Annotated in this window: 201 protein-coding genes, 1 other RNA gene, 3 pseudogenes and 1 riboswitch (2 of these 206 running past the window's edge); of the genes and pseudogenes, 82 read left to right on the forward strand and 123 right to left on the reverse strand. The window is 65.5% G+C overall.

Annotation, left to right across the window (positions count from 1 at the left end):
• Nucleotides 1-1579, reverse strand: partial view of a type VI secretion system Vgr family protein gene (locus ACSUZJ_RS18595; RefSeq protein ID WP_499410631.1) — the 5' portion only. Its footprint begins 1172 nt before the window's first position; 1579 of the gene's 2751 nt are visible here — the first part of the coding sequence; its start codon is at nt 1577-1579; its stop codon lies beyond the left edge, outside the window.
• Between the two features lie 313 nt (nt 1580-1892).
• Entirely contained in the window at nt 1893-2486 is a 594-nt protein-coding gene (locus tag ACSUZJ_RS18600) for a hypothetical protein (protein ID WP_499410633.1), read from the reverse strand.
• Nucleotides 2487-2753: 267 nt separating this feature from the next.
• Between ACSUZJ_RS18600 and ACSUZJ_RS18605 the strand changes: the two genes are divergently transcribed.
• Entirely contained in the window at nt 2754-3392 is a 639-nt protein-coding gene (locus ACSUZJ_RS18605; RefSeq protein ID WP_499410634.1) for a DedA family protein, read from the forward strand.
• A gap of 5 nt (nt 3393-3397) precedes the next feature.
• On the opposite strand, the gene ACSUZJ_RS18610 is transcribed toward ACSUZJ_RS18605, so the two are convergent.
• The 7 genes from ACSUZJ_RS18610 to ACSUZJ_RS18640 form a co-directional block, all read right to left on the reverse strand.
• Nucleotides 3398-3907, reverse strand: a complete 510-nt coding sequence (locus ACSUZJ_RS18610; protein WP_499410635.1) for a MarR family winged helix-turn-helix transcriptional regulator — start codon at nt 3905-3907, stop codon at nt 3398-3400.
• 6 nt (nt 3908-3913) lie between these two features.
• The gene (locus ACSUZJ_RS18615) at nt 3914-5560 is read right to left on the reverse strand and encodes an AMP-binding protein (protein ID WP_499410636.1); all 1647 of its coding nucleotides are present in this window, start codon (nt 5558-5560) and stop codon (nt 3914-3916) included.
• A gap of 89 nt (nt 5561-5649) precedes the next feature.
• Entirely contained in the window at nt 5650-6333 is a 684-nt protein-coding gene (locus tag ACSUZJ_RS18620; protein WP_499410638.1) for a response regulator, read from the reverse strand.
• Nucleotides 6334-6389: 56 nt separating this feature from the next.
• On the reverse strand, nt 6390-10682 hold the full coding sequence (locus tag ACSUZJ_RS18625) for a hybrid sensor histidine kinase/response regulator (protein ID WP_499410639.1): 4293 nt from the start codon (nt 10680-10682) through the stop codon (nt 6390-6392).
• A 170-nt stretch (nt 10683-10852) separates the two neighbouring features.
• Nucleotides 10853-12649, reverse strand: coding sequence for a gamma-glutamyltransferase (gene ggt / locus ACSUZJ_RS18630; RefSeq protein ID WP_499410640.1), 1797 nt, complete (start codon nt 12647-12649; stop codon nt 10853-10855).
• A 133-nt stretch (nt 12650-12782) separates the two neighbouring features.
• A complete protein-coding gene (locus tag ACSUZJ_RS18635; protein ID WP_499410642.1) occupies nt 12783-13541 on the reverse strand; it encodes a 3-hydroxyacyl-CoA dehydrogenase in 759 nt (252 codons plus the stop codon).
• Nucleotides 13542-13646: 105 nt separating this feature from the next.
• A complete protein-coding gene (locus ACSUZJ_RS18640) occupies nt 13647-14294 on the reverse strand; it encodes a hypothetical protein (RefSeq protein ID WP_499410643.1) in 648 nt (215 codons plus the stop codon).
• Between the two features lie 177 nt (nt 14295-14471).
• Here ACSUZJ_RS18640 and ACSUZJ_RS18645 point away from each other — a divergent pair, with 177 nt between their 5' ends.
• Both ACSUZJ_RS18645 and ACSUZJ_RS18650 read left to right on the forward strand, forming a co-directional pair.
• Entirely contained in the window at nt 14472-15770 is a 1299-nt protein-coding gene (locus ACSUZJ_RS18645) for an acetyl-CoA hydrolase/transferase family protein (protein WP_499410644.1), read from the forward strand.
• Between the two features lie 71 nt (nt 15771-15841).
• A complete protein-coding gene (locus ACSUZJ_RS18650) occupies nt 15842-16414 on the forward strand; it encodes a DsbA family protein (protein ID WP_499410646.1) in 573 nt (190 codons plus the stop codon).
• Nucleotides 16415-16443: 29 nt separating this feature from the next.
• Here the strand turns inward: ACSUZJ_RS18650 and ACSUZJ_RS18655 are convergent, their stop codons facing one another.
• From ACSUZJ_RS18655 to ACSUZJ_RS18685, 7 genes are all read right to left on the reverse strand, one after another.
• Entirely contained in the window at nt 16444-18633 is a 2190-nt protein-coding gene (locus ACSUZJ_RS18655; protein WP_499410647.1) for a sodium-translocating pyrophosphatase, read from the reverse strand.
• A gap of 282 nt (nt 18634-18915) precedes the next feature.
• Nucleotides 18916-19572, reverse strand: coding sequence for an adenylate kinase (adk, locus tag ACSUZJ_RS18660; RefSeq protein ID WP_499410648.1), 657 nt, complete (start codon nt 19570-19572; stop codon nt 18916-18918).
• 196 nt (nt 19573-19768) lie between these two features.
• Nucleotides 19769-20521, reverse strand: coding sequence for a 3-deoxy-manno-octulosonate cytidylyltransferase (gene kdsB / locus ACSUZJ_RS18665; protein WP_499410649.1), 753 nt, complete (start codon nt 20519-20521; stop codon nt 19769-19771).
• 8 nt (nt 20522-20529) lie between these two features.
• Nucleotides 20530-20700: a Trm112 family protein gene (locus ACSUZJ_RS18670; RefSeq protein ID WP_312550165.1), complete on the reverse strand. Its 171-nt coding sequence runs from the start codon at nt 20698-20700 to the stop codon at nt 20530-20532.
• Entirely contained in the window at nt 20681-21715 is a 1035-nt protein-coding gene (lpxK, locus tag ACSUZJ_RS18675; protein WP_499410651.1) for a tetraacyldisaccharide 4'-kinase, read from the reverse strand. The genes ACSUZJ_RS18670 and lpxK overlap by 20 nt, the downstream gene beginning before the upstream one ends.
• Nucleotides 21716-21797: 82 nt before the next feature.
• A complete protein-coding gene (locus ACSUZJ_RS18680) occupies nt 21798-22238 on the reverse strand; it encodes an ExbD/TolR family protein (RefSeq protein WP_499416597.1) in 441 nt (146 codons plus the stop codon).
• Complete coding sequence (locus ACSUZJ_RS18685; protein ID WP_499410653.1) at nt 22238-22843, reverse strand: MotA/TolQ/ExbB proton channel family protein; 606 nt, start codon at nt 22841-22843, stop codon at nt 22238-22240. The genes ACSUZJ_RS18680 and ACSUZJ_RS18685 overlap by 1 nt, the downstream gene beginning before the upstream one ends.
• Before the next feature lie 1325 nt (nt 22844-24168).
• Here ACSUZJ_RS18685 and xseA point away from each other — a divergent pair.
• The 5 genes from xseA to ACSUZJ_RS18710 all read left to right on the forward strand — a co-directional run bounded on the left by xseA (nt 24169) and on the right by ACSUZJ_RS18710 (nt 29358).
• Complete coding sequence (xseA, locus tag ACSUZJ_RS18690) at nt 24169-25530, forward strand: exodeoxyribonuclease VII large subunit (RefSeq protein ID WP_499410654.1); 1362 nt, start codon at nt 24169-24171, stop codon at nt 25528-25530.
• 121 nt (nt 25531-25651) lie between these two features.
• Nucleotides 25652-26230 (forward strand): superoxide dismutase, encoded by a 579-nt coding sequence (locus ACSUZJ_RS18695; protein ID WP_312550169.1) that lies wholly within the window; start codon nt 25652-25654, stop codon nt 26228-26230.
• A gap of 328 nt (nt 26231-26558) precedes the next feature.
• Complete coding sequence (locus ACSUZJ_RS18700; RefSeq protein WP_499410656.1) at nt 26559-27005, forward strand: Rid family detoxifying hydrolase; 447 nt, start codon at nt 26559-26561, stop codon at nt 27003-27005.
• Between the two features lie 130 nt (nt 27006-27135).
• Nucleotides 27136-28506, forward strand: coding sequence for an aminotransferase class V-fold PLP-dependent enzyme (locus tag ACSUZJ_RS18705; RefSeq protein ID WP_499416599.1), 1371 nt, complete (start codon nt 27136-27138; stop codon nt 28504-28506).
• Nucleotides 28507-28671: 165 nt separating this feature from the next.
• Nucleotides 28672-29358, forward strand: a complete 687-nt coding sequence (locus tag ACSUZJ_RS18710; protein WP_499410657.1) for a response regulator — start codon at nt 28672-28674, stop codon at nt 29356-29358.
• A gap of 126 nt (nt 29359-29484) precedes the next feature.
• Here ACSUZJ_RS18710 and ACSUZJ_RS18715 read toward each other — a convergent pair whose 3' ends face one another.
• Nucleotides 29485-30177 carry a hypothetical protein gene (locus ACSUZJ_RS18715; RefSeq protein WP_499410659.1) on the reverse strand — a complete coding sequence of 231 codons (693 nt, stop codon included), beginning with the start codon at nt 30175-30177 and terminating at the stop codon, nt 29485-29487.
• Nucleotides 30178-30186: 9 nt separating this feature from the next.
• The gene (locus ACSUZJ_RS18720; protein WP_499410661.1) at nt 30187-31032 is read right to left on the reverse strand and encodes a MipA/OmpV family protein; all 846 of its coding nucleotides are present in this window, start codon (nt 31030-31032) and stop codon (nt 30187-30189) included.
• A 408-nt stretch (nt 31033-31440) separates the two neighbouring features.
• On the opposite strand from ACSUZJ_RS18720, the gene ACSUZJ_RS18725 reads away from it, so the two are divergent.
• A complete protein-coding gene (locus tag ACSUZJ_RS18725) occupies nt 31441-32742 on the forward strand; it encodes an ATP-binding protein (protein WP_499410663.1) in 1302 nt (433 codons plus the stop codon).
• 154 nt (nt 32743-32896) lie between these two features.
• Here the strand turns inward: ACSUZJ_RS18725 and ACSUZJ_RS18730 are convergent, their stop codons facing one another.
• From ACSUZJ_RS18730 to ACSUZJ_RS18755, 6 genes are all read right to left on the reverse strand, one after another.
• Nucleotides 32897-33211 carry a hypothetical protein gene (locus tag ACSUZJ_RS18730; RefSeq protein WP_499410665.1) on the reverse strand — a complete coding sequence of 105 codons (315 nt, stop codon included), beginning with the start codon at nt 33209-33211 and terminating at the stop codon, nt 32897-32899.
• Complete coding sequence (locus ACSUZJ_RS18735) at nt 33208-33873, reverse strand: thiol:disulfide interchange protein DsbA/DsbL (RefSeq protein ID WP_499410667.1); 666 nt, start codon at nt 33871-33873, stop codon at nt 33208-33210. Before ACSUZJ_RS18735 ends, ACSUZJ_RS18730 begins: the two co-directional genes overlap by 4 nt.
• 146 nt (nt 33874-34019) lie before the next feature.
• Nucleotides 34020-34907: a cobalamin-binding protein gene (locus tag ACSUZJ_RS18740; protein WP_499410669.1), complete on the reverse strand. Its 888-nt coding sequence runs from the start codon at nt 34905-34907 to the stop codon at nt 34020-34022.
• Nucleotides 34904-35710 (reverse strand): ABC transporter ATP-binding protein, encoded by an 807-nt coding sequence (locus tag ACSUZJ_RS18745; RefSeq protein ID WP_499410671.1) that lies wholly within the window; start codon nt 35708-35710, stop codon nt 34904-34906. The genes ACSUZJ_RS18740 and ACSUZJ_RS18745 overlap by 4 nt, the downstream gene beginning before the upstream one ends.
• Complete coding sequence (locus ACSUZJ_RS18750) at nt 35707-36744, reverse strand: FecCD family ABC transporter permease (RefSeq protein ID WP_499410673.1); 1038 nt, start codon at nt 36742-36744, stop codon at nt 35707-35709. Before ACSUZJ_RS18750 ends, ACSUZJ_RS18745 begins: the two co-directional genes overlap by 4 nt.
• A 4-nt stretch (nt 36745-36748) precedes the next feature.
• Nucleotides 36749-38704: a TonB-dependent receptor family protein gene (locus ACSUZJ_RS18755; protein WP_499410675.1), complete on the reverse strand. Its 1956-nt coding sequence runs from the start codon at nt 38702-38704 to the stop codon at nt 36749-36751.
• 71 nt (nt 38705-38775) lie between these two features.
• Nucleotides 38776-39003: riboswitch (cobalamin riboswitch) on the reverse strand.
• A 143-nt stretch (nt 39004-39146) separates the two neighbouring features.
• On the opposite strand from ACSUZJ_RS18755, the gene ACSUZJ_RS18760 reads away from it, so the two are divergent.
• Nucleotides 39147-39959, forward strand: coding sequence for a DODA-type extradiol aromatic ring-opening family dioxygenase (locus ACSUZJ_RS18760; protein ID WP_499410677.1), 813 nt, complete (start codon nt 39147-39149; stop codon nt 39957-39959).
• 148 nt (nt 39960-40107) lie between these two features.
• Here the strand turns inward: ACSUZJ_RS18760 and ylqF are convergent, their stop codons facing one another.
• Nucleotides 40108-41055, reverse strand: a complete 948-nt coding sequence (gene ylqF / locus ACSUZJ_RS18765; RefSeq protein WP_499410679.1) for a ribosome biogenesis GTPase YlqF — start codon at nt 41053-41055, stop codon at nt 40108-40110.
• A 143-nt stretch (nt 41056-41198) separates the two neighbouring features.
• Here ylqF and ACSUZJ_RS18770 point away from each other — a divergent pair, with 143 nt between their 5' ends.
• Nucleotides 41199-41495, forward strand: a complete 297-nt coding sequence (locus ACSUZJ_RS18770) for a hypothetical protein (protein WP_499410681.1) — start codon at nt 41199-41201, stop codon at nt 41493-41495.
• Nucleotides 41496-41581: 86 nt separating this feature from the next.
• Here ACSUZJ_RS18770 and ACSUZJ_RS18775 read toward each other — a convergent pair whose 3' ends face one another.
• The 5 genes from ACSUZJ_RS18775 to ACSUZJ_RS18795 form a co-directional block, all read right to left on the reverse strand.
• Nucleotides 41582-42463 carry a hypothetical protein gene (locus ACSUZJ_RS18775; RefSeq protein WP_499410683.1) on the reverse strand — a complete coding sequence of 294 codons (882 nt, stop codon included), beginning with the start codon at nt 42461-42463 and terminating at the stop codon, nt 41582-41584.
• Nucleotides 42464-42646: 183 nt separating this feature from the next.
• Nucleotides 42647-43915 (reverse strand): hypothetical protein, encoded by a 1269-nt coding sequence (locus ACSUZJ_RS18780; protein ID WP_499410685.1) that lies wholly within the window; start codon nt 43913-43915, stop codon nt 42647-42649.
• The gene (locus ACSUZJ_RS18785; protein ID WP_499410687.1) at nt 43905-44783 is read right to left on the reverse strand and encodes a hypothetical protein; all 879 of its coding nucleotides are present in this window, start codon (nt 44781-44783) and stop codon (nt 43905-43907) included. The genes ACSUZJ_RS18780 and ACSUZJ_RS18785 overlap by 11 nt, the downstream gene beginning before the upstream one ends.
• Nucleotides 44784-45097: 314 nt before the next feature.
• Nucleotides 45098-46231: an IS481 family transposase gene (locus tag ACSUZJ_RS18790; RefSeq protein WP_499409698.1), complete on the reverse strand. Its 1134-nt coding sequence runs from the start codon at nt 46229-46231 to the stop codon at nt 45098-45100.
• A gap of 182 nt (nt 46232-46413) precedes the next feature.
• A complete protein-coding gene (locus ACSUZJ_RS18795; protein WP_499410689.1) occupies nt 46414-47343 on the reverse strand; it encodes a histone deacetylase family protein in 930 nt (309 codons plus the stop codon).
• A 177-nt stretch (nt 47344-47520) separates the two neighbouring features.
• On the opposite strand from ACSUZJ_RS18795, the gene ACSUZJ_RS18800 reads away from it, so the two are divergent.
• The 5 genes from ACSUZJ_RS18800 to ACSUZJ_RS18820 all read left to right on the forward strand — a co-directional run bounded on the left by ACSUZJ_RS18800 (nt 47521) and on the right by ACSUZJ_RS18820 (nt 53547).
• Nucleotides 47521-48441: an AAA family ATPase gene (locus tag ACSUZJ_RS18800; RefSeq protein ID WP_499410691.1), complete on the forward strand. Its 921-nt coding sequence runs from the start codon at nt 47521-47523 to the stop codon at nt 48439-48441.
• Between the two features lie 8 nt (nt 48442-48449).
• Nucleotides 48450-49487, forward strand: a complete 1038-nt coding sequence (locus ACSUZJ_RS18805) for a DUF58 domain-containing protein (RefSeq protein WP_499410693.1) — start codon at nt 48450-48452, stop codon at nt 49485-49487.
• Nucleotides 49484-51508, forward strand: coding sequence for a transglutaminase TgpA family protein (locus ACSUZJ_RS18810; protein WP_499410695.1), 2025 nt, complete (start codon nt 49484-49486; stop codon nt 51506-51508). Before ACSUZJ_RS18805 ends, ACSUZJ_RS18810 begins: the two co-directional genes overlap by 4 nt.
• Nucleotides 51505-52740, forward strand: coding sequence for a lytic murein transglycosylase B (mltB, locus tag ACSUZJ_RS18815; protein ID WP_499410697.1), 1236 nt, complete (start codon nt 51505-51507; stop codon nt 52738-52740). Before ACSUZJ_RS18810 ends, mltB begins: the two co-directional genes overlap by 4 nt.
• 450 nt (nt 52741-53190) lie before the next feature.
• Complete coding sequence (locus ACSUZJ_RS18820) at nt 53191-53547, forward strand: hypothetical protein (protein WP_499410699.1); 357 nt, start codon at nt 53191-53193, stop codon at nt 53545-53547.
• A gap of 122 nt (nt 53548-53669) precedes the next feature.
• Here the strand turns inward: ACSUZJ_RS18820 and cysM are convergent, their stop codons facing one another.
• The 3 genes from cysM to ACSUZJ_RS18835 form a co-directional block, all read right to left on the reverse strand.
• Nucleotides 53670-54572, reverse strand: coding sequence for a cysteine synthase CysM (cysM, locus tag ACSUZJ_RS18825; RefSeq protein WP_499410701.1), 903 nt, complete (start codon nt 54570-54572; stop codon nt 53670-53672).
• Nucleotides 54573-54854: 282 nt separating this feature from the next.
• Nucleotides 54855-56228: a M28 family peptidase gene (locus ACSUZJ_RS18830; RefSeq protein ID WP_499410703.1), complete on the reverse strand. Its 1374-nt coding sequence runs from the start codon at nt 56226-56228 to the stop codon at nt 54855-54857.
• A gap of 150 nt (nt 56229-56378) precedes the next feature.
• On the reverse strand, nt 56379-56741 hold the full coding sequence (locus tag ACSUZJ_RS18835) for a ComEA family DNA-binding protein (RefSeq protein WP_499410705.1): 363 nt from the start codon (nt 56739-56741) through the stop codon (nt 56379-56381).
• Nucleotides 56742-56950: 209 nt separating this feature from the next.
• Here ACSUZJ_RS18835 and ACSUZJ_RS18840 point away from each other — a divergent pair, with 209 nt between their 5' ends.
• Nucleotides 56951-57688 (forward strand): hypothetical protein, encoded by a 738-nt coding sequence (locus ACSUZJ_RS18840; protein ID WP_499410707.1) that lies wholly within the window; start codon nt 56951-56953, stop codon nt 57686-57688.
• 247 nt (nt 57689-57935) lie between these two features.
• Here ACSUZJ_RS18840 and rfaE1 read toward each other — a convergent pair whose 3' ends face one another.
• The 13 genes from rfaE1 to gyrA all read right to left on the reverse strand — a co-directional run bounded on the left by rfaE1 (nt 57936) and on the right by gyrA (nt 72871).
• Nucleotides 57936-58913 (reverse strand): D-glycero-beta-D-manno-heptose-7-phosphate kinase, encoded by a 978-nt coding sequence (gene rfaE1 / locus ACSUZJ_RS18845; RefSeq protein ID WP_499410709.1) that lies wholly within the window; start codon nt 58911-58913, stop codon nt 57936-57938.
• Nucleotides 58914-58997: 84 nt separating this feature from the next.
• The gene (gene lapB / locus ACSUZJ_RS18850) at nt 58998-60173 is read right to left on the reverse strand and encodes a lipopolysaccharide assembly protein LapB (RefSeq protein ID WP_499410711.1); all 1176 of its coding nucleotides are present in this window, start codon (nt 60171-60173) and stop codon (nt 58998-59000) included.
• A gap of 33 nt (nt 60174-60206) precedes the next feature.
• Nucleotides 60207-60530, reverse strand: coding sequence for a LapA family protein (locus ACSUZJ_RS18855; RefSeq protein ID WP_499410713.1), 324 nt, complete (start codon nt 60528-60530; stop codon nt 60207-60209).
• A 326-nt stretch (nt 60531-60856) separates the two neighbouring features.
• A complete protein-coding gene (locus ACSUZJ_RS18860; RefSeq protein WP_499410715.1) occupies nt 60857-61162 on the reverse strand; it encodes an integration host factor subunit beta in 306 nt (101 codons plus the stop codon).
• A gap of 28 nt (nt 61163-61190) precedes the next feature.
• Nucleotides 61191-62867, reverse strand: a complete 1677-nt coding sequence (rpsA, locus tag ACSUZJ_RS18865; RefSeq protein ID WP_499410717.1) for a 30S ribosomal protein S1 — start codon at nt 62865-62867, stop codon at nt 61191-61193.
• Nucleotides 62868-63005: 138 nt separating this feature from the next.
• Nucleotides 63006-63668: a (d)CMP kinase gene (gene cmk / locus ACSUZJ_RS18870; protein ID WP_499410719.1), complete on the reverse strand. Its 663-nt coding sequence runs from the start codon at nt 63666-63668 to the stop codon at nt 63006-63008.
• A 65-nt stretch (nt 63669-63733) separates the two neighbouring features.
• Entirely contained in the window at nt 63734-65062 is a 1329-nt protein-coding gene (aroA, locus tag ACSUZJ_RS18875; RefSeq protein ID WP_499410721.1) for a 3-phosphoshikimate 1-carboxyvinyltransferase, read from the reverse strand.
• Nucleotides 65063-65965 (reverse strand): prephenate dehydrogenase, encoded by a 903-nt coding sequence (locus tag ACSUZJ_RS18880; RefSeq protein ID WP_499410723.1) that lies wholly within the window; start codon nt 65963-65965, stop codon nt 65063-65065.
• Nucleotides 65966-67069 (reverse strand): histidinol-phosphate transaminase, encoded by a 1104-nt coding sequence (hisC, locus tag ACSUZJ_RS18885; protein ID WP_499410725.1) that lies wholly within the window; start codon nt 67067-67069, stop codon nt 65966-65968.
• 23 nt (nt 67070-67092) lie between these two features.
• The gene (gene pheA / locus ACSUZJ_RS18890; RefSeq protein ID WP_499410727.1) at nt 67093-68163 is read right to left on the reverse strand and encodes a prephenate dehydratase; all 1071 of its coding nucleotides are present in this window, start codon (nt 68161-68163) and stop codon (nt 67093-67095) included.
• Between the two features lie 224 nt (nt 68164-68387).
• Entirely contained in the window at nt 68388-69476 is a 1089-nt protein-coding gene (gene serC, locus ACSUZJ_RS18895) for a 3-phosphoserine/phosphohydroxythreonine transaminase (RefSeq protein WP_499410729.1), read from the reverse strand.
• A gap of 49 nt (nt 69477-69525) precedes the next feature.
• Nucleotides 69526-70074: a DUF2059 domain-containing protein gene (locus tag ACSUZJ_RS18900; RefSeq protein ID WP_499410731.1), complete on the reverse strand. Its 549-nt coding sequence runs from the start codon at nt 70072-70074 to the stop codon at nt 69526-69528.
• Between the two features lie 181 nt (nt 70075-70255).
• Nucleotides 70256-72871 carry a DNA gyrase subunit A gene (gyrA, locus tag ACSUZJ_RS18905; RefSeq protein WP_499410732.1) on the reverse strand — a complete coding sequence of 872 codons (2616 nt, stop codon included), beginning with the start codon at nt 72869-72871 and terminating at the stop codon, nt 70256-70258.
• 399 nt (nt 72872-73270) lie between these two features.
• On the opposite strand from gyrA, the gene ompA reads away from it, so the two are divergent.
• The 13 genes and pseudogenes from ompA to ACSUZJ_RS18970 all read left to right on the forward strand — a co-directional run.
• Nucleotides 73271-73987: an outer membrane protein OmpA gene (gene ompA, locus ACSUZJ_RS18910; protein ID WP_499410733.1), complete on the forward strand. Its 717-nt coding sequence runs from the start codon at nt 73271-73273 to the stop codon at nt 73985-73987.
• A 129-nt stretch (nt 73988-74116) separates the two neighbouring features.
• The gene (gene ubiG, locus ACSUZJ_RS18915) at nt 74117-74821 is read left to right on the forward strand and encodes a bifunctional 2-polyprenyl-6-hydroxyphenol methylase/3-demethylubiquinol 3-O-methyltransferase UbiG (protein ID WP_499410734.1); all 705 of its coding nucleotides are present in this window, start codon (nt 74117-74119) and stop codon (nt 74819-74821) included.
• A gap of 21 nt (nt 74822-74842) precedes the next feature.
• The gene (locus ACSUZJ_RS18920; protein WP_499410736.1) at nt 74843-75550 is read left to right on the forward strand and encodes an HAD family hydrolase; all 708 of its coding nucleotides are present in this window, start codon (nt 74843-74845) and stop codon (nt 75548-75550) included.
• A 260-nt stretch (nt 75551-75810) separates the two neighbouring features.
• Nucleotides 75811-76461 carry a glycine zipper 2TM domain-containing protein gene (locus tag ACSUZJ_RS18925; protein ID WP_499410738.1) on the forward strand — a complete coding sequence of 217 codons (651 nt, stop codon included), beginning with the start codon at nt 75811-75813 and terminating at the stop codon, nt 76459-76461.
• 184 nt (nt 76462-76645) lie between these two features.
• Nucleotides 76646-77004: a transfer-messenger RNA gene (gene ssrA, locus ACSUZJ_RS18930) on the forward strand.
• Nucleotides 77005-77455: 451 nt separating this feature from the next.
• Nucleotides 77456-77947 (forward strand): Hcp family type VI secretion system effector, encoded by a 492-nt coding sequence (locus ACSUZJ_RS18935; RefSeq protein WP_499410740.1) that lies wholly within the window; start codon nt 77456-77458, stop codon nt 77945-77947.
• Nucleotides 77947-78369: a Rap1a/Tai family immunity protein gene (locus tag ACSUZJ_RS18940; RefSeq protein WP_499410742.1), complete on the forward strand. Its 423-nt coding sequence runs from the start codon at nt 77947-77949 to the stop codon at nt 78367-78369. The genes ACSUZJ_RS18935 and ACSUZJ_RS18940 overlap by 1 nt, the downstream gene beginning before the upstream one ends.
• On the forward strand, nt 78366-78860 hold the full coding sequence (locus tag ACSUZJ_RS18945) for a T6SS effector amidase Tae4 family protein (protein ID WP_499410744.1): 495 nt from the start codon (nt 78366-78368) through the stop codon (nt 78858-78860). The genes ACSUZJ_RS18940 and ACSUZJ_RS18945 overlap by 4 nt, the downstream gene beginning before the upstream one ends.
• A 203-nt stretch (nt 78861-79063) precedes the next feature.
• Nucleotides 79064-79462: a hypothetical protein gene (locus tag ACSUZJ_RS18950; protein WP_499410746.1), complete on the forward strand. Its 399-nt coding sequence runs from the start codon at nt 79064-79066 to the stop codon at nt 79460-79462.
• 63 nt (nt 79463-79525) lie between these two features.
• Nucleotides 79526-80394, forward strand: a pseudogene (locus tag ACSUZJ_RS18955) (IS3 family transposase); the annotation flags it as partial.
• 59 nt (nt 80395-80453) lie between these two features.
• Nucleotides 80454-80696, forward strand: a pseudogene (locus ACSUZJ_RS18960) (transposase); the annotation flags it as partial.
• Nucleotides 80697-80922: 226 nt separating this feature from the next.
• The gene (locus ACSUZJ_RS18965) at nt 80923-82278 is read left to right on the forward strand and encodes an IS110 family RNA-guided transposase (protein WP_499410748.1); all 1356 of its coding nucleotides are present in this window, start codon (nt 80923-80925) and stop codon (nt 82276-82278) included.
• Between the two features lie 15 nt (nt 82279-82293).
• Nucleotides 82294-83202, forward strand: a pseudogene (locus ACSUZJ_RS18970) (IS3 family transposase); the annotation flags it as partial.
• A gap of 129 nt (nt 83203-83331) precedes the next feature.
• On the opposite strand, the gene ACSUZJ_RS18975 reads toward ACSUZJ_RS18970, so the two are convergent.
• Nucleotides 83332-83691 (reverse strand): DUF3761 domain-containing protein, encoded by a 360-nt coding sequence (locus tag ACSUZJ_RS18975; RefSeq protein ID WP_499410750.1) that lies wholly within the window; start codon nt 83689-83691, stop codon nt 83332-83334.
• Between the two features lie 656 nt (nt 83692-84347).
• Between ACSUZJ_RS18975 and ACSUZJ_RS18980 the strand changes: the two genes are divergently transcribed.
• Nucleotides 84348-85268, forward strand: coding sequence for a DUF2971 domain-containing protein (locus ACSUZJ_RS18980; protein WP_499410752.1), 921 nt, complete (start codon nt 84348-84350; stop codon nt 85266-85268).
• An 806-nt stretch (nt 85269-86074) separates the two neighbouring features.
• Here the strand turns inward: ACSUZJ_RS18980 and ACSUZJ_RS18985 are convergent.
• The 5 genes from ACSUZJ_RS18985 to ACSUZJ_RS19005 form a co-directional block, all read right to left on the reverse strand.
• Nucleotides 86075-86512 carry a hypothetical protein gene (locus ACSUZJ_RS18985; protein ID WP_499410754.1) on the reverse strand — a complete coding sequence of 146 codons (438 nt, stop codon included), beginning with the start codon at nt 86510-86512 and terminating at the stop codon, nt 86075-86077.
• An 8-nt stretch (nt 86513-86520) separates the two neighbouring features.
• Nucleotides 86521-87369, reverse strand: a complete 849-nt coding sequence (locus ACSUZJ_RS18990) for a DUF6731 family protein (RefSeq protein WP_499410756.1) — start codon at nt 87367-87369, stop codon at nt 86521-86523.
• Between the two features lie 353 nt (nt 87370-87722).
• Complete coding sequence (locus ACSUZJ_RS18995) at nt 87723-88352, reverse strand: type 1 glutamine amidotransferase domain-containing protein (protein ID WP_499410758.1); 630 nt, start codon at nt 88350-88352, stop codon at nt 87723-87725.
• Nucleotides 88353-88435: 83 nt separating this feature from the next.
• Nucleotides 88436-88747: a chaperone modulator CbpM gene (locus tag ACSUZJ_RS19000; RefSeq protein WP_499410760.1), complete on the reverse strand. Its 312-nt coding sequence runs from the start codon at nt 88745-88747 to the stop codon at nt 88436-88438.
• A gap of 11 nt (nt 88748-88758) precedes the next feature.
• A complete protein-coding gene (locus tag ACSUZJ_RS19005; protein WP_499410762.1) occupies nt 88759-89667 on the reverse strand; it encodes a DnaJ C-terminal domain-containing protein in 909 nt (302 codons plus the stop codon).
• Between the two features lie 214 nt (nt 89668-89881).
• On the opposite strand from ACSUZJ_RS19005, the gene ACSUZJ_RS19010 reads away from it, so the two are divergent.
• The 3 genes from ACSUZJ_RS19010 (at nt 89882) to ACSUZJ_RS19020 (ending at nt 95172) form a co-directional block, all read left to right on the forward strand.
• Nucleotides 89882-91285 (forward strand): MATE family efflux transporter, encoded by a 1404-nt coding sequence (locus tag ACSUZJ_RS19010; protein ID WP_499410764.1) that lies wholly within the window; start codon nt 89882-89884, stop codon nt 91283-91285.
• Nucleotides 91286-91384: 99 nt separating this feature from the next.
• On the forward strand, nt 91385-93604 hold the full coding sequence (locus ACSUZJ_RS19015; RefSeq protein ID WP_499410766.1) for a S9 family peptidase: 2220 nt from the start codon (nt 91385-91387) through the stop codon (nt 93602-93604).
• A 368-nt stretch (nt 93605-93972) separates the two neighbouring features.
• The gene (locus tag ACSUZJ_RS19020) at nt 93973-95172 is read left to right on the forward strand and encodes a right-handed parallel beta-helix repeat-containing protein (RefSeq protein ID WP_499410768.1); all 1200 of its coding nucleotides are present in this window, start codon (nt 93973-93975) and stop codon (nt 95170-95172) included.
• Nucleotides 95173-95305: 133 nt separating this feature from the next.
• Here the strand turns inward: ACSUZJ_RS19020 and ACSUZJ_RS19025 are convergent, their stop codons facing one another.
• Nucleotides 95306-95491 carry a CsbD family protein gene (locus ACSUZJ_RS19025; RefSeq protein WP_312553585.1) on the reverse strand — a complete coding sequence of 62 codons (186 nt, stop codon included), beginning with the start codon at nt 95489-95491 and terminating at the stop codon, nt 95306-95308.
• A gap of 197 nt (nt 95492-95688) precedes the next feature.
• On the opposite strand from ACSUZJ_RS19025, the gene ACSUZJ_RS19030 reads away from it, so the two are divergent.
• Complete coding sequence (locus ACSUZJ_RS19030) at nt 95689-96774, forward strand: AI-2E family transporter (RefSeq protein WP_499410770.1); 1086 nt, start codon at nt 95689-95691, stop codon at nt 96772-96774.
• A 49-nt stretch (nt 96775-96823) separates the two neighbouring features.
• Here ACSUZJ_RS19030 and ACSUZJ_RS19035 read toward each other — a convergent pair whose 3' ends face one another.
• Genes ACSUZJ_RS19035 through ACSUZJ_RS19050 form a run of 4 tightly spaced genes read right to left on the reverse strand, consistent with a single transcriptional unit; the run spans nt 96824 to nt 102531 of the window.
• Entirely contained in the window at nt 96824-97000 is a 177-nt protein-coding gene (locus ACSUZJ_RS19035) for a CsbD family protein (RefSeq protein ID WP_499410772.1), read from the reverse strand.
• 37 nt (nt 97001-97037) lie between these two features.
• Complete coding sequence (locus ACSUZJ_RS19040; RefSeq protein ID WP_499410774.1) at nt 97038-97706, reverse strand: class I SAM-dependent methyltransferase; 669 nt, start codon at nt 97704-97706, stop codon at nt 97038-97040.
• A 55-nt stretch (nt 97707-97761) separates the two neighbouring features.
• A complete protein-coding gene (locus ACSUZJ_RS19045) occupies nt 97762-99873 on the reverse strand; it encodes a M13 family metallopeptidase (protein ID WP_499410776.1) in 2112 nt (703 codons plus the stop codon).
• A gap of 24 nt (nt 99874-99897) precedes the next feature.
• Nucleotides 99898-102531, reverse strand: a complete 2634-nt coding sequence (locus ACSUZJ_RS19050; RefSeq protein ID WP_499410778.1) for a M1 family metallopeptidase — start codon at nt 102529-102531, stop codon at nt 99898-99900.
• A gap of 304 nt (nt 102532-102835) precedes the next feature.
• Between ACSUZJ_RS19050 and ACSUZJ_RS19055 the strand changes: the two genes are divergently transcribed.
• Entirely contained in the window at nt 102836-103117 is a 282-nt protein-coding gene (locus ACSUZJ_RS19055; RefSeq protein WP_499410780.1) for a flagellar protein FliT, read from the forward strand.
• Nucleotides 103118-103540: 423 nt separating this feature from the next.
• On the opposite strand, the gene ACSUZJ_RS19060 is transcribed toward ACSUZJ_RS19055, so the two are convergent.
• Nucleotides 103541-104698, reverse strand: coding sequence for a FimV/HubP-related protein (locus tag ACSUZJ_RS19060; RefSeq protein WP_499410782.1), 1158 nt, complete (start codon nt 104696-104698; stop codon nt 103541-103543).
• Nucleotides 104699-104785: 87 nt separating this feature from the next.
• On the opposite strand from ACSUZJ_RS19060, the gene fumC reads away from it, so the two are divergent.
• The 3 genes from fumC (at nt 104786) to ACSUZJ_RS19075 (ending at nt 106839) form a co-directional block, all read left to right on the forward strand.
• On the forward strand, nt 104786-106180 hold the full coding sequence (gene fumC / locus ACSUZJ_RS19065) for a class II fumarate hydratase (protein ID WP_499410784.1): 1395 nt from the start codon (nt 104786-104788) through the stop codon (nt 106178-106180).
• Between the two features lie 54 nt (nt 106181-106234).
• Nucleotides 106235-106447 carry an RNA-binding S4 domain-containing protein gene (locus ACSUZJ_RS19070; RefSeq protein WP_499410786.1) on the forward strand — a complete coding sequence of 71 codons (213 nt, stop codon included), beginning with the start codon at nt 106235-106237 and terminating at the stop codon, nt 106445-106447.
• A 104-nt stretch (nt 106448-106551) separates the two neighbouring features.
• A complete protein-coding gene (locus tag ACSUZJ_RS19075; protein WP_499410788.1) occupies nt 106552-106839 on the forward strand; it encodes a DUF883 family protein in 288 nt (95 codons plus the stop codon).
• Between the two features lie 106 nt (nt 106840-106945).
• On the opposite strand, the gene ACSUZJ_RS19080 is transcribed toward ACSUZJ_RS19075, so the two are convergent.
• The 7 genes from ACSUZJ_RS19080 to ACSUZJ_RS19110 form a co-directional block, all read right to left on the reverse strand.
• On the reverse strand, nt 106946-107146 hold the full coding sequence (locus tag ACSUZJ_RS19080) for a YjfB family protein (RefSeq protein WP_499410790.1): 201 nt from the start codon (nt 107144-107146) through the stop codon (nt 106946-106948).
• Between the two features lie 19 nt (nt 107147-107165).
• Nucleotides 107166-107726 carry a molybdopterin-guanine dinucleotide biosynthesis protein B gene (gene mobB, locus ACSUZJ_RS19085; protein ID WP_499410792.1) on the reverse strand — a complete coding sequence of 187 codons (561 nt, stop codon included), beginning with the start codon at nt 107724-107726 and terminating at the stop codon, nt 107166-107168.
• Nucleotides 107713-108597 carry a general secretion pathway protein GspB gene (locus tag ACSUZJ_RS19090; protein ID WP_499410794.1) on the reverse strand — a complete coding sequence of 295 codons (885 nt, stop codon included), beginning with the start codon at nt 108595-108597 and terminating at the stop codon, nt 107713-107715. The genes mobB and ACSUZJ_RS19090 overlap by 14 nt, the downstream gene beginning before the upstream one ends.
• A 1-nt stretch (nt 108598) precedes the next feature.
• Nucleotides 108599-110233, reverse strand: coding sequence for an AAA family ATPase (locus ACSUZJ_RS19095; RefSeq protein ID WP_499410796.1), 1635 nt, complete (start codon nt 110231-110233; stop codon nt 108599-108601).
• A gap of 6 nt (nt 110234-110239) precedes the next feature.
• The gene (locus ACSUZJ_RS19100) at nt 110240-110716 is read right to left on the reverse strand and encodes a hypothetical protein (RefSeq protein ID WP_499410798.1); all 477 of its coding nucleotides are present in this window, start codon (nt 110714-110716) and stop codon (nt 110240-110242) included.
• Nucleotides 110713-110898, reverse strand: coding sequence for a hypothetical protein (locus tag ACSUZJ_RS19105; RefSeq protein WP_499410800.1), 186 nt, complete (start codon nt 110896-110898; stop codon nt 110713-110715). Before ACSUZJ_RS19105 ends, ACSUZJ_RS19100 begins: the two co-directional genes overlap by 4 nt.
• Nucleotides 110899-111136: 238 nt before the next feature.
• Nucleotides 111137-111961, reverse strand: coding sequence for a metal-dependent hydrolase (locus ACSUZJ_RS19110; RefSeq protein WP_499410802.1), 825 nt, complete (start codon nt 111959-111961; stop codon nt 111137-111139).
• A 189-nt stretch (nt 111962-112150) separates the two neighbouring features.
• On the opposite strand from ACSUZJ_RS19110, the gene ACSUZJ_RS19115 reads away from it, so the two are divergent.
• From ACSUZJ_RS19115 to ACSUZJ_RS19155, 9 genes are all read left to right on the forward strand, one after another.
• The gene (locus ACSUZJ_RS19115; RefSeq protein ID WP_499410804.1) at nt 112151-113485 is read left to right on the forward strand and encodes a head GIN domain-containing protein; all 1335 of its coding nucleotides are present in this window, start codon (nt 112151-112153) and stop codon (nt 113483-113485) included.
• Nucleotides 113486-113615: 130 nt separating this feature from the next.
• Nucleotides 113616-114941 (forward strand): ISNCY family transposase, encoded by a 1326-nt coding sequence (locus ACSUZJ_RS19120; RefSeq protein ID WP_499410806.1) that lies wholly within the window; start codon nt 113616-113618, stop codon nt 114939-114941.
• Nucleotides 114942-115210: 269 nt separating this feature from the next.
• Complete coding sequence (locus ACSUZJ_RS19125) at nt 115211-116089, forward strand: glucosamine kinase nucleotide-binding domain-containing protein (RefSeq protein ID WP_499410808.1); 879 nt, start codon at nt 115211-115213, stop codon at nt 116087-116089.
• Nucleotides 116086-117171 (forward strand): N-acetylglucosamine-6-phosphate deacetylase, encoded by a 1086-nt coding sequence (nagA, locus tag ACSUZJ_RS19130; protein WP_499410810.1) that lies wholly within the window; start codon nt 116086-116088, stop codon nt 117169-117171. Before ACSUZJ_RS19125 ends, nagA begins: the two co-directional genes overlap by 4 nt.
• Nucleotides 117172-117179: 8 nt before the next feature.
• On the forward strand, nt 117180-118190 hold the full coding sequence (locus tag ACSUZJ_RS19135; RefSeq protein ID WP_499416601.1) for an SIS domain-containing protein: 1011 nt from the start codon (nt 117180-117182) through the stop codon (nt 118188-118190).
• Between the two features lie 27 nt (nt 118191-118217).
• Complete coding sequence (gene nagZ, locus ACSUZJ_RS19140; RefSeq protein WP_499410812.1) at nt 118218-119777, forward strand: beta-N-acetylhexosaminidase; 1560 nt, start codon at nt 118218-118220, stop codon at nt 119775-119777.
• Nucleotides 119778-119990: 213 nt separating this feature from the next.
• Nucleotides 119991-121313, forward strand: a complete 1323-nt coding sequence (locus ACSUZJ_RS19145; RefSeq protein WP_499410814.1) for a hypothetical protein — start codon at nt 119991-119993, stop codon at nt 121311-121313.
• Between the two features lie 171 nt (nt 121314-121484).
• The gene (locus ACSUZJ_RS19150) at nt 121485-122555 is read left to right on the forward strand and encodes a flavodoxin family protein (protein WP_499410816.1); all 1071 of its coding nucleotides are present in this window, start codon (nt 121485-121487) and stop codon (nt 122553-122555) included.
• A gap of 103 nt (nt 122556-122658) precedes the next feature.
• Nucleotides 122659-123180, forward strand: coding sequence for a GNAT family N-acetyltransferase (locus ACSUZJ_RS19155; protein WP_499410818.1), 522 nt, complete (start codon nt 122659-122661; stop codon nt 123178-123180).
• Here the strand turns inward: ACSUZJ_RS19155 and ACSUZJ_RS19160 are convergent.
• From ACSUZJ_RS19160 to rpsP, 10 genes are all read right to left on the reverse strand, one after another.
• Nucleotides 123177-123962, reverse strand: coding sequence for an SDR family oxidoreductase (locus ACSUZJ_RS19160; protein ID WP_499410820.1), 786 nt, complete (start codon nt 123960-123962; stop codon nt 123177-123179). The two genes, ACSUZJ_RS19155 and ACSUZJ_RS19160, sit on opposite strands and share 4 nt — an antisense overlap.
• 122 nt (nt 123963-124084) lie before the next feature.
• Nucleotides 124085-126841 carry a M16 family metallopeptidase gene (locus ACSUZJ_RS19165; protein WP_499410822.1) on the reverse strand — a complete coding sequence of 919 codons (2757 nt, stop codon included), beginning with the start codon at nt 126839-126841 and terminating at the stop codon, nt 124085-124087.
• 185 nt (nt 126842-127026) lie between these two features.
• On the reverse strand, nt 127027-127476 hold the full coding sequence (locus ACSUZJ_RS19170) for a CBS domain-containing protein (RefSeq protein WP_499410824.1): 450 nt from the start codon (nt 127474-127476) through the stop codon (nt 127027-127029).
• A gap of 120 nt (nt 127477-127596) precedes the next feature.
• Nucleotides 127597-127944, reverse strand: a complete 348-nt coding sequence (locus ACSUZJ_RS19175; RefSeq protein ID WP_499410826.1) for a DUF3579 domain-containing protein — start codon at nt 127942-127944, stop codon at nt 127597-127599.
• A gap of 315 nt (nt 127945-128259) precedes the next feature.
• A complete protein-coding gene (locus ACSUZJ_RS19180; protein ID WP_499410828.1) occupies nt 128260-129219 on the reverse strand; it encodes a CobD/CbiB family protein in 960 nt (319 codons plus the stop codon).
• 124 nt (nt 129220-129343) lie between these two features.
• Entirely contained in the window at nt 129344-130015 is a 672-nt protein-coding gene (locus ACSUZJ_RS19185; protein WP_499410830.1) for a CoA pyrophosphatase, read from the reverse strand.
• A gap of 81 nt (nt 130016-130096) precedes the next feature.
• Nucleotides 130097-130483 (reverse strand): 50S ribosomal protein L19, encoded by a 387-nt coding sequence (gene rplS, locus ACSUZJ_RS19190; RefSeq protein WP_313706801.1) that lies wholly within the window; start codon nt 130481-130483, stop codon nt 130097-130099.
• Nucleotides 130484-130608: 125 nt separating this feature from the next.
• Nucleotides 130609-131361 (reverse strand): tRNA (guanosine(37)-N1)-methyltransferase TrmD, encoded by a 753-nt coding sequence (trmD, locus tag ACSUZJ_RS19195; protein WP_499410832.1) that lies wholly within the window; start codon nt 131359-131361, stop codon nt 130609-130611.
• Nucleotides 131362-131387: 26 nt separating this feature from the next.
• A complete protein-coding gene (gene rimM / locus ACSUZJ_RS19200) occupies nt 131388-131942 on the reverse strand; it encodes a ribosome maturation factor RimM (protein WP_499410834.1) in 555 nt (184 codons plus the stop codon).
• 16 nt (nt 131943-131958) lie between these two features.
• Nucleotides 131959-132207 (reverse strand): 30S ribosomal protein S16, encoded by a 249-nt coding sequence (gene rpsP / locus ACSUZJ_RS19205; RefSeq protein WP_313706804.1) that lies wholly within the window; start codon nt 132205-132207, stop codon nt 131959-131961.
• A 391-nt stretch (nt 132208-132598) separates the two neighbouring features.
• On the opposite strand from rpsP, the gene ACSUZJ_RS19210 reads away from it, so the two are divergent.
• The gene (locus ACSUZJ_RS19210; protein ID WP_499410836.1) at nt 132599-133012 is read left to right on the forward strand and encodes an NINE protein; all 414 of its coding nucleotides are present in this window, start codon (nt 132599-132601) and stop codon (nt 133010-133012) included.
• Nucleotides 133013-133048: 36 nt separating this feature from the next.
• On the opposite strand, the gene ACSUZJ_RS19215 is transcribed toward ACSUZJ_RS19210, so the two are convergent.
• The 9 genes from ACSUZJ_RS19215 to ACSUZJ_RS19255 form a co-directional block, all read right to left on the reverse strand.
• A complete protein-coding gene (locus ACSUZJ_RS19215; protein ID WP_499410838.1) occupies nt 133049-133663 on the reverse strand; it encodes a hypothetical protein in 615 nt (204 codons plus the stop codon).
• 345 nt (nt 133664-134008) lie between these two features.
• A complete protein-coding gene (locus ACSUZJ_RS19220) occupies nt 134009-135799 on the reverse strand; it encodes an acyl-CoA dehydrogenase (RefSeq protein WP_499410840.1) in 1791 nt (596 codons plus the stop codon).
• A gap of 206 nt (nt 135800-136005) precedes the next feature.
• The gene (locus ACSUZJ_RS19225) at nt 136006-136938 is read right to left on the reverse strand and encodes an electron transfer flavoprotein subunit alpha/FixB family protein (RefSeq protein WP_499410842.1); all 933 of its coding nucleotides are present in this window, start codon (nt 136936-136938) and stop codon (nt 136006-136008) included.
• 36 nt (nt 136939-136974) lie between these two features.
• Nucleotides 136975-137724, reverse strand: coding sequence for an electron transfer flavoprotein subunit beta/FixA family protein (locus ACSUZJ_RS19230; protein ID WP_313706810.1), 750 nt, complete (start codon nt 137722-137724; stop codon nt 136975-136977).
• A gap of 221 nt (nt 137725-137945) precedes the next feature.
• The gene (locus tag ACSUZJ_RS19235; RefSeq protein ID WP_231059000.1) at nt 137946-138173 is read right to left on the reverse strand and encodes a sulfurtransferase TusA family protein; all 228 of its coding nucleotides are present in this window, start codon (nt 138171-138173) and stop codon (nt 137946-137948) included.
• 290 nt (nt 138174-138463) lie between these two features.
• Nucleotides 138464-138808, reverse strand: coding sequence for a DUF4892 domain-containing protein (locus ACSUZJ_RS19240; RefSeq protein WP_499410844.1), 345 nt, complete (start codon nt 138806-138808; stop codon nt 138464-138466).
• Between the two features lie 200 nt (nt 138809-139008).
• Nucleotides 139009-141618: an alanine--tRNA ligase gene (alaS, locus tag ACSUZJ_RS19245; RefSeq protein ID WP_499410846.1), complete on the reverse strand. Its 2610-nt coding sequence runs from the start codon at nt 141616-141618 to the stop codon at nt 139009-139011.
• 527 nt (nt 141619-142145) lie between these two features.
• The gene (ugpQ, locus tag ACSUZJ_RS19250) at nt 142146-142922 is read right to left on the reverse strand and encodes a glycerophosphodiester phosphodiesterase (protein ID WP_499410848.1); all 777 of its coding nucleotides are present in this window, start codon (nt 142920-142922) and stop codon (nt 142146-142148) included.
• The gene (locus tag ACSUZJ_RS19255; protein WP_499410850.1) at nt 142919-143266 is read right to left on the reverse strand and encodes a DUF1294 domain-containing protein; all 348 of its coding nucleotides are present in this window, start codon (nt 143264-143266) and stop codon (nt 142919-142921) included. Before ACSUZJ_RS19255 ends, ugpQ begins: the two co-directional genes overlap by 4 nt.
• 668 nt (nt 143267-143934) lie before the next feature.
• Here ACSUZJ_RS19255 and ACSUZJ_RS19260 point away from each other — a divergent pair.
• The gene (locus tag ACSUZJ_RS19260; RefSeq protein ID WP_499416603.1) at nt 143935-144399 is read left to right on the forward strand and encodes a DUF3597 domain-containing protein; all 465 of its coding nucleotides are present in this window, start codon (nt 143935-143937) and stop codon (nt 144397-144399) included.
• 4 nt (nt 144400-144403) lie between these two features.
• Here ACSUZJ_RS19260 and ACSUZJ_RS19265 read toward each other — a convergent pair whose 3' ends face one another.
• Nucleotides 144404-145453 (reverse strand): serine endopeptidase, encoded by a 1050-nt coding sequence (locus ACSUZJ_RS19265; protein WP_499410852.1) that lies wholly within the window; start codon nt 145451-145453, stop codon nt 144404-144406.
• A 265-nt stretch (nt 145454-145718) separates the two neighbouring features.
• The gene (gene trpS, locus ACSUZJ_RS19270) at nt 145719-146765 is read right to left on the reverse strand and encodes a tryptophan--tRNA ligase (protein WP_499410854.1); all 1047 of its coding nucleotides are present in this window, start codon (nt 146763-146765) and stop codon (nt 145719-145721) included.
• A gap of 321 nt (nt 146766-147086) precedes the next feature.
• On the opposite strand from trpS, the gene ACSUZJ_RS19275 reads away from it, so the two are divergent.
• Nucleotides 147087-149414: a family 1 glycosylhydrolase gene (locus ACSUZJ_RS19275; RefSeq protein ID WP_499410856.1), complete on the forward strand. Its 2328-nt coding sequence runs from the start codon at nt 147087-147089 to the stop codon at nt 149412-149414.
• 311 nt (nt 149415-149725) lie between these two features.
• Entirely contained in the window at nt 149726-151489 is a 1764-nt protein-coding gene (locus tag ACSUZJ_RS19280) for a cation:proton antiporter domain-containing protein (RefSeq protein ID WP_499410858.1), read from the forward strand.
• Here the strand turns inward: ACSUZJ_RS19280 and ACSUZJ_RS19285 are convergent, their stop codons facing one another.
• Both ACSUZJ_RS19285 and ACSUZJ_RS19290 read right to left on the reverse strand, forming a co-directional pair.
• Nucleotides 151490-153106 (reverse strand): NAD(P)-binding protein, encoded by a 1617-nt coding sequence (locus ACSUZJ_RS19285; RefSeq protein ID WP_499410860.1) that lies wholly within the window; start codon nt 153104-153106, stop codon nt 151490-151492. It abuts the gene before it with no gap.
• Nucleotides 153106-154617: a polyamine aminopropyltransferase gene (locus tag ACSUZJ_RS19290; RefSeq protein WP_499410862.1), complete on the reverse strand. Its 1512-nt coding sequence runs from the start codon at nt 154615-154617 to the stop codon at nt 153106-153108. The genes ACSUZJ_RS19285 and ACSUZJ_RS19290 overlap by 1 nt, the downstream gene beginning before the upstream one ends.
• Nucleotides 154618-154682: 65 nt before the next feature.
• Here ACSUZJ_RS19290 and ACSUZJ_RS19295 point away from each other — a divergent pair, with 65 nt between their 5' ends.
• The 6 genes from ACSUZJ_RS19295 (at nt 154683) to ACSUZJ_RS19320 (ending at nt 159464) form a co-directional block, all read left to right on the forward strand.
• On the forward strand, nt 154683-155069 hold the full coding sequence (locus tag ACSUZJ_RS19295; protein WP_499410864.1) for a DUF350 domain-containing protein: 387 nt from the start codon (nt 154683-154685) through the stop codon (nt 155067-155069).
• 79 nt (nt 155070-155148) lie between these two features.
• A complete protein-coding gene (locus tag ACSUZJ_RS19300) occupies nt 155149-156198 on the forward strand; it encodes an SPFH domain-containing protein (RefSeq protein WP_499410866.1) in 1050 nt (349 codons plus the stop codon).
• Nucleotides 156199-156208: 10 nt separating this feature from the next.
• Entirely contained in the window at nt 156209-157663 is a 1455-nt protein-coding gene (locus tag ACSUZJ_RS19305) for a DUF4178 domain-containing protein (RefSeq protein WP_499410868.1), read from the forward strand.
• A gap of 6 nt (nt 157664-157669) precedes the next feature.
• Entirely contained in the window at nt 157670-157837 is a 168-nt protein-coding gene (locus ACSUZJ_RS19310) for a hypothetical protein (protein WP_499410870.1), read from the forward strand.
• Nucleotides 157834-158193: an adenosylmethionine decarboxylase gene (speD, locus tag ACSUZJ_RS19315; protein WP_499410872.1), complete on the forward strand. Its 360-nt coding sequence runs from the start codon at nt 157834-157836 to the stop codon at nt 158191-158193. The genes ACSUZJ_RS19310 and speD overlap by 4 nt, the downstream gene beginning before the upstream one ends.
• Before the next feature lie 32 nt (nt 158194-158225).
• Complete coding sequence (locus ACSUZJ_RS19320) at nt 158226-159464, forward strand: CaiB/BaiF CoA transferase family protein (protein ID WP_499410874.1); 1239 nt, start codon at nt 158226-158228, stop codon at nt 159462-159464.
• Between the two features lie 40 nt (nt 159465-159504).
• On the opposite strand, the gene ACSUZJ_RS19325 is transcribed toward ACSUZJ_RS19320, so the two are convergent.
• From ACSUZJ_RS19325 to ACSUZJ_RS19385, 13 genes are all read right to left on the reverse strand, one after another.
• On the reverse strand, nt 159505-159831 hold the full coding sequence (locus ACSUZJ_RS19325) for a hypothetical protein (RefSeq protein ID WP_499410876.1): 327 nt from the start codon (nt 159829-159831) through the stop codon (nt 159505-159507).
• A 111-nt stretch (nt 159832-159942) separates the two neighbouring features.
• Nucleotides 159943-160425, reverse strand: a complete 483-nt coding sequence (locus ACSUZJ_RS19330) for a hypothetical protein (protein WP_499410878.1) — start codon at nt 160423-160425, stop codon at nt 159943-159945.
• 284 nt (nt 160426-160709) lie between these two features.
• Nucleotides 160710-161147: a hypothetical protein gene (locus ACSUZJ_RS19335; RefSeq protein ID WP_499410880.1), complete on the reverse strand. Its 438-nt coding sequence runs from the start codon at nt 161145-161147 to the stop codon at nt 160710-160712.
• Nucleotides 161148-161595: 448 nt separating this feature from the next.
• Nucleotides 161596-161913, reverse strand: a complete 318-nt coding sequence (locus ACSUZJ_RS19340) for a hypothetical protein (protein ID WP_499410882.1) — start codon at nt 161911-161913, stop codon at nt 161596-161598.
• A 139-nt stretch (nt 161914-162052) separates the two neighbouring features.
• On the reverse strand, nt 162053-163153 hold the full coding sequence (locus tag ACSUZJ_RS19345) for a hypothetical protein (RefSeq protein ID WP_499410884.1): 1101 nt from the start codon (nt 163151-163153) through the stop codon (nt 162053-162055).
• A gap of 49 nt (nt 163154-163202) precedes the next feature.
• The gene (locus ACSUZJ_RS19350; RefSeq protein WP_499410886.1) at nt 163203-163847 is read right to left on the reverse strand and encodes a hypothetical protein; all 645 of its coding nucleotides are present in this window, start codon (nt 163845-163847) and stop codon (nt 163203-163205) included.
• A 69-nt stretch (nt 163848-163916) separates the two neighbouring features.
• Complete coding sequence (locus ACSUZJ_RS19355; protein ID WP_499410888.1) at nt 163917-164762, reverse strand: hypothetical protein; 846 nt, start codon at nt 164760-164762, stop codon at nt 163917-163919.
• 42 nt (nt 164763-164804) lie between these two features.
• Nucleotides 164805-167621, reverse strand: coding sequence for a type VI secretion system Vgr family protein (locus ACSUZJ_RS19360; protein WP_499410890.1), 2817 nt, complete (start codon nt 167619-167621; stop codon nt 164805-164807).
• A 139-nt stretch (nt 167622-167760) separates the two neighbouring features.
• Nucleotides 167761-168975, reverse strand: coding sequence for an MFS transporter (locus ACSUZJ_RS19365; protein ID WP_499410892.1), 1215 nt, complete (start codon nt 168973-168975; stop codon nt 167761-167763).
• 315 nt (nt 168976-169290) lie between these two features.
• Entirely contained in the window at nt 169291-170169 is an 879-nt protein-coding gene (locus ACSUZJ_RS19370; protein ID WP_499410894.1) for a hypothetical protein, read from the reverse strand.
• 17 nt (nt 170170-170186) lie between these two features.
• Nucleotides 170187-170963, reverse strand: coding sequence for a hypothetical protein (locus ACSUZJ_RS19375; RefSeq protein WP_499410896.1), 777 nt, complete (start codon nt 170961-170963; stop codon nt 170187-170189).
• Nucleotides 170960-171475 carry a hypothetical protein gene (locus ACSUZJ_RS19380; protein WP_499410898.1) on the reverse strand — a complete coding sequence of 172 codons (516 nt, stop codon included), beginning with the start codon at nt 171473-171475 and terminating at the stop codon, nt 170960-170962. Before ACSUZJ_RS19380 ends, ACSUZJ_RS19375 begins: the two co-directional genes overlap by 4 nt.
• Nucleotides 171476-171541: 66 nt before the next feature.
• A complete protein-coding gene (locus ACSUZJ_RS19385; RefSeq protein WP_499410900.1) occupies nt 171542-171832 on the reverse strand; it encodes a DnaJ domain-containing protein in 291 nt (96 codons plus the stop codon).
• A gap of 241 nt (nt 171833-172073) precedes the next feature.
• On the opposite strand from ACSUZJ_RS19385, the gene ACSUZJ_RS19390 reads away from it, so the two are divergent.
• The 3 genes from ACSUZJ_RS19390 (at nt 172074) to ACSUZJ_RS19400 (ending at nt 176937) form a co-directional block, all read left to right on the forward strand.
• Nucleotides 172074-173828: a glutamine--tRNA ligase/YqeY domain fusion protein gene (locus tag ACSUZJ_RS19390; protein ID WP_499410902.1), complete on the forward strand. Its 1755-nt coding sequence runs from the start codon at nt 172074-172076 to the stop codon at nt 173826-173828.
• Nucleotides 173829-174029: 201 nt separating this feature from the next.
• Nucleotides 174030-175865 carry a CHASE domain-containing protein gene (locus ACSUZJ_RS19395; protein ID WP_499410904.1) on the forward strand — a complete coding sequence of 612 codons (1836 nt, stop codon included), beginning with the start codon at nt 174030-174032 and terminating at the stop codon, nt 175863-175865.
• 229 nt (nt 175866-176094) lie between these two features.
• Nucleotides 176095-176937, forward strand: coding sequence for a glycine-rich domain-containing protein (locus tag ACSUZJ_RS19400; protein WP_499410906.1), 843 nt, complete (start codon nt 176095-176097; stop codon nt 176935-176937).
• A 180-nt stretch (nt 176938-177117) separates the two neighbouring features.
• Here ACSUZJ_RS19400 and ACSUZJ_RS19405 read toward each other — a convergent pair whose 3' ends face one another.
• From ACSUZJ_RS19405 to ACSUZJ_RS19415, 3 genes are all read right to left on the reverse strand, one after another.
• Nucleotides 177118-177381: a hypothetical protein gene (locus ACSUZJ_RS19405; RefSeq protein WP_499410907.1), complete on the reverse strand. Its 264-nt coding sequence runs from the start codon at nt 177379-177381 to the stop codon at nt 177118-177120.
• A 387-nt stretch (nt 177382-177768) separates the two neighbouring features.
• Nucleotides 177769-177972, reverse strand: coding sequence for a hypothetical protein (locus ACSUZJ_RS19410; RefSeq protein WP_499410908.1), 204 nt, complete (start codon nt 177970-177972; stop codon nt 177769-177771).
• A gap of 61 nt (nt 177973-178033) precedes the next feature.
• Entirely contained in the window at nt 178034-178855 is an 822-nt protein-coding gene (locus tag ACSUZJ_RS19415; RefSeq protein WP_499416605.1) for a sugar nucleotide-binding protein, read from the reverse strand.
• A gap of 231 nt (nt 178856-179086) precedes the next feature.
• On the opposite strand from ACSUZJ_RS19415, the gene ACSUZJ_RS19420 reads away from it, so the two are divergent.
• From ACSUZJ_RS19420 to ACSUZJ_RS19430, 3 genes are all read left to right on the forward strand, one after another.
• The gene (locus ACSUZJ_RS19420; protein ID WP_499410910.1) at nt 179087-180115 is read left to right on the forward strand and encodes a CDP-6-deoxy-delta-3,4-glucoseen reductase; all 1029 of its coding nucleotides are present in this window, start codon (nt 179087-179089) and stop codon (nt 180113-180115) included.
• A 278-nt stretch (nt 180116-180393) separates the two neighbouring features.
• Nucleotides 180394-181647: an MFS transporter gene (locus ACSUZJ_RS19425; RefSeq protein ID WP_499410911.1), complete on the forward strand. Its 1254-nt coding sequence runs from the start codon at nt 180394-180396 to the stop codon at nt 181645-181647.
• Between the two features lie 89 nt (nt 181648-181736).
• Nucleotides 181737-182123: an HPF/RaiA family ribosome-associated protein gene (locus ACSUZJ_RS19430; RefSeq protein ID WP_499410913.1), complete on the forward strand. Its 387-nt coding sequence runs from the start codon at nt 181737-181739 to the stop codon at nt 182121-182123.
• 55 nt (nt 182124-182178) lie between these two features.
• Here the strand turns inward: ACSUZJ_RS19430 and ACSUZJ_RS19435 are convergent, their stop codons facing one another.
• Entirely contained in the window at nt 182179-183009 is an 831-nt protein-coding gene (locus ACSUZJ_RS19435) for a helical backbone metal receptor (RefSeq protein ID WP_499410914.1), read from the reverse strand.
• Between the two features lie 115 nt (nt 183010-183124).
• Here ACSUZJ_RS19435 and ACSUZJ_RS19440 point away from each other — a divergent pair, with 115 nt between their 5' ends.
• Both ACSUZJ_RS19440 and sbcB read left to right on the forward strand, forming a co-directional pair.
• Nucleotides 183125-184090, forward strand: a complete 966-nt coding sequence (locus ACSUZJ_RS19440) for a GGDEF domain-containing protein (protein ID WP_499410915.1) — start codon at nt 183125-183127, stop codon at nt 184088-184090.
• Between the two features lie 96 nt (nt 184091-184186).
• Nucleotides 184187-185635, forward strand: coding sequence for an exodeoxyribonuclease I (sbcB, locus tag ACSUZJ_RS19445; RefSeq protein ID WP_499410916.1), 1449 nt, complete (start codon nt 184187-184189; stop codon nt 185633-185635).
• Between the two features lie 276 nt (nt 185636-185911).
• Here the strand turns inward: sbcB and pyrF are convergent, their stop codons facing one another.
• Nucleotides 185912-186733, reverse strand: coding sequence for an orotidine-5'-phosphate decarboxylase (gene pyrF, locus ACSUZJ_RS19450; protein WP_499410918.1), 822 nt, complete (start codon nt 186731-186733; stop codon nt 185912-185914).
• A 148-nt stretch (nt 186734-186881) separates the two neighbouring features.
• Between pyrF and ACSUZJ_RS19455 the strand changes: the two genes are divergently transcribed.
• From ACSUZJ_RS19455 to ACSUZJ_RS19485, 7 genes are all read left to right on the forward strand, one after another.
• Nucleotides 186882-187493, forward strand: coding sequence for a LemA family protein (locus ACSUZJ_RS19455; protein WP_499416607.1), 612 nt, complete (start codon nt 186882-186884; stop codon nt 187491-187493).
• 12 nt (nt 187494-187505) lie between these two features.
• Nucleotides 187506-188351, forward strand: coding sequence for a TPM domain-containing protein (locus ACSUZJ_RS19460; protein ID WP_499410919.1), 846 nt, complete (start codon nt 187506-187508; stop codon nt 188349-188351).
• Between the two features lie 11 nt (nt 188352-188362).
• Nucleotides 188363-188887 carry a TPM domain-containing protein gene (locus ACSUZJ_RS19465; protein WP_499410920.1) on the forward strand — a complete coding sequence of 175 codons (525 nt, stop codon included), beginning with the start codon at nt 188363-188365 and terminating at the stop codon, nt 188885-188887.
• A gap of 56 nt (nt 188888-188943) precedes the next feature.
• Complete coding sequence (locus tag ACSUZJ_RS19470; RefSeq protein ID WP_499410922.1) at nt 188944-189708, forward strand: SDR family NAD(P)-dependent oxidoreductase; 765 nt, start codon at nt 188944-188946, stop codon at nt 189706-189708.
• A gap of 605 nt (nt 189709-190313) precedes the next feature.
• Complete coding sequence (locus ACSUZJ_RS19475) at nt 190314-190625, forward strand: hypothetical protein (protein WP_499410923.1); 312 nt, start codon at nt 190314-190316, stop codon at nt 190623-190625.
• Nucleotides 190626-190715: 90 nt separating this feature from the next.
• On the forward strand, nt 190716-191114 hold the full coding sequence (locus tag ACSUZJ_RS19480; RefSeq protein WP_499410925.1) for a VanZ family protein: 399 nt from the start codon (nt 190716-190718) through the stop codon (nt 191112-191114).
• Between the two features lie 158 nt (nt 191115-191272).
• Nucleotides 191273-192073: a hypothetical protein gene (locus ACSUZJ_RS19485; RefSeq protein ID WP_499410926.1), complete on the forward strand. Its 801-nt coding sequence runs from the start codon at nt 191273-191275 to the stop codon at nt 192071-192073.
• A gap of 155 nt (nt 192074-192228) precedes the next feature.
• Here the strand turns inward: ACSUZJ_RS19485 and ACSUZJ_RS19490 are convergent, their stop codons facing one another.
• The 7 genes from ACSUZJ_RS19490 to ACSUZJ_RS19520 all read right to left on the reverse strand — a co-directional run bounded on the left by ACSUZJ_RS19490 (nt 192229) and on the right by ACSUZJ_RS19520 (nt 201657).
• A complete protein-coding gene (locus ACSUZJ_RS19490; protein ID WP_499410927.1) occupies nt 192229-193251 on the reverse strand; it encodes a TraB/GumN family protein in 1023 nt (340 codons plus the stop codon).
• A gap of 34 nt (nt 193252-193285) precedes the next feature.
• The gene (locus ACSUZJ_RS19495) at nt 193286-194443 is read right to left on the reverse strand and encodes a glycosyltransferase (protein ID WP_499410929.1); all 1158 of its coding nucleotides are present in this window, start codon (nt 194441-194443) and stop codon (nt 193286-193288) included.
• An 89-nt stretch (nt 194444-194532) separates the two neighbouring features.
• Entirely contained in the window at nt 194533-196338 is a 1806-nt protein-coding gene (locus tag ACSUZJ_RS19500) for a glycoside hydrolase family 2 protein (RefSeq protein WP_499410930.1), read from the reverse strand.
• Nucleotides 196325-197425 carry a galactokinase gene (galK, locus tag ACSUZJ_RS19505; RefSeq protein WP_499410931.1) on the reverse strand — a complete coding sequence of 367 codons (1101 nt, stop codon included), beginning with the start codon at nt 197423-197425 and terminating at the stop codon, nt 196325-196327. Before galK ends, ACSUZJ_RS19500 begins: the two co-directional genes overlap by 14 nt.
• Entirely contained in the window at nt 197425-198516 is a 1092-nt protein-coding gene (locus ACSUZJ_RS19510; RefSeq protein ID WP_499410932.1) for a M24 family metallopeptidase, read from the reverse strand. The genes galK and ACSUZJ_RS19510 overlap by 1 nt, the downstream gene beginning before the upstream one ends.
• Nucleotides 198513-199610 carry a galactose-1-phosphate uridylyltransferase gene (gene galT / locus ACSUZJ_RS19515; RefSeq protein WP_499410934.1) on the reverse strand — a complete coding sequence of 366 codons (1098 nt, stop codon included), beginning with the start codon at nt 199608-199610 and terminating at the stop codon, nt 198513-198515. The genes ACSUZJ_RS19510 and galT overlap by 4 nt, the downstream gene beginning before the upstream one ends.
• 523 nt (nt 199611-200133) lie before the next feature.
• Complete coding sequence (locus ACSUZJ_RS19520) at nt 200134-201657, reverse strand: dipeptidase (RefSeq protein ID WP_499410935.1); 1524 nt, start codon at nt 201655-201657, stop codon at nt 200134-200136.
• A 113-nt stretch (nt 201658-201770) separates the two neighbouring features.
• Here ACSUZJ_RS19520 and ACSUZJ_RS19525 point away from each other — a divergent pair, with 113 nt between their 5' ends.
• From ACSUZJ_RS19525 to ACSUZJ_RS19535, 3 genes are all read left to right on the forward strand, one after another.
• Nucleotides 201771-202634 (forward strand): pirin family protein, encoded by an 864-nt coding sequence (locus tag ACSUZJ_RS19525; protein WP_499410936.1) that lies wholly within the window; start codon nt 201771-201773, stop codon nt 202632-202634.
• Nucleotides 202635-202732: 98 nt separating this feature from the next.
• Nucleotides 202733-203767 (forward strand): asparaginase, encoded by a 1035-nt coding sequence (locus ACSUZJ_RS19530; protein WP_499410937.1) that lies wholly within the window; start codon nt 202733-202735, stop codon nt 203765-203767.
• 81 nt (nt 203768-203848) lie between these two features.
• Nucleotides 203849-204889 (forward strand): SDR family NAD(P)-dependent oxidoreductase, encoded by a 1041-nt coding sequence (locus ACSUZJ_RS19535; RefSeq protein ID WP_499410939.1) that lies wholly within the window; start codon nt 203849-203851, stop codon nt 204887-204889.
• A gap of 244 nt (nt 204890-205133) precedes the next feature.
• Here the strand turns inward: ACSUZJ_RS19535 and ACSUZJ_RS19540 are convergent, their stop codons facing one another.
• Nucleotides 205134-205994: a hypothetical protein gene (locus ACSUZJ_RS19540; RefSeq protein ID WP_499410940.1), complete on the reverse strand. Its 861-nt coding sequence runs from the start codon at nt 205992-205994 to the stop codon at nt 205134-205136.
• Between the two features lie 190 nt (nt 205995-206184).
• On the opposite strand from ACSUZJ_RS19540, the gene ACSUZJ_RS19545 reads away from it, so the two are divergent.
• The 5 genes from ACSUZJ_RS19545 to ACSUZJ_RS19565 all read left to right on the forward strand — a co-directional run bounded on the left by ACSUZJ_RS19545 (nt 206185) and on the right by ACSUZJ_RS19565 (nt 211634).
• Nucleotides 206185-206634 (forward strand): MarR family winged helix-turn-helix transcriptional regulator, encoded by a 450-nt coding sequence (locus ACSUZJ_RS19545; RefSeq protein WP_499410941.1) that lies wholly within the window; start codon nt 206185-206187, stop codon nt 206632-206634.
• Nucleotides 206635-206711: 77 nt separating this feature from the next.
• Nucleotides 206712-208214 carry an MDR family MFS transporter gene (locus ACSUZJ_RS19550; RefSeq protein WP_499416609.1) on the forward strand — a complete coding sequence of 501 codons (1503 nt, stop codon included), beginning with the start codon at nt 206712-206714 and terminating at the stop codon, nt 208212-208214.
• 2 nt (nt 208215-208216) lie between these two features.
• Complete coding sequence (locus ACSUZJ_RS19555) at nt 208217-209680, forward strand: efflux transporter outer membrane subunit (RefSeq protein ID WP_499410943.1); 1464 nt, start codon at nt 208217-208219, stop codon at nt 209678-209680.
• Nucleotides 209681-209690: 10 nt separating this feature from the next.
• Complete coding sequence (locus ACSUZJ_RS19560) at nt 209691-210842, forward strand: HlyD family secretion protein (protein ID WP_499410944.1); 1152 nt, start codon at nt 209691-209693, stop codon at nt 210840-210842.
• Between the two features lie 6 nt (nt 210843-210848).
• A complete protein-coding gene (locus tag ACSUZJ_RS19565) occupies nt 210849-211634 on the forward strand; it encodes a hypothetical protein (protein ID WP_499410945.1) in 786 nt (261 codons plus the stop codon).
• A gap of 230 nt (nt 211635-211864) precedes the next feature.
• On the opposite strand, the gene ACSUZJ_RS19570 is transcribed toward ACSUZJ_RS19565, so the two are convergent.
• Nucleotides 211865-212851, reverse strand: coding sequence for a GlxA family transcriptional regulator (locus tag ACSUZJ_RS19570; protein WP_499410946.1), 987 nt, complete (start codon nt 212849-212851; stop codon nt 211865-211867).
• A 111-nt stretch (nt 212852-212962) separates the two neighbouring features.
• On the opposite strand from ACSUZJ_RS19570, the gene ACSUZJ_RS19575 reads away from it, so the two are divergent.
• A complete protein-coding gene (locus ACSUZJ_RS19575) occupies nt 212963-213397 on the forward strand; it encodes an MAPEG family protein (RefSeq protein ID WP_499410948.1) in 435 nt (144 codons plus the stop codon).
• Nucleotides 213398-213404: 7 nt separating this feature from the next.
• Here ACSUZJ_RS19575 and ACSUZJ_RS19580 read toward each other — a convergent pair whose 3' ends face one another.
• The 8 genes from ACSUZJ_RS19580 to ACSUZJ_RS19615 all read right to left on the reverse strand — a co-directional run.
• Entirely contained in the window at nt 213405-216137 is a 2733-nt protein-coding gene (locus ACSUZJ_RS19580; protein ID WP_499410949.1) for a hybrid sensor histidine kinase/response regulator, read from the reverse strand.
• 152 nt (nt 216138-216289) lie between these two features.
• On the reverse strand, nt 216290-217342 hold the full coding sequence (locus ACSUZJ_RS19585) for an aldose epimerase family protein (protein WP_499410950.1): 1053 nt from the start codon (nt 217340-217342) through the stop codon (nt 216290-216292).
• Between the two features lie 256 nt (nt 217343-217598).
• Entirely contained in the window at nt 217599-219323 is a 1725-nt protein-coding gene (locus ACSUZJ_RS19590) for a methyl-accepting chemotaxis protein (protein ID WP_499410951.1), read from the reverse strand.
• 21 nt (nt 219324-219344) lie between these two features.
• The gene (locus tag ACSUZJ_RS19595) at nt 219345-219797 is read right to left on the reverse strand and encodes a chemotaxis protein CheW (protein WP_499416611.1); all 453 of its coding nucleotides are present in this window, start codon (nt 219795-219797) and stop codon (nt 219345-219347) included.
• 428 nt (nt 219798-220225) lie between these two features.
• The gene (locus tag ACSUZJ_RS19600) at nt 220226-221851 is read right to left on the reverse strand and encodes a M28 family peptidase (protein WP_499410952.1); all 1626 of its coding nucleotides are present in this window, start codon (nt 221849-221851) and stop codon (nt 220226-220228) included.
• A gap of 162 nt (nt 221852-222013) precedes the next feature.
• Nucleotides 222014-222913: a DMT family transporter gene (locus tag ACSUZJ_RS19605; protein WP_499416613.1), complete on the reverse strand. Its 900-nt coding sequence runs from the start codon at nt 222911-222913 to the stop codon at nt 222014-222016.
• A gap of 335 nt (nt 222914-223248) precedes the next feature.
• Nucleotides 223249-223590, reverse strand: a complete 342-nt coding sequence (locus ACSUZJ_RS19610; RefSeq protein WP_499410954.1) for a KGG domain-containing protein — start codon at nt 223588-223590, stop codon at nt 223249-223251.
• A gap of 220 nt (nt 223591-223810) precedes the next feature.
• Nucleotides 223811-225759 carry the 3' portion of a hybrid sensor histidine kinase/response regulator gene (locus ACSUZJ_RS19615; RefSeq protein ID WP_499410955.1) on the reverse strand. 112 nt of this gene lie beyond the right edge of the window, so only the last 1949 of its 2061 coding nucleotides appear in the window; its start codon lies off the right edge, out of view; it ends in the stop codon at nt 223811-223813.

Genomic DNA, 225759 nt, shown 5'->3' on the forward strand with positions numbered 1-225759 from the left:
CTACGAGAATAGGCTTGTCGGGGTCGCCGCCCAAAAAATCGATGATGACTTCGTCGCCCACACGGGGGAGCGTCAGCGCTCCCCACTGGCTGCCGGCCCAGGTGCTAGCGACCCGGATCCAGGCAGAGTCGCGATCGCTGTCGCTGGCGCCGGCGCCTTGCGCATGCTCGTGGTCTTCGGCCCTGGTGCCGAGGAAGCGCACCTTGACCCGGCCATATTGGTCGCAATGGATTTCTTCGCCAGGCGGGCCAACCACGATCGCGCTCTGCAGTTGCGGGCGCGGCAAGTCCGTACGGGGATCGAAAGCGGGAACGATCGGAATGCCACCGCGCACGCACGCGAAGCGGTTGGTGTAACGCATGCCGCGTTCTTTGCTGGCTTGCTGCAGATAATTGCTAGACGGTCGCTCATCCCAGCGGTTAAGTGCAAACAAGCGCTCTATTCGGTCGTCGAGCGTCTTCGGCAGATTGTTTTCCGCATCGACGTCCAGGCGAGTGATGACGAACTCGCGCTCATCCTGTGGATGGGTGTCGATATCAGGATGGCCGCTCAAGGCAATCCACTGCCCAATACTCATTGCGCGCACGCTGCCTTCGCCATAAAAGCACTTGGCTTCGTACTCATGGCGCTTCATGCGCAGGTCGCCGAGTTTGCGGTAGTCCTCGTCATCGTCGCCCGCATGGGGCACATCGATCAGATAGTCGTCGAGACTGGCCGCGAACCGGTTGCCCGTCGTCCCCTGGTCGATACACGACGGTGCAGTCGTTGTCATCGGGCGACCGCGCATGTAATCCCAACTTTGGCGGGTGAGATTGCCTGGCTTGAGCTTGCGTACGGGACTCCACAGCGTGATGGTGTCGCTTTGCTCGGTGCCGTCGTCGCAGTGATAGCGGACCGTCCCGGCGGCATTTTGTGGCAATCTGGATGCGTCATCGAACAACACCAGGGTGTGCGCTGGCGGGTCTTGCTGTTGTGACGCGGCGGCCGGCCCGGACCGCATGCCCCAGGCGATGCCGCGCCGCTTCCATAAGCGGCGCAGGAAGTCGCCATCGGGCTCGTTTTGCTGCACCGTTAACGCCCGAGGAGGATATGTGCAAGTTATATGCGACCAGTCCACATCGAAGGTCCTGGCGAGAACTGGATTCTTCCGGCGCCACTCGTCCACGATGGTCTGCGTGATGTCCAGCTCGTTCCGGTTGCAGAATACGCGGGTATTGGTGCGATGCTCCATCAGTGCCAACGCATCCCGCATCACCAGCTCGTAGGTCGCCAACCCACCATCGCTCTGCCCGGCAGCGGCTTGCGCCACGATGCCGCACACGACGTGCATGGCGCCGTGATCCGTGACGAACTGCAGCTCAACGGGTAAGGCGATGAACTCCTTCAAGGGGAGGTCTGCCCGCACCGATACGCACAGAAGCCGGTATTCCAGCCCGCCACACAGGGTTTCGCTGCCCGTGACACGCTTGACCAGCAGGGCGTCGTCGAGCACATCCTTCTCTTGGAACAGTCGTACACGGATGGGGCGATTCGCGTCGGTCAAGCCGGATGACCCTTGGATCAGATCCTTGAGGTTCATGAGAACTTCCTGAGCAGAGCATTCATCTGGGATATCTGTTACTGGTACATTCCAAAAATCAATGGTACGTACCTGAAACGGCGACATCTTTGATTCTGAACAATCTCTTGCTCGGCCTCACTGACCGCCTGGCGATGCTAATAGTCCAACGAACGACCAACACAACTGATCCAAAATATCTCAGTCACGTGCGAAAATTGTTGGTATTTTTGTTGGTATCTGCCCGACGATGCCCAGCCCTGACCTGGCGCTCATGCGCAATCCCGACGGTTCGTCGATTCCAGTCGGGGGGACCACAAGATTCCCGTACCGGTCAAGGCGCCAGCCGCCTGAATTCCACCACCCATACCCAGGGATCGGCATCCCAGCTTCCGGGCCCGTTGATCCGCTCCCACACGCTCCGATAGGCCAGCACCGGGTCGCCGCCGGCGCCGACGGGGCCGACGCCTTCCGCCAGCGCATCATCCGGGCCGATCTGCCCCAGGCGCTCGGTGCGCACGCCAACGATCTCGAGCAGGATGCGGCTGGCCACGCGCGGCATGAAGAGCGCCGGGCGACGGTGCCAGCGCGGCAGGTCGCCCGCCACCCGCCCGGGCGGCGCGGCGGCGCCGTCGGGTTCATCGAGGGCGTAACGGTAGCGCTGGCCGGTTGCACGCGTCCGGTCGACGAAATACCACTCGTTGCCTGTCTTGCCGGCCTTGGGCCGCGTTTCCCACTGGCCGAAAGCGAGATAGGTTTCGCGCACCCACAAGCGGTCGCCCGGCAGGCCGAAACGGTTCCGCGCCGTCCCGGGCTCGACCTCTCCTGCCGGCTGCGGGCGCAGGGCGCGCCGCGTCTGGGTCTTGGTGCCGTCGAGCAGCGCGCGCACCATCGGGCCGGAAAACAGAATGCCGCGTTCCTTGATCATGTGTTTTCAGTGACTCTTGGTGAGGTGATGTACCGCCGAGGACCGTAAGCCGGCGAATCAATCCTGTCCAGTCCGCTCTGCGCTTAACAATACTCCAATTTTTTCTTTATAGGGCCGGCAGGTTACGAATCGAGGTCGATTTTTCATACCCGTGCCGGATGCAGTTACGCAGAAGGGAAAACAGTTCCAAGCGTGCCCTGCCGAACATAAATCCCCCGCATTCCCGGTTACGATGCTCGCACTGACCCGGCTGACAGGACGGCTCCCATGTTCGAGTTCATTACTGATTTCCTGGAGAAAAGCGGCTACCTCGGCGTGTTCGCCCTGATGGCGCTGGAAAACATCTTTCCGCCGATTCCCTCGGAAATGATCATGCCCTTCGCCGGCTTCGTGGCCGCGCGCGGCGACCTGAACGTGGTCGGGGTGCTGCTCGCCGGCACGGCCGGCTCGGTGATCGGCGCCCTGCCCTGGTATTACGCAGCCAAGGTCTATGGCTGCGAGCGGCTGAGGAAACTGGCGGACCGCAAGGCACGCTGGCTGACGCTCAGCTCGGAAGACATCGACAAGTCGCTCGACGCCTTCCGCAAGCATGGCCGCAAGGCGGTGCTGTTCGGGCGCCTGGTGCCGGCGGTGCGCACCCTGATTTCCGTTCCGGCGGGCCTGTCCAGCATGTCGCTCGGCCAGTTCCTGCTGTATTCAAGCATCGGTTCGCTGGCCTGGACCGGCCTGCTGACCGCCGCCGGCTACCTGCTAGAGGACAATTACAAGGAAGTGTCGACATACATCGACCCGGTGTCGAAAGTCATCTTCGGCGCCCTGCTGGCCTGGTACGTCTACCGCGTAATTACCTACAAGCCGGCGGCCAAGACCTCGTCCAGCCCGAGCAAGGAGCACGAGCGGACCTGAGGAGGCTAAGGTCCCCGCCCGTCCAGGCCCGATTTCATGCCGCTCAGGAGCCCGATCAACTGCTCCTTGTCTTCGGCAGGCACGTGGCCCAGCAACTCCTCGACCCAGCTTTCGTGCACCTTCGCCATCGCCGCGAAGGCTTCCTGGCCGGCAGGTGTGAGCTTGACCGCGAAGGCCCGCTTGTCCTGGGGATCGGGAACGCGCGCCACCAGGCCCTCCCGTTCGAGCTGGTCGGTGATACCGGTGACATTGCCGCCGGTAACCATCATGCGGCGCGACAGCTCGCCCATGCGCAAGCCATCCGGGTGACGCTCGAGCTGGGCCATCAGGTCGAAGCGCGGCAGCGTGATGCCGAAACTGGCGCGCAGCCGCGTACGGATTTCGTTCTCGATGCGCACGGTGCACGAGAGCATGCGCAGCCACAGCTTGAGCGACTGGTGGTGTTCGCCGGTCAGCCGCGTTGCCAGGTCGAGCCCGTTCGCCGCCGTCTCCTGGCTTCCTTCAAAATCCTGCATCCTGGTCTAGAGCGCTTCGGCGCGTAGTTTGAACCTCTGCAGTTTACCGGTTTCGGTACGCGGCAGCGACTCACGGAAGACGACCCGGCGCGGGTATTTGTAGGGGGCGATCTGGGTCTTGGCGAATTCCTGCAGCTCGGCCGCCAGCGTCTCGCCCGGCGCATGGCCGGTAAGCACGACGACGTGGGCCTCGACCACCTGCCCGCGCTCCTCGTCCGGCCGGCCGATGACGGCGCATTCGGCCACCGCGGGATCGCGCAGCAGCGCTTCCTCGACCTCGACGCCGGCGATGTTGTAGCCGGCCGAGATGATCATGTCGTCTAGGCGCGAGCGGTAATAGAAATAGCCGTCGGCATGCATCTCGTAGGCGTCGCCGGTGAGGTTCCAGCCGTCCTGCACGTAGTCGCGCTGGCGCGGATCGGCGAGATAGCGGCAGCCGGTCGGCCCCTTCACCGCCAGGCGCCCGATCACGCCGGGCGGCAGGGGCCGGCCATCGTCGCCGAGGATGCAGGCGCGGTAGCCGGGCACCGGTTTGCCGGTGGCGCCGGGCCGGATGGCGTCGCCGGCGGCGGAAATGAAGATATGCAGCATCTCGGTGGCGCCGATGCCGTCGATCATGGCCAGGCCGGTTGCCGCCTGCCAGGCCTCGCGCGTGGCGAGCGGCAGCGCTTCGCCGGCCGACACGGTGCGGCTCAGGCTGGCCAGGTCGAAACGGGACGCCATCTGCGCCATCTGGCGGTAGAAGGTGGGCGCGGTGAAGCAGACCGTGGCCCGGTGCTCGTCGATCGCGGCAAGCAGGGTCTCGGGCGTGAGTTTTTCGATCACCACGCCAGCCGCGCCTACGCGCAGGGGAAACAGCAGCAGGCCGCCCAGGCCGAAGGTAAAGGCCAGCGGCGGCGTGCCGATGAAGATGTCGTCGCTGCGGGAACCCAGCGTGTGCACCGGGAAGCAGTCGCAGATCGCCAGCACGTCGCGGTGGAAGTGCATGGTGCCCTTCGGGATGCCGGTGGTGCCCGAGGTGAAACTGATCAGGCAGACGTCGTCGGCGGCGGTGTCGACGGCTTCGAATGGCTGGTCATGGCGCGCCATCAGGGCCTCGAGCGCGGCCGGGTCATCGGGCGCATCGAACAGCGTCACGGGCGGGCATTTGCCGCCGAGGCTTTCCTGCAGCGCATCGATCTCGGCGCGCAGCGAGGCCGCGCACAGCACCGCGTCGACCTGCGCCTTCGCGACGATCGCCCCGAGTTCGCGCGCGCGCAGGAGCGGCATGGTCGGCACCGCGATGCAGCCGGCCTTGAACACGGCCAGGATGGCGGCCGCCATGGTCGGGCAATTCGCGCCGCGCAGCAGCACGCGGTTGCCCGGCACCAGCTTCAGGTCGTGCAGCAGGACATGGGCGATGCGGTCGATGCGCGCAGCCAGGGCGGCGTAACTCAGGCGCTCCCTGGCGCCGATCAGGGCGGTACGGCCGCCCCAGCCGCGCGCCAGCGCCGCGTCCACCAGCTCCGCGGCGCAGTTGATGCGCTGCGGATAATGCAAGGCGGGCAGTTCGAACAGGAATTCCGGCCACTCGTCGGGCGGCGGAAGATGGTCGCGGGCGAACCCGTCGACGTGCGAGGAAGGACTCAGTGCTGCGGCGTGCGAGCTTGTCATGGTCGTCCCGAATGAGGTGTCAGCCGACTATCCGGGAGATACTTTAAATCTAAACAATCTGCTCGACAAGCGAATTGTCGGGACCACGCTCAGGCGCCGGCGCGCTCCCGCGCCCGCTCGATCTGGCGCCGCACCAGCGTGGACGCGTCGCGCAGCGCCGTGCCCGCCAGTGCCGGCATCAAGGCTCCCTGGGCGCGCGCCAGGCGCGCGGCCGCGCCGTACAGGCCGAGCGTGCGGCAGCCCTCGCCCAGGCGCGCCAGGCGCGCCCGCGCGCCGTCGGGATCGTCCGCCAGCCAAACGTCGAGGCTGGCGGCGGCCTCGAGCAGCTGGCGCTCCAGGCCGCCCAGATACACCTGCACGCGCGCCAGGTCGATGCCGAGGCGGCGCGCGCTCTCGTCGGGGGTTTCGTCCGGCCCCAGCGCCGCCAGGTGCGGGCGCAGTTGCTCGACCCGGAAGGGTTTGACCACATAGCCGTCGGCGCCCAGGGCGGCGGCCTCCTCCATCGTCGTGGCGTCGTTCGCGGCCGAAACCAGCACGAAGGGCGTCGCCATCAAATCGGGATGGGCCTTCGCACGGGCCAGCAGTTCGGTGCCCGACAGGTGCGGCATACGCAGGTCGCAGAAGACCAGCGCCGGACGCAGGCCGGCTTCGAGCTGGCGCCAGGCGTCGGCGCCGTCCTCCGCCTCGAGGATCTCGTAGCGTCCGCAATGGTCCACCAGATGCATCAGCATCATGCGCGAGACCACATCGTCATCGACCACCAGCACCTTCATTGCATCTCCAGGGGATTTATTGCTTTGAATAAACATTATAACAAGTTAGCAAAAAATCAGGCCAAGGAAGTTTCGAAGGCGGCGAGCAAGGTTTCCAGGCGCGGCAGGCCGGCGAGCAGTTCGTCGCGCAAGCCCGCGTCGGCCACTTTTTCCAGACGCGCGCAGAGGGCGGCCAGTTCGGTGGCGCCGAGGTGCCCGGCGCTGCCGCGCAGGCCGTGCAGCACGCGTCCGCATGCGTCGTCGTCGCCGGCGTCCAGGGCGGCGTGCAGGTCGGCCCGGCGGCGCGGCAGGTCGGCGGCGAAGGCGGCGCGCAGGCGCTCGTGGAGCGCAGTGGCGCGCGCGGCCGCCCCGTCCGGCGCTGGCACCGGTTCGGGCGGCGCGACACCGAACATCGCATCCAGTTCGGCCGTTGTCGGCGTGGGCACGGCGGCCGGCACAGGTCCACGCACCGGCGCCGGCGCACGCATTTCCGGCAGCGCGATCCCGCGTCCCAGCTGGCGCGCGATCGCCAGGCTGAGTTGATGATGCAGCGCCGCCTCGTCGATTGGCTTGGCCAGGAAGCCGTCCATGCCGCAGGCCAGGTAGCGGTCACGGTCCTCGTCGCCGGCATTGGCCGTGAGCGCGACGATCATCAGCTGCGGGTCCAGCACCGGCGCGTCGAGCGTGCCGCCGGCGCGGATCAGGCGCGTGGCGGTGGCGCCGTCGATCTCGGGCATGCGGCCGTCCATCAGCACGATGTCGTAGCGCGCGCGGGCGCAGGCCGCCACCGCCAGCGCCCCGTTCTCGACGACGTCGATCTCGTGCCCCATGTCCTCGACCATCATGCGGGCGATGATCTGGTTGGTGGCGAAGTCCTCGGCGCACAGCACGCGCAGGCGGTGCGTGTGCGGCAGGCGCGGCGCGTGCTCGTCCCGCGCCGGTTCGGCGCCTTCGGGCAGCGGCAGCAGGAAGCTGAAGGTGCTGCCCTTGCCCTGCTCGCTCCGGACCACGATGGTCCCGCCCATCAGCTCGACGAGCTGGCGGCAGATCGCCAGCCCGAGGCCGGTGCCGCCGTAGCGGCGCGTGGTGGTGGCGTCGGCCTGCTCGAATTTCTGGAACAGGCGCGGCAGCGCCTCGGGCGCGATGCCGATGCCGGTGTCGTGCACCGAAAAACGGATCATGTGCGGCGCCGCCGGACTGTCCGGGCCGGCCGGCAACTGGTCCTCGCTCCGGCGCTCGACGTGCAGGCTGACCTGGCCGGCCGGGGTGAACTTGAAGGCGTTGCCGACCAGGTTGACCAGCACCTGGCGCAGGCGGGTCGGATCGCCGGTCACGAAGCGCGGCAGGTCCGGCGCCAGCGCGATGGCAAAGCCCACGCTGTGGGCCGCGGCCTGCTCCTCGAACAGGGCGGCCACGTTGCCGATCGCCGCGTCGAGCGCGAAGTCGATGTTCTCGATCGTCAGCTTGCCGGCCTCGATCTTCGAGAAGTCGAGCAGGTCGTTGATGATCGCCAGCAGCGACTGGGCATTGGCCTGGCCGCGCGCAATCTGCTCGCGCGTACTGTCCCTGAGCGCGCCGTCGCGCAGCGCGAAATGGAGCATGCCGATCACGCCGGCCAGCGGCGTGCGCATCTCGTGGCTCATGTTGGCCAGGAATTCGGATTTCTGGCGCGCCGCGTCCTCTGCGCGGCGCGCGGCCAGCTCCAGGCGCTGCTCGTTCTCGTGCAGCGCCTGGTTGGCCTCGGCCAGCTCGATGGTGTTGCGGCGCACCTCGTGCTCGCGCGCGCGCAGCTCCTCGGTCTGGCGTTCGAGCAGGCGGTTCTGCAGCGCGATCTCCTCGGTGCGGCTGCTGACCAGGCGCTCCAGGCGCAGCTGCTGGCGGCGCAGGCGGCGCGTGCGCAGGCGGTAGCCGCCGATCGTTACGCTGGCCAGAAACACGAGCGCCGTGATGCGGAACCACCAGGTGCCCCATACCGGCGGCTCGATCGTGATGGTCAGGGTGGCCGGGGTCTCGCTCCAGACCCCGTCCTTGTTGGCCGCGCGTACCCGGAACACGTACTGCCCCGGGTCGAGGTTGGTATAGGTGGCGAAGCGCTTGCCGGCGTCGGCGTGCACCCACTGGCGGTCGAAGCCGTCAAGCTTGTAGGCGAAGCGGTTGCGCTTGGGCGCGGCGTAATGCAGGGCCGAGAATTCGATCGAGAACACCGAATGCTGCGCCGACAGCGTGATCGCGCGCGCGTCCTCCACCGGTCCGACGAGGAGCTCGGGCCAGGCCTGCTGTACCGGCCGGTTGAAGATCTGGAAGCCGGTGATGACGGCGCGCGGCGCGATGCGGTTGTAGCGCAGCGCGCGCGGATCGAAAGCGGTGATGCCATTGAAACCGCCGAAATACAGGCTGCCGTCGGGCGCGCGCGCCGCGGAGGCGTCGAAGTAGGCGCCGTCGATGGTGCCGTCGGCCGCCGTGTAGCTGCGCCAGTTGCCCGTGGCGGGTTCGAAGCGCGACAGGCCGTTGGTGGTGCTGATCCAGATCGCGCCATCGCGGTCTTCCAGCATGGCGGCCACGGCGTCGTCGACCAGGCCGTCGCGCACGGTGTAGCGCACGAAGCTGACCGAGCCGTCGGCGGCCGTCACCATCTTGTTCAGGCCGACCGCGGTGCCGACCCAGACGTTGCCGGCACGGTCTTCCATCAGGTAGTGGATCTCGTCGTGACTGAGGCTGGTCGGGTCGTACTGGTCGTGCCGGAAATGGCGGAAGCGCCCGCTGGCGCGGTCGAGCAGGTCCAGGCCGTGGAAGGTGCCGACCCACAGGCGCCCGCGCCGGTCTTCCAGCACCGGACGCACCATGTTGTCGGACAGGCTGGCCTGGCGCGCCGGATCGTGGCGGTAGCTGGTGACGCGGCGCGTGGCCGGGTCGAGCATGTGCAGGCCGCCCTGGGTCGCGATCCAGAGCGCGCCGTCGCGGCCCACGACCATCGCGCGCACGGTATTGGCCTTGGGGTCGCCGGGAGCGAGCACCTGGCGCACGAAGCGCCCGGTCTTCGGGTCGAAGCTGGTGATGCCGGTGCGCCCGCCGACCCAGACCAGGCCCTGGCGGTCGCGCACCACGGCGTTGACGGTCGGGTCGATCAGGCTGTTCGGATTGTCCGGCTCGTGGCGCCAGATGCGGTTCGGCCCGCTGGAGGCAGGGGCGCCGGCCGCCGGATCATACAGTTGCAGGCTGGTGGTCGCGGCGAGCCAGAGCTTGCCCGTGCCGTCGTTCTCGATTCCCCGCACGCGGTTGTCCGCGCCGATGGCGCCGTCGCGTTCGCGCACGATGCGCGCAAAGCCGCCGCTGCCCAGGTCCACCCGCGACACGCCGGCATACCAGGTGCCGACCCAGAAGGTGCCGACGCGGTCGCGGTACAGGGCCGCGATGTGGTTGTCGGCCAGGCTGTGGCTGTCCGTGATGACCTGGCGGTAGGCCTCGAAGCGCGCACGCCGGGCGTCCCAGCGGTACAGTCCGTCGTCGTGGGCGCCGACCCAGACCTGGCCCTTGGCGTCCTGGTAGAGCGCGCTGACCCAGGCCCGCGGGATGCCGTCTTCGGGCCCGAAGTGCTGGCGCTGGCCGGCGCCCGGCCCGGCCAGCGCCATGCGCTCGAGCCCGCCCAGCGAGCCGATCCACAGTGTGCCCGAGGCGTCCAGCAGCAGCGCCTGCACGGCGTCGCGCCGTCCCTGGGAGCCGATCCGGTGGTGCTCGAAACGCGCCATTGCGGGTCCAACGCTGTCGACGCCGGCCGCGGTGCCGATCCAGAGCCGGCCGGTCCGGTCGAGCGCCAGCGAGGTGATGTCGTCGCTGGCCAGGCTGGCGTCGTCGCCGGGGACGTGGTGCCAGCTGGTGAAGCGCCCACTGGCAATATCGAAGTGCTGCAGGCCGTCGGCGGTGCCGATCCACAGGCCGCCCTTGCCGTCATCGACGATCGCGCGCACGTGGCGGTTGCCGTTGCCGCGCCGCGCCGGCTCATCCGGGAGGAAGTGCTGGAAACCCTGGGCAGCGGCATCGTAGCGCGCCAGGCCGCCGTCGGTGCCGATCCACAGCCGCCGCTGCGGGTCGACGTGCAGCACCCGCACCCAATTGCTGGCCAGGGTAGTGGGGTCGCCGACCACGTTGCGGAAATTGACGAAGCGGTAACCGTCGAAGCGCGACAGGCCGTTCTGGGTGCCGAACCACATGAAGCCGTCGGCGTCCTGGGTCATGGCCAGCACCGACTCCTGGGCCAGGCCATCGTCGACGCTAAGGTGCTCGAAGCGCAGCGTGGGCGCCGGCGCGGCCGTTGACGGCGCAACGCACCCGCCGGCCAGCGCCAGCAGCAGGATGAACAACAGCGCCTTCATGCCCGGTCCGCCGCTCCTGCCGGGGTGTACAGGAACGGCAAGGCGGCGCGGAGCAGGCCCTCCGGGCAGGCGGCTTGCGCGCCCGCCTCGCACATCGTTCCACTTTTCTGTTCCGTATTCACCCCGCAAGGGTAGCAAACAAAATGGAGCCGGAGGGAAATTATTGTTGCTTAATCACCCTTTGCGACACCTTCGCGTCGCGGATCTGCACCACCGAACCACCAGGGCTCGCCATGAATGGACATTCTCATAATGCCGTGCAGGCCGGAGTTCTGTTCGGTCTGCTGTACCTTGTGGCCACGCGCCTTCAGGGCATCCACCGTCGCCTGCGGGAAGCGCCCCGCCTCGAGCTCGGTCGGACCGTTGCGGCTGCCGAAATTCGGCAGCGCGATCGCCTGCTGCATGTTCAGGCCCCAGTCGAGCGTGCCGACCAGGGTCTTGGCGACATAGTTGATGATCGCCGGGCCACCGGGCGAGCCGACCGCCAGCACCAGCTTGCCGGTCTGCTTGTCGAACACGATGGTCGGCGACATGGCGCTGCGCGGACGCTTGCCCGGCTGGACCCGGTTCGCAACCGGCCCGTCCTTGTCGCGTGAGGAGAAGCTGAAATCGGTGAGCTGGTTGTTGAGGATAAAGCCGTCGACCATCTGGCGCGAGCCAAAGGCATCCTCGACGGTGGTGGTCATCGACAGGCCGGCGCCGTGGCCGTCGACCACCACCAGGTGCGAGGTGGATGGCGTTTCGATGGCATTGTCCCTGCCCCAGTTCCAGGCCATTTCCAGGCCCAGCGGATTACCGGCCGGCGCCTCGCCCATCGAGCGTTCCCCGATCAGGGCGGCGCGCCGCGCCAGGTAGTCCTTGTCGATCAGTGCCGGTAGGCCGCGCCCGGGCAGCGGCACGAAGTCGGTGTCGGCCGCGTAGCGGTTGCGGTCGGCATAGGCCAGGCGCCCCACTTCCGAGAACAGGTGCACCGCATCCGGCCCCGGCACGCCGTCCCGCGGCGCCAGTTTGCTCATGTCGCGCGTCTCGAACATGCCCAGCATCTGGGCCACGGCGATCCCGCCCGAGGATGGCGGCGGCATGCCGCAGACGGTGTAGACGCGGTAGTCGCTGCAGACCGGCTCGCGCACCTTGGGGCGGTAGTCGGCGATGTCCTTCGCGGTGAGCAGGCCCGGGTTGGTCGGGTGCGACTTGACCTTGTTCGCGATGTCGCGCGCGATGTGCCCCTTGTAGAAGGCATCCGCTCCCCTGGCGGCGATCTCGCGCAGGGTTTTCGCCAGCGCCGGATTTTTTAACAGGTGGCCGACCGGCCAGGGCTGGCCTTCCTTGTCGTAGAAGTACGCGGCCGCGACCGGGTCCTTGCGCAGGTGGGCGTCCCACATCAGCATGCCGTTCAGGCGCTCGCTCACCGGAAAGCCCCGTTCGGACAGGCGGATCGCCGGCGCGAACAGGGTTTTCCAGGGGAGCTTGCCGTGCTGCTTGTGGGCCAGCTCCAGCATGCGCAGCACGCCCGGCGCGCCCACGGAGCGGCCGCCGACGATGCCGGCGGTGCGCGACAGCGGCGTGCCGTCGGGCTTTTCGAACAGGTGCTCGTCGGCGGCAAGCGGCGCGGTCTCGCGGCCGTCGAAAGCCTGGGTCTTCCTGCCGTCGTAATGCACGAGGAAGGCGCCGCCGCCGATGCCCGAGCTTTGCGGCTCGACCAGGGTCAGCACCATCTGGGTGGCGATCGCGGCGTCGATGGCGCTGCCGCCTTTCCTGAGGATCTCGTAGCCGGCTTCGACCGCCAGCGGGTTGGCGGCGGCCACCATGTACTTGCGCGCGGCCCAGCCGGCTTTCTCAGTGTAGCCGGTGGCGATTTCAGGGGCGCGCTGGGCGGCATCCTGGGCGAATGCCGGGCTGGCCGGCGCAGTGAGCGAAGCCAGGGCGGCCAGGACGGCGGCGCAGGCAGGCATCTTCAATGTGGTCATGGACTCTCCAAAAAGAAGCAAGGGCGTGACCGGCCAGCGGCCGTGCACGCCCAACATCGTCTGGCATCCTACATCAAATTGTCAGATGGCTCATGCCACGCTTTAAGAGTGTGAGGAGCTTTTTCCTGCGCTATTACTTGGGTTGCATGCGGATTGCGCCATCGAGACGGATGGTCTCGCCGTTGAGCATCACGTTCTCGATGATGGCCTTGGCCAGGTGCGCGTACTCCTTCGGCATGCCGAGGCGCGGCGGGAACGGGACCATCTTGCCCAGCGAATCGCGCACTTCCTGCGGCATGCCCATCAGCATCGGGGTCTCGAAGATGCCCGGGGCAATGGTCATCACGCGGATGCCGCTGCGGGCGAGGTCGCGCGCCATCGGCAGGGTCATGCCGGCCACCGCCGCTTTCGAGGAACCGTAGGCCGCCTGGCCGATCTGGCCGTCGAAGGCCGCGACCGAGGCGGTGTTGATGATGATGCCGCGCTCGCCATACTCGCCTGCTTCGGTATTGCCCATGGCTTCAGCCGCCAGGCGCGCCATGTTGAAGGTGCCGACCAGGTTGATGTTCACCGCACGCTGGAACACGTCCAGCGGGTGCGGACCGTCCTTGCCGACGGTCTTGACGGCCGGCGCCACGCCGGCGCAGTTGACCAGGCCGCGCAGCGTACCCAGGGCCACCGCCGCTTCGACCACAGCCTTGCCGTCGGCTTCCGAGGTCACGTCGCACTTGACGAACTGGCCACCCAGCTCGGCCGCCAGGGCGGCGCCCGCCTCGACCTGGACGTCGGCGATGACGACCTTGCCGCCCGCCTCGGTGATCATGCGCGCAGTAGCTGCTCCCAGGCCCGACGCGCCGCCGGTGACGATGAACACATTGTTCTGAATTTGCATGGTTTTCCCTTTTCGAGTTCTTTTTGACGTTTACGTTAACGTCAACCTACGGGATTGTAGCGAACTTTTGCCGGGAAAAACCAGGTCTGCATTAAAAGCCTTGCATCAGAAGCATTGCATGGTTTTGCCGTGCTGGGTGCACAGGCGGCCCTGGCTGCTGACTGCCGCGTTGCCCACGCCGGTCTGGTAACGCGTGCCGGCGGCGTCGTTGCAGGTATTGCCCAGGCAATTCACCTGTTCCGGACCGGGGCGCAGGGCCGCCGGTTGCGCGACCGGCGGCGCGGCCATCGGCACACCGGGCGACGGTGCGACTTCGGGCACGCGCGCGACCTGCTGCTGGACCGAGCGGCGCGACGCCGCCCTCGCCTGTTTCTTCGTCTCCTGTTTGCGATCGGTTTTCGCCGGTTCCTTCTGCTGGGGCGCCGGACGCGCGGACGGGTCGACCTCCTGGTGGCGCGGCTGCTGGGGCATGCCGCCGGCTTTTTCCTCCTGGGCCTGCGGAGTCTGCTCGGGCTGGGCGCCGGGTTCCGACTTCGTCGTCGGCGGGTGCAGCACCGGACCGTAGCTCGGTCCGGTCGGGGCAGGCGTGGGTGTCAGATGCGGCTGAGCCTGGCTCGACTGCGCCTGGGCGGGCTGCGGCTGCGACGATTGCGGCTGGGCCGCATGCGCGGCAGCGGCGGCAGCCAGCGCCACCACCAGGGCCAGGGCGATCTGGGCCGCACGATAGGGTTTCGAGTGTTTGGCGCGTGTCATGCTGGACCTCCATGCGACAGCTTGATGGACAGGGCAATTATCTGCCGCCATGGCAGGTGGCGGCGCGCGCTTCCAGCCCGTCCGTCAAGTCCGTGTCAGGATCAGGCGTTACGCTGGCGGAACGATCCGGCTTGCCACGGCACGGCGGCGGCGACAACCACAACGATGGAGACGGCAATGCAGAAGGTCCAGGAACTCTACCAGTCCAGGCGCACGAGCGCCGAAGATGCGCTGACTCACCTGCGCGACAATGACATGATCATCGTACCAACCGGGGTCGGCGAGCCGCCAACCCTGCTCACGGCCCTGTCGGAGCAACGCAAGCGCTGGCAAGGCATTCGCGTCGCGCAGATCCTGGCGATGCGCAAGTACGGCTACTTCGAGCAGGACACGGCCAGGCACGTGCGCCACGCCGCCCTGTTCTTCGGCGGCGCCTCGCGCGGCGGCGGCCAGGGCGGCTGGTGCGACTTCATCCCGAACTATTTTTCCGAGATCCCGCTTCTCATCGACCGCGGCCTGATGCCGGCCGACGTGGTGTTCGCCATGGCCTCGAGCATGAACCCGCAGGGCTGGTTTTCGCTCAGCCTCGGGGCCGACTACACCATGGCGGCGGTGGCCAGGGCGCGCGTGGTGGTGCTGGAAGTGAACCCCAACGTGCCTTTCGCGCACGGCCAGTGCCACGTGCACATCTCGCAGGTGACGGCCCTGGTCGAAAGCAGCGATCCCATCCTGGAAGTCGGCTTGCCTACCATCGGCGCCGTGCAGGAAGCCATCGGCAAGCACGTGGCCGAGATGATCGAGGATGGCTCGACGCTGCAGATCGGCTACGGCGGCATTCCCGACGCGGTGGTGATGCAGCTGACGCACAAGCAGGACCTGGGCATCCATACCGAGATGATCGGCGACGGCATCCTGAAGCTGGTCGAGTGCGGCGCCGTCACCAATCGCCGCAAGACCCTGCTGCCGGGCAAGATGGTAGCGACCTTCGCGCTCGGTTCGCGCCGCCTCTACGAGTTCATGCACCAGAACCCGATGCTGGAAATGCATCCGTCGAACTTCACCAACGACCCCTACATCGCCGGACAGAACGACAAGCTGGTGTCGATCAACGCCAGCCTGCAGGTCGACCTGCTGGGCCAGTGCGGCAGCGAAAGCATCGCCCACCTGCCCTATTCCGGCACCGGCGGCCAGGTCGACTTCGTGCGCGCAGCCAACCGCTCACGCGGCGGCAAGTCCTTCATCGTGCTGCCCTCCACGGCGAAGGACGGAACCATCTCGCGCATCGTGCCCACGCTTACTCCCGGCACCCATGCCACCACCAGCAAGAACGACGTCAACTATGTGGTGACCGAATACGGCGTGGCCCAGCTGCGCGGCAAGTCGGCCAAGCAGCGGGCCCAGGAGCTGATCGCGATCGCCCATCCGGAATTTCGCGGCTGGCTGCGCGAGGAGGCGAACAAGATGTGCGTGTTCTGATCCGTCCTCCTGCCCTGCGGCGGAGCTGACGCGCGGAAACCTGCGGCGCTCCGCCGCCGCCTCATGCCATCATGCCTGCCAGGGCCGGCGCCGCCGGCATCACCATGGAGGCATGGATGAGCAAGGAACTGAGCATTTCGGAAGACGATCACCTGCGCGGCAACAGGAACGCGGCCGTGACCCTGATCGAATACGCCGACTTCCAGTGCCCGTTTTGCGCCCGCGCGCACGCGGCACTGACGGAACTGCAAGGCCGCCACGGCGAACGGCTGGCCCTGGTGTTCCGGCACCTGCCGCTGGCCGACAAGCATCCCTTCGCCGAAGCGGCCGCACAGGCGGCGGAAGCGGCCGGCGCCCAGGGCAAGTTCTGGGAGATGCACGACCTCCTGTTCGCGAACCAGGACAAGCTCGACGCCGGCGCACTGTCGGCGATCGCCGACACCCTGGGCCTGGACGTCGACCGTTTCGACGACGAGGTCGAGGATGCCCGCTACCGCGACCGCGTCGACGTCCATGCCGAACAGGCGCGCGCACTGGGCGCCCACAGCACGCCCACCTTCTTCATCAATGGCGAGCGTTACGAAGGCGACTCGGACCACGCCTCGCTGTCGGCGGCGATCGACAAGGCGCTGGGCCAGGCTTAGGGCAGCCGCGCCGTCGTCCGGGCCTCCGGTCAGCTGCCGGGCTGGCGGCTGACCGGCTCCAGCCGCGCCTCGGCAGCCGCGGGCCGCGCGGCGGCGGCCGGGGTGGCGCCGGCCGGCGCATGCACCGCCTCGCGCGAGGATGTGTCGCGCATGCCCGCGATCTGCGGCGCCGACACCGACATCCATCCGGTTGCCGGCAGCAGCGGCACCAGCAGCAGCGCCACGATGTTGATGATCTTGATGAGCGGGTTCACCGCGGGGCCGGCCGTGTCCTTGTAGGGGTCGCCCACAGTGTCTCCCGTCACCGCCGCCTTGTGGGTCTCGGAGCCCTTGCCGCCGTAGTTGCCGTCCTCGATGTATTTCTTGGCGTTGTCCCAGGCACCGCCGCCGGTGGTCATGGAGATGGCCACGAACAGGCCGGTAATGATGGTGCCCATCAACATGCCGCCGAGCGCCGCCGGCCCGAGCAGCATGCCGACCAGGATCGGCACCGCCACCGGCAGCAGCGAGGGCAGTACCATTTCGCGGATCGCCGAGGCGGTCAGCATGTCGACCGCCTTGTCATACTCGGGCTTGCCGGTGCCGGCCATGATGCCGACAATGTCGCGGAACTGGCGCCGCACCTCGACCACGACCGCGCCGGCGGCGCGCCCCACCGCTTCCATCGCCATCGCCCCGAACAGGTAGGGAATCAGGCCGCCGATGAAGAGGCCGACGATCACCATCGGGTTCGACAGCTCGAACACCACCGATTTGCCGACCGAATCGAGCGCGTGGGTGTAGTCGGCGAACAGCACCAGGGCGGCCAGGCCGGCCGAGCCGATCGCATAGCCCTTGGTCACGGCCTTGGTGGTATTGCCCACCGCGTCGAGCGGATCGGTGATGGCGCGCACCGATTCGGGCATGCCGCTCATCTCGGCGATGCCGCCGGCGTTGTCGGTGATCGGCCCGTAGGCGTCGAGCGCCACGATGATGCCGGCCATCGACAGCATGGAGGTGGCGGCGACCGCGATCCCGTACAGTCCGCCCAGCTGGAAGGCGACCAGGATCGCGATGCACACCACCAGCACCGGGTAGGCGGTCGACTTCATCGACACCCCCAGGCCGGCGATGATGTTGGTGCCGTGGCCGGTGGTCGAGGCTTCGGCGATGTGGCGCACCGGCTTGAAGTCGGTGCCGGTGTAGTACTCGGTGATGTAGACCATCAGCCCGGTCAGCACGATGCCGACCACTGCGCAGCCGAGCATGCTGCCGCGCATGGCCGTGTCGTCCCAGACCATCCAGGTCACGACGGCAAAGCCGAGCAGCGACAGGCAGGCGGCCCACCACAGGCCGGTGTAGAGCGCCGACATGATCTTGCGTCCGGGCCGGGCGCGCACCATGGCGCAGCCGATGATCGAGCCGATGATCGACACCCCGCCCAGCAGCAGCGGATAGAGCACCGCGTCGCCGGCGCTGGCGTCGATCATCAGCGCGCCCAGCAGCATGGTGGCGATCAGGGTCACGACGTAGGTCTCGAACAGGTCGGCCGCCATGCCCGCGCAGTCGCCGACGTTGTCGCCCACGTTGTCGGCGATGACGGCCGGGTTGCGCGGATCGTCCTCGGGAATGCCGGCCTCGACCTTGCCGACCAGGTCGGCGCCGACGTCGGCGCCCTTGGTGAAGATGCCGCCGCCCAGGCGCGCGAAGATGGAAATGAGCGAGGCGCCGAAGGCCAGGCCGATCAGCGGCTTGATCACGTCATGGCGCGACAGGGCGCCGTCGCCGTTGGCGCTGAGCGCCCAGTAGAACAGCGTGACGCCGAGCAGGCCCAGGCCGACCACCAGCATGCCGGTGATGGCGCCGCCCTTGAAGGCGACGTCGAGCGCCTCGTTCATGCCCTTGCTTGCCGCCTGGGCGGTGCGCACGTTGGCGCGCACCGAGACGTTCATGCCGATGAAGCCGCAGGCGCCGGACAGCACCGCGCCGGCCAGGAAGCCGATGGCGGTCCAGGCGCCAAGGAGGAAGTAGATGGCAACGAGCAGCACCAGGCCGACGATGCCGATGGTGCGGTACTGGCGTCCCAGGTAGGCGGCGGCGCCTTCCTGGATCGCGAGCGAGATTTCCTGCATGCGGGCGTTGCCGGCGTCCTGGCGCAGGATCCAGGCGCGGGCCCACAGCCCGTAGATGACCGCGATGACACCACACGCCACGGCAAACGTGATCAGGTTTGCTGCCATATCGTCCCCTTAGTTTTTGATCAAGTAACACCACACATTGAAAGAATGCTCACCTCTTCGGCGAAGCAGTCTGCCTCACTGCGTACTGCAATCCTTTGATTCAAACCATTGGTGCGCCCGAGCGCGTGAAAAAGGCTCCATGGCGGCGTTGCGGCGTCTCGCCGTACTTGCGTACTGTCTTCGACGCCGCGCCTTGCCCTGAAGCCTTTCTCACGCGCTCGGGGGATGGCATACGATTGTCACCCCCGAAAAAAAAAGCGGACGTTGCCGTCCGCTTCAGTCTTACTCGGAGAGCGCCGCGAAGGCTGCGTCTCTTACCTGTTCGACCGGTCCCACGCCCGAGATCTTGCGATACTTGGGGGCGCCGGGCAGGCCCGACTGGGCCCACTTGTTGTAGTAGCCGAGCAGCACTTCGGTCTGGTTGTGGTAGACCGCGAGGCGCTTCTTGACCGTTTCTTCCTTGTCGTCGTCGCGCTGGACGAGCGGCTCGCCGGTGATGTCGTCGATGTCGGCGACCTTCGGCGGGTTGAACTTGGTGTGGTAGACGCGGCCCGATGCCGGATGGCTGCGGCGGCCGCTCATGCGCTCGACGATCAGTTCGTCGGGCACGTCGATCTCGAGCACGTAGTCGACATTGATGCCGTTGTCCTTCATGGCGTCGGCCTGGGCGATGGTGCGCGGGAAGCCGTCGAACAGGTAGCCGTTGGCGCAATCGGCTTCCTGCAGGCGGTTCTTCACGAGACCGATCATGATGTCGTCCGAGACCAGCCCGCCCGCGTCCATTACTTTTTTCGCCGCCAGGCCCAGCTCGGTGCCGGCCTTGATCGCAGCACGCAGCATGTCGCCGGTGGAGATCTGGGGGATGTTATATTTTTCCTTGATGAAGTTAGCCTGGGTGCCTTTGCCGGCGCCCGGCGCTCCTAACAAAATGAGACGCATGAAGAATTCCTAAGACGGATGTTGATAACTATTATTGTGTTGGCAAACAATCGGGATTGATGCATATCTGACTAGCTTGATACGAAACTTACCATAAAAGTCAGCGTAAACGCCAATCCCGGCGGGTACCGCTGGGGCCGAATGCCTGATTTTTTTGATGTGTCGCAGACGGTCCGCGAATCAATTGCTGCAAAGATCAAGACGCAAAGTGCAGACGCACCCGCGCCAGGTCCTCCGGCGTGTCGACGCCGGCTTGGGGCGCGCTGTCGGTAACGTGAACCGCGATCGGATAACCGTGCCAGAGCACACGCAACTGTTCCAGCGCCTCGACCTGTTCCAGGGGCGCTACCTCGAGGGTCGGATAGGCCTGCAGGAAGGCATTGCTGTAGGCGTAGAGGCCGATGTGGCGCAGCGGCGCATAGCCCGCGGGCAGCGCCTCGCGCGAGGCGGCGAAACCGTCCCGGTGCCAGGGAATGGTGGCGCGCGAAAAATACAGCGCCCGCCCCTGCCGGTCGAGCACGACCTTCACCACGTTCGGATTGAATACGTCGGCGACATCGTCCAGCGGATGGGCGCAGGTGGCCATCGGCACCCCCGCCTCGATCCGTCCGGCGCAGGCGGCCAGCAGGGCCGGGTCGATCAGGGGCTCGTCGCCCTGCAGGTTGACCACGACCTCATCCGGACCGAGCCCGAGCGCGCGCGCCACTTCGGCAATGCGGTCGGTGCCGGACGGGTGGTCGGCGCGCGTCATGACGGCCTCGACCCCATGCGCGGCGCAGGCCGCCATGATGTCGGCATGGTCGGTGGCGACCACGATGCGCACGGCACCCGATTCGCGGGCGCGCTCGGCGACGCGCACGACCATGGGTTTGCCGCCGAGGTCGGCCAACGGCTTGTTCGGCAGGCGGGTCGAGGCGAGGCGCGCCGGGATGATGACAGTGAAGGTCATGCCGATGCTCAGAGCGCCTCGATCTTGCGTGCCTGGTCGGCCCACATGATCGGGATACCGTCGCGGATCGGGTATGCCAGGCGGTCCGGGCGGCAGGTCAGTTCCTGCGCCTTCTTATCGTATTCGAGCGGGCCCTTGCACAGCGGGCAGACCAGGATATCAAGCAGTCGAGCGTCCACGACATTTCTCCACAATTTGTTCGGCCAGCGCGGCATCGATGCGCGCCGTGACCGGGACGACCCACAGGCGTGGATCGTGCTTCAGGTTTTCAAGTTGCCCACATTTTACTGCATCCTTCTCGGTGATCAGGATGACATCGGCGTCCACCGCCGCAAACGGGTCTTCGCGGAAGTCGTAATGGTCAGGCAGGGCCAGCTCCGCGAAGGAGAGGCCCGCTCCGCGCAGCATGGCGAAAAAGCGGCCCGGATTGCCGATCCCGGCCGCGGCCAGGATGCGCCGCCCGGCGAAATCCGCGAGCGGCGTGCGCTCGCCCGGGTCGCGCAGGCGCTCGGCCATGTCGCCCGCCAGCTGCATGCGGAAGGGCTGGCCACCGACCGCGCGCGCCAGCTGCGGCGTGAGCTCGGGCGCATTGACGACCGTGAAATCGCGCCGGCGCGAAGGCGGCTCGCGCAGGGGACCGGCCGGCAGCAGCCAGCCATTGCCGACGCCGCGGCCGTCAAACAGGATCACCTCCACGTCGCGCGCCAGGGCGTAATGCTGCAAGCCGTCGTCGGTGATGAGGACATCGACGTCCGGGTGGGCCGCCAGGAGCGCCCTGCCCGCCTCGAAACGCTTACGGCCGACGAATACCGGAACGCGGGTGCGGCGCGCGATCAGGAGCGGCTCGTCGCCGACAGCGCGCGTATCCGAGTCAAGCGTCACCGCACGGGGGATTTCTCCCTCGCTGCCGTGGCCGCGCGAAATCACGCCGGGACGCAGCCCCGCCCGCAGCAGGGCCTCGGCCAGCCAGATGGTGAGCGGCGTCTTGCCGGTACCGCCAATAAAGATATTGCCGACCACGATGACCGGCACCGGCAAGCGCCCGGACTTCAGGACGCCGGCACGGAACAGGGCGGCGCGCAGCGCGGCCAGGGCGCGAAACAGCAGCGACAGCGGCCACAGCGCACAGGCCAGCGGGCCGCGGCGCAGCCAGGCGCGGGTCAGGGTCGATTCGAGGGAATTGTTCTTGGACATAAAAAGACGATAGCACGGCGGACGCGTTCGCCCGCCGTGCCATCGGAATACCAACTCAATGTTGAAACCTACTGGTTCACGCTTACTTCTTGCCGCCGGTCTGGGCCGCGAAGGTCAGCTTGTCGTAGCCGGCCAGGCGCGCCGCCTCCAGCACGTTGATGACCATCTGGTGCATCGCGAACTGGTCGGCATTGACGATGACGACCGGGTCGGGCACCGGCTGGCCGTTCGGGCCGGAACGGGCCGCGGCCTTCAGGTCGTCGGCCAGGCCCGCCACGCCATGGAAGGACACCGGCGTGTTGTTCACCGTGTAGTTACCCTTGGCGTCGATGGTGACGTTGATCTCGAAAGGCTTGTCCGCTGCCTTCTCGGCATCGGCCGTCGGCAGCGTGATCTGCAGCTCGGTGAACTTGCTGTAGGTGGTCGACACCATCAGGAAGATGAGCACGACCAGCAGCACGTCGATGAAGGGGATCAGGTTGATCTCCGGATCCTCGCGCTTGCGGCCGCGGCGGAAGTCCATCATTTGCGGTCACCGTGGACGACATCGACGAACTTCACGGCCTGCAGTTCCATGTCGATAATGAAGCTGTCGACCAGGGCCCGGAAGTGGCGGTAGAACACCAGCGCCGGCATCGCGATCGCCAGGCCGAAACCGGTGTTATACAGTGCCACCGAAATGCCATGCGCGAGCTGGGCGGGGTTGGCGCCGGCCGCATTCTGCGAACCGAAGATCTCGATCATGCCGACCACGGTGCCGAACAGGCCCATCAGCGGCGCCAGCGAGGCAATGGTGCCGAGCGTGGTGAGAAAACGCTCCAGCACGTGGGCAACGCCGCGGCCGGCCTCCTCGATCGACTCCTTCATGACGTCGCGCGGGGCGTCGACGTTGCGCAGCGCGGCGGCCAGCACGGCGCCCAGCGGCGAATTGGCTTCCAGCGTGTTGACAATCTCGGGCGTGACCTTCTTGTTGCGGTACACATTGATGACTTCCCCCAGCAACTGCTTGGGAAGAATCTTCTCACGGCGCAGGTAAATCAGGCGTTCGATGATCAGGGCCAGGGCAATGATCGAGGCAATCAGCAATGGCCAGATGGGCCAGCCTGCGGCTTGGAGAATGGCGAGCAAGTGAACTCCTGACAGAATAGTAACGAATTCGGCAATGTAACAAGTTGCCGTCACTGCGGCAAGTGCAGTTCTGCACAAGTTCTGTGGATAAAATTGTGCGCAAGGACTCATCCATGTGGCAAGCATGTTGATTCATAAGGGAATTTTTCCTTTGCGCAAGAAAGCAGCACGGCAGGCAAACTGTGTCAGACGCGGCTTTTCCAGCTCAATGTTCCGTATCGCCGCTGCACTTGCAAACAGTTTCTGTGGATAAAAATGTGCGCAAGGACCCTGATTGAAAGCTAAGCCCTTGATTTAACGAACAAATATTTTTGTGCCGAAGAATGTGGCACCGGCGTGCATCATGCTTTCCCTCTAGCCCAGCACTTTTCCCCACAATTTTTGTGGACAAAATTGTGAGCAAGCGCATTGACTCGCATCAACATCATTGATTTAAAAGGAAAAAATGTCGCTGCAAAGAAAGTAGGCACCCTCGCTTGTCCACATCGCCCCCAGCCGCCCTGGAATTGCCGGAGGATGGACCAGGCAAGCCCGGTGGCAGCCTGGAGACTATGCACACTTTCTGTGGAAAAGAATGTGAGCAAGGCCCCCTTATGGAAAACAAGCCCTTGATTTCATTACGATTATTCAGTCCGCCTGCTTTTTGAGCAAGCTCAACATTATGCACATCAAAATGCCATATCGCTCAGTTTGCTTAGCCAGGGCGGCAGGCCTGGGGCCGGGAAATTCGCTCATGCACGACTTCACCTGGCGGCACTATGATTGCCGCCGAGCCGGGCAGTCCCGGGCGGCGCTGGCGGCACCTGTTCAGGCGCATGGGGGCTTCTTCACATTTTCTGTGGACAAAATTGTGAGGAAGCGCCTTGCGCTAACACAAGAGCGTTGATTTTAAAAAGAAAAATCCTCATGCACGAATTTTTGGCAGGGCGGTTTCTTTCCCTGTTCCCTCCCCGATTGCGCTTCTCCGCAGCGGGTTTTCACTACAACCTGTGCCGACGAGCCTGGGCTGGGCCTGAACTCTTCACACAAACTGTGGAAAAAGATGTGCGCAAGGCCAGTGCATAACCCCTAAGCCATTGATTTAACACAATATAGTTGTGCATGCCCGGAATTTCGGCAGGTGAACAAGCTTACTGCCGAGTTCCTCACATTTTTTGTGGATAACATTGTGCCCAAGTGTACCCTGCACTCTTTAAGTCTTTGATTTAAAACAAATCACCCTACCCTGCCCGCAAAAAAGGCGCGGCAATTCGATTCAAAAAACCCTTGTCGGACCTGGATGAATGTGCCATAAGCTTCATCGCTTATGCATCAGGATTTCAACCATGCTCAACGATAACGATCCCGACACCGCCTACGCCGCACCACCCGTGCTCTCCGTCACCGCGCTGAACCAACAGGTCGCGCGCCTGCTCGAGCGCTCCTTCCCGCTGGTATGGATCGGTGGCGAAATCTCGAACTTCACCCGCGCCAGCTCGGGCCACTGGTATTTCACGCTGAAGGACGACGCGGCCCAGGTGCGCTCGGTGATGTTTCGCAGCCGTGCGCAGTACGCGGGCTTCATCCCGCGCGAAGGCGACAAGGTCGAGGTGCGCGCGCTGGTGACCCTGTATGGCGCGCGCGGCGACTACCAGATCAATGTCGAGGCGATCCGCCGCGCCGGCGTCGGCCAGCTCTACGAGGCCTTCTTGCGCCTGAAGGAAAAGCTGGCCAGCCAGGGCCTGTTCGACCAGGAGCGCAAGCGCCCCCTGCCGCTGTTCACGCGCAGCATCGGCATCGTCACCAGCCCGCAGGCGGCGGCCTTGCGCGACGTGCTCACGGCGCTCCGGCGCCGCGCGCCGCATGTGAACATCGTGCTGTATCCGGCGCCCGTACAGGGCCAGTTTGCCGCCGACAAGATCGCGGAAGCCATCACGACGGCATCGCGGCGCGCCGAGGTCGACGTGCTGCTGGTCTGCCGCGGCGGCGGCTCGATCGAAGACCTGTGGTGTTTCAACGAGGAGTGCGTGGCGCGCGCCATCGCCGCCTGCAGCATTCCCGTCATTTCCGGTGTCGGCCACGAGACCGACGTCACGATTGCCGACTTCGCCGCCGACATGCGCGCCGCCACCCCGACCGCTGCGGCGGAACTGGCCGCGACGCCGCGCGAAGACTGGATGGCCTCGCTGTCGGCCGACGCGCTCGACCTGCGGCGCGCCATGCGGCGCCAGCTGTCCGAGGCCAACCAGGGCCTGGACAACCTCAGCCGCCGCCTGCTCAGCCCGACGGCCCAGATCGCCCACCAGCGCCTCAAGCTGCGCGCCATGGCGGCTTCGCTCACCCATGCGCTGCGGATACCCATCAACCGCGGCGGCGTGACCCTGGCCCAGCTGCAGCAGCGCTGGGCGCGCCACCGGCCGGACCTGCGCACCCTGCGTGCCCAGATCATGTCCGAGCAGCGCCACCTGAACGCCAGCGTGTGCAGCCAGGTCAAACAGCGGCGCGACGCATTGAGCGCGCTGGCGGCCCAGCTCGAGCTGCTCAATCCGCAGCGTACGCTCGAGCGCGGCTATGCCATCGTCAGCAATGCCAAGGGCCAGGCGCTGCGCTCGCCGGACCAGATCCGGGCGCGCACGGCGCTGACAGTGCGCCTGGCCGAGGGCAGCGCCGAGGTACGGGTGTCAAGCGTACAGTCCGTGCTGGAATGACAAGCTTGGCAAACCGGGTAGACGAACAACTACGCAGCAAACATGCAACGTCCGCCCATCCGGTTTAGAATATGCCGTTTCGGAAGAATCACTTCGTTTCCAACCAATCAAGGAATAAGACATGGAACATACTCTGCCGCCGCTGCCGTACGCCAAAGACGCACTCCAGCCACACATCTCCGCCGAGACGCTGGAATACCACTACGGCAAGCATCACCAGGCCTACGTGACGAACCTGAACAACCTGATCAAGGGTACCGAGTTCGAAAACATGTCGCTGGAAGAGATCGTCAAGAAATCCTCGGGCGGCGTCTTCAACAACTCGGCCCAGGTGTGGAACCACACCTTCTTCTGGAACTGCATGAGCCCGAACGGCGGCGGTGCCCCGACCGGCAAGGTCGCTGACGCCATCAACGCCAAGTGGGGTTCGTTCGACAAGTTCAAGGAAGAGTTCACCAAGTCGGCAGTCGGCAACTTCGGTTCGGGCTGGACCTGGCTGGTGCAGAAGGCCGACGGCGGCGTCGACATCGTCAACACCTCGAACGCCCACACCCCGCTGGCGTCGGACGACAAGGCCCTGCTGACCTGCGACGTCTGGGAACACGCCTACTACATCGACTACCGCAACGCCCGCGCCAAGTTCGTGGAAGCGTTCTGGAACCTGGTCAACTGGGAATTCGTGAACCAGAACATGGCTTGATGCCGGCGCTTCGTTCCGGCTGAACGCCGGAACACTCCGCCATAACGGCCCGCTTTCCAGCGGGCCGTTTCTTTTATATCCCTCCGCGTTCCTCCGCATTGCAGGCCAACAGGCCCTCCCTGCCTTCCCCGCGCTTGCGCCACCACCCAGCCCCGCCTCTCTTCGGCGTTGGCAGGCAACAGTGCTTAATGAAATAGTTGAGCCAAGACAACAAACAATGACGATGCGTTACAGCAGTGTGAAATCCGGCGTTTAATGGTCGTGGCAATTTCCCAACGTAAACCGCAACGCTCTTTGACGACGGAGAACCCGTGACTATCCAAAAGTGATGTTGGCTTCAAGCATGGCCGTGCTCGCCATGACGCTGGTGGGCTGCGCCGCGCCCGGCATGCAAGGCAAGGAAGTTTTGTCCACCGACCAGACCTACCCGGCCATCGGCCCCTATTCCCAGATGATCGGCCACGGCAAGCTGATCTGGTTCTCCGGCGTCATTGCCCTGAACCGGGAAGGCACGGCGCTGCAAGGCACGACGACCGAGGAGCAGACCCGCGCGACGCTCGAGAACATCAAGCTGCAGCTCCACTCGCAGGGCCTGGATTTCGTCGACGTCGTGAGCGCCACCGTCTACATGAAGGACCTGAACGATTTCGCGGCCATGAACCGCGTCTACGCCGAGTACTTCAAGCAGGCCCCGCCGGTACGTTCGACGGTCGAGGTGGCGCGCATTCCACGCGACGCGAAGATCGAGATCGCCGTGGTCGCCGCGCGCCGCTGATTGAACGACACTGCAACAACACCAACAGGAGACCAGGATGCAGAATCGCATAGCGGAAGGTGCAGAAACGGGTTTGTCGACGGACATTGGCAGCGCTCCGGCGCACTGGAACCGGAACCGGCGCGACTTCATGCGCATCATCGGCTCGGGCGCCCTGCTGGCCACGCTCGGGCCACTGGCAGGCTGCAGCAGCGGCAACGCAAGCAGCCGCATCGACGAATTGCGCCAGCAGTTGCTGGCCGACGAAGGCTTCTGGGCCCAAATGAACGCGATGTTCCCGCTGAATCCGGCCAAGCGTTTCATGAACGTCGGCACCGCCGGCTCCATGCCGACGCTGGCGCTGGACTTGTTCGACACCGAGAACCGCGCCAAGGCGGCCGAGTGCCTGAGCGGCTACACCAACCTGCTGGCCGAGCGCACCGAGGTTGCGCCCGGCTTCGGCGTCGATCCCGACGAACTGGCCTTCTCGGCCAACACCTCGTCCGGCATGTGCCATGCCATCCTCGGCCTGCAATGGAGCCCGGGCGACGTCGTCGTCACCACCAATCACGAGCATCCGGGCGGCGACGTGCCGCTGGCGATCGCGGCGGCGCGCTACGGCATCGAGATTTCGCGCGTGGCCCTGCCGGTCGGCAATAACCAGACCGCCGCACTGTATGCGACGCTGTTCGACAGCCGGATCCGCGAGCTGCGCACCCAGGGCAAGCGGGTGCGCGCGATGATGTTCTCGGCGCCCACCTACAAGACCGGCACCATGCTGCCGATCGCCGAACTGATGGAGATCGCCAAGCTGCACGGGCTGATCAGCATCGTCGACGGCGCTCACCTGCCGGGGATGATGGCCTACGACTACGCCCAGCTCGGCATGGACTTCATGTCGGGCGCCGGCCACAAGTGGCAATGCGGCCCCGGCTCGACCGGCATCCTGGTCGTGCGCAACAAGATCCGCGCCTCGAATCCGCTGCCCCTGCCGAACTGGTACCCGATCCATACCAGCAGCTGGACGCCGCGCGAACGCACCACGAACGGCACCGCGACCTACGACATCGGCTCGGTCATCACCTCCTGCGGCAGCCTGCATACGCCGATGTTCCACGCCCTGGTGTCGAGCTGCAAGCTGTGGGACCAGGTCGGCCGCAAGAAGATCGAGACCTACGACCTGGCCCTGTCGGCCTACCTGAAGGAACGCATCGCGGAAAACTGGGGCGTCGACCGCCTGTACTCGCCGAAGGACGACCCGAAACTGGTTTCGGCCTTGACCTCGTTCAACCCCTTCATGAATGCGGGCGACGTCATGAACAGCACCAAGTCGGGCCAGTTCGTGGCGCGCATGCTGAGCGACGACAGCCCGGGCTTCGTGATCCGCAACGTCAACGTCCCGGTGATCGGCGCACCGAGCGACCACTACGTCATCCGGATCTCCACCCACCTGTGGACCAGCGTGTCCGACGTCGACCGCCTGATCGAAGCAATGTGGGACCTGAGCCGGAAAATGGGCTGAGCGCGCCGCTGCCCGGTCCAAAGCCGCCGCGTGCGGCTTTTTTGTTGCCGGTTCGCGGTCCCGCCAGCCTTGAATTGTCCGGAAAATGTATTCATCTGTCCGCGCAATGTCATATTTATCCCGGCCGGCGATTGCTTCTATACAATATCGGGGGAGGAGAAAAGCATGTACCGAGTTTTGCTGGTCGAAGACGACGCCCGGTTGGCCGAGCTGGTGACCGAATACCTGTCCGCATACGAATTTGCCGTCGAGCTGGTCACGCGCGGCGACCAGGCGCTGGCGCGCTTCCAGGCGAGCCAGCCCGACATCGTCGTGCTCGACCTGATGCTGCCGGGCCTGGACGGCATGGTGGTCTGCCGCAAGATCCGCGAGCTGTCCGAGGTGCCGATCCTGATCCTGACCGCGCGCGAGGATTCCTACGACGAGGTGTCGGGGCTCGAGCAAGGCGCGGACGACTTCGTCAACAAGCCGGTGCAGCCGCGCGTGCTGCTGGCGCGCCTGCGCGCCCTGCTGCGCCGCACCCAGCCCAGGGCCGCGCTGGAGACCGGCGAACTGGCGTTCGGCGCGCTGCGCATCGTCAGCGCCGACCGCACCGTATTCTGGCGCGACAGGCTCTGCGTACTGAGCAATACCGAATACAAGCTGCTGCTGGTGCTGGCCGAAGCGGCCGGCCGCGTGCTCTCGCGCGACGAACTGCTGAAGAAGATGCGCGGCATCGAGTTCGACGGACTGGACCGCAGCATCGACAACTGCATCTCCAAACTGCGCCGCAAGTTCGACGATACCCGCTCGGAGAAGATCAAGACCGTGTGGGGCGAGGGTTACCTGTTCTCGCCGTCGGCGTGGAATTGATGCGCTGACGACCGCCGCCGGTCCTGCTGGCGCGTGCATGGAAACGTAGGGTGGGCGCCCCGTGCCCACCTGTTGGGCATACGGTGGCAAAACGGTGGCCACGGAGCGTCCACCGCACCTTATATATCACTCGAACAAGGGTACGATCGCCAGCGGCAGGTTGGCGCTGATCACCTGCGCCTGCGCGGCGCCGGCGAAGCGGTAGACCACGGTCGGGAAGCCGTCATCGGCGTCGCCCTGGAAGGCCGCGCCGCTCACCAGCGGCAGGGGCTGGTCGGCGGCGTCCGTGCGGTGCAGGCGCACGGCGATGCCCGCGCTGCGCTTGGCGAACACGAAGCGCACGCCGCCGCACTGGCGCGCACGCAGGGAGGCGTCGACGTAGCGCGCGAAGCCGAGGGCTTGCTCGCAGGCCGTGCGCAGCTCGGCCTCGTCGTAGATCCCGTCCGCCTGCGGCAGGAGGGAAACGCGCGGGCGCACCACGAAGGCGCCAATCCTGCGGTCCAGGACCAGGGCGGCGTTCTCGTCATAGGCGGCCTTGAGCAGCGGGAAGCTGGTGCGGCCGAGCGGGTCGAGCGGCAGCTTGACCTGGGTCGCCTTGCCCGCCAGCGTGAGCTGCACGCCTTCGAGCGACACCTCCGGGACCAGCGGCGCCACCTGCAGGTGGCTCTGGATGTGGTTCTTCGGCCCGCCGTATTTCTCGAACACGACCATGGCACGGTAGGCGTCGCGGTAACTGGCCCACTCGGCAGCAGACGCCGGCGCCGAAGCGCCCAGGGCGCAGAGCAGCAGGACGTGACTTGCGATGAGGTGTCGGACCATGGGCGTCAATCAGAACCGGTAGGCGATGGCGGTGGAAACCGTCAGGTTGGTCGGCCGCTCGACGAGCGGGCTGAGGCGGGCGTCGCCCGCCAGGCGCGTCACCTGAACTTGCGAAGTCAGCATCCAGGACGGCGAGAACGCCCAGTTCCAGCGCGCGCCGACGTGCCCGTCCTTCAGGCCGCCGCCGGCGCGGTACACCGGATTGCCGCTGCGCACGGAGTCGAACGTGCCGACGCCGAAAAAGGCATTGTTGTAGGCCCCGTTGGCGACGCTCAGGCCGGCCGCGAGCGACACCCGATGGTGCGCGCCGAGCTGCATCGCGAGGCGCTGCACGCCCAGGTCCAGGCGTGCGCCGTCGCGCTCGTTGCCGGCGCCGTACAGCAGGCTGCTGGTGAGACGCCAGTCGGGCGTCAGGTAGTAGTTCAGGAAAGCCCCGCCCAGCAGGCGGGTGTGGACAGGCTCCATGCCGACGAGCCTGTTCCCGCCCGGCTCCACCTGCGGCAGCGCCACCATGGAGTAGCGTGCGCTGCCGACGCCGTCGATCCCGCCGCCGGCGCCGCCCTCGTCGCGGCGGCGCTGCAACTGGACCAGGGGACCGTATTCGAGGCGCGGGTCGCGGGCCAGGTGCATGCCGGCGCTCATTCCGGAGACAAACACGCCATTGCTCCATTGCACCTGCAGCACTGGCAAGGCATGGCGCTCGCTGTGCCGCGCCCCTTCGTAGCGCGGGGCCGAGACGAGGCCGAGCCCGGCATACATGTCGCGGCTGCCATCCGGCATCGGATTCGTGGCCGGGGTCTGGGCGGAGGCGCCGCTCGATACGACAGCAAGCGCCAGGGCGAGAAGCTTGTTCATGGTGGGAGCAAAGGATGGACGTGCCGGTATTTTACGTTGAGGCAAGCCTTATCCGATATATCCTTACAGCATGGTTCTCGACAATCGGCAGCGCCATGGCCGTGACCACGCGCCGCCACCCGGGCTCGGGATGGCCACGCGCCGGATGGCGGCGACCGGAATAAAAAAACCCACCGACACTCGCGTATCGAGTGGGCAAACGGAAAACCTGAATCCTGGTTATCTTATCCGTTAGGCAATTTCCAATCTCCCCGGAGATGTCGGCCATTTGTCGTGAATTTGTAAGCACCGATTTGTCGGCACCGCTGTGTAAGCACCACCAGCGTCCTTGCTCCTATACAATGGCGTTAGGAGAAAAACAATGTGTCGAAGGTTGCTGGGTAACTGTCAGTGTTGCGGGGGAAGCGGGTGAACCGGATCTTCTTCCGCTTTTTCATGCTGGTGATGTTGTCGATCACGGCTGCGACCTTCGTCATTTACTTTGCCATGAGCCGCCTGTTCGGCGATCCGCTCGACGACATCGCGCGGCGCCAGGCCGCGGCGCAGATCTTCCTGATCGAGCAATACGTCGACGAAGCCCCGACCGACGAATGGCTGGTGCGCCTGAACCGGGTGCGCGAAGTCTCCGACACCCGCTTCGACCTGGTCAGCCTGCAGGCTGCGCGCGCCGCCCTGCCCGGCGCCAGCCTGGCCGCGCTGGAACGCGGCGAGGTCGTGCTCGACGTCGACAACAAGGCCTTCTACCGCCGGGTCGACCTCAGCGGCGAGCGCTACATCGGCAGCGACGAGGAAGTCATCCACGCCCGCGACCTGCCGATCGACATCAACCTGGCCCTCAAGATGGAAGCGGTGCGCTACGTGATCGTCGCGCTGGCGCTGCTGCTGCCGATCGCGCTGTGGTCGCGTTCGCACTGGCAGGGCCTGCAGCGGCTTTCGCGCGTGGCCGACGAGTTCGGCGCCGGGCGGCTGTCGGCGCGGGCGCGCATGCCGCGCTCGGCCAGCATCTATCCGCTGGCCGAACGGATCGACCACATGGCCGACCGCATCGAGGAACTGCTGGTGGCGCAGAAGAACCTGCTGCATTCGGTGTCGCACGAACTGCGCACCCCGATCGCCCGCCTGGAGTTCGCGCTCGAACTGCTGGACACGAAGGCGGACAACCCCGCCCTGCGTCCGCGCATCGCCGCGATGGAAGGCGATCTGCGCGAGCTGAACGCGCTGGTCAATGAACTGCTGGGCATGGCGCGCCTGGGCAGCGAGCAGGCGCTGCAGCGCGAGAGCGTGGATGTGGCGGACCTGCTGCGCGCGACCGTGGCCGCCCTGCCGCCCGGCGCCCAGGCGCTCGCTGTCGAGGCCGGCGAGGACCTGGGCACGCTCGAGGCCGATTCGCGCCTGCTGGGACGGGCGCTGTCGAACCTGTTGAGGAATGCGCAGAAGTACGCGGCGGCATCGATCCGGCTGTCGGCGCGGCGCGATGGCAGGCAGCTCATCCTCGTCGTCGAGGACGACGGGCCGGGCATCCCCGAGGACGAGCGCGACCGCATCTTCGAGCCCTTCTACCGGCTCGACCGCAGCCGCGACCGGACGACCGGCGGCTTCGGCCTCGGCCTGTCGATCGCGCGCAAGGCGGTGCTGCTGCACGGCGGAACGATTACAGTGGAAAAATCGGGGCTGGGCGGCGCGTGCTTCGTGATCGCGCTGCCGGCCTGATACGAAACCGGATAAAAATTACTACGGAATCGTAGGGTGGGCGCCCCGTGCCCACCGTGTGTCGCCGATGTGATCACAATTCGCCACGGCGGGAATTGTGCAATGGTGGGCACTGGGCGCCCACCCTACGGTTCGACGGCCAGGCCGCGAAGCCTTACTTGCGCTCGGGCTTGACGTGGGTGAAGCCGTACCACAGGTGTTCCCACCAGTGGTCGCGCGATTTCACGGTGTAGAGGCAGGCCTTGTCGACGCCGCCCTTGAACACCGGGTCCGGACATTTGTTGCTGATCAGCGCGTAACGCTGGTTCTCCGCATTGACGAGCGCAATGCAGAGCCAGATCACGAGGCCGGCCAGGATAACGACAAGAGACCAGGCAATGTGGTTCACATTGCTGGTCTCGAACAGGTCCTCTTCCCGCGGGCGCGAGCCCTCGTACATCTCGAGGACCTTGCGTTCCGTATCACTCATTTCGACTTGGCTGCCTTTGCAACAAGCGCGTCCATGACCTGGAAGCTCGCCTGCAGGATCTGGTTACGGTCGTTGATCTTCAGCTTCTCCGCCACCTGGCCCGGCGAGGTCTGGTATTTGCCGTCGATGATGATCGTCGGCGTACCGCTCACCTGGTAGGTGTTGGTGACCTGCGGCAGGCGGCGCAGCTTGGTCATGACGCTGAACGAGTTCCAGGTTTCGAGGAACTTGGCGCGGTCGATGCCGTTCTTCGAGACCCAGTCGATGATCTGCTCGTCCTTCATCAGGCGCACACGCTGCACGTGCACGGCATGGAAGATCTTGCTGTGCATTTCGTTGAGCTTGCCCATCGCCTCGAGCGTCAGGTACAGGTGCGCTTCCGGATCGTTCGGACCCTGGAAAGGCAGGTGCACGCGGCGCAGGACGATGTTGTCACCCTGCTTTTTGACCCATTCGTTCAGGCCAGGTTCCAGCGAGAAGCAGGCCGGGCAGTGATAGGCGAAGAATTCGATGACTTCGACTTTCTTGCCGGTGGTCTGGACCGGTTGCGGCGCCGCCAGCGTCACGTACTCGACGCCGTTCTGCGGATTGGTGGGCGAAGCGAAAGCGGTGCTGGCGACCAGGCTGGCGGCGATCAGGGCTAAACGCAGGGAGCGGCGCATAAATATCCTTCTTGTCTGGAGTTGAAGAAAACGACCGCGAGATTACCACTTTTTTGCGCGGCCCTCCGGGAAAGCCGCGCTTTTTTGCATTTGCTTACCGCTGTAACGCGCCTTGTAACGACACTTGGCGGACACGCAGACGACACTCAGCGGCGCCGTGCGCGCGCCTCTTCCAGGCGCTGGCACAGCGCGGCGGCCCCATCGACGATGCGCGGGCCCGGCCGGGTGAGCAGTTCCTCGTCCAGCGTGAACAGGTTGTGGCGGCGCACCGCCGTCATGCCACGGTAGGGCTGCCAGATCGACAGGCCACGGTCCTGCGGCGTGTACAGCTTGCCGCCGACGATGGCTTCCGGGTCCGCCTGCACCACGGCCTCGACGCTGACCTGGGGCGCGATCGTCTTCAGGCCGGCAAAGATGTTCGTCCCGCCGCACAGGCGGATCGCGTCGCTGGCGATCTGCTCGCCGTTGAGGGTGTAGAGCGGGTTGTCCCAGGCTTGGTAGAACACGGTCACGGGCGGGCGCTGGCCGTAGCGCGCGCGCAGCGCGGCCAGTTTCGCCCGGTACTGGGCGGCGGCGGCCTGTGCGGCCTGCTCGGTGCCGAGCAACTGGCCGAAACGCAGCAAACTGGTCGCCACCTCGTCGAGCTTGCGCGGCTCGCTGTGGAAGACCGGCAAGCCCAGGCTTTGCAGCTGGGCGATCTGGCGCGCCGTGTTCCCGCTCTGCCAGACGATCAGGAGGTCCGGCTTCATCGCGATTACGCGCTCGAGGTCGATCTGGCTGTTCGAGCCGATCAGCGGGATGCTGCGCGCCGCCGCCGGGTAGTCGCTGTAGTTCATGGCGCCGACGATGCGCGCGCCGCCGCCGGCTGCGAACAGCAGCTCGGTCACGTGCGGCGCCATCGAGATCACGCGCTGGGCCGGGCGCGCCAGCGTGACGCGGCGGCCGGCGTCGTCGACCACGGTGATGGCCGCCCCGGCGGCGCAGGTCGACAACAGCAGCAGTGCGGGAAGCAGGAGACGAAGAAGCGCTCTCATGGGGTTCTCCGGACAGGAACGAGGGTCGCGCCATGGCGCGGCGCGTCGGGCAGGAAGACGGTGCGGCTGCCGTGGGCGATGGCTGCGATCGGGTGGCCCAGGCAGGCGCTGAGCAGGTCGGGGCGCATCACCTCGGCCGTCGTCCCGGCATGCCAGCTACCGTCGCCGTTCAGGAGCAGCGCATGGGTGGCGCCGCTCCAGGCCAGGTTCAGGTCGTGGCCGACGCTCACCACCGTCCTGCCCTCCTCGCGGCACAGGCGCGCCATCAGTTCGGTCACCGCGACCTGGTGCGCCAGGTCGAGGGCATTGGCCGGTTCGTCCAGCAGCAGCAGCGGCGTGTCCTGGGCCAGCAGCGCGGCGATCGCCACCCGCTGGCGCTCGCCGCCCGACAGGGTACGCACGTCGCGCTGGGCCAGGTGCAGCACGTCGAGCGTGCGCAGCGCGCTTTCGGCGGCGGCATGGTCGTCGCTGCCTTCCCAGTAGCGGTCGGCGTGGTAGGGGTGGCGCGCCATCAGCACGGTCTCGATGACGCGGTAGGCAAAGGCGTCGCCGCGCGACTGCGCGAGGTAGGCCCGCTGGCGCGCCAGGGCCGGCAGGGTCCAGGCGGCCAGGGGCTTGCCGTCCAGGACGACGCTGCCCGCGTCCGGCGTGCGCAGCCCGGCCACGGTGCGCAGCAGCGTGCTCTTGCCGGCGCCGTTCGGGCCGATCACGCACCAGCTCTCGCCGGCGCCGACGCGCCAGTTCAGGCCTTCCAGGAGGACGCGGGCGTCCGCGCGCAGGGTCAGGTCGTGGGTGGAAATCATCGGCGGCGCAGGTGCAGTTGGTGAAGCTGGAACAGGAAGACGGGCACGCCGATCAGCGAGGTCAGCACGCCGACCGGCAGCTGCTGCGGCGCCAGTACGGTGCGCGCCAGCGTATCGGCCAGCACGAGGAAGCTGCCGCCCACGAGGGTGGCAGCGGGTAACAATATCCGATGGTCCGGGCCGAAGGCATAGCGGCAGGCGTGCGGCACGACCAGCCCGACGAAGCCGATGCTGCCGCCGGTGGTGACGGCGCAGGCGGTCAGCAGCCCCGAACAGAGGAAGAGGAAGCGGCGCTCGAAGGCGACATCGACGCCCAGCGCCACGGCGGCGTCGGCATGCAGGGCCATGACGTTCAGGGCGCGGGCGCGGCGCATGGCCAGCAGCAGGGCCGCTGCCAGCACCAGCCAGGGCAGCAGGCGCCAGCCGGCGCCGGCCAGGTCGCCGATCATCCAGAACACCATGCCGCGCAGGCGCGACTCGGGCGCCACCGACAGCATCAGGGTGACCAGCGCCATGCAGGCCGAGGCCAGCACCACGCCGGTGAGCAGCAGCACGCCGGACTCGCCGGTGCGCACCGCCGCCCGCCCTCCTCCCAGGTCGCGCCGCGCCAGCAGGTAGAGCAGCAGCGAGATCCCGACCGCACCGCCGAAGGCGCCGAGGTCGACCGCCCACAAGGCCGCGCCGAACAGCAGCGCAGCCAGGGCCCCGACCGCGGCGCCGGCCGACACGCCCAGCACGTAGGGGTCGGCCAGTGGATTGCGTACCAGGGCCTGCATCATGACGCCGGCCAGCGCCAGCGCGGCGCCGGTGGCGAAGGCGCTGCTGGCGCGGCCCAGGCGCAGGTCGAGCAGGGTTGCCGCCATGCCCTCGGGCGCGCCGGCCAGCAGGCTGGCCAGCGCCCGCGGCAGTTCGGCCGGCGGCACGGCGACCGAGCCCGCCAGGCCCGCCCCGGCAAGCGCGAGCAGCGCGAGCCCGGCCAGCAAGACCAGAGTCGCACGTTGACGCGAGGGCGAGGCGGCGGGCAAGGCGTTCACGGCATCAGAAGTCGTAGCGTGCCGAAAGCTTCAGCTGGCGGCCGTCGCTCGGGTAGATGCCGCCGCGGCAGGCGAAGGCGTTGCTGAAGTACTGGCGGTCGGCCAGGTTCAGGCCGGCGACCGCGAATTCCCAGTTGCCCACCTTGCGCGCATAGCGTGCGTCGACCGTGGTATACGACGGGATGCGCGCACCGCAGGTGTTGGAGAAGTCGCTGCCGTAGCGCTGGCTCGACACGTACTGCACGCCGATGTCGGCGCTCTGGCCGTTCGACGGTATCCACGCCAGGCGCGCGGTGACGACGTTCTTCGGCACCAGCACCATCTCGCGGCCGGCGTTCGGGCCGTCCGTGAATTCGGCCTGCACATGCTGCCACTGGCCGGTGACGCGCCAGTCGCGCGCGAATTCCAGCTGGCCTTCGACTTCCACGCCCTGGCGGCGGGTCGGATCCAGGTTGGTGTTGGCGCCGTAGCCGCCGAACAGGGTCGGATCGTAGAAGATCTCGTTCTTCAGGCGGTGGCGGAACACGCGCGCGGCGATGCGGCGTTCCTCGCTGCCGGCGCTCACGCCCAGCTCGAGGTCGGTTGACGTCTGCACGTCGAGCAGCGCGCTGGACGAGCGGTAGCCGTTGTCGTCGGCGTTCGGGATGCGGTAGCTCTGCCCTGCCTTGGCGTGCACGGTGATGCCCGCCACCGGGTCGACGCTGCCCTCGACGCTCCAGCCGTTCTGCGACTGCTCGCCGGCCGGCACGCCCAGGCTGGTATTGCCCTCGTCCTTCTCGAAGCGCTCATGGCGCGCGCCCAGGGCCAGGCGGGCGTTGTAGGCGCCGGCAAAGCGCATCTCGTCGCGCAGGTAGAGCGCCTTCGAATCCTGGCTGGCATCGGAACCGAAACTGGTGCTGCGCTCCCAGCGGATCAGGTCGACGCCGGCCACGACTTCGTTGAGCATGCCGTCCCAGCGCGCGATCTGGCGCAGGCGCGGCGAGAACTGGGTCTGGCGCGCGCGGTAGGTCGCCTCGGACAGGAAGCCGCCGAAGTCGTAGGCCGAGGTCACTTCGCGCTCGCGGTGCGACAGCTCGGCCGCCAGTTCGACGCTGCCGATGCGGTGCTCGGCCGACAGGGCGACACGGTCGCTGGCCAGGGTGCCGAAGTCGTCCGGCTTGAAGGTCTGGCGCGGATTGGCTTCGAACTGCTCCAGGCTCAGCGCGCCCGGGAAGCGCATGTCCTGGCGCGCGCTTTCCACGCGCAGGCCCAGGCGGCTGCCGTCGGCCGCCCATTGGACGCCGCCGCTGATGGTCTTCTGGCGGAATTCGTTGTTCTCGCGGTAGTTGTCGGTGCCCTGCTTGGCGGCGGCCAGGTCGAAGGACAGCGGGCCCTCGCCGTGGCGCACCGAAGCGCGCGCGTCGTACTGGTCGAAGCGTCCGCCTTCCAGGCTCAGCGAGCCGTGGTAGCCGGCTTGCGCGCCGCGCTTGGTGATGATGTTGATGACGCCGCCGGTCGCGCCTTCGCCGTACAGCACGCTGCTGCCGCCGCGCGTGATCTCGATGCGCTCGACGGTGTCGACCGGGATCGAGGACAGCACGGCGCCGGCCTGTTCGTTCTCGTTCATGCGCACGCCGTCGACCAGGATCACCAGGTTCTGGCTGCTGTTCGAACCGAAGCCGCGCAGGTCGAGCGCGAAGTCGGGCGAACCGTCCAGGCTCTGGCGGCCGTAGACGCCGCCGACCTTGCGGATCGCGGCGTTCACGTCGGTGGCGCCGGCGCGGCGGATGTCGTCCGCCGTGATCACGGTGGCGCCGATCGGCGCCAGGGCCGCGTCGCTGGCGAAGCGCGCGCCGGTGACGTGGACGGTGGTCATGGCCTGCTCGGCGCTGGCGGCGCCGGCGAACAGGGAAAGGGAAACGGCACAGGCAAGCGCGAGCGGCTTGAACGCCGGCGCGCTGTTCGGGACAGCAAAAGTCATGTTGTGATTCTTTTGAAAAGTGTGCATCCGGTCTGCGTCCCCGCAAGCCGGATTCAACGAACGTTCCTCTGGGACGTCCACCTGTCCTGGCCGGTATCCGGGCTCGCAAGTCGGACCGCCTCACCTTCCTATGCATGGGCACAGTGGCATATCGAAGCGGCCTGTCGCCGGGGCGACGCTTGTTCACCGTTGCGGGGGCAGCACACCTTTGCCGTGCGCCGGAGGCGCAGCAAGCATCGTGTTTCCCGTTTAACTGCGCACGCAGATCGCGCGCGGGCACCAGAACAGGGAGGATTATATAACGGGCAAGGGCTGGGGTCATCCCGGGTGGTGGCCGCCAGGCCGCGTGGATGCGTGCAGTGAGACCGCGGCGAAGCTACCAGCCACGCCCGCATGCCGGATCGGCTACCATCGATCCCGTCGCCAACATGAAGGAGCCGCCATGTCCACCCGCCTGCCCACCTATTTCGTCTCCCACGGCGGCGGCCCCTGGCCCTGGCTGAAGCAGGAATACGGCCCGGCCTACGACAGGCTGGAAGCCTCGCTGGTCGACATCCCGCGCCAGCTCGGCGCGCGTCCGAAGGCGGTGCTGGTGGTGACCAGCCACTGGGAAGCGCCGCGTTTCATGGTCTCGTCCTCGGCGGCGCCGGGCATGATCTACGACTATGGCGGCTTTCCGCCCCACACCTACCAGGTGCGCTACCCCGCCCCGGGCGATCCGCACCTGGCCGCGCGCGTGGCGGCACTCCTGGAGGCGGCGGGCCACCCGGCCGGGCTGGACGCCGAACGCGGCTTCGACCACGGCACCTTCTCGATGCTGTACCCGGTCTATCCGGCGGCCGACATGCCGGTGGTGCAGTTGTCGCTGCGGCGCGACCTCGATCCGCTCGCCCACGTCGAGGCCGGGCGTGCGCTGGCGCCCCTGCGCGAGGAAGGCGTCCTGATCATCGGCAGCGGACTGTCCTTCCACAACCTGCGCCAGTTCGGGCCGGCCGGGCGGGAAGCCTCGCACGCCTTCGATGGCTGGCTGAACCGGACCTTGCTGGCGCTGGATCCGGCCGCGCGCACCGCCGCCCTGCTGCGCTGGAACGAGGCGCCCGCAAGCAGGGCCGCGCATCCGCGCGAGGAGCACCTGATTCCGCTGATGGTGGCGCTGGGGGCGGCCGAGCAGGAGGTGGCGGCCAACGTGTATCACGAGGATGCGTTCTTTGGCAGCCTGGCGGTGTCGAGTTTCAGGTTTGGGGAGGCGGCTTGACGAGCGAGCCGTTGGCTGATCCTGTGGATGCCGGGGTGGTATGCGGTGTGTGCGGCTAAGACACGGGCAGCGGACCGCTCAAGCTTTCGCGTGGGCACGGAGTGCCCCCCTACGGTTCAGGCCGCTGCCTTGCGATAGCGTCGGCGGATCAAGTGCCGCGCTTGCCGCGTGCGGCTTCTTCGGCCTTGGCGGCGGCCTTTTCGGCGGCGATGCGGGCCTTCTCGGCCATCTCGACTTCATGCGCGGCGATGCGTACGGCGCGGGTTTCCGGGGTTTCCAGGCTGATGCGGCCCAGGGCGCCGGTGCGGTAGTCGTGCAGCAGCACGTGGGCCGCCTTCTCGATGTCGTACTCGCCGCCGCGCACGCGGAAGCCCCGGCGCGAGGCGACGTTCTCGACCACCGCGATGCCGTCCATTCCCTCGGTCTTGAAGCCGTAGCGGGCAGTGAGCAGGTGCGGGTAGCGCTCGAGCAGCAGGTCGCCCAGGAAGAAGGCAACCTCTTCCTCGATCAGGGCGTTGGTGCCGATCGCGTGGCTGGCGGCCAGCATCATGCCGTCGCTGTCCATCTCGATCTTCGGCCACATCAGGCCCGGGGTGTCGACCAGCACCGTGTGCTTGTCGAGGTAGAGCTTCTGCTGGGTCTTGGTGACGGCCGGCTCGTCGCCGACTTTCGCCACGCGCTTTTTCAGCAGCGCGTTCATCAGGGTCGACTTGCCCACGTTCGGGATGCCCATGATCATGATGCGCAGCGGCTTGGTCGGCACGCCACGGTGCGGCGCCAGCGACAGCGCCAGCTGCGGGATGCGCGCGACATCGGCCGGCTTCTTGGTCGTCATCGGGTAGGCGGTCACGCCTTCCTGGGCGTCGTAGAAGGCTTTCCAGGCGGCGGTGGCGACCGGGTCGGCGAGGTCGATCTTGTTCAGGATCTTGAGGCAGGGACGCTGGCGGAACTTGCGCATCTTCTCGACCAGTGGATTGCGGCTCGCCTCCGGCAGGCGTGCGTCGAGCACCTCGATCACGAGATCGATGTTTTCCATCTGCTCCTCCGCCTGCTTCTTGGCGGAGTTCATGTGGCCCGGGAACCATTGTATCGACATGCTGTGCTTTCCAATTTCTTCTGACGAGGCGGTATTCTACGCTGACCGCCCCCGCGCCGTCGCGGCTAGATGTTGCAATGTTTCCACCGGGAATGAAAATGGCTTGATCCGTTGCAATAACGAATCATCCCCAGCTGGGCACCATGAGCCTACCGGCCACATCAAGCCGGGTCGAGGAGAACATCATGGGATTTGCGCGCAATGCGGAAGTGTGGATTTTCGGGGCCCTGATCGTACTGGGAGCGGCGGCCTGCCTGAGCGGTCCGGCCGAACGCGCCGCGCCGGCGCCGATGGCGCGCACGGTCGACAATGCCGTCGCCGAGGGCGAACTCGCGCAGCCCGTGATCGATCCGATGCAGCCGATGTACGTGGTGTATGTGGTCGGCAAGCGGCCGGGTCCGGCGGAGAAGCGCGCGGCGCGCAAGAACGGTGCGGGTTGAACGCCGCGCACGAGCAGGACGTAGGGTAGGCGGCGCAAACGGCAGGCCTCAGCACCGTCCCAGGTAGAGCCGCCCACCCTGCCGAATCAGCGCGCGAGGTTCTCCATGTCGCGCCGCACCAGCGCCGTCACGCCGCCCCAGTTGCGGTCGGTGTAGTGGCCGTAGTCCTCGCCGTCATCCCTGAACACCACTGAATGGTAGGCCCACTTCGGCCGTCCGCCCTGGTTCGCGCCCGCGCCCAGCGACAGGTCGTTGCAGAACCAGTCGCCCGGATTGCAGAAGGAGCTGCCCGAGCTGCCCGACACCCCGCCCGCGCTGTGGTAGGCCACCACCTCGTCGTCCTGGCCCGGCAGGACGAAGGAATACAGCGTGCCCCTGGCCGCCGCATACATGTAGAACCAGATGCCGCGCGTGTCGTTGTGGTTGTACAGCGCGCGCGCCGTGGCCACCTTGTGCTGCTGCGCGAGCGGCTCGCTGGTGATCCAGGAGCCGATGTCGGCCAGTTCGGTGCCCCCGGCCGAACCTGCGGCCGCCCTCACCCACTTGATGTTCCAGCCGGTCTGGCTGCCGCCGCTGGCGGTGCACACGCCCGCCCCATTGGCCTGGGCGTTCGTCACCTGCCGCGTCGAGCCGCCATAGTTGGCCAGCGTGTAGCCGATCAGCATGTCGCCGGCGCTGTGGGTGGCGATGTAGCACCAGTTGTTGCCGGTACAGAAGCAGTCCAGCGCATTGCGCACGTAGGCGCTTTGCGAGGCGACGCCGCTCCTGCCATCCCAGTTGACCGATTTCTTGTTGACGCCGGCCGGCGTGGCGTTCGGCCCGAAGTAGGTGAAGTCGTTGTAGTTGCCGATCGCGCCGCCGCCGGTGCGGCCGTGGATCCACAAGGTGTAATTGGTGGCGCTGGCCAGGCCGGCGGCAAACAGGCCGGGCAGGCACAGCGCAACGGCGATGCGTGCAGGACGTCCCATGTCTTCCTCCGTTCTTGTTGTTACCGCCATCTAAGAGCAAGGGCGCCGGGGCGTCAATCGCGCGCACGAGGACGTCGGGAGAAGGATACGGAACAGTGGAGTGCAGGGAGTAGCGGCTGGCGAAGGTCGATAGCGTTTCTCTCGTCAAGTACGGTGGGCACGGGGCGCCCACCAGTCGCCGGCTTACCTCCCGGGCGTCTCGCAGGCGCTCGGCGGCAGGGCCTGCGTCGGATCGAACTTCGCCAGCTCGCCGCGCGCCTGCTTGCGGTCTTTCGCGAACTCGGTCAGGTAGCGCTCGCGCTCTTCGCTGGTCCATTCGGCGTCCGAGATGCCGTTCAGGGTCGCGGTCCTGCTCTTCATCACCGGTCCTTCCAGGCGCGGCATCAGTTCGCGGTCCGGGTCGGTGTTTTCCTTGAGCAGGTAGCCTTCGACGTCGCGCAGGGTCAGGGGCAGCGCCGGCGCGCCGTCGTGCATCAGCTTGCCGAAGACGGTCAGCTTGATGTCGTTCGGCCCCGGTCCCAGCACCTCGTTGAAGGTGGCCAGCGCGAACGGACGGCCTTTCGCATCGTCGATGCGTCCCGTCACCACGTAGCGGCCCGGCTTGCGCACGTCGGCGCGCAGCACGAAGGCGAGCGAGCCGTCCTCGACGATCTCGCGCGGCGGCCCGGCCCAGACCGCCGGCACCGTGGGCGAGTAGATCACATCGAAGATCAGCACGCCTTTCTGGCCGCCGGCGGTGTAGCGCACCTCGGTGCGTATCGTCCCGTGAAAGCCCGCCAGTCCCGTCTGCGCCGGTGTCAGCACCGCGGCGAAGGCGCCGTCGCCCGGCACCGGGTCGGCGCCCGCGCCGTCGTCGGCAAAGGCGAGCGCGACCTGGGTGGTCGGACGCGATCCGGCTGTCATGATGCCGGCCGCCACCGCCCGCGTGACCACCAGCGGCAGCACGGCGCCGTCCGGCGACACCGCGCGGATCGAGAAGGCGACCGACTCGTTGGCCGCCATGTAGACGCGCGACTGCGAGGTCTGCACCAGGATGTTCGGGTTGCTGCCGCGGTCGCCGGTGCGCATCGGCGACATGTCGGTCACCGGCCGGTTCGGCCAGGCCTGGTCGGGATTCTGCGACATCGGGCGCGAGCTCATCGGATACTTGCTGCCCTCGCGGTAGCTGCAATAGGTATGGTCGGCCAGCTGCACCTGCTCGACCAGTTGCTGGCGCCGCTGGGCGCGCTCGGCGGCGGCGGGCGGCGCTTCCGGCTGCCCGCCGACCTGGCCGAAGAACTGCGGCCCCTGCGGCGATGGAGAGGGAGCCGCGCCTGGCGCGGCCGGGGCAGCCTCGCCGGGCCCGCGCAGGGCGAGCCAGCCGACGGCCGCCGCCAGCACTGCAAGCAGCGCCAGCGGCAGCCAGCTGCGCAGGCTGCCGCCCTCCCTGTTTCGTGGACGGTCAGAGAGCACTGTTCACCACGGCGTTGCGGACCACCCCGACGATGCCGCCCCAGTTGCCATTGGCATAGTGGTTATAGGCTTCGCCATCGTCGCGGAAGCTGACCGAGTGGTAGCTCCACTTGGCCGTGCCCCCTTCGTTGGCGGCCGTGCCCAAGGTCAGGTCGTTGCACAGCCAGTCGCTCGGGTTGCAATAGGAGCCGCCGGAACTGCCGGCCACCCCGCCGCTGCTGTGGTAGGCAATGGCCTCGTCGTCCTGGCCCGGCAGGATGCCCGAGTAGGCGGTACCCTTGGCGCCGGCGTACATGTAGAACCAGATGTTGCGCGTGGTGTTGTGGTTGTACATGGCGCGCGCGGTGCTGGTCTTGAGGTCCTTGACCAGGTCTTCGGTCAGGGCCCAGGAGCCGGCGTCGGCCAGTTCCGAACCGCCGCCCGCGCCCGAGGCGGCGCGCACCCACTTGATGTTCCAGCCGGTCTGCGAGCTGCCGTCGGAGTTGCCGCACACGCCGGAGGAATTCGGCGTGGCGTTCTTCTTCAGGCGCGCCGAGCCGCCGTAGTTGGCGAGGGTGTAGCCGAAGATCAGGTCGCCGGCGCTGTGGGTGGCGATGTAGCACCAGTTGCCACCGGTGCAGAAGCAGTCGAGGGCGTCGCGGATCTTGCCGCTTTGCGAAGCGATGCTGCTCTTGCCGTCCCAGTTGACCGATTTCTTGTTGACGCCGGCGGCGGTAGTGCCCGGGCCCCAATAGGTGAAGCTGTTGTAGTTGCCGATCGTCCCGCCGCCGCCGCGGCCGTTGATCCACAGCGTGTAGTTGGCTGCCGCCGCGAAACTGGAAGCGGCAAGCAGGCAGAGCGCCAGCGCCATCCGGAATGCTTTCTTCACAATCTCCTCCTTCTCGTTTGAGTGGACGCCTGTGTCGAACGCCATCGCTGCCAGCTGACGCAGGCGCAGCCGCTTGCTACGGCTGAGCTGACTGTATGTCTGGTATGCATGAGTGTCAATCGTGCGATTGACCGGAGAAGATTTTGTCGTTTTAAAACAAATGCAAAGGAAATTTGCCTTTAATCAAGATTCACATGGGAATTATATGCATTCGCGCAAGCTTAATTCAGACGCCGTAGGGTGGGCGCCCTGTTTAGCACAGGGACATAGGTAACACCTGTCTAGAGACATGGGTAACACTGCGTGGTGCTATTTTAGCTGCTGGCGAGGTCGATCTGTGCAACCTGTTGGTGGCAGAAGATGACGTTGAAGACGCCGTCCTGATCCGTCGCTCTGATTGCCACAGGCTCTTGGTACAAACCTTCACCCACAAAGTAACTGCGGCCCTTGAAATTGATCTGGCCGTGCCGCTGTACGGTACGCACGATGTCGCCGTCGTCATATTCGATCGGCGGCAGGTGGGATGGAAAACTGCGCGCACTGGGCTGGTAGCGGGTGGCGGGAGCTTTTTGTCCCAGTGCCTCGTGGGGACGAATCAGGTTGTATTGGTCGCGCCAGGCATCGAAGGCCTCCTGGCACGCGGCAAGCGAGCCATAACCGTAGCGCTCCAGGAGTTCGCGCTTGAGCGTTCGATGAAACCGCTCGTCCTTGCCCTGCGTTTGCGGATGGTGCGGACTGCTATGGCTGACGCGGATACCCAGGCGTACCAGCCACACCTCGAGCCGCGAGATGGATTTATGCCCGGCTGTTCCCCAAGGCGCACCGTTGTCGCAGGTAATGCGCTGCGGCAGTCCATATTTTTGAAACGTCCTTGTAAGCACAGCCTTTGCCTGCGGGCCGTCTTCGCCCGAGCACGCAGCCAGACACAGCGAAAAGCGGGAGTGATCATCCAGTACTGTCAACGGATGGCAGCGGCCGGCCGCTGCATTGGTCAAGGCAAAATGGCCTTTGAAATCCATCTGCCACAAGCTGTTCGGTTCCTCGTGTTCGAAGCGTCCCTTGGCAGGCTTGGTCTGGCTGACATGAGGCACTAGTTGGCGCCCATGCCGTCTCAAAATGGCAGCAATGGTGTTTGGATGCGGTTTGCCCGCGGTCTCGGGGAGCAGTGCTTTGAGCTTGCGGGCACCCCAGCAGGGATACTTGTCGTGCAGGGCCAGCACTGCCGCCTCCAACTCGGCACCGCATCGCTTGGGCGACGACAGAGGACGGCGTGAGCGCTCTTGCAGCCCTTCTGGGCCGTGCTTCCGATACAAATCGAGCCACTTGTAGCCAGTCTTTCGGCTGACGCCGAAAGACTGGCAAAGCGCTGTCATGTTGCTGTCAGACGCATCCGCCAGCATGGCAAATTCAAGACGAGAGGACATACGGGAACTTTCCTTCCAAGGCATCGCACACTCCACTTGTTAGCTGTGCAATGATCATAAAAGGTGTTACCTATGTCTCTAGACAAGTGTTACCTATGTCTCTGTGCTGAACACGCCCCGTGCCCACCGATTCGTTGGCAACACAAATCATCGTACCGGTGGGCACGGGGCGCCCACCCTACATTAACGGCGGTGGTCCGTGGTGATCAGTCCAGCTCCGCCAGCACCTTCAGGTGCGCCACCACGCTGCGCCCCAGCGCCGACAGGTCGTAGCCCCCTTCCAGGCAGCTGACGATGCGCCCCCGCGCGTGCTCGCGCGCCACCGCCATCACTTCGCGCGTGATCCAGGCGTAGTCGGCCTCGACCAGCGCCATGCCGCCCATGTCGTCGTCGCGGTGGGCGTCGAAGCCGGCCGAGATGAAGATCATCTGCGGGCGGTGGGCGTGCAGGGCCGGCAGCCAGTGCTCGCGCACCAGCTGGCGCACGACGTCGCCGCCGCTCCTGGCCGGCACCGGGATGTTCACGCTGGTGGCGGTGATCGGCTCGGGTTCGGAATACGGATAGAACGGATGCTGGAAGAAGCTCGCCATCAGCACGCGCGGGTCGTTGCGGAAGGACTCGGCGGTGCCGTTGCCGTGGTGGACATCGAAGTCGACGATGGCGATGCGCTCCAGGCCGTGCACCTCCAGCGCATGGCGCGCCGCGACCGCCACGTTGTTGAAGAGGCAAAAGCCCATCGGCTCGCTCGGCCGCGCGTGGTGGCCCGGCGGGCGCACCGAGCAGAAGGCGTTGTCGATGTCTCCCGCGATCACCGCGTCGGTGGCGGCGAGGGCCGCGCCGGCGGCGCGCAGGGCAGCCTGGTAGCTGGCGTGACAGAGGATGGTGTCGGCATCGAGCGGATAGAACTCGCCTTCGGCCGGGATGTGATCGCGCACCAGCGCCAGCGCGCCTGCGGTATGGTTGCGCAGCAGCGCCGGCTCTTCGGCCAGGGGCGCCAGGCGCCGTTCCACCAGGCCCTCCAGGCGCGCCAGGATCAACTGGTCGTCGATGGCTTTCAGGCGGTCCGGCGACTCCGGGTGCCAGTTGCCCATGTCGTGCCGCAGGCAGTCGGGGTGGCTGTAGATTGCTGTGCTCATGGTGCGCTCATGGTGGGCTCGACCCGCGGTACGCCGTCTTGCTGCTCATCCATACACCGGGAATGCCGGTTCTCGCATAGAATCAATCGGACGGACCGCGGGAAAGAAAGATTGCCAATGACGCTAATCTACCATGCCGTCCGGACCGTCGCACCATTCAAGCATTGGAACCCAAGCATGTTCGACAAATTGCATGATGCAGCCCGCCAGGTCGGCCAGATCGTGGTCGGCAAGGACCAGCAGGTGCGGCTGGCCTTCACCTGCCTGCTGGCCGGCGGCCACCTCCTGATCGAGGACGTGCCGGGCGTGGGCAAGACCACGCTGGCGCATGCGCTGGCGCTCTCGCTGGGCCTGAAGTTCAATCGCGTCCAGTTCACCAGCGACCTGCTGCCGGCGGACGTAGCCGGCATCTCGGTCTACGAGCGCGAGAAGAACGGCTTCGTGTTCCACCCCGGCCCGATCTTCACCCAGGTGCTGCTGGCCGACGAGATCAACCGCGCCACGCCCAAGACCCAGTCCGGCCTGCTGGAAGCGATGGAAGAGCGCCAGGTCACGGCCGACGGCGTCACGCGCCCCCTGCCCGAACCCTTTTTTGTCATCGCCACCCAGAACCCGGCGCACCAGGTCGGCACCTTTCCGCTGCCCGAATCCCAGCTCGACCGCTTCCTCATGTGCCTGTCGCTGGGCTACCCCGATCCAAGCGCCGAACGCGCGCTGCTGATGGGCGAGGACCGGCGCGCCATGCTGCGCACCCTGCAGGCCGCGATGACGCCCGCCGAACTGATGGACGCCCAGGCGTCGCTGCGCCGGATCCACGCATCGCCCGCCCTGATCGACTACGTGCAGGCGCTGGCCCAGGCCTCGCGCCAGGGCACGCTGTTCGCCGAGGGCCTGTCGCCGCGCGCCACCCTGGCGCTGCTGCAGGCGGCGCGCGCCTGGGCCGCGCTCGAAGGACGCGACCACGTACTGCCCGAGGATATCCAGGCGGTGCTGGTGCCGGTCTGCGCGCACCGCCTGCGGCCCCTGAAGTCGGCCCAGGGCATGGCCCTGGCCAGCCGCGACCTGGTGCTGCAGCTGCAGAAATCGGTGCCGGTATAAGGACGGGCATGGCGCAGGCGAGCGCAGGATCGGGCACGGAATCGGCCACAGGATCGGCCGAAGGATCGGCCACGAGCCGGCTGCGCGCCAGGCTCGCGCGCAGCCGGCATGGCGCGCGCGACGCCGGCGCGCTCGAACTCGGCCAGCGCCGCATCTACATCCTGCCGACCGGGCCGGGGCTGGGCTTCGGCGCGCTGGTCCTGGTCCTCCTGATCGGCTCGATCAACTACAACCTGGGCCTGGGCTATGCCCTCACCTTCATGGCGCTGTCCTGCGCGCTGGTCGACATGGTGCTCACCTGGCGCAACCTGGCCGGGCTGGTGCTCTCGCCGGGCCGCGCGCCGGCCGTGTTCGCCGGCCAGGAAGCCCAGTTCGAGCTGCAGCTGGCCAATCCCGGGACGCGCGCGCGCTACGCCATCCGGATCGACGTCGCGTCGATGAGCGAGCCGCGCCACGTGGTCGACGTGCCGCCGGCGTCCAGCGCGACCGTGCGCATCGCCATACCGACCGAGGCGCGCGGCTGGCTGCCGGCGCCGCGCCTGGCGCTCTCCACGCGCTTTCCCCTCGGGCTGTTCCGTGCCTGGGCCTGGTGGCGCCCGGAGGTGCACGCCCTGGTCTATCCCTTCCCCGAGGAAGGCGCGCCGCCGCTGCCCCAGGCCAGCGGCGGCAGGAGCGACGGCAGCGGCCATGCCGGCAGCGACGACTTCGCCGGCGTGCGCGCCTACCAGCCGGGCGACCCGCTGCGCCGCCTGGCCTGGCGCCAGATCGCGCGTCTCGATCCGAGCGAAGGGGGGCAGCTCGCCACCAAGCATTTCGAGGGCGGCACGCGCGACGAACTGGTGCTCGACCTGGCGGCGCTGCCGCCGCGCGAGGACCTGGAACTGCGCCTGTCGCGCATGACGCGCTGGGTGCTGGAAGCCGAAGGCCGCGCCCTGCCCTATGCCTTCCGGCTCGGCGCCGAACACTTCGACGCCAGCCTGGGCGCCGCGCACCAGGCGGCCTGCCTGCGCGCGCTGGCCCTGTACGGCAAGGAGAGCGCGCGATGAAGACCGTGCTGTCCCGCCTGTCCACGCTCCCGCGCGACAAGGCCGATACCCTGCTGCTGCTCGGCAGCGCGCTGCTGGTACTCATCCCGCACACGGCCCACCTGCCGCTCTGGGTCTCGCTGCTGTGCGGCGCGACGCTGGCCTGGCGCGCCGCCATCACCCTGCAGGGCAAGCGCATGCCGCCCAGCCTGCTCCTGTTGCCGCTCGCCGCCGCGGCCATGCTCGGCGTGATGCACACCTACCAGACCCTGCTCGGACGCGACGCCGGTGTCGCCATGCTGGTGCTGCTGGTGGCTTTCAAGATGCTCGAGATGCACGCGCGGCGCGACCTGTTCGTGGTGGTCTTCCTGTGCTTCTTCCTGGTGCTGACCAACTTCTTCTACGAGCAGGGGATCGGCACCGCGCTCCTGATGGCGGCCTCGGTGCTGCTGCTCTTCACCGCCCAGATGAGCTTCCAGTTCAGCGGCGCGGTACCGCCGCTGCGCGAGCGCTTCCTGATGAGCGCGCGCATGCTCGGCCTGGCCGCGCCCCTGGCCCTGGCCCTGTTCTTCCTGTTCCCGCGCATCCAGGGGCCGCTGTGGGGCATTCCGGGCGACGCCGGCGGCGCGCGTTCGGGGCTGTCCGAGACCATGGCGCCGGGCATGCTGGCGAACCTGGCGCAGTCGCAGGAAGTGGCCTTCCGCGTGAAGTTCGAGGGCGCTGCGCCGCACCGCGAGCTGCTCTACTGGCGCGGCCCGGTGCTGGGCGACTACGACGGACGCACCTGGACCCGTGTCGGCGCCGCCCACGATCAAGCCCAGGACCAGACCCAGGATGGGCGCAGGCTGGCGCTGTCGGTGGCCGGCCAGCCGCTGCGCTACGAGGTCACGCTGGAACCGGCCAACAACCGCTGGCTGTTCGCGCTCGAGATGCCGGAGCGCCTGCCGCTGGTCGCGGGCAATGCCGCGCGGCTCAGCGGCGAGGTCGAAATGACCACGCTGCACCCGATCGAGACGCGGCTGCGCTACCAGGTCGCCTCCTTCGTGCACTACCGCCTGCAGGCCGAGGCCCTGCCTTTCGATGCCGACCAGTGGCTGCAACTGCCTGCCGACAGCAATCCGCGCGCCCTGATGGCCGGGCTGCAGCTGCGTGCGATTCCCGATCCGGCCCGGCGCATCGACACCGTGCTGCGCAGTTTCCGCAGCGACGACTACGTCTACACCCTGAATCCGCCGCTGCTCGGGCGCGACGCCGTCGACGGCTTCCTGTACGGCAGCCGGGCCGGCTTCTGCGAGCACTATGCCGGCGCCTTCGTGTTCCTGATGCGCGCCGCCGGCATCCCGGCGCGCGTGGTCACCGGCTACCAGGGCGGCGAACTGAATCCCCTGGATGGGTATCTGACGGTGCGCCAGTCCGATGCCCATGCCTGGGCCGAAGTCTGGCTGGCGCGGCGCGGCTGGGTGCGGGTCGACCCGACGGCGGCGGTCTCGCCCGAGCGCGTGCAGCGCGGCGCCGGCGGCGCCCTGCCCCAGCGTCCCCCCTTCGGCATCGAGGGCTTGCAGGGCCTGATCGGCATCGACGGCGAAGCCCACCCCTGGCTGTTGCAGATGCGCTACGCGGTGGGCGCCATGAACAATGGCTGGAACCAGTGGGTGCTGAACTACACGCCGCAGCGCCAGCGCGGCATGGTCGAGCAGCTGCAGTCCTCGCTGCTGGACTGGCGCTGGCCGCTCTGGCTAGGCATCCTGGCAATTGTGTTGCTGCTCGTGCGCACTTTGCGCCGCCGCGGGGAAATTGATCCGGTCGATGCGCTATACTCGGCGCTGTGTACCCGCCTGTCCCGCCTCGGGCTGGCGCGCTCGGCAGACGAAGGCCCGCAGGCCTACGCCGCGCGGATCAGGGCGGCAGGCAGGCTGGAGCCGGAAGCATTGGCCGCCGCGCAGGAATTCCTGCACCGCTACAGCCGCTGGCGCTATGCGCCGCGCGCCGCCGACGCCCACCTTGCCGCGACCTTGAAGCACCTACTTTCGCAAGTCAGATGAAACTGTTCGTACCCGTTCTCGCCGCTCTCCTCCTCGCCGCAGCCCCGATTTCGCAAGTCAACGCCGCCGACAGCAGCCACGCTGCGAAGACGCGTCCGGCCAAGGCAGCCAAACCGGCCAAGGCTTCCAGGACCGCCAAGGCCTCGAAAACTGCCAAGGCGGCCAAGGGCAAGGCCGCCAAGGCCAGTGCCAGGCCGGTGGTCAAGGCCCTGGCGCCGGCCGTGGCCGCGGCGGTGGTGGCGAAGACCATCGACTACGATGGCGAACAGGTCAATTTTGCCGAGTGGCAGGCGGTGCGCGACTTTGCCGACGAAATGGCGGCGAAGCATGGTTTCGACCGCGCCGCGCTCGACTCGCTGATGCGCCAGGTGCGCTTCGTCGAGTCGGCGGTGCAACTGGTCAAACCTGCGCCGCCGGGCAAGCCGAAGAACTGGCAGGCCTACAGCGACCGTTTCATCGAACCGATCCGCATCAATGCCGGCGTGCGTTTCTGGAACGAGAACGCCGAAGCGCTGGCGCGGGCCGAAGCCACCTATGGCGTACCGGCCGAGGTGCTGGTTGGCATCATCGGTGTGGAAACCATCTACGGCCGCGACACCGGCCGCTTCCGCGTGCTCGATACGCTCACCACCCTTGCCTTTGCCTATCCGGAAGCGCCGAACCAGGCCGCCCGTTCGGCCTTCTTCAGGAGCGAACTGGAAAACGCCCTGCTGCTGGCGCGTCACGAGAACATCGATCCGTTCTCGCTGCTGGGCTCCTTCGCCGGCGCGGTCGGGCTGCCGCAATTCATGCCGGGCAATATCCTGAAGTATGGCGTGGACTTCGACGGCGACGGCCACGTCGACCTGCGCGGCTCGACTTCCGACGCCATCGGCAGCGTCGCCAACTTCCTGGTCCAGCATGGCTGGAATCCGCGCGACACGGCGCCGGTGGTGATCCAGGTCGCGGTCTCGCCCAGCCGCGCCTGGGAACCCCTGCTCGAGCGCGGCCTGAGCGCCACGCTGCGTCCCGAGGAATTGACCGCCGCCGGCGTCACGCCCGACATTCCGCTGCCGGAAGGGCGCCTGTACGGCCTGGTCGATCTGCAGAACGGCGCCGAGCCGACCGAGTACTGGGCCGCCAGCGACAACTTCTTCGCCATCACCAAGTACAACCGCAGCTATTTCTATGCGATGTCGGTCATCGACCTGGGCCGCGCAGTGCGCGAAACCCGCGACAATGCGCTGCTGTAGGCTATTGCAGAGCTGGAAACTTTGTAACAGGTTGTAACTTCAACGGCAAGGTTTTGCCGTAGTGAATTCTTTTCGGCACCGGGTACTCCCCCGGTGTATCCCAGTTGTCCCCGTTTCTATACTCCATGGAAACATTCTTGGGGATGACATACCCCCCAAAGTGTTGTCAACCGAGCATGTCATTTTGAAACGTGCGGCGGCCAAAAGCTGTTTCCTTTACACTCAAATTTAACGAAAAAACAATTATTTTTTCCGTGAGTTTGTGAGAGAATTGCATTGCGGCTATTGTTGCGATAAGACAACAAACAGAGACGTTCGCACCGAATTCTATTGCTCATAAGTACTAGACCTAAAAATAGTTGTACAATTGAGTAGATTTTTTCGAAAGACCTTCCGGAATCGAAACGCCGCTAGCGACTTTCCGTAACCCACATAGGAATTATTGAAATCATGACAAACCAAGTCGGCATTGATATGAACAGCGATTCGGAATCGGATGAACTGCTGCAATACAACCCGAACCGTCTGCTGGACACCCTGATCGAGAACCTGCGCCTGAAGAACGACGCAGCCCTGTCGCGCGCACTCGAAGTGGCGCCGCCGGTCATCTCGAAAATCCGCCACCACCGCCTGCCGGTTGGCGCTTCGCTGCTGATCCGCATGCACGAAGTGAGCGACCTGTCGATCCGCGACCTGCGTTACCTGATGGGCGACCGCCGCAACAAGTTCCGCATCAGCGACAAGCAGTTCAAGCCGAAGGAAGGCGCAGCGCCTGCGGCCACCGGCAATACCGGCGAGCAGTCGTAATGCCAGGTCCGGCCGCGCGCCGGACATGCACAGGGTCTTGACGACGGTCGTGTGACCGGGATCCTGTGGCAATAAAAAAGGGGCCGTGTGGCCCCTTCGTTATTTCTGTTTCTGTTTGTCCCTTACGCCGGGAACACACCGGTCGACAGGTAACGGTCGCCGCGGTCGCAGACGATGAACACAATGGTCGCGTTCTCCACGGTCTGCGAAATGCGCAGCGCCACTTCGCAGGCACCGGCTGCCGAGATGCCGCAGAAGATGCCTTCCTCGGCCGCCAGGCGGCGCGCCATCTGCTCGGCCGCGGCCTGGCTCACGTTCTCTACCTGGTCCACGCGCGACTTGTCGAAGATCTTCGGCAGGTAGGCTTGCGGCCATTTACGGATACCCGGAATCGACGAGCCTTCTTCCGGCTGGGCGCCGATGATCCGCACGTTCTCGTTCTGCTCCTTCAGGTAGCGCGATACGCCCATGATGGTGCCGGTCGTACCCATGGCGCTGACGAAATGGGTGATCCGCCCTTCGGTGTCGCGCCAGATTTCCGGGCCCGTGGATTCGTAGTGGGCGCGCGGATTGTCCTGGTTGGCGAACTGGTCGAGGATGATGCCCTTGCCTTCCTTCTGCATCTGGTCGGCCATGTCGCGCGCGTATTCCATGCCGCCGGTCTTCGGGGTCAGGATGATCTGGGCGCCGTAGGCCGCCATGCTCTGGCGGCGCTCGATCGACAGGTTGTCGGGCATCAAGAGCACCATCTTGTAGCCGCGGATTGCGGCGGCCATCGCCAGCGCGATGCCGGTGTTGCCCGAGGTCGCCTCGATGATGGTGTCGCCCGGCTTGATCTGGCCGCGCGCTTCGGCGTTCTTCAGCATCGACATGGCAGCGCGGTCCTTGACCGAGCCCGCCGGGTTGTTGCCTTCCAGCTTGCCAAGAATGACATTGTTGCGGGCCGCGGCGTCCGCACCCGGCAGGCGCACCAGTTGCACCAGCGGCGTGTTACCGATCGTATCTTCAATGGTCTTGTAAGCCATGTTCGCTCTCTTGCGGTTCTTCAAACCACCATTTTAATCCGATAAGCAATTGAGCGTCGTGATGTGGTCCAGAGGACCGCACGACGACGCGGGAGGGGTGGTAGGGTGGACTCCTGAGTCCACGCGGTATAGCACGGATGATCAGCCGTACATCCAATCGTGATCACAAACAGAGCGATTTCAGCCGTCGCGCCACATGGCTAGCCGTGAGACCGCGTGGACACAGGTGTCCACCCTACAAAAAGCGAACGGCACAGGCGTTGCCGCCTGCGCCATCGCCGATCAGCGCAGCGGCAACGGATACGTCGCCGGGCTGACGTTGCCGTCCTTGTCCACCGCCTGTACGCCGAAGAAGTAGTTGTCTTTCGACAGCTTGACGGTGGCCTCGGTCACGTTGCCCACGTACTTCGAACCTTCCCACTGCGCCGCGGTGGTCTCGCGCCAGACGATGCGGTAGCCGGCGACGTCCGGTTCGGCGTTTGCTGCCCAGACCAGGGTCGAGTCGTTGGTCAGATTCGCGGTGCGCACCTTGACGTCCTTCGGCGCGGCGGGCGCCAGCGCCAGCGAGGCCAGGGCCGCCGCGTTCACCTTGGTGACCCTGGCGGTGTAGTCGAAGTCGACGAAGTCGATCAGGTCGCCATAGACCTTGCCGTTCTCGGTGCGCAGGTTCTGGTGCTGGTGCGAGAAGTCCTCGTTCGGCTCGGTGAAGCGCAATGCGGCATAGCCCTGCTCCAGGAAAGGCATGTGGTCGCCGCCGCGCAGGTAGCGGTCGTGGCGCTGGATCACGTTGACCTTGAAGCCCTTCACGTAGCGCTCGCCCTGCTCCTTCACGTGGCGCGCGAGCTGGCGCGTGATCGAGTCGTTCTCGCCGCCGGTGGCGACCAGCTGGCGCACGGCCTCGCTCATCTCCCTGGTCGCCGGGATGCTCTGCGCGAACAGGCGCACCTGCTTGTTGTCGACACGGCCGTCGTCGGCGCGCGAGCTGCCGATGATGTCGTTGTTCAGCATGCCGGCAACGTTCAGGTTGTTGGCGCGCGCCTGTTTGGCCCAGTGGCCGGCGCCCAGCAGGCCCTGCTCCTCGGCGGCGACGGCCATGAAGACCAGGGTCGCGTCGAAGTTGTACTTGGACATCACGCAGGCCATTTCCATCACGGCCGCGGTGCCCGAGGCGTCGTCGTTGGCGCCCGGCGCCTTGCCGGTGGCGTCCATGACATCGGTGTTGCGCGAATCGTAGTGACCGCTGACCACGTACAGGCGGTCCTTCGATGCTTCCTGGGCGCCCGGCAGGGTCGCGACCACGTTGACGATCTCGGTCGGACGCGAAATGCGTGCCGAGACCGGCGCGATATGGCTGTCGAAGCTGACCTGCAGCTTGCCGGCGCCGCAACGCTCCAGCTCGCTCTTGATCCAGCGGCGCGCGGCGCCGATGCCGCGCGTGTCCGATTCGGTCTCGGACATCGTATGGCGGGTCTCGAAGCTGACCAGCTTGCGGATGTAATTCTCGATGCGCTTGGGCGAAATCTCGGCGACGATCTTGTCGATCTGCGCCTGGTGGCGGGTGACGTCTGGAGCGGCAGGTGCGGCGGGTGCAGCAACTGCGGCACCGCCGGCGACCAGGCCGGCGATCAGGCCGGCGGTAATGCGAACATGAGGCATGGTAATCCTTGGAAACGTTGCGCTTCAATCAAGCAACATATCTTCTCATGCACACGCGATTGTTCGCAGTACTTACACGCTAAAAAATTTGTTCAAGTCGTTGGCAGAGAACCCGCCGCCGCCCGTGACCGGGCGCCGACGGCTTCTCTCTTACATTGCCTTGGCCTCGGCCGGCTTGGCCTCGGCGCCCTTGGCGCTGACCTTGGCCGGCTTGGCCTCGCTCTTCGCCGCCATCGCAGCGCCCTCCTTCGCCTTGCCGTTCACCTGCAGGCCGGCCTCGGACAATTTGGCGGCCTTCTTCTCGCCCAGGCCCTTGACCCGCTTCTGCAGGTCGGCCCAATCCTTGAACTCGCCCTTGCTGCGCTCGTCCAGGATGGCTTTCGACATGCTCGGGCCCACGCCCTTCACGCCGTCGAGGGCGGCGGCATCGGCCTTGTTGACGTCGACCTGAGCGAAGGCGAAGCTGGTCGAAGCGGCCAGCGCGGCAATTGCGAGCATCAGTTTCTTGATCATGTGGTCTCCATAGTCGTGACAGGAACGGCGAATACCGTCCAGCGCGCTTAACGGTTGGGGCGCACTGCTGTTGACCTGCTACGGTTGAGCCGGATCAAGGGGCCACTGTGCCGCGAAACCGACACTGGCTACAACGCCTGTTGAGTTTTTCGCATGGGCGTGGAACGATTGGATATTCCCATACCCCTGGAAGCTGTCCGGAGTTGGCCATGCCAAGACTGTTCATGCTGCTCGCGCCTTTGCTCTTCCTCCTGTTCGCCCCAGGCGTGGCCGGGGCTGTCGAGGCGCCCCATGCGGCCGTCCAGACGGTCGAGGTCAAGGCCTCGCGCACGCGCCTGGTGCCTTATCGCGACCTGTTCTACCCGATGGCCAAGGCGGTACAGCAGGCCCTGGGCGGGCGCGCCGCCCTGGCCGTGCAGTTGCGTCCCACGCACCAGGGCGTGCGCCTGGACGACCTCCAGGTCTGGCTTGAAGGCGGGAACGAGTCGTTGCCGGTTGCGCGCCAGGCCGATGGTCTGTTCATGGTGCCGGTGAACGACCGCATGGCCGAAGACAGCGGCCACTTCCTGATCAACAAGAAAACCGAGGACCTGTCGGTCAACCTGGTGCTGGTGCCGACGCTGCCGCGCGAGGCCTGGACCATCGGCGCAATGCGCCACCTGCTCGACGACGCGCGCGGCTCGGTCGGCAAGCTGCTGCCCTGGTACCAGAAACCGGTGGTGTGGGCCGTCACGCGCAAGCTCGCGGTGTCGGTCTGCAGCCGCCTGCGCGACGTGCCGCTCACCCTGCTCGACGGCGCCCGGGTCGTGGCCACCGTGCGCACGAGCGAGGAAGCGCGCAACCACGCTCAGGAGACGGTGTTCTGCCACCGGTTCGATGGCGAGGAAGCGTATCCGGAGAGTACGCGGGTGGTGATTCCGGAGGATGCGGAGGTGTTGTTGATGTAGACGGTTCGCGACGGGTGGCGTTTTTGCCGACGTTTCGACATGCAGGGGTCGAACCGCGTGGGTTCAAGAACCCACCCTACGAAAACGCCGTATTGTTGCGAACGTTTCGACGTGCCGGCGTCGTACCGCGTGGGCTCGGGAGCCCACCCTACAACGGCGGTTTCGTAGGGTGGACACCTGTGTCCACGCTGTCGTACTTCTCCGAACCACCAACGTCATTTGAACGTCGGCGTCCGCACAGCCCGTTTCAAGCCCCGAACAACTCCTCGCGCGTCACGGTCGCCGTGCCCAGCTTGCCCACCACGATCCCGCCCGCGCGGTTGGCGGTGGCCAGCGCCACGTCCAGCGGCGCGCCCGCGCCCAGCATCGCCGCCATGGTCGCGATCACGGTGTCGCCCGCGCCAGAGACGTCGAACACTTCGCGCGCATCGGCGTGCACGTGCAGCACTTCCTGGTCCGTGTACAGGCTCATGCCCTCTTCCGAGCGCGTCAGCAGCAACGCTTCCAGGCCGAGCTCGGTCCGCAGCGCCTGCGCCTTGTCGGTGAGCTGTTCCTCGCTCTTCCAGTTGCCCACGATGCGGCGCAGCTCGGACTTGTTTGGCGTCAGGATGGTCGCGCCGGCGTACATCGAGAAATCGTCACCCTTCGGATCGACCATCACGATCTTGCCGGCCGCACGGGCCTCGCGGATCATCTCGGCGACATTCACCAGGCTGCCCTTGTTGTAGTCGGAGAAGATCAGCACGTCGTAGTCCGGCAGCAGGGCCCGGAACTGGGTGAACTTGTCGCGCAGCACGGTCTCGGTCGGGGCGCCCTCGAAGTCGATGCGCACCATCTGCTGCTGGCGACCGATGACGCGCAGCTTGATGATGGTGGAGATCGCTTCGTCGCGCTTGAGGTAGCTGTGGATGCTGGAGTCGCGCAGCAGGGCCTCGACCTGTTCGCCCGCCTCGTCCCTGCCGACCACGCCCAGCAGGCCGCTGTGCGCGCCCAGGGCGGCGGCATTGCGCGCCACGTTGGCGGCGCCGCCCAGGCGCTCCTCGCGCCGCTCGATGCGCACCACCGGCACCGGCGCCTCCGGGGAGATGCGCGACACCTCGCCAAACCAGTAGCGGTCGAGCATGACGTCGCCGACCACCAGCATGCGCACGTGGTCGAGCCGGGGGGCGGGGTTGGCAAGGTAGGCTTCTGCGGCCAGCAGACGGGATGGGATGGCAGTACTCATGGCGTGTCGGTGCGGGATAATTCGATACAAAGAAGCCGGGCCGCTTCTCTCGAGGCGGCCCGGTCGCCGTCAATTCATTTACCTTCAGTTCATGACGTTGAGTTCTTCGGTGCGGCGTGGCGGGTAGGTTTCCCAGTGGCTGCAACCCGGACACTGCCAGTAGTACTGGCGCGCCTTGAAGCCGCAGTGGCTGCACTGGTAGCGCGCCAGCTTCGCCGTGTAGCCGTGGATCAGGTTCTTGACCATCGAGAGCTCTTCCCAGACATGGGCCGGCGCATCCATCAGGCGCGCTTCGAGCAGCTTGTCCAGGCCGAGCAGGGTCGGGTTGCGGCGCAGTTCGTCCACGACGAGCTGGTGCGCGGCGTCGACGCCGTCGAGCTCCACCACCGCCTTGAAGATCACCTCGATCAGGTCGATCGACGAAGCCTCGGTGAGGTAGGAGCGCAGCAGGTTGACGCCTTCCTGCGGCCGGCCGACGCGGCGGTAGCCATCCATCAGGCGGCCGGCAACCAGGGCCACGTGAGGCACGCTCTGCTGCTCGACGCGCTTCCAGACCGTCAGCGCGCCCTCGACGTCGCCCTGGGCCAGCAGCGCGTCGCCCAGCAGCATGGTGGCGCGCACGCTGTTGCGGTCGGCGTGCAGGGCCTTGTCCAGCAGCGCCAGGGCGTCGGCGTTGTCGTTGCGCACCAGCGCATCCTGGGCCAGTTCGCAATAGAACTGGGCGATTTCCTTCTGGCGCGCGCCGGCGCCCGAGGACTGCAGGCCGCTGGCAGCGTCGATCGCGCGGCTCCATTCCTTTTCGCGCTGGTAGATTTCCAGCAGCGCGCGCCGCGCCTGCACGGCGTAGGAACTCTCGACCAGGCCGTTGAAGGTTTCCTCGGCGCGGTCGAGCAGGCCGGCCTTCAGGTAGTCCATGCCCAGCTCGTACTGGGCATGGGTGCGCTGTTCCAGCGGCAGGTCCGGACGCGCCAGCAGGTTCTGGTGCACGCGGATGGCGCGCTCGATCTCGCCGCGGCGGCGGAACAGGTTACCGAGCGCAAAGTGCATGTCGGCCGTTTCCGGGTCGAGGGTGACGATCTCGATGAAGGCGTCGATGGCCTTGTCCGGCTGGTCGTTCAGCAGGTGGTTCAGTCCCCTGAAATAGGCCCGCGGCAGGGTGCGCGATTCGGACAGCAGTTGGCGGATGTCGACCCGGGCGGCGATCCAGCCCAGGCCAAAGAAGAAGGGAATGGCCAGCAGCCACCAGAGTTCAGCTTCCATGGTTTTCTTTTTATGTTCGTGTTAACGCCTGGCTCAGCGCGGCGCGGCCGGGCGCGGGGGTGTGGCAACCGCGTCGGGGGCCGGTTGAACGCTGCCGGTGCCGGCGGCGCTCTGCAATGCCTGGATGGTGTTCTTGTGTTGCGAGGTTTCGCGGCGGTGACGGAACATGGTCGGTGTCACGGCCAGGATCCCGAGGGCGGCGCCGGCCACGAAAAAGGCCAGCAGCATCAGCACCAGCGGACCACGCAGTTCATAGTTGAGGAAAAAGTGAAGGTCGACTTCCTGCGTGTTCTTCAGCGCGAAGCCGAAAAACAGCACGAACAGGATAAATCCCGCAATGGTGGAGACGAATTTCATCGGGTGATTCTGCCGGTGTCTGCAAAGGCGCAGTGTCGCATATCTGCAAGTTTATTTCAAAGCCGAGCGGCGTGCGCCGCGAGGCGTAGGGTGGGCGCCCCGTGCCCACGCGTGATGTTCGCATGGTGTTGGCGCATCAAATCGCATACCGTTGGCGCATCAAAATGGGCCGACAATGTGGGCCAACAATGTTCATCGTTCACGCGTGGGCACAGGGCGCCCACCCTACGTCGTCGCAAGCCATCCGAAGCAATGCGCGAGGACAACCGGCGAAAAAAAAACGGCACCCTCGCGGATGCCGTTTTGTCTGCGCGTCGACAGACGACTCAGTCTTCGATGATCGGTTGCCCGACCATCGCATCCACCCGTTCGCGCAACTGCTTGCCAGGCTTGAAGTGGGGCACCCGTTTTTCGGGCACCATCACCTTGTCGCCGGACTTCGGGTTGCGTCCGATGCGGGGCGGACGGCTGTTCAGCGCGAAACTGCCGAAACCACGGATCTCGATGCGCTGGCCGGAAGCCAAAGCGTTGGTCATCGCATCGAGGATGGTCTTGACAGCGTACTCCGCATCCTTGGCGACCAGCTGAGAATAACGCTCAGCCAGTCGTGCAATCAGCTCGGACTTGGTCATCTGGTCGCCTCGTCAGGATAGCCCTTGCTTAGTTCTTGTTATCGAACTTGGCCTTCAGCAGAGCGCCCAGGCTGGTGGTGCCCGATGCGGCGCTGCTGTCCGAAGCCAGCTTCTGCATCGCTTCCTGGGTCTCGACATTGTCTTTCGCCTTGATCGACAGCTGGATGCTGCGAGCCTTGCGATCGATGTTGATGACCAGCGCTTCGACCTTGTCGCCAACCTTCAGGTGGGTGCCGGCATCTTCCACGCGGTCGCGCGAGATTTCCGAAGCACGCAGGTAGCCCTCGACTTCTTCGTTCAGCTGGATCACGGCGCCCTTCGGCTCAACCGACTTGACGGTGCCGGTGACCAGCGAACCCTTGTCGTTCAGGGCTGCGAAGTTGTTGAACGGGTCGCCTTCCAGCTGCTTCACGCCCAGCGAAACACGCTCGCGCTCGACGTCGATGGCCAGGACAACGGCTTCCAGCTCGTCGCCCTTCTTGAAGCGGCGCACGGCCTCTTCGCCCGGCTCGGTCCACGACAGGTCCGACAGGTGCACCAGGCCGTCGATGTTGCCCGGCAGGCCGATGAACACGCCGAAGTCGGTGATCGACTTGATCGAACCCTTGACCTTGTCGCCCTTCTTGTGGGTCATGCCGAAGTCGTCCCAAGGATTGGCCTTGCACTGCTTCATGCCCAGCGAGATACGACGACGCTCTTCGTCGATTTCCAGGACCATGACTTCGACTTCGTCGCCCAGCTGGACAACCTTGTTCGGAGCCACGTTCTTGTTGGTCCAGTCCATTTCCGACACGTGCACCAGGCCTTCGATGCCCTGTTCGACTTCGACGAATGCGCCGTAGTCGGTCAGGTTGGTGACTTTACCGAACAGGCGGGTGCCTTGCGGGTAACGACGCGACAGGCCGGTCCAGGGATCGTCGCCCAGCTGCTTGACGCCCAGCGAGACGCGGTTCTTTTCCTGGTCGTACTTGAGGACCTTGGCGGTGATTTCCTGGCCAACCGACAGCACTTCCGACGGGTGACGCACGCGACGCCATGCCAGGTCGGTGATGTGCAGCAGGCCGTCGATGCCGCCCAGGTCGACGAACGCACCGTAGTCGGTGATGTTCTTGACGACGCCGGTGACGACGGTGCCTTCCTTCAGCGTTTCCATCAGCTTCGCACGCTCTTCGCCCATCGATGCTTCGATGACGGCGCGACGCGACAGCACGACGTTGTTACGCTTGCGGTCCAGCTTGATGACCTTGAATTCCAGGGTCTTGCCTTCGAACGGGGTGGTGTCCTTGACCGGACGGGTGTCGACCAGCGAACCCGGCAGGAATGCGCGGATGCCGTTGGTCAGGACGGTCAGGCCGCCTTTGACTTTACCGTTGACGGTGCCGGTGACGATCTCGCCCGACTCCATTGCTTTTTCCAGAGCCAGCCACGATGCCAGGCGCTTGGCCTTGTCGCGCGACAGGATGGTATCGCCGAAACCGTTTTCCAGCGATTCGATGGCCACGGAAACGAAGTCGCCAACTTGGACTTCCAGTTCGCCCTGGTCATTCTTGAATTCGTCGATAGGAATGAAAGCTTCCGACTTCAGGCCGGCGTTGACGATCACGAAGTTGTGATCCAGGCGCACGACTTCAGCGGAAATGACTTCGCCCGAGCGCATGTCTTGACGCGACAGCGATTCCTCGAAGAGGGCGGCAAAGCTTTCCATACCGGATGCTTGGGTGGTTGCAGTAGACATAGGTTATTTACAGGTTAGCCAGCAGGACCGGCAATACGCGGCCTGAACTGGGTCAGGTTGAACAACACCGGCACGGCAAAAACGCCAGCACCGGCACCACACACTTGCTTACAACAGTGCGTTCCAATGGAGCACTTGTTCCACTGCTTCATCGACCGTCATGTCGGACGTGTCGAGGACATACGCACCCTCCGCCGGCACCAGCGGGGCGACGCTACGCTGAGTATCGCGTGCATCGCGCGCCTGCAAATCCGCCAGCAGATCGTCCATATTAGCAGAAAATCCTTTGCCAATCAATTGCTTATAACGACGTTCCGCACGTGCCTCAACACTTGCCGTCAGAAACACTTTCAAACGGGCGTTCGGGAAGATGACGGTGCCCATGTCGCGTCCGTCGGCTACCAGGCCCGGTGCCTTGCGAAAGCCCAGTTGCAGGGCGTAGAGGGCCTGGCGCACGCTCGGCAGCGCGGCGATCTTCGATGCGCTGTTGCCCACTTCCTCGGCGCGGATCAGCGCCCCCACCTCCTCGCCATCGAGGAAAATGTCGCCGCCGGCAAACCGGACCGGCAACTGCGCGGCCAGGTTCGCCACCCCATGCTCGTCGCCCAGATCGACGCCGGCGCGCATGGCCGACAAAGCGGTCAGGCGGTACAGCGCGCCCGAATCGAGCAGGTGGTAACCGAGACGCTCGGCGACGCGGGCGGCGACGGTACCCTTGCCGGAAGCGGTCGGACCATCGATCGTGATGACGGGGATATGGGAATTTGGCATTTTTCTTCTTACCTGGTCTACGCGGCGAGCGCGCGGTTAATACGTGCTTTTAAAACAGACATGCTTTAAAACAGCTCGTTGCGGGCGATGCCCGCGAACGCTTCGAAATAGTCGGGGAAAGTCTTGGCCACGCACTTCGGGTCGTTGATGCGCATCGCGTTGCCGCGCCGCGCCTTGCCGTCCAGCGAAGCGAGCGAGAAGCACATCGCCATGCGGTGGTCGTCATAGGTGTCGATGGTGGCCGGCAGCAGCTCGTGCGGCGGCGTGATGCGGATGTAGTCCTCGCCCTCCTCCACGATCGCCCCGACCTTGCGCAGCTCGAGCGCCATGGCCGCCAGGCGGTCGGTTTCCTTCACGCGCCAGCTGGCGATGTTGCGCAGCGTGCTGGTGCCGTCGGCGTACAGCGCAGCCACGGCGATCGTCATGGCGGCGTCGGGAATATGGTTGAAGTCGGCGTCGATGGCCTTCAGGACGCCGTTCGACCGCGCCTCGATCCAGTTCTCGCCGCGGGTGATGGTGGCGCCCATGCGCTCGAGCGCATCGGCGAAGCGCACGTCGCCCTGGATGCTGTTCTCGCCCACCCCTTCGACCCGTACCGGGCCGCCGGCAATCGCGCCCGCCGCCAGGAAATAGGAGGCGGAAGAGGCGTCGCCCTCGACGTGGATGCTGCCCGGCGAGGCATAGCGCTGGCCCGGCTGCACGGTGAACGAGGCCCAGCCGTTCTGGTCTACCTGGACGCCGAAACGGCGCATCAGGTTCAGGGTGATCTCGATGTAGGGCTTGGAGATCAGTTCGCCGACCACGTCGATGGTCACCGCATGTCCGCGCGCCATCAAGGGCGCCGCCATCAACAGCGCGGTCAGGAACTGGCTCGACACATTGCCGCGCACGGCGATGCGGTTGGCGTGGATATGGCCGCGCCGGATGCGCAGCGGCGGAAAGCCCGGCTCGCCCGTGTACTCGATCTGGGCGCCGACCTCGTTCAGGGCGTCGACCAGGTCGCCGATCGGGCGCTCGTGCATGCGCGAGACGCCGTGCAGGGTGTAGTCGCCGCCGATCACGGCCAGGGCCGCCGTCAGCGGACGGATCGCCGTGCCGGCATTGCCCATGAACAGATCGGCTTCGCCGTTCGGCAGTACGCCGCCGTTGCCGCGCACCAATATGGTGCGCTCGTCGATTTCTTCCCACTGGATGCCGAGCGAACGCAGCGCCCCCAGCATGACCATGGTGTCGTCCGAGGCGAGCAGGTCGTGGATGGTCGTGTCACCCTCGGACAGCGCCGCCAGCAGCAGCGTGCGGTTCGAGATGCTCTTCGAGCCCGGCAGGCGCACCGTGCCCTCGACGTGCATGACGGGTTCGAGGTCGATGTGCTGCGGGTAGTGTTTTTGCGTCATTTACTTTCCTGATTCGGGGCCTGGCGGCGGCTCGCTCGCTTCGATGGCGTCACCCCAGGCGCGCCGGGCGCGCTGGGCGTTGTCGAAGACCGCTTCCAGGCCGGCACTGTCGCCGGCCGCGAGCAGCCCGCGCAATGCGTTTAATTGTGCCAGATATGCATCGAGCTCGGTGAGCAAGGCGTCGCGATTGGCCAAGCTGATGTCGCGCCACATCTCGGGCGAGGAGCCGGCGATGCGGGTGAAGTCGCGGAAACCGCTGGCGGCGTACTGGAACAGCAGGTCCGCGTGGGGCTTGCGGGCGATGTCGTCGACCAGCGCGAAGGCCAGCAGGTGCGGCAGGTGGCTGACCGCCGCGAACACGCTATCGTGCTGCTCGGGCGTGAGCGTGTGGATGATGGCGCCACACAGGCGCCAGGCAGCCGCCACCAGGCCGACGTCGCCCGCGGAATTCTCCGGCAGCGGCGTGATCACGGTCTTCTTGCCGCGGTAGAGCCCGGCCAGCGCGGCGTCCGGTCCGTTCGATTCGCGTCCGGCGATCGGGTGGCCGGGTACGAACTGCCTGACGCGCTCACCCAGCACCGCGCGCGCCGCGGCTACCACGTCGGCCTTGGTGCTGCCGGCGTCGGTGATCACGGTGCCCGGCTCCAGGTAAGGCAACAGGGACGCCAGGATCGGCCCGGTCTGGGCCACGGGCGCGGCCAGCAGCACCAGGTCGGCGCCGGCCATGGCCTGCTGCGCCGAGTCGGCGACGGCGTCGACGATCCCCAGCTCGAGCGCGCGCGCCATGACCTCGGGCGAGCGGCCCATGCCGACGACTTCGCGCACCGCGCCCGCCTCTTTCAAGGCGAGCGCGAACGAGCCGCCGATCAGGCCGACGCCAACGATGACGACCTTGCCCAGCATTTAAGCCAGTGCTTTCTTGAGCGCCTCGATGAAGATCGCGTTCTCTTCCGGCAGGCCGATCGAGATGCGCAGCCACTGCGGCAGGCCGTAGGCCGCCACCGGGCGCACGATCACGCCTTGCTTCAGCAGCGCCAGGTTGACGCGCGCGCCGGCCCCATCGTCGTCGCCCACGCGCACCAGCACGAAGTTGCCGAACGAGGGTACGTATTCCAGGCCCAGTTCGTCGAAGGCGGCGGTCAGTTGCTTGTAGCCCGCGAAGTTGTTCTCCGCGCCCTTGGCGAGGAATTCCTTGTCGTTCAGCGCGGCGATCGCGGCGGCCTGGGCCAGCGAGTTGACGTTGAAAGGCTGGCGGATGCGGTTCATCAGGTCGGTCACCGCCGGCTGGGCGATCGCGAAGCCCACGCGCAGGCCGGCCAGGCCATAGGCCTTGGAGAAGGTGCGCGAGACGATCAGGTTCGGGTACTTGCGCACCCAGGCGCTCGATTCGAACTGGTGCTGCGGCGCCAGGTATTCGTTGTAGGCCTCGTCCAGCACGACGACGACGTTGCCCGGCACCTTGCTCAGGAAGGCTTCGATCTGTTCGGCGCCAATGAAGGTGCCGGTCGGGTTGTTCGGGTTGGCGACGTACACCAGGCGCGTGTCCGGCTCGATGGCGGCGGCCATGGCGTCGAGGTCGTGACCGTAGTTCACAGCCGGCACCACGATGGCGCGGCCGCCCACGCCCTGGGTGGCCAGCGCATACACGGCGAACGAGTACTGCGAGAACACCACCGACTCGCCCTTTTGCACGAAGGCATGGGCGGCGATTTCCAGGATGTCGTTGCTGCCGTTGCCCAGGGTGATCCAGTCGGCCGGCACGTCGTAGCGGGTCGACAATGCCGCCTTCAGCTCGAAGCCGTTCGCGTCCGGATAGCGCCCCAGCTCGGCGGCGGCCTGGGCCATCGCCTGCTTGCTCGATTCGGGCACGCCGAAGGGGTTCTCGTTGGAGGCGAGCTTGACGATGGTGGCTTCGTCGAGACCGAACTCGCGGGCGACTTCAGCGATGGGCTTGCCCGCCTGGTAAGGGGCGATGGCACGAACGTACTCTGGACCGAATTGCGTCATGGATTATGTCTCGAAAATAAAAATTAAAGGCCGACCGGGTAGGAACCGAGCAGCTTGAAGAAGGCGGCATTGTTCTGGAGTTCGTCGAGCGCGCTGGCGACGGCGGCATCCTGGCGGTGGCCTTCGACGTCGACGTAGAAGTAATACTCCCAGGCGCCGGTGCGCGCCGGGCGCGACTCGAAGCGCGACATCGACACGCCGTGTTTCGCCAGCGGCGCCAGCAGATTGTAGACCGCGCCCGCCCGGTTCGGCACGGCCAGCACCAGCGAGGTGCGGTCCTTGCCCGACGGGGTGGTGGCGTGCTGGCCGATGACGACGAAACGGGTGCGGTTGTGCGGGTCGTCCTGGATGTGGGCCTGGACCACGCCGAGCCCGTACTGCTCGCCCGCCATCTCGCTGGCGATCGCGGCAATCGCCGGGTCGCGGCTGGCCTGCACCGCCGCTTCGGCGTTCGAGGCGACGGCGCGCCGCTCGATGCCCGGGTAATGCAGGTTGAGCCAGACCTGGCACTGGGCCAGGGCTTGCGAGTGGGCGCAGATCAGCTTGACGCCGTCCATGCTGCCGCTCTTGCTCATCAGGCTGTGATGGACCGGGATCGACACCTCACCGCTGATGATGGTCGTGGTGGCGAGCATCAGGTCGAGTGTGCGGTTGACGGCACCTTCGGACGAATTCTCGACCGGGACCACGCCGAAGTCGGCCGTGCCGGCCTCGGTGGCGCGGAACACCTCGTCGATCGAGGCGCAGGGCAAGCCCTCGACGGCGCGGCCGAACTGCTGGTGGACGGCCTGCTCGCTGAAGGTGCCGGCTGGTCCCAGGTAGGCGACGGTGACGCGCTTTTCGAGCGCGCGGCAGGCTGACATGACTTCGCGGAAGATGGTCTGCAGGTCGTGATCCTTCAAGGGGCCGCCGTTGCGCTCGGCCACGCCGCGCAGCACCTGCGCTTCGCGCTCGGGGCGGAACACCGGGGCGTCGGTCTCGGCCTTCACGTGGCCGACTTCCTGGGCCAGGCGCGCGCGCCGGCTCAGCAGGTCGAGGATTTGCGCGTCGATCGCGTCGATCTGCTCGCGCAGGGGTTTGAGTTTATCGTTCATTGTTGTGCTAACTGTGTTGGCGTTATCCGTAGGGTGGGCACTCTGTGCCCACGCGAACGTTTGCATGGTGTTGGCTTTGTTATCGCGGTGTCGTCGTCATGTCGCGGTGTCACCTGGGATGACTCTGCGGTCTATCGCCCGCCCATGGTCCTGATAACGGTGACTCTGTGCCGGCTTCCGCGTGGGCACGGGGTGCCCACCCTACGGTTTCGGCCGCTGGCCCCTCACCGCCCCGCAAACTCGTTCAAATAATCGACCAGTGCCTGCACACCTTCGATCGGCATCGCGTTGTAGATCGATGCCCGCATTCCTCCGACGGACTTGTGGCCCTTCAGTTGCAGCAGCCCGCGCGCCTTGGCGCCGGCCAGAAATTGTTCGTTCAGCGATTCGTCGCGCAGATAGAACGGTACGTTCATGCGCGAGCGGTATTCGGGCGCCACGCGGTTCTGGTAGAAGTCGTCGGCGTCCAGCGCCGCATACAACAGCCGCGCCTTCTCGATATTACGCTGTTCCATGGCCGCGACGCCACCCTGGGCCTTCAAATGGGCAAACACCAGCCCGGCGATATAGATCGCATACGTCGGCGGCGTATTGAACATCGATTCGTGCTCGGCCACGGTTTTCCAGTGGAAGGCCGAGGGGCAGATCGGCAGCGCGTGCTCGAGCAGGTCCTCGCGCACGATCACCAGGGTCAGGCCCGCGGGCCCGATGTTCTTCTGCGCGCCGGCGAAGATCACGCCGTATTTGGACACGTCGACGCGGCGCGACAGGATGTGCGAGGACATGTCGGCCACCAGCGGCACCTCATCCGGCAGTTCCGGCACGAAGTCGTATTCGACGCCGTCGATGGTCTCGTTGGTGCAGACGTGCAGGTAGGCCGCGCCGTCGGTCAATTGCCAGGTGTCGCGCGGCGGCACGCGGGTAAAACCCTCGGCCTGGCTGGAGGCCGCCACGTTCACGTTGGCATAGCGCGCCGCCTCCTTGATCGACTTGCCCGACCAGGAGCCGGTGTGGACGAAGTCGACCGTGGCCGGCTCGCGCACCCGGCCCAGCAAATTCAGCGGAATGATGGCGTTCTGGCCCAGCCCGCCGCCCTGCATGAACAGGATGCGGTAATTGGCCGGGACCGCCAGCAGTTCGCGCAGGTCAGCCTCGGCCTGCTTATAGATCGAGATGAACTCTGGACCACGGTGACTCATCTCCATCACCGACATGCCGCTGCCGTGCCAGTCGAGCATTTCGGAAGCCGCCTGCTGCAGCACTTCCTTGGGGAGCACGGCCGGGCCGGCGGAGAAGTTGAATACCTGGGTCATCGTGGTCCTTTCGATCTTGTTTCCTGCTTGTTTCCTGCTTATTTCCTGCTTATTTCTGGGCGCCGTCCTGCGCCAGCGACTGCATCAGCTTGTTGATGCGCGGTCCCATGATCTGGTTGCTGAGCGCCATGCCCTCACCCATCAGTTTCGGGGTGGTCGCCAGCATCTTCTGGCCGACCGGGCTCTGGTAGAAGGCGTTCATCTGGCGCACTTCCTCGAGCGTATAGGTGTTGGCGTACAGCGGCACCATGGCGTCGAGCATCTCTTCCATCAGGACCGGATCGTTGAACAGCGCGTGCAGGGCCGCGCCGACCTTCGGAATCGCCTTTTCCAGCTCAGCCAGCTTGGCCTGCTTCGCCTTGGCATCGAGCTTCGGGTCGTTATTGATGGCGGCGGTGGCGCCGGCGCGCATGTTCTGCGGCAGGTTCGCTTCCATCTGGGCGAAGGTGGCCCGCATCAGCTCGCGGCACTTCATCGATTCGAACATCGAACGCACGGCGGTGCTGACTTGCGGGTCGACGGTCGGAGCGGCGGCGTAGGCGGGCACCGCGCCAGCCATGGCGATCACGGTAGCAAATGCTGCGAGGAATTTTTTCATGTTGTCGTCTCTTTCAGATGGCGGCTCTGGAGGCCGGTCGGTCAGTCAGAAATGAAAACGCCGCCTGCCGCAACACCCGTGAGGGCGTGCGCGCAGGCGGCATCCGGTAAAACAGCGAGCACGGCCGGGAGTGGATCGAATCGTTCAACAACACGCGTTCGCATCATGCCCGGCCCTCCCCTCATTGCGGCGGCTGTTCGAGTTCGACTTCCTCGAGATCGGTCTCGACGATACGCTGCAGGCCCGACAGCTTGGTGCCGTCCTCGACCGCGATCAGGGTCACGCCCTGGGTCGCACGACCCATCTCGCGGATCTCGGCCACGCGGGTACGGATCAGCACGCCACCGGTCGTGATCAGCATGATCTCGTCGTTGGCGTCGACCAGGGTCGCGGCCACGACCTTGCCGTTGCGCTCGCTGGTCTGGATCGCGATCATGCCCTTGGTGCCGCGGCCGTGGCGGGTGTACTCCGTGATCGGGGTACGCTTGCCGAAGCCGTTCTCGGTGGCGGTGAGCACCGACTGCTGCTCGTTCTCGGCCACCAGCAGCGCGATGACCTGCTGGCCCTCTTCCAGGTTCATGCCGCGCACGCCGCGCGCGGTACGCCCCATCGGACGCACGTCGTTCTCGTCGAAGCGCACGGCCTTGCCGGCGTCCGAGAACAGCATCACGTCGTGCTCGCCGTCGGTCAGGGCAGCGCCCACCAGCACGTCGCCCTCGTCCAGGTCGACCGCGATGATGCCGGCCTTGCGCGGGTTGCTGAAGTCCTTCAGCGGCGTCTTCTTGACGGTGCCCAGCGAGGTCGCCATGAACACGTAGTGGTCTTCCGGGAAGGTCCGGTTTTCGCCCGACAGCGGCAGCACCACGGTGATCTTCTCGCCGTCCTGCAGCGGGAACATGTTCACGATTGGTTTACCGCGCGAGTTGCGCGAGCCCTGCGGCACTTCCCACACCTTCAGCCAGTACAGGCGGCCGCGATTCGAGAAGCACAGGATATAGTCGTGCGTGTTGGCGATGAACAGCTGGTCGATCCAGTCCTCGTCCTTGGTCGCCATCGCCTGCTTGCCGCGCCCGCCGCGCTTCTGGGCGCGGTATTCGGAAATCGGCTGCGACTTCATGTAGCCGGTGTGCGAGAGCGTGACCACCATGTCCTGCGGGGTGATCAGGTCTTCGGTTTCCAGGTCGCTGGCGTTGTGCTCGATGGCCGAGCGGCGCGCGTCCTTGCCGTTCTCGGTGTAGTCGTTCTTGATTTGCGCCATCTCGTCGCTGATGATGGTCGTGACGCGCTCCGGGCGGGCCAGGATGTCGAGCAGGTCGGCGATGTGGGCCATCACTTCCTTGTACTCGTTGACGATCTTGTCCTGCTCCAGGCCGGTCAGGCGCTGCAGGCGCATCTGCAGGATTTCCTGGGCCTGCTCGTCGGACAGCTTGTACAGGCCGTCCTGCTGCATGCCGTAGTGCTTCGGCAGGTGCTCGGGGCGGAAGGCCTCGATGCCGCCGGCCGCGCCGGTCTCGGTGCGGTTGAGCATCTCGCGCACCAGGGACGAATCCCAGGCGCGCTGCATCAGTTCGACCTTTGCCACCGGCGGCGTCGGCGCGGCCTTGATGATGGCGATGAAGTCGTCGATGTTCGCCAGCGCGACAGCCAGGCCTTCCAGCATGTGCCCGCGCTCGCGCGCCTTGCGCAGTTCGAACACGGTGCGGCGGGTGACCACTTCGCGGCGGTGCGACAGGAAGCACTCGAGCATCTGCTTGAGGTTCAGCAGCTTCGGCTGGCCGTTGACCAGCGCCACCATGTTCATGCCGAAGGTGTCCTGCAGCTGGGTCTGCTTGTACAGGTTGTTCAGCACCACTTCCGGCACTTCGCCGCGCTTCAGTTCGATGACCACGCGCATGCCCGACTTGTCGGACTCGTCGCGGATGTCGGAAATGCCTTCGAGCTTCTTGTCGCGCACGTTCTCGGCGATACGCTCGAGCAGCGATTTTTTATTTACCTGATACGGCAGCTCGTCGATGATGATGGCCACGCGGCCGCCATCCTTGCCGTATTCCTCGAAGTGGGTCTTGGCGCGCATCACCACGCGGCCGCGGCCGGTGCGGTAGCCGTCGCGCACGCCCGAGACGCCGTAGATGATGCCGGCGGTCGGGAAGTCCGGCGCCGGGATCAGTTCGATCAACTCGTCGATCGTGCAGTCCGGATTGCGCAGCAGGTGCTGGGCGCCGTTGATGACTTCCGACAGGTTGTGCGGCGGGATGTTGGTCGCCATGCCGACCGCGATGCCCGAGGAGCCGTTGATCAGCAGGTTCGGGATCTTGGTCGGCAGGACCGTCGGTTCCTTTTCCTTGCCGTCGTAGTTCGGCTGGTAGTCGACCGTGTCCTTGTCGATGTCGGCCAGCAGTTCGCTCGAGATGCGATCCAGGCGGCACTCGGTGTAACGCATTGCCGCCGCGCTATCGCCGTCGATCGAACCGAAGTTGCCCTGCCCGTCGACCAGGGTGTAGCGCAGCGAGAAGTCCTGCGCCATGCGCACCAGCGTGTCGTAGATCGACGAGTCGCCGTGCGGGTGGTACTTACCCATGGTGTCACCGACCACGCGCGCGCACTTGACGTACGGGCGATTGTGCGCGTAGTTACTTTCGTGCATCGAATACAGGACGCGGCGGTGCACCGGCTTCAGGCCATCGCGCACATCCGGCAGCGCACGGCCCACGATCACGCTCATCGCGTAATCGAGATAGCTCTTGCGCATCTCTTCTTCGAGGGAAATTGGGACTGTTTCTTTTGCGAATTGATCCATTGGGCGGGTCGACTGCTTTCAGGCTGTGGTTATGAGTTGCAAGCGAAGGATTTTACCATGCGCGACCCCATAGCAGCGTAAATCGGAGGCAATACGCCTTGCCCGCCACCACCGCACAATTGATCATTTGACACATGCTTGTCATAAACCTTCGTCAAGCTTGCATGCTCTGCCAATGCATTGTTGCGCAGAAACAACGTGGAAAAATATGATGCACCGCAAATGGGCAGCGTGCGGTCGTGCGTCTGTAGCGTATGTGGCAAAATGGACGAGAAGTTAATTGCTTGTTTCACAATGCGAAACGGACGCAGCCATACAGATGTTAATATTCTGCATACGTCGCTGCGAATGGCTAGAGTTTCGCAACGGAAAGATATAAAAACCGAAAGGAAGAAAAATATGAAGAAGATTGCAACCCTCATGCTCGCAGCTTCGGCGGCGATCGCCGGCAGCGCCCTGGCCCAGAGCGCGCCGCCGTACGCTCCGCTGACGACCGACATCCAGGCGAACAAGCCGTACAGCGCGTACGTGCAGGATAGCCGCGGCGTGATCGCGCGCGATCCTTTCGGCCTGTGCTGGCGTACCGGCTACTGGACCCCGGCCGACGCGGTCCCGGGCTGCGACGCGCCGCTGTGCGTCCCGCCTGAAAAACTGGAAAACGGCAAGTGCGTCGCTCCGCCACCGCCACCGGTCGTGGAAGCCCCGGCTCCGGCCCCTGCCCCGGCTCCGGCTCCTGCACCAGTCCCGACCTCGGAAAAGGTGAGCTACTCGGCTGACGCCTTCTTCGACTTCGACAAGGCCGTCCTGAAGCCGGCAGGCAAGGCTTCGCTCGACGAGCTGACCTCGAAGCTGGGCGACATGAACCTGGAAGTCATCATTGCCGTCGGCCATACCGACTCGATCGGTACCGACGCCTACAACGACAAGCTGTCGATCCGCCGCGCCGAAGCCGTCAAGGCCTACCTGCAAGGCAAGGGCGTCGATGCGAACCGCATCTACACCGAAGGCAAGGGCGAGAAGCAGCCGGTTGCAGACAACAAGAGCTCGGCTGGCCGCGCGAAGAACCGCCGCGTCGAGATCGAAGTGGTCGGCACCCGTACCCGCCAGCAGCAGTAATCTCCAGCCGTATCCGGCCCGGCCGGATGCTGTAATCAAACCCCGCTGCGGCGGGGTTTTTTTCATCCCTCGCTTTTTTGTCGCTCGCCGTACCTCGCGGCGCGGTATTTCCCGTTATTATTCCGACCTATGACTACGAACGCCGACCCTCTTGAAATATCGAAATTCAGCGAACTGGCCCACCGCTGGTGGGACCCGACCTCCGAATTTCGCCCGCTCCACGAAATCAACCCGCTGCGCCTGGAATGGATCAATGCGCGCGCACCGCTGGCCGGCAAGAACGTGATCGACATCGGTTGCGGCGGCGGCGTGCTGTCCGAATCGATGGCGCGCAAGGGCGCCAAAGTCACCGGCATCGACCTGTCGAAGAAAGCCCTGAAGGTCGCCGACCTGCACAGCCTGGAATCGGGCGTCGAGGTCCGCTACAAGCACATCGCGGCCGAGGACATGGCGGCAGCCGAGCCGGGCCAGTTCGACGTCGTCACCTGCATGGAAATGCTCGAGCACGTGCCGGACCCGGCCTCGATCGTGCGCGCCGCCACCACCCTGGTGAAGCCCGGCGGCAAGGTCTTCTTCTCGACCATCAACCGCAACCCGAAGGCCTACCTGCTGGCCGTGATCGGCGCCGAATACGTGCTGCGCATGCTGCCGCGCGGCACCCACGACTACGGCAAGTTCATCACCCCGGCCGAACTGTCGCAGTTCGCGCGCGCCGCCGGCCTGCAGGTGGACAGCATGAAGGGCCTGAGCTACAACCCGCTCACCAAGATCTACTCGCTCAACAACGACACCGATGTGAACTACATGGTGGCGTGCACCAGACCGCTCGACTAAGACGCTCGACCAAGACCACCGATGACTTCCCCTGTTGTGACCCCGGCCCCGCGCGCCGTCCTGTTCGACCTCGACGGCACCCTGGCCGACACCGCGCCCGACCTGGCCGCCGCCGTCAACTGGCTGCGCACCGAGCGCGGCCTGGAACCGACCCCGTATGCCATCCTGCGCCCGACCGCCTCGGCCGGCGCGCGCGGCATGATCGGCGCCGCCTTCGGCCTCGCGCCGGGCGACGAAGGCTACGAGGAATTGCGCCTGCAATGGTTCGACCGCTACCAGGACAACATGGCGGTGGAGAGCACCCTGTTCCAGGGCGTCGATGCACTGTTGCAGGGCATCGAGGACGCCGGCATGGCCTGGGGCGTGGTCACCAACAAGCCGGCGCGCTTCACCGATCCCCTGATTCCGCAGATCCGGCTTGACCACGCGGGCTGTATCGTGTCAGGCGACACCATGCCCTTCCCCAAGCCCCATCCGGCCCCGCTGCTGGAAGGCGCGCGCCGCCTGGGGCTAGCGCCCGAGCACTGCTGGTACGCCGGCGACGACCTGCGCGACATCGAAGCCGGCCGCGCCGCCGGCATGGTGACCGTCGCCTGCGCCTGGGGCTACTGCGGCGCCATCGAACCCTCGACCTGGGGCGCCGACTACCTCTGCGCCACCCCGCTCGAGTTGCTCGACCTGCTGCGCTCGCTGCTCCCGTCCGAGATCCGGGCCACCTCGGCCGCCTGAGCGCAGGAACGTAGGGTGGACGGCTCCGCCGTCCACGCGTTCAACCCACTTTCGCAAACCATTTCGCTTCCAGGCTTACTGCGCACCAGTGCCGTAGGGTGGGCGCCCCGTGCCCACCATCCCATCGCTACCACGCTCTGTCGTTCTCACCCCACGCTTACATCTGATTACGACTGATACAGCCCAGTGTCTACCGTGTAACAGCCCCTTTCAGTAATCTGCATCCATCGAACAACGCAACACCACCTGGAGCAGAGAACATGACCACCACCCAAGCCACCACCCGCATTCATCCCCTGATGGCCGCCGCAGCCGCATCGGTGATCATCGTCAGCCTGACCGGCGCCGCCGCCATCACCGGCCTGCTGCCGAGCTCGCGCAGCGCTCCCGAAGCCCAGCCGGCGCTGACTCCGACCGCCGCCCTGCCGCTGGCCGCTGGCCAGGGCATCGCCCCGGCCGCAGCCCCGGTCGCCCAACTGCAGCAGGCCGCCCTGCCGGCCCAGCCGGTGGTGGTGACCGCAGCGCCAGGCACGACGACCTACGTCCAGGCAGCCAACGTCCCGGCCGGCAGCGCCGCCCCGGTGATCGTGGTGAAGCAGGAAGCAGCGCCGGTGGTGAAGCAGACCGTGGTCAAGGAAACGGTGGTACAGAAGCCGCGCGTGGTCGAGCACCGCCCTGCCCCGCAGCCGGTCCGCTACGCCGAGCCGACCTACCGCGCCGCGCCGCCTGCGCCGACGCCGGCACCGGTCCAGCAAGGTCCGAGCTACGTGGGCGTCGCCACCGGCGCCGTGATCGGCGGCCTGATCGGCAACCAGGTCGGCGGCGGCAACGGCAAGAAACTGGCGACGCTCGCCGGCGTCATCGGCGGCGGCTACCTCGGCAACGAGATCGCCAAGCGTAACGGCCAGTAAGCGCAGCGGCCAGCCTGGAAGGAACCGGGCTTGAAAAATCGCGGTTCCACCCCAGATAGGCTGTGTCGCGCCGATGGCACAACGATTTGAAACAGATCGTCACGCCACGGGGCGAAGGGTGCATCAGGCCGTACTCCCCGGTGCACTTGACACGAGTTTGGAGTACAATGAAGTTTCTTTCGCTGGGGGCGACCTGGTTTCGACGTGGGTTGCAAAGCAGCGCAGGGCATACCGAGGGCTGGTTACCTCGTAAATACACCCAGAAATCAATAACTGCAAACGATAACTCGTACGCACTCGCAGCCTAATCGCTGCTAGCTCTACACTACCTCGCCTCTGGGGTGGGCCGCAAGGCAAGTAGAGTCATTTACAGAGGCTAGGAATCACTCGGGTTACTTGGGTGCTTCCGAAATTTAAGGTAACTCGCCTGTACAAAGGGTGCACATCCCCGTTGTACAGGTTAAATTAATTGATAGTGCTAAGTATGTAGAACTGTCTGTAGAGTGCTTGCGGACGAGGGTTCGATTCCCTCCGCCTCCACCAGTATTCAAAAACAAAGCCCCGCCGGCGTAAGCCGGTGGGGCTTTGTTTTTGAATACTCGATGCGGACAGAGGGGATTGGATCCTCGTCCGGGACGGACGAGGGGCGAGCAGGGGTTTCGAGCTGCGCAGCAGCGAGCCTGCGAGCGACCGTGCGCCTCCGGGCGCGCGGGCTCTCCGATTCGGCTGACTAAAGGGAAATCGCGCAGCGATTTCTGGCCTTTCCCGCCTCCACCAAAATTCACTCCGATGCGGTTAGACCGTGTCCAAGAACCCGCCTCCGAGCGGGTTTTTTACTATGTAGGTCATCCATTAGATGGAGGTGGTGCTCAAGCGCACACTCACCATCTACAAGCGCTCGGCGCTTGACCTGCGGCTGCAAAACGATTGACCTCACCCAAATTGCAGTAAACACAACACAGCCAGAATGCCCCATCACCACGACGGAGGCATCATGGCAACGGACTACTACCTGCAGCTGGATGGCATCAAAGGCGAGTCGACGGACTCGAAGCACACCGCTTGGATCGAGTGCACCTCGGTCAACTGGTCCATCACCCAGCCCAAAAGCGCAACGGCCTCGACCGGCGGCGGCCACACCGCGGAGCGTGCCGAGCTCAGCGAAATCAGTATTACCAAGCTGGTTGACTTGGCCTCGCCAGTCCTGGCGCAGGTCTGCGCCTGTGGGAAGACGATCCCCAAAGCCAAGCTGGAAATGCAGCGCGCCGACGGCGCCGGCGAGCCGGTCAAGTATTTCGAGGTTGAGCTGGAAAACGTCCTGATCGCGCACATCGCACCCAGCTTCGGAGGCGGCGATTTCCCCGGTGAGAGCCTTGGCCTGAAATTCTCAAAGGTCCGCTGGAAGTACACCCAGCAGAAGATCGGCGGCGGCAGCAACGGCAATACCGCTGGCGGCTGGGACTTGGCCACGAACAGGATTGCGTGATGCGCGCGTCGCTCCTATTCGGGTTCCTGGTGGCCGCGCCCTGCATCGCCCAGCCGGGCACGCCGGCGCCGCAGATGACCGGCGAGGCTCTGGTCAAGCTGATGGGTAACGTGGACCCAGCGGACGTGTCGTGGTCACCTGAAAGCCCGTTCCGCACGCGTGCAATCGCCGCTGAATACATCGACATGTCGAACGGCGAACTAGTGCGCGGCTTCATTCAGGGCGTGCACGACGCAACCCAGGGCAAGGAGTGGTGCCCTAGCGCGCAGGTCTCCCCGTTGCCACACGAAATGGACGCGGATGCCCGGCGCACGCTACAGCGCCTGCCGCCCACCGAGCTCCGCCGCGGCGCTGCAGAGCTCATCGTCGCAGTCTGGCGCAAGACCTGGCCCTGCCCGGCAAATCAGCGGAGACCACGATGAAGGTACCGTATGCCAACTTGCGGATGCACTTCCCGGATACCGACAGCGTCGGCCGAGAGGAGCTCTATCACTGGATCGGGTATCCGGAGAATATCACCGACCCGAACTTCTACAACACATGCGCGATCCGCATGAGCCTTGCACTCCTCGGCGCTGGCTACCCCAACCCCGGCAGATGGCCGATCAAGGCCGGGAAATACCGAGGCCGGTCCATCGAGACGCGGCAACGCGCCCTGAGCGCATGGCTGGTGCGCCAAGTCGGGCAGCCCGTTAAATTCAAGAGCGGCCAGGAGGCCGAGCGCGCGATCGGGAGCCAGCAGGGCATTGTTTCCTTCTTCAGCATCTACGGCGACCAGAATCCCCAGGGGCACATCGCCATCGTGTCAAGGGATCGTTGGGGCCGGTATCTCCGTTGCGGAAATGAGATCAACGGCACGGCAACTGGCTGCTACTGGTCATCGCGCGAGGTATGGTTCTGGCCGCTGAAGTGACATCACTCAGGTGCTCTGGCTATATGCTGATCAACGATTACTACATCGTCCTGCGATTCTGCGGAGGCGAGGCGGAGTTAGAGGACAATGACCCGTCGCATTACCTCTATATCACCGAAGGCACGATGGTCGGGTAAGACGAAGCCGATCAGACTGTAGAAGTTGGCCGTTTCTGGCTGTTCTACATCGATGTGTGGGCCGCGGTGAACGCAGGGGCTTCGGTCTTCGATATCTTTGATTCCACCCAGGAGATTTACGACTACTATGTTGCCATTTTCGACGCGGCAACCTTAGACCCCTCTCCTGAGTTGCGACATCTGTTCAAGGACGAGGTCTGGCCTGGCAACACTCTCATCCTGGACTGCTTAGAGATACTGCCTGAATTCCGTGGCTACAACCTCGGCCTGGCTGTGATGCGACGGCTGATCGATAGATCTGGCGCTGGGGCGGCCGTCGTCGCGATGAAGCCATTCCCGCTACAGCATGAATACGCCCGAGCTGAGGAAAAAGTGCTCGAGTGGCAGCTGAAAATGAAATTTGACCACTTGGACCAGAACTTGCAGCGGGCCACTGCGAAGCTGAGGCGCCATTACGCCAGGTAATCCCCCCACAAAAAGAGCGCGATTAGAAGTAGAATTTTCTACTTAAGACACAGAAAGCTCTACATGAAGACGTCCCGCTTTACCGACAGCCAGATCATCGCCATCCTCAAACAGGCCGAAGCCGGCAGCCCTGTACCGGAGCTGTGCCGCGAGCACGGCATCAGCAACGCCACGTTCTACAAGTGGCGTTCCAAGTTCGGTGGCATGGATGCCTCCTTGATGGCACGCATGAAGGAGCTGGAGGAGGAAAACCGGCGCCTCAAGAAGATGTACGTCGAGGAGCGCCTGAAGGCCGAGATCGTTGCGGAGGCGCTCACAAAAAAATGGTAGCGCCATCTCAACGGCGGGAGATGGCGCGATGGGCCGTGGCCGAGCGGTCAGCCACGATCAAGTTAGCATGTGGGGCGTTTGGCATCAGCCAGACCTGCTACCGGTACAAGGCCAAGCTGGACGCGGAAAACGTCCTCATTGCCGACTGGCTGGTACGGCTAACGAACAACCAGCGCAATTGGGGCTTCGGCTTGTGCTTCCTGTACCTGCGCAACGTCAAGGGCTTCAAATGGAACCACAAGCGCGTCTACAGGATTTACCGCGAGCTCGAGCTGAACTTGCGGATCAAGCCGCGCCATCGCCTGGTGCGCGAGAAGCCGCTGCCGCTGACGGTGCCGACCGCGATCAACCAGAGCTGGTCGATGGACTTCATGCATGATCAGCTTGCCGATGGGCGCAGCATCCGCTTGTTCAATGTGATTGATGACTTCAACCGCGAAGGCCTGGGCATTGAGGTCGACTTCTCGCTGCCGTCCGAGCGCGTGATACGCTCGCTCGACCGGATTATCGAATGGCGCGGCAAGCCAGAAGCCATCCGCTGCGACAACGGCCCTGAATACATCAGCGCAGTGACCTTGGCCTGGGCCGCAAAGCGCGGGATGAATCGCCACGAGTTCAGTAGACACTCCTGAGCCTATAATTGTAGGTTCAAGGAGAAAGTATGAGCGGCAAGCGGTATCCCGAAGAATTCAAGATCGAAGCAGTCAAGCAAGTGACGGAGCGTGGCCATCCGGCCACCGAGGTCGCGGCACGCCTGGGCGTGAGTTCGCACAGCCTATACCAGTGGGTAAAGCGGTACAGCGCACCGCCGGCCGAGAGACAGAAAGCTGACGACCAGCAGGCGGAGATGAAGCGCCTGAAGGCCGAGCTGAAACGCGTTACCGAGGAGCGCGACATCTTAAAAAACCGCCCCACACGGTTGCCCGTGGCCCTCATGAATAGAAACTCCAGGCGAGTACACTACATGCACGCAGGACTGTGGCCGTAAGCTTTTTGGAGGCTTGACCCCGTGAAAAAACCTGGCCCAGGGGAAGCTGCGGACTCATCTGTGGCGGCGCTGTCAGGCGACCCCGTTTAGGAAGTTGATCAAATCCGAGTCCCCGTCCTGTTCCTGAATCAGGAGGTGGACTATGCCGAAATCCAGATCAACATCGAAGCCCGCTGGGCTGCCGATCATTCATCCCTTCGCCGCCGGCATTGATATCGGCTCGCGCTTCCACGTTGCCGCCGTCAGTCCGGATCTTTGCGACGAGCCGGTGCAGACGTTCCAGGCCTTCACCAGCGATCTGGAACGCATGGCCGACTGGCTGGTCGCTACCGGTACAAAAACCGTGGTAATGGAGTCGACCGGCGTCTACTGGGTCGCCGCTTTCGAGGTTCTCGAATCGCGCGGCCTCGAGGTCATTCTGGCCAATGCCCGCGAAGCGCGTGCGGTTCCGGGCAGGAAGAGCGACGTCAACGATGCGCAATGGCTACAGCGACTGCATGCGTGTGGGCTGCTACGTGCCAGTTTTCGTCCTGGCCGAGATATTGCCGAGTTGAGAGCCTACCTGCGTGCACGCGAGCGACATACCGATTACGCCGCAGCGCATATCCAACACATGCAGAAGGCACTGACCTTCATGAATATCCAGCTTCATCATGTGATCGCTACAATTACCGGTGTGACCGGAATGCGGATCATCCGCGCCATCGTCGCCGGCGAGCGCGACCCGGACAAGCTCGCTGCGATGCGCGACGTGCGCTGCAAGGAAAGCATTGAGACAATCCGCGCCGCTCTCGTCGGCAATTATCAGCCCGAGCATGTGTTTGCGTTAAAACAGGCGCTTGCACTCTACGATTTCTACCAGCAGTGCATCGATGAATGTGATGCCGAAATCGAACGCACAGTCGCGGGACTGAACGTCGAAAGACCGGCGCCAGAGGCACCGTTGCCCAAGGCCAAACACCGAAACAAGATGCCGAGCGATCCCAACTTCGACGTACGCTCGGCCATGTACCAGCTCGCCGGCACCGACCTCACCCAGATCCACGGCATCGGACCATTCCTGGCGCTGCGCCTGATCGGCGAATGCGGTACCGACCTCAGCCGCTGGCGCACAGCGAAGCACTTCACCTCATGGCTCACGCTGTCGCCAGGTTGCAAGATCAGCGGCGGCAAGGTCTTGTCGTCACATACAAGGAAGACCAGCTGTCGGATCACCGTGGCACTGCGGCTTGCAGCAGTCACCGTCGGCCGCAGCAATACTGCGCTTGGCGCGTTCTATCGACGGCTCGCCGGGCGCATTGGCAATGCCAAGGCCGTAACCGCAACAGCACGCAAGATTGCGGTCCTGTTCTACAACGCGATGCGATACGGCATGGATTACCGCGACCCCGGGGCGGACCACTACGAACAACAATATCGTGACCGGGTGATCAAACAACTGCATCGGCGCGCTGCACAATTCGGCTACGCGCTGCAACCACAGAAGGTCCTAGCCTGAAAACGAGTTTCTTAGGAAGGCCGCGGTGTACTTTGCCAAGACGTCCGGGTAAGGTACACCTTAATTGCTCAGTTACAGGACCAATTCCCGGTGCGCCGGCTGTGCAAAGTGCTCGAGGTGCATCCCAGCGGTTTCTATGCCTGGCGTGCCGAGCCGGAAAGCGATCGGGCCCAGGAAGACCGGCGCCTGCTCGGGCACATCAAGCAGTCATGGCTGGAAAGCGGCGCGGTGTACGGCTACAGGAAAGTCTCGGACGACCTGCGCGATCTGGGCGAGCAATGCGGCATCAATCGTGTTCATCGAATCATGCGCGCCGCTGGCCTGCACTCGCAAACAGGCTATGGCAAGCGCCGCTTCAAACGCGGCGGCGCTCCGTCCGTGGTGGCACCCAACCACCTGCAGCGGCAGTTCGATGTGACTGAGCCAAACAAGGTCTGGGTTACGGACATCACGTACATCCGCACGCATGAGGGTTGGTTGTACCTGGCCGCGGTGCTCGACCTGTTTTCACGCCAGGTCATCGGATGGTCGATGGGGTCGAGGATGGATCGCGAGCTGGCCTTGAACGCTCTGCTGATGGCTGTCTGGCGACGCCAGCCCAAGCAAACCGTCATGGTTCATTCGGATCAGGGCAGTCAGTTCAGCAGCTACGACTGGCGCGATTTTCTGAAAGCCCACAACCTCGAACAGAGCATGAGCCGACGTGGCAACTGCCACGACAACGCTGTCGCAGAGAGCTTTTTCCAGCTACTGAAGCGGGAGCGCATTCGCCGCCGAATCTACGCTACCCGCGACGAGGCCAGGCAAGACATCTTCGACTATATCGAGATGTTCTACAATCCGAAGCGCCGGCACAGCTTCAGCAATGACATGTCACCGGTCGAGTACGAAAAGCAGTATTTCCAGCGGCTCTCGAGTGTCTAGAGAAGCCGTGGCGATTCAGCTGGACTTTTACGGGTTCCCAATCGCCCGGGTCCTCACAGGTCATCCTGTAACTCAGCAGAGCTAGTGCTTCCTCTTTCGGAATGTCGTTCATGGTCTTTTATTGTGAGCTCACAACCAACTTCGTACTCCACCATGGTGTGAATACGTCCCCCGCCGATTCTGGCTAAAGCTGTACGTGCCATCCCGACACTTCGCACTGGCGCCGGCCGGCGCTACGTCCCCCTGCGTCTTCGATGGCGAATGAACTCTACGCCCGTCCCTCGTCGTATAGTGGCGACGCGATAACAGTTGTTCCTCATCCGGCTCAGCGCGTGGATGTAGAGCCTGCTTCTGCTCGGCTGGCTCGACGAGCTGGTAACGTGGCAGCGGTGCCTGATCTGGAGCTCGCTGTGCGTGAGCGAGCGACGAGGCAAGTGCAAGCGCGAGCAAGACAGCGGACAAGGTTCTCATTTGGTCTCCAGGCGGCATCTAGGCGTGCCGTGTCGCTGTCGAGTATATCCAGCTAGCAACCGTTGTAAACTCACAAATTGTTGCGTCACCGGGGTTATCGCATTCAGTACCGCGTACCGTTGAACAAGCTCACCTAAGAGAGTTGGCCCGGCGGTACCGTGTCGGCATGAAAGCACGTACCGACATCGTCACCGCCGGCAGAGTCGACCAGGCCCTAATCCTACTTCCGGCGATCACTTGGTTAGCGGCGTCCTGCATGCTCGCGGCCAGCGGCGTGCCGGCGGACGTAGCGGCACGGGTGCTGGCTTTGCCTGGCGCGCGGCGCGTACCAGTCGAGTGCGTGATTGATCTGGCCGCGTCTCGTCGTTGACCTGCCGCTCAAGCCTCCCTCTTCTGCCTAAAGGTGCCAGTTCGCCACGCCCCCCGCTCCAATTGATTGCGTCGAGTGATGCGGCCCCTATGTCCGCTCAGCCCCCGTCCCAGCACCTAATGCTCGTGTGGTGGTGCTATATCCGACAGGCCCAGCCCGAGGTCGTGTGCCGCAAGATGAGCATTGCGCATAGCAGTGTCGGTCTTCGTCGAGCAGTCCCGGACGGCTCAGCAAGCGATAGAAGCTGTAGCTAAGGCAAAGTAAACTCGCCCTCGCCTCCCACTGATCTAAAGCCGTAGGTACAATGTTGACATTTATTTACGGCAAGAATATGAGCCCAAATCCTAAACTGCTGTACCACTATACAAATCAGATCGGCCTACTCGGAATCCTTTCGAGGAAGCAGATATGGGCAACTAGCATTCATTACCTAAATGACACGCAAGAGTTCTGGCACGCATTCGAAATGGCAAAGGTCGCAATTGCGTCGCGCATCCGTGCAGGCACCGATCCGCGTCAAGTCGGGATGCTCAGCGAGCTTCGTGAAGAGATAAGTACGCTGCTCGCCGTCAGGACCTGCGTTGCATCTTTTTCGGCCCATCGCGACTCGCTTGGACAATGGAGGGGCTACGTTGGCAACCAACCAGGATTTGCTATTGGATTTAACTTTGGAAAACTGCAGGAGATAGCCAGCGCTGCCGGAGCGGAGCTCCACCCCTGCATCTATGAAAAGGATGAGCAAAAGCGCGTAGTTGCTGAGCTAGTAGAGAGCATTCTTTCCAAAGAATACGGGGTCATAGACCAGATGAGTAGCGTCTCAACGCTCGACGATACCTCTTCCGATTCAGATGAATACGAACATCTCCCGCACTACGAAATTCCAGCCTACTGTACGGACTTTGAAAACCGTCTGATCGAAGCTGCGCCGCTGTTGAAGCATTCGGCGTTTCACGCAGAGAAAGAATGGCGCATTGTCTATCATCCTAAATCTGATAACGTGCGCTTACCGCTGAAACACAGACCGGGCCAGTCGATGCTAATACCATACGTTGAAATTGATCTGTTACAAGACGGCCTAGTGTCGTGCATTGAAGAGATCGTGGTCGGCCCGTGTGCCTATCCAGAGTTGTCTTGCGATTCGCTGCGTGAGCTACTTCGAGCGACTGAGAAGCTCAAGCATTCTGTAATAATCGGGAATAGCAGAGCCCCTTTCCGATACTGGTAAATCTCTAGAAAGCCGGAAAAATCAGCAGTTCCTCGTAGCATTCCAACAACGTAGAGGATTGGAGACATCGAAGTCATCAGGGGGTAACTTTTGGGGTAACTCTACACTTACCAGCTGCAGAACCTTAGAGACTGTTTGAAAACTCGATACGGCCGAGATCTTCTTGCTGCTGTCTAGGCAAGCGCGCAATCTGCTTCTGATTCATCTAAGAGCGCCGTAACGAAATTGCGCCGAAGGGCATTGCTCTAGAGTTATCAAACCGTCTCTTAGCATCCATGCGGGTTACAAAAGATTATTCGGTGGACTCCGCTTCCACCAAAATTCCGCTAACCCGCTGATTCGTCAGCGGGTTTTCTTTTTTCTGCCCTATGGTCGTAGCTTGTCACCCCAAGTCAGCATCCCAACCAAGACAGAATGGCATTTACACTCCGTTCGCATCTGGACCGCGCCCGGGGCGGTTTCTGCACGTTCGTACGCCCTTTCCGAGACCTCCGCCAGCATTTTACCGTTTGCGAAATTTATCGGAGTCTCTCCACCTCAAGCGCGCGCGAGGTAGCGTCAGCCGCCCAAGCTCTTTCACACGCCACAAAAAGGCTTTTTCTTGATCGTCATAGGGAACCTATGTCCGACGAGAAAAAAAACGCTCCTTAGCCCACTTGAGAGCTTCGCGATGGGGCTTTCAATGGAACCGCATCTGGACGACATGTCCCATCCAAAAAGGAGAAAACTGTGCCCCGTGATGCCCATCAGTGCAAAAACTGAGATGTAATTGACAATCGGCTTAGAGGGCAGTCTGAAACGCGTTTTCAAACGCGCATAATTTTCAACATAACCCGCGATACCCGCAGGAACGTAAGCCCCGCATATATAGCGAACCATATCCACAGCGAAGAATAAATTTGCTTCACCACCGAGGCACTGCTAATAAGAGCAAACCCAATCAGGTTAAGCAGACAAAATATGAAGCCGCTTAATAATGCAGAGGAAATATACGAAATCAGGTCGTCAATATACCCGGTGGAGCGTAGCCGTCCCATTACGCTATCGCTCGGCAAAGCCATTAATATCGCTTGAGCGGTCGCAATAAAGCCGGTTAACACAGCCCCCATGCTTAATGCAGCCGCAAAAAATTCTTTTTCGTCTGCCGGCAAATGGAATCCGAAACGCTGAAAAAGGTACGCCCAAGCGATGCCGGCTGTGAGGCCGATCACCAGCGGATGCCATTTTTCAAATCTCAGCCCCATTTAGAATATCACCCGATAATGTCCTGCCAGCCCCGACGAGCACGCAGTAAACCGTCCCAGCGCGATCGCTTCGTATAACGTCGATCATCGCCGAGCATCAGCTGATCGACCGTCACTTCGAGCTTAGGCGCGATCATATTAATAGCGTCAGCTTTGTCTAAAGCGTCAACTTTACCATTAACCACGAACTGCGATACGACTCGTGTGCCCTCTTCCTGGTCAGCAGCAACCATACGTTTTAAAGCATCGATTGTGGCGAAAACCTTTTGTGTAACTAGATTTTCACGTGGGGCTGCTGCAATTTTGACCTCAATCGTATTACCGTGCTGCTCGGCATTAAGTCGCAACACTTGATCAAGACTCACATTCGCGGCTCGATGAGCGGCGGTCATTTTCCCTGGTGCAATTTTAAAACTAAGCTTGGTAATAAAATTTTTCTGTGCAAGTTTAATTTCCGATGTTGCATCAAGCTTCATCACCATTTCATAACCACGAACTGCGCCAGGATCGTGGTCTAAAACGTTGAAATAATTTTCGATAGCCGATGCTCGTACCCCGTGATGGTTGTACTGAACAAGAATGTATCCGGTTTCGACATCGTATAGCGCAGCAGTTTCCTCGCCAAACCCTTCATCTTCGCCTAGGTCGAAGCCAGCAATCGCGGTGCGCTTCCCTACACGGCCGGGACCATGCTCGAATCGCAGCTTCACAAAATCAAGAAGCCAATAAGGTGATGCGTTGTTCTCGCTGTTGGGCGGCTCGACGTGGTCCAATCGCATCTCGCCATAAGAAATACGCCGAATACGCGCCTCGAGCGGCAAATCAGAAACTCCCTGCAGCAAATCTGGTAACGGCATTGCATTTGCGCTTCTGGTCACCTGAGCGCGCCGCCCATGGCCACGCGTTCCATTTGGGCAACTGCAAACGCAGGGACTACGGCAATCCGGGAAGACGCTGTGGCTAGCATCCATGAACCGCAGAAACATTGGCGGAAACAGTGTATCGTCGAGCTGCGATCCCTGCACGCCGTGATGGCCAGCTTTAGAGCTATCTCACATCACTAGGGACCGCCAACTTGCGTTATTTTACTTAAACTTCACTTTGCGGCCCCACGCCAACGCTAACGCTTGGTAACGTCAAGCATATTAACCGCAGTGGGTAGAAAGAAAAACGCGCCCGAGCCGGGCGCGCGATACATCACAAACTTACATCAGGAACTCGGCCCCATATCCGCCCCCTGCGCATCCACCCTGAGCGCCTTGAACAAGGCCTCGTTAAACGCCGGAATATCATCCGGCTTGCGGCTCGTGATCAGCTTCTCGTCGATGACCACTTCCTGGTCGACCCACTCGGCCCCGGCTGCCCGCATGTCGTCCTGGATCTCCGGATAGCTGGTCAGGTTCTTCGACTCGGCAATCCCCGCATCGATCAGCACCCATGGCCCATGGCAGATCGCGGCGATCGGCTTGTCGGTCGCGTAGAACTCGCGAACGAAGGCGACCGACGCCTCGTCCTTGCGCAGCTGCTTCGGATTTTCCTCCCCGCCCGGCAGCAGCAGCGCATCGAAGTCGGCCGGCTGCGCGTCCTTGATGTTCATCTCGACCTTGAACTTGTCGCCCGGCGTGTCGTGGTTCACGCCCTGCACCTCTTCGCCCACGGCCTTCGGCGAGATCAGGATCACCTGGGCGCCCTGCTGTTCCAGGAAGCTGCGCGGCCCGGTGTATTCGACCTGCTCCACGCCATCGGTCATCAGCACGGCGACGCGCTTGCCATGCAGCGTGCGCGATACATCGACGCCTTCGTCCGGCAGATCGACGCCCCCATGAATATTTTGCTCCATACAACCTCCGCTATAAACAAAATGTGAATCATTTGTTATCGATTGTAGGAGGACGCATGCGTACACGGCGCGCGCTTCGGACTTTATTCCAGGCCGAGTGCGCGCAGCCGGGCGCGCAGGCGCCTCACCTCGTCGGCCAGGTCGATGACGAGCGCGGCCAGTTCCTCGTCGGCGTCGAAATGCCGTTCCAGCTCGAGCAGCCGGCGCGCCCGCGCCAGGTCGCTGCTGCGGAAACGCCAGCGCGCCACTTCCAGCGCCGGCGCCGCGCCCAGCACGCCCGCCTGCACATGGCGCACCACCCAGTCCGGCTCGACGCTGCATGCACGCGCGAGCTCGTCCAGGCTCAGCGCCACCTCATCGATCAACACCCCAGTCAGCGTGTCGTTCGCAAACATCGTTCACCTCCTCAAGCGGATCTCGGATTGAAAGCCAGGTCGCGCGCCATTGCCTGGTAGATCGCGCGCGCCTTGTCGCTGTTCGCCGGCGGCAGCACGACGTCGAGGATGAGGTAGAGGTCGCCGGGCGGATTGGCGGGAATGCCCCTGCCCTTCAGGCGCAGCTTGCGCCCGCTCTGCGAGCCCGCAGGCACCGACACCTCGACCGTGCCCGAGGGCGTCGGGACCGCCACCTTCTCGCCGAGGGCGGCTTCCCAGGGCGTTACCGGCACGTTCGCGTAGACGTGGGTGCCCTCGACGCGGTAGCGCGGGTCGGGTGCGAACTGGATTTCCAGGTAGAGGTCGCCCGGCGGGCCGCCGCCGTGCCCCTCGTGCCCCTGCCCGGCAAGCCGGAGCTGCTGGCCCGGGGTCACGCCGCGCGGGATGGTGACGTTGAGCTTTTTCTCCTGCATGCTTGCGCGCCCCGGGCCTTCCTGGCGCGGCACGCGCAGGCTCACCGTGCGCGTCGCGCCCTGGTAGGCATCGATCAGGTCGATCGTGATCGCGGCGTGGATATCATCGCCGCGCATCTGGAAGCTGCCGCCCCCACGGCGTGTGCGGCCGACGTGGGCAAACAGGTCGGCGAAGAAGTCGTCCGCGCCGGCGCCTGCGAAATCGTATTGCTCGCCCCAGTCGGGCGGCGGACGGAACTGCTCGCCGGCATGGTAGCCACGGCCGAGCTCATCGTAGGCCGCGCGCTTTTCCGCGTTGCCGAGTACTTCGTAAGCTTCGTTGATTTCCTTGGTCTTCTGGTCCGCATCCTTGTGCTTGCTGACATCGGGATGGTACTTGCGCACCATCTTGCGGTACGCCTTCTTGATGTCGTCCGCGGATGCATTCCTGTCGACGCCAAGGGTCTGGTAATAGTCCTTGTATTCCACAGCGCACTCCCGCAATTGTCTTCATGGTCGCAACGCACCCGTGTCGAACGATGCCCACGGCGCACGCTGCCGTCTGGCCGACAGATGGGGGCGCGGTCGAGAAATTAAAGTTCGTCACCACCATGCGCGCTCGCGGCGCACGCCTGACACGGGCAACCATGGCCTTGGCTCTTAGACAGTAAAATCAGGGGTTTTCAATAACAAGAATCTGCCCATGACCACCAGCGCCACGCTCAGCAATACCTCCTCGCCCGTCCGCACCGAAATCGCCACGCTCTGGAAGCTGTCGTGGCCCATGCTGGTGGGGCAGCTGGCGACGGTAGGCATGGGCGTGGCCGACGTGGCGATGACGGGCCACGTCAGCGCCGACGAGCTGGCCGCCGTGTCGCTCGGCACCTCGGTCTGGTCGATCGTGCTGGTCACCGTGATGGGCACGATGATGTCGATTAACACCGTCGTCGCCCACGAGATCGGCGGTGGGCGCTACGACAAGATCCCTCACTCGGTGCGCCAGTCGCTGTGGAAAGGCCTGATCGTCGGCCTGGTCGCCTGCCTGCTTGCCAACCTGTGCACCCTGCTGTTCGACCACATCGGCCTGGGCCAGGCCGTGGCCGGCCGGGCGTCCCTGTTCCTGCACGTGATCAGCATCGGCATGCCGGCCTTTGCCTGCTACCGCGCGCTGTACGGCTACACGACCAGCATCAACCAGACCAAGCCGATCATGGTGATCGCCATCTTCGGCCTGCTGTTCAACGTTGCCAGCAACTGGCTGCTGGTGTTCGGCAACTGGGGCTTCCCGCGGCTGGGCGCCGTCGGCTGCGCGGTCTCGACCGCGGTCGGCATGTGGCTGATGCTGTTCGCCATGGTTGCGTGGACAAAACTGTCCAGTGCCTACCGCATGACCTATCCGTTCACGCAATGGGAAGGCCCGGACTGGGCCGAGCTGAAGAACATGTTCCGCCTCGGCCTGCCGATCGGCGTCACCTATTTTGCCGAAGTCAGCGCCTTCGGCCTGATCAGCCTGCTGGTGGCCCGCTTCGGCGTGGTGCAGGTGTCGGCGCACCAGATCGCGCTGAACTTCGCGTCCCTGGTCTTCATGGTGCCACTGAGCTTTGGCATCGGCCTGCTCACCCGCGTCGGCCAGGCCATGGGCGAAGGCAATCCGCAGCGCGCGCGCTTCGTCGCCTGGGTGGGCGTGGGCATGTCGGTGGCTTTTGGGGTGCTGTCGGCCGCCTTCATCGCCATCTTCCGCTGGGAAATCGCGCGCGCCTATACCTCGGACCCGGCGGTGCAGGAAGCCTGCGTGCACCTGCTGCTGTTCGCGGCCCTGTTCCAGTTGTCGGATGCGACCCAGGTCGCTACCGCCTCGGCGATCCGCGGCTACCAGGTGACGCGCCCGCCGATGATCATCCAGCTGGTCGCCTTCTGGGGCTTCTCGCTGCCGCTCGGCTATCTCCTGGGCATCGCGCCGTCCTGGTTCGGCCTGGCCCCAAGCGCGCCGATGGAAACCACCGGCTTCTGGATCGGCCTGGTGCTGGGGCTGACGATTGCGGCAGTATTGCTGACCTGGTCCTTCGACCGGCTGTCGCGCCAGAAAGTACGTGCCGCGACGCATTAAGGCAAAAGCTGTTGCATTCCCCAGGTATGTACTGCTTTTGGGGGCCCACTCTGGTATTGTCTCGTCCGTTGCATTTAGCCAAAACTTACGAGACAAACAATGCGCCTTCTCCTCTGCCTCCTGGCCGCGCTTGCGGCCGCGCCCGCGTCCGCGGAACGCCTGACGCTCGACCGTATCCACGGCGAAACCTCGCTCGCCGGTCCCGGCGTCAAGACCCTGAAAGTGTCACCCGACGGCGAACGCGTGACCTTCCTGCGCGGCCGCGACGACAACCAGTTCCAGCAGGACCTGTGGGAATACAACATGAAGGACAAGACCACGCGCCGCCTGGTCGACTCCAGGAAGCTCGTCCCGAACGAGGAACTGTCGCTCGAGGAAAAGGCGCGCCGCGAACGCGCCCGCACGGCCAGCCTGTCGGGCATCATCAGCTATAGCTGGTCGCCCGACGGCAAGCAATTGCTGGTGCCGATCGCCGGCGACCTCTACCTGGTCGACGTCGCGAAGCCGGATGCCGCGCGCAAGGTAGCGTCGGGCAATGTGCTCGACCCGAAGATCTCGCCGAAGGGCCGCTACGTCTCGTTTGTCCGCAACCAGAACCTGGTCGTGATCGACCTGAAGACCGGCGCCGAGCGCCAGCTCACCACCGATGGCAAGGGCACCGTGCACAACGGCGAGGCCGAGTTCATCGCGCAGGAAGAGATGGACCAGACCACCGGCTACTACTGGGCGCCGGACGATTCCGCCATTGCCTACAAGCGCTACGACGAAGCCCCGGTACCGGTAGCGCGCCGCTTCGAGATCTTCGCCGACCGCACCGAAGTGATCGACCAGCACTACCCTGCCGCGGGTGACCCGAACGTACTGGTCGACCTGTTCATCGTGTCGCCGGAAACCGGCGTGTCGCGCAAGGTGGACCTGGGTCCGGACAAGGACATCTACCTGGTGCGCGCCGACTGGAGTCTTGATGCCAAGACCCTGGCCTTCCAGCGCCAGACGCGCGACCAGAAACGCCTGGACCTGGTCGCGGTCGACGCCGCCACCCTGCAGCAGCGTCCGCTGCTGAGCGAAACCTCGGCCACCTGGGTCAGCATCCACAACGACCTGCGCTTCCTGAAGAACCGCCCGGCCTTCATCTGGGCTTCGGAGCGCAGCGGCCGCAACCACCTCTACCTGTACGACCTGAACGGCAAGCTGCTGCACCCGATCTCGAGCGGCGAATGGGGCATCGACAACGTGCTGGCCGTGGACGAAAAGGCCGGCAAGGTCTACGTGTCCTCGAACCGCGATGCCGTCATCGACAAGCAGACCTATGCGCTGGCGCTGGACGGCAGCACGGCCAACAAGCCGGCCCGCATCACCAGGGGCGACGGCTGGCACGAGGCTGCTTTTGCCAGCAACGGCAAGATTTTCGTGGACACCTACTCCGATCCGCGCACCCCGCCGCAGGTGTCGATCCGCCGCGCCGACGGCGCCATGGTCGAATGGCTCGCCCACAACGAACTGAACGCAAACCATCCGTACGCGAAATACCTGCCGGACCACCTGCCGACCGAGTACGGCACCATCAAGGCCAGGGATGGCCAGACCCTGTACTACTCGATGATCAAGCCGGCCGGCTTCGATGCGACGAAGAAGTATCCGGTCTTCCTGTTCACCTACGGCGGCCCGCACTCGCAGCGCGTGACCCGCACCTGGGGCAATTATTTCGACCAGTACATGGCCCAGCAAGGCTTCGTGGTGTTCCGCCTGGATAACCGCGGCTCGGGCCGCCGCGAACGCGCGTTCACCGACGTCATCTACAACAAGCTCGGCAAGAACGAGGTCGAAGACCAGGTCACCGGCATCGACTGGCTGGCCCAGCAGAGCTTTGTCGATCCGAAGCGCGTCGGCGTGTTCGGCTGGAGCTACGGCGGCTTCATGACGCTGCGCCTGCTGGCTGCGGCGTCGGACAAGATCGCGATGGGCGTCTCGGTGGCCCCTGTCACCGACTGGGCGCTGTACGACACCCACTACACCGAGCAGTTCGTCGGCGCCACGCCGAAGTCCGATCCGGAAGCCTACCAGCGCAGCGGCGTGTTCGCCCACCTGGACGGCCTGAAGTCGCCGCTGCTGCTCATCCACGGCATGGCCGACGATAACGTGCTGTTCACCAACAGCACCCGCCTGATCGACGAACTCGTCAAGCGCAACGTGCAGTTCGACCTGATGACCTACCCTGGCGCCAAGCACGGCATCTCGGGCCGCACCAGCCAGCGCCATGTGTATGGACTGATCGAGGCCTTCTTCAAGAAGAACCTGGGCGGCACCGCGCCGAACTGATCGCCCGCTAGCCCCGGCAACGCTCAAGCGTTGTAAAAAGGGCCGGAAAGCCGCTTCCCCAGCGGTTTTCCGGCCCTTTTAATTTTCCGCGTGGAAAAAAAGTCTTTCCGAGTAGGAACTAAATGTTCCGTCATTACGCAAAAAGTCAACAGATACTGTCTCGTAAACGCCACGGTGTTCAAAATTTTTTCGCACCCTTTTTGCATGCCAATAGGCACGTTTTTTCCTATGGGAATGTGTCTTTTTCGAACTCGGCTGTTTAGTTTCCAGACACAAATTATGTCCCCACAGAATTAATTCCTCGCGGTATTCTGCGTGTTCCTGATCTCACAGACGCTCTCAACAGCGCGCAATACACGAGGAACACCATGCAATCGATCCGTATCAACGCCGCCAACCGCATCGCTTTCGCCGTCTCCGCCCTGGTCGTTGGCGCCACCTTTGCAGCACCAGCCTCGGCAGCCACTCTCAGCGTCGGTTCAGGCAAGACTTACGCTACCCCATGCAAGGCTTTCGCCGCCGCCAAGACCGGCGACATCGTCGAAATCCAGGCTGCCACCTATTCCGGCGACGTCTGTGCCATCAAGGCCAGCAACCTGACCATCCGCGGCGTGAACGGCCGTCCGAAGATCAACGCCAACGGCAAGGCCGCCCTGTCGAAAGGCACCTGGGTCATCCAGGGCAACAACGTCACCGTCGACAACGTCGAGATGTACGGCGCCAAAGTGGCCGACCGCAATGGCGCCGCCCTGCGCCTGGAGGGCACCAACTTCACGCTGCGCAATTCCTTCCTGCACGATAACGAGAACGGCATCCTGAGCGGCGTGAACACCGCCAGCACCGTGACCATCGAGCGCAACGAGTTCGGCCACAACGGCTACGGCGACGGCTACAGCCACAACCTGTACATCGGCAAGGTTGCCAAGCTCTACTTCCGCTACAACTTCTCGCACGACGCCAACGTCGGCCACAACCTGAAGTCGCGCGCCCTGTACAACATGATCGCCTACAACCGCTTCTCGAGCCTGCGTTCGGGCGAGACCGGCACGACCGCGGCCGGCAAGCCGAGCTACGAGATCAATGTGCCGAACGGCGGCACCACCTACATCATCGGCAACGTGATCATGCAGCCGGCCTCGAACAACAATCCGGCCCTGGTCTCCTACGGCGAAGAAGGCGTGGGCGACCGCAAGACCGACCTGTACGTGATCAACAACACCTTCGTGAACGACGAGAGCTCGCGCGGCACGTTCGTCACGATCCGGAACGCGGCAACGCCGGCCAAGCTGATCAATAACATCTTCAGCGGCGGCGGCACGGTGACCGGCCAGGCCTCTGCGGTGCAGAAGACCAATTACCGCTCGGTCTCGGGCGACTTCGTCAACAAGGCGGCTTACGACCTGCGTCCGGCTTCCGGCGCGCAGATCGTCAACGCCGGCTCGAACCCGGGCACCTCGTCCGGCGGCCTGTCGCTGAAAGCGACTGCGAGCTACAAGCACAACGCGTCGTACACCACGCGTTCGACCCTGGGCGGCCAGATCGACATCGGCGCCTACGAAGTCCAGTAAGCATGGTGCCGGGCTGATCGAAGCCGTAAGCAATAAGCAGCAGTAAAAAGGAAGGGCCCCGGCGCGCAAACGCCGGGGCCCTTCTTCCATTGCAGGCCGGTGCAGGCTTAATCAGGCCGCAAGCATGCGCGCATCATGCGCGGTCGATGCCGTCCTTCAACACTTCCTTCGCATCGCCATACTTTTCCTGGGTCTTGCCCTCGACCTGGTTCTTCAGGCCCTTGGCTTCCTGCTCGCGGTTGCCGACCAGCTTGCCGGCTTCTTCCTGAATCTTGCCACCGATATCTTGCAGTTTGCCTTCGACTTGGTCCTTGTTCATGATGGTTCTCCTTGCAGGTAAGGCGCGGTCAATACGCCGCGCGATGGGTCCAGAATACGCCTGCGCCGCCTGCCCATCTGTACGGCCGCTCACATAGCTCGTCAATACCTCACACCAGTTTCTTTCGGCTCATCCATGCGCCGGTTGTCCTGACGCAGTGGTAGTGTTGGTTTATCCTTTTGATAATTCGACACGACATGAGCGAACAATCCCACTCCCCATCGCACGCCGTCGAGGCGGACGCCACGCCCAAGCGCAGGCTGATGAGACGCACGGCCATCATCGACGGCATCGGCGTGCTCTTCGTCCTGGGCCTGGCCGCGGTCTGGTTCGCCGCCGACGCCCTGCTGCTGGTCTTTGCTTGCATCCTGTGCGCGGTACTGCTGTACAAGCTGAGCGAGATGCTGGCGCAGCGCACCGGCATGAAGCGCCAGATCGCGCTGGCCGTCGTGGTGCTGCTGCTGTTCGCCGTGATCGGACTGGGCGGCTGGGCCATGGCGCCGCAGATTGCCGAGCAGTCGACCAAGCTCGCCGAAGCGGTGCCGCAGTCGATCCAGAAGCTGCAGGAATTCGTGAAGGAACACCCCATCCTCCAGCGCGTTGCGGCGGAGTTGCCGGCGCCGGAAGAAGCACTCAAGCAGATGTCCTCGATGATGCCGAATGCCGGGCTGTTCTTCACCGGCATCTTCGGTGCACTCGGCAATATCGTCATCATCGTGTTTGTCGGCATTTATTTCGCAGCTTCGCCCCATCTGTATACGAATGGTTTCATCAAGCTGATCCCGCAATCGAAGCGCCCCCGTGCGCGCCAGGTCATGACCAGGATGGGGAACACGCTGGGCAGCTGGCTGCTCGGAAAGTCGATCTCGATGCTGATCGTCGGCGTCGCCACCTCGGTCGGCCTGGGCCTGCTCGGCGTACCGCTGGGCCTTCTTCTCGGCATCATTGCCGGGCTATTGGATTTCGTTCCCTACCTCGGCCCCATCATGGCGGGCGTGCCGGCGGTGCTGATTGCCTTTTCCATCAGCCCGGACCTGGCGCTGTACACCATCCTGCTGTTCGCCGGCGTGCAGCTGGTCGAGGGTTACCTGCTGCAGCCGCTGATCGAGTCGCGCGCCGTCGACCTGCCGCCGGCGCTGACCATCGTCATGCAGCTGGTGTTCGGCACCCTGTTCGGCTTTGCCGGCGTGGCGCTGGCGACACCGCTGGCGGCGGCGCTCAAGGTGCTGGTGCAGATGTTGTATGTGGAGGATGTGCTGGGGGACAAAGTGGAGGAGACATAACAAAACAGCCGCGACGCATCGCGGCTGCTGCTGCTTGAAACGGGCCAGCTTACTTGTTGCCCTTGAAGATGTCCTTCACATCGCCCACTTTTTCCTGGACCTTGCCTTCGGCCTGGTTCGACAGGCCTTCGGACTGCTGCTGGCGGCTGCCGACGGCTTCGCCGACCTTTTCCTGGATCTTGCCGCCGATGTCCTTGGCCTTGCCTTTGATTTGGTCGTCGTTCATGTCATGCCTCTTCGGTTGAGTGAAACGAAGCCCCACCTTAGGCCGTATCGCCGGCTTCCTCTGTTCGTTCGTTAACATTGGGTTTGCGCCACAAGCTGGCCAGCCAGGGCTGCCGTTCGCGCGGCAGCCCTTCCGGACGGTAGTAGTGCCGGATAGGCAGGAAGCCCGCGGCGACCAGGTGGCGCTCCCAGGTCGGATAGTCGTACCAGCTGCCATAGCGCGGCCCGCTCCAGCCTTCCTCGTTGTGCCCGCGCGGGTTCGAGCTGAACAGTACGCCACCCGGCTTGAGCGCGGCGTGCAGCGCCGCCAGCACGTCCGGCAGCGCCCTGCTTGGCACATGGAACAGCGAGGCATTCGCGAACACGCCGTCGAACAGCGCCGGCGGCAAGTCCAGGTGCAGGAAGTCCTGGTGCCAGACCTCGCAGCCGCTCCAGGCACGCGCCATCGCGACGAATTCGCCCGAGCCGTCCAGGCCGATGGCGCGGTGGCCGAGGGCGCTGAAGGTCTTCAGGTCGCGCCCCGGCCCGCAGCCCAGGTCGAGCAGGGTGAACGGGGCGGGCGCCTGGATCGCGCCGAGCAGGGCCGCGATGTTCTGGCTGACGTCGTGGTCGATGGTGCCGGCAAAGAATTGCTGGGCATTGCGCTCGTAATGGTCGAGCGTGCGGCGCGCAATGGCGTCGAGACTGTCGTCGAGATTCTCGTTCATGTTTTTTCGGATGACGGCGGCGCCGGCACGTTGCCGGCGCCGCCTCTCCGCGAGCTTACCAGATGCGCACGCGCTCCTGCGGCGGCAGGTACAGCGCCTGGCCCGGCTTGACGTCGAAGGCCTTGTACCAGGCGTCCAGGTTGCGCACGATGTAGGTGCGGTACTGGGCCGGTGCGTGACCGTCGGTCAGGACGATGCGGCGCAGCGAGGCTTCGCGCATCTTGGTGCGCCAGCCTTGGGCGAAGCCGGTGAAGAAGCGGCGCTCGCCCTCGACACCTGCGCTTCTCCCCTCCGGCGAGGCCTTGTAGGCGTCGAAGGCTGCCTCCAGGCCGGCCAGGTCGGCCAGGTTTTCGCTCAGGGTCAGCTGGCCGTTGACCGCCAGGTCCGGGAAGGGTTTGTAGGTGTTGTACTGCGCCACCAGCTTGGCGGACGCAGCCTTGAAGTGGACCAGGTCTTCCTTGGTCCACCAGTCGCGCAGGCGGCCCTGGGCATCGAACTGGGCGCCCTGGTCATCGAAGCTGTGGCTGATCTCGTGGCCAATGATGGAGCCGATCGCGCCGTAGTTGACCGCGTCCGGCGCCTTCGGGTCGAAGAACGGCGGCTGCAGGATCGCGGCCGGGAAGTTCAGCGCGTTCTGCAGCGGCAGGTTCACCGCGTTCACCAGTTGCGGCGGCATGGCCCAGTCAGTGCGCTCGGGCTTGCGTCCCAGCTTGGCCAGTTCCTGCTGGTAGTGGAATTCTTCGGCGCGCACCGCGTTGCCGAAAGCGTCGTCGCGCTTGACCATCAGGCCGTCGTAGGACTTCCAGCGGTCCGGGTAACCCACGCCCACGTAGAGCGACTTCACTTTCGCCTGGGCCTGGGCGCGCGTGGCCGGCGCCATCCATTCGAGCTTGTCGATGCGGCGGCTGAAGGCGTCGATGATGTTGGCGACCATCTTCTGCACGCGCGCCTTGTCCTCGATCGGGAAGTAGCGGCCGACGTAGATCTTGCCGACCGCCTCGTCCATCGCCTCGTTGGTGGCGGCCAGCGCGCGCTTCCAGCGCACCGACTGCTGGGGCGTGCCGGTCAGGGCCTTGCCGTTGAACTCGAAACGCTGGTCGGCGAAGGCCTTGGGCAGCAGGCTGGCGTACTGGTTCAGCTTGTGGAAGGCCAGGTAATCGCGCCAGGTGGCGACGTCGGCATCGGCCAGCAGGCGCGCCGCCCCCGTCACCGCGCTCGGGTGGTAGACCTGGAAGCGCTCCTGGCCCGACAGGCGCGCGGCCTTGAAGAAGGCGTTCCAGTCCACGCCCGGCGCCTTGCTTGCGAAGTCCTTCAGGGTCCAGACGTTGTTCGACTTCTGGATGTCGGCCGACTCCTCGCGCGTGGCATGGGTCTGCGCCAGGGCCAGTTCGAGCTCGAACACGCGTGCGGCGCGCTCCTCGGCCTTGTCGAAGCCGGCCAGTTTCAGCATGGCCGCGATGTGCTGCTGGTACTTGGTGCGCAGCTCGGCCATGCGGGCATTGTTCTCGAGGTAGTAGGCGCGGTCGGGCATGCCCAGGCCGCCCTGCAGCAGGTAAGGCAGGTTGCGCGTCGGATCGGTCAGCCCCTGGGCGATCCAGACGCCGAACAAATTCTCGGTGAAGAAGTCGGTGGCGTTGAGCGGATCGACGTCGGCGCGCACCGAGGCGCCAAGCGCCCGCACCAGGGCCGCCTTGTCCTTGATCGCGGCGATCTGCGCCAGCATCGGCTTGACCGGCGCCAGGCCGCGCTTCTCGATCGCCGCCTCGTCCATGTAGGCGGCGTAGAAGTCGGCCACCTTGCGCGCTTCGCCGGCCGTGCCCTTGGCCGCGCCCAGCTCCTCGATCATCTTCGCGATGCGGGTATTGGTGTCCTCGGCCAGCGCCCCCATCGCGCTCCAGGAGCCGCGGTCGGCCGGGATCTCGGTCTTCGCCAGCCAGTCGCCGTTGGTATAGGCGAAGAAGTCGTCGCCTGGCAGCACGGTCATGCCGGCGGGCTTGTCGGCGGGCTTGGCGGTCGCTTTGTCGACGGGCCTGTCGGCCGGCTTGTCGGCCGAACTTGCGGCGGCCGGCGCCGTGGCGGCCTGGCCGGCGGCAAAAGCCGGCGCAGCCATGGCGCCGCACAGGGCCAGGGCGATGGCGGTGCGGGTCAGGGTCGGGCTTGTCTTCATGGGTTTCCTCATAGTCGTTTCCGGTTACTGTTGCGGCGCCAGCGCGGCGCGTACCTGGGGCAGGAGGCGCGCCTTCTGCGCGGCGCGGATGCGGATGCCGTTGCCCACGCGCTGGGCTTCGACCTGGGCATCCTGGCCGAAGTTCTTGGCCACATAATGTTCCATCATATCCGCATGGCGCACCTCGACGGAGCTGCCGACGATGTCGGCGTACACCCGGTTGCGCTCGACGGCATCGGCATTGCTCAGCAGGGCCTCGCGGTTGGCCACCGCAAAGTCCCATACCTGGTCCGGATGCTCGCGCGCGGCGCCGATGATCATCAGGTAGGCAATGGTAGGCGTGACCTGCGGCGACAGCGCGATGCGCAGCGCGGCGGCGGCCAGCGCGGGATCCTGGACCGCGACCAGGGCCCGCGCCAGGCGGTTGCGCTCCTCGTCGTTTTCGGCCGCGGCGAGCGCCTTCGCCAGGGCGTCGAAGGTGGCGGCGTCGGCATGCATGCCGACCGTGCCGAGTACGAAGTCGAGCATTTCCGGACTGGTCGAGGCCGGGTTGCGCAGGTAGCCGGCGAAACGCGTGCGCGCTTCCGCGATCGCCGCCTGGTCGCCGCTGCGGGCCAGGGCGCCGGCCAGCAGAGCGCGCAGGCGACGTTCCTCGCTTGCCTCGCCGGGTTTCTCGTTCCAGCCGAGCTGGGCGAACTTCGCTCCCGCGAACTGGCGCGTGAAGCGGCGGACCAGCGCCTGTTCCTCCTCGCCGCGCGCCAGGCTGTCGAGGGTGGCGAGGTTGGCCAGGGTGGCCGTCCACACGGCCAGGCGCGGCTCGTTCCCGAGCTGCGCGACCAGGTGCAGGTAGTCGCCCAGCGGCCTGCGCCCGGCCGCCACCAGGCTCCAGGTGTCGGCCAGCAGTTTCAGGCGGGTGGTGTCGGGCAGGCGCGCAAGATCCTTCGCCAGGGCGTCGAAGCTGGCGCGGTCGTACTGGATGCGGTAGAAACCGACGCTCTGCGGGTCGACCACCAGGGTGCCTTCGCAACTGCCCTGGGTGAAGCTGGTGCCGCGGCTGGACAGCAAGGTGGTCCAGGCCCGGCCGCCGACGGTGCCGACCTGCAGCGGCACGTGCCACAGGCGCTGTTCGGACGCCGGTTCGTCGAGGCGGTACTGCTCCTGCGACAGCGTCACCTTGCGCTTGCCGTTCTCGCAGCTCTGGCTCACCGAGACCAGCGGATAGCCGGGCTGCAAGGTCCAGTCCGAGGCGACTTTGCCCACCGGCTTGCCCGACGCCTTCTCGAGCGCGGTCCACAGGTCGTTCGAGGTCGTGTTCGAATACTTGTGGGTCGCCATGTAGGCGCGCAGGCCCTTGCGGAAGTGCTCTTCGCCGACATAGGCTTCGAGCATGCGCAGGAAGGCCTTGCTCTTGATATACATGATGGCGTCGAAAGCATTGGCCGCCTGGTCCTCGTTCTCGATCGGGGCCTGGATCGGGTGGGTGCTCTTGCGCGCGTCCAGGTCGAGCACCTTCTCGCGCTGGGCGATGTCGTCCAGGTGGGGACGCCACTCGGGGTGGAAGTGTTCGGTGGCCTTGGCCGCCATCCAGGAAGCGAAACCCTCGTTCAGCCAGAGGTTGTCCCACCAGGCCATCGTCACCAGGTTGCCGAACCACTGGTGCGCCAGTTCGTGGGCGTTGGCCTCGAAGGCAAGCTTCCTCGTGCCTTCCGGGCTCTTCTTCGGGTCGACCAGCAGCAGGGCCTCGTTGTAGACGATGCCGCCCCAGCTTTCCATCGCGCCATAGAAGCCGCCGGGAATGGCGATCTGGTCGAGCTTGGGGAGCGCATAGGGAATGTCGAAGTAATTGTTGTAGTAGTGCAGCAGGTCGCCCGTGGCCGCCAGCGAAAAGGCGGCGGAACCGAGCTTGCCTTCGGTCGTGACCACGCCGATGTCGACGCCGGCCCGGCGTGTCTGCGCGCGTTCCAGTTCGCCCACCACCAGCGCCATCAGGTAGCTCGGCATCTTTGGCGTGGGCGCGAAGGTAATGCGCTGCCTGCCGCCCGCCAGCGGCGCCTGTTTCTCGACCGGGGTATTCGAATAGGCCTTGAAGCTGGCCGGCAGGTCCACCGTCAGCCTGAAGCGGGCGCGAAAGGCCGGCTCGTCCCAGGTCGGCAGCAGGCGCCGCGCGTCCGCCGGCGCCAGCAGCGTGGCAACCAGCTTCCTGTCGGCGCCGCCGGTCTTGTAGGACACCCCGAACAGTCCCCTGCCCTCGCGGTTGATCTGGCCACGGAAGGCCAGGGACAGCGCATAGCGGCCGGGCGCCAGCGGGGCGCCCAAGTGGAAAGCGACGGTCTGCCGGGCCTCGTCGAGCCGGGGCTCCAGGATTTGCTTCGCCATGCCCTTGCCCGAGAGCGTGGCGCGCTCGATGGCGAGATTGGCGGCGTTCAGGACAATGCGCGAAGTCGGCTGCAGCACCTCGATCTCGACGGTCTGCGACCCGCTGAAGCTGTCGCTGGCCATATCGGGCACCAGGTGGGCGTCGTACAGCAGCGGGATCACATCCTTGGGCAGCTTGCCGGGAGTGGCGGCAAACGAAAACGGGGCTTCGGCCTGGGCCGCACAGGCGGCCAGTGCCAACGCGACGGCGGCGGCGCCCCGCGATGGTCGGTAATGTCTCATCGTTCCTCTCTGTTTTTATTAGTGGGTGCGCTCCTGGCGGCGCAAGGACCCAGCACGCACTCTACGAAACCCCGGCATCGTGCATGGACGAAATGCGACAGACTGCGAAAATCGGGCCTGGACTGCACAAACCCGGCAATACGCATGGCCCTGCCCGGCTGTTCAGGCCGCGAATCACTGCGGCCGTCCCTTGCCAGAATATTTTTCAAATTTTTTTAGCAAAAGGGCTAAAGTTTTCGACACCGCCGCCGTAAAAGGAGGACAACCGGTCATCCGACCGGAGAAATATTGTCACGGTGCCAGCATGACCCAGAACGAAGTCCTCGCTATGTACGAAAATATCGCCGGCCTGACGGGCAAGATGGCCGCCGCGGCGACAGCCGGGGACTGGAGGGGCTTCGACAGCCTGGAGGACCAGTGCGCCGTGCAAGCCAGCGCCGCCGCGACCGGCGTGCCGGCGCTCGAAGGCGCGCGCCGCCTGCGCAAGATCGACCTGCTCAAGCAGATCATGGCCAACGACCGCGCCATCCGCGAGGTGACCGAACCCTGGATGGGCCAGCTCGACCGCGCAATGTGCGCGCACTGAGCATCCTGCTCCGCCACCTGTAAAAAGCGCCTGCGGGTGCTTTTTTATTTCCGGACGCCAGCGCGGGACGATCCGCGCCAGGGTGGCTCCGCCAGGACGGCGGCGCCAGACAATAAACAAAAACAAAAAAGCGCCCGCAGGCGCCTTTTGCTGAAGCGGGATGCTCCCGCCACATGAATTCGGAGAGCGAACACCAGGCTAGTCCTGGTGATCGCCTCTTTGCCGGTTGCATCCGGCGTCCCCTGCCGCTGTTGGCAGCGAGACCGCTTCCGGAGACAGGCGTCTTGCGACGTACATCCGGTTTCCCGCGCCACGCTATCGGTGGTGGCTGCGCCGGACCCTGGGCCGTTTTTTGTGGTTTTGTTAACCAGCGAGTTCAGTATAACCGAATTTTCCAGCTTGTGTAGACATTCGTGCGCGCCCTCACTCCGCCTGGATAATTGTTTTTTCGTCCACGGTTTGCGGCGCCTCGGCGGATGCCTGTTTGCCCCGGCGCAGCGCCATCAGGCGCGCTTTCACGGCGGCCATGAGCCGCGGTCCGGCGCCTGGTGCGGCGGCGCTGTCCTGCGGGAGGACGACGACTTCCGGCTCGCGCACCGGATTCAGGACCTTGCCCGCCGCGGCGCGCCGGCGGCGCAGCAGCACGGCCCCGCCCAGCAGCGCCAGCAAGGCGCACACCCCGCCCGCGATCAGGAGCCAGGGCGTCGGCTCCTCCGGCGGGGCGGCGGGCCTGGGCTTGCGGTGAATGCGCGGCGACGACGCCGGCTTCTCGCCCGGCTGCAGCGCGGACTGGGCCGCGGCTTCGGCGGCCGACTTCACGCCGGTCGCCACCTGCAGGACCTTGACCTTCTCTTCGAGCTGGCCGAGCTCCTGGCGCAGGGTTTCGTTTTTCGCGCCAAGCACGGCGCAGGCATTGGCTTGCGCATTGACCTGCGCATCGGCTGCTTGCGGGGCGCAGGCGGCAGGCGCGATCGCCGCTTCGGCCGCGGGCGCCTGTGCATCGTGCGCATCCGCGTCCGCCGTGATCAGTGCGGCGCGACGTTTCGGCGGCGCTGGCTTGCGTGCGGGAGTCACGGCGCGCACAGGGCTGGCCGGCGCCGGCGCCGCGGACGCTTTCGGGGGCTCCGCCAACACCGGCGCGGCCGCCACGACCGGCGCCGGTGAGGCTGCGGGTGCCGGCGCCGGATGCGGATCGGGCGTGAACCACAGCGTCACCAGGCGCACCGTGCGCTGTCCGCCGTCGACCAGCTCCAGGTAAACGTGCAGGTGCCGGCTCTCGACCGGCTTGCCCGATGTCAGATGCAGGAACTGTTTGCCGCCCTGCCTCGTCACAGCGATGTCGAGGCTGTTCAGCACCGCCGGCATGGCGATGTTCGCGCCGCGGTACACATCCGGGTGCGCGAGGCGCACCTGGACCGGCCTGGACGCATCCTCGACCAGGGTCAATTCGACGTCGGCGGCAAGCGCCTGCCCGATATGGGAGCGCACCCGCGCATCGCCCAGTTCGGCGGCAGGGACAGGGCCGGGCGCCGCGCAGGCGAGCAGGACGGTGGCAAGGATGTGGGAAGGGCGAATCGCCATATGCTGGAATGAATTTGTAGCCTCAGCGTAATTAACGGGCGTTGGGATACACTCTTTAGCTCCAGCCTTCGAAATAAGGACAAGCCAATGGACAACCGTATCGAAAAAGACAGCTTTGGCCCGATCGAAGTACCGGCCAGCCACCTCTGGGGTGCCCAGACCCAGCGCTCCCTGCACCACTTCCACATCTCGACCGAGAAGATGGCGCCGGAACTGATTGCCGCGCTGGCCCAGGTCAAGCGTGCCGCCGCAGCCGTCAACCGCTCGCTCGGCAAGCTGCCCAAGGACAAGGCCGACGCCATCATGCAGGCGGCCGACGAGGTGCTCGAAGGACGCCACCCCGAGGAATTCCCGCTGGCCGTCTGGCAAACCGGCTCCGGCACCCAGAGCAACATGAACATGAACGAGGTGCTGGCCAACCGGGCCTCGGAACTGATGGGCGGCGAACGGGGCGAAGCGCGCCTGCTGCACCCGAACGACCACGTCAACATGGGCCAGTCCTCGAACGACATTTTCCCCACCGCCATGCACGTGGCGGCGGCGATCGCGGTCTCGAAAGACGTGCTGCCGGCGCTGGCGCGCCTGCGTGGCACCCTGCAGGTGAAGTCGCGCGACTTTGCCGACATCGTCAAGATCGGCCGCACCCACCTGCAGGACGCGACCCCGCTCACGCTCGGCCAGGAATTCTCCGGCTACGTCGCCCAGCTCGAATTCGCCGAACAGGCGATCCGCGCCGCCCTGCCCGGCCTGCTGTCGCTGGCGGCCGGCGGCACGGCGGTCGGCACCGGCCTGAACGCCCATCCGGAATTTGCCCCGCGCATCGCCGCCGAACTCGGCTCGCGCACCGGGCTGGCGTTCAAGAGCGCGCCGAACAAGTTCGCGGCGCTGGCCGGGCACGACGCGCTTGTCTCCGCCCACGGCGCCTTCAAGACGCTCGCCGCCGCCCTCATGAAGATCGCCAACGACATCCGCTGGATGGCTTCCGGCCCGCGCTCGGGCCTGGGCGAGATCACGATTCCCGAGAACGAACCGGGCAGCTCCATCATGCCGGGCAAGGTCAACCCGACCCAGTGCGAAGCGCTGACGATGCTGTGCTGCCAGGTGTTCGGCAACGACGTCGCCATTACCGTCGGCGGCTCGCAGGGCAACTTCGAGCTGAACGTGTTCAAGCCGATGATTGCCCATAACTTCCTGCAGAGCGCGCGCCTGCTGGCCGACGGCATGCGCTCCTTTGATGAGCACTGCGCCAGGGGCATCGAACCGAACCGCAAGCGCATCGGCGAGCTGATGGAGCAGTCGCTGATGCTGGTGACCGCGCTGGCCCCGCACATCGGGTATGATCGCGCCGCGCAGATCGCCAAGCACGCGCAGCACGAAGGCATCACGCTGCGCGAGGCGGCCCTGCAATCGGGCCACGTCAGCGCGGAACAGTTCAACCAGTGGATCGTTCCGATCGACATGACGCGGCCGGACCCGGCGTAACGGATTCGTTCGGCAGACCCAACCGTACGCCCCACAATTTTTCCCGAGGATAGAATGCAACAGACAACTTTCGAACTGACATCCGAGTTCGTCGAACTCAACCAGCTGCTGAAACTGGTGGGCCTGTGCGACAGCGGTGGCGCCGGCAAGAACATCGTGGCCAGCGGCGTGGTGTCGGTCGATGGCAAGCAGGAACTGCGCAAGACCGCAAAAATTCGCGCCGGCCAGACCGTGACCGTGGGCGACGTGCAGATTTCTGTAGAGTAAGTGGGGCTACCGGGCTGAGCGGCACACGTTTGCGGTCAGACAAACGCGACCGGTAGTCCTTGTTTATATTTTAAGACGTGATCAACCGGCTTAAGGTGACGGCAATGGAAACCCCGGAAGAATACCACCCCCAAACGCAGGAACGGCTGATTGGCGATCTGCGCCTTGTCATTGAAAACGCAGAAGAACTGCTGAAAAACACCGATCAGTACACCAGCGTGCTCTACCAGAACGCGCGCGCCAAGCTGGCGATGGCGCTCAACGCTGCCAACGAAGAGCTCGCGCGCTTCGAAGACGCGCAACTGACCCGCATGATGGAAGCAACTCGCCTGGCCAACGAACGCTTTGCCGACAAGACCGGCGAAGAGCGCATCCTGCGCGCTTTCCATTGATCCAAGAACCGCGGCGCCGACGGCGCCGCGTTGTGTAAGATTTCTCTGCCGGCCAGCCCCGCATTGCCGGCGCCGTTTCCCTTCCCTTCCGATCACACCCGGCCAATCAGGCGGTGGTGTTGATCTTGCTGCCCAGGTGCGCAGGCAGGTTCTGTGCCGGCTGCGGCGGCTGGATGCTGTCGAGGATCTGGGTGGCCATCGACTTCTGCATGTCCTGCTGCTTCTTGAGCATCGCGATGGCAACTTCCTGCTTGTTGCCGGTCTCTGCGATGGTGGTGGATAACTTGGCGATGCCGAGGGCGTCCATGACGGTCTCCTGTTGAGGGTTATCCCTTGTTTACGGATTGATTCAAGGGAACTTTATGGTCCGTCATCATCCAGTTGCTGATCCAGGCCAAAACGTCCTCCGGCGCGTTCAGGTCCAGCCAGCGCAGCTCCGGGCGCAGCCCGGCCGGCGCAGGCGCATCCGAGGCCACCGCCACCACATGCGGATCGTCCTGGTACAGGGACGGCCGCCCCAGCGCCGGGCGAAACACCTCGAGTTTCGGCAGCGGCTCCCATTTGTAGCCTTCGACCAGGGTCAGGTCGGCCGGCGCCAGGCGCGCCAGCTGTTCGCGCAGCGGCGGCTCTTCCTGGCCGCGCAGTTCGCGCATGATGGCGTAGCGGTAAGGAGAGGCGATCATCACCTCGGCGGCGCCGGCCATGCGCAGGCGCGCGCTGTCCTTCTGCGGCGGCTCGAGCACGATGTCGTGGTGGCTGTGCTTGAGGATGTTCACGCGCAGGCCGCGCGCCGCGAGCCGTCCGACCAGGAATTCGAGCAGCGTCGTCTTGCCGCTGCCGGACCAGCCGACGACGGCCAGCGCCAGGCCGGGATCAGTAGCCGACACGGTAGCGGTTGCCCCGGTAATTCATCACGGCGTACTTCGGCAGCAGGCGCTCCAGCACCAGGCCGGGCGCCACCTCCTCGCCTTCGCGGCGCAGCGTCTTGTCGATCAGCAGCAGGCGGTCGGCGGGATTCGGCGAGTAGATGTAGCCGCCGACGCTCACGCGCGGGATCTCGCGCTGGAGCGCTTCCGGCAGTTGCTGGAAGCTGCGCAGGTTTTCCTCCGCCGCTTCTGGCGCCCGGGCGACCGGCGCGGCATCGGGTGCACGGCTGGGCGCCGGCAGGTAGACCGCCTCGGGGACGGCATCGCGGGCCGCCGGGGCCGGCGCGGCACTGTTGCGCGCCGCCAGCGCCGCGGTCTCGGGCTGCGTGGACTGGGCAGGCAGGCGCGATCGCGCAGGCGCCGCGGCGGGCGGGAGCGGCGCCGCCGGCGCAGCTTGGGCGACGACGGCCTTGGCCGGCGCCGGGGCTGCTGCGGGAGTCGGTGTGGAAGCGACTGGCGCGGCTGGCGCCGGGCTCGTTGCCGCGACGGCTGTGCGGGCAGGCGCGGCAACGGCCGCCGCAGCGGCTGCAGGGCTCGGCGCCGGGGCCGGTATCGAGGCGGCCGCGGGCGGATCGGATGGCGTCGCTTGCGCGAGCGTTGGCGCCGGGGCCTGGTCCGCCTGTGCCGGCACTGGCGCCTGCGCACGCCAGGCCAGCGCGCCAGCCACGCCGGCGATCACGATGCCGGCCGACAGGCCGACCAGGAGGGGCTTGCGGCTGGCAGCGCCGCTGGGCGCAGGCGCATGGACCGGCGCCGGTGCATGGATATCCGGCGCGCTGCCCAGCTGGCGTTCGGCCTGGGCCTTCTTCAGTGCTTCGAGAATGTACGACATCTTATTGTCCCGTTGCGGCGGCGAGCAGGCGCGGCTCGCTCACGCCGGTGAGCTGGTTCAGGCGGATGTAGGTGCGCGGCCCGGCCACGCCGTCGGCCTTCAACTGCTGTTTCGTCTGGAAAGCGCGCAAGAGCTGGTGCGTGTGGGCGCTGAAGGGCTGGCGCGACGGCGGCGGCGGTGCGCCGTTCAGCCGCGCCAGCTGGGCGGCCAGCCAGTCGACGTCCGGCCCCTGGTCGCCGACGGCGAGCTGGTCGCGGAAGCTGCGCGCCATCCTCCAGAAAGTCGTGAATTCGCCGGTAAAGCGCAGCGCCAGCGCCCCCAGCTCAACACGCTCGCGCTTGCCGTCGCGGTCCAGCAGGATCGCGCCGCGTTCGTCCATGGCAGCGAGCACTGCGTAGCTGGTGGCCGCGCCTTCGCGCAGGGTGATGACGGCCGGCCGGTCCAGCTGGCGCAGCTCGACGATGCCGCCCCTGCCCTGGTGGCAGCGCAGGTCCTGGCGAATGGCCGCCTGGCAGGGGTCGCCCGCCGCCAGGCTGGCGCCCCAGAATCCGGCCAGCGCGCGCAGCGCCCGCGCCTCCTGGGCATGGCCCTGCGGCAGGCCGGGAGCGGTGGCGGCAGCCGGCCTGGCCGCGACGATCGCGTTCGCCTGTACCGGCACGGCCTTCGTGCCGGAGGCGTCCTGCGCGGGTAAGGTCTTCGCAGCCGCGGCCACCGGCGCCGCGCCACGCGGCAGCACCTGCCAGGCCGCGGCGGCGCTGAGCGCCAGGCCGGCCACGACGCCGCCGGCCACCAGCGGCCAGCGCGGCGTACGCGCGGCCAGCGCTTCGCCGGCAAACACCTCGCCTGCGGCAGTGCGCACGATTCTCCGCGTCACCTCGCGGCTGTTCTCGACATAGGCGCCCAGCAGCGCGCGGTCGCACAGCAGGTTGATGCGGCGCGGCACGCCGTGGGTGATGCGATGGATCAGGGGCACGCTCGACGCCGGAAACACCGGCGCGCCCTGGGCCCCGGCCACCGCCATGCGGTGGGCGATGTAGGCCCCGGTTTCGGGCTCGGACAGCGGCCCCAGGTGGTAGCGCGCGATCACGCGCTGGGCCAGTTGTTCCAGTTCAGGACGGGCCAGCATGGTGCGCAGTTCGGGCTGGCCGATCAGGATGATCTGCAGCAGCTTGCGTTCGCTGGTTTCCAGGTTGGTCAACAGGCGCAATTGCTCCAGGACCTCGGCCGACAGGTTTTGCGCCTCATCGATGACGAGCACGTTGTTGCACCCCTGCGCATGGGAAGCCAGCAGGTAGTCGTTGATGGCGTCGACATAGGCCTTCACGCCGCCCTGCCCCGCCGGAACGTCGATGCGGAATTCTTCGCACACCGACTGCAGCAGCTCGCCCACGGTCAGCTTGGGATTGAAGATATAGGCCAGGCGGCAGTTTTCCGGCACCTGCTCGATGAAGCAGCGGCACACGGTGGTCTTGCCGGCGCCGATCTCGCCGGTCAGCAGCACAAAGCCGCCGCCGCTGCCGATTCCGTACAGCAGGTGGGCCAGCGCCTCGCGGTGGCGCTCGCTCATGAACAGGTAGCGCGGGTCGGGCGCGATCGAGAAGGGCGCCCCCTTCAGGCTGAAGTAATGGGTGTACATGAAAGACTAGCGCCCTGGCGGCAGAGGTTTATACCTCGCGCAGTATATTTTGGATTTGCTGTTCTGATAAGCGATGACGCTGCCGGGGTTTGATACCCGTAAGGGAAACGGCGAGGCGTCGACGGCCCGGTGGCGGATTCCGGCACTGGCCCGGATCGCTTCTTCGAGTTCTTCCGGCTTGCTCTCGGCCACGGCCGCGACGAACACCAGCTCGCTCGTGTCGTCGCTGATCATGACTTCCGTCACGGGCTTGCCCCAGAGGGTGGCGTCGAGCCTGAACCAGTACGCCCCACCCTCGTGCTTGTAGGCCGGGCCGAAGGCGGTGGTGAGGTAGGAATGGAAGTAGACGTTGTCGAGATGGCTACGGCACAGCAGCGCGCTGGTGATCGTCGGCGCGAAGGTCGACGGCAATGCTTGTGCGGATACGTGGGCACAGGCGAGCGCCAGCCCCGCTGCTGCAGCGATGCCGGAGAGCCGCGTCACGCTTTCGACAGCCAGTCGCGGCTGGCCGCGATCTTCGCCTTGGCCGATGCCGGCAAAGCCTCGTAGCAGCCCGGATGCTGCCTGAATGCGCGCTCGCGGACCTCCTTTCCGAAGCCATTCACGATAAACCCGTAGACAGCCGCGCCTGTATCGTTCTTGCGCGTGCCCATGTAACGAATCACTGCTTTCTCCTTACCCGCTCCGTCCTGCCAAGCATTAGAACCTCTCCCAGCAGGGAATGAGTCGTTGCTGACGCGCCTGACAAGCGGGGGCTGCGTTGCTCGTCGTTGCATGGCTCGCCATGCCGCCTCCTCGCGCCTTGCCCGCGCTTGCCATCCATCGTCATCAACTTCCTCCTCCCTACTGGGATAGGTTCTCATTATGACAGCTTGCCGCCCGGGCCGGCAGGACGGCGCGCGTTCAATTGTTCCCTGCCCTGACCGGGCGCCAGGCGCCACTGTTGTGTTCAAGCCACGTTTCGATCAGCTTGCGGTTGTCGTGCCGCCACGGATGGAAACGCGGCGACAGGTATGCGAGCACCGGCTTCGCCAGGTGCCAGGCCAGCCCGCTGCGCCCGAACCAGGTGTTCAGCGCGCTGGCCCAGGTGCGCAAGCGAAACAGCTGACCGTCGTTGCGCAGGTTGTGCAGGGTCTGCATGAAGGTATCGTAAGCAAACACCATGCTTGCGTGCAGGTACCACGCCACCCGTCGCCGGTAACCGCCGCCCGCCGCCAGGTAGGCATCGAAGGCCACGCCCTTGTGCTCGGTTTCCTCGACCGCATGCCAGGACCACAGGGTGCGCATTCGCGGCTCGGCGCCCTCGAGCCAGTCGGGATGGCGCAGCACACCGTCGGCCAGCACCGCCGTGTAGTGCTCCAGCGCGCAGGTGATCGCCAGCCGGTCCAGCACGCCCAGTTTATCGACACGGGCGAGACGTTTCTTGAGCTTTTCCTCGCGCGTGTAGGGCAGGCCATGGTGCTCGAGCTGCCGGTTGTATTGCGTGTGCAGGTGGCGGTGGGTCGCTTCCTGGCCGATGAAATCCCTGACCTCGGCGGCCAGCCGCGGGTCCGTCAGGCATTCCTGGGGCACATCGCGCACCGCATCGATGAACAATTGTTCGCCGCGGGGGAAGCTCATCGACAGCGCGTTGAAGAGCTGGGTGCGGTAGGCGTCGCCGCCATTCCAGTGGCGGGCGAAACCCTGCGACAGGTCGACATCGATCTTGCGGACAGTCAGGGTAGACATGCGAACTCCTCAGCAGGCGTGCAATCTGAAGACCGGGGGAAACGGAAAGCGGCGGGCGCCGGCGCGCCGTTCAGCTCCCCTGTTCGACCGTTTGCTCCCCGATTCCGTTCATCCATCGGTTGGACGGCGTATATTCGTTCAATATCCTCTAACGTGGAGTCTCTTCATCACAAAAACAACAAGGAAGCCATGCACACCCGAATCAAGCACACCGCCCTGGCCGCCGTCGCCCTCTGTGCCGGCGCCGCCATGCTGCAACCCGTTGCCGCGCAGGACAAGCGCGCCTCCACGCTTGAAAAGCGCGCGGTTACGGCCTTCCACGCCATCGAACTGTCGGGCCCGTTTCGCGTGATCGTCAGCGAAGGCGCGCCGCAGCTGGAACTGTCGGGCGCGCCGAAGGAACTGGCCGAAATCGAATCCGAAGTGCGCGGCGGCACCCTCGTCGTGCGCCAGAAATCGCGCTGGGGCATCCACTTCGGGCCCGACAGGAAACGCGGACAGGTCGTGGTGCGCATCGGCGCCTCCGGGCTGCGCAGCCTGGCTAACCGCGGCAGTGGCGACGTCGAATTGGAACAGGTGGGCGGCGAGCGCTTCAGTCTGGTCTCCTCCGGACCGGGCGACCTGCGCGCACGCGGCGCGGTGCGCGATCTGGTCGTGGCCAGCAGCGGCAGCGGCGACCTCGACCTGCGCCAGCTGAAGGCGGACAAGCTCGACCTGACCCAGTCCGGCCCCGGCGGCGTCAAGGTGGCCGGCATCGGCAGCGAGCTGTCGGCGCGCCTGAGCGGTTCGGGCGACCTGGAAGCCGACGGCCTGCGCCTGGCGCGCGCCATGGCCCGCGTCAGCGGTCCGGGCAATGCGCAGCTGCGCGGCAGCGCGCGCGAACTGCGCGCCGAAGTGAGCGGTTCGGGCGACCTCGACGCCTGCGAGCTGCAGGCCGAGAAAGTCACCACGGTCCAGCGCGGGCCGGGCAATGCCTGCGTGGCCGGCGGCATCCGCCAGTTCGAGGCGGAAGTGCACGGCTCGGGCAACCTCGAGGCGCGCGGCCTGCAGGCCGGGCGCGCCCTGCTGCGCATGAGCGGACCGGGCAACATCACGCTGAGCGGCACAGCCGACGAACTGCGCGCCGTGGTCGAAGGTTCGGGGGCGCTGGAAGCCGAGCGCCTGCCGGTGCACAACGCCACGATCGACAGCGGCGGCCCCGGCGACGTCACCCTGGACCGGGTCACGGACACGCTGGACGCCGCCCTGCACGGCTCGGGCGACCTGGCAAGCAAGGTCGAGGGCAAGCGCGTCATGCTGAAGATGCGCGGACCGGGCAATGTGCGCCTGGAAGGCCATGCCGAGCGCATCCAGGCCGAGCTGAGCGGTTCCGGCACCCTGCAGGCGCGCCGCCTGACCGTGCGCCAGACCGACATCGACGTGCGCGGCCCGGGCAGCGCGGCCGTCAGTCAGGTGCGCGACGCGGCCCGCGGCAGCGAGGGCGAACTGGTGCTGGTCGAGCGCGGAAGGCGACAGGTGGAGTGAGCAAACCGGGCACGTCAACGGTCCGCCGGCCTCGATGCCGCCGCGCATCCGGTTTTGTAGGGTGTGTAAGGGCAAAGTAGAAATGTCCGGTTTGGGCAAAGTAGAAATGTCTGCTTTTGCGCGATAGCTCATGCTGTCGACTCTGAACAGTTTGGAGTCCAGCGTGAGCAAAACCGGGAGCATGACGATGCAGGAGTGGAACCGTGCCGAGATCATCGGTGCATGCACACGCGGCGAGATAACGGTCGCCATTGCAGCTCAGCGGCTGCAGATTACGTCCCGCCAGGTACTGCGACTGCTGCGACGGTTTGCCGAGGGTGGCGCCAACGCGATGGCCGCCAGGAACAGGGGCAAGCCTAGCAATAACCAGCTCAAGGCAGACGTGGCAAAGAGAGCACTGCAGCTGATACGCGACCATTACATGGGCTTTGGCCCGACGCTGGCGTGTGAGCAATTGCAGGAGCGGCACGCGCTGACCTTGTCGAAGGAAACACTGCGCAAGCTGATGATCGGCGCGGGCCTTTGGTCCCCAAAGGGTGTGCAGCGCGCAGCGCTGCATCAGCCGCGGGAGCGACGTTCCTGCCGTGGTGAATTGGTGCAGATCGACGGCAGCCGCCACGACTGGTTTGAAGGACGCGGCGCCGTTTGTACGTTGCTGGTGTACGTCGACGACGCGACAGGAGAACTGCTGCAGCTGTATTTCGCCGACACCGAGTCAACCATCAGCTACTTTGAAGCGACCCGGCGCTACATTGCTCAGCACGGCAAACCACAGGCCTTTTACTCTGACCGTGCAGCCGTCTTTCGCTCGCCATCGGCCACCAGCGACACCTGTACCCAATTCCAGCGTGCGCTCGACCAGCTCGACATCGAACTCATCTGCGCCAAGACGCCCCAGGCCAAAGGCCGAGTGGAACGGGTCAACCGCGTTTTGCAGGACCGCCTGGTAAAGGAGCTGCGGTTGGACGGGATCGACAATATCGAGGCGGCCAACGCATGGTGCGAGCAGTATGTCCTGCGCTACAACGAACGGTTTGCCTGCGCCCCATCGAGCGAACTCGACAAGCACACGCAACTGCATGTCAGCGACGACTTGGACCTCATCCTCACTATCCGCGAGACCCGCAAGCTGAGCAAGCAACTGACGCTCAAGCACGGCAGTTGCCTGCTCGTGCTGAACGATACGCTCGATGCACGCAGCCAGGTTGGTCAACCCATCGCCATCCATACCTACGCCGATGGACGCGTCGAGCTACGGGCAAACAGACTGGTACTCGGACACACCAGCATGGCCGTATCGCGACCAAAAAACCGTATCGATACCGATGCAAAATCGCTCCATGCAACGCTCGACAAGAGGCAGCGTGCTCGTCATCATCGCGCCAACCTACCCGGCTCTGTCATTGCCCAGGGCACGACGGCAGCGAAGAAAGCGTCCGCGCAAAAACGAGTGTGACATCCAGATCGCGGACATTTTAACTTTGCCAAAAGCGGACATTTCTACTTTGCTGCTACAGGGTGGGCACCCCGTGCCCACCCTACGGCTTGAACCAATACCAATTCGCATACCAGCATAAGCTCTTCTATATCAATGACTTAGATTCATAACCCGGGCTTATGGAGGCATGCCCGCGCCTCACATCTTAATACCAGTTAAATACCTGTTGACAAGCCGGGAGCGCCTCCCTATAGTGCCCTGACCTCTCCGGCATAGTCATTTTCCACATGATCGAATACCTCATCGGCGTCGACGGCGGCGGCACCGGCACCCGCGTGCGCCTGGCAGGCCGCGACGGCGCCGAGCTGGCCCAGGCCAGCGCCGGCCCCTCGGCCCTCTCGCAGGGCGTCGCCAAGGCCTGGACCACCATTCTCTCGGCCATCGGCGAAGCCTGCGCCGTCGCCGGCATCGGCAACCCACCCCTGTCCAGCATGGCCATCGGCCTCGGTCTCGCGGGCGTGCACAACAAGGAGTGGGCGGCCCAGTTCGTTGCCGCCGATCCTGGCTTCGCCGCTCTCGTACTCGACACCGACGGCTTCACCACCCTGATGGGCGCGCACGGCGGCCGGCCCGGCGCCATCGTCGCGATCGGTACCGGCAGCGTCGGCGAAGCGATGCGCGAAGACGGGACCAAGGTCGAAGTCGGCGGCTGGGGCTTCCCGGCCGGGGACGAGGCCAGCGGCGCCTGGATGGGCCTGCGCGCCCTGAACCACATCGAGCAGGTGCTCGACGGCCGCGTCGAGGGCGGCGCCTTTGCGCTTGACGTGATCGAAGCCTGCGGCGGCAACCGCGACGCCGTGCAGATCTGGCTCGGGCGCGCCAACCAGACGGCCTATGCCAGCCTGGCGCGCTTCGTGGTGGCCCATGGGAATACCGACCCGGTGGCGCGCGCCATCCTGGAGCACGCCGGACGCGAAGTAGCCGGCATCGCCCGCGCCCTCGACCCCAGCACTACCCTGCCGCTGGCGCTGTGCGGCGGCCTGGGCGACGTCCTGCTGGCCTGGCTGCCGCAAGCCACGCGCGCACGCTGCACGCCGCCGCAGGGCGACTCGGCCCGCGGCGCCCTGCGCATGATCGAACAGCACCTGAAGGAAAAGGCGCAATGAAAGGCAACATCCTTACTCCGAACGGCTGGGTCCACGGCGAACTGCGCTTCGGCGCGATGATCGACGCCATCGACGGCACGCCCGTCGACCCGCAATCGAACGACGACGACTACATCCTGCCCGGCTTCATCGACGTGCACGTGCACGGCGGCGCCGGGCGCGACATGATGGAAGGCGGCGACGCCCCGCACGTGATCGCCGCCCTGCACGCCAGGCACGGCACCACCAGCATCCTGGCCACCACCATGACCGCCCCGCCCGAGGACATCGAGCGCGCATTGACGGCCATCGGCGCCGCCTGCAGGGAACGCGGCAAGGGGGAAGCGCGCATCCTCGGCGTGCACCTGGAAGGCCCGTACATCAATTCCGCCAAGCTGGGCGCCCAGCCGCCCTTCGCCAAGGAAGCGACCCTGGCCGAAGTGGAGGCCTACGAGCGCCTGGCGCCGATGCGCGTGATCACGGTCGCGCCCGAGATCCACGGCCACCTGGAACTGGTGCGCGCGCTGGCCGCAGCGGGCATCCGCGTCCAGGTCGGCCACACCAGCGGCTCCTACGAGGACGGCCTGGCGGCACTCGAGCACGGCGCGGCCGGTTTCACCCACCTGTTCAATGCGATGCCCGGCCTGCACCACCGCGAACCCGGGATGGTCGGCGCGGCGCTGGCGCACGCCCAGTACGCCGAGATCATTCCCGACCTGCTGCACGTGCACCCGGGTGCGATCAAGGTCGCGCTGCGTTCCATTCCGCACCTGTTCTGCGTCACCGATTCGACCGCCGCCGCCGGCATGCCCGACGGCGAGTACATGCTGGGGCGCCAGGTCGTCCACAAGTGCATGGGCGGGGTGCGCCTGGCCGACGGGACGCTGGCCGGCTCGACGCTGACCATGGACCAGGCGCTGCGCAACCTGGTAAAGATCGGCCTGCCGCTGGCGGAGGCCTCGCGCCGGGTCTCGACGAATGCCGCCGACTACCTCGGCGAAAGCCTGCGCGGGCGCCTCGCCCCGGGCTGCCATGCCGACTTCGTGGTGCTCGACCGCGAACTGAATATCAAAGCCGTTCATATAGAAGGAGAAGCGCTGTGACCTCACTCATGCTGCAAGAAGCCATGTCCGCCGGCGATTGCGTCGCCCTGCAATTGACCCAGGACGTGGAGCGCTACGCCGAACTCGGGCGCACGCTGAGGTCGACCAGTTTCCACAGCGCCGTCACCGTGGCGCGCGGCAGCTCGGACCATGCCTCCGGCTATGTCGCCTACCTGATCATGTCGCGCCTGGGCCGCCTCGTGACCTCGCTGCCGATGTCGCTCATCACCCTGTACAAGTCGCCGCTCGTCACCCGCGACACACTGGCGATCGCGATCTCGCAGTCGGGCCAGAGCCCGGACGTGGTCGAGCCGATCCAGTACTTCCGCGACGGCGGCGCCACCACGGTGGCGCTGGTGAACGACGACACCTCGCCGCTGGCGCAGACCGCCGCCTGGACCATGCCCCTGCACGCTGGTAAAGAACAGAGCGTGGCCGCCACCAAGAGCTTCATCACCAGCCTGGTCGCCGGCGCCCGCCTGGTGGCCGAATGGCAGGACGACGCCGAACTGAAGGCCGGTATCGCGCTTCTCCCCGACGCCTTGCGCGCGGCAAGCCAGGTCGACTGGTCGGCCGCCATCGAGGTGCTGGCGCCGGCGCGCAACATCATGGTAGTCGGGCGCGGCATCAGCTTCCCCATCGCCCTGGAAGCGGCGCTGAAATTCAAGGAAACCTCGGCCCTGCAGGCCGAAGCCTTCTCCGGCGCCGAGATCAAGCACGGCCCGATGGCGCTGATCGAGGAAGGCTATCCGCTGCTGATCTTCGCCACCCGCGGCCCGGCCCAGGCCGGCCTGCTGGCGCTGGCCGCCGAGATGCGCGGACGCGGCGCGCGCGTGCTGCTGGCCGCGCCCGAGGACGTGGCGGAGCGCGACCTGACCCTGCCGGTAGCGGCGACGCCCGACCTCGACCCGATCGTCGCGATCCAGGCCTTCTATGTGATGGCTGCGCAACTGTCGAAGGCGCGCGGGCTCGATCCGGACCGTCCGCGCCACCTGAGCAAAGTCACCAAGACAAACTAAGCCAACCGAGCGAACTGAAGAATGCAGATGGATGAACTGAGCGAATTCCGGCGTATCGCCGGCCAGCTGATCATGGTGCGCCTGTTCGGCACGGAGCTGGACGAGGACACTGCCGCCTTCCTGCGCAATAACCGCGTGCGCGGCGCCTGCCTGTTCCGCCAGAACATGACGGACGCATCGCAGCTGACGCGCTTCACCGGCGCCCTGCGCGAGGCGATGGGCGAACAGGCCCTGATCGCGCTCGACCAGGAAGGCGGCGCCGTGGTGCGCTCGACCTGGGTGCCGGCCCCGCCCTCGGCCATGGCCCTGGGCGCGGCCAACGACCCGGCGCTGGCGCGCGAGGTCGGCGCGGCGGTGGCGCGTGCGGTGCGCTCGCTCGGCTTCAACTGGAACTTCGCGCCGGTGCTGGACCTGAACAACAACCCGCACAATCCCGTGATCGCCGAGCGCTCCTTCGGCGCCGACCCAAGCACCGCCACCCGCATCGCCCTGGCCTGGATGGACGGCAGCGAATCCGAGGGCGTGGCCTGCTGCGTCAAGCACTTCCCGGGTCACGGCGACACCCACGTCGACTCGCACCGCGCGCTGCCCACCGTCGACAAGCCGCTCGCCGAACTGGAGCGCTTCGAGTTCGCGCCCTTCCGCATGGCGGCCCGGGGAGACCGGCCGGCGCCCGCCATGATGACCGCCCACATCGTCTACCCGGCGCTCGACCCCGAGTACCCGGCGACGATGTCGCGCCCCATCCTGACCGGCATCCTGCGCGAGCAGTGGAACTACCAAGGCGTGGTAATCACCGACGGCATGGACATGCACGCGATCGCCCACCGCTACGGCGCCGGCCAGGCCGCCGTGCGCGCCCTGGTGGCCGGCGCCGACATGGTGATGGCGATCGGTTCGCGCGAGACCCAGGAAGAGACCGTGGCGGCGATCGCGGCGGCGATCGCCTCGGGCGAGCTGCCGATGGCGCAAGTGGAAGCGAAGCTGGCGCGCCTGGCCGCGCTGGCAAAAGCGCACCCCGCCGGCGCAAGCCTGAACGCACAGGGCGCAGTGGCGGCGGGCGTGGCGGCGCAGGTCGGCGCCGACGAGGCGCCGGTCTACAGCACCGATCTCGAGGACCGCGCACTGATGGCGCGCGCCTGGCGCCGGGCCCTGAGCGCACGCGGCGCGGTGCGCCGTCCGCCTGCCGGCAGCAGGATCAGGCTGGTCGCGCGCCAGGACGTGGTCAGCGACGGCGTCTCGGAAGCCGGGGTGCCGGCAAGCAGCATCGCCGCCTCGCTCGGCCGCCTGTTCGACGTCGACCTGGTCACCTTCGCCGACCCCGAAAGCTTCGACTGGCGCGCCCTGCCCGACGACGGCCGCTTCACCATCCTGGCCTCGACCTCGCGCCGCCGCTATGGCCCGAACGCGCGCGGCACCTGGCGCCCGGACCTGCACTTGGCGCTGTGGAACCCCTACCAGGCGCTCGACTTCGGCGCCCCGGCCCTGATGACCTACGGCTTCGCCGCACCGGCGCTGGAGGCGGTCAATGCCTGGCTGGCGGGCGAGATCGAGGCCACAGGCCGCTGCCCGGTGCCGGGCTTCTGACAGCGTCCACGGCATTGCGTTACCTTGATTCAAATTCGCGTATTCAATCTCGGTAACGCAATGTAACCGCCCCACCGCAAGCGCCCGCCTTGCGGCACAATTGCGCCGCAAGGTCCCGGCCGTTTTATGGGACAATGCGCGTTTGTTCAAGGTTGGCAGAATCGCCATCTTGCCGCGGATTTCCTACCGCTCATCTTTTTAGAAGGATCATTCATGTCCCAATTCCGCCTCGCTCGCCTTTGCCTGCTGCTGGCTGCCGTCGGCCTGAACTCTGCGCCTGCCCTGATGACGAGCGCTCATGCCCAGAAAGCCGATGCCCCGGCAGCCGCGCCAGCCAATACCGTGCGCCCGGAACTGTTCAAGCTGATCGACTCGAACCAGGTGCAGCAACTGGTTGCATCCAAAAATTTCGCTGAACTGCAGAACCGCATCACCCAGGCGGAAGCGATCCCGAACAAGACGCCTTACGAGACCTACGTCCTGAACCGCGTGAAGATGGTCCACGGTTCGGCCAGCGGCAACGATGCGGCGGTGATCCAGGCCGCGGAAGCCGTCGTCGCTTCGGGCTTCGAGCCGAAGGAAAACCAGGCCAAGCTGATCCTGGCCGTGGCCGACCTGCAGTACAAGGCCAAGAACTACGGCGCCGCCATCGACCAGCTCAAGCGCTACCAGCAAATGGGCGGCGACATGACGAGCGCGCGTCCGCTGCTGGTGCGCGCCATGTACCTGAACAAGGACTACGCCGGCGCCAAGAACGAGCTGATGCAGATCGTCACCGACGCCGAAAAGGCCGGCAAGACCCCGACCCAGGAAGACCTGAAGCTGCTGCTGAGCTCTGCCCACGAGGCCAAGGACAACGCGGCCTACGCGACCGCCGTCGAGAAGATGGTCGCCTACTACCCGACCGACGAATACTGGAACGAACTGATCCGCGTCGGCGTCATCAAGAAGCCGGGCTTCAACGCCGACAACTTCATGACCGTGCTGCGCCTCGAGTTCGCCGCCACCAAGACCATGCGCGAGGAAGACTACGTCGACCTGGCCGAGACCGCCCTGCGCGAAGGCTTCCCGACCGAAGCGAAGAACGCAATGGACGCGGGCTATGCCGCCGGCGTGCTGGGCAAGGGCGCAAACGCCAAGGCCCACGGCCAGCTGCGCGACCGCGCCAACAAGCAGGCCGCCGACGACGCCAAGAACATCGCCAGCGGCGAAGCCTCGGCCGCCAAGTCGAAGAACGGCGCCGGCCTGGTCAACCTGGGCTGGGCCTACGTCACCATGGGCCAGTACGACAAGGGCATCGGCTTCATGCAGCAAGGTATCGCCAAGGGCGGCCTGAAGCAGCCCGACGAAGCCAAGCTGCGCCTGGGCGCGGCCCAGGCCAAGGCCGGCCGCAAGGACGAAGCGATCAAGACCTTCGAAAGCGTGAAAGCCAGCGGCGGCTTCTCCGACGCGGCGCGCCTGTGGGTCATGCTGCTCAAGCAGCCGGCAGCCGGCGGCGCCCAGGCTACCGCGGCCGCGGCACCAGCCGGCCAGTAAGCCTTATCCGCACTGCGAAAGCGGGCGAGCGCGTCAAGCGCCGCCCGCTTTTTTTATTCGGCGCCGTCACCGCTGCTGTTGGCAGCGCCTTTCAGGTACTCCACCGTGCGGTGGCGTACATCGGCCCCGCAGAACTGGCCTGATAATCGGTTCATCATTGAGGGAGGCGACATGACGACGGTGCGCAAGGGCCAGGCGCCCGCAAAGCTGGAGCGGGACGAATTCCATCGCAAGTTCATCGACCAGTTCTTCGATCCGGCCTTCGAGGCGGTGGCGGACGAACTGGCGGCGGTCGAGGAAGTGGCCTGGCAGGCTTATCGCGACAAGCGCAAGGCACCGCGTACGGTGAAGGCCGGTCCTGGTTTCGCCGATCCCGACTACGACCTGTCGATTGAATGGCGCGCCGCGCACGAGCGCCTGCTCGCTGCCGAGGCGCTCCAGAAGGACCCGGCCACGCCCAGCCGCATCCTGCTCATCAATGGGGCCGCGCGCAACGACGGCAGCTGCCCCGGTGAGATGTCGAAGACCTGGCGCCTGACCCAGCTTGCGCGCGAGACCCTGGACGGCCAGGGCATCCAGACTGACGTGCTCGACCTGAGCCGGATCATTTCCGACTACGATCGCCACATCCATCCTTGCAAGTCCTGTGTGGCCACCGCCATGCCGCTGTGCCACTGGCCGTGCAGTTGCTACCCGAACCATTCCGAACACCAGACCGGCGACTGGATGAACGAGATCTACGAGCGCTGGGTGGCCGCCCACGGCGTCATCATCCTGACCCCGGTCTACTGGTACCAGGCGCCATCGATACTGAAACTGATGATCGACCGCCTGGTCTGCGCCGACGGCGGCAACACCGATCCGAGCTCCACCCAGGGCAAGGACGCCGAGAAGGCCAAGCAGATCGAGCTGGACGGCTGGGACTATCCCAAGCACCTGGCCGGGCGCGCTTTCGGCCTGGTGGTGCACGGCGACGTGGCCGGCATCGAGGGCACGCGGCGCGGGCTGTCGGACTGGCTGAACTGGATGGGCCTGGTCGATTCGGGCAGCTTCGGCCAGCTCGACCGCTTCGTCGGCTACTACGAGCCCTACGCCACCAGTCACGAAACGCTCGACCGCGACACCGCCTTCCAGGAAGAAGTACGCAACGTGGCGCGTGCCGTCGCGCTGACGGTACGCGACCTGCGCGCCGGGCGCATCGTGCCGCCCGGCGCACGCCTGCGTGCACCGCGGCCGAAATAGGGTTTGCATAGCGGAAAGCCCAGTCGCCGGACGATGACATATCGAACACGACCAGAGTCGACGTGGTAGTATTGTTGCAATATAAAAATACTACTTTCTTGTCATGAACGCATTGCATCCTTCACCTTTGATCCGTGCGCTGTATCCGGACGAATGGGCCGCTTACCGCGAGCTGCGCCTGCGTTCGCTGGCCGATTCGCCCGACGCCTTCTACAGCACCCTGGAGTCCGAAAGCGCGCGCACGCCGGAAGAGTGGGCGGCGCGCCTGGCGGCGGCCGCGGTCTCGGGCAAGGATTGTCCGCTGGTGGCCGAGCTCGACGGCAAGCCTGCCGGGCTGGTCTGGGCGAAAGTGGATGGGGTCAACCCGGCGCTGGTACACCTTTACCAGATGTGGGTGGCGCCGGAGTGCCGCGGGCGCGGCGTGGCCCAGGGCCTGCTGGACGCGGCGCTCGGCTGGACGCGCGAGCGCGGCGCCCGCTTCGTCGAGCTCGACGTCACCCTCGGCAATTCGGCTGCAGCGCGCCTGTATCAGCGCGCGGGCTTCCGGGCGGTGAACGCGCCGGTGCCGATGCGGGCCGGCTCGGCCCTGATGCTGCAGCCGATGCGATTGGTATTGGAAGATTAGATTGCAGTGAAGCCGCCGTCGGCGGTCAGCTCATGGCCGGTAACGAAGGACGACTGCTCGGAACACAGCCAGAGGGCGGCGTTCGCGATCTCGCCCGGCTCGGCAAAGCGGCTCATCGGGTGGGCGGCGCGCAGTTTCTTCTCGGCCGAGGCTTCGCCGCCGAGAGCGCGCGCCAGCATCGGGGTGCGCACGGCGCTTGGACACAGTGCGTTGACGCGGATGCCGTCTTTCGCATACTCGGCCGCTGCGCTCTTGGTCAGGCCGGCCAGGGCATGCTTGCTGGCGGCATAGGCGCCCTGCAGGGGCGCGCCGACCAGGCCAAAGCTGGACGACAGGTTGACGATCGCGCCGCCGCCCTGCTTCACCATCTGGCGCAGCTGGTACTTCATCGACAGCCACACGCCCTTCACGTTGACGTCCAGGACCCTGTCGAATTCTTCCTCGTCGAGCTCGTCCAGGCGCGCGGGCGGGGCCTGCAGGCCCGCGCAGTTGACGGCGCAGTCGAGGCGTCCGTAGTGGTAGACAGTCTTGTCGAGCAGGGTCTCGACCTCGGCCGCGCGGGTCACGTTGGCCTGCACGAACAAGGCCTTGCCGCCATTCTCGACGATCATCGCCGCGGTCGCGTGGCCGCCATCGACCGAGACGTCGGCGATCACCACCGAGGCGCCGGCCCGGCCGAAGGCCAGCGCCGTGGCGCGCCCGATGCCGCTCGCGCCACCTGTTACCAGCACCACCTTGCCTGCGAACGGGATGGCGGCCGGTTCTTTGCTATTGCCCTTCATGTACTACGACTCCTGAACACATCGGAATGATGCTGAAAGGCAACATCATAGCCGGGCGGCGCATATTGATCAATGCGGATCAATCCGCCGTCCCCAGGATGCAACGCCGCCGGCAGCGCGGCTCAGGGTGCGGCCCTGGCGCCGTCCGCCTTGGCCCCCCTGGCCTTCTCCTGGTCGCCGGCCAGCACGACCGACATCCTGGCCGGGTCGATCGCCTTGCGGAAGGCCGCGTTCAGTTGCGCCAGGGTGACCGCCATCAGTTTCGCCTCGAACTGGCGCGACCATTCGTAGGTACGGTCGCGGTACAGGTAGGCCGTCCAGCCGGTCGCCAGGGCGCCATCGTCGGCGCGGGTCTGCACGCGCTGCTGCATCAGGCCCGACTTGGCGCCGGCCAGTTCGGCGGCGGAAAAGCCGTTCTTGAGCGCACGCGCCAGCTCCTCGCGCACCGCCGCATCGAGCTTCTGCAGGTTCTGCGGCGCGGCGATGGCGCTGATCGAGAAGCTGCCCGCGCGGTCGAGGTCGCCCGCATCGAGCTGGGAGCCGCCGCCGTAGGACAGGCCATCCTTCTGGCGGATGCGGTCCATCAGGCGCGAGCGCAGGCCGCCCTCGCCGAAGATGTAATTGGCCAGCATCAGCGCCGGGTAGTCCGGGTCGTCGATGTTCAGGTCGAGGTTCATACGTGCGATATACACGCCGTTTTCCTTGTCCGGGGTATCGATGGTCTTCGCCAGCGGCGCGATCTCGGCGTAGCGGCGCAGCACCGGGGCCACGTTTTCCTGGGCGCGCCAGGCGCCGAACAGCTCGTCGACCAGCGGCGCGATCGTCGCCGCGTCGAAATCGCCGACGATCGCCATCTCGGCCGGTACGCTGCCGTAGTAGCGGCGGTGGAAGTCCACCAGGTCGGCGAGCTTCGCCGCCTTCAGCTCGGCCATGTCTTCCTCGAGGGTGTTCGCGTGGCGCACGTCGCCCTTCGGGTAGATGTCGAAATGCCGGGACAGCGCGCGGCTCGCCACCGCCGACGGTTCGTTGCGGCTCGCTTCGAGGCCGACGACGGCCTGGCGCTGCAACTGCTCGAACTCGGCCTGCGGGAAGCCCGGTTCCTTCAGCACATGGGCGACCAGGCGCAGCGCGTCGGCCAGGTGCTCGCGCGTGGTCTGGAAGTGCGACAGGCTGCCGGCGATCTTCAGGCGGTCGAATTCGTCGGACAACTGCTCGCGCGTGTAGCGGCTGGTGCCGCGCATGAGCATGGCGGCGGTCAGCTCGGGAATGGCGCCGGTGCCGAACAGGTTCTTTTCGTCGCCGATGTGCTGGCGCAGGTCGACCGTGACGGCTTCGCCGCGGTTCTTCTTCGGCAGCAGCGCCAGCTTGACGCCGCCGGCGGTCACCAGCGTCGTGCGCTTCATGATGTTGGCCTGGCTCGGGTCGAAGTCCTCGGAAACCAGGGTCGATGCGCGCGGCTTGAATTTTTCCAGGATGCTGGCGACGGTCGGCGCCGCCGGCATCACCACGCGCTGGGGCGCCTCCTCGGGGATGAAGGTGCCGGTGACGCGGTTGTCACGCCGGAAGTAGCGCTTGGCCACCGCCGCCACTTCCTCGGCCGAGATGGTCTTGATGCGCTCGCGCCCGGTGAAGAACAGGCGCCAGTCGCCCAGCGCGATGGTTTCCGACAGCGCCACGCCGACGCGCTGGGGATCGTTCAGGCTGCGCTCCATCTCGTTCTCGTAGAGGCGGCGCACGCGCTCCATCTCGGCCGGCGTGGGCGGCGTGTCGCCGAAGCTTTCCACCGCCTGGGTCAGCGCGGCGCGCAGCGGCTCGACCGGCTCGCCCTTCTTGAGCACCGCGCCGATGTATTGCAGGCCGGGCGCATAGCCGGTCTGGCCGAAGCTGAAGACCTGGCTGGCCTTGCCGGTTTCGACCAGGCTCTTGTGCAGGCGGCCGGTCGGCACGTCGCCCAGGATGGTCGAGGCGAAGGCCATCACGTCGCTGTCGTCGTGCAGCGCGGAGGGCACCTTGTAGCCCAGCATGACGATCTGGACGTCGCCCTGGCGCCGCACCGCGAAACTGCGCTCGCCATCCTGGGGCGGTTCGACCGTCCAGAACGCCGGCAGCGTGCGCTTCGGCTTCGGAATGACGCCGAACAGGCGGCTGATCTTCGCCAGGGTAGCGTCGGGATCGAACTTGCCCGCCACCAGCAGTACGGCGTTGTCGGGCTGGTACCAGGTGCGGTAGAAGGCCTGCAGGTTGCCGATGCGGACGTTCTCGATGTCGCTGCGGTTGCCGATGGTCGAGCGGCCATAGCTGTGCCAGTCGTAGGCCACGCTCTGCATGCGTTTTACCAATACGCCCGACGGCGAATTCTCGCCGCTCTCGTATTCGTTGCGCACCACCGTCATTTCCGAATCCAGGTCTTTCTGGGCGATGAAGGAGCCCGTCATGCGGTCAGCCTCCATCTGCAGGGCCCAGTCCAGGTTCTCGTTCGAGGCCTGGAACACTTCATAGTAATTGGTGCGGTCGAGCGAGGTGGTGCCGTTGAATTCCATGCCGCGGTCGGCGAACTGGCGGGTGATGTCGCGGTTCTTGCGCGAACCCTTGAACATCAGGTGTTCGAGCAGGTGGGCCATGCCCGTTTCACCGTAGTTCTCGTGGCGCGAGCCGACCAGGTAAGTGACGTTCACGGTGACGGTCGGGCGCGAGGCGTCGGGAAACAGCAGGACCTTCAGGCCGTTGGCGAGCCGGTATTCGGTGATGCCCTCGACCGAAGGGCCGAGCGTGACGCCCTTGGGCAGCGGCGCCGACCAGGCGCTCCCGCAGGCGAGGAAGGCAAGGGCGCCGGCGATCAGGTGCGCAGGCAGGCCGCGCTGGTAACTCGTCAGGTTCATGTGGTCCCGTCAGGTGGGTGCGCCCGCGAGGACGCGCATGCGCCGCCTGGGACGGCGCGCCAACGGCGATGGTAACAGATGGCCGATGCGGGTGATGCTGCCGCGCACTATTGCTGTGCGCGAACACTGCGATGGCACAAACTCTTGATGCGCGAGATAGGCGAGTCCTCCCGCCCTCCCCCGACTCAATGCCGCGCCCGCCTCTCGTGGGCCTGCTGGTTGGCGCTGATGCGCGACAGGTCGCCCATTTCCTCGGCCAGGAACTCGAGCAGGTCGTCGGCGCTGACGATGCCGGTCAGTCCGCCGGCGCGGTTCACCACCGGCACGCGGCGGATGCCACGCAGGCGCATGTGTTCGATGGTGGCATAGACGTCGTCGTCTTCGCGGCAGGTCAGGAGGTCGTCGCTCATGATGTCGCCGACCTGCAGGCCGGCCGGATCGAGCCCGAGCGCAATGACGGAAACGACGATGTCGCGGTCGGTGATGATGCCTGCCGGGACCGATTCGCCGTCGAGCTGGTCGACCACGATCAGGTCGCCGACATGGTGCTTGCGCATCAGGAGCGCTGCCCCCTGCACTGTCTCATCGCGCGTGCAGGAAATGGTCTGGACAGTACAGATTTCGCTGATGTTCATGATGCCCTCCCCTTGTTGGCGGACGTGGCGACGAGCAAGCTGACCACATCCTATGCGGTCCACGCTAATGCGGAGAGTGGCAGACGGCTTGATCTTGCTCAAACCGTGATTCGAACAGGCTTACAGCTTAGGGTCGCCCGGCAATTCGACGAAGCAGGCGTCGACGACTTGCAGGTCGTTGTCCTTCGCGAAGTTCACGACGAAGTGATAAGCCAGCGGTTCGGCTTTCTGGAGCGCGTTGTTCACGACAACGGCCTTCACGCCGTTCACCACGGTCGGGTGGACATAGGGAGAGAACTGGAGGTGGGCGTGGCGGCCGCCGCTACCTTCTGGTCGAAAGCAGGACATGACGCCGCACAGGCGCTCCGCCCAGTCGCTCGGGCGGAACTGCTTGCCTTTATTCGTGATTCCCAGGATGAAGAACTCGCCGTTGGCGGTCTGGTTCCCGGTATGCGGTAACTCGGCCATAGTGCTGCTTGCTGATACAAGAATACTGCGTGGATGAGAACAACGGCAGTATTATATCTTATAGAAGACCTGCGGACGAGTCTTGTCTCGACAACTTTAGGACGCCGGACCAGACTCCCCGGGAAAGGGATGCGGCCACGCGACGCGTTGTCGCCGACAACACCCTGGTACGGCGCGGCGATGCCGCGCCGTCATATTTGCGTTTTCCAACGTCGCCGGCGCTGGACAACGTGCCCAGGGCAAGGCGCATTGTCGAAGACAGTACGCCAGTACGGCGAGACAATGCAACGCCGCCATGGGCGCGCTTTCCAGCGCCTAGCCGAGCCAGACGACGCTCGAGAGCAGCAGGAGAAGAATCATCCATAGTATCAGGGCGCGCCACACAAGTCCTACCGTGCTTTGCAGTGCGCGCAGGCTCGGCTCTTCGCCGGGCAAGACATCCGTCTCGACATCGGACAAATCCACCGTCGCCGCATCGGCCGGCAACAGTTGCGGGGCATTTTCCTGCGGCGTGCCCAGGCGCACGCCCATCGCGCCGCCGCCGGCGGCCAGGATGATGCCGCGTGACTCGTCGGTCCAGCGGTTGGCGAAATTGCGCCAGGCGTAGATGGCGTCCTCGAAATTGCCGACCACGGCAAAGGCGATCGCGGTCAGGCGCACCGGGATCCAGTCGATCCAGTAGAAAGCCTTGGCGGCGAACTGGCCAAAGGCCTCGTTGCGCATGTGCTCGGGCTCGTTCCAGGCGCGCGCCAGGTATTCGGACACGCGGTACAGCACGGCGCAGGCCGGCCCGCCCGGCATCAGGAACCAGAAGAACACGCCGAACACGCTGCGGTGCGTGGTGATGAGCGATTTTTCGACGGCGATGCGCGCGATTTCCTGGGCATCCATACCGACCGTGTCGAGCCGCGTCCACTCCGCCAGCAGGGAACGGGCAGTGGCTTCGTCGCCCTGGTTCAGGGCCAGCTGGATCGAGGTGAAATAATGGCTGTAGTGACGAAAACCGAGCGTCAGGTAGACGACGATCACATTCCAGGCAAAGGCGAGAAAGACCAGCCCGTAGTATTGCAGCACCCAGTACACGATGGCAACCGGAAGGACCAGCACCAGCATCATCAGGATCCATCCCATCCGGCCATTTTTCGGCTCGCCGGCGTTGAACCAGCCTTCGATGCGCATCGCAAGCGTCTTGATGCCTCCGTAGACCTGGTTATCCGCGCGCAGGGGCTTCAACTGCTCGATCAGCAGGGCGCACAGAATGGAAAAAAATGTCATGCAAATCCTTCTTTTGTTATGGCAATACTACGCTGCCCGCTACGATAGCGCAGACGACCGCCATAATCAAATCTGGACTGGTAACTAAAGTGAAGCAAAAGTATCACGCCCGCCTCAGAGAAAGCTATGCACGCAGGAAATGGAACAGGTTCCGCAGCATGCCGGCAGTGGCGCCCCAGATGAAGAAGCGCTCGTACGGCATGGCGTAGAAGCTGCGCCGCCCCGCCCCTTCCGGCAGCTCGAAAGACATGCGCTGGTGATTCGCGCCGTTCATCAGGAAAGCGAGGGGCACCTCGAAGATCTCGGCAACCTCGTTCGGGTCGGCAACGAGATCGAAGGGCGGCGTCACCAGGGCGACGACGGGACGCACCCGGTAGGCGCTGGCCGTCACGTATTCCGGCAGCACGCCGACGATCTCGACATGGCGGCGGTGCAGGCCGATCTCTTCTTCCGATTCGCGCAGCGCCGTTTCGATCGGCGAGGAATCGATGTCCTCTGCGCGTCCGCCCGGGAAGCTGATCTGCCCGGCGTGGCTCGTCAGATGCGCGGTGCGCTGGGTCAGCAGCACGGTCAGGCCTTCGGGACGGTCTACCAGCGGCACCAGCACGGCGGCACGGCGCAACTTGAGACCGGGCTGGAACGGGGTTTCCTCCCCGGTTTCGGGGTCCCAGGCGCGGCGCGCTTCGGCAAAGCGCGCGCGCAGGTTCGCGGCCGTCAACAGGGATGGGTCGACAGGCGGTTCGCCCGCGATGGCATCAACTGGCAGGCGGGTTGGATCGAGATGCAGCTTGGCCAAGAACGTTTCCTTTATACAAAAAGGAAGAATCAAAAAGAAAAAGGCATCCCGAAGGATGCCTTTTTCGTTCCACAGACGCTATTACTCAGCGGCAGCGGTGGTAGCGACGCGGCGCTGCGGCAGTTTCTCTTTGATACGTGCCGATTTGCCCGAACGCTCACGCAGGTAGTACAGCTTCGCACGACGAACGTCGCCGCGGCGCTTGACTTCGATCGAAGCGATCAGCGGGGAGTACAGCTGGAACGTACGTTCCACGCCTTCGCCCGACGAGATCTTGCGAACGATGAAGTTCGAGTTCAGGCCACGGTTACGACGCGAGATGACGACGCCTTCGTATGCCTGGGCGCGCTTGCGGTTGCCTTCGACGACGTTGACGTTGACGATCACGGTGTCGCCAGGTGCGAAATCAGGAATGTTGCGGCCGAGGCGCGCGATTTCTTCCTGCTCGAGTTGCTGAATCAGGTTCATTTCTTATGACTCCAAAAACCATCTTGCTGGCGCTGTACTATTGCCCAGTAGAGGATGGGGTTGAACGCACGGGCAACATGCCCGCAGGTCTTGCACCAGGATCGGTGCCTTTTTCCAGCCTGCCCTCAAACCGAGAGCGTGGCCAAAAACTTTTCGTCGGCTGCCGTCAGGCGGCCCGCCTTGCGCGCCGCATCCAGCAGTTCCGGACGCTTCTTCGCGGTCGCCTCCAGCATGCGCTGGCGGCGCCACTTGGTAATCTCTGCGTGGTTACCACCCATCAAGACCGGGGGCACCGGCACGCCTTCGTACACTTCGGGACGGGTGTAGTGCGGCGAATCGAGCAGGCCGTTGACAAAACTGTCCTCGACCGCCGATGCATCGTCGCCCAGTACACCGGGCAATTGCCGCACCACCGCGTCCATCAGCGCCATCGCCGGCAATTCACCGCCGGAGAGCACGAAGTCACCGAGCGAAATTTCCTCGTCGACGACACGGTCCAGCAAGCGCTGGTCGACGGCCTCGTAACGGCCGCAGAGGATGACGAGACCAGGCTCGTCCTTCAGCGCCATCACGCGTTCGTGCGTCAGCGGTTTGCCTTGCGGCGACATGAACACGACCCGCGGCGCCGGCAGGCCGAGTTCGACCTGGCGCGCCTTGGCCGCATTGATCGTCGCCTCAAGCGGTTTCGCCAGCATCACCATGCCGGGGCCGCCGCCATAGGGGCGGTCATCCACGGTGCGGTGGCGGTCCTGGGTGAAATCGCGTGGATTCCACAGGTTCAGGCCCCAGCGTTCCTGCTCGAAGGCGCGGCGGGTTATCCCCGACTGCGTCAACGCGGCAAACATCTCGGGAAACAAGCTCACGACGTCAAACTGCATCGGGACCTCGCTTCAAGGTGGACGGCTTAATAATCCAAGCCCCAGTCCAGGGTAATCTGTCTTGCTTTCAGATCGACGGTTTTCACGAACTGGTCCACAAACGGAACCAGGCGCTCAGGCGCCTTGTCGCTGGTTGCCGGATCGGGCACGGGCTCGATGCGCAGGATCGATTGCGCGCCGTTGCTCATCATGTCGATCACCTTGCCGAGCGCTTCGCCCTGCAGGTTGACCACATCCATGCCGATCAGGTCAGTCCAGTAATACTCGTCTTCCTCAAGCTCGGGAAACGCGCTGCGCGACACATGGACGGCTGCGCCTTTCAGCGCCTCCGCCAGGTTGCGGTCGCTCATCCCGACCAGGGTGGCGACCACGTCGCCGCCATGCATCTTCGCGGTCCGCACGGTGACGGACCGCAGGCTCGGCTTATCGAGCCACCAGGTCTTCACGTTCAGCAAAGCATCCGCATCCACCGAGAACGGGGTAACGCGGATGGCGCCGGCAATGCCGTAGGCGCCGGAAACATACCCGACCTGGGTCAGGTCGTCGGGGGCTTGCGCCCCGCTTGCAACTGAATCGCTCAAACCAGGAACAGCTTGATTAGGCAGCCGGCTTCTGCTGGGCAACCAGGCGAGCAACGGTCGGCGACAGTTGTGCGCCAACGCCTTGCCAGTAGGCCAGACGGTCGGCGGTGATCTTCAGGCCGACTTCAGCGCCCGAAGCCATCGGGTTGTAGAAGCCGATGCGCTCGATGAAACGGCCATCGCGACGGTTACGCGAATCGGTTGCAACGATGTTGAAGAACGGGCGCTTTTTTGCGCCGCCACGAGCCAAACGGATAACGACCATAATAATTCCAAAAAGTTGTACTGGACGGAGAAAGCCGACGATTATAGCGCGCAATGCCGCAGATCAGCAAGCGATATGGTAAAAGGCGGACAACAGGGCGCGCGGTCCCGGCCGAATTGAGCATTATCCCTGATTTTTTGCGTGGCCGCTACCTGTCTCCCCCATCGCACGGGAGTGCCTGACGAAATCCCCTGGCGACCGCGCATCGGCACGTCATTCGCTCCCGCTCTCTCCGGCCACGCATCAGGTGACCACATCGGCTACTTTGGACGTTTCCCGAGGCGCGCCAGGCAGCTTTTCAGGTTGCTACATAGCATTTACATAAAAAATGATGCTTTTGGCACATTTTTGAACGATACTTGCTCCTTTCGTGTAACAAATTCTTTTTCGCATGTCACACAAGAACAAGACGCTGGCTACCGCATTGGCGTTATCCCTGGGCGGATTGGGCGCGCACCGCTTCTATTTGCACGGAAACGTCGATCGGCTTGGACTGCTGCACGCCTGCAGCCTGCCGTTGGCAGGCCTGGTCTACAGCCAGACCGAAGGCAGCGTGGATGCGTTCTTTGCCCTGCTCCCGCTGCTGATCTCCTATATCGTCGCCTTCATCGCGGCGCTGGCGATCGGCTTGACGCCGGACGAGAAGTGGGACGCGCGCTTCAATCCGGGCTCGGGCAGGCCCACCCGCTCGAGCTGGTTTCTCGCCGTGCTGCTGGTCGCCACCCTGATGGTGGGCGCGACGGTGCTGATCGCGACTATCGCGCGCCTGTTCGACCTGATGTACACGGGCGGCGCCTACGGCTGAGCCTTAATCGGGCTCGCGCCGCCCCTTCCCTTCTCTTCAAAGCCCGTCCGGCCAGCGGTAGCGCGGCAGCGTCGCCGGCGGCGTGCCGCTGACGATGACGATCTCGCGGTGCCGCGTCAGCTCGATCTCGCCGGGATCGCCCGTATAGGGCGTCAGCGTCTCGTTGTCGATCAGATAGAAGCGGATCGGCCCGGGCAGCCCGGCCGTACCGCTCGCCAGCAGGGGCTGGCGCCACACGGCGAAGAACTGGCCCAGCGTGAATCGTTTTGGCGCGTTCGCTTCGATGTGCACTACCCCCGTCGCGTCGTGCGTGTGCAGCTCATAGGTGCAGCCGCTGCGGCCGACGTTGTCGGGCAGGCCCTGGCGCACGCCATCCTTGTAGATCGATACCAGCGCGTGGACGTGGTAATTGATGTTCACCAGGCAGCCGACATCGCCGACTGGCTGGCCGGTGCCGGTCCAGCTCGGCCAGCCCTGGGGACTGTTGATGGTGCCCGCGACCAGGTCGGTATGGCTGTCGGCCAGCGCCACAGGTGGCGGCTCGGGCGTGGGCGGCGGGCTGTCGTCGCCGCCACCGCAGGCGGTCAGCAGGGACAACGAACTGAGGCTCATGGCGGGATAAAGGCTGGCGCGCGCAATCGTCATTGGCATATCGGCTCCTGGGTTGGCCCACCCTATGCGAGTGGGCGTGGATCATTGGATGAGCCGATGTTACGGACGCGGCCGTAATGCTTCGTTTAAGCTAGATCAAGCTGAGCGGGATGCCTTTTACGGGAGCCGCGGGAAGATCCCCGACGGCCAGCGCGTGCAAGAAGATGCTTCCGGCAGGCCTGCCGGAAGCGCACCAGCCCGGCCTGGGCATCGCACCGCCGGCGAGGTCCAGCCGGGACGGCAATACGGCCGGCGCAGCCGCAAAAAAGCGGCCCGCAGGGCCGCTTGCATGCTTCGCCCGCAGGGCAGACGCCCCGCCCTGCCGCGAATCGAGCTGCCCGACGATCAGAACTGCTCGACGTCCAGCGCCAGCACGCCGGCGCTGCCTTCCACGATGGCGCTGCGCATGCCGCTTGCCTGCGACAGGATATGGTCGGCGAAGAAGCGCGCGGTGGCGATCTTCGCGCGCAGGAAAGCGGCGTCGCCTTCGCCCGCGTCGAGCAGGCGCTGTGCAGCCAGGGCCGCGCGCGCCATCTGCCAGCCGCCCAGCACGATGCCGGCCAGCTTCAGGTAGAGCACGGAACCGGCGAACACGCCCTTGATGTCCGACTTCACGTTGGCGACCACGAAGTCGACCACTTCTTCCAGCGCGGCGGAGCCGAGCGCCAGCTGCTTGCGGATCGCTGCAAAATCCGCTCCTTGCGCGTCGCCCAGCGCCGCTTCGGTCTCGCGCACCTGGGCGATGATGGATTTCGCCACCGCGCCGCCGTCACGCACGGTCTTGCGGCCGACCAGGTCGTTGGCCTGGATCGCGGTCGTGCCTTCGTAGATGGTCAGGATCTTGGCGTCGCGGTAGTGCTGGGCCGCGCCGGTCTCCTCGATGAAGCCCATGCCGCCGTGGATCTGCACGCCGTCGCGCGCCACGTTCTCGCTCATCTCGGTCGACCAGCCCTTGATGACCGGGACCAGGTACTCGTACACGGCGAGATTGGCCTTGCGGGTGGCTTCGTCAGCATGGTAGTGGGCCACGTCCGAGATGCCGGCGCCGACATAGGCCAGCGCGCGCGCGGCCTCGGTCTGGGCGCGCATCGACATCAGCATGCGGCGCACGTCCGGGTGGTTGATGATGGCGACCGGGCCGGCGGAGCCGGCGAGATCGCGCGACTGCACGCGGTCCTTGGCGTAGGCCACGGCCTGCTGGTAGGCGCGCTCCGCCAGGCCGATGCCCTGCATGCCGACGCCGAAGCGGGCCGCGTTCATCATGATGAACATGTATTCCAGGCCGCGGTTCTCTTCGCCGACCAGGGTGCCGATGGCGCCGCCGTTGTCGCCGAACTGCAGCACGGCGGTCGGGCTGGCCTTGATGCCCAGCTTGTGCTCGATCGAGACGCAGTGGGCGTCGTTGCGCGCGCCCAGCGAGCCATCCTCGTTGATCAGGAACTTCGGCACGATGAACAGCGAGATCCCCTTCACGCCCGGAGGCGCATCCGGCGTGCGCGCCAGCACCAGGTGGATGATGTTCTCGGCCATGTCGTGCTCGCCGTAGGTGATGAAGATCTTGGTGCCGAAGATCTTGTAGGTACCGTCGCCCTGGGGCACGGCGCGGGTGCGCACGGCGGCCAGGTCCGAGCCGGCCTGCGGCTCGGTCAGGTTCATGGTGCCGGTCCACTTGCCCGAGATCAGGGGCTCGAGGAAGCGCGCCTTCTGCTCGTCGGATCCGGCGGTCAGCAGCGCCTCGATGGCACCGTCGGTCAGCAGGGCCACCAGCGCGAACGAGATCGAGGCCGCGTTGAGCATCTCGGTGCAAGGCGTGGCGACGAGCTTGGGCAGGCCCTGGCCGCCGAATTCGCTCGGGTGCTGCACGCCCTGCCAGCCGGATTCGCCGAAGGCCTGGAAGGCGACCTTGAAACCGGCCGAGGTCGTGACCTGGCCGTCGTGCCAGAAGCTCGGTTCCTTGTCGCTTGGATGATTCAGCGGGGCGACGACTTCGCCGCAGAATTTCGCGTTCTCTTCCAGCACCGCTTCGACGGTGTCGCTGGTGGCGTCTTCGCAGCCTGGCAGCTGGCTGACTTTGTCCAGGCCGGCCAGTTCGTTCAGGACGAACAGCATGTCTTTGATCGGGGCTTGATAGCTCACGATATCTCCTCAGATTTTGGATGTAAAACAGGCCACGACAGCCTGGCAATGATGCCGGACCAGCGTGGCCTGAATGTTGTTCGCGGGGGTTGTAGTTGTAGGGTGGACTCCCGAGTCCACGCGGTGATCGTCAGCGGCTCCGATTTCGTGCTCGACGATCTCGTTGTCGCGTATCACCGCGTGGACACAGGTGTCCACCCTACGCTTTAACCCAATTCCTTTACGAGTGCCGGAACGACCTCGAACAGGTCGCCCACCAGACCGTAGTCAGCCACCGAGAAGATCGGCGCTTCCGGATCCTTGTTGATGGCGACGATGGTCTTCGAGTCCTTCATGCCGGCCAGGTGCTGGATCGCGCCCGAGATGCCGACGGCGATGTACAGCGACGGCGCGACGATCTTGCCGGTCTGGCCGACCTGCCAGTCGTTCGGCACATAGCCTGCGTCCACTGCTGCGCGCGACGCGCCCATGGCGGCGCCCAGCTTGTCGGCCAGCGGCTCCAGGATCTTGAAGTTGTCGCCCGAACCCATGCCGCGGCCGCCCGAGACGACGATCTTCGCAGCGGTCAGTTCCGGACGGTCCGACTTGGCCAGCTCGCGGCCCACGAACGAGGACTTGCCGACGTCGGCGACGGCGCCGATGGTCTCCACGGCAGCCGAGCCGCCGGTGGCAGGCGCGGCGTCGAAGCCGGTGCCGCGCACGGTGATGACCTTGACCTTGTCGCTCGACTGCACGGTCGCGATGGCGTTACCGGCGTAGATCGGGCGCTCGAAGGTGTCCGGCGAATCGACCTTGGTGATTTCCGAGATCTGGGCCACGTCCAGCTTGGCGGCAACGCGCGGCAGGATGTTCTTGCCGTAGGCGGTAGCCGGAGCCAGGATGTGCGAGTAGTTGCCGGCGACAGCCAGGATCTGCTCGGCGACGTTCTCGGCCAGGCCGTCGGCGAAGTGCGGCGCGTCGGCGACCAGCACCTTGGTGACGCCGGCGATCTGCGCGGCGGCTTCCGCGGCGGCGCCGCAGTTCGATCCGGCGACCAGCACGTGCACCTCGCCGCCGCACTGGGCGGCCGCGGTCACGGTGTTGTGGGTTGCGCCCTTCAGGGAGCCATTGTCGTGTTCAGCGATTACTAATGCGACCATGATGTTTCCTATGTTTGGTAGTGACGGCGGGGCCGCTTAGATGACTTTGGCTTCGGTGCGCAGCTTCTGGACCAGGGTGGCGACGTCCGGCACCTTCACGCCGGCCGAACGCTTGGCCGGCTCGGCGACCTTCAGGGTCTTCAGGCGCGGGGTCACGTCGACGCCCAGGTCTTCCGGCTTGACGGTTTCCAGCGGCTTCTTCTTGGCCTTCATGATGTTCGGCAGCGTCACGTAGCGCGGCTCGTTCAGGCGCAGGTCGGTGGTGACGATGGCCGGCAGGGTCAGGGCCACGGTTTCCAGGCCGCCGTCGACTTCGCGGGTCACGGTCACTTTGCCGTCTTCCAGCACCACTTTCGAGGCGAAGGTCGCCTGCGGCCAGCCCAGCAGGGCTGCCAGCATCTGGCCGGTCTGGTTCGAATCGTCGTCGATCGCCTGCTTGCCCAGGATGATCAGCTGCGGCTGCTCCTTCTCGGCCAGCGCCTTCATGATCTTGGCCACGGCCAGCGGCTCGGTCTCGACGGCGGTTTCCACCAGGATGCCGCGGTCGGCGCCGATCGCCATGCCGGTGCGCAGGGTTTCCTGGCACTGCGGCACACCGACGGAGACTGCCACCACCTCGGTGACCTTGCCGGCTTCCTTCAGGCGGGTCGCTTCTTCGAGTGCGATCTCGTCGAACGGGTTCATCGACATTTTGACGTTGGCGATATCGACGCCACTGCCGTCGGACTTGACGCGGACCTTGACGTTATAGTCGACCACGCGTTTGACGGGTACCAGGACTTTCATAGGTGTGCCTTTGAAAAATTGAAGAGGTAGACTTGGCTAAAGTGGCCTAGATTATAAGAGAAAAACTGCTGCAGAACCGAATTAAAGCACGATCGTGCGATTTTTGGCTAGAGTGAATCTTCCAAATCGCGCCCGATGAGTAAGATTCAAGGAAAACAGACGGGGCAAGACCCTGCCCCGCCGGGTGGCGCCGCGCGCCTCAGGCTCTTGTTTGCGTGCGCTTATTTGCGGCGCATCAAAAAGGTGAACTCGCCGTTTTCGACGGTGTGGGCCAGCAGGGCGTTGCCGGTCTGCTTGGCGAACGCCTGGAAATCGCGCACGGAGCCGGTGTCGGTGGCCACGATGCGCAGCACCTGTCCACTCTCCATCTCGGCGAGGGCCTTCTTGGCTTTCAGGATGGGCAAGGGACAGTTCAGCCCGCGCGCATCCAGGTCTTTCTGGAATTCCATGGTGTCAATGTCGATAGTCATGTCGCTCATCGCTTGCCTGCTCGGTGGTGGTGCTGGGTGGTGGTACTGGGTGAAGCTGGAAATCGCATACTACTCCAATTCCTGCAGTATGACGCAGCGCACCAAAATAGTCACACATTGTTGCACGTACACAACCAAATGTAAAACTTGCCACATAACGAAGCGCCAAGCCATGGCCTCCCGATCAGGAGCCGCACTGGAACGGTGCACCGTGGCGGGCCGGGAGCGCGGCCCTGCACGTCGGATACCCGTTCTTACTGCTCGACCAGTTAGCTGCCAAAATTCGCACCACAGCCCTTTCCGTCGCAGGCGAACACGGGCCGGATCCCGGCCTTGGCGAGCGCCGCTTCGTAGTTGCGCATCACTTCCAGCAATGAGCGTTCCTGCGGATAGTTGTAGGCGATGCGCGTGACCTTGCCTTCGAGCCCGAGTCCTGTTTCGAATGCGAAGCGCCCGCCCTGGTTCGCGATGCGCCTGCTGGCCGGCAGGAAAGCTGCATCGAACTCCTTGACGTCGTGCTCGACCATTACCGAACCGGCGAAGCGCGACAGCAGCGGATGATCGCCGGCGCTCCCGGCAAGGTCCTGGGCAGGCACGGTGGCGAACGCCGCCATTGCCGATCCCAGGCAAAGGATGAGTCCCGCAATTCGATGAATGCGCATATCCGTCCAGTCAAGTGAGGAGTGATCGAGATGGTCAAGCGCGTTGCAAATAATGCAAGCAGCATACTGTGCACGAATCCCTCAAGCTCAACAGTGCGTAAACGCAAACGCCGCCCGAAGGCGGCGTCATTTACCTGATGGCCAGGAAGCGCTTATGCGCGTTCGCCGACCCAGCCGGCCACGCCTTCGAGCGCCTTCGGCAGGCCTGCCGGATCGGTGCCGCCGGCCTGGGCCATGTCCGGACGGCCGCCGCCCTTGCCGCCCACCTGCTGGGCGACGAAGTTGACCAGCTCGCCGGCCTTTACTTTACCGGTGGCGTCCTTGGTCACGCCTGCGATCAGGCTGACCTTGCCGTCGGCAACGCTGGCCAGCACGATGGCGGCGGTCTTCAGCTTGTCCTTCAGCTTGTCCATCGCTTCGCGCAGGGTGGCGACGTCGGCGCCTTCCATAGTCGCGGCCAGCACCTTGATGCCGTTCACTTCCACCGCCTTGTTCACCAGCTCGTCGCCCTGGCCGGCAGCCAGTTTCGACTTCAGCGCCGACACTTCCTTCTCCAGCACCTTGACCTGGTCCTGCACCTGGGCGATGCGCGACGGCAGTTCGTCCGGGCCGGTCTTCAGGGCGGCGGCGGCGGCCAGCAGCTTGGCATTGGTCGCCTGGACCCAGGCCAGCGCGCCCTCGCCCGTCACCGCTTCGACGCGGCGGATGCCGGCTGCGACGCCGCCTTCCGACACGATCTTGAACAGGCCGATGTCGCCGGTGCGGGTGACGTGCACGCCACCGCACAGCTCTTTCGAGGAGCCGATGTCGAGCACGCGCACCTGATCGCCGTACTTCTCGCCGAACAGGGCCATCGCGCCGTGCTTGACGGCGTCGTCGAAGCTCATGTGGTGCGCCTGGGTCGGATGGTTTTCCAGGATCTCGCGGTTGACGATCATCTCGACCTGGGCGATCTGCTCCGGGGTCAGCGGCGCATTGTGGCTGAAGTCGAAGCGGGTCTTGTCCGGGTCGACCAGCGAGCCCTTCTGCTGCACATGGGAACCCAGCACTTCGCGCAGGGCCTTGTGCATCAGGTGGGTGGCCGAGTGGTTGCGGATGGTGCGCGCACGCTTGGCCTGGTCGACCTGGGCGTCCACGGTGTCGCCGACCTTCAGCGAGCCGCTGCGCAGCACGCCGTGGTGGCCGAACACCTCGGCCTGGATCTTCAGGGTGTCCTCGACTTCGAATTCGGCGCCGGCCGCGCGGATCAGGCCGTGGTCGCCGACCTGGCCGCCCGACTCGGCGTAGAACGGGGTGGTGTCGAGCACCACGATGCCTTCCTGGCCAGCCTTGAGTTCCTGCACCGACACGCCTTCGCTGTACAGCGCCAGCACGTGGGTGTTGTGCACCAGCGACTCGTAGCCGACGAACTTGGTCTTGTCGCCCGCATACTCGACCTTGGCGGCCATCTTGAACTTGCCGGCGGCGCGCGCGGTCTTTTTCTGCTGCTCCATCGCCTCGGCGAAGCCGGCTTCGTCGAGGGTCACGTTACGTTCACGGCAGATGTCGGCCGTCAGGTCCAGCGGGAAGCCGTAGGTGTCGTACAGGGTGAAGGCGGTGGCGCCGTCCAGGTTCTTCGGATCCCTGGCCAGTTGGGCTTCCAGGATCTTCATGCCGTTTTCCAGGGTCTCGCCGAAACGCTCTTCCTCGGCCTTCAGGACCTGGGCGACGCGCGCCGATGCTTCGCGCAGTTCCGGATAGGCCTCGCCCATCTCGATGTCCAGGTCTTCCACCAGCTTGTAGAAGAAAGGCTTGGTCTGGCCCAGCTTGTGGCCGTGGCGCAGCGCGCGGCGGATGATGCGGCGCAGGACGTAGCCGTGGCCTTCGCTGCTCGGGATGATGCCGTCGACGATCAGGAAGGAAGCCGCGCGGATGTGGTCGGCGATGACCTTCAGCGAGTTGTTGGCCAGGTCGGTCGCGCCGGTTTCGCGGGCAGCTGCGCGGATCAAATTCTGGAACAGGTCGATCTCGTAGTTCGAGTGCACGTGCTGCAGCACGGCGGCCAGGCGCTCCATGCCCATGCCGGTGTCGATCGATGGCTTCGGCAGCGGAGTCAGCACGCCGGCTTCGTCGCGGTTGAACTGCATGAACACCAGGTTCCAGATCTCGATGAAGCGGTCGCCGTCTTCTTCCGGCGAGCCCGGAGGACCGCCCCAGATGTCGGCGCCGTGGTCGTAGAACACCTCGGTGCACGGGCCGCAGGGGCCGGTGTCGGCCATTTGCCAGAAGTTGTCGGAGGCGTAGCGTGCACCCTTGTTGTCGCCGATGCGGATGATGCGCTCTTTCGGCACGCCAATTTCATTGGCCCAGATGTCGTAGGCTTCGTCGTCCTCGAAGTAGACGGTGACGGTCAGTTTCTCGGCCGGCAGCATGTAGACCTTGGTCAGCAGCTCCCAGCAGTAGTTGATGGCGTCGCGCTTGAAGTAGTCGCCGAAGCTGAAGTTACCCAGCATCTCGAAGAAGGTGTGGTGGCGCGCGGTGTAGCCGACGTTTTCCAGGTCGTTGTGCTTGCCGCCGGCGCGCACGCAGCGCTGCACGGTGGTGGCGCGCTTGTAGGGGCGCGTGTCGAGGCCGAGGAAGACGTCCTTGAACTGCACCATTCCGCTGTTGGTCAACAACATGGTCGGATCGTTGCCCGGCACGAGCGGGCTGGACCGTACGATCGTATGGCCCTTGGACTCAAAAAACTTGAGGAACTTTTCGCGAATTTCGGAGGATTTCATGTTGGTGGGTGCGGAAAGAGAGCAGTACGGTATATAAAGCAACGATTATATCAGTCACTGGTGACTTATTAACACGCGGTGCGGAGCGCGTCAGCCGGCGGTTTCTGTCTCCGGCAGTTCGCGGCGTCTCCCGTAGGGTGGGCACCTGTGCCCACGCGGATTCAGGATACCGATAACGGCACAGGCAACAGCCCCACGTGCGTATGCACACGTTTTTTTTCGAAGGCGCCGATGGTCGCAGGGTGAGACCGCGTGGGCACAGGTGCCCACCCTACGAAACTACACCCCTATTGACACGCGGTGTGAGCGCGTCGGCCGGCGGTTTCCAGCTCCGGCAGCCCGCGCCGTCACCCGTAGGGTGGGCACTTGTGCCCACGCGGATTCAGAATACCGATAACGGCACAGGCAACAGCCCCACGTGCCTATGCACAGCGGTTTTCTTTACAGGCGCCGATAATCATCCGGTGAGACAGCGTGGGCACAGGTGCCCACCCTACAAGATCGCGCGATTCGCGCGCTATCTCCACCTATCGGATTTCGGCGAAATCCGGCCCGATCAGGTCGATCCGGTCAGTACAAAACGCCTCCACACCCCACCCCAGCAGCTCGCGCGCCCGCGCCGGTTCGTTGACCGTATAGCAGAACAACCCGAACCCGGCCGCCCTCACCGCCTGGGCCAGCGCCGGCGTCAGGTGCCGGTGATTGGTGTGAATGGCCACCGCCCCCACCGCATGCGCGCGGCGCTCCCAGTCGGGCGGCAGTTCGCTCATCAGGAGCGCGTGCGGCACCTCGGGCGCCACCTCGTGCGCCGCTTCCAGGGCCAGCTCGCTGAACGAGGACAGCAGCGGCACCGCGGACCACTCCCTCGCCCCGATCTCGTCGGCGAACATGCTCGCCGCGATGCGCGCCACCGTGCCGCCGGTCTCGATCTCGTAGCCGGGCGCGGGCTTGATCTCCATGTTCATCCAGATGCCGTGCGCCTTGCAGAACTGGGCGAATTCGACGAACAGCGGCACCGGCTCGCCCTCGTAGGCACGCGTGAACCAGCCGCCGGCGTCCATCGTCGCCAGCTCGAGCGCGTCGTAGTCGAACACGTTGCCCGAGCCGGCCACGGTGCGGCCGAGAAAGGGATCGTGCATGACGACCGGCACGCCGTCGCGCGCCAGCATGATGTCGTACTCGATGGCGCGAAAGCCGCGCCGCATGCCTTCCCTCAGCCCGGCCATGGTGTTTTCCGGCGCCAGCGTGCCGCCTCCGCGGTGGGCGAGCACGCGGGGATAGCGCCAGGCACCAAGCGGGTTCATGCCGGGACCGCCAGGCGGGAGGAGAGATAGACGAAGCCGGCCACGTTGGCCGTCACCGTCACCCAGAACAGTTGTTGGAACGAGCGCTTGCTCGTCTTGTGGCGCAGCCATTGCTGGGCCAGCAAGGCGCCGGGCCAGCCGCCGACCAGGCCCAGCACGAGCAGCGTCCGCTCGGGCGTGCGCCAGGCGTCGTGCTTCGCCGCCGACTTGTCGAGGGCGTAGGCGACGAAACAGGTCAGGCTGGTGACGGCGTAGGCCGCCCCGACCAGCAAAGGCAGGTCCCAGGCCAGGGTCGCACCAAGGTAGACGAGGACGAAGGCAAGTATGGGCAGAAAGGGACGCATTGCGCCAGCTTAGCGCGGCAGGCATGTAATTACCAGCGGGCAGCGTCTTGAAGTTTTTATATGCCTTGCGTGCGCCACCGTACCGAAACCCGGCAGTGGACGCCCTAACCTCCCCTTTCAACGTCATTGAAGCAGGAGGTCACATGGGATTTGATTTAGGGAATTTGCTTGGCCAATACCTGGGCGGTGGCGCCGCCAACCCGGCGCAGGCGCCCGACGACTTCGAACGCGCCGCCCAGGCCGCGCCGCGCGAAACGGTGGCCCAAGGGGTCATCCAGGCGTTGCGCTCGGACGCGACGCCGCCCTTCCCGCAAATGCTGGCCCAGATGTTCGGCAACAGCAACCCGGACCAGCGTGCCGGTATGCTCAACCAGCTGATCGCCGGCGCCGGCCCCGGGCTGATGGGCAAGCTGGGCGGCCTGTTCGGCGGCAATGCCGGTGGGCGCGTGACGCCGGAACAGGCTTCGCAAGTCTCGCCGGAACAAATCAAGGAAATCGCCGAGAAGGCGCAGCAGGAGAATCCAGGCATTCTCGACCGCATGGGCGAGTTCTATGCCGAGCATCCGACCGCCGTAAAGGCCATCGGCGCCACCGCGCTTGCCGTCGCGCTCGGCGCCATGGCGCAAGGCATCCAGCGCCGTAACCCAACCCCAGAAAAGGAGAAAGACATGGGCATTCTGAGCAACATTTTCCACAAGATCTTCCCATCCAAGGCCGCCGCGACCCAGGCGCCGGCGCCGGGTACGGCCCCTGCCGCGGCGCCGGGCGGACAGCAGAACGTGCCGCCACCGCCCGCCACCGCCCAGGCCCAGCAGGCCGGCCAGCCGACCCAGGTGACTCCGGCGGCGACCGGCCCGGCCGCTACCCTGGCCCAGCAGGTGGACGTCGAGGAAATCCTGACCAACAAGCAGAAAGCCTCGGGCCAGCAGCTGAACTGGCGCACTTCGATCGTCGACCTGCTCAAGCTGCTCGACCTCGACTCCAGCCTGCAGGCGCGCAAGGAACTGGCCGCCGAACTGCACTACACCGGCGACACCAATGACTCGGCCTCGATGAACATCTGGCTGCACAAGCAGGTGATGAAGAAGCTGGCCGAGAACGGCGGCAAGGTCCCGGCCGACCTGCAAGACTGATAGTCTAGTCTGCCAGCGTTGTATTCGCCGCGGTTCCGCAACTGAAGCAGAACCGCGCGAACGCGTTCTTGCGCGTGCTGCAGCAGCCGCAGCGGTCGAACAGTCCGATGCCGCAGTGCGGGCAATAGTCGATGGCCTGGTCCTTCAGGTCGACCGCGCGCTCGCATCCCGGGCAGACGCTCTTGCCCAGCCGCGCCAGGGCCAGGTCGTAGCGCATGGTCTGGCGCCGCTCGACATCGGGCAGCGCCTCGCTCTCCTTTTGCCGCGCCAGGTAGCGCTGCAGGGACAGGATCGCATAGCGGCCGACCACGACCGTGACGACGATGCCGACCACGTAGCGCACGTAGCCGCCGTAGCTGGGCAGGTAAGGCACCAGCTCGAAGAAGAAGGCGAACAGCGCGAAGAAGATGAAACCCCAGGCGAACGGCCACCAGCTGCTCTTGCGCTTGTGGACGAACAGCCAGCCGGCGACCAGCAGCAGCGGCAATGTCAATGCCAGGCGATACAGGAACACGCGCAATTCCTTGGCGCGCACCGCTTCCCAATGCGCATGCACGGCCGGACGCTCCAGCGCTTCCCAGCGTGAACGCGCGGCGTCCATCTGCTGGCTGGCGTCGAGCATGGTCTGCTGCTGGGCTTGGACCGCGGCCAGTGCCTTGCGCTCCTCGGATTCGAGCGCGTCGAGCGCCTGGGTACGGGCGATCAGTTCCCGGTCCTGGTCGGGCCGGGCCGTGACATGGCGGGTGGCCAGCCAGTTCCCGAAGCTTGCCCGCGCCGAGCGGGTATTCGAACGCGCCACCGCATGCTTCTGTTCGGCCTGCTCCAGCGCGGCGCGTGCGGCGTCCTGCTTGTCCTGGGCCGCGTCGCGCTGGGCCTTCACCTCGCTTGCCTGCTGCGGGTCCATGAACTGCTCGACGGTGAGCGGCGCCTCCACGTCCCACAGGTTCTCGACGATCTTCCCGCCCAGCCCGATCAGGAAGCTGGCGAAGACGAAGGCGACCAGCCACAGCGCGCGCGTCATCCACTGCTCGGTCAAGCGCAAACCTTTACTCATGTGATTCTCCCCCGTGTTGTGACGATATGGCGCCGGAGCTTGTCACATCACAAACGGGGTGGCCAGCGTGGCCGATGGGGGAGCGTCTGGCGATACCGGGGGGATCGGCATGCGGGCGGGAAGATGCGGCTGGACGTAGGGTGGTCACCCCGCGTCCACCGGAATGATGATCTGACGCGGCGCTTCATCAGCGCCAACACGACGCAGAATTTACGCGTGGGCACGGGGCGCCCACCCTACGGGCCAATACCGACGGCGAAACAGATCAGAAGTAGGACAGCCCCAGCGCGCGGCGCACTTCGTCCATGGTCCCTGCCGCCACTTCGCGCGCCTTCATCGTGCCTTCCTTGAGCATCTGCAGCACTTGCCCCTTGTCCTGGGCATAGTGCTCGCGGCGCTCGCGGATCGGGGCCAGCATTTCCTGCAGCACAGCGTCGAGGCGCTTCTTGACGACGCTGTCCCCCAGGCCGCCGCGCACGTAGTGGGCCTTCATTTCGGCCAGCGCTTCCTTGTCCGGATCGAAGGCGTCGAGGTAGAGGAAGGCGACGTTGCCTTCCAGGTGGCCCGGGTCGGACACCTTCAGGTGCAGCGGGTCGGTGTAGACCTGCTTGACGGCGGCGCGGATCTGGTCAGCGCTGTCACCCAGGTTGATCGTGTTGCCGAGCGACTTGCTCATCTTGGCCTTGCCGTCGATGCCCGGCAGGCGACCGATTTCCGGCACCAGGGCCTTGCACTCGACCAGGATGTCGCGCTTTGCGATGCGGTTCATGCGGCGCACGATCTCGTTGCACTGCTCGATCATCGGGATCTGGTCCTCGCCCACCGGCACCAGGGTCGCCTTGAAGGCGCTGATGTCGGAGGCCTGGCTGGCCGGGTAAGTCAGGAAGCCGGCCGGGATGTCGCGCTCGAAACCGCGCAGCTGGATCTCCGTCTTGACAGTCGGGTTGCGCTCCAAGCGTGCGACAGTCACGAGGTTCAAATAATAAAATGTCAATTCGGCCAGTTCCGGAACCTGGGACTGGATGAAGATCGTGGAGCGCGACGGGTCGATGCCGACTGCGAGGTAATCGAGCGCCACTTCGACGACATTGCGATGCACCTTGCCGGTGTCATCCATGTTGTCGGTGAGCGCCTGGGCGTCGGCGAGCATGACGAACTGGCGGTACTGGTCCTGGTAGGCAACGCGGTTGCGCAGGCTGCCCACGAAGTGGCCGAGGTGCAAAGGACCGGTCGGACGGTCGCCGGTGAGGATGACGTGTGCTTGGGTTGCTGGGGTTGCTGGTGCTTCTGCTGGGGTGTCTTGCAAGCTCATCGAGTTTCCCATTGGTTTCTTGATATTGAGCCTCGATTCTGCCGCGCAAACGAAAACGCCACCTGAATCGAGGCGGCGTTCATTGAGTCACATCTTCTCTACTGGGCCGCGCGCTGTCAGCGGCGCCACCAGTTGCAAAACGGGAAGTGTGGGTTCAGAAAATTCATGGATGGCATGTTTGCAGGTTGGCGGCCCGCTGTCAACCGTCTTCAGGCAGACGCACCAATGGTCGGGACATGGAGGACCCGGAAACCGAACCGAACTTTTTGCTTTCGGCAGCCATCTAAAAAAATTCTGTTGTCAAATTATAAAGAGTGGTGAATGATGAATACCAATACGAGCCCGAACAGCCAATCCCGCCCCCTGGAACTCTGGGGCGGCCTCGAATGCACCGTCAACCGCGTCCGCGACGACTACTTCAGCCAGCTCGACCGCAACGGTCACGCGCAACGGGCCTGCGACGTCCAGCGTTTCGCCTCGCTCGGCATTCGTGCCATTCGCTACCCCGTCCTCTGGGAACGCACGGCGCCGGAAGGCGTTGACAAGGCCGACTGGAGCTGGCCGGACGAGCGCCTGCCGGCCCTGCGCGAGGCCGGCGTCACGCCGATCGCCGGCCTGATCCACCACGGCAGCGGCCCGCGCGACACCAGCCTGCTCGACCCGGCCTTCCCCGAGCGCCTGGCCGAATACGCCGGTGCGGTGGCCGCGCGTTACCCCTGGCTCGAGTACTACACCCCGGTCAACGAGCCCTGCACCACCGCCCGCTTCGCCGGCCTGTACGGCGTCTGGTACCCGCACGCCCGCGACGACCGCAGCTTCATCCAGGCCCTGCTGGTGCAGTGCCGGGCCGTGGTGCTGTGCATGCGCGAAATCCGCAAGGTCAACCCGAACGCCAAGCTGGTCCAGACCGACGACCTCGGCAAGACCTACAGCACGCCGGAACTGGCCCACGTGGCCGACTTCTACAACGAGCGCCGCTGGCTGGCCTGGGACCTGCTGTGCGGGATGATCGGTCCCGAACACAAGCTCTGGAACTACCTGACGGGCACCGGCATCGACGAAGCCGAGTTCCTCTGGTTCCGCGACAATCCCTGCCCGCCGGACGTCATCGGCGTGAATTACTACGTCACCAGCGAACGCTGGCTCGACCACCGTCCCGAGCGCTATCCCCAGCACCACCGCGGCGTGGCCGACGGCATTCCCTGCGCCGACATCGAAGCTTCGCGCGCCCTCGCCACCCCGACCGCCGGCATCGGTCCGCTACTGTCCGAAGTCTGGGAGCGCTACCGCCTGCCGCTCGCCATCACCGAAGCCCACATCGACGCCAACCGCGAGGACCAGCTGCGCTGGCTGCTCGAGATCTGGCAGGCCGCCCACACGGCGCGCGACAACGGCGTCGACATCCGCGCCGTCACGGTCTGGTCGCTGCTCGGTTCCTTCGACTGGAACAGCCTGGTCACCGAAAACCGCGGCTACTACGAGCCGGGTCCCTTCGACGTGCGCTCCCCGCTGCCGCGCCCGACGGCGCTGGCGCGCATGATGCGCGAACTGGCGGGCGGCCAGCCGCTGACCAACCCGGTGCTGCGCGGCCAGGGCTGGTGGCGCCGCCCGGGCCGCTTCCTGTGCCCGCCGGTCGCGACCCCGGCAGCCCTCGCCTCGATCGCGGCGCCCAGCCTGCGCCTGGCCGGCGCCAGCGCCGCGCCCATCCTGATCACGGGCGCATCCGGCACCCTGGGCCGCGCTTTCGCCCGCGTCTGCCAGAAGCGCAACCTCGCCTACAAGCTGCTGTCGCGCCACGACATGGACATCGCCGATCCGGCCTCGGTCGAGCGCGCGCTGGCGCACTACAAGCCCTGGGCTGTCATCAACACCTGCGGCTATGTGCGCGTGGACGATGCCGAACTCGAATCCGAACGCTGCTTCCGCGAGAACACGCTTGGCGCCGCGATCCTGGCCGAGGCCTGCGCCCGCCACGACGTGCACCTGACCACCTTTTCGAGCGACCTCGTGTTCGATGGCCGCCACCAGCGCCCCTACGTCGAGAGCGATCCGGTCTCGCCGCTGAACGTCTACGGGCGCAGCAAGGCCCAATCCGAGACCGCGGTGCTGGAAAAGCACCCGGGCGCCCTGGTGGTGCGCACCAGCGCCTTCTTCGGTCCCTGGGACAGGCACAACTTCGTGACCCTGGCGCTGGGCGCGCTGGAGCGCGGCGAGACCTTCGTGGCTGCGAACGACATGACGGTGTCGCCGACCTATGTGCCGGACCTGGTCCACACCTGCCTCGACCTCGCCGTCGACCGCGAGAGCGGCATCTGGCACCTGAACAACGTCGGCGCCGTGACCTGGTACGAGCTGGCGAAGCTGGCGGCCGAGAAAGCCGGCATCGCCACCACCGGCCTGGTCGCAAAGCCTGCGCTGGCAATGGAGATGGCAGCGGCGCGCCCGGCCTGGAGCGTCCTCCACAGCGAGCGCGCGATCCTGCTGCCGAAGCTGGAGAACGCGCTCGACCGCTACCTCGAACTGCGCGGCGTCGACGATCCGGAGTACGAGGAACTGGTCAAGACCGCCGAATCGCGCCAGCCGGTGGCGAGCGGGCATCGCCAGCAGGAAGAAACGCCGGCCGAGGCTTTCCACATGCAGAGTTCCTGAGGCTGCCGCGACCGTAAGGTGGGCACGCCGTGCCCACGCGAACGCATGCACGTCCGCGGCTGCGTTGCGGTCGCGCCGGCTGGTTATCTCTACCGCATCCCAATGAAAAACCGCGGACGTCGCAGAACCGTCGAACGTTCGCGGCTGTCTTTTCATGCGTCCACCACCACGCCATCCGCCCGACAAAAGAACGCCGCGTGCTTGCTACGTTCCGCGTGGGCACAGTGTGCCCACCCTAGCGCACGCTCTACCTGATGATTGCGCCGTTATAAAATGCCAATGCCAGTCCACAACCGCAAAGGCTCCCTTCCGTGCAAGAGCAACACGCCTTCCCCTTCCTGCGCGAAATCCTCCTGTTCCTGATTCTCGCCGGCATCCTGATCCCGACCCTGCAGCGCCTGCGCATCAACCAGGTGCTCGGCTTCCTCGCCGTCGGCGCCCTGCTCGGTCCTTTCGGCGTGGCGCTGTCGGCCGGCGAGTTTCCCTGGCTGGGCTGGCTCACCTTCCCCAGCGGCGAAGGCGTGTCGATGCTGGCCGAGATCGGCGTGCTGTTCCTGATGTTCATGATTGGCCTGGAACTGTCGGCCGCACGCCTGTGGTCGCTGCGGCGCTGGGTGTTTGGCGCCGGCACGGCCCAGGTGCTGGCCAGCGCGGCCCTGATCGGCGCCGCGGTCGTGCTCCTCCTGGACCAGCCCTTTTCGACCGGCGTCATCCTTGGCCTGGTGCTCTCGCTGTCCTCGACCGCCGTCGTGATGCAGCTGATGAGCGAGCAGCACAGCACCGGCACCCGCCTCGGCCAGGCGGCCTTTGCCGTGCTGATGCTGCAGGACCTGGCGGTGGTGCCGATCCTGGTCCTGCTCGGCGCCCTGGCCGGTGGTGACAGCAGCGGCGGCGACGGCGCCCTCATGCTCGCGGCCGTGACCATGGCCAAGGCCGGCGGCGCGATCGCCCTCATCTACCTGGTCGGCGGGCGCGTCATCCATCCTCTGTTCAAGGCCTTTGCGCGCCAGCGCCAGCCGGACGTCTTCATGGCCCTGATCCTGCTGAGCACCTTCGGCATCGCCGCGCTGTCGGCCGCCGCCGGACTGTCGATGGCGCTCGGCGCCCTGATCGCCGGCCTGCTGCTGGCCGAGACCGAGTTCAAGCACGAGGTCGAGCTGATGATCGAGCCCTTCAAGGGCCTGCTCATGGGCCTGTTCTTCATGACCGTCGGGATGCAGATGGACACGCGCCAGATCGTCGAGGCGCCGCTGTGGCTGGCCGGCGCGGTGCTCGGCCTGGTGCTGCTCAAGGCCTGTGTGATCGCCCTGATCTTCCGCATCGGCCGCCTGCCCTGGGCCAGGGCCATCGAGGGCGGCCTGCTGCTCGGCCAGGGCGGGGAGTTCGCCTTCATCGTGATCGGCTACGCCGTCTCGTCCAAACTGCTGGACCCAGGCCTGGCCGCGCGCGCGATGCTGGCGGTCGGCCTGTCGATGTTCATCACGCCGCTGCTGGCGCGCCTGGGCCGCGCGATCGGCGAGCGCGCCGAGCGCAGCGAGCGCGAACAGGCTGCGAAGCTCGACGAGCACGCGCTGGAGTCGGCACGCGGGCGCATCATCATCGCCGGCTTCGGGCGCGTGGGCCAGCAGCTGGCCCGCCTGCTGGACGCGCAGCGCATCGAATACATCGCTTTCGAGAACGACGCCAGGCTGGTGTCGACACTGCACGCGAAGGGCACACCGGTCTACTTCGGCAATGCCGCGCGCTGCGAGCTGCTGCGCCGCGTCCATGCCGAGGAAGCGCCGGCCATCGTCCTGACCATGGACCACCCGGCGTCCGCCCTGCAGGCGGTGCACGGCATCCGGCGCGAATTTCCGCACGTGCCGCTGTTCGTGCGCTCGCGCGACGAGAAGCATGCGCGCGACCTCAAGCAGGCCGGCGCCACCGTGGTCGTGCCCGAAACGCTCGAGGCCAGCCTGCAACTGTCGGCCTTCGTGCTCGAAGCCGTGGGACTGGACGAGCGCGTCGTGGACGGCATCGTCGACCGCGAACGCGACCAGTTCGCCAGCCAGCTGCTGGGCGCCGCGGAAAAATAATCACCCCAGTGCGCGCTCGGCCGCGCGCCAGCCCCACATCGAAGCCTCCTCGAACACCGACAGGCCGGACAGGTCGGCGTGGGCGAACAGGATGGGCCCATCGAGCGCGCGCAGCGCCGCCAGGCCGGGATTCGAGCGAAAGCCCGGCGCCGGCACCGCCATCGCGTGCGCGTGCAGCGTGATGTCGACGCGCTCGACGTTCGGCCCCAGGGTCCAGCCGTAGGCGGCCTTCAGGTCGGCGCTCGCCAGGGCCAGCAGCTCTTCCGGGCTGGCCGACTGCATCCAGCGCCGCGCTGCCAGTGGATCCAGGTGCGACAGCGCCACATAGGCCGTGAACACGCTGCGCTCGGCCGGCTGCACGCGGATGTCCTGGTGGGTCGACACCACGTAGCCGAGCCCGGGTTCGGACTGCACCACGTTGTCCCAGGCGAGCGGCATGTCGCCGCGCTCGACCGGCAGGTGCTTCATGACGAAGTTGGCGACCAGCCAGGGCGCGTACTGCGGCAGGTGCTTATCCGGATCGAAACCGGATTCGGCGATACCCTCCACCACGCGCGCCGCGACGAACAGCGGCATCGCGCAGATCGCCTTGCGGGCGCGCACCAGATAAGTCGCCGGCGCTCCATTCTGCAGGGTGAAGCACAGCGCCTCGACACCGGCGCCGCTGCGGCGCAGGCGCACCACGCTGCCGGGCCGGCGTGCGATGCCCGCCCTGGCCGAGCTGGCCGCCATGCCCGCCGCCAGCGGCGCCAGTCCACCCGGCCAGGTCAGCACGGCGGCGTCGCCCGCATTCGCCGCGCGCCCGCTGCGTCCGGCAAAGTAATGCAGTCCAGCCCAGGCCGAGACGCGCTCGTAGCGCACGCCGTAGTCGTCGCGGCAGCAGTAGTTCAGGTACCAGTGCAGGCCGGGCCCACGGTAGCCTTCGCGCTGCAGCCAGTCCTTGAAACTGATCCGGTCGAGGTCCGAATACGCGCTGTCGGTGGAAGAAAGCGCCGTCGGGAACACGAAGATGCGTTGGCCATCGCTGCCTTTCTGCCAGCGCAGCCGTTCCATGTGGGCGAAGAAGCGTCGCTGCTCGGCGAGCTCGGACGCCGGCAGGCCCGCCGCCGGCACCAGCCCTTCCTGCCACTGCCCGCCCGCCAGCAGCCGCTCCTCCGGCGCATGCACGAGGTAGCGCTCGTCGTAGGTGGGTCGCTCGCCGAAGGCGTCGCGCTCGATCACGCCGAGGTCGGCCAGGATCGCGCGCACGTGGGTCGACTCCTGGGACGGCAGAGGCAGGTAGTGGGCCCCGGTCGGGCATTCCAGCTCGCCGTAGCGCGCGCCGGCCGCGTTGCCGAAGGCCTGCGGCCCGTCGACCATCAGGGCCTTCGCCCCTTCCCGCCCGAGCTTCCAGGCCGCCGTCAGGCCGGCGATGCCCGAGCCGAGGATGGCGACATCGGTCTCGACCACGGAAGACGGCGGCGGCAACCGGCGCGCGTCGCGCAGGAAGTGGCCCTCCTCGCGCCCCGGATAATGGATGAAGGGATCGATCTCCTGCCAGCGCGCGAAGCCGGCCGCGCTGCCCAGCGCCGCCAGGCCCGCGCCACCTGCCGAGAGCAGAAAAGAACGGCGGTCCATCAGCGGATCACCTGGCGCCAGTCTTCCTCGAACTCGTGCACCAGCGACTGGGTGTTGAGCCGGTTCGGTTCCATCTGGCGGCGCGCCATGTCGGGCGGGAAGCTGAACATGGCGCGCGTGGTCTCGGCGTTCAGGTAGCGCATCGGCAGGCGGTAGGTCTCCGGTGGCTGGTAGCGGCCCTGGGGCGAGGCCAGGATGAAGCCCCACTCGCCGAAGGACGGCACGTACAGGTGGTAGGGCCAGGTGCGCATGCCGACTTCGCGCAGCGTGGCGTCGATGGTCCAGTAGGCGTTCGGCGCGAAGTACGGCGAGGTCGACTGCACCACGATGAGGCCATTCGCCGCCACGTGCTTCCTGAGGATGCCGTAGAACGGCACCGAATACAGCTTGCCGAGGGCGAAGCTGGACGGGTCGGGGAAGTCGACGATCACGGCGTCGTACATGCCGCGGTCTTCTTTCAGCCAGATGCCGGCGTCGGCGTTCACCACCGTCACGCGCCTGTCGGCGAAGGCGTTGGCGTTGAGCTTCACCAGTTCCGGGCGGCTGGCGAAGGCGCCGGTCATCGCCGGATCGAGGTCGACCAGGGTGACTTCCTGGACGTTCGGGTAGCGCAGCACCTCGCGCAAGGCCAGGCCGTCGCCGCCGCCCAGCACCAGCACGCGGCGCGCCCAGGGCAGCTGCTGCAGCACCGGATGCACCAGGGCTTCGTGGTAGCGGTATTCGTCGCGCGAGGAGAACTGCAAATTGCCGTTGATGTAGAGGCGCAGGTCGTCCTTCCAGCGCGTGATCACGAGACGCTGGTAGGGCGTGGTGGTCGAATACACAATGTCGTCGCCGAACAGGCCGCGCTCGCCCCAGCCGACCATGCGGTCCGACAGGATGAAGCCGAGCGTAAGCACCAGCAGCACCGAGCAGGCGCGCAGCACCCGGCCGCCCAGGTTGGCCAGCTCGAAGCGGAAGGCGTACAGCGTCCACAGGCCGACGCCGACGTTGAGCATCCCGAACAGGAAGCCGGTGCGCACCAGTCCCAGGTGGGGCGCCAGCACCAGCGGGAACAGCAGCGAGACGGCGAGCGCGCCGAGGTAGTCGAAGGTCAGCACCCGGCTCACCAGCTCGGCGAATTCGGTGCGGCGCTCGTTCAGCGCGCGCATCACCAGCGGCACTTCCATCCCGACCAGCATGCCGATGACGAAGACGAGCGTGTAGAGCAGCGTGCGGAAGGGACCGGCCATCCAGGAGAAAGCCATGAACAGGAAGGCGGCCGAAACGCCGCCAATCAGGCCGACGGCCAGTTCGATGTCGATGAAACGGGCCAGCACGTCGTCGTCGCGCACATACTTCGAAAAGTGGGCGCCCACGCCCATCGCGAACAGGTAGCAGCCGATGATGGTCGAAAACTGCAGGACCGAGTCGCCCAGCAGGTAGCTCGACAAGGCCCCGGCGATCAGTTCATAGGCCAGGCCGCAGGAGGCGACGACGAAAACCGACAGTATAAGAATTCTTTTGGTCATGAAACGTCTTTTGTTCTAAGATCGCGCTATGTCGTCAGAAAGACAACTTTCCTCGGAGAATGTGAGTGCCCGCCATCCTAAACTATCTGCTGCATCTCGCGACGGCGATCGCGATGGTCATGGCATTTTTTGTGGTGTACACGCGGGTCACACCCTATGACGAGGTGCTCCTTATCCGCCAGGGCAACTGCGCGGCGGCGATGTCGCTTGGCGGCACCCTGATCGGTTTTTCCGCAACGGTCGCCTCGGCACTCATGTATACCGGAAATTACTACCAGTTCCTCGGCTGGGGCCTGGTCGCCATGGTCGTGCAGTTGCTGGTCTTCCTGGTCGCCACGCGCCTGCTGCGCATGTCCAAGGACCAGATCGAGGCCAACAATGTCGCCTTCGGCGGCCTGCTCGGCGCCATTTCGCTGTCGATCGGCCTGATCAACGCCGGCAGCATTTCGTGATTTCCTGAGCCTGATTTCCCGAGCCTGATTTCCTGAGCCTGATTTCTTGAGTCACCCATCCGTTCTTTCGGAGCCCATCATGTCCCTTGGTTCATTCATCAAGAAGCAGTTTATCGACGTCCTGCAGTGGAACGAAGAAACCGAGGGCGTGCTCGCCTGGCGTTTCCCGATGCAGGACTTCGAGATCCAGAACGGCGCCGTGCTGAACGTGCGCGAATCGCAGATGGCGGTCTTTGTCGACGAAGGCCGCATCGCCGACGTGTTCGGCCCCGGCACACACACGCTGACCACCCGCACCCTGCCGGTGCTGACCAACCTGAAGAACTGGGACAAGCTCTTCGACTCGCCCTTCAAGTCGGACGTCTACTTCTTCAGCACCCGCGTGCAGACCGGCCGCAAGTGGGGCACGCCGCAGCCGATCACGATCCGCGACAAGGACTTCGACATGATCCGCGTGCGCGCCTTCGGCATGTACTCCTACCGCATCGCCGACCCGCGCACCTTCTTCACCGAGATCAGCGGCACGCGCGAAGCCTATACGCGCGACCAGGTCGAGGACCAGCTGCGCGGCATCCTGATGGCAAGCATGGCCAGCTCGCTGGGCAGTTCGAATGTCGCCTTCCTCGACATGGCCGCCAACCAGGCCCTGATGGCCCAGCAGGTATACAAGGACCTGGCGAGCGCCTTTGCGCGCTACGGCATTGGTCTGGACGAATTCAACGTGGCCAGCGTCAGCCTGCCGGAAGAACTGCAGGCCGCGCTCGACGAACGCATCTCGGCCGGCATGAAGGGCAGCCTGGGCGCCGACCGCATGAGCGGCTTCACCCAGTTCCAGGTCGCGAGCAGCATTCCGTTGGCGGCCCAGAACGAAGGCGGCCTGGCCGGCATTGGCGCCGGCGTCGGCGCCGGGATGGCGGTCGGCCAGGCCATGGCCCAGGGCATGAGCGGCGGCTTTGCGCAGCAGCCAGGCACACCCGCCGCTCCCGCTCCCGCTTCCGTTCCCACTCCGGCCCAGGACTCGATCGAGGACCGTCTGACCAAGCTGAAAGGCCTGCTCGACAAGGGCCTGATTTCCGCCGCCGACTACGACAGCACGAAGGCCGAGCTGCTCAAGAAGCTGATCGGCTGAACGGCTGTCGATGCAGAACGTCTCCTGCCCTTCTTGCGGCGCACCGGTCCAGTTCCGTTCGCACGCCTCCGTCATGGCGGTGTGCGAATACTGCCGCGCGACCGTCGTCAAGGAAGCCGGCGCGGTGCGCGACCTCGGCAAGATGTCCGAGGTGCTGGAAGACTATTCGCCGATCCAGGTCGGCACCAGCGGCGTCCACGGCGGCCGCGGCTTCACCGTGGTCGGGCGCCTCCAGCTGCGCTACGAAGCCGGCATGTGGAACGAGTGGTATGTGCTGTTCGACGACGGCGCGGGCGGCTGGCTGTCCGACGCTTCCGGCCAGTATGTGCTGACGACGGAGCAACCATTGACCGAGGCCTGGCCGTCGTTCGAGGAGCTGCGCCCGGGCCGCCAGTACCGCTTCGGCCTCGGGCCGTACACGGTGGCGGACAGGCGGGTGGCGCAGTGCGTGGGCGGCCAGGGCGAGCTGCCGTTCCGGGTCGGACCGGGCTGGCAGGCGCGCGTGGCCGACTTCCGGCGCGAAAGCGCCTTCGCCACGCTGGATTACTCGGACGGCGACAAGCCGCTCCTGTACAACGGCTTTGCCGTCACGCTCCCCGCTTTGCAAGCCCAACTGCTGCGCGACGACGAACAGATCAAGGCCAGCGCGGGGCGCTACCGCGGCCGCGTGGAGTCGCTCGAATGCCCATCCTGTGGTACGGCGATCGGCTACCAGCCGGGGACGGCGACCAACCTCGTCTGCCCGGCCTGCCAGACGCGCATGGACGTGAGCACGCCGCAGGTGCATGTGCTGGCCAAGGGCGAAGCGTCGGAACGCGTGCGCCTGACGCTGCCGCTCGGCGCGACCGCGCCCATCAACGGCCAGGGCATGCGCGTCAGCGGCGCGATGATCCGCGTCGACGACGAAGGCGAGGAGTGGACCGAGTACCTGCTGTTCGGATCGAACGGCTCCTTCCTCTGGCTGGTCGAGACCGACGATGGCTGGCAGCGCTCGCAGGTGCTCGACACCTGGCCGACGCCCGCCAATCCGGTGGTCGAAGAGCTGATGCTCGACAAACTCCCCTACCGCAAGCTGTACGACTACGACGCCACGGTGCGCTACGCCGCCGGCGCCTTCAACTGGCGCGTGGCCGTCGGCGACCGGGTGCGCGTGAGCGAATTCGAGCACGGCAGCACGCGACTGGCCGCCGAACTGACCGAAGACGAATTGAGCTGGAGCCGCTCGGTGCCGGTCGCGGACGACCAGATCCGCACCTGGTTCGGCAAGCAGCTCACGACACCTCTGCGCACGCATCCCGCGGCGCAACTGGACGGCACGACCGGAACGGCGGCGAAGTTCGCGATGTGGTTGATCGGGCTGAACGTGGTCCCGCTGCTCTTCAACTTCTGGACGGTCCTGTTCTTCACGGTGATCGGCCTGGTGCTGCTCGCCATGCCCTTGATGCTGACGCCCCAGGACGAGTAAACACGCATGAAACACAAGTATTCCGCCTATGCCCTGCTGGTCACGGCTGTCATCGTCGTGGTGAGCTGGCTGTCCCTGCTCGATTCGTCCTCGGGCAGCGGCCGCTCGCGCTGGGGCTCGGGCTACTCCGGCGGCTATTCGGGCGGCTCGTATTCCGGCGGCGGCCACAAGTGACGACCCTGCACCGCCCCGCCGGCATCCACCTGCTGGCCGACCTGCACGGCATCCAGCCCGAACTGCTGACCGACGCCGGACGCATCGACGCCCTGCTGCGCGATGCCGCACTGGCCGCCGGCGCGCGCATCCTGCACAGCCACTTCCACACCTTCGGACCCGGCATGGGCGTCACCGGCGTGCTGCTGCTGGCCGAATCGCACATCTCGATCCATACCTGGCCCGAAGTGGGCTTTGCCGCGGCCGACATCTTCATGTGCGGCGCCGCCCGGCCGCAACTGGCGCTGGACGTGATCGAAGCGGCCCTGCGGCCAGCGTCGCGCGAACTGCGGACCGTCGAGCGCGGCCAGCTATAATCGGCGCTTCACGAACTTGGCAAAAAATCACCATGACTGATACCGGATCCTCGAAGGCGCTCGGCCATATCCGCGTGCTCGACCTCTCGCGCGTGCTGGCCGGCCCCTGGTGCTCGCAGAACCTGGCCGACCTCGGCGCCGACGTGATCAAGATCGAGCGTCCCGGCAGCGGCGACGACACCCGCGCCTGGGGTCCGCCCTACGCGAAGGACACGCAGGGGAACAACACCAGCGAAGCGGCCTACTACCTGTCGGCGAACCGGGGCAAGCGTTCGGTGACGGTCGATATCGCCAGCCCCGAGGGCCAGGCCCTGGTGCGCGAACTGGCCCGCCATTCGGACGTGGTGCTGGAGAACTTCAAGGTCGGCCACCTGAAGCGCTATGGCCTGGACTATGAATCGCTGAAGGCGGTCAAGCCGGATCTCGTCTACTGCTCGATCACCGGCTTCGGCCAGGACGGCCCCTACGCCCATCGCGCCGGCTACGACTTCCTGATCCAGGGCATGGGCGGACTGATGTCGGTGACGGGCGAACGCGACGAACTGCCCGGCGGCGGTCCGCAAAAGGCCGGCGTGGCCCTGACCGACCTGATGACCGGCATGTACGCAACCATCGCCGTGCTGGCCGCGCTGACGCACCGGGACCGCACCGGCGAAGGCCAGTACATCGACATGGCCCTGCTCGACACCCAGGTCGCGATGCTGGCCAACGTCGGCAGCAACTACCTCAACAGCGGCAAGCCGCCGAAACGCTGGGGCAATGCACACGCCAACATCGTGCCCTACCAGACCTTCGCCTGCTCGGACGGCCACATCATCGTCGCCGCCGGCAACGACGGGCAGTACCAGAAGTTCGTCGAAGCGGGCGGACGGCCGGAACTGGCGCTGGACCCGCGCTTCGCCACCAACCCGCTGCGCGTGCAGAACCGCGACGTGCTGGTGCCGCTGCTCGCCGAGATGGTCGCCACGCGCCGGCGCGACGAGTGGATTGCGATGCTCGAGGAAGTGGGCGTGCCCTGCGGCCCGATCAACGACGTCGGCGAAGTGTTCGCCAACGAGCAGGTGCGCGCGCGCGGCATGGCGGTCGAACTGCCGCACCCGGCGGCAGGCAAGGTGACGCTGGTGCGCAGCCCGATGAAGATGTCGGCCACGCCGGCGACGAGCGCAAAAGCGCCGCCGCTGCTGGGCGAGCACACCGACGAGGTGCTGCGCGATGTGCTGGGCAAGAACGGCGACGAGATTGCGGCGCTGCGCGGCAAGGGCGTGGTGTAAGCCTTTTTCTGCCGCGCAGAGCTGGCCCGGTTAAACGGGCTTAGTGCAGCTTGTGCTTGAAGTCGGACAGCTCGGCATGCACGCGGGTGACCATGGCCTCCAGGTGGGCCGGCATCTGCGGCATCGACCGGCTCATGCGCTTGGCTTCGTCCCCCATGTCTTCCAGGCTGTCGACACACTGGACGATGCGCGCCTCGTCATTCGACTGCATCACATCCTGCGCCTGTTTCAGCTCGCGCGAAATGCGCTGGATGCAGTCACGCATTTCCGGCGGCGTATCCTGGGACGACATGCAGGCCTGCTCGGCTTCGCCGATGGTCTGCTGCAGGTGGCTGTACCGTTGCTGGATTTCGTTTGCTTGCAGCATGATGACCTCCTTTGGAAAAGAGAGCGGTTGATTTTAGCGCTGCTCGCAAATCCATGCGTGGGTCGCGCACCTTACCCCGGTGACAATAAAGCAGGTTTCATCGCCTCTGATTTATCCGGAAAAGTCGGCGATAAGCAGATAAACGACCGATGTGCCTGAATTGCTGCAAACCACGCCCTCAAGATTTTTCCCGGTTTGCATACGGACGGCACGTAGCGGTCGGCACCCTTTTACGCCTGCAAGGCCAAGCGTCCTATTGCTGTGTTTAGCGAACAGCGATTTGAAATGTGGCGATAGCCAGTCGCGAGCAGCGCCGGACGCAATCCATACGGCTTTGTTCTGGTGATTGCCGGCAACAGCTATCGGAGCAGGGGGCGAAATTTCCGCTATCAATGTGATGTAGTCGGTTGGGCCTGGGACGCCACCAGAATATTCCGGCGTTCCAAATACCTCCCAGCGGACTGTATTGATGGGCAGATTGAGCGTTACCAGAGCCTCCAATGCGCCCCGGTCAACGGCGTACCTTGTCATGCTTCCGCTGTCGCAGCCAGCGATTAACAAGAAGCACGTGTAGAAGATCCATTTCGCAATCATACGTCATCAACCGGTATAGAACATGCGAGCCCGAAAAACGCTGCGAACTGATGCGAGCACCCGAAACTCAGCTAGACCAGACGCGCCAGAACAATGAGGAAGATGATTCACCTTCCAGGGCTAGTCGCATGCTTCGCCGATACCATCAACAACCCACTTGCCCCGCCTATACGACAACGTCACACGCTTCACGCAGGTTTCGTTGGCAAAATATTGGAGGTCGATCTTGTCTCGATCGATATGGACTTCGGCATTCCACGCTTTCCCAGCTGCCATCACGCTGTTCACGAGCCCAGTATTTCGCCGAATTCTCCAAAAAGAGGATTCATCTCCAGTAGACTCAATCTCTTCCGTGACTTCTTCCGCAAACAGGCAGCAAGGTAAATTTTTTCCGAACCAGTACGTCGAGCGCATAGGATTGCATTTACCGCCCGCCATACTGTTGACGCGCCATTCATACTTGCAGTCAAGATGGCATTCCTAAGCCCTGACTTTTGACTCGAAGAGCAAGCGTTAGGATAGCGCTCCCCATACATCTCCAACTCATCGTATTCTTCCTGGGTGTCCGACGCAATTGATGGCAAGCACCACCAGAACATGAGCACAATCACCACAGAACGAAAGCAAGAAGCGCCGCAGAGCTTTGTCATAAATATTTCCACCGGACCGCCAAGCAAAAAGATAAATAAAAGCTGCTGGCCCTTATCCAACTGAAAACGCAAGGCAGCACGTTCCTTATCCTAAGTCTTTGCCACTACATACCGGCGCGAAACCTGTGTGCTGCCACTAGGGCTCACGTAGTATTTGAAGAGCATGCAGACTGGAAGGTAAAGAATCGCTTGTACTAGCAACGTCCTCACGCGCCTCCACCTTTAGTACGACATTTCTTATATGTTTATGCTTGAAGTAAAAAACAATAGGATTTGTTATTCTTTCGCCATCTCTCTTCTCCTGAGCTACTTTCTGTAATTCGAATTCCTTGAAAAAGGATGAGGGTAGTTGCATAGAGTACACCCCCCTGGGAAAGTTGCGAGGATGAACAGATGCGCTAAATCGCGTCCACGGAGAGTTCTCGCTTTTCCGATTGACGTTCGCGGCAATTCCTGCCATACGGAAATGCTCGCCGAAATACGACTTTGATAGTCTCACCGGCTCATCAGGGTTCTTCGGTCAATAGAATTGACCCGTACCTAGATACATCCTTTCTTCCAACTCCAAGGGCGTCGAACCCGCGATCACTCTGATCATCGCCGACAGGACTTCAATCACATACGATCTCTGCTCATCACTTAGCGGAATTACTGCCGGCATGCCTCGAGAATCGACATTTTCATAAGGAGAAACGATGCGTAACCTCTCCTGAATCATCAAACGTTCGTTCATGGCAGCGACACTCTTCTGGAAGTCGACGTACGAACACACCGTGTATCCAAAAACGATGCCGATAACAAGAACAGCTAGTAGAGCCAGCCCATTACGAATTTTCATAACTCTGCTCTAGAATGAACTAAGCCTTCAGGCATCAGCTACTGAACGTCGCACGAAGGACTCCCTCGTGAAGAATGTGGAGATACACGGTATCGCTTTGACATCGCGAGTCGGCCATTGCCCTGAGCCGGCCGGGCAATTAAGTGACACGTCCGCCCTGTTCGCTATCCCACTGCCAAATGGTCTTGCCGTATTCGGGGTTAAGAACAGGGAACTGCTCACCAACGCGGAAATGCCGACGTGAGTTTGGATCTGCCGGGGAGAAATAGAAGCCTTCACGCAGACAATCATCGCCGGCGCCAAAGCGTAAGGTCTCCGGCCTTGCCTCCTCTACCTCGTCCTCGATTTGCTCGAACTCATCCTTTACGAGCTCGACAAAACACCAACGCGACGGCTTTGACTCAAAAGCATTGCCCGCCACCAAAGCAGGGGCCAGATCGGGAGTCTGAGACTCATCAAAAAAGGGGTCGCGTACCAAATCGGGACAAGACAAGTTCGCAAGCACAAAGCGGAGCATGGCATCGCCGTCGATCCAGAGCTTGGCTCTACCAACCGAGGCCAACGCGTGCTTACCTAAATCGTTGAGTGTGGTGCTGTCCAACAATTTGCCTTGATCAGATCCAGTCCAGCCAAACTGAAGGGTTGCATTCGGATCGTCGATTGATACATACACGCCGGTCTTCGGCGGTATATGGCCACTTTCGCAGACCATCTCAGGTTTGGCAACGAATTTAGGAAGGATCGGGAAGTTGTGTGCATGCTCTTGCCAAGCTATTGTTAGTCCGAAGTCGTTCCACCTTGTCGCATATACCGCTCGGTCCATGGTGTCATCGATATTTTCCGCATATCTGGATACCTCTGCGAGTCTCCGGTCGAACTCGTCCTGTTCCTCCGGCGCCATCCATTGTAAAGAAAATTCGGAAATACCTCGGACGCATTGATATGCACCGGTTTTGTGATAAATATTCGATTTTCTGTCTGCAATATCTCGTGCAACTGAACGTTGAAAATCGCCAAGAAACGGCCACGCGTTATTCTCCCAATTCTCGCCGGTGTTACGACTACCCCATCGCTTGCTTCGCAATAGTTTATCTCTACCTTGGACTTCATTGACATCTAAAACATCATTCGCGAAAACTCTTAGCATTTTCACGCGCTCCAGCAAGCCCTCAAGATATTTCATGGAGGAAAAATGATACAGCAACGCAGCCTGCTTTTTTTGCCACTGAGTCAAATTCATATTTAGTCCAATTCGCTTAATAAACATATATTATTAACTGGAACCGTGCTTACTTTCGAAGAGCTGTTACCTGCCCAGGCAAAGCTGGCAGTCCAATTCTCGTCGCAAGTCCGGCCCCTTCAAAATCCGTATATCCCCACCCAGTTTCGAAAGGCCCGCTAATGTTTGGATGGGTTATCGACTCACGTATGGATACGTATTCATTCTTTTGTGCTTGGGTAAGCTTGTTATACTCTGCTTGCGTGATCGCGCCCTGCAGGATATTTTTTCGACCGCCCTTCAGTTTGTAGAACCGCATCACATCATTTCGCGGGTCAGTCCGTGCGACGTTGAAGACGATCTGCTCCCATCCGCCTTCAAGATGCCGATCAGGCAAACCGTCCTTCGTTTGTCCGGATGCCGGGCCACGCCATACCTTGAGAGTTTCGCCAGGTTTTACGTCATAGATCACAAATTGACCGTTTGCGTTCCAGTCTGGCCACACTGCCAGGAACTTTCTCCACGCCTCCCTAGGGTTCGGCGAGTTTTGTATATCATTAAATACTTTTTCGCTAATCCAGCAATCGCTCATTGCCCGGCTATTGGGCGACAAAATACGGAAAAGCCGGGCGGGGCCTTTGATCTCAGCATGGACCAAGGTATGAAAGGACCGAATATTGTCATTTGTCAGAGGCGGCCATCCCTGCTTTGCCATTGCCTCAACTTTTGATCTTGCTATCTTAGTATCTGCTGGCGACCAGCGTGGTGTAGCTCCGTCGTTCAGCTAGGCCGGCCTTGTACTTGAGTTTTGCATGAGAGAGATTGCTTTTGCTTCAGGCAAAGTACCTCTGAAATGAACATTTCGAGCATCAACGATTCCTTTTTGCCTTTGAATTGCTTCACGTTCGAGCCGTACTATCACCGTATCGAATACATCCTGCACCGGCTTCAATGCTCGAGCAAAATGCTTGTCGGCAGCCAATCTAATCTTTTGGACCTCGAGCAGAGCTTGTTTTGCCTTACCACCCAGCACGGGTACAAACTCAACCTTGCTGGCCATTGCGTCAACCACCTTGATCCCACGATCAAAAGCCGACGTTAACTCGGCAACGCTCACTTTAGCGCGCACGGCCTTGATCTCGGTAGCCAGCCATTTGAGTACTTCGTCGACTTTGTGCGACTTCAAGTACTCCTGTACGCGACGCCGACGCAGGAAGGAAATTACCCAGTTCATTGCTGCATCCACCGCCTCAACGACCTTCTCTCCTCCGGTCCGCCTTACAAATCCGAAGAAAATTTTCAGGATCCCTTTTACGAGCGATCCTAGTGCCGGGAATAGACCTATGAGCGTCAGGACAAGCGCGACCCAATTCCACACATCCGTATGATCACGTGACAGCTTTCGGCAGTTCGCTATCAAATCACGCAGATCGCACACCTGATCCACCAAAGGAATCATTGAGATGCCCGCATCGACCAGGATCTGGGAGGTCGACCTGTTCTCGTTGAAGTCTCCTTCTACCGCTTCCCAGAACCATACGAATGGATTGGAACTGGGCTCTTGCGATTCCTCATCCCCTGTAGCCCACGCCAATGCGTCGCGCATCTGTGTTGCATTCACATCTGCCATGAAGCAATTCTCCGAACTAGGTCAGTTGAAGTTCATGAAAACTCAGCCGATTAGCTTTTCCAAAGGATCGTATGGCTTTTCCTTTTCAGGTTTACGCGGGCTGTAAACGACTTTTTTCACGGGTTTGTTAAGAACGTTTTCGTGTAAGGCTTGACCATCTTTGTCTAAGGTTCCCGACAACACTGGACCATCCTCAAAGTGAATCTTGTATTCGACATCAGGAATTCCTTCTGCCAACTCGGGGTCCATATAGTGCAAAGCAATCCAATGTTTTGCCTCTTCACTCAGTTCTCCGGGAAGGTTCAACAAATTTGCTGCTTTGTTGCCACCGCCATCAAACAAATGCTTCCCACCTTTAACGGTAAACTTCCCCGGACAAGCAAACGTAATATCCCCACCCTCCAGCGTGATGGCCGACTGCCCCGCCTGCAGCACGATCTTCTCCTTGGCCTTGATCTCGATGCAGTCGTTCACCGAGATCACGGTAATCTCCTTGTCCGCCAAGATCTCCAGCTGATCCGTATGCGCCTGCAGCGACACCGGCCCATTCCCGGCAATCGCCTGGATGCCGCCCGAATGGGTAAAGAAGTTGAAGGCATTCCCCGCCACCGACGACACCGTATGCGCCGCAGCGAAGTGCAGATCCGACTGCGTGGTCCAGTGCAGCTGCTGCCCCGCATACACCACGGTCGACGCCGGCGTGGCCCAGTTCATGCTGGCCGCCGCGTCCATCAGCACGATCGCCGAGCCGAATTTCTCGACTGGCTGCCCGCCATCGAGCTCGCGCGATCCTGGCTTGGCCTTCAGCGCGCTTTGTCCGCCGATGGCGCCTTCGTACTTCCCTTTCGCCTTGGGGTCGATCTGCTCGATGAAGTCGGCCTGCGCCTTGGCCGCATCCTTGCTGAACAGGGCCTGCTGCTGCGCAGCCGCGTCGCCCAACGTGGTCGCCAGGGACTGCGCACCCTTGAACAGCGATAGCGCTTCCGCCGCATCCATCTGGGTCGAGCTCACGCCGCAGCCCTGCCGGGAGCGGGCGCTGGTCGAGAGCAGCACGCCCTCGCCGCCGCCGATCACGGCCCAGGCATCGGTACGCAGCTCGAAGCCGCTACCGCGATACGCGCCGCGCTGCGCCGAGCCTGGCGATTGGTGGATCAGATAGCCGAGGTTGAGCTGGGTGGATGCGGTGCTGGTCGCCAGGCGCGTGCGGACCTGGCCCGGCGCATCGTCGAGCTGCCACTGGTTGTAGCCGCCGCCGTCGAAGTTATGGCTGTGGATCCCCGACAGCACGCCCGCATGGTTGGCGTTCGAGGCGACACCGCCAGCGAAAGGCGGCGGGTCGGCGCCGTTGTAGAGCTGGGCCACGATTACCGGACGGTCGATGTCGCCCTCGATGAAGTCGACCAGCACCTCGGTGCCGATACGCGGCGTGAACACGGTGCCCCAGTTGGGGCCGGCCAGCGCCTCGGCCACGCGCACCCAGGTGCCCGATGCATCGTTGCCCGGAGCGCAGCCTTTGTCATCGGTGTCATGCGCGAGGCCGCCGGGATTCGGGACTTGGCCGCGCTGCCACGCGAACTGGACTTTCACTTGATGATCGCGCGTGGTCGTCGAGACCGCGTCCGCCAGCCCGACCACGAGTGCACACTGCGGGCCAGGCGCGGTGGCCTGATCGCGCATGGCGGTGGCGGACGGGACGATTGGCACCGCCGCGCGCACGCAGGCGAAGCGGTTGCGATAACTGCCGTTCTCGACACCGCGCGGCATCCCACCGGCGATCCCGGTCTGGAAGTTGTTGCGGGCCTCGTGGCGCACCCACAGCACCGTGAACGCGTTGTCGCCGTCGGGATAGCGGTCGTGCTGGGTCAGCTCAAAACGATGTCCCGCCGCGAGCCGCCGCACCGCGCCCGCGCCCTCGAACTCTTTGACGTCCATCTCCAGCGCCTGCAGCATCAGTTCGGCATGGGCGTCGGCGGCGGCACGACTGGACACGTGGCGCTCGCCGCTGCCGTCGTAGAGCGGTAGTGCCGGCAGCTCGCCGGCGTCGAGAATGGATTCGTGCTCGGCCGCCGGCGCGACGAGCTGGGAGGGATCCCAGCTGCTGATGCCGACCGCGTTCGCCCCCACCTGGCGACGGGCCCCGAAAGCGTCGATCGCGTCGTCGTGCTCGGTGGCGCGCACGCCGTGGAAGCGGATGCGTTCGCCGCCGGGAAGCGCCGGCGCCTGGGCGCGGCTGTCGAAGATGAGGAGACGATGGCGCGCGTGGCCGTCCGCGGCGTCCTCCTGCTGGTCGTGCTCGAAGCGCCAGTTCAGGCCCTCCGACGCGAGCAGGCGGGTGAAGAATGCGAGATCGCTCTCCCGGTACTGCGTGCACACCGGGCGCGGCGCCAGTTCCTGCGTGATGTCGAAGTCGAAGCGCACCTGCGGGTAGTCGGCCAGCAGTTCGGTGACGATGTCGCGTACGTTCTTGTCCTGGAAAATATAGCTGTCGCGGCGCAGGGCGAGCAGTGCCAGCGCCGGCTCCAGCCGCAGGCGGTAGCGCGCGACCCCACCGTCGGCGCCCAGCCATGAGGCATGCGTGCAGAGGCCGTGCCAGGCGCGGCGGCTGCCGTCCGGCTGCAGCAGGCGGACCGTCAGCTCTTCGCCGAGAAACAGCGACAGGTCCAGGTCGGTCGAAGTGCTGAGCGCATCGACCTCGAAGTGGAACAGTTCGTTGACGGCCTCGATCCCACTGAAGCTTTCGGCTGCCAGCGTTTCGGGCAGTGCGCTTTCCTGGGCGGTATCGAGGGTGATCAGGCGCGCATGCTGGCTGAGGCCGGTCCCGAACAGGCCAAGCGCGCTGAGTTCGGTAGGGAAATTCATCGGAGCGACACCATCTGCAGGACTCCTTCGCAATCGTCACTGGTAGCTATCCCAATCGACGATCTTACCGGAGGCAAACAGTACGATGATGCCGCTTGGCATGATGCAGATCATGCCATTGTGAAATCTCCTGCCGTGCTTACGGCGTGGCGGAGCCGGCCGGTTCCAGGGGCGCCAGGCCGCGCAGGCGCAGGGCGATGAGCATCGCCAGCACCAGGATCGCGCCCAGCAGGCCGACCACGCCCAGCCAGCCGAAATGCTCCCACATATAACCGGAGAACCAGCCGACCACGCTCGATCCGAGGTAGTAGAAGAAGAGGTAGAGGGCCGACGCCAGTGCCTGCGGCGCACGGGCGCGCCGGCCGACCCAGCTGCTGGCGACCGAATGCGAGGCGAAGAAGCCGAAGGTGTAGAGGCCGACGCCGGCAACGATGGCCACCAGGTTGCCGGCGAGCGTGAGCAGCAGCCCGGCGAGCATCACCGACATCACCAGCCACAGCACGTTGCGCCGTCCCAGCCGGTCGGCCAGGCGTCCGGCCCAGACCGAGCTGAAGATGCCGAGCAAATAGAGCACGGAAAGCGCACCGACCGCGCTCTGGCGCAGGTGGAATTCCGGCCCCAGCATGCGGTAACCGATGTAGTTATACAGGCTCACGAAAGAACCCATCAGCAGGAAGGCCAGCATGAAGAGGAAAGGCAGGCCGGGGTCGCGCAGGTGGCGCCGGGCGCCGTCGACCAGTCCGGCGAGACCGCCCTGCCCTGGACGAAAACGGCGCGAGGCAGGCAGACTGCGCCGGAATTCCCAGGCCGCGTACAGGCCGGCCGCGCCCAGGACACCCAGCGCGGCGCGCCAGGAATAGAAGTCGCTGATGACCGAGGCCAGCACGCGCCCGAACATGCCTCCGAAAGCGCTGCCGCTGATGTACATGCCCATCGCCAGGCCAAGCGAGCTGCCCTCGATTTCCTCGCTGAGGTAGGCCATCGCCACGGCAGGCATCCCGCCCAGCATGAAACCCATCAGGGCGCGCAGCGCAAGCAGCGGGACATAGTCATGGGTGAAGGCGGCCAGCAGGGTAAGCAGGCCTCCGCTGAACATCGAGGCGGCCATCAGGGGCTTGCGTCCGAAGCGGTCCGACAGGATGCTCGACACCAGCAGGGCAAGCGCTAGCGGGCCGGTGGAAATCGACAGCGCCAGGCTGCTTTGGGCGGGCGTGAGGGAGAAGTCGCGCGCCAGCAGGGGCATCAGGGGCTGGACGCTGTAGAGCAGTGCGAAGGTGGAAAATCCACCGAAGGCCATGGCGCGGTTGACGCGTTTGAAATCAAGGGTGCCGGCGGCGATGGCGGGTGAAGACATGGGCGAATCCTGATACTTGATTTCTCATCATACTCAAGATTGGCGGGGACTGCTGGCGGGGGGTGTGGAATGGGAGGGTGTGTTTACGGGGGGTGGCTGATCTTTTGAACCGTCGCAGCGTGCTCGCGATACGAGTGCATCTCACGCTGCAGGTTTGCTGGCGTTCGCGTGGGCACAGAGTGCCCACCCTACGAAACGTCAGGCAATTGGTGGGCACGGGGCGCCCACCCTACGATTGGCACAGGTCATAGGGTGGGGCAATTGAGGCCGGTGGCTTCAATTGCGTGCCCGCTATTCAAACGCCGCAGGCAGCCCTTACGGATACTCCGCATCCAGCTCCGACCCGGCGTAGTTTTCCAGCTCGGCCACCAGCTGCTTCATCGGCGCTTTCGTGCCGAGGCTCTTCAACACGGTGCAGCTTTCGCGATACGTGCCAATGCGCTCGGCGATGATCTCGCGGTGCGGCGCCGGGACCTTTTCCAGCAGCTGGGCCCAGCCGGTCTCGAAGTCGGGGTTGTTCTTGCGCACCGATTTCACGAAGCGCTCGAACTCCTTCTGCCCGGTGCGCGCGACGATGCGGCCGCCGCCTTCAACCGCGAAGATGATCGCCAGCGCGATCACGCCCTCGGCGTTCAGGTCGGGGTCGTTCACCGGGCCTTCGTAGTGGTTGCGGCGCAGCCACTGGGCGGCGCGCACGATGGCCTGCACCTGCTGGCGCTGGCGCAGCTGGCCCAGGTAGCGCTCGTAGCCGGACCAGCTTTCGCCCGGATCGGCGGTGCAGATGTCGACGAACAGTTCCTTCAGGCGCCGCTGCGAATACACGGGGTCGTTGTCGTATTCGCCGACCAGGCTGTCCTCGGGCAGCGCGGCCAGTTCACGGATCAGGCGGAAGCCCGACTGGAACACGTACTCGGCGCCCTCCTCGATCAGGATGTCGAGGGCGACCTCGTCCTTTTCCTCGCCCTCTTCCGACATGATGCTTTCCAGGCCCAGCGAGACGCCGCCGACGGTCAGCAGCAGCGCGCGCTGGATGCCTTCGGCGGTGCGGTCGTTGGTGAACTTCTCGGCCACCATGGCGGTGATCCCGGACAGCTCGTCGGCCAGGATCGCCGCTTCCTCGGGGTCCTCGCTGGCTAGCAGCTTGATCGCGCGCACCAGCCGCGGCGGTTTTTCGATGACGATTGCAGGCAGCATCGGTGAACGGTCCCCGCTCACGAGAAGATGTCCGTGCCCATGCTCTTGCGCGTGCTGCGACGCGGCATGGTACGCACCGACGGCACCTGCTTGCGCAGGCGGTAGAGCAGCTCGCGCGTGCTGCGCTGCTGGAAGTCCGGGTCCTCGTCCGGATCGTCCGGGAACTCGGCGTCGGCCATCTCGGCGCTATGACGGAATTCCGGGAACAGCTCGATCAGCGAACGTTCCCAGCCGTCCTCGGAAGCCTTGGCCAGGTCGATCGCCAGCGGCACGATGTCGCTGTCGGACGAGGTCTGGCCGGTCACGTAGCGGCCCTTCAAGTTGATTTCGCCGGCCACTTCCATGATTTCCTTGGGCGCGAGCGACCACAGGATGGCGAACACGGTGGCGCCGTGGTCGGTGGCGGACGCCTCGGCCAGCAGCTCGTGGCGGCGGTCCTCGTCGTCGTTGGCGTAGACAACGCCGTGCACATGGTTGAACAGACCCTCGGCGATGCGTTCGGGGTCGTCCTCGATCATGTCATCCGGCCAGGTGGCGGCCATGTACGCCAGGCTTTCGGCCCAGGCCTTGGGCGGCACCAGCATGGTGGCGAGCGAGGTCTTGGCGCCGTCGAAGCCGGCCAGGTGCAGCGCGGTCACCTGCGGCGGCAGGGTCGAGAGCACCTCGGCCACGGCGTAGTCGCCGTGTTCGTCGGCCGCCTTCGAGAACGCCTCTTCGGCGTGCTGCAGCGAGCCGGCCAGCACCAGTTCGCTGACCTGCTTGGTCAGCGCCGGCAGGTTGGCTTTGTCGTTCATTCACGTTCTCCCTGGTCGAAGATCTGGGTGAAGTCGTCCGACGCGGCGGTGTCGTCCATGCCGTCGTTGTCGTCGTCGTCGCCTTCGTCGCCCTCGGCCAGCTGGTCGAGCGACTGGTCGTCGTCGGCCCAGCGGCCCTGGTGCTTGTAGAGGAAGGCGGTGATGATCGCCTGGCGCGCCAGTTCCGGATGGTTTTCCGTCATGGCCGCGTACATGGCGGCGCCGTCCTCGCCTTCGCACTCGGCCATCGCGAACACGCGCGCCGGGTCGTCGCCCTCGTAGTCGGCCGCTTCGCGCAGCAGGCCTTTCGGGTCCTTGAAACGAATCTTGTCAACGAGCGCGAAGGCCATCAGGTTGACGTCGTCGATGCCGGAGCCGCCGGCGTATTCCGAGACGAGCGCGCCGACCATCATGTCGTAGTTCTTGCGGTTGGGCGGGTCGCCCAGGGTGCCGTCGATCTGTCCTTCCAGCTCGCGCGACTGGTAAGCGAATTCGGGATGTACTCTTTTCATCTTGTTTGTCCTGTATGCGGGGGTTCGGTGGCGTGCATGCGGGGCGTCCTGCCCCGGTGGCGGTGCTCAGGCCTGCAGCGTGACGCCGTTCAGCGCGAACAGCGAGCGCCACAGCTCGAAAGCCTCGGCCTCGGCATCGAGCACGATGCGGTGGTTCACGCTCTGGTTGTATTCCTCGCGCTTGGCGGGGTCCGACAGGATCTCGTAAGCCTTGGTAACGGCCTTGAAGCGCGCCTCCGCGCCCGGCGCCTGGTTGCGGTCGGGGTGGTAGCGCATGGCCAGCGAGCGGTAGACCTTCTTGATCTCGTCGTCGCTGGCGTTCGGCGCGACGCCGAGGATCGCGTATAAATTTTCCACTTTGGAACTCTCCGGCTATAGCCGAAAAACGGCAAAACGAGATTATCCTATAGAAAACGCCAACTTGACAGCGGGGCCATGGCTGCGGCAAGCGGCGCACGGCCTTGGAAGCGGCGGCAATGAACCCCAAGTATGTTCCTGCGCATGCGGGCGAACCGTGCGCTCCACCACATAGGCGGACCGTGGCGCACCCGTCTACGGTAAAATGCCGAGAACTTTACCTATCCAAACACCTTCTTTCATGAGCAACGAAAAGAACAACGCGGCGGCGAACGCGCCTTCGTCGAATTTTGTGCGCGCCATCGTCGAGAACGACCTGGCGGCAGGCACCCACAAGCGCGACGGCATGCCCGCGGTGATCACGCGTTTCCCGCCGGAGCCGAACGGCTACCTGCACGTCGGCCATGCGAAATCGATCTGCCTGAACTTCGGCCTGGCGCGCGACTACAACGGCCGCTGCCACCTGCGCTTCGACGATACCAATCCGGAAAAGGAAGACCAGGAATACGTCGACACCATCATGGACAGTGTCAGGTGGCTGGGCTTCACCTGGGAGCAAGGCGGCCAGGAGTACCTGCATTACGCCAGCGACTACTTCGACAAGCTGTACGAGATGGCCGAGTACCTGATCAAGACCGGCAAGGCCTACGTCGACAGCCAGAGCGCCGAGGAAATGGCGAAGAACCGCGGCAACTTCGGTACACCGGGCACCAACTCGCCCTTCCGTAACCGCCCGGTCGAGGAATCCCTGCAGCTGTTCCGCGACATGAAGGCCGGCAAGTACAAGGACGGCGAACACATCCTGCGTGCGAAGATGAGCGAAGACGCGATGTCCTCGCCGATCATGACCAACCGCGACCCGGCCCTGTACCGCATCCGCCATGCGCACCACCACCGCACGGGCGACGACTGGTGCATCTACCCGATGTACGACTACACGCACCCGATCTCGGATGCGATCGAGAACATCACCCACTCGCTGTGCACGCTAGAATTCCAGGATCACCGCCCGTTCTACGACTGGCTGGTCGACACCCTGGCCGACGGCGGCTTCTTCCAGCGTCCGGTGCCGCGCCAGTACGAATTCGCGCGCCTGAACCTGACGTATGTCGTCACCTCCAAGCGCAAGCTGCGTTCGCTGGTGGACGACGGCATCGTCACCGGCTGGGACGATCCACGCATGCCGACCATCGTCGGCCTGCGCCGCCGTGGCTACACGCCGGAATCGATCCAGCTGTTCTGCGAGCGCATCGGCGTGTCGAAGGCCGACGGCTGGATCGACATGAGCACGCTGGAAGGCGCCCTGCGCGACGACCTCGACCCGAAGGCGCCGCGCGCGATCGCCGTGCTGCGTCCTTTGAAACTGATCGTCGACAACTTCCCGGAAGGCGAATCGGTGGAGTGCACCTCGCCGGTTCATCCGCACCATCCGGAAATGGGCCAGCGCAGCTTCCCGTTCACGCGCGAGCTGTGGATCGAGCAGGAAGACTTCATGGAAACCCCGACCAAGGGCTACCACCGCTTCACCCCGCCCGTGGGTGACCAGCCGGGTTCGCGCGTGCGCCTGAAGTATGGCTTCGTGGTGGAATGCACCGGGTACGACAAGGACGAGAACGGTAAAGTGACTGCCGTGCACGTGAAATACTTCGAGGACTCGAAGTCGGGCACCCCCGGCGCCGACAACTACAAGGTCAAGGGCAACATCACCTGGGTCAGCGCCGCCTCGGCGCTGGAAGCCGAAGTGCGCCTCTACGACCGCCTCTTCCTCGACCCGCAGCCTGACGCCGGCGGCAAGGATTTCAAGGCTGCGCTGAACCCGAACGCCCTGGAAACCGTCACCGCCTACCTGGAGCCGGGCATGGCCGCGGCAGTTGCCGACCAGCGCTTCCAGTTCGAGCGCCACGGCTATTTCGTGGCCGACCGCGTGGATTCGCAACCGGGCAAGCCGGTCTTCAACCGCGTCACCACGCTCAAGGACAGCTGGGGCGGCAAGTAAAGCCAACGCCCGCTCCAGACACGGAGCCAGAGAACAGAGAAAATCAGCAAATCCCGCCCGGCTTCGGCCGCGGCGGGATTTTTTTTATGTTGCCCACGCGACGCATGCAACCTATCAGATATGATAGGTAACAGGTTTCGCAGTCTGCGCGATTCTGATCGAAATCAAAAATAAAATATTCAAAATCGATTGGAGCAAAAGATGGGGATCCTGGCCGACTATGCGAAGAAAATCGCGGCCATCAGGCTCGGCTTCTGGCTGGGCGCGCTGCTGTCTCTGGGCGTAGGCGCAGGCTTACACATCAGCACCAGCCGGGCCATCGAGAACGACGCCCACGAGCGCTTCCTGCACATGGCGCGCGGCGTCCAGTCCATCCTCGATGGGCGCATCAAGACTTATGCCGACTTGCTGCGGGGCACTTCCAGCCTCTTTCTCGCAGACGACGACGTCACGAACGAGGAGTTCCGGCGCTACGTGGCCGGCCTCGACCTGGAAAACCATTTCCCCGGCGTCGAAACAATCAATTTTGCACGCACTTTCACCGACGCCGAGCGTCCCGCCGTCGAAGCCCAACTGCGGCGCGAACTCGGCGCGGACGGGGCAAACTTTCGTATCCGGCCCGAGGGGCGGCGCCCCGAATACACGGTGCTGACCTTTATCGAGCCGCACTCGGCACGCGCCGACCGTGTCGGGATCGACCTGCAGGCGCGTCCCGCGGTCGCGCTGGCGCTGGCGCACTCGCGCGACACCGGCGAAGCCTCGACCTCGGGCACCCGGGTGCCGATCAAGCCCCATACCAGCGGGCTGGGGATGCGCATGCCGGTCTACCGGCCGGCCATGCCGCTGGGCGACGTCGCCCAGCGCCGCGCGGCCTATATCGGCTCGGTCGGCATCGGTTTCAGCGTGTCGCGCCTGGCGCAAGGCGTGCTGGACAACCTGCCCAGGCAGTCGACGCGGCTGGTGATCTCCGGCATGAGTCCGGTCGAGGAGCTCGGCGGACCGCCCGGCGTCTACCAGCGCACCGTGTTCTTCGACAACCAGCCCAAGGCAAGCGTACACGACCCGGACATGTTCCGCGCCCTGCTGCCGGTGGGCGTGAGCGGACGCGGCTGGGACATCGACTTCCGCATCGCCAAGAAGAGCATGTATTCGGAAATCGACAGCTACCTGCCCTGGGTGGCGATGCTCGCGGGCTCGACCGGCACCGCCCTGCTCTACGCGCTGTTCCAGACGCTGAGCTCGTCGCGCCGCCGCGCCATCGAACTGGCCGAGGAGATGACCGGCGAATTGCGCGCGAGCGAGACGAAACTGCAGAAAACCAACGACAACCTGCGCCGGCTGGCAGCCCACGCCGAAAACATCAAGGAAAGCGAACGCAAGCGCATCGCGCGCGAGATCCACGATGACCTCGGCCAGAACCTGCTGGCGCTGCGCATCGAAGCCGACCTGCTGGCCTCGCGCACCAGCCGGCGTCACCCGCGCCTGCACGCCCGGGCCCGCTGGACGCTCGAGCAGATCGACGCCACCATCAAGAGCGTACGCCAGATCATCAACGATTTGCGCCCTCACGTGCTGGACCTGGGTTTGACCGCCGCGGTCGACTGGCAAATCGCCGAGTTCCAGCGCCGCACCGGCATTGCCTGCGAACTGGTCTCCGATGGCTGCGAACTGCACGTGAGCGACCGCTGCGCCACCACCCTGTTCCGCATCCTGCAGGAGTCGCTGACCAATGTCTCGCGCCACGCCCGCGCCACCGCCGTGCGGGTCGAGCTGGCGCTCGATGCCGAATCGATCTCGATGACGGTGAGCGACAACGGCATCGGGCTGAACAAGGGCGTAGGCCAGAAACCAGGCTCCTTCGGCCTGGTCGGCATCGAGGAACGGGTGCGCATCCTGGGCGGCAGGTGCGTCATCACCAGCCGGCCGAACGCCGGCACCACGGTCCACGTATCGATCCCGACCGCCGACAATCTCCTCTCCGTGACACAGGCCATGCCTGCCCCGGCCAGCCCTGCGAAGGTCTTCGAAAGCCTGTAGTCGAATATGCGACACGCAATTGCTTGACGCTACTCAACTTGCGAATAATCAATAATTTCCGCAGGTTTGGGGTAGAGAATGGTCATCAATGTGCTGCATCAAACCAAACGTATTAACTACAATCGTTTTTAACGACAAGGAGGGCCAGACCATCTGCCAGCACGACTTCATCGACTACCGGAACACCAAATTACAATAACGATGCAGTATCCAAAACAAAGGATGAATCATGATCTCGAACAACGATTTCGAAGTGATCGCCGCCCTGGATTTGAACCCGATTAAAGTCAAGCTGATGCACAAGGAGTCCGGCGAAGGATGGTCGCTCGAAAAGGCGAACGCCACCGAAGCGGAGTACCGTCGTTTCCTCTACCTGATGAAGGCCTTTCCTAACGAGGAAACCGCGCCGCTGGTGGACGTCGACACCTTCTGGCACTACCACATCCTCGACACCATGAAGTACGCCCAGGATTGCGAGCAGGCCTTTGGTTACTTCCTGCACCACTACCCCTACATCGGCCTGCGCGGCGAAGACGACGTCGCCAACCAGGAACAGGCGGGCGACCGGATGCGCGAACTGTACGAGTCGACCTTCGGCGAGCCCTACCTGAAGCAGGCCGATGCCGCGTGGTGCGGCCGTGCGCCGGCAAACGGGGCGCAGACCGCATGGTGTGGGCGCGCTCCGGCGAACGCCGAAGGCGCTGCACAGACCGCCTGGTGCGGCCGTGCACCGGCAAGCGCCGCCGAGGGCGCAAGCCAGACGGCATGGTGTGGTCGTGCGCCGGCGAAGCTCGCCGAAGGCGCGAGCCAGACCGCCTGGTGCGGCCGTTCCCCGGCCAAGCCCATCGCGGCCGCCGTGCGGACCGCCTGGTGTGGACGGGCGCCGGAAATGGCGAAGGAAACCGCATGGTGCGGTCGTGCGCCGGTCGAGGCTGGCGCAGGGAAAACGGCCTGGTGCGGCCGTGCACCTGAAGTCGCCAAGGAAACCGCATGGTGCGGCCGCGCTCCGGCCGCCGCCTCGGCTGCCGAAGTCCAGACCGCATGGTGCGGCCGGGCGCCCCTGGCTGCCTGATCCGGGCCGCGCAACCACGCGGCGATTTGCGGCCGCATGAACGACAAACCGGGAACACACTGACAACAGGCTCTCCGCTACTGCCGGCTGCTGCGCCGGCGAAGCGAAAGTCAATCGGGGCAAGGGCGGCGACGCCTCTGTCCCTTCACGAAGCCGGCATCGATGCCGGCTCTTTTTTTTTCAGGCAACCGACATGTCCGCATCGGGCTTGACCATCAACGCGCGCAGTTCGCGGATGCTGAAATCGCTGATCTCGTGCATGCGCAGCAGGATGGTGGCGCCGATCGGCAAGGTGTTGTGGCGGATCTTGCTGATCACCGGCGGCGCCACTTCGAGCGCGCGCGACAAGGCAGCGTCATTCTTCAGTTGCAATTTGGCGATGATGGCGTCGAGTACGCGATTGGGGTCGTAAGCTGAGCCTTCCGGCAGTCTTCTGATGGGCATTCCTGAATTCTTTCAAAAAATCACAATCCGTGAGTAATTTCTTACATGTTCAATTTGAACATGAGAAATTGGCCTCACCGGGCAAAACAGCACCGTTTATATGGTGGTTAATCTCAGCCGCAATGATACTGGGAAAGTTAGATTTTATTCAAGCAACTGTAGGAATTTCCCTACAGATTGAAAGGAGAATCGGGAAAGTCTTGGGCGTCGAACATAGGGACGCGGCATGGCGACGCCCGGCCGGGCGCGATCTCAGGGAGAACGATGCTGGGTTGAAGCGCGTGACGCGTCACGACGATACCGGCGCGATCGCGCCATGGCGACGGCCCGGTCGGAACAGGTGAAATGGATGCGGCAGGCGCACGCCGGTGGCGCGCGGAAGGATGCTTATTTCTTGCGGCTGGCCTTGAACAGCGCGCGCGCGTCCTCGTGGGCGCGGTCGAGGGTGCGCATCGCCTTCTGGTCGTCGTGGGCAACGAAATAGCCCTTCGCCTGGGCGTCGACGACGATCTTGATGGCGGCCTCGTCCTCGAGGTCGTACTTTTCGACGATCAGGGTCGTCACTTCGTCCAGATATTCTTCGTAAGTCATGTCGTTTTCCTTTAAGTACTTATCCATAAATAAATGTGTTTTTGGCCAAGTACTTGGGCGGCTATTGTACCAGCCGCCACTGCGCGAGCGCGGATGCGACGTCCGGATAGCGCAGGCGCACGCCCAGTTCGTGCAGGCGCGCGTTGTCCAGGCGGCGCGACTCGGACATGAAGGACAGCAGCACCGGCGACACCTGTTCGCGCAAGACCTCGCGCGCCAGCCGGGGCGGACGCGGCAGGTCGAAGGCCTCGGCCACCGCATCGAAGTAATCGCCCATCTTCATGCGCGTGTCGTCGACCGCGTGGTAGACCCGGTTCGGCAGGCCGCGCAGCAGGGCCAGCGCGACGATGTGCGCCAGGTCGTCGGCCTGGATGTGGTTGGTGTAGACGTCGTCTTCCTGGCGCAGCGCCGGCGTGCCCTCGCGCAGGCGCTGCAGCGGCAGGCGGTCGCGCGCGTAGATGCCGGGCACGCGCAGGATCGCCAGCCGTCCGCCGGCGCGCCGCGCCCAGGCGCGCAGGGTGCGCTCGGCGTCCACCCGGCGCCGGGCGCGGGCATTCTTCGGCGCCACGGCGCGGGTTTCGTCGACCAGCATGCCGCCGCAATCGCCGTACACGCCGGTCGTGCTCACGTAGACCAGCCGTGCGCCCTCGGGCAGGACCGCGGCCAGGTTGCGCGTGCGGGTGTCGCGCTCGCCGCCGGCCGGCGGCGGCGCCAGGTGCACGATGTGGCGCGCCAGGCCGCGCAGGCGGGCAAGCGTCGCCGGCTGGTCGAGGTCGGCCAGGACCGGGACAGCCCCTGCGGCGCGCAGCGCGGCGCAGCGTTCGGCATCGCGCGTCACAGCAAAGACGCGAAAGCGGTCGGCGAGCAGCGGCAGCAGGCGCATGCCGACGTCGCCGCAGCCGACCAGCAGCAGGCGCGGCCGTTTAAAGGATTTGGTGTTCACGGCAGGCATTGTAAGCCAGCCGCGCGCGACTGTCGGGGAATCGCAGGGCCCGGCCGGCCGGGCGCCCGTGATCCACGTGCCGTGTAAAATAGCTCAATTCTGTTGCAGCGGAACATATCCATTCTGCTAACAAGTCCTTATTTCAGCCTATTTACCTGCAAAAATCCAAACATGACGTTCCAGATCACTGTCCAGCCCAGCGGCCACCAATTTGCATGCGAACCCGACGAAACCGTGCTCGCCGCCGCGATCCGCGCCGGCGTCGGCCTGCCCTATGGCTGCAAGAACGGCGCCTGCGGCTCGTGCAAGGGCAAGGTCGTCGACGGCGTCGTCGGCCACAAGCCGCACCAGCAGCGCGCCCTGAGCGAACAGGAAAAGCTGCAGGGCTTCTCGCTGTTCTGCTGCGCCGTGCCGGAAGGCGACGTGGTGATCGAGGCGCGCGAAGTCGGCGGCAGCAGCGATTACCCGGTGCGCAAGATGCCGACCCGGGTGCAAAGCATTACCCGCGCCGCACCCGACGTGGCGATCGTCACCCTGCAGCTGCCGGCCAACGAAGCGCTGGCCTACCGCGCCGGCCAGTACATCGAATTCCTGCTCAAGGACGGCAAGCGCCGCGCCTACAGCATCGCCAGTGCGCCTTCGCTGGAGCGTCCGCTCGAACTGCACATCCGACACCTGCCAGGCGGCCTGTTCACCGACCACGTGTTCGGCGCCATGAAGGAGCGCGACATCCTGCGCTTCGAAGGCCCGCTGGGCACCTTCTTCCTGCGCGAGGGGTCGGACAAGCCGATCGTGCTGCTGGCCTCGGGCACCGGCTTCGCGCCGGTGAAGGCCCTGGTCGAACACCTGATGCACCTGAAGTCGACCCGTCCGGTACGCCTGTACTGGGGCGGCCGCCGTCCCCAGGACCTGTATATGGACGAACTGTGCCAGGCCTGGACCACCACCCTGCCCGACTTCCAGTACGTCCCGGTCGTCTCCGACGCGCTGCCGGAAGACAACTGGACGGGCCGCACAGGCTATGTGCACGCGGCGGTGATGCAGGACATCCCTGACCTGTCGGGCTGGCAGGTGTACGCCTGCGGCGCGCCGGTGATGGTCGATGCCGCGCGCAGCGAATACGTGGCGCAGTGCGGCTTGCCGGCGGATGAGTTCTTTGCGGATTCGTTCACCACCGAAGCGGACCTGGCGCAGGAGTGATAGTCGCGCATCGTCTCGTACACGGCGGTGTTTCCGGCATACCTGTAGGGTGGACGGGTTCCCCGTCCACGCGTTCAACGAACGCTTGCATTATTTCGGCATGCAATTGCATGCATTACATGTGCGCAACAAACAATTGCACGACGTGCATGTGACCGTTGAACGCGTGGACGGGAGACCCGTCCACCCTACGGGTCAACGCAACCATCCCGGCTCCAGCAACGCCGCTTCAGTTCAGGCACAATGAGCAACTTCTTGCCAGTAATGTGCCTCCTTCCATGTCTCTGTTGTCCCCAAGCGCCGGCCTCGGCGTCCTGCGCAACCGCAACCTCTCCTTCTACCTTTCCGCACGTTTCCTCGGTACCCTGGCCGTCCAGATGCAGAGCGTCGCCGTTGGCTGGCAGGTCTACCAGATTACCGGCAGCCTGTTCGACCTCGGGCTGATCGGCCTGGCCCAGTTCGCCCCCTTCCTGGTGCTGATCCTGTGGGCCGGCCACGTCGCCGACCGCCACGACCGGCGCAAGATCATCGTGCTGTGCATGCTGGTGCAGCTGCTGGTGAGCGCCCTGCTGCTGACCTTTACCTTCAGCGGCAGCAAGGTGGTGTGGCCGGTGTTCGCGGTGCTGGTGCTGTTCGGCAGCGCGCGCGCCTTCATGATGCCGGCCTCGCAGGCCGTGCTGCGCAACCTGGTGCCGGACAAGGATTTCGGCCAGGCCGTCGCCCTGTCCTCCTCGACCTTCCACGTGGCCGTGATCGCCGGCCCGGTGCTCGGCGGCCTGCTCTACGTGTTCGGGCCCACCTTCGTGTACTCGGTGTCGGCGGTGCTGCTGACGGTTTCCGTGATCCTGATGGCGTCCGCGAAAAGCGCGCCGCAGGCGAAGAGCACGCAGCCGGCCAGCTGGCACACCCTGCTCGAGGGCCTGCGTTTCGTGTGGTCGCGCCCGATCGTGCTGGGCGCGATCTCGCTCGACCTGTTCGCGGTGCTCTTCGGCGGCGCCACCGCCCTGCTGCCGGCCTATGCCCACGATGTGCTGCACGCGGGCCCCACGGCCCTGGGCTGGCTGCGCACCGCGCCCGGCGCCGGCGCCGCGCTGTGCTCGATCGCCCTGGCCTTCTTCCCGATCCGCCGTCGCGTCGGCGCCTGGATGTTCGGCGGCGTGGCGCTGTTCGGCCTGGCGGTCCTGACGCTCGGATCGACCAGCCGGTTCCCGGTCGCGCTGGGGGCCTTGTTCGTGCTCGGTGCCGGCGACATGGTCAGCGTCTACGTGCGCCACCTGCTGGTGCAGTACGAGACGCCGGACGAGATCCGCGGCCGGGTCAGCGCCGTGAACTCGGTGTTCATCGGGGCCTCGAACGAGCTGGGCGAATTCGAGTCGGGCATCACCGCCGGCTGGTTCGGCCTGGTGCGCGCGATCCTGCTCGGCGGCGCCGCCACGCTCGCGGTCACCGGCCTGTGGGCGGTGCTGTTCCCGGTGCTGTCGAAAATGGACCGTTTCCCCCACCACGAGAAACAGGCGTCAGGCAAAGCATGAACCCGGGCAGGTGTCGCACCAGCCGGGCGCGGCAAAAATGGCAGAAAGCGTAAGATTGGCGCCAGAACAGATGAATACGGAGCCTATTTATGCAAATCAATGTCAACACCGACCGCACCATCGAAAAACACCAGGGCCTGGACGAGCACGTCGAGTCCGTTGTCCAGTCCTCGATCGGCCGCTTCGCCGATCATGTCAACCGCGTTGACGTACACCTGAGCAACGAGAACAGCCAGAAGCAGATCGACGGCGGCAATTACTGCATGATGGAAGCGCGCGTCAGCGGCTACCAGCCCGTCGTCGTGAAAGAACATGCCGTCAACCTGCACCAGGCCATCCAGAACGCCGGCGACAAGCTCAAGCGTGCACTGGACAGCGCCATCGGCCGCCTGAACGACAAGGCCCGCCACGAGGCGCCTCCGGTCGAGGCCGTGCCGGACCCGCTGTCCGACAAGAACCTGACCAGCGGCGCCTGAGGCGCTGCCACCTCGGCGCCGCACGGCGCCAACCTTGCGACGACGCCGGCCGGAATCAGGCCGGCGGCCTTCCTTCCACCATCGCCCTCACCTCGCGCAGGTAACGCAGGCCGGCCAGGGCGCGGCTGCCATACCACGACATCATTTCCCCATCGACCAGGAAGACCGGGATGCCGATCTGCTTCTCGAGCGCATCCGCGTGCGCCTGGGTGAAGCGGTAGGGCTCGGTCGACAGCAGGACCGCGTCCAGCCCCGACACCAGCGCGTCGGACCAGGCAAAGCGCGGATACCTCGCCTCGCCCAGGTCCGGCACGCGCCAGCCCAGTTCGCCCAGCATGCGCGCGATATACGTGTCGCCCGACACGCTCATCCAGGGGTCCTGCCAGATGCAGTACAGCACGGTGCGTGCGGGCCCAGGCGCCTGCGCTCTCAAGGCCGCGTACTCGGCCTCGAAGGCCGCGCACCAGGCTTCGGCCTGGGGCAATGCGCCGAAGATCCCGCCCATCAGCCGCGCCAGCGCCGGGTTGTCGCGCGGCGCCAGCGGGTGGGTGACGACGATGTTCGGCACGAACTTCGCCAGCTCCTCGACGGTTGGCTTTTCGTTCTCGTCGATGTTCACCACCAGGTGGCTCGGCGCCAGCTTGCGGATCTTTTCGATGTTCACGTCCTTGGTGCCGCCGACCTTGGGGATGGCCTGCACCACCTGCGCCGGATGGATGCAGAAGCCGGTGCGGCCGACCAGTTGGCCGGCCAGGCCCAGGTCGCACAGCAGTTCGGTGATCGAGGGGACGAGCGAGACGATACGCGCCCCGGGTGCCGGCGCATGCCGGACGCCGAGCGCATCGGTCAGTTGCGGGTCGGTGGGTTGGAATGTGGGTGGAGTCATGCCCGCTATTGGAACACCGATGTTTCTGGAACGCCAGTGGAGCAGGATGCGTGATGGTTTATCATGCCATTTGATTTACACTGCGCCAGCACGCAAGCATTCGGAGGATGTCGTCTTGGAATACATCGGTAACTTTGCACAGTCGGGCTACAAGGTCGAGGATCTGCAACTGTTTCGTGACGCCGACGCGGCCGCCACGGCCAGTGCGCTCGCCGATTGCGAAGTGGTGCGGGTAGCCGCTGGCGAACCGATCGAGGACACGGTGCGTGCACGCCTGTACATCGTGCTCGCCGGCATGCTGGAAGTCGAGACCGATGGCCACGCCGGTGCGTCGGACGGCAGCGTGAACCGCATCCTGGCCGGCGAGAGCGTGGGCGAACAATCGGTGCTGGACGACGCCGTCAACCTCGACGCCGTGCGCGCGGTCGAGGAAAGCCGGCTGCTGGTGATCGAGTCGGACCTGGCCTGGGAACTGATCGACCAGTCGAACGCGGTGGCGCGCAACCTGCTGCGCCTGCTGTCCTTTCGCATCCGCGCCGCCAACGCCCTCCTGCGGCGGCGCCAGAAGCTCGGCGAGTTCTACCGCCAGCTGTCGCTGAACGACACCCTCACCGGCCTGTACAACCGTGCCTGGCTGGCCGACATGCTGCCGAAACTGGTGGCGCGTGCGCGCACCCAGGGCAGCCCACTGGCCCTGCTCATGGTCGACCTCGACAACTTCAAGAAGTTCAACGATACCCACGGCCACCTGATCGGCGACGCCGCCCTGAGCGCGGCGGCGAACGTCATCCGCGACGGCCTGCGCCCGTCCGACTTCGCAGTGCGCTACGGCGGCGAGGAACTGATGGCGGTGCTGCCCGACACCAGCGGCGAGCTGGCCCGGATGGTCGCCGACCGTCTCTGCCTGCAAATGCGCCAGGTCGTGCTCTTCCCCGACATGCGCGTGCCGATGCCGCACCTGACGGCCTGCTTCGGCGTCGCCGTGCTCGATCCGAACGGCGACGAAACCTCGCTGATCGAAGCGGCCGACGCCGCCCTCTACCGCGCCAAGGAAGCCGGACGCAATTGCGTCAGCCTGTGAGCTCAACTGCGATGAACTGAGCCGGGCGGTTGACGGATGGACGCGCCGCCCCGACAATCCGTGCACCCAAGCAGGCGACACCACACACGGACTTCGATGAGCACGCACACCTTCCTCTGGCACGACTATGAAACCTTCGGCGCGCAACCGCGCCGCGACCGTCCGGCCCAGTTCGCCGCCATCCGCACCGATGCCGAACTCAACGAGATCGGCGAACCGGTCATGCTCTACTGCCAGCCGGCAAACGACTACCTGCCCGACCCGCAGTCCTGCCTGATCACCGGCATCACGCCGCAGCAATGCCTGGAGCGCGGCGTACCCGAGCACGAGTTCGCGCGCCAGGTCGAAGCCGCCTTCAGCGAGCCGGGCACCATCGGCGTCGGCTATAACACCATCCGCTTCGACGACGAGGTGACGCGCTTCCTGTTCTGGCGCAACCTGATCGATCCCTACGCGCGCGAGTGGCAGAACGGCTGCGGGCGCTGGGACCTGCTCGACGTGGTGCGCATGGCCTATGCGCTGCGCCCCGAGGGAATCGAATGGCCGCGCCACGAGGATGGCCGCCCCAGCTTCCGCCTGGAACACCTGAGCGCCGCCAACGGCCTGGCGCACGAGGCCGCGCACGACGCGCTGTCCGACGTGCGCGCCACCATCGCGCTGGCGCGCCTGATCCGCCGCAAGCAGCCGAAACTGTTCGACTTCTGCCTCGAACTGCGGCGCAAGGACCGGGTGGCGCAAGAGATGGGCCTGCACCTCGACCCGTCGATGCGCCAGCCCTTCCTCCACGTGTCGGGCATGTTCCCGGCCGAACAGGGCTGCCTGGGCCTGGTGTGGCCGCTGGCCCAGCATCCCTCGAACAAGAACGAGATCCTGGTCTGGGACTGCCGCCACGATCCGTCGGAACTGTTCACGATGGACGTCGAGACCATCCGCCTGCGCATGTTCACCCGCAGCAGCGAACTGCCGGAAGGCGTGACGCGCCTGCCGATCAAGAGCGTGCACCTGAACAAATCGCCCATGCTGGTCGGCAACCTGAAGACCCTGAGCGTGACCATGGCCCAGCGCTGGGGCATCGACGTCGCCCAGCACCACGTCCACGCCCAGCTGGCCGCGCGCGGCCCGGACATGGCGGCGATCTGGGCCCAGGTGTTCCAGAAGCCGGCGGCGCCGAGCGACACCGACGTCGACGAGGACCTGTACGGCGGTTTCGTCAGCAATGGCGACCGGCGCAAGCTCGAATCGCTGCGCTTCGAATCGCCCGAACGCCTGGCGGGCATGCGCCCCTCCTTCGAGGACGAGCGCCTGGCCGACCTGCTGTTCCGTTACCGCGCCCGCAACTTCCCGCACACCCTGAGCGATGCGCAGATGCAGCAATGGGAAGAACACCGCGCGGCGCGGCTCTACGATGGCGCCGGCAATGCGCGCACGGTGGACCAGCTGTTCGGGGAGATCGATGCGCTGTCGGAAACGGCGGACGAGCGGGCGCAGGAGATCCTGGGCGCGCTGTACGACTATGTGGAGATGATTGCGCCGGAGAGGTATTGAAGCCGGTGTTTTAAAACCGGTGCGCGGCGGGTCGTGGGGCTGTTGCCTGCCCGGTTATTGGTAGGCATGATCCGCGTGGGCACGGGGTGCCCACCCTACGGGATGCGTTCCTGGCAGGTTCATACGAAACCCTGGTAGAGCTCGCCGATAGCGTCTCCCGTAGGGTGGGCTCTCGAGCCCACGCGGATTCAACATACCGATACCGCCTCAGGCAACAGCCCCACGTCCGCTTGAACGGGAAGCCGGACAAATAACCACCCGGTCCCGCCCAACCCATCACCCCCGATACCGATTGATCTCGTCGCGCGTCTCCTGCGCCACGCGCCTTGCCGCCGCCGCGAAATCCTCGCCCTCCTGCGGCGTTGCATACAGGATCGCGCGCGAGGAATTGATCATCATCCCCATCCCGTTCGCGCTACGCCCCGAACGCACGGTCGCCGCCACGTCCCCGCCCTGGGCGCCGATGCCCGGCACCAGCAGCGGCATGTCGCCGACGATCGCGCGCACCTGGGCCAGCTCTTCCGGGAAGGTCGCGCCCACCACCAGCGCGCATTGCCCGTTGCGGTTCCATTTCTCGGCCACCAGGCGCGCCACGTGCTGGTACAGCGGCTGGCCGCCGACGTCGAGGAACTGCAGGTCCGAGCCGCCCGCGTTCGAGGTGCGGCACAGCACGATCACGCCGCGGTCCGCCCACTCCATGTAGGGCTCGACCGAATCGAAGCCCATGTAGGGGTTGACCGTCACCGCGTCGGCGCCGTAGCGGTCGAACGCCTCACGCGCGTACTGGCGGGCGGTGGCGCCGATGTCGCCACGCTTGGCGTCGAGGATCAGCGGGATGTGCGGATAGCTCTCGCGCAGGTAGCGGCAGATTTCCTCGAGCTGGTCTTCCGCGCCGAGCGCCGCGAAATACGCGATCTGCGGCTTGAAGGCGCAGGCCAGGTCGGCGGTGGCGTCGATGATCGCCTTGCAGAAGCGGACAATGCCGTCCGGTTCGGCCTGCAGGTGCGCAGGGAAACGCGCCAGGTCCGGGTCCAGCCCGACACACAGCAGCGAGTCGTTGCGGGTCCAGGCTGCGGTTAGCTTATTGATGAAATTCACGTCGGGCCCCTTGTAACAGTGTCATTGCAAACCCAATATTGTACCTGTCGCCCGCACCGCAGTCGCCTCCGGGCACGGCCGTGCGACTGGCGAACATGGACTTGGGGTATAGTTTATTCATTCGACAACTCGCATGGACACGCACATGATGACGTCTTCCGTTTTCTCCCGCTGGGCCCGACTCCTGGCCGGCGCCCTGCTGGCCGGCTCCCTGCTCTCGGGCTGCGGCTACAACGAATTCCAGACCAAGGACGAAGCCACCAAGGCGGCCTGGGGCGAGGTCGTCAACCAGTACCAGCGCCGCGCCGACCTGATCCCGAACCTGGTGAACACGGTCAAGGGCTACGCCTCGCACGAGCGCGAAACCCTGGAAGCGGTCACGCGCGCCCGCGCCGCGGCCACGAGCTTCCAGATCACGCCGGAAGTGCTGAACAACCCGCAGGCCTTCCAGAAGTTCCAGCAGGTGCAGGGCGAACTCTCGGGCGCGCTGTCGCGCCTGATGGCCGTGTCCGAGAAATATCCCGACCTGAAAGCGGACACCAGTTTCCGCGACCTGCAGTCGCAGCTGGAAGGCACCGAGAACCGCATCACGGTGGCGCGCCAGCGCTACATCGCCTCGGTCCAGGACTACAACGTCACCGTGCGCAAGTTTCCGACCAACCTGACGGCCATGATGTTCGGCTACGAGGCCAAGCCTTCGTTCACGGTCGAGAACGAAAAAGCGATCTCGACCGCGCCCACGGTCGACTTCGGCAAATAAGGCCGGCGCCCGATGACGATCCTGCGCACGCTGTGGCCGCATTTTCTCGCTGTCGTGCTGGCCAGTGCGCTGGCCTGCATGCTGGCCGGACCGGCCCAGGCGCAGCTCAAGGAAGTGCCGCCCCTGGCCGGCCATGTGACCGACGAGGCCGGCATGCTCGACGCCAGCCAGCACCAGCGCCTGGAAGCCGTGCTGGCCGACTACGAGACCAGGACCGGCAGCCAGATCGCCGTGCTGCTGGTGAAGTCGACCGAGCCGGAAGCGATCGAGCAGTTCAGCATCCGCGTGGCGGACGCCTGGAAGCTGGGCCGCAAGGGCGTGGACGACGGCGTGCTGCTGCTGGTCGCGCGCGACAACCCAAGCTCGCTGCGCCGCCTGCGCATCGAGGCCGGGCGCGGGGTGCAGGGCGTGCTGACCGACGCCCAGTCCAAGCGCATCCTGCAGGACACGATCGCACCGCATTTTCGGCAAAACCATTACTACGAGGGCCTAGTCGCAGGCGTGGGCGCCATTGCCACGCTGCTGAACCGGGAGCGATTTCCCGCGCCGGCCCAGCAGGTAGCGCCGGCGGGGAACAATGACGAGGGAGGCGGTGTCGGTATGTTCGGTATCCTGATGTTGGTGTTCGGTTTCATGCTGGTGCGTTCCATGTTCCGCCCGCGCCGCACGCGCCTGTCGCGCGGCGGCTGGGGCAGCGGCGCCACCGGTTTCATCCTCGGTAACATCATCGGCAACATGGGCCGGGGCGGCGGTGGCGGCTTCGGCGGCTTTTCGGGCGGTGGCGGCGGGTTCGGCGGCGGTGGCTTCTCTGGCGGCGGCGGCACCTTCGACGGCGGCGGCGCCTCGGGAGACTGGTAATGACACAAACGATGCAAGCAGGACAGGGATCGTTCGGCGAACGCCTGGGACGCGTGCTGCGCCACTGGCAAAGCACCAAGGCCGCCGCGCGGCGCGCCTTTCCGGATGAAACCCTCACCGCCGTGGCCGAGGCCATTACCGCCGGCGAGCGCACCCACCGCGGCGAGGTGCGCTTCATCGTCGAGAAGGCCCTGCCCACCGACGAGATCTGGGACGGCGTGACCAACCGCCAGCGCGCCCTCGCGCTGTTCGCCGACTACGGCGTCTGGGACACCGAGGACAATTGCGGCGTGCTGATCTACGTGAACCTGGCCGACCACAAGGTCGACATCGTGGCCGACCGCGGCATCGACCGCAAGATCGATGCCGCCACCTGGCAGGCCGTGTGCCGCACCATGACCGAGGGCTTCCGCCGCGGCGACTTCCACCAGGCTTCGCTCGCCGCGATCGAGCAAGTCAATTCGCTGCTGCGCGAACACTTCCCGGCGAATGGCGACCGCCCCAACGAGCTGCCCGACAAGCCGATCATGATTTAGTTTGCTCGATACGGGCAGTACAATCGAGGCTTTCAGAAAACAGTGAAAGCCCAGCCATGAAACTAGCCAACAAGACCGCCCTCGTGACCGGCGCCAGCCAGGGTATCGGCCTGGCCTGCGCCCAGCGCCTGGTGCGCGAAGGCGCGCGCGTAATGCTGGCCGACGTGCGCCTTGACGTCGCCGCGGCAGCCGAAGCCCTGGGCGACGCCGCCCGCTTCATGGTGGCCGACGTCAGCCAGAAGTCCGACGTCGACGCCCTGTTCGCCGCCACCTTCGAGGCCTTCGGCCACCTCGACATCCTGGTCAACAATGCCGGCGTCACCCATGCCGCCGACTTCCTCGACCTGCTTGAAGAGGATTTCGACCGCGTGCTGCGCATCAACCTGAAATCGATGTTCCTGTGCAGCCAGGCGGCGGCGCGCGACATGGTGAAACGCAAGAGCGGCTGCATCATCAACATGTCGAGCGTGAACGCGGAACTCGTCATCCCGAACCAGGTGCCGTACGTGGTGTCGAAAGGCGGCGTCAACCAGCTCACCCGCGTGGCGGCCATCAGCCTGGCCCAGCACGGCATCCGCGTGAACGCGATCGGGCCCGGCACCATCCTCACCGAACTGGCGAAACAGGCTGTGCTGGGCAGTCCCGAAGCGCGCCACACCATCCTGTCGCGCACCCCGCTGGGCCGCTGCGGCGAACCGGAGGAGGTGGCGGCGATCGCCGCCTTCCTGGCCAGCGACGACGCGTCCTACATCACCGGCCAGACCCTGTACGCGGATGGCGGACGCATGCCGCTGAATTACACGGTGCCGGTGCACGATTGAAGCATCCTCGCGGAAACAGGCGCTGCAGCTCAACAATATTCATGCTTCGCATATCCGGTATCTGTATTTGCAATTAGACACATATATCGCAACGCAGCATAATGGCACCTGTCTCCACTATTCTCCTCCAAGAAAATAGTTTTAAAGCCTGCTCAATTAGCGGGCTTTTTTTTGCCTGTACATTTGATCTGGCCCAAATAATCGTTGGGAGAACTCAATAAGCAATCCGGAGTCGTGCTCGACAATGTGTGCGCCGCAGCGTTCCGTTCGCCTTGTATTTCCTTGCGCTGTGTCATGCCCGCGTCACAAACCCTACCTATACTGGATTCATCTGCAGTACACGCAACCGATATGCGTGATTGCAGACAGGTGTGGAGCGCCACGCGCCCCACACCCACCGGACAACGTCTCTTGGCCCGATCTTGGGTTTGCCCGCCACTTCTCTCCTGGCGGGCATTTTTTATGTGCATTCGCAGCGCAAGCCCAGCCCCGGGGCTTGCACACCGCGAGCATTTGGCTATGATGAAGTTCGCACGCCGTGACGGGGCGCTCCAGGGCGCCCCGGCCAAGCGATGCCATGCCAACCACAAAAGGGAGTCGGACCGATGAATTTTCACCATCCTGAAAAGCACACCCCGCAGTCTTCCCCCAGCCGCCGTTGCCATGACGGTGCCGACAACCTGATTCTTCGCGAGCTCAATCCACTGGTGGTGATCGACCACCTCGACGACGAGCAGGCGCCCCTGACCCTTCTGACCTTCGGCAGCGTGCGCGAAATCTGTCCCAAGTGCCAGCGCTGCAAGCTGAAACTCGTGCTGCGCCAGACCTCGGTGCGCATGGCTCACCTGTTCTGCGCGGAATGCGAAAGCTGTTTCGACGCCCAGTATGCCAACGGCGAACCGGCACTGAGCATCTGAACGCTTCTGCTTAGTTTCCCTCAATCAGCGATCGTGCGCACACACGGTCGCCGCCATGGTATGGTTGACGTTTTCGCCACGCCGTCAGCCATGCCCCCTTTCCTCCACCTTGTCCTGCTCGACCCGCGCCTGCGCAAGCTGCGCTATGGCTGCGCGATCGCGATGTTCATCGCGATCGTGGTCACCGGTTCGATTCCCGGCGCGCGCGCCGAAGTCGGCCACTATGCCCCGGGAGTGGTCCTGCATTCGCTTGCCTATGCGACCCTGGCCCTGCTGTGGTTCACGGCCTCGCGCGGCAGCGCCGCCGCGCGCAGCCTGGCGGCCATCGCGGCGGTGGCCGTGATGGGCGCGATCGACGAGCTGGTCCAGAGCTTCTTCCCTTATCGCGGCGCCGACGTGCACGACTGGCTGGTCGACTGCAGCGCCGCCATCGTCACCTGCGCCATCCTGTGGATGCTCCTGCCGAGGGCCGAACTGGAACGCTGCTGAGCCGAAAGACACGGGATTGCTCCATTTATCTGCGGCTTGATCTGCCTCAGTGCCAGCCCGCGTCGGCTGGAACGTCGTGCCCGTTTGCGCCTCTTACCCGAGTGGCAGACGACATCGTCACGCATACCCACTGACAAAATCCAATCAAGGAGTCGATCATGAAGCAAAAACACCAGAGCGTGGTCTTGGCGGGCTTGCTGGCCATGGCGCTTGGCCTGGCGGGCTGCTCCGGCATGCGCGGCGGCGGCAGCGGCGGCGAGAGCGCCAGCGGCAGCTCCACCGGCGGCGCGACCGGCAGCGGCAGCGGCGGCATGTCGGGCACCGGCGCGGGCACGAGCACGGGCGGCTCGAGCAGCTGGGGCGGCGGCTCGAGCAGTTCCGGCAGCTCCGGCAGCTCGGGCTCGTCCGGCAGCTCGGGCAGCGGCTATGACCAGTCCGGCTCCTCCGGCACCTCGGGTTCCTCGGGCAGCAGCGGCACTTCGGGCAGCAGCGGCACCTCGGGAAGCGGCTACGACCAGTCCGGCAGCTCGGGAACGTCGGGAAGTTCGGGCACGTCGGGCAGCTCGGGCACCGGCACCGGCACCTCCAGCTCCGGCTCCAGCGGCACGAGCAGCAGCATGGGAGAAGGCGGTTCGGCCAGCGCGACGGGCGACAGCTCGCAGAGCGGCGCCGGCGCCGGCAGCGCCACCGCGTCCAGCTCCAGCCCGAACAGCACCGTCGTGTCGATCGAAACGGTGCCGCGGCCGGCCAGCGGCATCACCGGCGCCGGCACCGTGGGCGCGGCAGCGGTGGGCGGCAGCTCGACCGGCGCCACGGGCAGCTCCATGTCCTCGGACCAGGTCTACCGCGTCACGCTGCGCATGGACGACGGCAGCACCCAGGTCATCACCCAGGAAACGGCGCCGGACTTTCGCAGCGGCGACCGCGTAAGCATCAGCGGTGGCGCGATCCAGCGCTGAGCGGGACCAGCTTCCACCGCCCGGGCCGCAGAGTGCCTAACAAAACCTTCAGAACAAGGCGCAGCGACGAAGACAGTACGCCTGTACGGCGAAGAGCTGCAACGCAGCTATGGAGGTTTTGCTAGGCGCTCTTAGTCCGGGCGCAATTCACATACTCAGTACACCCGCTCGACCAGGTAGCCGCGCTGCGCGAGCAGCTGCGGTAGCCCATTGTCGCCGAGCAGGTGCAGCAAGCCGACGCCCACGAAGATCACGCCGCCCCGGGTGATCAGCGCGTCGATCTGCCCTGCCATGTCCGCATTGCGGCGCCCAAGCAGCTTGCGCCGCGTGAAGTCGGCAATCACGGTGCCGCCCGCCGTTGTGTCCTGCAGCAGCGCGTCGAGCGCGGCGGCGTCGCCGCTGCGCCAGGCTTCGATGATCCGCCCCGCCTGGCGCAGCACGCTGCCGTCCGCCAGTCCGTCGAGCATTTCGCGCAGGTAGCGCGCGGATTCGATGTCGTTCATGCTGTCGAACAAGGCCAGCTGGCTTTCCGCGCTCTCGAGCTCGACCACCTTGATCCGGCGCCGCCTTGCCTGCGTCAGCAGCTTTTCCTTGACGCCCTCGGTGCGGCGATAGCCTTCGCGCTCCAGCCGCATGCTGAGCAGCAGGTTGGCGATGAGCCAGGGCTTCAGGTGGGCCATGCTGCCTACGCTGATGCCTTCCGCGTGCAGGGCCGCGCTCAGGCGCGCCAGCGTGTCCGGCGCCAGGCGCTGCCGGATGTCGCCGCCAGGAGGATAGCGGCCATGCCTGTCGAGCGCGTGCGCGAAAGCCGCCTCGGCACCGGTGTCGAGTTCGACCACCAGGTGATCGGCGCCGGCCAGCACGCGCTGCGCCTCCGGCGCCAGCGGATAGAACGAGGCCTGGCCGACATGGATGGTCCCGAACAGATAGGCCACGCCGCCGTGGCCACTGATGCGGTAGAAGCCGCCCTGGTGCCGGGCGCGCACCGGCGCCGGTCCATCGGCGTGCTGCGCGGCGGCATGGGCGATCGATGCGTCTTCACCCGCCTGCGCCGATGGGCACGGCAGCAAGGAGAAGACGCCTGCGAGCAGGATTGCAGGCAGGGCTGGATGCGGCGCTGGGTGCGAGGGCGAACGCGGCGCCCGCTGGCGCCGCAGGAGTCCACCCAGCCCATCCATGATGCCGCATCCGCAACAACGACGCTGTCGCCGCTCAGGCGGCGCCGGCCTGGCGCACCGGCGTGCTTGCCGCTTCCTCGTCGGCCTGGGCGGCCTGGGCATAAGCGGCGTCGAGCAGCACCGCCATCGATTGGGCGGTACGCTCCCAGGAGGTGCGCGCCACCTGCTCGCGCATGGCCGCCGCTTTCGCCTCGCGCGCGGAGGCATCGAGGGCAAGCGCGGCGGCGCAGGCAGCGCCGAACGCATCAGAGCCATCGGCAATCGCAACCACACCTCCATAGGGCCCGACCACGTCCGCGATCGGCGTGCTGACGATGGGCAGCTCGGCCGCCATGTACTCGAGCACCTTGGTCGGACTGATGAAGCGGGTCGCCTCGTTGATCGCGAACGGCATCAGGCACACGTCCCAGCCGGCGAGGAATGCCGGCAGGTCGGCGTAATCGCGCTGGCCGAGGTAATGGATGTTCGGACGGCGCGGCAGTTCGTCCTCGGTGATCTTCACCACCGGGCCGACCAGCACCAGTTGCCAGTCGGGATGGGCGTCGGCCAGCGCACCCACCAGGTCGAGGTCGACGCGCTCGTCGATGACGCCGTAGAAGCCGAGCCGCGGATGGGGGATGGCTGCCTGCGCCGGATGGCTGGCCACGGCGCCTTGCGCCTGGCGGAAGTGCTCGACATCGACGCTGCTCGGGAAGCAATGCACGCTCGGATGGCGGTGGCGCTTGGCCTCGTACAGGCTGGGGCCGCCGGCGAACACCAGGTCGGCCAGGTTGAGCAGCGCCGACTCGCGCTGCAGCAGCTGGCGCGGCGCCTTCTTGAACGAGGCCAGCTCGTCCATGCAATCGTAGACCACCAGGCGCGGATCGAGCTCCTTGAGCAGCGGCAGCGCCATCGGCGTATAGAACCAGACAATCGGGCGGACGGATGACGGCAGCAGGTCGGCCAGCAGGGGCGCGACCAGTGCGATCTGGTCGTCGTGGAAGCCAGGCACGTCGATCGGGGTGCGCGGGCGGCACACGGTGATGTTCGGCAGCGGACTGCTGCGTTCGAGCCGGGCCGGCCCTTGCGGGTCGTGCATCGGCTCCTCGACGATCACGATGCGGTAATGCCGCGCGAGCCGCGTGAGCAGGTGCTGCGGACGCTGAAACACGAAATCCCAGCGCAAGTGGCTGAAGACGACGATCGTATGCATGATCTCTCCTTTCGCCCTGTCGGGCGGGCGGTCGGTTGATTGAATCCTCCTGTATTGCGCCCGACCGCCCGCGCGCACGAAGGCGCGCCTCAGGCTGGATCAGGTCCCTTGTTCTCCTCCTCATTGCTCATCTGCAGCGCCACGTTGCGCGTGGCTGCCGAGATCACCTCGAACGGCAGCTTCGGCGTGCGGTCGGCGTTGAGCAGGCCATTCGCTTCCTGGAAGGTGTCGGCGAACTGGGTGTAGCAGAAGCCGGCGAACATGAAGGTCTCGTTGACCACCTTCAGCAGCGAGCGATACAGGTTGTGGAAACCCTCGGCCGTGGTCGAGCGCGAGTAGCCCCAGGTGCCCTCCTCCGGCTCGCCCCTGGTGTCGAAGGCGATGCCGCCGAATTCGGTCAGCACGATCGGCTGGCCGCGGTGCGGGAAGCCGTCCAGGGTCAGGATGCGTCCGCCCGGACGGCGCTGGTCGAACAGGGTGCGCACCGGGTCGCTGACCTCGTAGCGGGCCCTGACTTTTTCCGGGTCGCAGTCGTAGTCGTGGATGCCGAGGATGTCGGTGGCGGACGCCTCCCAGCCGTCGTTGCCGATCACCGGCCGCGTCGCATCGAGCGTGCGCGTCAGGTGGTACAGCGCCTCGACCGCGTTGCGATGCGCCTGCGTCAAGGTCAGGTTCGGCACGCCCCAGGACTCGTTGAAGGCGACCCATACGATGATGCAGGGATGGCTGTAGTCGCGCTGGATCGCCTCGGTCCATTCGCGCACCATGCGCGTGATCGCGCGCGGGCTGAAGCGGTAGGCCGACGGCATTTCTTCCCACACCAGCAGGCCCAGCTTGTCGGCCCAGTACAGGTAGCGCGGATCCTCGATCTTCTGGTGCTTGCGCACGCCGTTGAAGCCCATCAGCTTGGCCAGCTCGACGTCGCGCTTGAGGTGCTCGTCGGAAGGCGCGGTCAGGAAGGACTCGGGCCAGTAGCCCTGGTCGAGCACCAGGCGCAGCTGGTAGGGCCTTCCATTCAACATCAGGCGGTCGCGGTTGATCGCGAAGGCGCGCAGCGCCGTGTAGGAGCGGATGCGGTCGACCACGCGGTCGCCGCAGCGCAGCGTCACCTCGGCGTCGAGCAGGGTCGGGCGCTCCGGGCTCCACAGCAGTTCGTTGCGCGAATCGTCGATGCCCGGGTCGGACAGCGCGATCTTGCGGTTGGCCTCGCCGGCGAGCAGCTTGTAGTGGTCGTCGGCCAGCAGGTGCTCGCCGTGCCAGATCTTGACCTCGACGAACATGTCCTCGCGGATGTCGCCGCCGGCGAAGACCTCGCAGCCGATCTCGAAGGTTTCAAAAATGGGCGTCCACTTCAGGGTCTGGATGAAGGTCTTGTCGACCTGCTCGACCCAGACGGTCTGCCAGATGCCGGTGGTGCGCGGATACCAGATCGAGTGCGGTTCGAGCAGCCAGTCCTGCTTGCCGCGTGGCTTGGCCAGGTCGGCCGGATCGTCCTCGACGTAGACGGTGACGACCTGCCTGCCGTCGGCGTTCAGCGCGCTGCTGATGTCGGCGGCGAAGGGCGTATGGCCGCCCTCGTGCTCGGCCACGAGCTGGCCGTTGACCCACACGCGGGCGGCATAGTCGACCGCGCCGAAGTGCAGGATGGTGCGCCCTTCGTTCGGGGTCACGTTGAATTCGCGTTCATACCAGCAGACACGGTGGAAACCCGTGTCGCCGATGCCCGACATGGCGGTCTCGGGTGCGAACGGCACCTCGATTTCGTGCGTCCATTCGGTGACGTCGCCCGGCAGCTTGAAACGCATCTCGTCGTCGAAACGGAAGCGCCACTTGCCATTCAGGCTGATCCAGTTGTCGCGCACCAGTTGGGGACGTGGATATTCAAACTGACTCATTGTTTTCCTTTCTTTCAGTCGGAACCGGGATCAGGATGCGGCCCTGGCGGCCGGCCTTGGCGTTGTACTGCGCCAGCGCGGCCTGGGCAGCCTGCGCGGCGGAACCGGCGCGGCACAGCGCCACGCAGGCGCCGCCGAAGCCCGCGCCGGTCAGGCGCGCGCCGTACACGCCGTCCTGGGCGCGCAGCAGTTCGCACAGCTCGTCGAGCTCCGGAATCGAGACTTCGTAGTCATCGCGCAGGCTGGTGTGGGAATCGTTCATCAATTGGCCGAAGCGCTCGGCCGGCACGCCCTGCACCGCTTCGAGCACGCGCAGGTCTTCCGTCACCACATGGCGCGCGCGCCGGCGCAGCGGTTCGGGCAGGTCTTCCACCAGTTGCGGGTCGGTGACGTCGCGCAGCGCCTTCACTTTCAACCTGCGCGAGGCTTCCTCGCACTCGGCGCGGCGTTCGTTGTACTTGCTGCCGGCCAGCTTGCGCGCCACGCCCGAGTCGATCACGATGATCTCGGCGTCCGCCGGCAAGGGCGCAAGCCGGTGCTCGAGCGAGCGCGCGTCGATGAACAGCATGTGGCCCTCGTCGGCCAGGCTGGACGCCATCTGGTCCATGATGCCGCAGTTCACGCGCGCATATTCGATCTCGGCGCGCTGGGCGATGCGCGCCAGCTTGACGTCGTCGAGCTCGAAGCCCAGCAACTGGCGCAGCGCGCGCAGCGTCGCCACTTCCAGCGCCGCGCTCGAGGACAGGCCCGAGCCGACCGGCACGTCGGTCGACACCCACACGCGCAGCGGCGGCACCTGCACGCCTTCGGCCTCGACCAGGCGGATGCAGCCCTCGATGTAGCTGCCGAAGCCCGACGGCGCGCTGGCGTCGGGCGCGAACGTGACGTTCGCGTCCAGGGTGCTGGAATAAAAATGGAAATGGCCGTCGCCGCTGCGGCTCATCGCCACGGTCGTGCGCTGCGGCGTGGCCACCGGCAGCATGAAGCCGTCGTTGTAGTCGGTATGTTCGCCCAGCAGGTTCACGCGTCCCGGTGCGGATGCGTTCACCTCGGGCGCGCCGCCGAAGAAGGAGTCGGTCGTCACCATCAGGTCACCTCCAGCCAGAGTGGCCGCTGGCGGCCATGCACGCTCACGGCAGGCCACTGCGGGTCAAGGGTCAGGTTCTCCAGTCCCTGCGGGCCGAGCAGGAAAGTGTCCTCGATCTTCAGGCCCGCGAAACTGGGGTTGAATGCGAAGGCCATGCCGGTCTCGAGGCCGGTCGCCGTGCTGGCCGTGGCCACCATCTCGCGCGCCTGGTAGCCGGTGATGCCGCCCTGGTGGTGCTCGTTCAGGGCGTCGGCGCGGTCAGCGTGCTTGTAGGCGGCGTCGAAAGCGTGGTACACGGCCGAGAGCGATTTACCCGGCGCCACCGCGGCCAGCCCGGTCGCTTCGACTTCCATCAGGGCGCTTTGTTCTTCCGGCGCCGGACCGAAGCTCACGAAACGGGTGAGATTCGCATACAGGCCGTGGCGGCGCGCACAGAACACCAGCATCGCGCGCGAGCCGATCGGGTCAAACGATGGCGTCGGATGGCGGTAGAGCGGCAGGCGGCGTTCGCCGGCGGCCAGCACCAGGGCCGGATGAATGCCGCGCCGCCACAGCGCCTGGGCGCCGGCGCCGGCCAGCTGGTATTCGGTCCACTCGGGCCGCGCGGCGCGCAGCACTTCGCTCATCGCCTCGGCCGCCTCGCGGCCCAGGTCACGGTAGCGCGCCTGCTCGGCGTCGCCCAGCACCAGGCGGCGCAGGCGCAGCGCATGCGGCAGCGGCTGCTCGCCATTGTGCGGGCGGTCCGACAGCACAGCGGCCTCGCCGGCCAGGCCGAGCACATAGCGCTCGCGCAGCTCGATCTGGGCCCAGGGCGACACGTGGAAACTGAAGCCGGCCGGCACCTCTTCCTCGCGCAGGCGCGCGGCCTCGATCTCGTCGGTCAGGATGACAGCCTCGTCCTGCGTCACCAGCACCTCGGCGACGCCGACCTCCGCAGTCTGCAGGACCGCGCTCGAGCCGCCGCCGGTGACCCAGGCGAACCAGTCGATGCCCCGCAGCCGGATCGCGGCCGCGCCGGTTTTCGCCAGGCAGTCGCGCAGCTGCGCCAGCTTGGCCTTGACTTCGACGGCGCGCAGTTCCGGTCCGCTCATGCGCCCTCCTCCAGCGACACCTGCACCGCCTGCAGTTCGGCCGCCGTGTTCTCGGGCAGCACGTCCATCGCGAACATGCCCGCGCCCAGCTCGGTGCCGGCCAGGTACTTCAGGCGTTCGCGCGAGCGGTAAGGCGGATAGAACTGGGCGTGCAGCTGGGTTTCAGGATGCTCGGCGCCGTCGGTGGGCGCCTGGTACCAGGCCATCAGGTAGGGGAAAGGCCGGTTCCACATGTTCTCGTACTTGAGCAGCACGGTCTTCAGGGCGCGCGCCAGCGCCGGGCGCTGCTCGTCGCTGAGCGAGGCGAAATCCTTGCAGGGCGCGGTCGGCATCACCCAGACCTCGTAGGGGTAGCGCGCGCAGGCCGGCACGAAGGCGATCGCATGCTCGTCCTGGTAGAGCACGCGGCGGCCGTCGGCGGCCTCGTTCTTCGCCATGTCGCACAGGAGGCTGCTGCCGTGCTGCAGGTAATAGTCGCGCTCCTGGGCCAGCATGCGCTCGGGCACCTGGGGCACGAAGGGATAGGCATAGATCTGGCCGTGCGGATGGTGCAGGGTCACCCCGACCTCGCTGCCGCGGTTCTCGAAAGGCAGCACGTACTGGATGTGGTGGGTGCCGCCGATGCGCGTGGTGCGGTCGGCCCAGACCTTGAACAGCAGCTCGATGCGCGACAGCGGCAGGTGCACCAGGGCCGCGTTCGGGTCCTGGGTGAACACCACGACCTCGCAGTGGCCGTTGGCCGGCGCGGTCGGCACCGTGCTCACGGTGGGCGGGTCGTGCGACTCCAGCGCCAGCGAGGGGAAGCGGTTGTCGAATACCGCCACCTCGTAGTCGCCCTGGGGCAGCTCGGTGGGGTTGGCGGGATCCGTCGTGACCGCCAGCGGGTTGTACTGGGGCGGCGGCTGGAAGGTGCGGTTCTGCCGGAACCCGGCATAGGTGACCCACTCGCCGCGCAGCGGATGCCAGCGCAGGTGCGGGTTCGCGTTCATCGGGTCGGGGAAGGGACTGGGCGCGATGAGCCCGTCCGGTATCGGCTGGTTGCTGTAGAGAGTAAGGTGTCGTCCGTCCGGCTTCGTCAGTTCTTTGCTGTGCATGGCATCGCTAAATGTCTGGCAGGTCACAAACGATCGCGGGCAGGAGCAGCCCTGCGAACGCGGCTAGGAGAGGATCCTAACATGGCGTTTTCACCACATTTTCCAAGGAGAACATAGCTATTTTCCGATGGTTAATGACTCAACGGAAGCGGACAGAAAGCGATAGCGGACACGTGGCTGCGTCTCCTATGGAGAGCAGGGACAACCGATGGGTTTGAGAGGAAATTGCAGAGAGAATGTAGGCTTAGGCCTACAGAATGAATAGAAGTATTTACGGTGTTCGATAGGCGAAACTCTTACACGCTCAGCAGTAGGTTTCAGCCGGCGGCATGTGGATTTTGTAGGGTGGGCACCTGTGCCCACGCGGGATCATGGAAGAAGACCACGCGGCGTTTCATAACACAGCGAACACCGAGGTAATCGGCATTCAAGAGGCCTTGGATCAACCGGTGAGACCGCGTGGACACAGGTGTCCACCCTACAAACCCAACAGGCCAGGGCCAGCAGCCCGGCCCTTACACATTTACTTCGCCAGCTCCGCCAGCACCGCCGTGTACATCTGCAGGTTCAGGATCAGCTGCTTGAGCGTGATGAACTCGTGCTCCGAGTGTCCCGTGTACACCTTGCCCGGCATCGCCGGACCGAAGCTGACCGCGTTCGGGAACAGGCGCGAATTGGTGCCGCCGCCGATGGCGATCGGCTTCGGATCCTTGACGCCGGTGAAGTAGGAGAACACGTTCATCAGGACCGGCAACTGGGGCGCATCCCTGCGCACCCAGGGCTCGCTGGTGCGCACGACAATGTTCGACAGCGGCAGGTTGCGGCCCTGCCACTGGGCCAGCGCCGCGTTCACCTCGTTGGTCAATTGCTCGATGCTCTTGCCCTGCGGGCGGCGCAGGTTGATCGAGACTTCGATGCCGTCCTCGCGCTGGCGGATCACGGTCGGCGCCACCGTCATCGGGCCCATGAAGCCGTCGCGGTAGGCGATCGCGCCGAACTTCTCGCCGTACAGGCTTGTCCCCACCATCTCGTTCAGGTAGTTGACGACGCCGCCGGCCGTGGTGTTCGGCCAGGAGCGCACCGCCAGCGCATCGGCCAGCATGGCGACCGCGTTGACGCCGTCTTCCGGCTTGGACGAGTGCGCGGACAGGCCGTGCGCGTGCACGTGCAGCTCCGTCCCTTGCCATGCGAATTCGTAGCGCATGCCCTCCTGCTTCGCGCCGCGCGCCCTGACCTGGGCTTCGAGCGCGGGAGTGGCATTCGCGATGACGGCGCTGGCGTCCTCGGGAATCTGGGTGTTGAAGAATCCGCCCGCAAAGGCCGACACATACGGCTCGCCCGGCGGCGGGGTCGCCGCGCCGACCTTCGGCAGGGTCACCGCGATCGTGCCCGAGGCCTTCTCGGCCACCACCGCCGGGTATTCGGCGTCGAGCGTGATGCTCACCTGTGGCGGATCGTGGGTCTTGAGGAACTCGACCAGCGGCTGCCAGTCCGATTCCTCGCCCATGTAGACATAGAGTTCGATGCGTTTGGACAGCGGCAGCTGCTGGTCCTTCAGCGACTTCATCGCGTATAGCGCGGTCGCGATCGGGCCCTTGTCGTCCTCGGCGCCGCGCGCCAGGAGTTTACCCGGCTCGCTGGTCTGGTCCAGCTCGAAGGGCGACTTCTTCCATTTCTTCGGGTCGACCGGCTGGACGTCGCCGTGGGTCACGATGCCGACGCGCTGCTCGCCCTCGCCCATGCCGATGACGACCACCCAGCCATGGTCGGCGAAATCGAAACCGAGACGGGTTGCCTCGGTTTTCAGGGCGTTCTTGAAGGCGATGTGCTGGGGATTCCGGTCCGAGGGAACATCCGGGTTGGCGACCGTGTTGTAGCTGACCAGCTTGGCGAGGGTGTCGACCACCGCCGTGCGGTAGGTCGTGGCCGCGTACTTGGCGGCCTTGACGGCGGCCTCGCCCGGGATGGCGCCGGTGGTGGGCGGCGCGTCGGCGCTGGCGTGCGCCGCGCAGGCCAGCAGCAGGCTGGCGAGGATGGTTCTTTTCATGTTGTGCCGTGTCTCCATTGCAAAGGCGCAAGAAGTCTAGCACAGCACCTTGCGCCAGGCCGGCCGCCAATCCGGTATCGTATCGACCATCGAAGAACTACCAGAGCCCAGCCATGAGCGACAAGACCGTACGCCGGATCCACCCGGCACTGCGCGACGATATCGGCGACCTGATCACCCAGCGTCCGGTGCCCAGCGCCCACCTCGACCAGATCGATCCCTTCCTGTTCCTGAACCACCACGGCCCCCAGACCTATCCGCCGCACAACCGCGGCCTGCCCTTCGGCCCACACCCGCACCGCGGCTTCGAGACCGTCACCTTCATCCTCGACGGCATGCTGATGCACAAGGACAGCGCCGGCTACGAGAGCATCATCCGCGCCGGCGGCGTGCAGTGGATGACGGCCGGCAGCGGCCTGGTCCACGCGGAGATCTCGCCGCCCGAATTCCTGGAAAGCGGCGGTCCGCTGGAGATCCTGCAGCTCTGGATCAACCTGCCGCCCCACCTGAAGATGACCCAGCCGGCCTACACCGGCCTGCAGAAGGACGACATCCCCGCCCTGGCGCTCGATGGCGGCAAGGCGACCATGCACCTCGTGTCCGGCGCATGGGAGGGCACGACCGGCCCGGTACGGTCCCTGACCGGCGTCTTCATGAGCACCATCGCCATGCAGGCGGGAGCGCGGGTGCGGGTGCCGAACCTGGCGCGCCGCAACGTCTTCCTCTACATCGTGCGCGGCGCCCTCCAGGCCGGCAACTACAACGACCGCCTCGGCGCCTTCCACCTCATCGAACTGACCGGCGAAGGCGACGAAATCGGGCTCGTCGCGATGGAGGACAGCTTCATCCTGTTCGGCCATGCCGAGCCGATCGGCGCGCCGGTGGTGTCGCACGGTCCTTTCGTGATGAACTCGCGCGCCGAGATCGAGCAGGCGATCCGCGACTACCAGGCCGGGCGCTTCGGGCCGCCGATGTAGGGCGAGCGCTGTCGCCGGGGCGCCGGCGCAGCCGTGGCGCTGCGTCGGCGCGGCCTGGATTACAGTAGACGGGTCAACAACTCCTGCGAGACCCGAGCATGCAAGCTGTTCCCTCAGTTGTCCCACTGGTTGCCACCACGCGTGGCTATCCTTCCACCGGCTACACGGTAGAAAACGTGCACGCCGGCTCGGTCGCCGTCGTCGACACCAGCGGCCGCCTGCTGGCCTGGGCCGGCGATCCCCAGTACCAGACCTTCACCCGTTCGGCCCTGAAGCCCTTCCAGGCCCTGCCCTTCCTGCTCTCGGGCGGCCCCGAGAAATTCGGCCTGGCCGAGGAAGAACTGGCGCTGCTGTGCGCCAGTCATTCGGGCGAGGAAAAGCACCTCGCCGGCGTGCATGCCATCCTGGACAAGATCGGCATGAAGGTGGAGCACCTCGAATGCGGCTGCGCCGTGCCCCTGTACTACGACTTCGTGAACCTGCCGGTGCCGATCGACCGCCAATGGACGGCCGCCCACCACAACTGTTCCGGCAAGCACAGCGGCTTTCTCGGCTGGTGCCGCCTGCACGGCGCGCCGACCGCCAATTATGTCGACCCGGACCACCCGCTGCAGCGCGCGATCCGCGCCACGCTGGCCGACGCGGTCGACCTGCCGGAGTCGAGCATGCCGGTCGGCATCGACGGCTGCTCGGCGCCGAACTACGCCCTGCCCCTGGCCCGGCTGGCCCACCTCTACGCGCGCCTGGCGCAGGGGGCGCAGGATCCGCGCCTGGGCCAGGCCCTGGGACCTTTGTTCGACGCCATGACCCATCGCCCCGACATGGTGTCCGGCACCGAGCGGACCGACCTGGTCTGGATGACGGCGGGCGGCGGCGACTGGGTGGCCAAGGTCGGGGCCGACGCGGTGCAGGCGTTCGGCATCCGCTCGGCCGGGATCGGCATCGCCATCAAGATTGCCGACGGCAACAGCCGCGGCATGCACACGGTCACCTACAACGTGCTCGAGCAACTGGGCCTGCTGGACGAGGCGAAACGCACGGTGCTCGAACGCTTCCGCCGGCCGGAAATCCGCAATGCGCGCGGCACGCTGGCGGGCGACATCCGGCCGCTGTTCACGCTGCAGCGCGCCTGACTCGTTCTACGCCGTATCGTACGCGGGCACGGACGGGTTTGGTCTTACGATGGCTTCATCCTGTTCGATGGAGCTGTCCACATGCACCTGACCCGAGCGCCCGCGGCGTCGCGCCTGCTGCACGCCTTCCTTTTCCTGCCGCTGCTGCCGCTCCTGCTGCTGGGCGGCTGCGCCACCACGCTGTCGCACGACGAGGCGCAGGCGGTGGCCGGCAAGACCTATGTGATCACCGGCGCGTCGAGCGGCTTCGGGCGCGGCGTGGCGCTCAAGCTGGCGGCCATGCGCGCCAACGTGGTGCTGGCCGCGCGCCGCACCGAGGTGCTCAACGAGGTCGCGGCCCAGGCCAGGGCTGCCGGCGGCACTCCGCTGGTGGTGACCACCGACGTGGCCAGGCCCGAGGACGTGCAGCGCCTGGCGGCCGCCACCGTGGAACGCTTTGGCCGCATCGACGTCTGGATCAACAATGCCGGCGTCGGCGCCATCGGCGAATTCGACAAGATTCCACTGGAAGACCACGCGCGCGTCGTCGACGTCAACCTGAAGGGCGTGATCTACGGCAGCCACGTGGCGCTGCGCCAGTTCCGCCAGCAGGGCCATGGCGTCCTGATGAACATCGGCTCGGTGGAAAGCGAGGTGCCGCTGGCCTACCACGCCTCCTACGCCTCGACCAAGGCCGCGGTGCTAAGCCTGGGCCGCGCGCTGCGCGAGGAACTGCGCCTCGCGGGCCAGGACAGGATCGCGATCACCACCGTGCTGCCCTGGGCGGCCGACACGCCCTTCTTCGAACATGCCGCCAACTACAGCGGCCACGCGCCGCGCATGGCCCTGATGGACGATCCGGACAAGGTGGTCGACATCATCGTGCGCGCCACGGTCTACCCGCGCGAAGAAGTGCCGGCCGGCTGGAAGGCGCGCGGCGCCTACTGGTCGCACCGCATTGCGCCCGACATCACGGAACGCATCTCGGCGAACATTGCCCACACCGAGCAGTTCGAAAAGGCCGGGCCGGCGCCGGACGGCAGCAATGCCGTGCACCAGCCGACGCCGGGCGGCACGGGCGTGGACGGCGGCGTGCGGGCGCGCATGGAGAAAGAAGATGCTGCGCGCAAGGCTGGGCAATAACTGGAATACGCGGCCTGATCCGTAGGGTGGGCACCCCGTGCCCACGCGGACGCTCGAACGGTGTTGGCATCTTTCGCGCCGCGCCGGTCGATCCACGTTGGCGTCTCGAATGATCATTCGGTAGCGCGACCAATTGTCATCCGGCGCGATACGTACAAAAGCCAACATTGCGGCACGTTCCGCGTGGGCACGTCATTGATGCCCCCGGCATCAATGACCCCACCCTACGAGAACCCGCCCCGGCTTACTCGATCATCCGCCTGATCATCCCCGCCAGCGGATCGAGCACCGCATTGTCCTGCCAGTACGCATTGTGCGACAGCGGATTCCAGCTCTTGAGCATCCAGGCCACCGCACCCTGCCCCGCGTTGATCGCCCGGTCCTGCACCAGCAGCCGGTAGCCCTCGGACAGCGGCTGCAGCGGCCAGCCGAGCACGTCGTCCGGGTCGTACAGGTTCAGCCACTGGAACATCGGCGTCGGCGGCGCGATCGGCTTGATCTGCATCTCCTTGTGCGCCGCCACGAAAATCGGGATATTGCAGCCGGTCGTCAGCATGCCCGTACAGATGCCGCCCGCGAGGTAGTGCTTTTCGTGCTCGCTCAGGACCCGCCCCACCGCCGCGCGCGCCCAGCCGTCGATGTCGCGCCAGACCCCGACCTGGACCTGCCCGCCGGCCAGCGCCTTCTGGGCGTCGTACAGGTAGCTCGACAGGACCTGGCAGCCCAGCGAATGCGCCAGGAACACCACCGGCATGGCCGGGTTGGCGGTGCAGGCGCCGAGCAGGTTGCGCGCGATCTCGCCCTGGGCCAGTTCGTAGACCGAGCCCGGGCTTTCCTTGCGGTTTTCCAGCCCGGCGGCGTCGGCGAAGCCGAACAACATGAACTTGCGAAGATCGTCGTAGTGCACCTTGCTCTGGCGGTCGACGCGGTTCCAGACCGTCTGCTCGTTCTTCTGCAGGATGTCCTGGTAGTACACCGAATAGCAGGCCAGGCGCTCGCGCAAGGCGGGACCGAGCCGCGCGCGCATCTGCCCGAACACGCCCGCCGCGTAGTCGCGGGGCGTTTCGCCCATTCCATGGACGGTGACGAGTGCAACAGTGGGCATGGCGGCCTCCCTGGGAGTGATGTCGGAATCCTCCTTATCGATTAAGCAGATTCCTGATGTCAGCTTAACACCGCAACAGCCGCGCATGCACGCGCACGCACGTACACCTCACACTCCGCTCGTTGTCGCTTTACGCATACGTGTTGCCGAGATTAAAATAGATAGCTATCTATCGATTAACTGGCTAATCATGTCACACCTACCCGATCCGACGCCGGCCGAACGCTTCGCCGTCGCGCTGCACAACACCGCGCGCTACTGGCGCATTGCCCTCGACGCGCGCCTGAAGGACCTTGGCGTCGGCCAGTCGGGCTGGATGACGATCGCCATGATCGCCAAGGCGAAGGAACCGCTGTCGCAGCGCGCCCTGGCCGACCTGCTCGGCATCGAAGGGCCGTCGATCGTCGCCATGCTCGACCGCCTCGAGCGCGGCGGCCTGGTGCGCCGCGCTCCCAGCCCGCTCGACCGCCGCGTCAAGCTGGCGCACCTGACCGAGGACGGCCGCGCGCTCTACGCCAAGGTGCGCAAGGAGGCCGACGCCTTCCGCACGAGCATGCTCGACGGCGTCGACCCGGACACGCTGGCCGCCGCCACCGCCCTGCTCGAAACCCTGCGCGCGCGCATCGAGGACCAGCTATGAGCAGCGCCGCCGGCGCGCCTCCGGGGCTGCCGCCGGGACTGCCGCAACCGGCACCGAATCCGCCCCTGAACCGGCGCATGATCACGATCTCGATCATGCTCGCCACCATCATCCAGGCGCTCGACGGCACGATCGCCAACGTGGCCCTGCCGCACATGCAGGGCAGCCTGTCGGCCTCGACCGACCAGATCACCTGGGTGCTGACCTCCTTCATCGTCGCCGCCGCGATCGCCACACCGCTCAATGGCTGGCTGGTCGACCGCTTCGGCCTGAAGAAAGTGTTCCTGGTCTCGGTAGCCGGCTTCACCATCGCTTCCGTCCTGTGCGGGATTGCCGGCTCCCTCACCGAAATCGTCGCCGCACGCGTGCTGCAGGGCGTGTTCGGCGCGGCCCTGGTGCCGCTCTCGCAGTCGGTCCTGCTCGACATCAACCCGCGCGAAAAGCACGGCTCGGCGATGGCGGTGTGGGGCATGGGCGTGATGATCGGTCCCATCCTCGGGCCGACGCTCGGCGGCTGGCTGACCGACAGCTACAACTGGCGCTGGGTCTTCTTCATCAACGTGCCGGTCGGGGCGCTGGCCTTCTACGGCATCTGGCGCTACATCCGCCCCACGCCCGCGCAGCGCCGCGTGAAGTTCGACAGCTTCGGTTTCATTACGCTCAGCCTGGCCATCGGCGCGCTGCAGATGCTGCTCGACCGCGGCGAACAGAACGACTGGTTCGAATCCGGCGAGACCTGGATCGAAGCGGTGCTGCTGGCCCTGAGCCTGTCGTACTTCATCGCCCACACCGCCCTGCGCCCGGCCGGCCAGTCCTTCCTCGACTACCGCCTGCTGAAGAACCCGAACTACGTCACCGGCCTGTTCCTGATCTTCATCGTCGGCATGGTGCTGTTCGCCACCCGCGCGCTGATGCCGACCATGCTGCAGGGCCTGATGGGCTATCCGGCGGCGTTGGCGGGCCTGGTCACGGCTCCCTCGGGCCTGGGCACCATGCTCGCCATGCTGGTGGTCGGGCGCCTCACCGGCAAGGTCGATTTCCGCATCCTGCTCGCTACCGGCTTCGCCATCACCGCCTTCTCGCTGTGGCAGATGACCGGCTACACGCTGGTGATGTCGCAGTCCGACATCGTCTGGCCCGGCATCATCCAGGGCATCGGCCTGGGCCTGGTGTTCGTGCCGCTGTCGGCGGCGACCTTCGCCACCCTGTCGCCGCAGATGCGCGCCGAAGGCACGGCCCTGTACAGCCTGATCAGGAACATCGGCAGCAGCATCGGCATCGCCCTGGTCCAGACCCTGCTGGTGCGCAATACCAGCACGGTGCACGCGGAACTGGCCAGCCGGGTCCACAACGCCAACCCGGCGCTGCAGGACCCGGCGAGCGTCTACAACATGGCCAGCGAGGCCGGCGCCGCCCTGATCAACAACGAGATCACGCGCCAGGCCTCGATGATCGCCTATGTCGACGACTACTGGCTGATGATGCTGCTCACCGCCGCCGTGATCCCCGCCCTGCTGCTGATCCGTCCGCCGAAGCGCCAGGATGCGCCGGCCCAGGTCGACCACGCGGCCCTCGATTAACCATGAAAGCCCAGACCATCGTGCGACACTTCCCACTCACTCTTTTGGCAGCCGCGGTGCTGGCCGGCTGCGTGCATGTGCCGGCCGATACCGGCGCGGCCAGTGCGCCGGACTTCGCGCATGCCCAGCATGCCGCCGCGATCGACCTCGGCCAGGATGCCTGGCCGGTCGAGCGCTGGTGGCGCGACTACGGCGACACCCAGCTCGATGGCCTGGTCGAACAGGCCTTGAACGCCAGCCCGACCCTGGCCGCTGCCCGGGCCCGCTTTGCCGTCGCCCAGGCCGCGCTGCAAGGCGAGCAGGCCGCAGGCAGACCGCAGGCCGGTCTCGGCGCCGGCCTGAACCGCCAGCGCTACTCCGCCAACGGCCTGCTCCCCGAACCGATCGGCGGCAGCTGGTACACCGACGCCACGCTGCAGGCGCGCGCCAGCTATGACCTCGACTGGTGGGGCAAGCACCGCGCCCAGGTCGCGGCCGCCGTCGGCGAGGCCAATGCCGGCGCCGCCGAAGCGGCCCAGGCGCGCCAGGCCCTCGCTGCCAGCGTGGCCCAGTCCTACTTCCGCCTGCAGAGCCTGTGGGCGCGGGCGGACAATCTCGCGGCCTTGATGGCGGTGCAGCGCGCCCTGCTGGCCGACCGCAACGCGCGCCTGGCCCACGGCCTGGCCACCGTCGATGCCCAGCGCGGCGTCGAACTGGAACTGGGCAAGACCGTGGAACAGGCCGAGCTGCTGCGCACCCAGGCCGCACGCGAACGCGAGTTCCTGCGTGCGCTGGCCGCCGCCGGCCCGGAGGACCTGGCTACCCTGCAGCGGCAGGCGCCGCGGCTGACTGCGAATGCCCTGCCGCGCGAGCTGGGCATCGAACTATTGGCGCGCCGTCCCGACCTGCAGGCGGCGCGCTGGCGCGTCGAGGCGGCGCTGGGCCGCGTGCGCGCCAGCGAAGCGGCCTTCTATCCGGACCTGAACCTGGCCGGCTCGCTTGGCCTGAACTCGATCTCGCTCGGCAAGCTGCTGCGCGGCGCCAGCCGCACCATGCTGGCCGGCGCGACGCTGGAGCTGCCGCTGTTCGATGCCGGACGCCTGGAAGCGGGCCTGGGCATCGCCCGCGCCGAACGCGACGCCTTGCTGGCCGAGTACAACGACGCCGTGCTCGCCGCCGTGCGCGACGTCGCCGCCGAAGGCGCCACGCTGCAGGGCATCGAGCGAGAAATGGCCGCCCATGACCAGGCCGAACAGGCTGCCGCGCATCTGGTGGCGAGCGCCGAGACGCGCCTGAAGCGCGGCCTGGCCGAGCGCTCGTCCGTCCTCCAGGCGCGGCTGGAAACCCTGCGCCAGCGCGACGGCGCCCTGCAACTGCAGGACGCGAAGCTTCAATCCCAGGTGGCGCTGGTGCGCGCCCTCGGCGGCGGCTACCGCGCTGCGCCCACGACTACCGCGGCCGCCCCCGCATCGACCCGACAACATTGAACACGCATCCATGACTACCGAAACCACCCCGAACCCGAACAAGCGCAAGGCCGTCCTGCTGGGCATCACCGGCGTGTTCGCCCTCGCCGGCATCGCCTACGGCGCCTATTACACGTTGGTGCTGTCGCAGCGCGTCGAGACCGACAACGCCTACATCGGCGGCAATCTCGTCAATGTGTCCGCCCAGGTCGCCGGCAGCGTGGTCGAGATCCGCGCCGACGAAACCCAGCAGGTGCAGGCCGGCGCCGAGATCGTGCGCCTGGACCCGGCCGACGCCGAAGTCGCGCTGGCCCAGGCCGAGGCGCGCCTGGGCAATGCCGTGCGCCAGCAGCGCGAACGCTATTCCAACGTCGAGCAGCTGCTGGCCGTGGTCGAGCAGCGCAAGATCGCCCTGAAGACGGCCCAGGAAGACCTGGCGCGCCGCGCGCCGCTGGCGGCCGAGCAGGTGGTCTCGGGTGAAGACGTGGCCCATGCGCGCCTGGCGGTGGAGGATGCGCGCGCCGCGCTCGACGTGGCCCTGAAACAGGTGTCGGCCGCTCGCGCCGGCCTGGCGGGCGTCGATGCCGCCCATCACCCGAGCGTGCTGGCGGCCAGGGCCGACTACACCCAGGCCTGGCTGGCGGCGCGCCGCAACACCATCGTCGCGCCGGTGTCGGGCTATGTCGCCAAGCGCAGCGTGCAGGTCGGCAGCCGCATCGCGCCGGGTACGCCGCTGCTGTCGGTGGTGCCGCTGGACCAGCTCTGGGTCGACGCCAACTTCAAGGAATCCGAGCTGCGCGACATCCGCGTCGGCCAGCCCGTGAAGATCGAAGCCGACATGTACGGCAGCCAGGTCACCTTCCATGGCAAGGTGATGGGCCTCGCGGCCGGCACCGGCAGCGCCTTCTCCCTGCTGCCGGCGCAGAACGCCAGCGGCAACTGGATCAAGGTGGTGCAGCGCGTCCCGGTGCGCATCTCGCTCGACCCGCAGGAGCTGGCGAAGCACCCGCTGCGCGTGGGCCTGTCGGCCACCGTCGACGTCGACATCAGCAACAAGGAAGGTAGCGCGCTGGGCGCCGTGGCCAGCGCGCCGGCGCACTTCGCGACGAAAGTGTTCGAGCAGCCGCTGCAGCAGGCGCAGGCGGCCACCGATGCGATCGTGGCGCGCAATTTAGCCAACTAGCACACCATGACGGACCTGCTCCTGCCCCGCTACCTGGACGAGATCGCGCGCCTCGACGTGGCACGGATTGCCACGCCGGCGCAGATCCCTCCCGCCTTCCTGCTGGCGCGCGAGGGCCGCTACAGCGTGCACTACATCCCCTTCGAGCATGTGAACACGCGCGCGCGGCTGGTCGTCGTCGGCATCGCGCCGGGCTTCGTGCAGTGGAAGAACGCGATGGCGGAGGCGCAGCGCCAGCTGGCCGCCGGCGCGCCACAGGAAGCGCTGCTGCGCGCCGCCCGCCTCAGCGGCGCCTTCAGCGGCGCCATCCGCCCCAACTTCGTGGCCCTGCTGGACGCCATCGGCATGCAGCGCTGGCTCGGCATCGCCAGCTGCGCCAGCCTGTTCGGCGCGGACGCCGGCCTGGTCCACATCGGCGCCATCCTGCGCCACCCGGTCTTCGTCGACGACAGGAACTACAGCGGCTCGCCCGGCATGGCGAAGGTCCCCTTCCTGCGCGCGCAGGTGCTGCGGTACTTTGCGCAGGAAGCGGCCCAGTTGCCGGACGCGCTCTACATCCCGATGGGCGCCAGCGTGGCGGAAGGACTGGACTGGCTGGCAAGCGAAGGCGTCATCCGGCGCGAGCGCATCCTGCACGGCCTGCCGCATCCGTCGGGGGCCAACGCCGAACGCGTCGCCTATTTCCTCGGGCGGAAAACGCGGGAGACGCTGTCGGCCAAGACCAATGCGGATCAGCTCGATGCGGCGCGCGCCAGGTTGCTGGCGCAGATCGCGGGGCTGGTACAAACCTGAGACGCGTGGTCTCGGACTTGGTTTGAACGCGTGGACGGCGCGGGGGCCGCGTCAAGGCATGCCGCCGGGTGCAGCCGTCCACCCTACGTCCCTGCCGATGCCGGTCCATGCCTTCGTTATGGTGGGCACGGGGCGCCCACCCTACAGATGGGACGGTTCGGGCGAGGACGACCGTAGGGTGGGCGCCCCGTGCCCACCTCTGCACGACCAGCCTCGACGGCCCGGCCCAATCAACGCACCAGCGCAAACCGCTGCCGGTACTCCCGCGGCGTCAACGCCGCCCAGCGTTTGAACACCTTGCTGAAGGTCGCCGCATCCTCGTAGCCGCAGCGGGCGGTGATCTCCTCCAGCGACAGGGCGGTGGTCTCCAGCAGCGCCTTGGCGCGCTCGACGCGCAACTGCTGCGCATACTGCACGGGACTCAGGCCCAGCGCCTCCTGGAAGCGCCGCAGCAGCGTGCGCTGGCTGGTGGCGCAGTGCGCGGCCAGTTCCGCCATCGTCCAGGCCTGGTCGAGCCGGGCGTTGAGCCAGCGCCGCGCGCGTTCGATGGTCGGGTGGCCGGCCTGGGCCACGATGGCGTCCGCCACGTACGGCGCCTGGCTGGCGCGGTTGGCGTCCATCACCATGATCTTGGCGGTCAGCTGGCGCAGTTCCTCGCCGCCGAAGTGGCCGACCAGCCACAAGACCAGGTCCAGGGTCGAGCCGACGCCGCCCGAGGTGACACAGGCGCCGTCCTGCACCACCAGCGCCTCGGCATCGAGTTCGACCCGCGGGAACTGCTGGCGGAACCAGGCCGACAGCCACCAGCTCGTGGTCGCGCGGCGGCCATCGAGCAGGCCCGTGCGCGCCACCAGGCTGGTGCTGGAGCAGCTCGACACCAGCAGGCCGCCGCTGGCCGCGTAAGCGGCGATCGCGGCCCGCTCCGGCGCCAGCGCGTCGAGCGTGCGCGCCAGGTCGTGCGAGGAGTCGTGCGCGATGCCCGGCACGATCAGGGCGTCGATGTGCGCCCCCGCCAAAGGCGCCAGCGCGAACGCCAGTCCGTCGACCGTGAGCGCGGGCTCGCCGCGCGCGCCCAGCCACTCGCCTTCGAAACGCACGCGCTTGGCCGCGGGTCGATAACCGGACAGGGTATTCGCGATGCGCAGCACGTCGAGCGGCACCACGGCGCTGCTGCGCAGGCAGCCGGGAAAGGCCAGCACGCCGATATGGATGGTCATGGGACGATGCTTCATGTGGCGGATTACACCATAAGATTGTCGATTCCGCCAATGGCTGGGCCGGCGGTCGCCTTCGATAATCACCTCCGTCACAACACACATGGAGAACCGATGAGCACCTATCCCGCCTGGCAGGCTTTCGCCTGCGCCCTGATCGCCCTGTTTGCCAAGACCACCGCCACCAGCATGCTGCAAGTGGTCAGCCGCCTGCGCGCGCGCACTTTCCTGCTGCCGGAAGACGCCGCGATGCTGCGCGTGCGTCCGGTACCCGAGGAAGCCGCGATCGTGCGGCGCTGCGCCGCGGTGTGGCGCAACGATGTCGAGAACCTGCCGCTGTTCCTGGCCCTGGCCCTTGCCTGGACGCTGTCGGGCGCGCCGGCCTTCGAGGCCTGGCTGCTGTTCGGCGCCTATGTATCCCTGCGCTACCTGCACACCGGCGCCTATCTCGCCGGTCTGCAGCCCTGGCGCGCCCTGCTCTACCTGGCCGGCCTCGGCGTATGCTGGACGATCGCCGTACGCCTGGCGATGCGCGTGGCTGGAGCCTGAACGGCGCCTAGCCTGCCCGTTCCGCAGCGACCGTCTGCAGGATCTTGACCAGCGCCGCCATGTCGATCGGCTTGACCAGGTGATGCGCGAAGCCGGCTTCGACCGCGCGCTGGCGGTCGCGCGCCTGGCCGTAGCCGGTGGCGGCGATGAGCACCGTGTGGCGCGTTTCGCGCTGTCCGCGCAGCAGCCCGGCAAGCTGGTAGCCGTCCATGTCTGGCAGGCCGATATCGACCAGCATCGCGTCCGGCCGCTCGCTGGTGGCGCGGCGCAGCGCCGCCATCGCCGTGTATTCCACCATCACCGTGTGGCCCTGGGCCTTGAGCAGGGTCGCCAGGCTGTCGGCCGCGTCCTCGTTGTCGTCGACCACGATCAGGCGCAGGCGCTTTCTCGGCGCCGGTTCCACGCCGCCGCCCTGCACCGAGCCAGTCGCCGCCGCGCCAGCTTCGCCCGCCGCCAGGCAGGGCAGCTCGATGGTGAACACGCTGCCCTTGCCCACGCCCGCGCTCCAGGCCGCCACGCTGCCGCCGTGCAGCTCGACCAGTTTCTTCACCAGCGCCAGGCCGAGACCGAGGCCGCCCTGCGAGCGCGCCAGCGTGCGCGCGCCCTGGGTGAACAGTTCGAACACGCTCGGCAGCAGGTCGGGCGGCATGCCCGAACCGTTGTCGCGCACGCGCAGGCGCAGGCGCTGGCCGTCGCTTTCCAGTTCGGCGGCAATCGCCCCTCCCTGGGGCGTGTACTTGGCGGCGTTGTTCAGGATGTTGGCGACCGACTGGGTCAGGCGCGTCTGGTCGCCGCGCACGCGCAGCGGCTTTGGCGGCAGGGCCACCTCGATGCGGTGGCGCTTCTCTTCGATCAGCGGACGGGTCTGGTCGAGGGCGCTGCGCACCACGTCGCGGAAATCGACCTCGCCCAGCTGCAGCGTGACCAGCCCGCGCGTCACGCGCGAGACGTCCAGCAGGTCATCGATCAGGCGGCTCATGTGGCGCACCTGGCGCGAGATGATCGCGCTGGTCTGGCGGATGCGCGGCTCCTCGGCAAACTGGATGCTGAGCAGGCTGGCCGAACTGCTGATCGGGGCCAGCGGGTTGCGCAGCTCGTGCGCCAGCATCGCCAGGAACTCGTCCTTCATGCGGCTCATGCGCTCGGCCTCGACGCGCGCCGTGCGTTCGCTCTGCAGCAGCGCGTCGCGCTCGAGCGCCGACTTCTGCGCCACCTCGTACAGGCGCGCATTGTCCATCGCCACCGCGGCCTGGGCTGCGACGCCGGCGACGATGCGCTCGGTGCGGTCGGTGAACACGCCCGGCTCGGGATGGCCGAAGATCAGGCCGCCCATCACGGAACCGGAGCGCGACACCACCGGCACCGCGAGGTAGCTGCGCACCGGCAGGTGACCGGCCGGCATGCCGTGGTGCGGCCCGGCCTGGCCGTAACGCGGATCGAGCGTGATGTCGGCGCTGCGGATAGGCGCCTGGGCGTGGAAGGTCGGGTTGAACAGCCCGGTCGGGCGCGGCGCGCCCAGGTGCGCGAAGTCCTCGCGCGCGGCGCCCGAGAGCGTGTACAACTTCATGACTTCGCCATCGTCGCCGACGCCGTTGTAGAAGAAGGCGCCGAAGCGCGCCCCGCTCAACTGGGTGCCGGCGTCGGTGATCGCCTGCAAGAGCGTGTTCAGGTCGAGCGTCGAGGCCAGCGCCTGGCCAGTGCGGTTGAGCACTTCGAGGATGCGCGTCTCGTCGCGCAGCGTCTCTTCCACGCGCGCGCGGCGCAGCGCTTCGCGCGTCTGGCGCGCCACGTCCTCGGCCAGCAGCACCTCGCGCTCGCTCCAGTTGCGCGCCAGCGGCTCGTGCAGGTAGAAGATCGCCGCCAGCCGGCCGCCTTCGATGATCGGCACGATGACCATCGCGCGTGCGTCGATGCTCGCATAGCCGGCGGCATAGGGCGCGGCGCGCGGGTCGGCCGCGATGTCGTCCAGGCGCAGCACCTTCCCTTCGCGCAGGTGATCGATGATGGCGGGACCGAAGCTGTCGAGCGGACGCGTCTCGCCCGCCACGCTGGCGATGCTGCCATCGGTCCAGTCGCGCTCGACGCTGACATGGCGGCCGCTGGCGTCGATCTCGCCGTAGCCGACGCGTCCCACCGCGAAATGCCTGCCCATCAGGGTGCTGGCGGCTTCCATGATCGCGACCGGGTCGGTCAGCTCGCGCAGCACGGCGCTCAGTTCCAGCTGGAAGCCGTGCTGCTGCGCCGCCAGCACGCTGGCCGTGGTGTCGGTCAGCACGCAATACACGCCGGCGCTGCGCTCGCCGTCGTGCACCGGCGAGAGCGACAGCGTCACGTACACTTGCCGGCCGCGCCTCCTGCCGCTGTTGCCGCCTTCGATGCCGTCGCTGAACTGCACGTTCTCCAGCAGCACGCTCTTCCCCGCCAGCGCGCTGTCCACCACCGGCATGATCGCCGCCCACTCGTCGGTGCAGACGCTGGCCAGCGGCTGGCCATGGGCCTGCGGGTGCCGCTCGCCGAGCAACGCGGCGCAGGTCTCGTTGTAGACCACGCGCAGCTCCGGACCCCAGGCCACGAACATCGGGAAGCGCGAGCCGAGCATCAGGTCCATGATGGCGCCTAGCGGCGCCGGCCAGCTCGCGCGCTCGCCAAACGGCATCCCTGCGGGCGCCCCCGCGTGCAGGAGCGGACGCATGCCTTCGCCTTCGGCACTGGCAAGCGCGGAATCGATCACAGTAGTCATTCAGGTCCCTGTCGTCACCTTGCGGGGCGCGCATGGCTTATCTTCTAAACAAATAATTATATCCGGCGCTGCCGACTTTCAAGGTTCGGCGGCGACACGTGATAGCGTCATGCGCAGTGGGTAGAACGGCGAAGGAACCCGTGCCGGAACGCTCAGGCGTGCTCCACCGAGAAGCGGAAGCGCGACTCGGTCTCGTAGACCTCGCCGGGGCGCAGGATGGTATTCGGGAAGGCCGGCTGGTTCGGCGAATCCGGGAAGTGCTGGGGTTCGAGGCAGAAGCCGCTGCGGTAGGCGTATGCCTGCCCCTTGCCGTGCAGGGAGCCGTCGAGGAAGTTACCGCTGTAGAACTGCACGCCGGGCTCCTGGGTGAACAGCTCCAGCACCCGGCCCGAGACCGGCTCGACGACGCGGGCGGCGCGCGTCATCGTCTTCCCGGCGGGCTTGTTCAGGGCGAAGCAGTGGTCGTAGCCGCCGCCGTGGCGCAGCTGCTCGTCCTCGTCGTCGATGCGTTCGCCGATGGGATGCGCGCTGCGGAAGTCGAAGGGTGTGCCGGCTACCGGCGCCAGCTTCCCGTAGGGGATCAGGTCGGCGTCGATCGCGATGAAGGCGTCGGCGTCGATGCTCAGGCGGTGATCGAGGATGGAACCGCCGCCGGCCAGGTTGAAGTAGCTGTGCTGGGTCAGGTTAACCGGGGTGGCGCGGTCGGTCACGGCGTGGAAGCGCACGACGATCTCGTTGTCCTCGGTGAGACCATAGCGCACCGTGGCGTCGAGGTTGCCGGGGTAGCCCTGCTCGCCGTCGACGCTGCGGTAGGCCAGCACCAGTTCCGCCCCCTCGATGCGGGCCTGCCACTTCACGCGGTCGAAGCCTTCGGTGCCGCCGTGCAGGTGGTTCTTGCCGTTGTTGACCGGCAGCTGGAAGTCCTGGCCGTCGAGCGTGAAGCGTCCGCGCGCGATGCGGTTGCCGTAGCGGCCGATCAGGGCGCCGAAGTAAGGGCTGTCGCCGCGGTAGGGGTCGAGCGTGTCGAAGCCAAGCGCCACATCGGCCAGGACGCCGGCGCGGTCGGGCACGTGGATTTCGGTGATGATGCCGCCGAAGTCGAGGATCCTCACGGTCATGCCGCCGGCGTTCGTGAGCGTGAAAACGCTGACCTGCTCGCCGTTGGGGAGCATACCGAAGGGGGCTTGCTGGATGGGGGCTTGCACGGTGTCGGTCCTGTGGTGGTGTTGGGACCGATGCTAGCACGGAGCCGGGATGGGTTTGCGCAGGTTTGCCTGCGGGAAGTGGGCGGCTGCGGCATGCTGGCTGGCGCGGACGGTGGCGGGCCGGCGTTGATGAACCTGACGCAGTCATGCGGGCGGTGTACCGCGTGGGCTCGAGAGCCCACCCTACGCCCTTGCGGAAGCCGCCAATGAAAACGGGGCCTGCGCGATGCAGGCCCCGTTCATTCAATCGTAGGAATCAGAACTCTTCCCAGTCGCCGTCGGCGCCGATTGTTGCCGGCTGCTTCAGTGCCGGCTTGCGCGACGCTGGAACCGGCGTCGGGCGCACGGCAGGCCTGGCCAGTACCGGGCGCGTCGATGCCGGACGGCCCGATGCCGGACGTGAGACAGGCGCGGCTGCCGCCTGCACGGCGTCGCCGGCGTCGACGCGGAACACGCTCACCGCCTCGGCCAGCCTGGCGGCCTGCTCCTGCATCGACGCCGAAGCGGCGGCGGCCTGCTCCACCAGCGCGGCATTCTGCTGGGTCACCTGGTCCATCTGGGCCACGGCTTCGTTGATCTGCTCGATGCCGGCGGTCTGCTCCACGCTGGCGGCGGTGATCTCGCTCATGATGTCGGTCACGCGGCGCACGCTCTCGACGATCTCGTTCATGGTCGCGCCCGCCTCGTTCACCAGCTTGCTGCCCGCCTGCACCGCCTCGGTCGAGTCGCCGATCAGGCCCTTGATCTCCTTGGCAGCCGCGGCCGAACGCTGGGCCAGGTTACGGACCTCGGTCGCCACCACGGCGAAGCCGCGCCCCTGTTCGCCGGCACGCGCCGCCTCCACCGCGGCGTTCAGCGCCAGGATATTGGTCTGGAAGGCGATGCCGTCGATGACGCCGATGATGTCGGCGATCTTCCCGGACGAGGCGTTGATCCTTTCCATCGTGCCGACCACCTCGTCGATCACGCGGCCGCCGCGCTCGGCGACATGGGAGGCCGTTTCGGCCAGGCTGTTGGCCTGGCGGGCGTTGTCGGCGTTCTGCTTGACGGTCGAGGTCAGCTCTTCCATCGAGGACGCGGTTTCTTCCAGCGAAGACGCCTGCTGCTCGGTGCGCGAGGACAGGTCCAGGTTGCCGGCCGCGACTTCGTTGGCGGCGGTGCCGATGGTCTCGGTGCCGCTGCGCACGACGCTCACGGTGCGCGCCAGGTTTTCGTTCATGGTCTTCAGGGCCTGCAGCAGCATGCCGGTCTCGTCGCGGGTGGTGACCTCGATGCGGCTGGTCAGGTCGCCGGCCGCCACCGTGTTCGCCACGTCCAGCGCGCGCGCCAGCGGACGGGTGATCGAGCGGGTGTTCCACCACGCGACCAGGGCCGCCATCGCCAGCGACACCAGGGCCAGCACGATCATCATGATGCGGGTCGAGGCCTCGATGTCATGCGCATCCTCGGCCCGTTCCGAGGCGCGCTGCTGCTGGAGCACCAGTTGATCGTTGACCGCTCCCTTCAGCTCGGCAAGGGCGGGGCGCAGCACGCTCTTCAGGAAGTCGCGCGCCCCCTGTTCATCGCCGGCCTCGATGCGCTTGAGCAGTTCCTTCTGGCCCTCGATATATTTGTCATTTGCCGCCAGCATGCGCGCCAGGACTGCCCGCGAATCCGGGCTCACGAGCCTCTTGTCCAGCTGCGCCAGTTTTTCCTGGCTGGCTCCGGTGGAAGCGGCGATTTCCTCGCGCTGCTTCTGGCGGTCGGCCGGGTCGGCGTCGAGCATCATGTTGCGCAGCGCGACGGCCACGTCGTTGATTTCCGCCAGCACCGCACTGGTGGCGTTAATGTTCGGAATGCTGCGCTCGGCCAGATCGGCCGTTCCGGTACTGACGCGCGACACCATCGTGATGCCAAAGATCTGGCTGCCCAGCAGCAGGGCGCCGACGAGGCCGAAGCCGATGGCCAGGCGCTTGGCGATTTTTACGTTTGCGAGATTCATGGGTAAGGACAAATGAAAGCGTCAGGCCGCGTCGGCCATGGAGTTGATCAGGCCCATCTCGGGCGAAGCCATCAGGCGCTCGATGTCGAGCAGGATCAGCATGCGTTCGCCGACCGTGCCCAGGCCCAGCAGGTGGTCGGCATCGATGCCGACGCCCAGTGCCGGCGCCGGACGCACCTGCTCCGGTTCCAGCGTGATCACGTCGGACACGCTGTCGACCACCATGCCGATCACGTGGCGGTCGAAGTTCAGGATGATCACGACGGTGAAGCTGTCGTATTCCGGCTTGCCGAGATCGAACTTGATGCGCATGTCGACGATCGGCACGATCTGGCCGCGCAGGTTGATCACGCCTTTCAGGAAGGCTGGCGCATTGGCGATGCGCGTCACCGCGTCGTAGCCGCGGATTTCCTGCACCTTCAGGATGCTGATTCCGTATTCCTCTTTCCCCAGCCGGAAGGACAGCACCTCCATCTCGGCGGTCTTGCTTGTTTCAGTCACGTTTACTCCAGTATTTTGTGTTGCGGGCGCGGGCGCTTCGACGGCAATTAATTGCCGTATGGAAAGTAGATTACGGCGGGCTGAACTGGAACTCGATGGAGAATTGTTAAGTCGGCGAAAAAATTGTGTCCTTCGCGCGGGCGTATTGCAGGAATGCGACACCCGTGGTCGAGGCGACAATGGCATTGCGTCAAGTTCTTGCCATACTTATACGAGACCTGCCTTGCGCAGGGAGACCGGCGCCATCTGCGGAAGGAAAAGCAAAGGGCGATCGTGTGCAACACGGGTCCGGCCATGGCCGGACCCGTGATCAGGAGTGCAGGAAGAAATCGAAGACGGCGGACGCCTGGAGAACGGCCCCGCCAGGGATGCGGTTGGCCGCCGTGCCGGCCCCGCGAAACTCAGCGCTTGACGCTGCCGAAGGGGTCGCCCTTCTTCCAGGTCGGCATGGCCGGCGCATTCGCCACCGCATAGCCCAGGTTCAGGGTGAACTGGGCCTGCTGCAGCATGCCCGACAGGTCCCACTCGGGGCGATACTCGTCGCTCACCTGGTGGTAATCCTTCTTGTAGCCGACCATCTTCGCGCTGGCCTGGGCCTGCGCGTGCTCGAACTCGAAGTGGCCGTCGCCCGAGAACACCGCCGAACCGACATTAAAGGCCGGCACGCCGGCCTTGGCGAAGCTGAAGTGGTCGGCGCGGAAGTAGGCGCCGGACATGTCGGGAATCGCCGGGGCGAGTTTGAGGCCCATTTTCTTCGCCACGCCGGCGGCAGTCTCGTACAGGCTGCTGCGCTCGGCGCCCGGCACGCCGATGTCCTTCGTTTTTCCAACGAAATTCAGGCTGTCCAGGTTCAAATCGGCGGCGGTCTTCGCCAGCGGCACCACCGGATTGGCGACATAGGCCGCGCTGCCCAGCAGGCCTTGCTCCTCGGCCGCAGGCCACAGGAAGACCTGGGTGCGGCGCGCCGGCTTTTTCACCGCCTCGGCGGCCATCGCCAGCAGCGCGGCGGTGCCGGTGGCGTTGTCGATGGCCCCGTTGAAGACGTGGTCGTGGCCGCTGCCGAGCTTCTCGTCGATGCCGAAATGGTCCCAGTGCGCCGAGTACACGACCGCCTGCTCCTTCAGCTTCGGGTCAAGGCCCGGCACCACGCCGACCACGTTGAACTGCTCGACCTGGCGCACCTTCGATTGCATCTGCACGTGCGCGACGGTCTTCAGCTCGACCGGTTTGAAATCGCGCCGCTCGGCCTGGGCGCGCAGGGTGTCGAGGTCGAAGCCGGCGGCGGCGAACAGCGCGCGCGCGGTGTCTTCGTGCAGCCAGCCCTCGATCGGGTTGCCGGGGCCGGCCAGGCGGAAGCGCTCGTGCGAGAAGCTGTTGGCCGGCACGCTCCAGGCGTAGGAAGCCGAGGGCGTGGTGTGGATCAGCAGCGCGCCCGCGGCGCCGCGGCGTGCCGCTTCCTCGAACTTATAGACCCAGCGTCCGTACCAGGTGTAGGCCTTGCCGGCGAAGCGGTTCGGCTCGTCGGCCGTGGGCTGCGGATCGTCGACCATCATGACCAGGATCTTGCCTTTCACGTCCAGGCCCTTGTAGTCGTCCCACTTCTCCTCGGGCGCAGAGACGCCGTAACCGACGAAGACCAGCGGCGCGTCGAACGCGACGTCGGCCTTGCCGCTGGCGGTGCCGAAGACGATGCCCTCGCCTGGTTTTGGCGCGATGCGCTTGCCACCGGCGTCAAAGCCGACGCTGCCGGAGACCAGCCGCGTGCCCTGGACCGGCACCGGCTGGCGGTAGCTTCCGCCCGGCATGGGCTGCAGGCCGATCGCGGCGGCCTGGGTTTCCAGGTAGCGCACGGCGAGGTCGCCGCCGCGCTGGCCGGTGCCGCGCCCTTCCAGCAGGTCGTCGGCCAGGAAGGACAGGTGGGCGCGCAGCGCCGGCTCCTTCAGGAGCGGGGCTTCCTGGGCAAAGGCGGAAAAGGACAGGCTGAAGGCGGCGCAGGCCGCGGCAAGGACTGGAGTGCGAAGGCGCATCGGGTGTTCCATGAAGTGACGGGAATGGGTAACGTAAATCGCAACATGTTACCGCAGCCGCGCCGCCAGGGTGGGCCCGTCATTGGGACGTCCAGGCTGGACGCCCCATGCGGCGCCGTTCGACTCGACAGTCAGGCCACGGGCCTGCTGTATATGCCGGTTTCAGGCGGGGGCGGCCGCGGCCGGCGGCGCGTTCGCATGCAGGCGCACCGACCAGGTCACGCCGGCGACGAGCAGCACGATCGCGACGATCTCCAGCAGGCGCGGCGCCTGGTCGCGCCAGGCGAAACCGTAGAGCATGGCCGAGACGGTCTCGAACAGGATCAGCTGGCCGGTCAGGGTCACCGGCAGGCGCCGGCTGGCGACGTTCCACAACTGGTTGCCGATCACCGAGGCCCCCAGCGCCAGCAGCAGGTTGCAGGTCCAGAACAGGCCCCAGTCGCGCGCGGGCGCGCCAGACGGAACGGCATCATGCATGAGCATGGCCACCAGGCCGATCGGCAGCGCCACCAGGCCGCTGGCCAGGCCATACAGCGAGGACCATTGCGCGCTGCTGAACTGCGGGTTGCGCTTCAGGTAGCGCGCGTTGTCGATGGCGTACCAGGTCCAGCACGCCAGGGCGCCGCAGGCGCAGGCCACGCCCAGCAGCCTGGTCGCCAGCGAATTGCCGTTCGCCTGGGCATGGCTGAACACGTCGATATTGATGCAGACGATCGCCGCCGCAACCACCGCCAGCGGCGCCAGCAGGCGCGCCAGCGGCACGGCGCCGCGGTCGCGCCGTCCGAGCAGCGTAACCGAGACCGGCACCAGGCCGACGATCAGCGAAGTCGGCGCCACGCCGGCCAGTTGCACGCCGAGCGCGAGAAAGATGTAATAGACGATGTTGCCCGACAGCGCCTGGCGCAGCAGCGCCCGGCAATCCTGCCCGGTGAGGCGGCGCAGCAGCGCCGCCAGGCCGGGCAGCACCAGGCCGAGCGAGATCGCGCCATAGGCGACATAGCGCCCGACCGCCAGCTCGACCGGCGAAAAGCCCGGCAACAGCTCGGGCACGATGAACACCATTCCCCACAAGGCACCCGCCAGCACGCCGCACAGCACACCCTTCAACACAGCCACTCCGATCACGAAACAGCGCAGCCTTGGAGAAGCTACGCAAAGGCAAGATTGTGCCAGACGCGGCGGATTCAGGCGGAAGGGGCGGCGGAAAGCGTCATGGATGCGGTATCGATACGCCGGGAGTTAACGAACAAAGGCCGGGATGCCGATCCACACCCGTATCGGCTATCCCGGCCGGGCAGGCGCCGGACGCAAGGCATCCGGCGGCGCATACCACGTAACGGAAGCTGTCTCGTTACCCCGGCGCACCGGGGAGGACAGGTAGGAACTGAACTACAGGCTTAGCGCTTGTCGTCGTTCTTGTGGCTCTGCGAGCCGGCCTTGGCGTGCTGCTCCGGCGAGCCGCCGCGGGTGCCGCCACCCTGGCCGCCGCCGCTCTGCTGGCTGCCGCCGCCGCTGCTCTGGTTGTTGCCGTCGTTCTTGTGGCTCATCGAGCCTGCACGGCGTGCTTCTTCCGAAGTGAACTCGTGGGCATTGCCCGATGCGTGCGCTGCACGGCCCCCTTCGCTGGCGATTTCGCGCTGCTTCTGCGGATCCATCGATGCGAAACCGCGGTTGCTGGTATCGCCGCTCTGCTTGTTGCCCTGGTTACCGTTGTTACCACCTTGGTTGTTCGATGCCATGATTGCCTCCTTGGTGAGTTAAAAACCCAGCTCGAAATTGGCTGAGACAGGTACATGGTAGTCAGCAAAACGTCCTGATGACACCGCTTGAGACCCGTGCCCCCGTAGGATCAGTCCGATAGGGCTGTCGGCATGGACTGGCGGCTTCAGCGGCAATCTTTCCTACACCAAAGCTTAAACATCTGACATCTCCTTGCTTCTTCGCTTATTGTCGAGCTCATTATCGAGTTGGCGCGACGGTACGGCGCTCCTGCAACAGGCGCCCTCGCGCACGCGCCAGGTCACGCAGCAGCAGGCGCAGTTCGCCCCCTTTCACGGGCTTGACGAAGTGGTGGTCGAAGCCGGCTTCGATGGCCCTGCGGCGCGCTTCCTCGCCGCCATAGCCGGTGACGGCGACCAGCACGGCCTGCGCCGTGCGCGCGTCCCGGCGCAGCCTGCGGGCCAGCTCGAAGCCATCCATGCCGGGCAGGCCGATGTCGAGCAGGTAGACGTCGCCGGCCGTCCGCTGCGCCGCCTCCAGCACCTCGGCCGCCGTATGGGCCACGTCGACCTCATGGCCGAAATGCCGGACCATCATCGACAGCATCTCGAGCCCATCGCGGTTGTCGTCGACGATGGTGACGCGCAGCCGCTGAACGGCTCCCGGGCTGGCATCCATCACGGCAGGCGGCTGCGCGTTGGCTGCGCCGTCGCGGGCCAGCGGCAGCCAGACCGCAAAACTGCTGCCCTGCCCCGGCCCCTGGCTGTGCGCCTCGACACGGCCGCCGTGCAGTTCGACCAGGCGCTGCACCACCGCCAGGCCGATCCCGAGGCCGCCCTGGACGCGGTCGGCATCGCGCTCGGCCTGGGCGAACAGCTCGAAGGCGCGCCCGATCAATTGGCGGCTCATGCCGATGCCGTTGTCGCTCACCAGGATGCGCGCCTGGTCTTGCTCGGCCCGGACCTGGACGCGAATCCGGCCGCCCGGCGGCGTGTACTTGGCCGCGTTGTTGAGCAGGTTCGCCACCACCTGCATCAGCCGCTTCCCGTCACCCGGAACGACCAGCGGTGCCTCTTGCACATTCACCTCGAGCCGGTGGCCGCGCGAGGCGACCAGCGGCTGCACCTGCTCGATCGCCTCGGCCACCACCGCGCCCAGGTCCACGCGGCCGCGGTCGATCACCACCAGGCCGCGCGTCACGCGCGACACGTCGAGCAGGTCGTCCACCAGCCCGGTCAGGTGGCGCGCCTGGCGCGCGATGATGCCGCTTGCCTGGCTGACGGTGTCGGGCGCGGCGTTTTTCTGGGCCAGCAGTTCGGCCGCCGCCATGATCGGCGCCAGCGGATTGCGCAGCTCGTGCGCGAGCATCGCCAGGAACTCGTCCTTGCGGCGGTCCGCTTCGCGCAGCGCGGCCTCGGCGCGCAGGCGCTCGGTCATGTCGAGCAGGACCACGACGGCCGCGTCGATGGCGCCTTCGGGTCCGCGCACCGGTGCGGCCGAGCACACCACGATGCGGCGCTCGCGCGCGGCGTCGAAGGTCTCGATCTCGATCAGGTGCGGTTCGCTGGTCTCGCCGCGCAGCGCCAGCGCCAGCGGCCACTCGCCGCCCGCGACCGGCTGGCCGTGGCGCGCCGATCCGTCGGCCCACCACCCCTTCCACTCCGCGAAGTCGAGCGGCCTGCTCGACGGCAGGCCGTGGCGGCACCACAGCGCGTCATGCGCGGCATTCGATTCGAGCACCTTGCCGTTGGCGTCGGCCATCACGATGCCGACCGGCGCGGCCTGCAGCACGGCGCCCAGCCGCGCCCTGCCCGCCTCGGCCTCGCGGGCGGCGGCAAGCGCTTCGCGCCGGCTCAGCCGCAGCGCTTCCTCCGCCCGCTTCTGTTCGGTCACCTCGATCGTCACGTGGTGGATGCAGAGCAGCTGGCCGGCGGCGTCGAAGATGGGGGTACTGGTGGCGTTCCAGAAGCGCTCGACAAACTGCTCCACGCCATCCGGCCCCGGCGTGCGCACCGGATAACGCTGGGTCGGCAACGCATGCGGCTTGCCGCTGGCTATCACCTGGGCCAGCGACATGCGCAGCGCCATCACGCCGCTGCTGCCGGGAATGCCGGCATCGTCCGGCGCATCCGGGAAGACGTGGAACAGGGGCTGTCCGATCACGTGCGCGCGCGCCTGCCCGACGTTAC

Source organism: Telluria sp. B2, from assembly GCF_051789535.1.
In the GTDB taxonomy this organism is placed as follows: domain Bacteria; phylum Pseudomonadota; class Gammaproteobacteria; order Burkholderiales; family Burkholderiaceae_D; genus Telluria.

What these genes read in the sequence shown, in the direction of transcription:
- ACSUZJ_RS18600 (WP_499410633.1), bottom strand. Translation starts at nt 2,486, where the DNA reads ATGATCAAGGAACGCGGCATTCTGTTTTCCGGCCCGATGGTGCGCGCG.
- ACSUZJ_RS18605 (WP_499410634.1), top strand. Translation starts at nt 2,754, where the DNA reads ATGTTCGAGTTCATTACTGATTTCCTGGAGAAAAGCGGCTACCTCGGC.
- ACSUZJ_RS18610 (WP_499410635.1), bottom strand. Translation starts at nt 3,907, where the DNA reads ATGCAGGATTTTGAAGGAAGCCAGGAGACGGCGGCGAACGGGCTCGAC.
- ACSUZJ_RS18615 (WP_499410636.1), bottom strand. Translation starts at nt 5,560, where the DNA reads ATGACAAGCTCGCACGCCGCAGCACTGAGTCCTTCCTCGCACGTCGAC.
- ACSUZJ_RS18620 (WP_499410638.1), bottom strand. Translation starts at nt 6,333, where the DNA reads ATGAAGGTGCTGGTGGTCGATGACGATGTGGTCTCGCGCATGATGCTG.
- ACSUZJ_RS18625 (WP_499410639.1), bottom strand. Translation starts at nt 10,682, where the DNA reads ATGAAGGCGCTGTTGTTCATCCTGCTGCTGGCGCTGGCCGGCGGGTGC.
- ggt (WP_499410640.1), bottom strand. Translation starts at nt 12,649, where the DNA reads ATGACCACATTGAAGATGCCTGCCTGCGCCGCCGTCCTGGCCGCCCTG.
- ACSUZJ_RS18635 (WP_499410642.1), bottom strand. Translation starts at nt 13,541, where the DNA reads ATGCAAATTCAGAACAATGTGTTCATCGTCACCGGCGGCGCGTCGGGC.
- ACSUZJ_RS18640 (WP_499410643.1), bottom strand. Translation starts at nt 14,294, where the DNA reads ATGACACGCGCCAAACACTCGAAACCCTATCGTGCGGCCCAGATCGCC.
- ACSUZJ_RS18645 (WP_499410644.1), top strand. Translation starts at nt 14,472, where the DNA reads ATGCAGAAGGTCCAGGAACTCTACCAGTCCAGGCGCACGAGCGCCGAA.
- ACSUZJ_RS18650 (WP_499410646.1), top strand. Translation starts at nt 15,842, where the DNA reads ATGCCTGCCAGGGCCGGCGCCGCCGGCATCACCATGGAGGCATGGATG.
- ACSUZJ_RS18655 (WP_499410647.1), bottom strand. Translation starts at nt 18,633, where the DNA reads ATGGCAGCAAACCTGATCACGTTTGCCGTGGCGTGTGGTGTCATCGCG.
- adk (WP_499410648.1), bottom strand. Translation starts at nt 19,572, where the DNA reads ATGCGTCTCATTTTGTTAGGAGCGCCGGGCGCCGGCAAAGGCACCCAG.
- kdsB (WP_499410649.1), bottom strand. Translation starts at nt 20,521, where the DNA reads ATGACCTTCACTGTCATCATCCCGGCGCGCCTCGCCTCGACCCGCCTG.
- lpxK (WP_499410651.1), bottom strand. Translation starts at nt 21,715, where the DNA reads ATGTCCAAGAACAATTCCCTCGAATCGACCCTGACCCGCGCCTGGCTG.
- ACSUZJ_RS18680 (WP_499416597.1), bottom strand. Translation starts at nt 22,238, where the DNA reads ATGGACTTCCGCCGCGGCCGCAAGCGCGAGGATCCGGAGATCAACCTG.
- xseA (WP_499410654.1), top strand. Translation starts at nt 24,169, where the DNA reads ATGCTCAACGATAACGATCCCGACACCGCCTACGCCGCACCACCCGTG.
- ACSUZJ_RS18695 (WP_312550169.1), top strand. Translation starts at nt 25,652, where the DNA reads ATGGAACATACTCTGCCGCCGCTGCCGTACGCCAAAGACGCACTCCAG.
- ACSUZJ_RS18700 (WP_499410656.1), top strand. Translation starts at nt 26,559, where the DNA reads ATGTTGGCTTCAAGCATGGCCGTGCTCGCCATGACGCTGGTGGGCTGC.
- ACSUZJ_RS18705 (WP_499416599.1), top strand. Translation starts at nt 27,136, where the DNA reads ATGCGCATCATCGGCTCGGGCGCCCTGCTGGCCACGCTCGGGCCACTG.
- ACSUZJ_RS18710 (WP_499410657.1), top strand. Translation starts at nt 28,672, where the DNA reads ATGTACCGAGTTTTGCTGGTCGAAGACGACGCCCGGTTGGCCGAGCTG.
- ACSUZJ_RS18715 (WP_499410659.1), bottom strand. Translation starts at nt 30,177, where the DNA reads ATGGTCCGACACCTCATCGCAAGTCACGTCCTGCTGCTCTGCGCCCTG.
- ACSUZJ_RS18720 (WP_499410661.1), bottom strand. Translation starts at nt 31,032, where the DNA reads ATGAACAAGCTTCTCGCCCTGGCGCTTGCTGTCGTATCGAGCGGCGCC.
- ACSUZJ_RS18730 (WP_499410665.1), bottom strand. Translation starts at nt 33,211, where the DNA reads ATGAGTGATACGGAACGCAAGGTCCTCGAGATGTACGAGGGCTCGCGC.
- ACSUZJ_RS18735 (WP_499410667.1), bottom strand. Translation starts at nt 33,873, where the DNA reads ATGCGCCGCTCCCTGCGTTTAGCCCTGATCGCCGCCAGCCTGGTCGCC.
- ACSUZJ_RS18740 (WP_499410669.1), bottom strand. Translation starts at nt 34,907, where the DNA reads ATGAGAGCGCTTCTTCGTCTCCTGCTTCCCGCACTGCTGCTGTTGTCG.
- ACSUZJ_RS18745 (WP_499410671.1), bottom strand. Translation starts at nt 35,710, where the DNA reads ATGATTTCCACCCACGACCTGACCCTGCGCGCGGACGCCCGCGTCCTC.
- ACSUZJ_RS18755 (WP_499410675.1), bottom strand. Translation starts at nt 38,704, where the DNA reads ATGACTTTTGCTGTCCCGAACAGCGCGCCGGCGTTCAAGCCGCTCGCG.
- ACSUZJ_RS18760 (WP_499410677.1), top strand. Translation starts at nt 39,147, where the DNA reads ATGTCCACCCGCCTGCCCACCTATTTCGTCTCCCACGGCGGCGGCCCC.
- ylqF (WP_499410679.1), bottom strand. Translation starts at nt 41,055, where the DNA reads ATGTCGATACAATGGTTCCCGGGCCACATGAACTCCGCCAAGAAGCAG.
- ACSUZJ_RS18770 (WP_499410681.1), top strand. Translation starts at nt 41,199, where the DNA reads ATGAGCCTACCGGCCACATCAAGCCGGGTCGAGGAGAACATCATGGGA.
- ACSUZJ_RS18775 (WP_499410683.1), bottom strand. Translation starts at nt 42,463, where the DNA reads ATGGGACGTCCTGCACGCATCGCCGTTGCGCTGTGCCTGCCCGGCCTG.
- ACSUZJ_RS18790 (WP_499409698.1), bottom strand. Translation starts at nt 46,231, where the DNA reads ATGCCTTGGAAGGAAAGTTCCCGTATGTCCTCTCGTCTTGAATTTGCC.
- ACSUZJ_RS18795 (WP_499410689.1), bottom strand. Translation starts at nt 47,343, where the DNA reads ATGAGCACAGCAATCTACAGCCACCCCGACTGCCTGCGGCACGACATG.
- ACSUZJ_RS18800 (WP_499410691.1), top strand. Translation starts at nt 47,521, where the DNA reads ATGTTCGACAAATTGCATGATGCAGCCCGCCAGGTCGGCCAGATCGTG.
- ACSUZJ_RS18805 (WP_499410693.1), top strand. Translation starts at nt 48,450, where the DNA reads ATGGCGCAGGCGAGCGCAGGATCGGGCACGGAATCGGCCACAGGATCG.
- ACSUZJ_RS18810 (WP_499410695.1), top strand. Translation starts at nt 49,484, where the DNA reads ATGAAGACCGTGCTGTCCCGCCTGTCCACGCTCCCGCGCGACAAGGCC.
- mltB (WP_499410697.1), top strand. Translation starts at nt 51,505, where the DNA reads ATGAAACTGTTCGTACCCGTTCTCGCCGCTCTCCTCCTCGCCGCAGCC.
- ACSUZJ_RS18820 (WP_499410699.1), top strand. Translation starts at nt 53,191, where the DNA reads ATGACAAACCAAGTCGGCATTGATATGAACAGCGATTCGGAATCGGAT.
- cysM (WP_499410701.1), bottom strand. Translation starts at nt 54,572, where the DNA reads ATGGCTTACAAGACCATTGAAGATACGATCGGTAACACGCCGCTGGTG.
- ACSUZJ_RS18830 (WP_499410703.1), bottom strand. Translation starts at nt 56,228, where the DNA reads ATGCCTCATGTTCGCATTACCGCCGGCCTGATCGCCGGCCTGGTCGCC.
- ACSUZJ_RS18835 (WP_499410705.1), bottom strand. Translation starts at nt 56,741, where the DNA reads ATGATCAAGAAACTGATGCTCGCAATTGCCGCGCTGGCCGCTTCGACC.
- ACSUZJ_RS18840 (WP_499410707.1), top strand. Translation starts at nt 56,951, where the DNA reads ATGCCAAGACTGTTCATGCTGCTCGCGCCTTTGCTCTTCCTCCTGTTC.
- rfaE1 (WP_499410709.1), bottom strand. Translation starts at nt 58,913, where the DNA reads ATGAGTACTGCCATCCCATCCCGTCTGCTGGCCGCAGAAGCCTACCTT.
- lapB (WP_499410711.1), bottom strand. Translation starts at nt 60,173, where the DNA reads ATGGAAGCTGAACTCTGGTGGCTGCTGGCCATTCCCTTCTTCTTTGGC.
- ACSUZJ_RS18855 (WP_499410713.1), bottom strand. Translation starts at nt 60,530, where the DNA reads ATGAAATTCGTCTCCACCATTGCGGGATTTATCCTGTTCGTGCTGTTT.
- ACSUZJ_RS18860 (WP_499410715.1), bottom strand. Translation starts at nt 61,162, where the DNA reads ATGACCAAGTCCGAGCTGATTGCACGACTGGCTGAGCGTTATTCTCAG.
- rpsA (WP_499410717.1), bottom strand. Translation starts at nt 62,867, where the DNA reads ATGGAAAGCTTTGCCGCCCTCTTCGAGGAATCGCTGTCGCGTCAAGAC.
- cmk (WP_499410719.1), bottom strand. Translation starts at nt 63,668, where the DNA reads ATGCCAAATTCCCATATCCCCGTCATCACGATCGATGGTCCGACCGCT.
- aroA (WP_499410721.1), bottom strand. Translation starts at nt 65,062, where the DNA reads ATGACGCAAAAACACTACCCGCAGCACATCGACCTCGAACCCGTCATG.
- ACSUZJ_RS18880 (WP_499410723.1), bottom strand. Translation starts at nt 65,965, where the DNA reads ATGCTGGGCAAGGTCGTCATCGTTGGCGTCGGCCTGATCGGCGGCTCG.
- hisC (WP_499410725.1), bottom strand. Translation starts at nt 67,069, where the DNA reads ATGACGCAATTCGGTCCAGAGTACGTTCGTGCCATCGCCCCTTACCAG.
- pheA (WP_499410727.1), bottom strand. Translation starts at nt 68,163, where the DNA reads ATGAACGATAAACTCAAACCCCTGCGCGAGCAGATCGACGCGATCGAC.
- serC (WP_499410729.1), bottom strand. Translation starts at nt 69,476, where the DNA reads ATGACCCAGGTATTCAACTTCTCCGCCGGCCCGGCCGTGCTCCCCAAG.
- ACSUZJ_RS18900 (WP_499410731.1), bottom strand. Translation starts at nt 70,074, where the DNA reads ATGAAAAAATTCCTCGCAGCATTTGCTACCGTGATCGCCATGGCTGGC.
- gyrA (WP_499410732.1), bottom strand. Translation starts at nt 72,871, where the DNA reads ATGGATCAATTCGCAAAAGAAACAGTCCCAATTTCCCTCGAAGAAGAG.
- ompA (WP_499410733.1), top strand. Translation starts at nt 73,271, where the DNA reads ATGAAGAAGATTGCAACCCTCATGCTCGCAGCTTCGGCGGCGATCGCC.
- ubiG (WP_499410734.1), top strand. Translation starts at nt 74,117, where the DNA reads ATGACTACGAACGCCGACCCTCTTGAAATATCGAAATTCAGCGAACTG.
- ACSUZJ_RS18920 (WP_499410736.1), top strand. Translation starts at nt 74,843, where the DNA reads ATGACTTCCCCTGTTGTGACCCCGGCCCCGCGCGCCGTCCTGTTCGAC.
- ACSUZJ_RS18925 (WP_499410738.1), top strand. Translation starts at nt 75,811, where the DNA reads ATGACCACCACCCAAGCCACCACCCGCATTCATCCCCTGATGGCCGCC.
- ACSUZJ_RS18935 (WP_499410740.1), top strand. Translation starts at nt 77,456, where the DNA reads ATGGCAACGGACTACTACCTGCAGCTGGATGGCATCAAAGGCGAGTCG.
- ACSUZJ_RS18940 (WP_499410742.1), top strand. Translation starts at nt 77,947, where the DNA reads ATGCGCGCGTCGCTCCTATTCGGGTTCCTGGTGGCCGCGCCCTGCATC.
- ACSUZJ_RS18945 (WP_499410744.1), top strand. Translation starts at nt 78,366, where the DNA reads ATGAAGGTACCGTATGCCAACTTGCGGATGCACTTCCCGGATACCGAC.
- ACSUZJ_RS18965 (WP_499410748.1), top strand. Translation starts at nt 80,923, where the DNA reads ATGCCGAAATCCAGATCAACATCGAAGCCCGCTGGGCTGCCGATCATT.
- ACSUZJ_RS18975 (WP_499410750.1), bottom strand. Translation starts at nt 83,691, where the DNA reads ATGCCGCCTGGAGACCAAATGAGAACCTTGTCCGCTGTCTTGCTCGCG.
- ACSUZJ_RS18980 (WP_499410752.1), top strand. Translation starts at nt 84,348, where the DNA reads ATGTTGACATTTATTTACGGCAAGAATATGAGCCCAAATCCTAAACTG.
- ACSUZJ_RS18985 (WP_499410754.1), bottom strand. Translation starts at nt 86,512, where the DNA reads ATGGGGCTGAGATTTGAAAAATGGCATCCGCTGGTGATCGGCCTCACA.
- ACSUZJ_RS18990 (WP_499410756.1), bottom strand. Translation starts at nt 87,369, where the DNA reads ATGCCGTTACCAGATTTGCTGCAGGGAGTTTCTGATTTGCCGCTCGAG.
- ACSUZJ_RS18995 (WP_499410758.1), bottom strand. Translation starts at nt 88,352, where the DNA reads ATGGAGCAAAATATTCATGGGGGCGTCGATCTGCCGGACGAAGGCGTC.
- ACSUZJ_RS19000 (WP_499410760.1), bottom strand. Translation starts at nt 88,747, where the DNA reads ATGTTTGCGAACGACACGCTGACTGGGGTGTTGATCGATGAGGTGGCG.
- ACSUZJ_RS19010 (WP_499410764.1), top strand. Translation starts at nt 89,882, where the DNA reads ATGACCACCAGCGCCACGCTCAGCAATACCTCCTCGCCCGTCCGCACC.
- ACSUZJ_RS19015 (WP_499410766.1), top strand. Translation starts at nt 91,385, where the DNA reads ATGCGCCTTCTCCTCTGCCTCCTGGCCGCGCTTGCGGCCGCGCCCGCG.
- ACSUZJ_RS19020 (WP_499410768.1), top strand. Translation starts at nt 93,973, where the DNA reads ATGCAATCGATCCGTATCAACGCCGCCAACCGCATCGCTTTCGCCGTC.
- ACSUZJ_RS19025 (WP_312553585.1), bottom strand. Translation starts at nt 95,491, where the DNA reads ATGAACAAGGACCAAGTCGAAGGCAAACTGCAAGATATCGGTGGCAAG.
- ACSUZJ_RS19030 (WP_499410770.1), top strand. Translation starts at nt 95,689, where the DNA reads ATGAGCGAACAATCCCACTCCCCATCGCACGCCGTCGAGGCGGACGCC.
- ACSUZJ_RS19035 (WP_499410772.1), bottom strand. Translation starts at nt 97,000, where the DNA reads ATGAACGACGACCAAATCAAAGGCAAGGCCAAGGACATCGGCGGCAAG.
- ACSUZJ_RS19040 (WP_499410774.1), bottom strand. Translation starts at nt 97,706, where the DNA reads ATGAACGAGAATCTCGACGACAGTCTCGACGCCATTGCGCGCCGCACG.
- ACSUZJ_RS19045 (WP_499410776.1), bottom strand. Translation starts at nt 99,873, where the DNA reads ATGAAGACAAGCCCGACCCTGACCCGCACCGCCATCGCCCTGGCCCTG.
- ACSUZJ_RS19050 (WP_499410778.1), bottom strand. Translation starts at nt 102,531, where the DNA reads ATGAGACATTACCGACCATCGCGGGGCGCCGCCGCCGTCGCGTTGGCA.
- ACSUZJ_RS19055 (WP_499410780.1), top strand. Translation starts at nt 102,836, where the DNA reads ATGACCCAGAACGAAGTCCTCGCTATGTACGAAAATATCGCCGGCCTG.
- ACSUZJ_RS19060 (WP_499410782.1), bottom strand. Translation starts at nt 104,698, where the DNA reads ATGGCGATTCGCCCTTCCCACATCCTTGCCACCGTCCTGCTCGCCTGC.
- fumC (WP_499410784.1), top strand. Translation starts at nt 104,786, where the DNA reads ATGGACAACCGTATCGAAAAAGACAGCTTTGGCCCGATCGAAGTACCG.
- ACSUZJ_RS19070 (WP_499410786.1), top strand. Translation starts at nt 106,235, where the DNA reads ATGCAACAGACAACTTTCGAACTGACATCCGAGTTCGTCGAACTCAAC.
- ACSUZJ_RS19075 (WP_499410788.1), top strand. Translation starts at nt 106,552, where the DNA reads ATGGAAACCCCGGAAGAATACCACCCCCAAACGCAGGAACGGCTGATT.
- ACSUZJ_RS19080 (WP_499410790.1), bottom strand. Translation starts at nt 107,146, where the DNA reads ATGGACGCCCTCGGCATCGCCAAGTTATCCACCACCATCGCAGAGACC.
- ACSUZJ_RS19090 (WP_499410794.1), bottom strand. Translation starts at nt 108,597, where the DNA reads ATGTCGTACATTCTCGAAGCACTGAAGAAGGCCCAGGCCGAACGCCAG.
- ACSUZJ_RS19095 (WP_499410796.1), bottom strand. Translation starts at nt 110,233, where the DNA reads ATGTACACCCATTACTTCAGCCTGAAGGGGGCGCCCTTCTCGATCGCG.
- ACSUZJ_RS19110 (WP_499410802.1), bottom strand. Translation starts at nt 111,961, where the DNA reads ATGTCTACCCTGACTGTCCGCAAGATCGATGTCGACCTGTCGCAGGGT.
- ACSUZJ_RS19115 (WP_499410804.1), top strand. Translation starts at nt 112,151, where the DNA reads ATGCACACCCGAATCAAGCACACCGCCCTGGCCGCCGTCGCCCTCTGT.
- ACSUZJ_RS19120 (WP_499410806.1), top strand. Translation starts at nt 113,616, where the DNA reads ATGCTGTCGACTCTGAACAGTTTGGAGTCCAGCGTGAGCAAAACCGGG.
- ACSUZJ_RS19125 (WP_499410808.1), top strand. Translation starts at nt 115,211, where the DNA reads ATGATCGAATACCTCATCGGCGTCGACGGCGGCGGCACCGGCACCCGC.
- nagA (WP_499410810.1), top strand. Translation starts at nt 116,086, where the DNA reads ATGAAAGGCAACATCCTTACTCCGAACGGCTGGGTCCACGGCGAACTG.
- ACSUZJ_RS19135 (WP_499416601.1), top strand. Translation starts at nt 117,180, where the DNA reads ATGCTGCAAGAAGCCATGTCCGCCGGCGATTGCGTCGCCCTGCAATTG.
- nagZ (WP_499410812.1), top strand. Translation starts at nt 118,218, where the DNA reads ATGGATGAACTGAGCGAATTCCGGCGTATCGCCGGCCAGCTGATCATG.
- ACSUZJ_RS19145 (WP_499410814.1), top strand. Translation starts at nt 119,991, where the DNA reads ATGTCCCAATTCCGCCTCGCTCGCCTTTGCCTGCTGCTGGCTGCCGTC.
- ACSUZJ_RS19150 (WP_499410816.1), top strand. Translation starts at nt 121,485, where the DNA reads ATGACGACGGTGCGCAAGGGCCAGGCGCCCGCAAAGCTGGAGCGGGAC.
- ACSUZJ_RS19155 (WP_499410818.1), top strand. Translation starts at nt 122,659, where the DNA reads ATGAACGCATTGCATCCTTCACCTTTGATCCGTGCGCTGTATCCGGAC.
- ACSUZJ_RS19160 (WP_499410820.1), bottom strand. Translation starts at nt 123,962, where the DNA reads ATGAAGGGCAATAGCAAAGAACCGGCCGCCATCCCGTTCGCAGGCAAG.
- ACSUZJ_RS19165 (WP_499410822.1), bottom strand. Translation starts at nt 126,841, where the DNA reads ATGAACCTGACGAGTTACCAGCGCGGCCTGCCTGCGCACCTGATCGCC.
- ACSUZJ_RS19170 (WP_499410824.1), bottom strand. Translation starts at nt 127,476, where the DNA reads ATGAACATCAGCGAAATCTGTACTGTCCAGACCATTTCCTGCACGCGC.
- ACSUZJ_RS19175 (WP_499410826.1), bottom strand. Translation starts at nt 127,944, where the DNA reads ATGGCCGAGTTACCGCATACCGGGAACCAGACCGCCAACGGCGAGTTC.
- ACSUZJ_RS19180 (WP_499410828.1), bottom strand. Translation starts at nt 129,219, where the DNA reads ATGACATTTTTTTCCATTCTGTGCGCCCTGCTGATCGAGCAGTTGAAG.
- rplS (WP_313706801.1), bottom strand. Translation starts at nt 130,483, where the DNA reads ATGAACCTGATTCAGCAACTCGAGCAGGAAGAAATCGCGCGCCTCGGC.
- trmD (WP_499410832.1), bottom strand. Translation starts at nt 131,361, where the DNA reads ATGCAGTTTGACGTCGTGAGCTTGTTTCCCGAGATGTTTGCCGCGTTG.
- rpsP (WP_313706804.1), bottom strand. Translation starts at nt 132,207, where the DNA reads ATGGTCGTTATCCGTTTGGCTCGTGGCGGCGCAAAAAAGCGCCCGTTC.
- ACSUZJ_RS19210 (WP_499410836.1), top strand. Translation starts at nt 132,599, where the DNA reads ATGTCACACAAGAACAAGACGCTGGCTACCGCATTGGCGTTATCCCTG.
- ACSUZJ_RS19215 (WP_499410838.1), bottom strand. Translation starts at nt 133,663, where the DNA reads ATGCCAATGACGATTGCGCGCGCCAGCCTTTATCCCGCCATGAGCCTC.
- ACSUZJ_RS19225 (WP_499410842.1), bottom strand. Translation starts at nt 136,938, where the DNA reads ATGGTCGCATTAGTAATCGCTGAACACGACAATGGCTCCCTGAAGGGC.
- ACSUZJ_RS19230 (WP_313706810.1), bottom strand. Translation starts at nt 137,724, where the DNA reads ATGAAAGTCCTGGTACCCGTCAAACGCGTGGTCGACTATAACGTCAAG.
- ACSUZJ_RS19235 (WP_231059000.1), bottom strand. Translation starts at nt 138,173, where the DNA reads ATGGAATTCCAGAAAGACCTGGATGCGCGCGGGCTGAACTGTCCCTTG.
- ACSUZJ_RS19240 (WP_499410844.1), bottom strand. Translation starts at nt 138,808, where the DNA reads ATGGCGGCGTTCGCCACCGTGCCTGCCCAGGACCTTGCCGGGAGCGCC.
- alaS (WP_499410846.1), bottom strand. Translation starts at nt 141,618, where the DNA reads ATGAAATCCTCCGAAATTCGCGAAAAGTTCCTCAAGTTTTTTGAGTCC.
- ugpQ (WP_499410848.1), bottom strand. Translation starts at nt 142,922, where the DNA reads ATGAACCCGCTTGGTGCCTGGCGCTATCCCCGCGTGCTCGCCCACCGC.
- ACSUZJ_RS19255 (WP_499410850.1), bottom strand. Translation starts at nt 143,266, where the DNA reads ATGCGTCCCTTTCTGCCCATACTTGCCTTCGTCCTCGTCTACCTTGGT.
- ACSUZJ_RS19260 (WP_499416603.1), top strand. Translation starts at nt 143,935, where the DNA reads ATGGGCATTCTGAGCAACATTTTCCACAAGATCTTCCCATCCAAGGCC.
- ACSUZJ_RS19265 (WP_499410852.1), bottom strand. Translation starts at nt 145,453, where the DNA reads ATGAGTAAAGGTTTGCGCTTGACCGAGCAGTGGATGACGCGCGCGCTG.
- trpS (WP_499410854.1), bottom strand. Translation starts at nt 146,765, where the DNA reads ATGAGCTTGCAAGACACCCCAGCAGAAGCACCAGCAACCCCAGCAACC.
- ACSUZJ_RS19275 (WP_499410856.1), top strand. Translation starts at nt 147,087, where the DNA reads ATGATGAATACCAATACGAGCCCGAACAGCCAATCCCGCCCCCTGGAA.
- ACSUZJ_RS19285 (WP_499410860.1), bottom strand. Translation starts at nt 153,106, where the DNA reads ATGGACCGCCGTTCTTTTCTGCTCTCGGCAGGTGGCGCGGGCCTGGCG.
- ACSUZJ_RS19290 (WP_499410862.1), bottom strand. Translation starts at nt 154,617, where the DNA reads ATGACCAAAAGAATTCTTATACTGTCGGTTTTCGTCGTCGCCTCCTGC.
- ACSUZJ_RS19300 (WP_499410866.1), top strand. Translation starts at nt 155,149, where the DNA reads ATGTCCCTTGGTTCATTCATCAAGAAGCAGTTTATCGACGTCCTGCAG.
- ACSUZJ_RS19305 (WP_499410868.1), top strand. Translation starts at nt 156,209, where the DNA reads ATGCAGAACGTCTCCTGCCCTTCTTGCGGCGCACCGGTCCAGTTCCGT.
- ACSUZJ_RS19310 (WP_499410870.1), top strand. Translation starts at nt 157,670, where the DNA reads ATGAAACACAAGTATTCCGCCTATGCCCTGCTGGTCACGGCTGTCATC.
- ACSUZJ_RS19320 (WP_499410874.1), top strand. Translation starts at nt 158,226, where the DNA reads ATGACTGATACCGGATCCTCGAAGGCGCTCGGCCATATCCGCGTGCTC.
- ACSUZJ_RS19325 (WP_499410876.1), bottom strand. Translation starts at nt 159,831, where the DNA reads ATGCTGCAAGCAAACGAAATCCAGCAACGGTACAGCCACCTGCAGCAG.
- ACSUZJ_RS19330 (WP_499410878.1), bottom strand. Translation starts at nt 160,425, where the DNA reads ATGATTGCGAAATGGATCTTCTACACGTGCTTCTTGTTAATCGCTGGC.
- ACSUZJ_RS19340 (WP_499410882.1), bottom strand. Translation starts at nt 161,913, where the DNA reads ATGAAAATTCGTAATGGGCTGGCTCTACTAGCTGTTCTTGTTATCGGC.
- ACSUZJ_RS19345 (WP_499410884.1), bottom strand. Translation starts at nt 163,153, where the DNA reads ATGAATTTGACTCAGTGGCAAAAAAAGCAGGCTGCGTTGCTGTATCAT.
- ACSUZJ_RS19350 (WP_499410886.1), bottom strand. Translation starts at nt 163,847, where the DNA reads ATGGCAAAGCAGGGATGGCCGCCTCTGACAAATGACAATATTCGGTCC.
- ACSUZJ_RS19355 (WP_499410888.1), bottom strand. Translation starts at nt 164,762, where the DNA reads ATGGCAGATGTGAATGCAACACAGATGCGCGACGCATTGGCGTGGGCT.
- ACSUZJ_RS19360 (WP_499410890.1), bottom strand. Translation starts at nt 167,621, where the DNA reads ATGAATTTCCCTACCGAACTCAGCGCGCTTGGCCTGTTCGGGACCGGC.
- ACSUZJ_RS19365 (WP_499410892.1), bottom strand. Translation starts at nt 168,975, where the DNA reads ATGTCTTCACCCGCCATCGCCGCCGGCACCCTTGATTTCAAACGCGTC.
- ACSUZJ_RS19370 (WP_499410894.1), bottom strand. Translation starts at nt 170,169, where the DNA reads ATGCTGCCTGCAATCGTCATCGAAAAACCGCCGCGGCTGGTGCGCGCG.
- ACSUZJ_RS19375 (WP_499410896.1), bottom strand. Translation starts at nt 170,963, where the DNA reads ATGAACGACAAAGCCAACCTGCCGGCGCTGACCAAGCAGGTCAGCGAA.
- ACSUZJ_RS19380 (WP_499410898.1), bottom strand. Translation starts at nt 171,475, where the DNA reads ATGAAAAGAGTACATCCCGAATTCGCTTACCAGTCGCGCGAGCTGGAA.
- ACSUZJ_RS19390 (WP_499410902.1), top strand. Translation starts at nt 172,074, where the DNA reads ATGAGCAACGAAAAGAACAACGCGGCGGCGAACGCGCCTTCGTCGAAT.
- ACSUZJ_RS19395 (WP_499410904.1), top strand. Translation starts at nt 174,030, where the DNA reads ATGGGGATCCTGGCCGACTATGCGAAGAAAATCGCGGCCATCAGGCTC.
- ACSUZJ_RS19400 (WP_499410906.1), top strand. Translation starts at nt 176,095, where the DNA reads ATGATCTCGAACAACGATTTCGAAGTGATCGCCGCCCTGGATTTGAAC.
- ACSUZJ_RS19405 (WP_499410907.1), bottom strand. Translation starts at nt 177,381, where the DNA reads ATGCCCATCAGAAGACTGCCGGAAGGCTCAGCTTACGACCCCAATCGC.
- ACSUZJ_RS19410 (WP_499410908.1), bottom strand. Translation starts at nt 177,972, where the DNA reads ATGACTTACGAAGAATATCTGGACGAAGTGACGACCCTGATCGTCGAA.
- ACSUZJ_RS19415 (WP_499416605.1), bottom strand. Translation starts at nt 178,855, where the DNA reads ATGCGCCTGCTGCCGCTGCTCGCCGACCGCTTTCGCGTCTTTGCTGTG.
- ACSUZJ_RS19420 (WP_499410910.1), top strand. Translation starts at nt 179,087, where the DNA reads ATGACGTTCCAGATCACTGTCCAGCCCAGCGGCCACCAATTTGCATGC.
- ACSUZJ_RS19425 (WP_499410911.1), top strand. Translation starts at nt 180,394, where the DNA reads ATGTCTCTGTTGTCCCCAAGCGCCGGCCTCGGCGTCCTGCGCAACCGC.
- ACSUZJ_RS19430 (WP_499410913.1), top strand. Translation starts at nt 181,737, where the DNA reads ATGCAAATCAATGTCAACACCGACCGCACCATCGAAAAACACCAGGGC.
- ACSUZJ_RS19435 (WP_499410914.1), bottom strand. Translation starts at nt 183,009, where the DNA reads ATGACTCCACCCACATTCCAACCCACCGACCCGCAACTGACCGATGCG.
- sbcB (WP_499410916.1), top strand. Translation starts at nt 184,187, where the DNA reads ATGAGCACGCACACCTTCCTCTGGCACGACTATGAAACCTTCGGCGCG.
- ACSUZJ_RS19455 (WP_499416607.1), top strand. Translation starts at nt 186,882, where the DNA reads ATGACGTCTTCCGTTTTCTCCCGCTGGGCCCGACTCCTGGCCGGCGCC.
- ACSUZJ_RS19460 (WP_499410919.1), top strand. Translation starts at nt 187,506, where the DNA reads ATGACGATCCTGCGCACGCTGTGGCCGCATTTTCTCGCTGTCGTGCTG.
- ACSUZJ_RS19465 (WP_499410920.1), top strand. Translation starts at nt 188,363, where the DNA reads ATGCAAGCAGGACAGGGATCGTTCGGCGAACGCCTGGGACGCGTGCTG.
- ACSUZJ_RS19470 (WP_499410922.1), top strand. Translation starts at nt 188,944, where the DNA reads ATGAAACTAGCCAACAAGACCGCCCTCGTGACCGGCGCCAGCCAGGGT.
- ACSUZJ_RS19475 (WP_499410923.1), top strand. Translation starts at nt 190,314, where the DNA reads ATGAATTTTCACCATCCTGAAAAGCACACCCCGCAGTCTTCCCCCAGC.
- ACSUZJ_RS19480 (WP_499410925.1), top strand. Translation starts at nt 190,716, where the DNA reads ATGCCCCCTTTCCTCCACCTTGTCCTGCTCGACCCGCGCCTGCGCAAG.
- ACSUZJ_RS19485 (WP_499410926.1), top strand. Translation starts at nt 191,273, where the DNA reads ATGAAGCAAAAACACCAGAGCGTGGTCTTGGCGGGCTTGCTGGCCATG.
- ACSUZJ_RS19490 (WP_499410927.1), bottom strand. Translation starts at nt 193,251, where the DNA reads ATGGATGGGCTGGGTGGACTCCTGCGGCGCCAGCGGGCGCCGCGTTCG.
- ACSUZJ_RS19495 (WP_499410929.1), bottom strand. Translation starts at nt 194,443, where the DNA reads ATGCATACGATCGTCGTCTTCAGCCACTTGCGCTGGGATTTCGTGTTT.
- ACSUZJ_RS19500 (WP_499410930.1), bottom strand. Translation starts at nt 196,338, where the DNA reads ATGAGTCAGTTTGAATATCCACGTCCCCAACTGGTGCGCGACAACTGG.
- galK (WP_499410931.1), bottom strand. Translation starts at nt 197,425, where the DNA reads ATGGTGACGACCGACTCCTTCTTCGGCGGCGCGCCCGAGGTGAACGCA.
- ACSUZJ_RS19510 (WP_499410932.1), bottom strand. Translation starts at nt 198,516, where the DNA reads ATGAGCGGACCGGAACTGCGCGCCGTCGAAGTCAAGGCCAAGCTGGCG.
- galT (WP_499410934.1), bottom strand. Translation starts at nt 199,610, where the DNA reads ATGCACAGCAAAGAACTGACGAAGCCGGACGGACGACACCTTACTCTC.
- ACSUZJ_RS19520 (WP_499410935.1), bottom strand. Translation starts at nt 201,657, where the DNA reads ATGAAAAGAACCATCCTCGCCAGCCTGCTGCTGGCCTGCGCGGCGCAC.
- ACSUZJ_RS19525 (WP_499410936.1), top strand. Translation starts at nt 201,771, where the DNA reads ATGAGCGACAAGACCGTACGCCGGATCCACCCGGCACTGCGCGACGAT.
- ACSUZJ_RS19530 (WP_499410937.1), top strand. Translation starts at nt 202,733, where the DNA reads ATGCAAGCTGTTCCCTCAGTTGTCCCACTGGTTGCCACCACGCGTGGC.
- ACSUZJ_RS19535 (WP_499410939.1), top strand. Translation starts at nt 203,849, where the DNA reads ATGCACCTGACCCGAGCGCCCGCGGCGTCGCGCCTGCTGCACGCCTTC.
- ACSUZJ_RS19540 (WP_499410940.1), bottom strand. Translation starts at nt 205,994, where the DNA reads ATGCCCACTGTTGCACTCGTCACCGTCCATGGAATGGGCGAAACGCCC.
- ACSUZJ_RS19545 (WP_499410941.1), top strand. Translation starts at nt 206,185, where the DNA reads ATGTCACACCTACCCGATCCGACGCCGGCCGAACGCTTCGCCGTCGCG.
- ACSUZJ_RS19550 (WP_499416609.1), top strand. Translation starts at nt 206,712, where the DNA reads ATGATCACGATCTCGATCATGCTCGCCACCATCATCCAGGCGCTCGAC.
- ACSUZJ_RS19555 (WP_499410943.1), top strand. Translation starts at nt 208,217, where the DNA reads ATGAAAGCCCAGACCATCGTGCGACACTTCCCACTCACTCTTTTGGCA.
- ACSUZJ_RS19560 (WP_499410944.1), top strand. Translation starts at nt 209,691, where the DNA reads ATGACTACCGAAACCACCCCGAACCCGAACAAGCGCAAGGCCGTCCTG.
- ACSUZJ_RS19565 (WP_499410945.1), top strand. Translation starts at nt 210,849, where the DNA reads ATGACGGACCTGCTCCTGCCCCGCTACCTGGACGAGATCGCGCGCCTC.
- ACSUZJ_RS19570 (WP_499410946.1), bottom strand. Translation starts at nt 212,851, where the DNA reads ATGACCATCCATATCGGCGTGCTGGCCTTTCCCGGCTGCCTGCGCAGC.
- ACSUZJ_RS19575 (WP_499410948.1), top strand. Translation starts at nt 212,963, where the DNA reads ATGAGCACCTATCCCGCCTGGCAGGCTTTCGCCTGCGCCCTGATCGCC.
- ACSUZJ_RS19580 (WP_499410949.1), bottom strand. Translation starts at nt 216,137, where the DNA reads ATGACTACTGTGATCGATTCCGCGCTTGCCAGTGCCGAAGGCGAAGGC.
- ACSUZJ_RS19590 (WP_499410951.1), bottom strand. Translation starts at nt 219,323, where the DNA reads ATGAATCTCGCAAACGTAAAAATCGCCAAGCGCCTGGCCATCGGCTTC.
- ACSUZJ_RS19595 (WP_499416611.1), bottom strand. Translation starts at nt 219,797, where the DNA reads ATGGAGGTGCTGTCCTTCCGGCTGGGGAAAGAGGAATACGGAATCAGC.
- ACSUZJ_RS19600 (WP_499410952.1), bottom strand. Translation starts at nt 221,851, where the DNA reads ATGCGCCTTCGCACTCCAGTCCTTGCCGCGGCCTGCGCCGCCTTCAGC.
- ACSUZJ_RS19605 (WP_499416613.1), bottom strand. Translation starts at nt 222,913, where the DNA reads ATGGTGTTCATCGTGCCCGAGCTGTTGCCGGGCTTTTCGCCGGTCGAG.
- ACSUZJ_RS19610 (WP_499410954.1), bottom strand. Translation starts at nt 223,590, where the DNA reads ATGGCATCGAACAACCAAGGTGGTAACAACGGTAACCAGGGCAACAAG.